The following is a 161,748-nucleotide window of genomic DNA, read 5'->3' as shown; positions in this document are numbered from 1 at the left end:
TGTTAAGCACGCCGCCAGCGTTCGTCCTGAGCCAGGATCAAACTCTCCAAACAATGTCTGAAAAGTGTCACCCCTGGCCGGCACCCCCCGGCTAAGGAAAGGCACCGTCAAAGGAATCCGCCACCAACACGGTGACGGGGTCATGCATGATTCATGCACTGGCTTTTAGCACACTGTTGAGTTCTCAAGAAACGGACGCGACCACCATCACCCAGAACCCGTGAAGGGTCCCGAGATCCAGGGCGATTACTTCCGTCCGGCCGACTCTTCGGCGATCACCGTGTCACAGACCCGAAGCGGATCATGTGATCTCGGCCGATGCTCTTGTCAGAGTGACCTTCCCCTTTCGGGGCAACCACTCCATCTTAAACCCTCGCCCGCCTCACGTCAAACCTCTCGGTTCCGCCGTGCCGCAGACGACCCCGATCCGGCGCGAGCGCCTCATCTGGGTGGTTGTCGGAGTGGCTTGCCCGTCGGGGCCCGGCCGCCTCTCGGCGTCCCGCTCTCCCCGGGGGCGAGGAAAACATTAGGCAACGTCCGCCCGGCCGTCAAATCACGCCGAGATGGCCAAAACCCCAGGCCAGACAGCGACTTCTGGTCATCGCTGCCGCCAAGGCCACAAGATTGTTACCTGCGCCACAAGGAACCTTGACCGCGAAAGAGCCGCCCCGGACCGGTCGGCCGGGACGGCTCCAAGCGATCGACGTACCGACGATCAGGCGACCTCGATGCCGCCGACCGTCTTCTTGCCGCGGCGGAGCACGAGGAACCGGCCGTGCAGCAGATCCTCCGCGGAGGGCACGTACTCCTCATCGGTGATCTTCGTGTTGTTCAGGTACGCGCCGCCCTCCTTCACGGCCCGGCGCGCCGCGGACTTGGACTCGACGAGCCCGCTCTGCGCGAGCAGGTCGACGTACGACGCCCCCAGGGCGGGGACGACCGCCTTCGGCACCTCCGCGAGAGCCGACTCCAGGGTGCGGGCGTCCAGTTCCGCGAGCGAACCCTGCCCGAACAACGCACGCGATGCCGCGATCACCCGGGCGAGCTCGTCGGCGCCGTGCACCAGGGTGGTCAGGTCCTCGGCCAGCGCGCGCTGCGCCGCCCGGGCCGCCGGCCGTTCCGCCACCGCCTTCTCCAGCTCCTCGATCTCCTCCCTCGTACGGAAGGTGAAGACCTTGAGGAACCGCACGACGTCCCGGTCGTCGGCGTTGAGCCAGTACTGGTAGAAGGAGTAGGGCGAGGTCAGCGCGGGGTCGAGCCACACGGCGCCGCCGGCCGTCTTGCCGAACTTGGTGCCGTCGGCCTTGGTGATCAGCTTGCCGGTGAGCGCGTGGACATGGGCGCTCTCCACCCGCCGGATGAGATCGACACCGGCGGTGATGTTGCCCCACTGGTCGCTGCCGCCCAGCTGGAGCGTGCACCCATGCCGGCGGTACAGCTCCAGGTAGTCGTTGGCCTGCAGGATCTGGTAGCTGAACTCGGTGTAGCTGAGTCCTTCACCGGCCAGCCGCGCGGAGACCGACTCCCTGGCGAGCATCCGGTTGACCGGGAAGTGCTTGCCGATGTCGCGCAGGAAGTCGATCGCGCTCAGCTCGGCCGTCCAGTCGAGGTTGCTGACCAGCGTGGCCGCGGTCGGCCCTTCCTCGAAGGTGAGAAACTTCTCCACCTGCACCCTGATGCGGGACACCCATTCGGCGACGATGTCGCTGGAGTTGAGCGCCCGCTCCGTGCTGCGCCCGCTCGGATCGCCGATCAGGCCTGTCGCGCCGCCGACCAGCCCGATCGGGCGATGTCCCGCCCGCTGGAAGCGGGTCAGGATGAGCAGGGTCGCGAGGTTGCCCACGTGCAGCGAGGGCGCGGTCGGGTCGAAGCCCGCATACACGGTGATCGGACCGTCGGCCAGCGCCTTGCGCAGCGCGTCGATGTCGGTGGTCTGCGCGATCACATCGCGCCACTCGAGTTCGTCGAGGATGTCACCCATCTCCGACGTCGGCACGATATTGCCTGAAGTTACGGTCACGGTCGTGGCTTTCGCTTATCGATGGTGGGTGTACGGGCTTCCGTACAAGCCTGCCTGATCACGGAACCCTATCGCCACTTCTTGGCGACTCGTCAGCGCGCGGCTCGGCCACGGCGCCTGGGGACGTGCGCGCGGTACGGAGAGACGGTGGGGTCACCGTCGATCCAGAACCTCCAGGGGGTGTCGGCGCCGGCGGACACTCCGGTGCGCGGGCCCGTCCTCACCTGGCCGGACGGCACCGACCGGCCCTCGTGCACCTGGATGGGGCCACCCGAGCAGCAGTCCGTGCCGTTGTGCTCCTTCACCAGGCCGAGGGCCACCGCGAGCCGGGCCGGTCCCCTGGCGAGATCCCGGTCGGGAACCCGCCGGGCCACGCCCTCCATCCCGGGACCGTCGGCGTGCGGCATGCGGCGGATGCGGGCGGTGTGCACGCCCGCGACCACCTCCCCCGCCCGTAACAGGACGGCCGAGCCGGTGCCCGCGGGCATGCACACGAGGTTCGCGCAGTAGTGCATGCCGTACGTGAAGTAGACGTAGAGGTGTCCCGGCTCGCCGAACATGACGGCATTGCGTGGCGTGCGCCCCCGGTAGGTGTGGGAGGCCGGGTCCTGCCCCGGGCCGCCGTACGCCTCGACCTCGCTCAGCCGGACCGCCACCGACCCGTGCACGACCACCCGGCCGAGGAGATCGGGGGCGACCACCTCCGAAGGGCGGTCGAAGAAGTCGCGGCCGAGCGGCTCGCCCGCGACGTCGTCGATCAGTTCTCGTTCGCCCATGCCGCCTGGCCGTCGACGATCTCCCGGAGGTTCGCGACCTGGCCACGGACCCGGTCGGGCGCCGTGCCGCCGAAGGCGCTGCGGGCGGCCAGCGCCCCGTGCACGTTCAGCACGTCGCGGACGCTCGCGCCCGTCTCGTCCACCGCGAAGTGCGGCGAGACCTTCGCCAGTTCCTCGTCGGTCAGTTCGCCGAGGTCCTTGTCGTTCACCTGGCACCACACCACCAGATGGCCGACGGCCTCGTGCGCGTCCCGGAACGGGACGCCGCGGCGGACCAGCAACTCGGCGAGGTCGGTCGCCAGCGCGAACCCGTCGGGCGCGCTGGTCTCCAGCTTGGCCTTGTTGACCCGCATCGTGGCGATCATGCCGGACACGGCCGGGAGCACCAGGAGCAGGGTGTCGACCGCGTCGAAGACGGGCTCCTTGTCCTCCTGGAGGTCGCGGTTGTAGGTGAGCGGCAGGCCCTTCAGCGTCGTCAGCAGTGACATCAGCGCGCCGATCAGCCGGCCGCTCTTGCCCCTGGCCAGCTCGGCGACGTCGGGATTCTTCTTCTGCGGCATGATCGAGGATCCGGTCGAGTAGGCGTCGTCCACCTCGATCCACCGGAACTCCTGCGAAGCCCACAGCACGACCTCCTCGCCGAGCCGGGAGACGTGCACGCCGATCATCGCCGCGCAGAACAGGAACTCGGCGGCGAAGTCACGGTCGGCGACCGCGTCCATCGAGTTCGGCGCCGGGGCGTCGAACCCGAGTTCGGCGGCGACGGCGGCGGGGTCGAGCGGCAGGGAGGATCCGGCCAGCGCGCCGGAACCCAGCGGCGAGACCGCCGCGCGCCTGTCCCAGTCCCGCAGCCGGTCCACGTCCCGGGTCAGCGGGTGGACGTGGGCGAGAAGCTGGTGGCCGAACGACACCGGCTGGGCGTGCTGCAGGTGCGTCATGCCGGGCGCCGCGACGTCGGCGTTCTCCTCGGCCTGGCTGATCAGCGCGGTCTCCAGTTCGACCAGCCTGGAGACGATCGTGCGGACGTGGTCACGCAGGTAGAGGCGCAGGTCGGTGGCCACCTGGTCGTTGCGGCTGCGGCCGGCCCGCAGCTTGCCGCCCAGCGAGCCGAGCCGCTCCAGCAGGCCGCGCTCCAGCGCCGTGTGCACGTCCTCGTCGGCGACGGTGGGACGGAACTCCCCCTTCCGGCAGGCCCGGTCGAGATCGTCGAGCGCGCCCAGCATGCGGTCGAGTTCCTCCTGCGTCAGGAGGCCGGCGCGGTGCAGCACGCGTGCGTGCGCGCGCGAAGCCAGCAGATCGTACGGCGCGAGGCGCCAGTCGAACTGCACACTCACCGACAGGCGCGTGAGGGCGTCCGCGGGTCCCCCCTCGAACCTGCCACCCCAGAGCCGCATCGGCTTGTTGTCCGCCACCGTCTTCTCCCTCCGATTTCCATATCTCCGCCGGCAAAAGGCGACCGCGTGCGTTTCCGCGAGGAGCCCTCGTACGGAGATCTCACGCCTTTCCGGTCGTCCCCTGGACGAGCGCTCGGCGCGTTTCTCCGTATGAATCCTCGTGGTGGATCCTCCTACCGGATCCTCGTGCGGGACTAATCCGCGACCTTAGCCGACGGGTGGACCGGTCCCCGCACACGGACCGGCCCCGCACAGTCACGCTTCCTCGTCTCCATGAGAGTGATCGTGGACGTCGGCGGTGAGCTTGTGCCTGGTCACGTCCGGCGTCCTGCGGGTGGCCAGGCTGAGCAGGGATTCCGCCAGCGCCTGCCCTCCCGTGGGGCTCCTGCTGATCACGAGGATCGTGTCGTCACCGGCCACCGTGCCGAGGATCGAGTCCCAGCCCGCGTGGTCGACGGCCGAGGCGAGGAACTGGGCCGCCCCCGGAGGCGTGCGGAGGATCACCAGGTTGGCGGACGCCTCCGCCGACACCAGGAGTTCCTCGGCGATCCTGCGCAGGCGCGCGTCGGGGTTCTCGGTGAATCCGTTGGCGGCGCCGGCCCGGTAGATCGGGATCCGGCCGCCGCCCTCACCGGGCAGCGCGTAGACCAGAGTACCGTCGTCGGCCCGCAGCTTGAGCGCGCCGAGCTCGTCGAGATCCCGGGAGAGGGTGGCCTGGGTCACCTCCACTCCCTGCTCCGCCAGCAGCCTGGCCAGCTCGGGCTGCGAGCGGACCTTGTGCCGGGTCAGCAACTCGACGATCCGGGCGTGCCGCGCCGCCTTGGTGAGCGGGATGCTCACAACCCCTCCGCGCTCCGCGTCACGAGCCAGTGCAGCAACGCCTTCTGCGCGTGCAGCCGGTTCTCCGCCTGGTCCCACACGACGCTGCGCGGTCCGTCGATGACGTCGGCGGCCATCTCCAGCCCCCGGTACGCCGGCAGGCAGTGCAGCACGATCGCGTCAGGGTCGGCCAGGGAGAGCAGAGCCGTGTTCACCTGGTAGGGCGTGAAGGCCGCCACCCGCTCGTCCTTGCCGTCCTGACCCATCGAGACCCAGGTGTCGGTGGCGATCACGTGCGCCCCGGCCGCGGCCGCCTCGGGATCGCTGAGCGCCACGACCGATCCCCCGGTGGACGCCGCGATCTCGGCGGCCCGGTCCAGCACCGAGGCATCGGGCAGGTAACCCGCGGGCGCCCCGATCCGGACGTGCATCCCGGCCATGGCGCAGCCCAGGAGGTAGGAGTGCGCCATGTTGTTGGCGCCGTCGCCGAGGTAGGCGAGTGTCAGCCCGCCGGCCGTGCCCTTGTGCTCCCGGATCGTCTGCAGGTCGGCGAGGATCTGGCAGGGGTGGAACTCGTCGGTCAGCGAGTTCACCACCGGCACCGACGAGTAGGCCGCCATCGTCTCGATGCGCTCCTGGCCTCCCGTCCGCCAGACGATCGCCGCGACCTGCCGGGACAGCACCCGCGCGGTGTCCTCGACGGGCTCGCCTCGTCCCATCTGCGAGGTGCCGCCATCCATGATCAGCGGCAGCCCGCCCAGCTCCGCCACGCCCACGGAGAACGAGACGCGAGTCCGGGTCGACGGCTTGTCGAAGAGGAGGGCGACCGCCTGAGGGCCTTCGAACGGCCGGTAACCGAACCGGTCCTTCTTCATCGCCTCGGCGAGGTCGAGCACCTGCGCCTGCTCCTGGGGAGACAGGTCGTCGTCGCGCAGGAAGTGCCGGACCCGCGCGGCGGTGTTCACGAGGTTGTCGTCAGGCATCGGCGGCCTCCAGGATGCCGGGCAGCGCGTCGAGGAAGACCCGCGCGTCGGGTTCGGTGATCACAAGCGGCGGCGCGAGCCGGACCGCCTCGGGCTGCAGCGCGTTGACGAGGAAACCGGCCTCCTGGGCCGCGGCCTGCACCTGTGCCGACTTGGGGGCGGTCAGCACGGCGGCGAGCCACAGTCCGCGTCCCCTGACGCCCTTGAGCAGCGGGTGCCGCACGGCGGCGATGCCCTCGGAGAGGAGCGCTCCCACACGCGCGGCGTTGCCGAGCAGGCCGTCGCGCTCGATGGTGCCGAGCACCGCCAGCGCCGCGGCGCACGAGACCGGGTTGCCGCCGAAGGTCGAGCCGTGGTCTCCCTTGGTGAAGACCTCGCCGGCCTCTCCCAGGCCGACGCAGGCTCCGATCGGCATGCCCCCGCCGAGCCCTTTGGCCAGGGTCACGATGTCCGGGACGACTCCCTCCGCCTGGTGGGCGAACCAGTGCCCGGTGCGGCCGATGGCCGACTGGATCTCGTCGGCGACCAGGAGGGCGCCCGTGGCGGAGCAGATCTCCCGGGCCGCGCGGAAATAGCCCTCGGGCGGCGGGACGACCCCGGCCTCGCCCTGCGTGGGCTCCAGGAAGACCGCGGCGCAGTCCTCGGTCACGGCGTTCTTGAGCGCGTCCGCGTCGCCGTACGGAACGAACCGCACGTCGAGCGGGAACGGGCCGAACTGGTCGCGGATCGACTGCTTGCCGGTGAGTGACAGCGCGCCGAGCGTGCGGCCGTGGAAGCCGTTCTCCGCCGCCACCATGTAGCCGCGGCCGTGGGTCCGGCCGTACTTGATGGCGATCTTCAGCGCGGCCTCGTTGGCCTCGGTGCCGGAGTTGGCGAGGAAGACCCGGGCCGGCTCCCCGAGCAGGGTGCGCAGCCTCTCGGCGAGCAGCACCTCCTGCTCGTGCAGGAACAGGTTGGAGGTGTGGGCGAGCGTGGCGACCTGTCGCGACACCGCTTCGACCAGGGCCGGGTGGCCGTGCCCGAGCGAACTCACCGCGATGCCGCCGATGAGGTCGAGGTAGCGGCGCCCGTCCACGTCCCAGACGGCGCAGCCCTCGCCGCGTGCCAGGGCGACGGGTGGCACCCCGTAGTTGTGCATGAACGCCGACGCGAATCGTTCGCGCAGTTCGTCGTTGCCGGTCACCTGGCATCCCCTCCGCTCACGACGCCGTTTGCGACTTTCACCGGGCTCCGGCCGTCCGTCCCCGGGCCCGCGTCCGGCTCGACCATCGTGCCGATTCCCTCGTCGGTGAAGACCTCCAGCAGCAGGGCGTGCGGCACCCGCCCGTCGAGCACGTGCGCCTGCGGGACGCCGCCGCGCACGGCCGTCAGGCATGCTTCCATCTTCGGCACCATCCCGCTGGACAGCGAGGGCAGCAGCGCGGCGAGTTCCGAGGCGGTGATCCGGCTGACCACTTCCAAGCCCGAGCCCGGTTCCTCGCCTTCGCCCGGAGGCTGCCAATCCGCGTACAGCCCCTCGACGTCGGTCAGGACGATCAGCTTCGACGCCTTGAGCGCGACGGCGAGCGCCGCGGCCGCGGTGTCGGCGTTGACGTTGTAGATCCCGCCGTCGTCGCCGCGGGCCACCGACGACACCACCGGGATGCGCCCGTCGTCCAGCAGGGCCTGCACGGCTCCCGCCTCGACGCGGACGATCTCCCCCACCTGCCCGATGTCGACTTTGACGCCGTCGACCGTCACGTGCTTGCGCTCTGCCGTGAACAGGTGGGCGTCCTCGCCGGACATGCCGACCGCGAACGGCCCGTGCCCGTTGATCAGCCCGACGACGTCGCGGTTGACCTGCCCCACGAGCACCATCCGGACGACCTGCATGGCCTCCGGGGTGGTCACCCGCAGGCCGGACACGAAGTGGCTGTCGATCCCGAGCAGGTCGAGGTGCGACTGGATCTGCGGCCCGCCGCCGTGCACGATGACCGGGCGCAGTCCCGCGTAGCGCAGGAAGACCACGTCGGCGGCGAACTTGGCCCGCAGGTGCTCCTCGGTCATCGCGTTCCCGCCGTACTTGATGACGACGGTCGCGCCGTGGAAGCGGGCGAGCCAGGGCAGGGCCTCGATCAGTGTGTGCGCCTTGTCCAGGGCGCCGTTGCGTCGGACGCTCATGACGAGTACGCCGAGTTCTCGTGCACGTAGGCCGCCGTGAGGTCGGTGGTGTGCACGGTCGCGCTGTGCGGGCCGGCGGACAGGTCGATCGTGATGGTCACGTCGCGCGGGCGCAGGTCGACCTTCGAGCGGTCGTCGCCGGCGGCGCCTCCCCGGCAGATCCAGATGCCGTTGACGGCCACGTTCACCCGCTCGGCCTCGAAGACCGCGTCGGTGGTGCCGACCGCGCTGACCACCCGGCCCCAGTTGGGGTCCTCGCCGTGGATCGCGCATTTCAGCAGGTTCGAGCGGGCCACTGCCCGGCCCACCGCCACCGCGTCGTCCTCCGACGCCGCGCCCACGACCTCGATCGCGATCGCCTTGGTGGCGCCCTCGGCGTCGACCAGAAGCTGCCGGGACAGGTCGGCGCAGACGGCGGTGACGACCTTCTCGAACTCGGCGAGGTCGGGGCGGACGCCGGACGCGCCGCTGGCGAGCAGCAGCACCGTGTCGTTCGTCGACATGCAGCCGTCGGTGTCGAGCCGGTCGAACGTCACCGCCGTCGCCTTGCGCAGCACCGTGTCGAGCTCCTCGGAACCGAGCTCGGCGTCGGTGGTCAGCACGCACAGCATGGTGGCCAGGCCGGGCGCGAGCATCCCCGCGCCCTTGGCCATGCCGCCCACCATGTAACCCCCCTCGCCACGGCGGAAGGAGATCTTGCTGACGGTGTCGGTGGTCCGGATCGCGTCCGCGGCGGCCAGCCCGCCGTCCCGGCTGAGCTGGGCCGCGGCCGTTCCCACGCCGCCGAGCAGCGCGTCGAGCGGGAGCCTCTCGCCGATCAGCCCGGTCGAGCACACCGCGATCTCGGCGGCGGAGTCGCCGAGGACCTCGGCCGCCTTCTCGGCGGTGGCGTGGGTGTCCTGGAAGCCCAGGGGGCCGGTGCAGGCGTTGGCACCGCCGGAGTTGAGCACGACCGCCCTGACCCGGCCGCCGTCGAGAACCTGGGCGGACCACAGGACCGGCGCGGCCTTGAACCGGTTGCGGGTGAAGACCCCCGCCGCGGCCCGCGAGGGGCCGTCGTTCACGACCAGGGCGAGATCGCGGGCGCCGCCGCTCTTGATCCCGGCGACGACTCCGGCGGCGCGGAAGCCCAGGGGTGCGGTGACGCTCATGCACGCTCCTCGGAAGGGAAGGTCTTGCTCACGGGGCGACTCCATTGGTGGGAAGGCCGAGTTCTTCCGGAAGACCGAGCGCGAGGTTGGCGCTCTGGATCGCGCCGCCCGCGGTGCCCTTGGTGAGGTTGTCGACGGCGACGACGGCCACGATCCGCCCGGCCCGCTGGTCCAGGGCGACCTGCAGGACCGCGGTGTTCGCCCCGACCGTCATCGCCGTGGCCGGCCACACGCCCTCGGGCAGCAGGTGGAGGAACGGCTCGTCCTTGACCGCCGCCTCGTACGCCTCCCGCACGGCGGCGGGGGTCGTCCCGGAGGCGGCGGGAGCCGTACAGGTGGCGAGGATGCCGCGGCTCATGGGCGCGAGGGTCGGCGTGAACGACACGCGGACGGGCCGCCCGGCGACCGCCGACAGGTTCTGCTCCATCTCCGGCGTGTGCCGGTGGACCCCGCCGACTCCGTACGCACCGACCGAGCCCATGACCTCGCTGCCGAGCAGGTGGGCCTTGGGGGCGCGGCCGGCCCCGGAGGTGCCGCTGGCCGCGACCACCACCACGTCGGGCTCGGCGAGCCCGGCCGCGAAGGCGGGGAACAGCGCCAGGGTCGCGGCGGTCGGGTAGCAGCCGGGCACGGCGATCCGCCGGGCGCCCCGCAGGACCTCCCGCTGGCCGGGCAGTTCGGGAAGGCCGTAGGGCCAGGTGCCCGCGTGGACGCCTCCGTAGAAGGCCGTCCACTCCTCCGCGCTGGCCAGCCGGAAGTCGGCGCCGCAGTCGACGACCAGCGTGCCGTCGCCGAGTTCGGCCGCGACGGCGGCCGACTGACCGTGCGGCAGCGCGAGGAAGACCACATCGTGCCCGGCCAGCGCCTGCGGGGTAGTCTGCTCGATGACCCGGTCGGCCAGGGACGGCAGGTGGGGCTGGTGCGCGCCCAGTCTCGTGCCGGCGCTGGACGCCGCGGTGAGCGCGCCGATCTCGATGTCGGGGTGGCCCAGCAGCAGGCGGAGGAGCTCTCCCCCCGCGTATCCGCTCGCTCCGGCGATCGCCGCCCTCATCGGCCCCCCAGACTCCCCTGCATGGCTATGCAGGCAACCTCATGTTCTTGCTTGTGTAGAGAGTATGCACCGCCGGGCATGGGCATGCAAGCGGCGTTTCGCGAGGTGGACACCTGGCGGCCATACCTACCGGTCGGTATCGTGAAACCTCCGGTTAACGTATTCATCCGGGAGCACGTTCATCATGACGATCACGCACGAACAGGTCCAAGCCCAGCTCACCGCGCCCGGTCAGCTCTTCGAGATGGAAGAGGTCGAGGTCGGCGGCAGCAGGATCCGGGCGTGGAAACACGCCCCCGCGACCTTCCGCGCGCTCCTGGAGATCACCCGCTTCCACGGGGACAAGGTGTTCGTCGTCTACGAGGACGAGCGGATCACCTACGAGGAGCACTTCCGGCTGGTCGCGACCCTCGCCAACCGGCTCGTGGACGACTACGGCGTACGCGCGGGCGACCGCGTCGCCCTCGCCATGCGCAACTATCCGGAATGGATCGTCTCCTTCTCCGCCGTGCTCGCCGCCGGCGCGGTCGCCGTCCCGCTGAACGCCTGGTGGACCGAGCAGGAACTGGAGTACGGCCTCGGCGACTCGGGTGCGAAGCTGGTGATCGCAGACGGCGAGCGCGCCGCGCGGATGTCCGGCAGCGGCCTGCCCATGATCGTCGCCCGCGGGGAGGGCGCCAACTGGGCCGGCGTCCTCGGCGAGGTGCGCGCCGACGTGACGCTGCCCCCGGTCGACCTCCACCCCGACGACCCGGCGACCATCTTCTACACCTCCGGCACGACCGGCAGGTCCAAGGGCGCGCTCGGCAGCCACCGCAACCTCGGCCAGGCGCCGATGACCGTGGCGTACGCCATGATGCGCACCGTGGCCCTGGCGGGCAGAGACGTGTCCTCGGCGGCCGGGAAGCGCAGGATCACCCTGCTGACCGTGCCGCTCTTCCACGTCACCGGGTGCTTCGCCGTACTGATGACCACGATGTTCAGCGGCGGCGGGCTCGTGCTGATGTACAGGTGGGACCCCAAGCGGGCCCTGGAGCTCATCGAACGTGAGCGCGTCACCATACTGAGCGGCGTCCCGACCAACGCCTGGCAGCTGCTGTCCCATCCCGACCTGGGCGGCCACGACATCTCGTCGCTCGGCTCGATCTCGTACGGCGGCGCGCCCGCGCCGCCCAGGCTGCTGGAACGGATCACCGAGACGCTTCCCGAGCGGACGCCCGCGAACGGGTACGGCATGACCGAGACGACCGCGCTGGCCATCTACAACAGCGGCCGGGACTACCTGGCCAAGCCCGGCAGCATCGGCCGCCCGCTCGCGGTGGTGGATGTGAAGATCTGCGACCCGTACGGCGCCGAACTGCCGCCCGGCGAGGTCGGCGAGCTGTGCGTGCGCGGGCCGATCGTGATCAGCGGCTACTGGAACCGTCCGGACGCGACCGCCGAGACGTTCGTGGACGGCTGGCTGCACACCGGCGACCTGGCCCGCGTCGACGAGGAGGGCTTCGTCTACATCGTCGACCGGGCCAAGGACATGGTCATCCGGGGTGGCGAGAACGTCTACTGCGCGGAGGTCGAGGCCGCCCTGTTCGAACACCCGGCGGTGGACGACGTGGCCGTGATCGGCGTACCCGACGACGAGATGGGCGAGCAGGTCGGCGCGGTGGTCCGGTTGAAGCCGGGCGCCGAGGCCACCGGTGAGGAACTGAGCGGCTTCCTGCGCGGCCGGATCGCGGCGTTCAAGGTGCCGTCGCGGTTCTGGTTCAGGGAGGCCGAACTGCCGCGCAACCCGGGCGGCAAGGTGCTCAAGACCCGTCTGCGCAAGGAGACGCTCGGTCTCTGACCGGGCCCCAGGACGGTTCGAACCGGGAGAGGCGGTCCTTGCTGTAGGCCTGGATGCAGGGCGCGCGGACGTCCGGTGACGTGCCCGGGACCCCGCTCGTGTAGTTGAGCAGCATCCGTACGGCGGCGGGAGAGTCCTCGCGGCCGCCCGGTCGAGGGGTCAGTACGACTACCGCCACTTCGCAACGGCGTGGGCATACTCGCTCGGATCCCAGCGCCGCCAGATACCGGCATGCTTTCCTGAGAAGTCGCCGTTGCCGGCGACGTACAGAACCCTGTACTTCTCGACGTCGACGTCCGCATCGCCGTCCTTATCCTTCTTCGTGTACAGAGCGGTCACCCGGAACGGTTGACCGTGGTTGGACACGGTGACCGTTTGCTGACGACCGTCGGCGAGGACGTCCAGGGCCAAAGAGAACGAGCAAGAGTGCCTCAGGGTGGAGGCGTAGATCAGAAATGCCATGTCCTCGTCTCGCTTCAGGGAGATGGTTCTGAGCGAGAAATAGTCTCCCCTGGGATCGAAGCCATGTGATGAGCCCGGCCACCACGGGCGCCGCGATCGTGGTGCCGGCCCATTTGATGACAGCCGGGCGTTTCAACCAGTTGACGATTCTCGTCCGACGACCGGCCGATGAGGGGCGTGACTCCATCCGCATGCTCCCGATCCGACACCATGACCGCCGCACGGTATGAAGATGTCGCCCTATATGCGGCGCTCCTCACCAACGCTCTCCGGCGCTATCCGGCGAATTGCCTGCCTTCAGCGCCCTGATCACGTCTTTTCACGCCTCGGCGCCGGGAAGGTTGTTGTACGTCACCCTGCGTGCGACCGGCCTAACGGCGGGGGCGCCGTCGCCGACGATCCGGCAGTGCGACGGAAGGGCCGCCGAGCACGCGCTCACCCCTGCGCGGAGCGGAGGGCCTCCACGGCGACGTGAAAAGTTCATCGGACTTCCCGCAGCTCAGGCCTGGACTGATCAGCATCCGACTGAAACATTTCTATCCAATCTTTGACATGTTTCGGTGGTGGTTTCCAGAATGAGGCCTCGGCGAACCCCCGGGGCCGGGCGGCGCTCCCCACCAGGGCACCGCGCCGCCCGGCCAGCCACCGTGCCCGATCACAGGGTTCCGACTTGAGGAGCGAAGATGGCCGACAGCGCCGTGCCCGTCGTCAGACGTCCCGGTTTACGCAAGACCCTCGCCACGGCGCTCGCGAGCGTCGCCGCCGCGGCACTGGCGACCGTGGCACTGTCCCCGACGGCGGCCAACGCCGCCGACTGCAGCGCCGGATACGTCGGCCTCACCTACGACGACGGACCCAACCCCAGCAACACCACCAACCTGCTCAACACCCTCAAGGCCAACGGCCTGCGCGCCACCATGTTCAACATCGGCCAGAACGCCCAGAACAACCCCTCACTCGTGCGGGCGCAGGTCGACGCCGGAATGTGGGTCGGCAACCACAGCTACACCCACCCCCACCTCACCCAGCAGAGCAGCTCCCAGATCCAGTCCGAACTCCAGCGAACCCAGCAGGCCATCCAGCAGGCCACCGGAACCGCACCCAAGCTGTTCCGCCCCCCGTACGGCGAGACCAACTCCACCCTCAAGTCCGTCGAACAGCAGCTCGGCCTCCGAGAGATCATCTGGGACGTCGACTCCCAGGACTGGAACGGCGCCAGCACCTCCCAGATCGTCCAGGCCGCCGGCCGTCTCCAGAACGGCCAGATCATCCTCATGCACGACCAGTACTCCACCACCGTCGCCGCCATCTCCCAGATCGCCGCCAACCTCCGCAGCCGCAACCTCTGCGCCGGCATGATCTCCCCCACCACCGGACGCGCCGTCGCCCCCGACGGAAGCAACCCCGTCACCCCGTCCCCGTCCATCCCACAGTCCCCCAGCGCCACCCCCACCTCCGGTGGTGGCAGTGGGCCGATCAAGGGCGTGGCCTCGGGCCGCTGCATCGACGTGCCCAACGCCAGCCAGAACGACGGCACCCAGGTGCAGCTGTACGACTGCAACGGCCAGAGCAACCAGACCTGGTCGTCCACGTCCTCCGGTGAGATCCGGGTCTACGGCAGCAAGTGCCTCGACGCCGGCGGCACCGGCAACGGCGCCGTCGTGCAGATCTACTCCTGCCACGGCGGCGACAACCAGAAGTGGCGGGTCAACGGCGACGGCAGCATCCAGGGCGTCCAGTCCAACCTGTGTCTCGACGCCGCCGGAGCCGGCACCGCCAACGGCACCAAGCTCCAGCTGTACTCCTGCCACGGCGGCAACAACCAGAAGTGGACCTGGACCAGATAGCCCCCGCCCGTGGCCCGCGATGTCGGACACCCCGCCGCACCGCGGGCCACGGCCCTCGGGCCGGCAGTCAGTCTCCTGTCGCGTGGGCTGGCCGCCGGAACGGTGCGGCGCTCTCCGGGAGCGCCGCACCTTCTCACCGTCCGGGCATGCTCCGCGACGTGGCGCCGGCACGGAAAACCCGCGTTCCGGCAGGGGACAGCCGGGGAATCACTTCGCGTGACGCTCACGCGTTGCTACCGTGAGCGCATGACGGCTGAGGTGCGGAGCGAAGTGCCCATGAGCGATATATGCGGCGTTCCCCGTTGGGTTTTCCCTCCACCGGAAGGATTTCGGGCCACCGACCTCGATCACATACCGCAACTTCCTGCGCACACAGAGTTGATTGATGGAAGCTTGGTCTTCGTGAGCCCCCGAGCTTCCTTCCACACACTGATGCTGTTTCTCCTCGAGCGGGAACTACGCCGTTATGTCCCCTCTCAACTGCGCGTACGTCGCGAAATGAGCATCATTCTCGGCACTCGCCAGAGGCCCGAGCCCGACATGGTGATCATTCGCGCGGAGGCGGTGCAGGGGACGGGCGAGACCGCCTATCAGGCCGGCGATGTGATCCTGGTTGTGGAGGTCGTCTCGCCCGAGTCCGAGGAGCGGGACCGCAAGCGCAAGCCGCAGCTCTACGCCGAGGCGGGGATCGCGCACTTCTGGCGGATCGAGAACCAGTCCGGGCGGCCCACGGTCTACGTGTACGAACTCGACCCCGCCACCGCCGCGTACGCGCTGACCGGCATCTACCACGACCGCCTCAAGGTGTCGGTGCCCTTCGACGCCGACATCGACCTCGCCGAAATCGACGAGCTGTAGGCTCCGGAACCTCTGATCCCCACCAGCGACGGCCCGTAGCCGAGCGCTCCGGCTCCGCGAGCGGCGGCGGGCCTTACGTTGACTGCGATCGGCAGGTTCTGCCACGATCGCGGCAAAGTTGGCATTGCTCCTCTGGTTACCCCCGCGTATCGTCCAGAGTTGAGCCCCACTCACATTCACGCGCGTGACAGCACCATCCTGCCGTCCCTTCACCCCCTGACACCGCGAAGGGAAGTTCCCCCATGCACGCGCGCCTCCGACGGGCGATCACCGCTGCCGCCGCGCTGGTCCTCGTCTCCGTCGGCCTGCCGGCGGAGACGGCCACCGCCGCCCCCTATTACCCGCCCGACGACTACTGTCTGGGCCAGTGCGCGGACGTCCTGCCTCCCGGGCAGAACGGCAACGCCACGCTCGTGGACATCCTGGGCAACCAGACCCTGGGCACCTACCCGGCCCACAGCAGGGACCAGCTCGGCAGGTACGCCGACCTGATCTCCGGCTACACCGGGCTGACCGACGAGCAGATCTCCGCGTTCTTCGGCGACAGCGGCTTCGGCGTGCCGGCGAACCAGGTCGAGAGCACGGTCAGCCCGCGGTCCGACGTCACGATCGTCCGGGACAAGGCGACCGGCGTGCCGCACGTCACCGGCACCACCCGCGAGGGCACGATGTTCGGCGCCGGGTACGCCGGAGCCCAGGACCGCCTGTGGCTCATGGACCTCATGCGGCACGTCGGCCGGGGCGAGCTGACGCCGTTCGCCGGCGGCGCGGCGGGAAACCGGGAGCTGGAGCAGAGCGTCTGGCGCAACTCCCCCTACACGGAGGCCGATCTCCAGGCCCAGATCGACCGGCTGCGGGCCTCCGGCGGCCGCGGCGCCCAGCTCTACACCGACGTGCAGAACTACATCGCCGGGATCAACGCCTACATCGACCGGTGCATGTCCGCCCGCAACTGCCCCGGCGAGTACGTCCTCACCGGCCACCTCGACGCCATCACGAACGCGGGAGGCCCGCAGTACTTCAAGATGACCGACCTGGTCGCCGTCTCCGGGGTCATCGGCGGCCTGTTCGGCGGTGGCGGCGGCGCGGAGATGCGGTCCGCCCTCGTACGGGTGGCCGCGCGGGCGAAGTACGGCGCCACCGAGGGCGACCGGGCCTGGGCGGCCTTCCGCTCGCAGAACGACCCGGAGACCGTGCTCACGCTGCACGACGGGCAGAGCTTCCCCTCCGGCACGGCGCCGTCCGGCGCGACCGGCGTGGTGCTGCCCGACGCGGGCACGGCGGCCCCGGTCGACGTCACGGCCAACGAGACCGGCAGCGCGACCTCCCCCACGACGGCGGTTACGAGCGCGCTGACGGGGCTGACGGTGGACAATTCCCGGCCCGGCATGTCGAACGCGCTCGTGGTCTCGGCCGCCAAGGCGACCGGCGGCCACCCGATCGCCGTGTTCGGCCCGCAGACCGGCTACTTCGCGCCGCAACTGCTCATGCTGGAGGAGCTGTCCGGGCCCGGCATCCGGGCGCGGGGGGCCGCCTTCGCCGGGCTCAACCTCTACGTGCTGCTCGGCCGCGGGACCGACTACGCCTGGAGCGCCACGTCGGCCGCCGAGGACATCACCGACACGTACGCGGTGACGCTGTGCGACCCGAACGGCGGCACGCCCGCCCTGTCGTCGGACCACTACCTCTACCACGGCACCTGCACCGCCATGGAGACGCTGAAGAAGACCAACTCCTGGAAGCCGAACACGGCCGATTCCACCGCCGCCGGCTCCTACGACCTAATCATCAAGCGGACCAAGTACGGCCTGGTCACCTGGCGGGGGATGGCCGGCGGCGTGCCGACGGCGTTCACGGCGCTGCGCTCGACCTACCAGCACGAGACGGACTCGGCGGTCGGCTTCCAGATGTTCAACGACCCGGCCGAGATGGGTTCGCCGGCGGCCTTCACGAACTCCGCTTCCAAGATCGGCTTCGCCTTCAACTGGTTCTACGTCAACTCCGCCGACACGGCGTACTTCATGTCCGGCAACGTCCCGGTGCGGTCGGCGGTGTCCGACCCGAACCTGCCGATGGCGGGCGACGCGGCGCACGAGTGGAGCGGCTTCGACCCGGCGGTCAACACGGCGGCCTACACGCCGCCCTCGGCCCACCCGCAGGCCGTCAACCAGGACTACTTCGTCAGCTGGAACAACAAGCAGGCGAAGGACTACGGCGCGGCCGACGGCAACTTCAGCTTCGGTCCGGTCCACCGCGCCGACCTGCTGGACGCGCCGCTCCGGGCCGCCCTGTCCACGGGCACGGTCGACCGGGCCGGGGTGGTGAAGATCATGGCCGCGGCCGCCGTGACCGACCTGCGCGGATGGAAGGTGCTGCCGAACCTGCTCCGGGTGATCGGCAGCGCGTCGTCCGTGCCCGATCCCGCCCTGGCCTCCGCCGTCGCCAAGCTGTCCGCCTGGGCCGAGGCGGGCGCCCGGCGGCAGGAGACCGCCAAGGGCAGCAAGACGTACGCGCACGCCGACGCCATCCGGATATTCGACGCGTGGTGGCCGCAGCTGGTGCGGGCGGAGTTCCGGCCCGGCCTCGGCGACGGGCTCTACCTGTCGCTGACCGGCGCGCTGCAGATCAACGAGTCGCCGTCCGGGCACCAGCAGGGCGACGTCTCCGCGCTGCCCGGGTCGGCCAACGAGTCACAGCCGCACAAGGGCTCGGCGTTCCAGTACGGCTGGTGGGGTTACGTCGACAAGGACATCCGGGCCGTGCTGGGCGACCCGGTGACCGCTCCCCTGCCCGCCAGGTACTGCGGCGCGACCGTGGCGGCCTGCCGAACGGTCCTGCTGGACAGCCTGTCGGCCGCGCTGGCCGAACCGGCGGCGACGACCTATCCCGGTGACGACTCCTGCTCCGCCGGGGACCAGTGGTGCGCCGACGCCGTGCGGCAGTCGCCGCTCGGCGGGATCAAGCACTCGCTGATCTCCTGGCAGAACCGGCCGACCTATCAGCAGGTGGTCTCGTTCCCGGCGCACCGGGGCGACGACGTGAGCGACCTCGCGCTGGGCCGTACGGCGAGCGCCTCCAGCACCGAGGGCTCCAACGCGCCGGGGCGGGCGGTGGACGGAGACCCGGCGACCCGGTGGGCCAGCGGATGGAGCAACAACCAGTACATCCAGGTCGATCTCGGCTCCGCGAGCACCGTGGGGCGGGTCATCCTGCGCTGGGAGCCGGCCTACGGCTCGTCGTACCGGATCCAGACGTCCCCCGACGGCGCCGCGTGGACCACCGCCGCGCAGACGACGACCGGCGACGGCGGCGTGGACACCGTGACCTTCGCCCCGGTCAGCGCGCGGTACGTGCGCATGCAGGGGGTCAAGCGCGCCACCCTCTTCGGCTACTCGCTGTACTCCTTCGAGGTGTACGGCAGGTGACGCGGCTCGCGGGCGGGCGCCGGCGACAGACCGGCGCCCGCCCGCGATCGTGCTCGTCAGGCGCCGCGGAGGTGGGCTCCGGTGCGCTCCGCGGCGAGGGCGACGGCGGCGTCCCGCGCCGCCGTGGTCTCCTCGGCCGTGAGCGTGCGGTCCGGCGCCCGGAACCGCAGCGTGTACGCCAGCGACTTGTTGCCCTCGCCGACCTGCGGCCCGGTGTAGACGTCGAACAGCCTGACCGACTCCAGCAGGCCGCCCGCGCCCTCCGCCAGGGCGGCCGCCACCTCCGCGACCGGGGTCGCGGCGGGGACGGTCAGCGCGACGTCCTGGGTCGCCACCGGGTACGCGGACACGGGGGGCGTCTGCACCGGCCCGGCGGGCCGCAGCAGCGACAGCTCCAGCTCCATCGCGCACGTGCGCGGGGGCAGGCCGTACGCCTCGATCACCCGGGGATGCAGCTCACCGGCGTGGCCGGCGAGGACCTGCTCCCCGGTCTCCGGGTCCGGCACGATCAGCGCGGCGCAGCGCCCGGGGTGCCAGGGCTCGTGCTGGTCGGCCCGGATGACGAGCTCGCCACCGGCCGCCCGGGCGGCCGTACGGGCCGCCTCGACGGCGTCCGCCCAGGTCGCCTGCCTGCCCTCGCCCCACCAGCCGGAGCGGTGGAACTCGCCGGCGAGCACCACGGCCACCCGGAACGGCTGCCGCGGCAGCGCGATCTCGATCGCCGCCAGCTCCTCCTCCGAGGGCCGGCGGTCGACCGCGAGAATCGGGGCCGACGCGGGCGCGTCCGGCTCGGGCCGGTAGACCAGCCCCGACTCGAACAGGGCCACGTCGGCGAACCCGCGGCCCACGTTGCGCACCAGCGTCTTCAGCAGCCCCGGCAGCAGTGTGGTCCGCATGTACGGCTCGTCCTCGCTGAGCGGGTTGACCAGCCGGGTCGTCCGCCTGCGCGGGTCCCCCTCGGGCAGCAGGAGGTTGTCGAGGTCGCGCGGGCCCATGAACGGGTAGGCGAGCACCTCGACGTATCCCGCGTGGGCCAGCGCCCGGCCGACGCGGCGGCGCAGCCGCTGCCCCTCGGTCAGCCCGCCGCCGGCGGGGGCGGGCGGCAGCACCGACGGGATGCGGTCGTAGCCTTCGAGCCGGATGACCTCCTCCGCGAGGTCGTTCGGGTCGGTGAGGTCGGGCCGCCAGCTCGGCGGGACGACCGTGATCGGGTCCTCGCCGTCGACGGACAGCTTCCCGGCGAGGTCGCCCGACGCGAGCACCCCGGTCGCGGCGACGCCCTGGCCGCCGTCCGGCCGGGAGGCGGCGGCGCCCTCGGTCACCACGCAGCCGACCTGCTCCAGCCGGCGGATCACCGTCTCCCGCCCGTAGGCCACGCCCGCGACGCGGTCCGGGTGGCCGGCCGGGATCGTGATGCGCACCGGGGCGACGTCCACCTGCGCGTGCGTCACGCCGGGGTCGGCGACGGCCCCGCCCAGCTCGGCGAGGAGCCGGACGGCACGCCACGACGCGGCCAGCGGCAGCTCCCGGTCGACGCCGCGCTCGAACCGCTTGGACGCCTCGCTCACCAGGTTGTGCCGCCGCGACTCCCGGGCGATGCCGGTGGCGGAGAAGTGGGCGGCCTCGATCACGATGTCGGTCGAGGTCCCGGAGATCTCCGTGTGCAGGCCGCCCATCGTGCCGGCCATCGAGATCGGGCCGGAGTCGTCGGTGATGAGGATGTCCTCCTCGTGGAGCGTCCGCACCACGTGGTCGAGCGTCTCCAGCGTCTCCCCCGGACGGGCCCGCCGTACGACGATCGGGCCGGACAGGCGCGACCGGTCGAAGGCGTGCAGGGGCTGGCCGAGCTCCAGCATCACGTAGTTGGTGACGTCGACGGCCAGCGAGACCGAGCGCACACCGGCGCGGGCCAGCCGCACCCGCATCCACAGCGGCGACTCCGCGGCGGGGTCGAACCCGGTCACCGAGCGCAGCACGAACCGGTCGCAGGCGGTCGGGTCGCCGATCGACGCCGGCCAGGACTCGCCGTCGCCGTCCGGCGTCTCGATAGCGGCGGGATCGCGGAACGGCACGCCGAAGGCGGTCGCCGCCTCGCGGGCGACGCCCCGGATGGACAGGGCGTATCCGCGGTCGGTGGCGACCTCCAGTTCGAGCACGTCGTCACGCAGGCCGAGCAGCTCGACGACGTCCGCGCCGATCGGGGTGTCCGGCGGCAGCAGCAGGATGCCCGGGGACGAATCGGCGACGCCGAGCTCGGCCTCCGAGCAGATCATGCCGTCCGACAGCCGCCCGTACGTCTTGCGGGACCCGATCTCGAAACCACCGGGCAGCACCGCGCCCGGCAGCGCGACCGGGACCACCGCGCCCTCGGAGAAGTTCGTCGCGCCGCAGACGATCTCGCGCGGCGTGGCCTCGCCGACCTCGACCCGGCAGTGCCGGATGGGCTTCTTGAACCCGGTCAGCTCCTCGATCTCGAGGACCCGGCCGACCACGATGTTCTTGATCTCGTGGCCGTGCGAGTGGAGGGCCTCCAGCTTGAGGCCGGCGGCGGTGAGCCGGTCGGCCACCTCCTGTGCGGTGACCGCGGGGAGATCGACGTACTCCCGCAGCCATGAAAGCGGGACCTTCATCAGACCTCCATCCCGAACGGCAGGGTGAACCGGATGTCGCCCTCGACCATGTCACGCATGTCCGCGGCGTTGTGGCGGAACATCAGCGTCCGCTCCACGCCCATGCCGAAGGCGAACCCGGAGTAGACGGCGGGGTCGGCGCCGCAGGCGATCAGCACGCGCGGGTTGACCATCCCGCAGCCGCCCCACTCGATCCAGCCCTCCGACTTGCAGGTGCGGCAGGGCGGGTTGCCGGGCACCGCGGAGGAGCCGCGGCAGACGAAGCAGCGCAGGTCGAGCTCGGCCGACGGCTCGGTGAACGGGAAGTAGTGCGGCCGGAACCGGGTCGTGATGCCGTCACCGAACATCACCTCGGCGAACCGGTCGAGCGTGCCCTTCAGGTGGGCCATCGTCAGCCCCTTGTCGACCGCCAGGCCCTCGACCTGGTGGAAGACCGGCGTGTGCGTGGCGTCGAGCTCGTCGGTGCGAAAGGTCTTGCCCGGCGACACCACGTAGACGGGCAGCGGGCGCGACAGCAGGGCCCTGATCTGGACCGGCGAGGTCTGGGTGCGCAGGACCTTCCCCGACTCGACGCTCTCCACGAAGAACGTGTCGTGGTCGGACCTCGCGGGGTGGTCGGGCGCGATGTTCAGCGCGTCGAAGTTGAACCACTCGCCTTCGAGCTCCGGCCCCTCGGCCACTTCGTAGCCCATCGCGACGAAGGCGTCGGCGATGCGCTCCTGCAGGGTGGTGAGCGGGTGGCGGGCGCCGCGCGGCGCGTGGTCCCACGGCAGCGTGACGTCGACGGTCTCCTCGACGAGGACCCGCGCGTCGCGCTCGGCCTCCAGCTCGGCCTGACGGGCGGCCAGCGCCTCGCCGATCGCCTTGCGCGCGGTGCCGATCCGCTTGCCCGCCTCTGCGCGGGCGGCGGGCGGGAGCGCGCCGATCTCACGGTTGGCCAGCGCGATCGGCGAGCGGTCGCCCGCGTGCGCCAGCCTGGCCTGCTTCAGATCGTCGAGGTCGCGCGCCGCCGCGATGGCGGCGAGGGCGTCGGCCTGTGCCCGCGCGACCTCGTCGGCGTGCAGCGGCGTCACCTCGACCGGGTCATAGGTGTTCGACAAGAGAGAGCTCCGTATCCAGGGGCCTGCGAGCGCCCTGCGCTCAGCGGCAACGAGTCTAGTCCGATCAGCCCACCGGGCCGTCCTCCGCGCGAGGGCCTGTGGAAAAGCTCAGGCGAAGTCGGGGGTGCCGGTGGGCAAGGTAAATCGGAATTCGGCGCCGCCGCCGGGCGCGCGCTGCACGATGATCGTGCCGCCGTGGGCCTCGACGAGGCCCTTGACGATGAACAGGCCGAGGCCGGTGCCCCCGCGGCGGCGGCCGTTGCCCCGCCAGAACTGACGGAAGACGCGGTCGACCAGCTCGGGCGCCACGCCCTCACCCTGGTCCCGCACCGACACCGCCACACCCCACTCGACCGGCTCCACCACTATGGTCACCGTACCGCGTCCGTGGCGCACCGCGTTTTCCACCAGGTTCCCGAGAACCTGGTCGATCTTGTCCTGGTCGAGCCACGTCTCGGGCAGCTCGCCGAGGATCTCCAGCCGGAAGCGGTCCTCCGGCTCCCCCGCGGCCACCCGGCCGGCGATGATCCGGCGCGCCCGCGCCGGCACGTCCACGACCTGCCGGCGGATCTCCACCCGGCCCGACTCGATCCGCGAGACGTCGAGGAGCTCGGTGATCAGCCGCGTCACCCGGTCGGCGTCCGCGTTGACCGTCTCCAGCATGACGAGCTTCTGGGCGTCGGTGAGCCGCTCCCACTTCGCCAGCAGCGTCGCGGTGAACCCCTTGACGCTGGTCAGCGGTGAGCGCAGCTCGTGCGCGACCGTGGACACCAGGTCGGCGCGGCTGCGTTCGACCCGCGCGCGCGCCGACGCGTCGCGCAGCGTGATGACGACCCGCTCCACCTCGCCGCCGCGCGCGGGCTCCCGGACGAAGCGCGCGGCGACCAGCAGTTCCTGCCGTCCGGGCAGGTGGAGCGGCCGTTCGGGCTGGCGGCTGCGGGTACGCAGCCCGCCGTGCGGGTCGAGCCACTTCCACCAGTCGCGGCCGTCCTGGTCGCGCAGCGGCAGCACGTCGCCGATGAGCCGGCCCACGGCCGCCCGCCGGGTCACCCCGGTCAGCCGCTCCGCCGCCCGGTTGACCATCAGGATCACACCGTCGGGGTCGGTCGCGACGAGGCCGTCGGGAAGGTCGTCGGCGTCGATGAGCGCCCGCCCTCCGGCGTCCCCTTCAGGGGTGCCGCCGGGGGTGTCGTCACCTCGCACGAGACCGCCTCCTGACGCTCCGGAACTGCGCGCGCCGCCCCTTCCTGCACGGCTCCTTCGCCGACAATAGCGGGTTTCCGCGGCCCGGCAGCAGCCTCAGCCGCCGGGGGTGGTGGGATCTTCCACGGTTTGTAAGGTCTGCCGCTGAACCCGCGCGGAAGAGTAGAGACACACCGCCGCGGCGGTGGCGAGGTTGAGGCTCTCGGCCCGTCCGTAGATCGGGACGCGGACGACCTCGTCGGCCAGGGCGAGGAGCTCGGGCGGCAGCCCCCACGCCTCGTTGCCGAACAGCCAGGCGGTGGGCTCGTCCAGCGCGACCTCGTCGAGCGTCCGGGTGCCCGCTCCGTCGGCCGCCAGCACGCGCAGCCCGGCCTCCCGTACGTGCCGTACGGCGTCGGCCACGGAGGTGCCCGTCACCACGGGCAGGTGGAAGAGGCTCCCCGCGCTCGCCCGTACGCACTTGCCGTTGTACGGGTCGACCGAGGCGTCGGTGAAGACCACGGAGTCGGCGCCGGCGGCGTCGGCCGTGCGCAGGACGGTGCCCGCGTTGCCGGGGTCGCGGACGTGGGCGAGGATCGCCACCAGCCGGGACGTGGGCGCGACGGCCTCCGCCAGCGGGACGTGCACGAACCGGCACACGGCCAGCAGCCCCTGCGGGGTGACGGTCTGGGTCAGCTCGGCCATGACCTCGCCGCTCGCGCGGTGCACGGGCACGCCGGCCGCGTGGGCGGCGGCCACGATGTCGGCGTGCCGGGCCTCGGCCTCGACCGTCGTGAACAGCTCCGCCGTGACGTCCTTGACCGCGAGCGCCTCGCGTACCGCCTGCGGCCCCTCGGCCAGGAACGCCCGGTCGCGGTCGCGGAAGGCGCGTTTGGTCAGCCTGCGGGCCGCCTTGACCCGCGGCGACCTGATGTTGGTGAGCTCCGCCATCCCTGCTCATTCCCCCTCAACGTCGATGAGGGCCCACCGCAGGCGGCGGGCCCTCGTCGGAGCAGGTCTCAGGCGACCGGCGCGTTCACGTCGGACGGGAGCGCCTTCTTGGCGGACTCGACCAGCGTGGCGAAGGTCGTGGCGTCGTTGACCGCGAGGTCCGCGAGGATCTTGCGGTCCACCTCGATGCCCGCCAGACGCAGGCCCTGGACGAACCGGTTGTAGGTCATGCCGTTGGCGCGGGCCGCCGCGTTGATCCGCTGGATCCACAGACGGCGGAACGTGCCCTTCTTGTCCTTGCGGTCCCGGTACGCATAGGTCATCGAGTGGAGCATCTGCTCCTTGGCCTTGCGGTAGAGGCGCGACCGCTGCCCCCGGTAACCGCTTGCCCGCTCGAGTACGACCCGGCGCTTCTTCTTGGCGTTGAGCGCCCGCTTCACGCGTGCCATGTTGTTCTATCTCCCCGGGTCGTTACTACTTGGCGAGCAGCTTCTTGATCTTCTTGGTGTCGGCGTCGGACATGACGACGACACCCTCGAGACGGCGCGTACGGGTGGACGGCTTGTGCTCGAACAGGTGCTGCCGGTTGGCGCGGCGGCGGACAACCTTGCCGGATCCGGTGAGCCGGAACCGCTTCTTCGCACCGCTGTGCGTCTTCATCTTCGGCATCTCAGCCGTCTCTCCCTCTTTGGTCCGTGCCGACGGCCCGGGCCGGTAACCCGAGCCGGCGGCTGCCTGACTCCGCGAGACCGTCCCGGTCTCGGATTCTCCGTGTCGTTTCGGGCGCCCTGCCCGGTGGTTCAGGCGGGCGTCACTGCGCCTGCGCGGGCTGCTGCTCCTGCGCGGACTCCTCCGCCGGGCGGTCCTCGCCACGCTGCGCCTTGGCGGCGGCCTTCTCGGCCTTCGCCTCGGCCTTCTTCTTGTGCGGCCCGATCACCATGATCATGTTTCGGCCGTCCTGCTTCGGCTGCGACTCGACGAACCCCAGATCGGTGACGTCTTCCGCGAGGCGCTGCAGGAGCCGGAAGCCCAGCTCTGGCCGGGACTGCTCACGGCCCCGGAACATGATCGTGACCTTGACCTTGTCTCCCGCCTTGAGGAAGCGCACGACGTGACCCTTCTTGGTCTCGTAGTCGTGCGGGTCGATCTTCGGCCGGAGCTTGATCTCTTTGATGATCGTGTGTGCCTGGTTGCGACGGGCCTCGCGCGCCTTCATGGCCGACTCGTACTTGAACTTGCCGTAGTCCATGAGCTTGCAGACGGGCGGGCGGGCGGTGGCCGCGACCTCCACCAGGTCGAGATCGCTCTCCTGCGCCAGCTTCAACGCGTCGCCGATGGAGACGATGCCGACCTGTTCGCCGTTCGGGCCGACGAGGCGGACCTCGGGCACACGAATACGGTCGTTGATGCGGGGCTCGGTGCTGATGGGACCTCCAAAAGACTTCCGCTTGTCTCGACCGTGCGGGAAAAACGAAAACCCCGCACGTCACGCATGCGGGGTCACTGAGCTCTCCTGCCGAAAACTCCGTTGTGATCCTGAACCCGTCCGCCTTTCGGCGAAGCAGGTGGGAGGAGGACCTCCGCTTGCGCGTCCAGCTCATGCCGGACCGATCGAGTTCCTACGTTACCACAAACCCGCACGGCCCCCGGCGTATTCCGGCCGGGCCGCCCCGCCCTGGAGACCGCTCAGGAGGCCGCGCGCCGGGCGATCTCGGCCTCGCCGGCCGCGCGCATCGCCGCGACCGGCACGTCCGCCCGTCCCGTCATGAGCTCGACCTGCCGCGCCGCCTGGTGCAGCAGCATGGGGAAGCCGCCCACGACGGTGCGCCCGCGCGCCCGGACGGCCCGGGCCAGCGCCGTCGGCCAGGGCGCGTAGACGACGTCGAACAGGGCCCCCTTGTCGGGCAGGCGGGCCGCGACCCGCTCGGCGAGCGCGTCGGCCGCGCCGGACGGCAGCGTGGAGACGACCAGGCCGGCCGCGGGGTCGAAGTCGTCGAAGGAGCGCACGGTCACCGTGACGCCGAGCCGTTCTGCGACGCGCAGGGTCTCCCCCGCGCGGGCCGGGTCGCGCACGACCAGGGTGGCCTCCGCCAGGCCCGTCTCCCGCAGGGCCGCGAGGGCCGAGGCCGCGGTGGCGCCGCCGCCGAGGACGACCGCCGAGGACGGCGCGGGCACGCCCGCCTCGGCGAGCGCCTCGACGATGCCGTACACGTCGGTGTTGTGCCCGTGCCGCCCGCCGTCGCGGAACACGACCGTGTTCGCACCGCCGACCGCCAGCGCGAGGTCCGAGACGGTGTCGAGCAGCGGGAGCACGGCACGCTTGAGCGGCATCGTGAGCGACAGGCCCGCCCACTCCGGGCCCAGCCCGGCGACGAGGCCGGCGAGCCCGTCCTCGGCGCACTCGATCGCGTCGTAGCGCCAGCCGTCCAGGCCCATCTCCGCGTACGCCGCCCGGTGCAGCACCGGGGAGAGCGAGTGGGCGACGGGCGAGCCCAGGACGGCGGCCCGGCGGACGGTCCCGCTCACTTGTAGTTCCTGTTGAACTCGTCGCGCAGCTTCCAGAACTCCGACTCCTTGTCGGTGAACTTGGTGATGCCCCGCTTCGGGTCGACCGTCACGAAGTACAGCCAGTTGCCGTCCGCCGGATGCAGCGCGGCCTCGATCGCATGGTCGCCCGGGTTGCTGATCGGGCCGGGTGGCAGGCCGGCGTACTTGTAGGTGTTGTACCGCGAGGTGCTGGTCAGGTCCGCGTGCGAAGCGGCGATGCCGTACTTGTTCAGGCCGTACATGACCGTGCTGTCCATGCCCAGCTTCATCGGGGGGTTCGACAGCAGCCGGTTGTAGATGACGCGGGCCACCTTGGGCATGTCCTCGGCGCTGCCCGACTCGGCCTGGACGATGCTCGCGATGATCATGACCTGGCGGGGCGAGAAGCCGACCTGCCTGGCCTGGCCCTCCAGGTCGATCTTGTCGGCGGTCTGGTTGAACCGGTCGACCATGTTGGTGAGGATCTGCTGCGGCGTGAGCTTGCTGTTGATCTCGTACGTCGCGGGGAACGCGTAGCCCTCCAGCCGGCCCTTCGCGTAGGCGGGGAGACCGATGTCGGCGCGGGCCGCCTTCTTGAAGTCCTCGACCGGCTTGCCCGAGGCGGTGGACAGCTCCTCGAAGATCTTGCTGAGCCGCAGCCCCTCACGGATGGTGAGACGGTTGAGCACACGGTTCTTCGGGTCGAGCAGGGTCAGCGCCGAGGCGGCGGACATGCCCTTGCGCATCGCGTACTGGCCCGGCTGGAGCGAGGAGCTCTTCCCGGCCGCGCCGATGGCGTTGACGAACGCCCGCGCGCTGGCCACGACGCCCTGCTCCTCCAGCATCTGGGCGACGGCGGTGGCGCTCTCGCCCTCCTGGATCTCGACGACGACCTCACCCGTCCCCTCGCCGGTGAAGTCCTTGGGAATCATGACGCCGCGCGCCCAGGTGAAGCCCAGGTAGCCGAGACCGGCGAGGACCCCGACGATGATCACAATGGCGAAGAGCGTGGCGACCCTGCCCTTGCGCCGCTGCCGCTTGCGGCGTCTGCGGCTGCGTCGCTGCTGGGCCCGGCCGCCGGAAGGGCGACGCCGGGGAGAGCCGTCGTCGTCCTCGGCGCCGAGCAGGAAGTCCATGTCCAGTTCGTTCATAGTGCGCTGGCCAATCTCTCGGTACGAGAGGCCTCCCGTCAAGCGAGTGTGCCAGACCGAGGGGGTCCGGTGGGGGTCCGGTACGGGTCCGGTATGAGTCCGGACAGGGGGACGTTCGCCTACCGCGGGCCGTCCGGGCGGCGCCCTGGACGCACCTGGGCCACCACTAGTTCGTCCCGAGATACCTGTTCAGCTCATCCCGATATTTCCTGAACTCCATCTCTTTGTCAGTGAATTTGGTGATTTTACGACGAGGATCGGTGGTCACGAACCAGTACCAGTCACCCTCGGCGGGGTGGAGCGTCGCCAGCAGCGCGCTCTCCCCCGGGTTGCCGATGGGTCCGGGCGGCAGCCCGGGGCGCGCGTAGGTGTTGTACGGGGAGCCGTTGCGCGTGTCCTCGGCGGTGACCTTCAGGGTGTGCCGGTTCAACGCGTAGTTGACCGTGCTGTCCATCTCCAGCTTCGCGCCCCGCGCCAAGCGGTTGTACACCACTCTGGCGATCTTGGGGTAATCGGCCGGGACACCGCCCTCGGCCTGCACGATGCTCGCGACCGTCACCGCCTGCCGGGGCGTGAGGTTCAGGCGCGGCGCCAGATCCTCCAGGCCCACCTTCTTCGCCGCGAGGCGGAACCGGGCCACCATCTTCCTGAGCATGTCGCCGGCGGTCGCCCCCGGCTCTATCTCGTACGTGGCCGGGAACAGGAACCCCTCGGCCTCGCCCTCGGCGTACGCGGGCAGGCGCAGGCGCCGGGTCTCGCCGGCCGCCTCGGTGAAGTCCTGCAGCGGGATGCCCGTCCCGTCCGCGAGGACCCGCAGCACCTCGCGCAGGCGCAGCCCCTCGGGCACGGTGACCTTGCGCACCACCCGGCTCGCGGGCGCCAGGAGCAGGTCGAGCGCCGCGGAGGCCGACATCCGGCGCCGCAGGACGTAGCGGCCCGGGTGCAGGCCGCTCTCCTTGGAACGGCTGATCACCTGCTCCACGAACGACTGGGCGCTGGCGACCACGCCGGCCTTGGCCAGCGTCTGGCCGACCTCGCCGGCGCTCGTCCCCGGTGTGATCTCGATCGTCACCGTCCCCGAACCGCCGCCGGAGTAGTCGGGCGGGCTGCCGGGCTGGCCGACGACCGCGTGCACGCCGTACGCCACCGCCGCCGCGACCAGGGCGAACCCTCCGCCGGCGACGAGCGCCGCCCGCCTCACCGTGCGGTCCCGCCGCTCGCTTCCTCACCCGGCCCCGCGGGGGGGCCCGGTGGTCCGAGAGGCCTGCCGGGGGGATTGCCGGTGGCCCGCTCTCCGTCGAGCGCGGCCTGCAGCAGCAGGACGGCGGCCGCCTGGTCGATCACGTCACGCTGGTCGCGGGCCTTCACGCCGCTGGAGCGCAGCCGCTGCTGGGCGCCCACGGTGGTGAGCCGCTCGTCCACGAGCCGGATCGGGACCGGCGCGACCGTCCTGGCCAGCCGCGCGGCGAACGCCCGCGCGGCCTCCGCGGCGTGGCTCTCCCGGCCCGACAGCGACGTGGGCAGGCCGACGACGATCTCGATCGCCTCGTGCTCGGCCGCGATCTCGGCGATCCTCGCCAGGTCGCCCCGGCCGCGCCGTACGGTCTCCACCGGCGTGGCCAGCAGGCCCGAGGGGTCGCTGCGGGCCACGCCGACGCGGACGGAGCCGACGTCGACCCCGATCCTGACGCCATGTCTCATCGGCGGATCAGGCCACCGCGGAGGAGATGGCCTCCTCGACCGCGCGAAGCGCGTCACCGATCGCCTCGGGCCGCGTGCCACCGCCCTGCGCCACGTCGTCCTTGCCGCCACCGCCACCCCCGAGAGCCTTGGCGGCGACGCCGACGAGACGGCCCGCCTTCAGGCCACGCTCGCGTCCCGCCTCGCTGACCGCGGCGACGACGACCGGCCGGTCGGAGGGGACGCCGGAGACGACGACGACCGCGGCGCGGTCGCCAGGGAACCTGCCGCGCACATCGAGGGCGAGTTTACGCAGGTCGTCGGCGGAGGTGCCATCAGGCGCGCGGTGCGTGACCACCGAGACGCCCTGGACGTCGCGGGCCTGCGCGGCGAGCTCTCCGGCCACCGCGAGCACCTGGGCCGAGCGGACCTTCTCCAGCTCCTTCTCGGCGGCGCGCAGCCGGGTGACGATGCCCTCGATGCGCTCGGGCAGCTCCTCGCGGCGGGTCTTGAGCTGCTCGCTCAGCTGCGCGACGAGCACGCTCTCCCGGGCGAGGAACCGGAACGCGTCGAGACCGACGAGCGCCTCGACCCGGCGCACGCCCGCGCCGATGGACGACTCGCCCAGCACCTTCACCAGGCCGAGCTGGCCGGAGCTGGCCACGTGGGTGCCGCCGCACAGCTCGCGGGAGTAGTCGCCGACCTCGACGACCCGGACCTCGTCGCCGTACTTCTCGCCGAACAGCGCGAGCGCGCCCATCGCGCGGGCCTGGGCCTGGCTGGTGTAGAACGCGTTGACCTTGAGGTCGCCGATCAGGACGGCGTTGACCTCGTCCTCGACGTCGCGCAGCATCGACGCCGGCACGGCGCCCGCGGCGGTGAAGTCGAAGCGGAAGCGTCCCGGGGAGTTCTCCGAGCCCGCCTGGGCCGCCGACTCGCCGAGCGCGTTGCGGAACCCGCGGTGGACCAGGTGGGTCGCGGTGTGGCTGCGGGAGATCGCCCGGCGCCGCTCCAGGTCGATGTCGGCCTGCGCCTGGTCGCCGACCCGCACCTCGCCCGTGCGCACCTTGCCGCGGTGCACGATCAGGCCCGGCACCGGCGACTGGACGTCCACGATCTCGATCTCGGCGCCGCCGGTGCGGATCAGGCCCTGGTCGGCGAGCTGGCCGCCGCCCTCCGCGTAGAACGGAGTGCGGTCGAGCACGATCTCCAGGGTGGTCCCCGCACCCGCCGCCGGGACCGACGCGCCGTCGACCAGCAGGCCGATGACATCGGCCTCGGAGGTGGTGTGGTCGTAGCCGAGGAAGTCGACCTTCCCGGCCTTCTCCAGGATGGTGGTGAAGACCGAGATGTCGGCGTTGCCGGTCTTCTTCGCCGCGGCGTCGGCCTTGGCGCGGTCCCGCTGCTCCTTCATGAGCCGGCGGAAGCCCTCCTCGTCCACCTGGAGGCCCTGCTCGGCCGCCATCTCCAGGGTGAGGTCGATCGGGAAGCCGTAGGTGTCGTGGAGCTGGAACGCCTGCTCGCCGCCGAGCGTGCCGCCGCCCTTGCGCCTGGTCTCCTCCACCGCGACGTCGAAGATCGCCGTACCGGTGCGGAGCGTGCCGATGAACGACGCCTCCTCGGCGTCGATGACCGTGTGGATGTTGGCGGCGTCCGCCTTGAGCTCGGGGTACTGCTGGCCCATGGCCTCGATGGTGACGGCGGTGAGCGCGTGCATGTGCCGCTCCTCGCCCGCGCCGAGCAGGCGGAGGTTGCGGATCGCGCGGCGCAGCATGCGGCGCAGCACGTAGCCGCGGCCCTCGTTGGACGGCAGCACGCCGTCGCCGACGAGCATGACCCCCGCCCGCATGTGGTCGGCGATCACCCGCAGCGAGACGTCCGCCCGCTTGTCGCGCCCGTAGCGCGACCGGGTGAGCTCGGCCGCCGTGTCGAGGATCTTGTACGTGGTGTCGATCTCGTAGATGTTGTCGACGCCCTGGAGGATCGCGGCCATGCGCTCCAGGCCCATGCCGGTGTCGATGTTCTTGGCCGGCAGCTCGCCCGCCACGTCGAAGTCGACCTTGGTGCGGACCTTGCTGAGCTGGAACTGCATGAAGACGAGGTTCCAGACCTCGAGGTAGCGGTTCTCGTCCGCGATCGGCCCGCCCTCGCGGCCGTACTCGGGGCCGCGGTCGTAGTAGATCTCCGAGCACGGGCCGCCGGGGCCGGGCACGCCCATGTGCCAGTAGTTGTCGGCGAGGTCGCGGCGCTGGATGCGGTCGAGCGGCAGTCCCACCTCGCGGTGCCAGATGTCCTGGGCCTCGTCGTCGTCCAGGTAGACGGTCGCCCACAGGCGGTCCTCGGGGAAACCGAAGCCGCCCTCGGACTCGGGGCGGGTCAGCAGCTCCCAGGCGAACGGGATCGCCTGCGCCTTGAAGTAGTCGCCGAAGGAGAAGTTGCCGAGCATCTGGAAGAAGCTGGCGTGCCGGGTGGTCTTGCCGACCTCGTCGATGTCGAGGGTGCGCATGACCTTCTGGGCGCTGGTCGCCCGCCGGAACGGCGGCGTCTGCTGCGCCAGGAAGTAGGGCTTGAACGGGACCATCCCCGCGTTCACCAGAAGCAGCGTCGGGTCCTCGGCGACCAGGCTGGCCGAGGGCACGACTGTGTGCCCGCGCTCCTCGAAGAAGCGCAGGAAGCGGCGCGCGATCTCTGCCGACTCCATCTCAGCGGCCATCCTTTACGTCGTAGATTCTGCTGTTGCCGGTAGTGGTGTCATCAACGGTGTCCAGCCCGAGCCCGGCGCGCAACTCGGTTTCCCTGCTCGCCGACAGGTGACGCACCTCGCCGGCGAAGTCCCTGAGCTGGTCCGCGAGGGCCGCCGCGCGGCCGGCGGTGCGCCTGGCCACGTGGTCGGGCCGCAACGACTGAAGCTTACGCATGGCCCAGACCGCGAGATACGCGCCGAGGGACATGTAGAAGAGACGGCGGATCATCCGCGCCCCCTTCCGATGGCGCGCGGCTCGGCCACGCGCTCGGCGGTGTGCCGCTCCCTGATCCTGTCCCTGGTGTGGGGACCGGTGCGGGGACCGCCGCGGGCCACCCTCCGGGCCGGGGCCCTGCGGGCGGCGCGGCGGGCCAGCGCGAGGCGGAAGCCGTCGCGGAAGGCGGCGATCTTGAGCACCGGGCCGGCGAACACCGCGGACGCCACCCCGGTGATCCTGACCATGTTGCCGCTGACGTCCCGCATGTTGTCCGAGATCGCCTCGGCCGCGACCAGCCGCCGGTTCGCCTCGGTGACGGTCTGGCTCATGTCGTCCAGGAGCGGCCCGAGGCGGTCGCTCAGCTCGGCCACCGACTTGCGGGTCTCGGTCAGCAGTCTGGCCAGCCTGACCAGCACGACGACCATGAAGCAGACCAGGATCGCCCAGAAAATGGCGACCACGAGGCCCGCCAGCTCTCCCGCGGTAAGCATGTGCCGATCTCCCTGGATCACCGGAGCTGGAATGGCAAGACCCTATCGCGAACGCCCTGCCCGCCGTTCCGCAGCACACACCCGGCACCCGAGCCGCATCGAAGAGAGCACGGAAGACGGCACCGAAGACGGGCGCACAGGCCGGCGGCGTGCCGGGGGCGCTCAGCCGCCGCGCAGGAAGGCCCGGATCTTCGCCCAGCGCTCGGCGAACCGCGCCTCCGCGCCGTGGGAGGTCGGTTCGTAGTAGCGGCGCTCGCGCAGTTCCTCCGGCGCGTAGTCCTGGCGGACGAGGCCGTGCTCGAAGTCGTGGGGGTACTGGTAGCCCCTGCCGTGGCCGAGCTTCTTCGCGCCGGGGTAGTGCGCGTCGCGCAGGTGGCCGGGGACGCGCCCGACCAGGCCGCGCCGCACGTCGTCGGAGGCGGCGCCGATGGCCTTGACGACCGCGTTGGACTTGGGCGCCAGCGCGCAGTGGATGACGGCCTGCGCGAGGTTGATCCTGCCCTCGGGCAGGCCGATGAAGTCCACCGCCTGGGCGGCGGCCACCGCGACCTGCAGGCACGTCGGGTCGGCCATCCCCACGTCCTCGCTCGCGAAGATCACGATCCGGCGGGCGATGAAGCGCGGGTCCTCTCCCGCCTCGACCATCCGGGCCAGGTAGTGCAGGGCGGCGTCGGCGTCCGAGCCGCGCATGCTTTTGATGAACGCGCTGGTCACGTCGTAGTGCTGGTCGCCCTGCCGGTCGTAGCGCACGGCGGCCTTGTCCACGGCCCGCTCGACGACCTCGACCGTGACCTCCGGCGTGACGTCCGGCCCGGCGCCCGGCGGGGCGTCGTCGACCAGCATCGCCGCCGCCTCCAGATAGGTCAGCGAGCGCCGCGCGTCGCCGCCGGCCAGCCGTACGAGCTGGTCGAGGGCCTCGGGCCGCAGGGTGGCGCGCCCGGCGAGGCCGCGCGGGTCGGTCACCGCGCGCTCCAGTACGGCGCGCACGTCGTCGTCGGTCAGCGGTTCGAGGGTGAGCAGCAGCGAGCGGGACAGCAGCGGCGAGATGACCGAGAAGAAGGGGTTCTCGGTGGTCGCGCCGATGAACGTCACCCAGCGGTTCTCCACCGCCGGCAGCAGCGCGTCCTGCTGCGCCTTGTTGAAGCGGTGGACCTCGTCCACGAACAGCACGGTCTGCCTGCCGGTCATGCCGAGGTCGCGCCGGGCCTGGTCGATGGCGGCGCGCACGTCCTTGACCCCGGCCGAGACGGCCGAGACCTCGACGAACCTCCGCTTGGTCGCGCCCGCGACGACGTAGGCCAGCGTGGTCTTGCCGGTGCCGGGCGGCCCCCACAGGAAGAGCGACATCGGGGCGTCGCTCTCCACCAGGCGGCGCAGCGGGGTGCCGGGACCGAGCAGGTGCCGCTGGCCGATCACCTCCTCCAGCGAGCGCGGCCGCATCCGCACGGCGAGCGGCTCCTGGCCGCGGTGGGCCTCCTCGGCCGCCGAATCGAACAGGCTCTCCACGCCGCCGACACTACCCTCAGGCGCCCCACACGGCGGTCGCGCCGGTGTGCCCGGTGCGTACGGCGTAGTAGCCGACGGCCACGGCGAGGATCACGGCGACGGCCGACGCGACCAGGACGGCCGCCCGGGGGCCCGTTCCCACCGGGGCCCGGCGCCCCCGGGTGAGCCACACCAGCGCCAGGGAGACGACGGTCAGCAGCGCGGTCAGCGGCAGGAGGGTCTCGGCGAACCCCGAGTGGACCTCGATCGCCTCGGAGACCCGGCCCCCGAACATCCGGTGCTCCAGCCGCTCCCCGCTCTCCTTGGCCGCGAACACGGAGGCGAGCGCCGCCAGAGCCGTCGCGACCAGTGCCCAGTCGAGCCGATGCCGCACGCGGGGCAGGACGGCGTACGCGATCGACAGCGCCGCGAGCAGCGGCGCGAAGATCACCGCGGCGTGGACGACGAGGGCGTGGACGGGAAGTCCGAAGATCTGGTCGAACATCGTGGTCGTCACTCCTGAGACGAGAGGGCCGGGCGCGTGGTCCGGGTTTGGTTCGTCAGGAGGTTCTCAGGCGGTTCTGAGAGCTAGATGAGCGCAAACACCGGTGATACCCATGCGACGCCTGTTTTACACGAACCCGACGGGATCGCGGATAGAGTGACCCAGCGTCATACAAAAGGGGAAATGGAAGGCATAGCGGTGACCGACACTGATCGGCAGAAGCAGCCGGCTTCGCGCGTGAGCACGACCGGGCGCACCACCAACCCCCGTCGGCGTCTGGGGGGCACCCTCGGCGCCGGACTGGGGGTTCTCGCGCTCGTGGGCGGCCTGGCGGCCTGCAGTGACGGCTCGGCCAAGGATGCGGCCGGGGCGACCCCCTCGGCCTCCGCCTCGGCGGGCCCTTCGACGGGCCCCTCCGCGGTCCCGTCCGAGTTGCCCACGGCGACGCCGTCCGCCAAGCCCACCGACTTGCGCAAGGTCAGCTGCGAGTATCGCAAGGACGACACGGGCAGCCCGGCGAAGTTCGTGGGCTTCCCGCCCAAGAAGCTGAACAGGGCGGTCATCAAGGCGTCCAAGATGACGGTCAGGACCAACCTGGGGAACATCGTCATCGACCTGGCCACCGGCGACGCGCCGTGCACGGTGAACTCGTTCGCGTTCCTGGCGAAGAAGAACTACTTCGACAACACGGTCTGCCACCGGCTCACGACGGTCGAGACGAACGGCCTCGGCCTCCTGCAGTGCGGGGACCCGCAGGCCAAGGGGGACGGCGAGAACCCGACGGACGGCACCGGCGGGCCGGGCTACCTGTTCAACGACGAGAACCTCGGGCCGCAGTACAGCCGGGGCGTCGTCTTCATGGCCCAGCCGGGCGACGCGTCGAACTCCAACGGCAGCCAGTTCGTCATCTCCTACACCGACGAGAACGCGCAGCTGCCCCAGTCGTACACACCGTTCGGCATCGTCAGCAAGGGGATGGAGATCGTCGACAAGATCGCCAAGGGTGGTGTCAACACGGCCAAGGACGGCGTCGACATCACCAGCGACGACGGCGGCTCCAACGCCCCCAAGATCAAGGTCCGGATCAAGGACGTCATCGTGTCCTGATCCGTCCTGATCGGAAACGGCCCGCGATCTCGTGATCGCGGGCCGTTCTCGTCCCGGCGGGGCGGAGCCGCCTGGCTCCGGTGCTACCCGATCACGCGCGGGGGGCGGCGTCGGCGCCGGACCTGTCGCCCTTCGGCGCGGCGTCCACGCCGGCCTCCTTGCGCTGCTCCACCGTGATCGGGCTGGGCGCGCCGGTCAGCGGGTCGTACCCGGAGGCCGTCTTCGGGAAGGCGATCACGTCGCGGATCGACTCGCCGCCCGCCAGCAGCATGCAGACCCGGTCCCAGCCGTAGGCGATGCCGCCGTGCGGCGGCGGGCCGTACTTGAACGCCTCCAGCAGCCAGCCGAACTTGCTCTCGGCCTCCTCCTTGGAGATGCCGAGCACGTCGAAGACGCGCTGCTGCATCTCGGCCCGGTGGATACGGATCGAGCCCCCGCCGATCTCCATGCCGTTGCAGACCATGTCGTAGGCGTAGGCGAGCGCCTCCCCGGGGTGGTCCTGGAAGTTGTCGGCCCACTCCGGCCTGGGCGCGGTGAACGGGTGGTGGACCGGGGTCCAGCCGCCTTCCCCGTCCTCCTCGAACATCGGCGCGTCCACGATCCACAGGAACGACCACTGCGACTCGTCGATCAGGCCGCAGCGGCGGCCGATCTCCAGGCGGGCCGCGCCGAGCAGGTCGCGGGAGGCCGCGGGCGCGCCCGCGGCGAAGAAGACCGCGTCGCCGGGCCGGGCCCCGGTCCGTTCGGCGAGACCGGCCAGCTCGGTCTCCGAGAGGTTCTTCGCCACCGGGCCGCCGAGGGTGCCGTCCTCCTGCACCAGCACGTACGCCAGGCCGCGCGCCCCGCGCGACTTGGCCCACTCCTGCCAGGCGTCCAGCTCCCTGCGGGTCTGCGAGGCGCCGCCGGGCATCACGACGGCTCCCACGTACGGCGCCTGGAAGACCCGGAACGCGGTGTCCGCGAAGTAGCCGGTGAGGTCGGTCAGCTCGACCCCGAAGCGCAGGTCGGGCTTGTCCGAGCCGTACCGCGCCATCGCCTCGGCGTACGTCATCCGGGGCAGCGGGACGGGCAGCTCGTAGCCGAGCGTCTCCTTCCAGATGCGCCCGATCAGGGCCTCGCCCAGGGCGATCACGTCGTCCTGGTCGACGAACGACATCTCGATGTCGATCTGGGTGAACTCCGGCTGCCGGTCGGCCCGCAGGTCCTCGTCCCGGAAGCACCGGGCGAGCTGGTAGTAGCGCTCCAGACCGGAGACCATGAGGAGCTGCTTGAACAGCTGCGGCGACTGCGGCAGGGCGTACCAGCTGCCCGGCTGGAGCCGCACGGGCACCAGGAAGTCGCGGGCGCCCTCGGGCGTGGAGCGGGTCAGGGCGGGGGTCTCGACGTAGACGAACCCGTGCTCGCGCATGACCTCGTTGGCGAGGTAGGTCGCCTGCGACCGGGTGCGCAGCGCGTGGGCGACCTGCTGGCGGCGGATGTCGAGGTAGCGGTACCTCAGCCGCGCCTCCTCCGACACGCCGGAGCCGCCCTCGATCGGGAACGGCAGCGGCGCGGACTCGCTCAGCACCTCCACCTCGGAGGCGACGACCTCGATCTCACCCGTGGGCAGGTCGGGGTTCTCGTTGCCCTCCGGCCGCGTGCGGACCTCCCCCGTGACCCTCACGCAGTACTCCGCGCGCAGGTCGTGGGCGTGGTCCTCCTCGCGGAAGACCACCTGGGCGGAGCCGGAGGCGTCGCGCAGGTCGATGAAGACCACGCCGCCGTGGTCGCGCCGGCGCGCCACCCATCCGGCCAGCGTCACCTTCTGGCCCGCCTGCCCCTTGCGGAGTGTGCCTGCCTCGTGGGTGCGGATCACGAGTCTTTCCCCTTCAAGAACTCGACGACCTCCGCGAGCGGGACCGCGGTCTGGTCGCCTGTTGCCAAATCCTTCACCTGTACGGCTCCCGCCTCGATGTCCCGGTCGCCGAGGATGAGCGCGTAGCGCGCGCCGCTGCGGTCGGCGGCCTTCATCGCGCCCTTCACGCCCCGGCCGCCGAAGGCCATGTCGACCGCGAGACCGGCCCGGCGCAGCTCGCTGACCAGCGGGAAGATCCGCCGCCTCGCCTCCTCGCCGAGCGGGACGGCGAACGCGGCGAGAGCGCGCGGCCGCTCGGTCAGCAGCCCCTCCGCCTCCATCGCGAGCACCGTGCGGTCCACCCCGAGGGCCCAGCCGACGCTGGGCAGGGCGGGGCCGCCGATCTGCTCGCTCAGGCCGTCGTAGCGCCCTCCCCCGCCGACCGCCGACTGCGCGCCCAGCCCGTCGTGCAGGAACTCGAACGTCGTACGGGTGTAGTAGTCGAGGCCGCGGACCAGCCGGGGGTCGTCTTCGTAGGCTACCCCGGCGGCCGTCAGCAGTCCCCTGACCTCCTCGTGGTAGGCCTTGCAGGCCCCGCACAGGTGGTCGGTGACCAGCGGCGCGCCCGTGAGCTGTGCCCGCACCTCCGGGCGCTTGTCGTCGAGCACGCGCAGCGGGTTGATCTCCACCCGCGCGCGGGTGGCCTCGTCGAGGTCGAGCCCGCGCAGGAAGTCCTGGAGCGCGGCGCGATAGGCCGGGCGGCACTCGCGGCAGCCCAGCGAGTTGAGCAGCAGCCGGACCCCGCGCAGGCCGAGGGAGGTGTAGCCGTCCATCGCCAGGACGATCAGCTCGGCGTCGAGCGCCGGGTCCTCGGATCCGAGTGCCTCGGCCCCCACCTGGGAGAAGTGGCGGTAGCGGCCGGCCTGGGCCCGCTCGTAGCGGAAGTAGCTGCCGGAGTACCAGAGCTTGATCGGCAGCGGGCCGCCGTACAGGCCGTGTTCGAGCACGGCCCGCACCACGCTCGCCGTGCCCTCCGGGCGCAGCGTCAGCGACTGGCCGCCCCGGCTGGTGAACGTGTACATCTCCTTCGTGACGATGTCGGTCGACTCGCCGACGCCGCGGGAGAACAGCGCGGTGTCCTCGAAGGCAGGCGTCTCGATGTAGCCGTAGCCGGCGCGGCGGGCGGGCGCGGACAGCGCGTCCCGCACGGTGAGCGCCCACTCCGAGCGCGGGGGCATCCAGTCGAAGGTGCCCTTCGGCGCCTGAAACGTCATCACAATCCCCTGGTCGGGCCGACGGGCGGCGCGGCGTCCCTGAGGAAGGGGTTGGTCGCGCGCTCGCGGCCGATTGTCGTCTGAGGTCCGTGGCCGGGCAGGACCAAGGTCTCGTCCGGCAGCGTCAGCGTCTTGGCGAGGCTGCGCAGTATGGCGGCGTGGTCGCCGCCGGGCAGGTCGGTGCGGCCGATGGAGCCGGCGAAGAGCAGGTCGCCCGCGAACAGGACCTGGATATCCTCGGCGGGCGCCCGGAACGTCACCGACCCCCTGGTATGGCCGGGCCGGTGCTCGACCGTGAACTCGAGCCCCGCCAGGCTCAGCACGGCGCCGTCGGCCAGCTCGCGCACGTCGTCGGGCTCGGAAAGTTTCAGACCGCCGAACACCCCACCGGCCTGCGGCGGAAATCCCTTCGCCGGGTCCGACAGCAGGTCGCGGTCCTCCGGATGGATCCACGCGGGCACGTCGCGGGCGCCGCACACCGGGGCCACCGACCACACGTGGTCGATGTGACCGTGGGTGAGCAGCACCGCGACCGGCTTCAGGCGGTGCTCGCCGAGCAGCGCGTCGAGGTCACCGACAGCGTCCTGACCTGGGTCGATGACCACGCACTCCGCGCCTGCTGCGGGAGCGACGACGTAACAGTTGGTCTGGAACGAACCTGCGGGAAACCCGGCGACGAGCACGGAAGCGGCCTCTGCGTCTGTACGGATCAATCAAGGATTGCGCGAGCGAATGTAACCGAAGGGTACCGGTGCGGGTCGGCAGGCTGCGAACCGATACCCGTCAGCCGATACGATTCGCCCACCTCAATAGTCATTCTTGGAGCAGTCGAGCCGGATGCTATAGAACGGGCCACCGCCCCGGAGGACCCCTCCGGCGCGGGTGGCCGTTCGGGCGCGACCGCGCCCGGGCGTACGACCATGGGAAACACGACGAGTCGGGAGGTCGAAGTGGTCACCGGCAAGGACCGGCAGAAGCAGCTGGCCCGGGAGCACTACCAGCGGCAGATGCAGGCGCGCGTGGAGCGCGAGCAGAAGGCGCGGCGCAACGCGATCATCGGCACCACCACGGCGGTGGTGGTCGTGATCGGCGGCGTCGTGGCGGCGACGACCCTCCTCGGCGGTGACGACAAAGCCGATCCCGCCGCCTCGGCCGCGCCGACCGCCAGCGCCCTCGCGAACGACCCCAAGCCGTACGATCCGGCCTCCGGCACCTGCGGGTACGTGGCCGACAAGAGCAGCGGCCAGGTCAAGGACGTCGGCGTGCCGCCGGAGAAGGTGAGCACGGCCCCGGCGACGATGACCATCAGGACCAACCTCGGTCCCATCGTCGCCACGCTGGACAGCGCCAAGGCGCCGTGCACGGTCAACTCGTTCAAGTACCTGGCGTCGAAGGACTACTTCGACGACACCAGGTGCCACCGGATGGGCACGGACTTCCCGATCCTGCAGTGCGGCGACCCGCTGGCCAAGGCCGACGGGAAGAACCCGACCGACGGCCAGGGCGGCCCCGGCTACCGCTTCGCCAACGAGAACCTGACGGGCGCCAAGTACACGCGCGGCGTGCTCGCGATGGCGAACAGCGGGCCGAACACCAACGGCAGCCAGTTCTTCATCGTGTTCGGGGACACCGGGCTGTCGCCCGACTACACGCCTTTCGGTACCGTGACCACAGGACTCGAAATCCTGGACAAGGTGGCCAAGAAGGGCGTGATCGCCGGTGCCACCGGCGATGGCACCGGAGCCCCGAAGCAGCCCGTAGTCATCAAAGACGTGACAATCACCAGCAAGAGCTGACGTAATACAACCAAGGGCACATCGGGCCCTGGAGGCTGATTCAAGTGCGGGAGGACACGGTGAGCACCGACCCGTGGGGCCGGGTAGACGAGGACGGCACCGTCTACGTGCGTACGGCTGAGGGAGAACGGGCCGTCGGGTCCTGGCAGGCCGGTGAGCCGGAGGAGGCGCTGGCCTATTACCGCCGCAAGTTCGACGAGCTGGCCGGCCAGGTCCAGTTGCTGGAGCAGCGGGTGCGCGGCACCGACCTCGCCCCCGCCCAGGCCGAGGCGAGCATCGCCAAGCTGCGGGAGTCGGTCGCCGAGGCGCACGCCGTCGGCGACCTGGGCTCGCTGCACGACCGGCTCGGGGCGCTGAGCGAGCTCGTCGGCAAGCGGCGCGAGGAGTTGCGGGCGGCCCGCGACCAGGCCCGCGTGCACGCCCGGGAGGTCAAGGAGCGCATCGTCGCCGAGGCCGAGCGCATCGCCGACGAGACGACCCACTGGAAGTCCGGCGGCGAGCGGCTGCGGCAGCTCGTCGAGGAGTGGAAGGCGGCCGAGCGGGTCGACCGGGCCACCGAGGCGACGCTGTGGAAGCGGCTGTCCACGGCCCGTACGGCCTTCGCCAAGCGGCGCAAGGCGTACTTCTCCTCCCTGGACGAGCAGCGGGACGCGGTGCGGGGCGCCAAGGAGCGCATCGTGAACGAGGCGGAGGCCCTCTCCGGCTCGACGGAGTGGAACGCCACCGCGGCGGCCTACCGGGAGCTGATGCGCCAGTGGAAGGCCGCGGGCCGGGCCTCCCGGGAGGCCGAGGACGAGCTGTGGACGCGCTTCAAGGCCGCCCAGGACGAGTTCTTCCACGCCCGGTCGGCGGTGTTCGCCGAGCGTGACGCCTCGTTCGCCGCCAACGCCGAGGTCAAGGAGGGGCTGCTGACCGAGGCCGAGCGGCTGCTCCCGGTCGGCGACGCGCGCGCGGCGCGATCGGCGCTGCGGGGCATCCTGGAGCGGTGGGAGGCGGCCGGCCCGGTGCCGCGCGACCAGCGCGACCGCCTGGAGGGCGGGCTGCGCAAGGTCGACGAGGCCGTCCGCAGGGCCGAGGAGAACGAGTGGAAGCGCTCGAACCCCGAGGCCAGGGCGCGTGCCCAGGACACCGTCAACCAGCTCCGCAGGTCCATCGAGCAGCTGGAGACCCGGCTGTCCAAGGCCCAGACGGCGGGCCGGGACAAGGACGTCAAGGAGACGGAGGAGGCCCTGGCCGCCCGCCGCTCCTGGCTGGAGGAGGCCGAGCGCACCCTCGCCGAGTTCTCCTGACCCTTTCGCTCCCCTCCCCGGCGCGGCCGCGGCGCCCGCCGGGGACGGCGGCGGGCGTCAGTTGGTCACGCGGTAGACGTCGTAGACGCCGGGGACGCCCCGCACCGCCTTGAGCACGTGCCCCAGGTGCTTCGGGTCGCCCATCTCGAAGGTGAACTTGCTGATGGCGACCCTGTCCCTGCTGGTCGCGACCGAGGCGGACAGGATGTTCACGTGCTGGTCCGACAGGGTCCGCGTGACGTCCGACAGCAGTCGGGGCCGGTCGAGCGCCTCCACCTGGATCGCGACGAGGAAGACCGAGTCGTCCCCGGGCGACCAGGCCACCTCCACCAGCCGGTCGGGGTGGGAGCTGAGCTGCTCGACGTTCGGGCAGTTCGCCCGGTGCACCGAAACGCCGTGCCCGCGGGTGACGAACCCGACGATGTCGTCCCCCGGCACCGGGGTGCAGCAGCGCGACAGGCGCACCCACACGTCGGGGTCGCCCGCCACCATCACCCCGGCGTTCGAGCCGGCCCTCGGCCTGCCCTTGAGCCGCGTCGGGACCTGGGCCTCGGCGATGTCCTCCTCGGCCCCCTCGACGCCTCCCAGGGCCTGCACGAGCTTGTCCACGACCGACTGGGCGGCGACGTGCCCCTCGCCCACCGCGGCGTACAGGGCGGACACGTCGGCGTAGCGCAGGTCGCGGGCGAGCGCCAGCAGCGCCTCGCCGGACATCAGCCGCTGCAGCGGCAGGCCCTGCTTGCGCATGGCCCGCCCGATCGCCTCCTTGCCCGCCTCGATGGCGGTCTCGCGGCGCTCCTTGGTGAACCACTGGCGGATCTTGTTGCGGGCCCGGCCGCTCTTGACGAACTTGAGCCAGTCGCGCGACGGGCCGGCGTCCGGCGACTTCGAGGTGAAGATCTCGACGGTGTCGCCGTTGCCGAGACGGGACTCCAGCGGGACCAGCCGGCCGTTCACCCGCGCGCCGATGCACCGGTGGCCGACCTCCGTGTGCACCGCGTACGCGAAGTCGACCGGGGTGGCGCCCTCGGGCAGGGCGATCACCTGGCCGCGCGGGGTGAAGACGAAGACCTCCGAGACCGACAGGTCGAAGCGCAGCGACTCCAGGAACTCGCCGGGGTCGGAGGTCTCCTTCTGCCAGTCGAGGAGCTGGCGCAGCCAGGCCATGTCGCCGACCTGCTTCACCTTCCCGGGGCCCGCCCCGATCATCTCCTCCTTGTACTTCCAGTGCGCCGCCACGCCGTACTCGGCGCGGTTGTGCATCGCCCGCGTGCGGATCTGCAGCTCGATGGCCTTGCCCTCGGGTCCCATGACCGTCGTGTGCAGCGACTGGTACATGTTGAACTTCGGCATGGCGATGTAGTCCTTGAACCGCCCCGGCACCGGCTTCCACTGGGCGTGGATCGTTCCGAGCGCGGCGTAGCAGTCGCGGACCGTGTCGACCAGCACGCGGATGCCCACCAGGTCGTAGATGTCGTCGAAGGCCACGGCCTTGGCGATCATCTTCTGGTAGATCGAGTAGTAGTGCTTGGGCCGGCCCCGGACGGTCGCCTTGATCTTCGCCTCGCGCAGGTCGGCGGAGACCTTCTCGATCACCTCGTGCAGGTACAGGTCGCGGCGCGGCGCCCGCTCCGACACCATCCGGGCGATCTCGTCGTACCGCTTGGGGTAGAGCATGGCGAACGCGAGGTCCTCCAGCTCCCACTTGATGGTGTTCATGCCGAGCCGGTGGGCCAGCGGGGCGAAGATCTCCAGCGTCTCGCGCGACTTCTGCTGGCGCTTGTGCTCGGGCATGTAGCGCATGGTCCGCATGTTGTGCAGCCGGTCGGCCAGCTTGATCACCAGCACGCGGATGTCGCGCGACATCGCGACGACCATCTTGCGCACGGTCTCCGCCTGCGCCGCGTCGCCGAACTTCACCTTGTCGAGCTTGGTCACCCCGTCGACGAGCAGCGCGATGTTGTCGCCGAAGTCGGCTCGTAACTCGTCGAGGCTGTAGGCGGTGTCCTCGACGGTGTCGTGCAGCAGGGCGGCGCACAGCGTCTCGTCGTCGGTGCCCAGCTCCGCGAGGATCGTCGCCACCGCGAGCGGGTGCGTGATGTACGGATCGCCGCTCTTCCGCTTCTGGTCGCGGTGGTGGTAGGCGGCGACGTCGTACGCGCGCTCTATCAGGCGCAGGTCGGCCTTGGGATGGGTGGCACGGACCGTCTTGAAGAGCGGTTCCAACACCGGATTCATAGCACCCCACTGCCCCCCGAAACGGGAGAGCCTACGTCGCGTGGCCGGCGACGCCGGCTTGTCCTCAGGGCCCGCCGCGGGGTCGCGCGCCTCCTCGGGGGGCACGTCGGTGACGGGCTCGGGGACGTCGCGGGGGGTCTCACCGCGATCGACCCGCGCGTCGTCGGGCACGACCACATCACGGGGCACACAGACTCCTCACGTCGAGTCCAGATTCCACAGTGTATCCGTGCTGCCACAGCGCTCTCGGCCGCGTACCCCCGATTCGCCCAGTCTGGTGCACCCAGTCCGGTTTGCCCAGCCCTGTTCCCTCGGTCTGGTTCGTTCAGACGGTGAGCAGGGTGCGCACCTCCAGCCCGGGCAGCCGGTCGCGGCCGGAGAGGAAGGACAGCTCCATCAGGAAGGAGACCGCCACCACCTGCGCGCCGGTCCGCCTGACCAGCTCCACGGCAGCCCGGGCGGTGCCGCCCGTGGCGAGGACGTCGTCCACGATCAGCACGCGGTCGCCGGGCTCGAAGGCGTCGGCGTGCACCTCGATCGTCGCGGAGCCGTACTCCAGATCATAGGACTCCTCGTACGTCTCTGAAGGCAGTTTGCCCTCTTTGCGCACCGGTACGAATCCCGCGCCGCTGCGGTAGGCCACCGGCGCGGCGAGGATGAACCCGCGCGCCTCGATGCCGACCACCTTGTCGAACGCCAGGCCGTCGCCGAGTTCGTCCACGACCTGCGTGAAGGCCGCGTGGTCCGCCAGCAGCGGGGTGATGTCCTTGAAGAGGATGCCCGGCTTGGGGTAGTCGGGGACATCCCTGATGAGTGCCGTCCAGTCAGTCACGACGTTCACCCTAGTGCCGCGACCGCCAGGATTCGCCCCGGCGGAGCGGTGTCCAGAGTGGTGCATAGGGGCCCGGGCGCACGTGAAGGCGCCCCCGGAACCCGAGCGGGTTCCGGGGGCGCCTCCGTGGTGTGCGCGACGCGCTCAGCGCTTCTTGCGCTTGTCGTCGGGCGGGGTCGTGCCCTGCGAGCCCGCCGAGACCGGCTCCTTGACCGTACGGGTGGCCTTGGCGGTGGAGACCTCCTTGGCGTGCACCCGCCGGGCGAGCGCCTGCCACTTGGGCTCCCGCTCCTTGAGCGTGACCAGGATCGGCGTCGCCACGCACAGGGAGGAGTAGGTGCCGACGATCATGCCGACGAACAGGGCCAGCGACAGGTCCTTCAGCGTGCCCGCGCCGAGCAGCGTGGTGCCGATGAACAGGATCGCCGCCACCGGCAGGATCGCGACCAGCGAGGTGTTCAGCGACCGGATCAGCGTGTGGCTGAGCGCGTTGTTGGCGGCCTGCGTGTAGGTCATCTTCGCGCTCGTGCCGAGCTTGCCCGTCACCTCCTTGATCATGTCGAAGACGACAACCGCGTCGTACAGCGAGTAACCGAGGATGGTGAGGAAGCCGAGCATGGTCGCCGGCGTGACCTCGAAGCCCGACCAGGCGTAGACGCCCGCCGTGATGACGAGGTCGTGGACGAGGGCGACGATCGCCGCCAGGGCCATCCGCCACTCGAACGCCACGGACAGGTACAGCATGATCGCGATCATGAAGACCGCGAGGCCGATCCAGGCCTTCTGGGAGACCTCGCCGCCCCAGGTCGCGCCGATTACCTGCGAGCTGACCTGGTTCTCCGGGACGCCGTACTTCTGGGAGACCGTCTGCTGGACCTTGGTCACCTCCTCGGCCTTGAGGCTCTCGGTGGTGACCCGCCAGTTCGGACCGGCCTGCTGGACGATGACCTGGTGGGGCCCGGCCTCCGCGACCGTCTCCCGGACCTGCTCGATGCTGGAGCCGGGCGTGCGGGCGAAGTCGAAGACCGAGCCGCCGCGGAACTCCACGCCCAGGTTCAGCCCCTGGTTGACGATGAGGCCCAGGATCGACAGGGCCAGCAGGAGTGCCGAAAGGCCGTACCAGGTCTTGCGCTTGCCGACGAAGTCGATGTCGATGTCGCCGCGGTAGAGGCGGCTGATCACTCCCGGCATCACGCCTCCTGCAGGGTCTGCTCGGCGCGGCCGGTGCGGCCCATGCGCTCCGCGTCGAGTCCGGACAGCTTGTGGCCCTTGGCGAAGAACCGCATCCGCGCCGCGAGGGACATCAGCGGCTTGGTGAAGAGGAACACGACCACGATGTCGATGAGCGTCGTCAGGCCCATCGCGAACGCGAAGCCGGCCACGTCGCCCACCGCGAGGAAGTAGAGCACCACCGCGGCGATGAACATGACGGCGTCGGCCACCAGGATGGTGCGCCGGGCACGCCGCCAGGCCACCTCCACCGCCGAGCGCAGCGTACGGCGGCCTTCCTTGATCTCGTCGCGGATCCGCTCGAAGTAGACGATGAACGAGTCGGCCGTGATGCCGATGGAGACCACGAGGCCGATGATGTGCGGCAGCGAGAGCCGGAAGCCCGCGTTGTGGCTCAGGACGTCGACGGTCAGGAACGTGACGACCGCCGCCACGCACAGGCTGGCCATGCCGATGAGCCCGAGGCCCCGGTAGTAGAGCAGCAGGTAGAGCATGACGATGATCAGCCCGATGGCGCCGGAGATCAGGCCGCCGTGGAGCTGGTCCTGGCCGAGGGTCGAGGAGACCGACACGACCGAGCTCTGCTTGAACTTCAGCGGCAGCGCGCCGTACTTGAGCTGGTCGGCCAGGTCGGTGGCGGTCACCTGGGTGAAGCTGCCGGAGATGCGGGCGCTGCCGCCGGGGATGGCCTCCTCGATCGTCGGGGCGACGATGACGACGCCGTCCAGCACGTTGGCGAGTTGGTTGCGCGGGGCCGGCAGGCTGGTGATGCGCCGGGTGATGTCGGCGAACTGCGTGGCGCCCTTCGACTTGAAGTTCACCTGGACGATCCACTCACCGGTGGTGGGGTCGGTGCCCGCCTGGGCGCCGCTGATCTCGGTGCCCTGAACGGCGGCCTTGTCCAGGATGTAGCGGGCCGAGCCGTCGTCGCTACAGGCGACGATCTGCTTGTTCGGGTCGTCGATGGCGCCCTGGCCGCGGTCCTTCGCGCTGCAGTCGATCTTGCGGAACTCGGCGAGCAGCCCCTGGTCGATGCCGCTCGTGTCCTGGCCCGCCAGCGGGTCGCTCGTGTCCTCGGGGGCGGCACTCGACGACGGCGCGGCGGAGGCCGAGGGAGAGGCCTTCGCGGCCCGGCCGCCTGACGTCGTGGCCCGCTTGCTCGTGCTCGGCTCCGGCGTCGGCGCGGTCAGCGCCTTCGACAGCGCCCGGCCCGCCGGCGTGGCGTTCCCGCTCGGGGCCGCGCTGGCCTTGGCCGTCGAGGCCACGCCGGGAGAGGCCGCCGGCGTCGCCGCGGCCGAGCCGCCCGGAGTCGGCGCGGCGGTGGACACCTGGACCGGAGGCGCCTTGGCGGCGGCCACCGCGAGTACCTGCCGCATGCGCAGTTCGGCCGTGGTGGACACCAGCTTGAGCGCCTCGTCCCGGCCCGCGCCCGGGATCTGGATCACGATGTTGTCGTTCGACTTCGCGACCTGGGCGTCGGAGATGCCGGTGCCGTTGACGCGCTGCCGGATGATCGTCACGGCGCGGTCGAGGCTTTCCTGGGAGGGAGCCTTCCCGTTCGCCGTCACCGGCGAGAGCGTCACGGTGGTGCCGCCCGCGAGGTCGAGGCCGAACTTGGGGACGAACGCCTTCTGGAGGGCGACCGTCGCGCCCATGACAAGGATGAGCGCAAGGAGCAGCAGGAGTGTGCGTCCCGGCTTGCTCTGGCTACTGGTCGGTGGGGCCACTGGAGGTCAGTTCTTTCGTCGAAAGGTTGCGATCAGCCTACTCAGGACTGCTTGGTGCTCGTATCGTCGCCGTTCCCCGTGTCGGGACCGCCGGTCACGGTCTCCTCGGTCTCCACGTCGGTCACGTCGTCCACCGGAGTGAGCACCCGGCCGATCGCCGCCTTGACCCAGCGGGTCTCGACGCCCGGCGCGAGCTCCAGCACGACGTCGTCGTCCTCAAGGGCGACGACCGTCGCGAACAGGCCTGTCGTGGTCATGACCCGGACGCCCGGGGTGAGGGAGTTCTGCATCTGGACCTGCTCCTGCTGCCGCTTGCGCTGCGGGCGGATCAACAGGAAGTAGAAAACCACTACCAGCAAGATCAGTGGCAGGAACGTCCCAAGCGGGTTGTTACCCACGGGGGCCACCCTTCCGTAACGTGATGAACCGGCCTGACGCCGGAGGTCTGGTGCGCTGCGACACGCGGGCCACCGCGGCGCTGCTCGCGCCGGCGTGAGCGGCCAGTCAAGCCACGCAGTGTATGCGAGCCCGCCGAAGCCCGGCAACGAACCCACGGCTCGGCGAGCAGGAAAGTTCCCGTTTCATGGGCTTCGCAATCGGTCTGTTACCTCTTTGCCCCGGTTTCCGCTTCCAGCTGGGGGTCTGGAGGGCGCTCCACGGCGAGGGAGATCAGCCCTCGAAGAGCGTGGGCGCCGCGGGCGACCCGAAGCTGTCAGGAGGCGGTGTCAGACCGAGGTGCGCCCACGCGGAGGCGGTGGCGACCCGGCCGCGCGGGGTGCGGGCCAGCAGGCCCTGCCGCACGAGGAAGGGCTCGGCCACGACCTCGACGGTCTCCGGCTCCTCCCCCACCGCGACCGCGAGCGTCGACAGGCCCACCGGGCCGCCGCCGAACTTGCGCAGCAGCGCGTCGAGCACCGCCCGGTCGAGCCGGTCGAGCCCCTCCGCGTCCACCTCGTAGAGGTTCAGCGCCGCCGCCGCGATCTCCCTGGTCACCACGCCCTCCGCGCGGACCTCGGCGAAGTCGCGCACCCGCCTGAGCAGGCGGTTGGCGATCCGGGGCGTGCCGCGCGAGCGGCGGGCGATCTCCAGGGCGCTGTCGTCGGGCAGCTCCACCGACAGCAGGCGGGCGGAGCGCCGCAGCACCCGCTCCAGCTCCCCCACCTCGTAGAAGTCCATGTGGGCGGTGAAGCCGAACCTGTCGCGCAGCGGCGCGGGCAGCAGGCCCGCCCGGGTGGTGGCCCCCACCAGCGTGAACGGGGCGATGTCGAGGGGGATCGAGGTGGCGCCGGGGCCCTTGCCGACGACGATGTCGACCCGGAAGTCCTCCATCGCGAGGTAGAGCATCTCCTCGGCGGGCCGGGCCATCCGGTGGATCTCGTCGATGAACAGGACCTCGCCCTCCGTCAGGGTGGACAGGATCGCGGCGAGGTCGCCCGCGCGCTCCAGCGCGGGGCCGGAGGTCATCCGCAGCGGAGCGCCCAGCTCCGCTGCGATGATCATGGCGAGCGTGGTCTTGCCCAGCCCCGGGCCGCCGCTCATCAGCACGTGGTCGGGTGGCCGGTTGCGGCGCAGCGCGCTCTCCAGGACCAGCGAGAGCTGCTCGCGCACGCGGCCCTGCCCGATGAACTCGTCGAGGCGCCTCGGACGCAGCGCGGCCTCGATCGCCCGCTCGTCGCCCTCGGGCTCGGGCGACACGAGATCCCGCTCCACACTCACTCGGCACCATCCGCTCGGCCTGCCGGGAACCATCCGCTTCCCGGTGAATCTTTCATCGAACCGCCCGGCCCTCGCGAACCACCCGGCCCGGCCGGCGCCCTCCGAGCCCGCCTCCCGAGTCCGGCGGGCAGACCCGTTGCCGGACCCGTTGCCGCATCGGGCCCGCCTCCCCCGTGACCGCCGACGCTCACCGGACGCTCAGGGCGCGCAGGGCCGACTTGAGCAACGCGGCCACCTGCGGGGCGCGACCGGCCGCGACCTCCGCGTCGGCCTCCGGGGCCACGGCCGCGACCGCCTCGTCGGCGTCCCTGGCCGAGTAGCCGAGCCCGACCAGGCCGGAATGCACCTGGTCGCGCCACGCGGGGCGGGCGCCGCCGTTCAGCGCCGCGTCGACGGCCTGCGCGGGCGCGCCGAGCCTGTCCTTCAGTTCGAGCACGATGCGCTGCGCGCCCTTCTGCCCGATCCCGGGCACCATCGTCAGGGCCTTGAGATCGGCGCTCGCCACGGCCATCCGCAGCGCGTTGGGCGCGTGCACGGCGAGCATGGCGAGGGCGAGGCGCGGGCCGACCCCGCTGGCCGTCTGCAGCAGCTCGAAGACGGCGCGCTCGTCGTCGGAGGCGAAGCCGTACAACGTGAGCGAGTCCTCACGCACCACGAGCGAGGTGGACAGCCGGGCGGGCTCGCCGGCGCGCAGCCCGGCCAGGGTCCCCGGCGCGCAGTGGACGAGCACTCCGACCCCGCCCACCTCGACCACGGCGCTGTCGGCACCGACCGCCGTCACCTGCCCCGCAACGGATGCGATCACCGCGTGCTCCCTCCCCGGACCGGACGCCCGGCCGCGACCGCACCGGGCCTCCCAGTCCTACCAGAGCCCCTGGGGGCCGCGTACGGGGTCACGCGTCCTCCCGGCGTACGGGGGCAGGTCGCGGGGCGGAGCGGGCGCGGGCCAGGGCGTCGGCCAGGCGGTGCTGCACACCGCCGCGCCAGACGTGGCAGATGGCCAGGGCGAGCGCGTCGGCCGCGTCCGCGGGCTTCGGCATGGCGTCGAGCCGCAGCAGCCGGGTGACCATGGTGCCGACCTGCTTCTTGTCGGCGTTGCCGTGGCCCGTGATCGCGGCCTTGACCTCGCTCGGCGTGTGCAGGGCGACCGGCAGCCCGCGCCGGGCCGCGCAGACGATCGCGACGGCCGACGCCTGCGCCGTCCCCATGACCGTGCGCACGTTGTGCTGGGCGAACACCCGCTCGACCGCGACCGCGTCCGGCTTCAGCTCGTCGAGCCACCGCTCGATCTCGGCCTCGATGGCGACCAGCCGGGCGCCGATGTCGTCGTCGGCCGGAGTCCGCACGACCCCGACCGACACCAGGCTCAGCGGCGCGCCGGGCCTGCCCTCCACGGCGCCGAGGCCGCATCGCGTCAGCCCCGGGTCCACCCCCATCACCCGCACGTGGGGCAATCGCACCGGCTCGCCTCTCCGCCGAACATCAGTTCGGTCGGTCACTCTACCGCGATCACCGGCGGCGCGGGGGCCGCGACGCGGCGTCAGAACGCGTCGATCATGTAGGCGGCGCAGGCGAAGGCGGCGTCCAGCGCGTCGTCGATCTCCGGGGAACCGCCGGTCAGCCTGCCCGAGCGCCGCAGCGTGGCCGTGGGCACCCCGGCGAAGAGCGCGGACGCGCCGCCGATCGTCAGCCGCGTCGCCTCGCCCGGCCCCGTGCCCGGCCCGGCGCCCGGCGGCGTACGCGACGGCGTAACGGAGCCGGAGCCGCCCGCCACGCTGAGCGTCCACGCTCCCGAGTTGCCGGGACGACGCAGGTCGGTCACCTCGACGACGGTCTCCATCGAGACCCCGGCGGGGAAGCCGCGTCCCGCGACCGCGGCGGGCAGGTCGATCAGCCGGAGCATCCACCGGCGCACCGTGACGTCGTCGTCCGACCGCTCGCGCAGCAACCAGAGCACGGGGTCGGCCGGGTCGACGCAGGCGTGCACCGACTTCGCGACGGACGAGGCGCTGCCGACCAGCGACCACAGCGCCCTGGCCGTCGCCTCCGATCCCGCCACCAGGTTGTCGACCTCGATGTCGCCGTCGCTCCAGCGGTAGACGACGAACCCGTCGCCGGCGAGGTAGCAGTAGTCGTCCTCGTCGGCGAGCCACAGCCGCCAGGTGCGCTCGTCGTAGCACAGCGGGCCGCTCGCGCGGGTGGCGGCGTGGACCCCGCCGATCAGGGCCACCAGTTCGGCCGCGTCGTCCGGGCCCGCGCGGCGCAGCCCCGCCGCGCCGCCCTGACCTCCGGTGCCGCCCTGACCGCCGGTGCGGCCGAGCGTGCGCAGCGCCTCCGCGTGCAACGTGATCCTCGTCATGCCGCCCGCGTGCTCGTAGCCCACGCTCCGGTACAGCGGGGTGGTCGCCGGGTAGAGCGCCGACACCACGTGGCCGAGCGCGGCACAGCGGTCGACGGCCGCCTCCACGAGCGCGCGGCCCACTCCCCTGCCACGGTCCTCGGGCGAGACGGTCACGCTGGACACGCCGCCCATCGACAAGGGCCGGCCGTGCCACCACTGGAGGTACGGGTTGATCCTGGCCGCGCCGACGAGCCTCGGCCCGTCGAACGCGCCAAGGTAACGGCCCTCCGGCAGCATCGGGCCGACCAGCTCGCGCCAGGTCCGCTCGCCTTCGGCGGACAGCGGGCCGAAGGCGCGCCTCCGGTCGTCGAGCACGGCGTCCAGGTCGGCGGCGGTCAGATCGCGGATTTCCACGACGCGCCAAACTATGCCGATCCCGGTGGGGCGGGCCAGCGGTTTTCCGCCGGCCCCGGCCCGGCGGCCCCGATCACGCGTACCCGGTGAGGCGGGCCGGGTCAGACGTCCAGCTTCTCCATGACGTCGTCGCTGACGTCGAAGTTCGCCCAGACGTTCTGCACGTCGTCGCTGTCCTCCAGCGCGTCGATGAGCTTGAAGACCTTGCGGGCGCCGTCCTCGTCCAGCGGGACGTTGAGGGTCGGCATGAAGCTCATCTCGGCCGACTCGTAGTCGATGCCGGCGTCCTGCAGCGCCTTGCGCACGGGGATCAGGTCGGAGGCCTCGGAGACCACCTCGAAGTTGTCACCGAGGTCGTTGACCTCCTCGGCGCCCGCGTCGAGGACGGCCATGAGCACGTCGTCCTCGCTCAGCGACCCCTTGGGGACGAGCACGACGCCCTTGCGGTTGAACATGTACGACACCGAGCCCGGGTCGGCGAGCGAACCGCCGTTGCGGGTCAGCGCCACCCGCACCTCGGACGCCGCGCGGTTGCGGTTGTCGGTGAGGCACTCGATGAGGACCGCGACACCGCCCGGGGCGTAGCCCTCGTACATGATGGTCTGCCAGTCGGCTCCACCGGCCTCCAGGCCGCCGCCGCGCTTGCGGGCCCGCTCGATGTTGTCGATCGGGACCGAGTTCTTCCTGGCCTTGGTGATGGCGTCGTACAGCGTGGGGTTGCCGTCCGGATCGGGCCCGCCGGTCCTGGCCGCGACCTCGACGTTCTTGATGAGCTTGGCGAACAGCTTGCCGCGCTTGGAGTCCAGCGCCGCCTTCTTGTGCTTCGTCGTCGCCCATTTGGAGTGGCCGGACATCGCCTAGAACTCCCTCACCATTTCGACAAAATACGAGTGCACGCGCGCGTCGCCGGTCAGCTCCGGGTGGAAGGACGTCGCGAGCAGCGGTCCCTGTCGGACCGCGACGATCCTATCCCCAGCCGCGGTCCGGCCCAGCACCTCGACGTCCGGCCCCACCGACTCGACCCAGGGCGCGCGGATGAACACGGCTCTGATCTCCCCGCGCCCGGCGAAGTCGAGATCGGCCTCGAAGGAGTCGACCTGGCGGCCGAAGGCGTTGCGGCGGACCACCATGTCGATGCCGCCGAGCGTCTCCTGGCCCTCGACGCCGCCCTCGATCCGGTCGGCCAGCATGATCATCCCGGCGCAGGACCCGTAGGCGGGCATGCCCTCCTTGATCCGCAGCCGGATCGGTTCGAGCATCTCGAAGGTGACGGCGAGCTTCCACATCGTGGTCGACTCCCCGCCCGGGACGACCAGCGCGTCCACCGCGGCGAGCTCCCCCGGGCGGCGCACCGGGACCGCGGCGGCCCCCGACTCCTCCAGTGCGCGGACGTGCTCGCGCACGTCGCCCTGCAGGGCGAGCACGCCGATCTTCGGTGCGGACGTCACGGTTTCCCCTCCTGTGGTGACCCGTTCAGGGTATGGCCCCGGCCTCCCCCGCCCAAAACGCGGTCATGTCCGTCCCAGGGAGTGTCCGACAGATGCCGCCCGACGCGCAGCAGGGCCGTGATCTGTCAGACACGACCCAGCTTGGCCAGGGCGGGCAGGGCGCTCTCGATGGCCGAGCGCTCCTCGGGGGTGAGCGCGCCGAGCCTGCGGGAAAGATACGCGATACGCGCCCGCCGTACGGCCCGCAGGCGGTCGCGGCCCTCGTCGGTGAGCTCGACGGTGCGCACCCGGGCGTCGGAGGCGTCGGTGCCCCGCGCCACCAGGCCGGCCTCCTCCAGGCGGTTGACCTGCACGCTCATCGTCGGGAGCTGCACTCCGTGCTCCTCGGCCAGCTCGGTCATCCGGCGGGGCGCCTCCTCCAGCGAGCCGAGCACGGAGTACTGCTGGGCCGTGACCGGCTGCCCGGCCGTCGTACGGCGCAGCAGCATCACGAGGTGACGCAGCTCACGCGACAGATGCTCGGCGAGCCGCCCGGTGTCGTCGGTCGTCATAGCAGGTGACGATAACGCCGCCGCCGGGGAACGACGCGGGCGGCGGCTCCGCGAGGACGCCCGCCGGAGGGCCCTTCGCGCGAGGACGTCTCCCCGAGGAGCCGAGGAGGACCCCCGGGAGCACGCCCGGAAGGACACCGCCGTGCGGCCTCGCCGCTCAGGGGCGCTCGGTCTCCTGCCGGATCGTGTCCTCGGCCGTGACGTCCGCCGTCCGGGCCGCGATCGGCGGCGAGTAGGGGCGCAGGTAGGCCTGCCGGACCCCGGGCACCCCGTCCTCGACGACGAAGGTGGCCCTGGTGCAGGCCTCCGCGCCGGGGACGCTGACCCGGGGCACCACCTTGAAGTCCGCGGTCATCGCCTCCCGCCCGACGCGGGTCAGGACGTAGCCCCGCTGGTTGTTGTAGAACCTCAGGTGCGGGTTGATCCGCAGGAAGGGGTGGTCGGCCGGGTCGGAGTCGGCCCCGTCGCCGGTGGTGCTGACGGAGGTCGTGACGAGCTCGGAGCCGACCGTGGGCCCGGCCGGGTCGTCGTAGTCCAGCTTCAGGTCGCTCGCCCAGTGCGCGTGCACGTCGCCGGTGAGCACGACGGGGTTGCGCACGCCGGCGTCCACCCAGCCCTGCGTGACGCGCCGGCGCGAGGCCGCGTACCCGTCCCAGGCGTCCTGGCTGGTGCGCGTGCCCGGCCCGGCGTCGCTGTCGCGCCGGGCGAAGAACACCTGCTGGCCGATGACGTCCCACCGCGCCCGCGAGCGCCGGAAGCCGTCGAGCAGCCAGGCCTCCTGCTCGGCGCCGAGGATCGACCGCGCCGGGTCGGCCGCCTCGGGGCAGTCCTTGTAGCCGTCGCCGCAGGCCTGGTCATCGCGGTACTGCCTGGTGTCGAGCAGGTGGAAGCTCGCCATCCTGCCCCATTCGACCCTCCGGTAGAGCCGCAGGCCGGCACCGCACGGGATCGAGGTGCGGCGCAGCGGCATGTTCTCGTAGTAGGCGCGGAACGCGGCCTCCCGGCGCCGCCGGAAGGCGGGCCCCTCGTCCGGGTGCGCCGGCGTCTCCCCGGCCCAGTTGTTGTCCACCTCGTGGTCGTCGAAGACGACCAGCCACGGCGCGGCGGCATGGGCCGCTCGCAGGTCGGCGTCGGTCTTGTACTGCGCGTGCCGCCGGCGGTAGTCCGCCAGCGTCACCGTCTCCGGCCCCTCGTGGTCGCGCACGTTGCCGCTGGGGGCGACGTAGGTGTCCCGGGCGTACTCGTACTGGTAGTCGCCCAGGTGGAGGACCAGGTCGGGGTGGTCCTCGGCGAGGCGGCGGTAGGCGGTGAAGTAGCCGTGCTCGTACTGGGCGCATGAGACGAACGCCATCGTCAGCGGCCCGCCGAACGACGCCGGGTGCGGGGCGGTCAGCGCCCGGCCGGCCGGCGAGAGGTACGGCCCCGCGCGGAAGCGGTACCAGTACTCCCTGCCGGGCGCCAGGTGGCCGACCTCGACGTGGACGCTGTGCCCCCACTCGGGGCTCGCATCGGCCACGCCCGCCCGTACGATCCGGCGGCAGCACTCGTCGTCGTAGACCTGCCACTCCACGGGGACGACGACCGGCGGCATGCCGCCGAGTCCGTCCTCGGCGAGCGGTCGCGGGGCGAGCCGGGTCCAGATCACGAAACCCGCGTGGTCGGGGTCGCCCGAGGCCACGCCGAGCGTGAACGGGTCGGAGCACAGGCCGCGCGCGGCACCCGCCCCGGGCATCGGGGACGGAGAGGGCTCAGGGGATGAAGCTGCCGAGGCGGGCCCGGGGATCGCGGCGGCGGCGCACGCGGCGAGTCCGGTGACGAGGAAGGCACGACGATCGAGGCCGGGCAACTGGGCTCCCTGGGACGATCGGCGGGGAGACGATCAGCGGGTGGGACGCCCGTGGCCTCGGCGATCGCCGGCACACAGCGAAAACGCCCGGCCGGGACGTCCCAGCCGAGCGAATCGCCTCACCGCCGGTCACCCGCGGCCGACACGCCGCCGCCGGGACCCTCTTTTGCCTTTTCGGGAAACGCCGTGCCTGCCGGCGACGCCTACCAGCCGCGCTCGGCGAGGCGGTGCGGCACCGGGATGTCGTCGACGTTGATGCCGACCATCGCCTCGCCGAGGCCACGGGAGACCTTGGCGATCACGTCGGGGTCGTCGTAGAAGGTGGTGGCCTTGACGATGGCGGCGGCCCGCTTGGCGGGGTCGCCGGACTTGAAGATGCCCGACCCGACGAACACGCCCTCGGCGCCGAGCTGCATCATCATCGCGGCGTCGGCGGGGGTGGCGATGCCGCCCGCGGTGAACAGCACCACCGGCAGCTTGCCGGTCTTCGCGACCTCGGCCACCAGCTCGTACGGCGCCTGGAGCTCCTTGGCGGCGACGAACAGCTCGTCTTCGGGCAGCGAGGTGAGGCGCTTGATCTCGCCCCGGATCTTGCGCATGTGGGTGGTGGCGTTGGACACGTCGCCGGTCCCGGCCTCGCCCTTGGAGCGGATCATCGCGGCGCCCTCGGTGATTCGGCGCAGCGCCTCGCCCAGGTTGGTGGCCCCGCAGACGAAGGGCACGGTGAACTGCCACTTGTCGATGTGGTTGGCGAAGTCCGCGGGGGTCAGCACCTCGGACTCGTCGACGTAGTCGACGCCCAGCGCCTGGAGCACCTGGGCCTCGACGAAGTGGCCGATCCTGGCCTTGGCCATCACGGGGATGGACACGGTGTTGACGATGCCCTCGATCATGTCGGGATCGCTCATCCTGGACACCCCGCCCTGGGCGCGGATGTCGGCGGGGACGCGCTCCAGCGCCATGACGGCGACGGCGCCGGCGTCCTCGGCGATCTTGGCCTGCTCGGGGGTGACGACGTCCATGATGACCCCGCCCTTGAGCATCTCGGCCATGCCCCGCTTCACGCGGGCGGTGCCGACGGCGGCGGTCTCGTTGACTTCGGGGGCGCTGCTGGACACGGTGCTACCTCACGACGGCGGGCCTACGGATTCCTCTCCATGGTAGGTGCTGGCCGCTCCCGCGACCGCAGTGCCCACGTGTCGAAACCGATCACGCCGTTTGTCCGTCAGGTCGAACCCCGGGCGCGGCCATGCGGGCACGGCCGCGAGCTCACGGGGCGACGGGCTTGCGCGACGCGAGCACCACCCAGACCTGGCCCCGGGCGAACGGCATCGGCTTCCCGTCGGCCATGGTGTAGACGGTGCCCTCCTTCTCCGAGGCGCGCGACCACTTGACCCGGTACGCCTGGCCGTCCCGCAGCACCACGCCGGTGCCCTTGCCAACGGTGTGCACGAGCGGGGTGTAGCTCCCGGTGAAGTCGTGGAACTCCGAGCGGTCGGTCTTCACCCACTGCACGACGATCGTGGGCGCGCCCTGCTGGCCGCCCTCGGCGGCCATGTCCTTCTCGCCGTCCTGCGTGACCAGCCAGCGCTTCTGGGCCTCCGACCAGGTGAAGGCGAAGCGGGCGGCCGGGTAGCGCACGTTGACCGTCTTCTGCGGCGTGCCCCCGGCGGGCGGCTCGTCGGAGAAGACGAACCCGATGTCCTTCGCCTTGCTCGCCTGCGGCGCCTTGGCCAGCAGCTTCCTGGGGCTGCCGACCAGGTTGTACGGCGCGACGCGGCCCGGCGCGCGGACGTACGCGCCGGGGGCGCGGCTGTCGGACACGTCGAACAGCGAGGCCTTCTGGACGAAAGGGATCATCTTCGTCTGCACGCCGGAGTAGGCGAGGGCGGGCTTGCCGAACATCGGCAGGATGTGCAGGTCGGAGATCCGGGCGCTGCGGACCGGCCCCACCTGCGAGGGAAGCTTGGAGGAGAAGATCGCCATGAGCCGGGTGAGCCCGCCCTCGACCTGCTCGACGTAGACGACGTCGGCGCTGCGCAGGCCGATCTGCGGCTTGCCCGCGTGGGTGTTCTCGATCTTCACGGCGAGGACCGGCCTGCGGGAGCCGACCGGGCGCCCGGTGAACGGGTGTTCCGGAGGAGCCGTCGGCGACGGCGAGGCCACCGGGCTCGCGGCCCCTTCCGACTGGGCGGCGGGCCTGTCGTCACCCGAGCACGCGGCTCCGGTGAGGACGACCGCCATGGCCAGTGTGAAGCCGATCCCTGCCCGCACCGTCCCGCTCCTCCCGGTGGAGAGCCCCCGTCACCGGGCATGACGCGACCGGCACGCGGACCGTCGCCCAGCATGGCAATGAAACGGCATGAGCTTACCGGGAATACCCCTAATGCCCGTCAAATAGCGACTATGCGGCCATCAGGGCTTCCGGAGGCTCATCGTCGATGTCGAAGAACCGGGGCGGGTCGGTGTGCCCGGCGAGGTGCAGCGCGCGGGCCAGCCAGCGCCGCTGCGCCGTACGGGTGACCGCGGCGGCGTTGTTGTAGAACCGGCGCGAGTAGACGACCTTGGCAACCGCCGAGTCCAGTTCCTCCAGCAGCGCCTCCCCGGTGGGGTGCTCCGCCAGCCTCTCGCGGAACCGCTCCTGGTCGGCGACCACGCGCAGGGCCCGCGACAGGTCGCTCTCGGCGTGCTCGCGCTCGTCCGGCCCGGCCGTACGGGCCTCGTGGGCGGCCGCGGCGAGCACCAGCGAGGTGGCGGGGTCGAGGATGCGCGAGCCGGCCAGTTCCAGGCAGACCGCCGCACGGCGCAGCAGCGCGGCGTCGAGGGCGGCCTGCGCGGTCTCCAGCCGGATGTGCAGCCGGTCGAGCCGTCCGGCCCGCCAGGAGACGTAGACGGCGAACAGCACGACGGCCACGAGGGCCACGGCCACCACGATGATCAGGGTCGACGTCACGGCAGCGCGTCCTCCACGACTCCCGCCTCCGCGTGGGCGACGGTCTCGTACACGCGGACGACCTCCCGCGCGACCGTCGACCAGTCGTACTTCCACACCGCCTGGCGGGCCTCGTCGGAGAGCTTGGCCCGCCGCCCGGGGTCGTCCAGCAGCCGGGCGGCCTCCCGGGCGAGGGCGGCGGGGTCGCCGGTGGCGAACAACGCCCCGGCCTGCCCCTCGCCCAGCACGCGCCGGAAGGCGGGGATGTCGCTGGCGAGGATCGGCGCGCCGGCCGACATGGCCTCGGTGAGCACGATGCCGAAGCTCTCCCCGCCCAGGTTGGGCGCGCAGAAGACGTCGACGGAGTGGTAGGCGCGCACCTTGTCGGCCTCGCTGACCATGCCGAGCAGCCCGACCCGGTCGCGGTACGGCTTGGGCACCCGGCCGAGCACGTCGTCGGCGTCCCCCGGACCGGCGACCAGCAGCCGCAGCGCGGGCCGCTCGGCGGCGAGCGTGGCGAACGCCTCCAGCAGCACGGGCAGGCCCTTGCGCGGCTCGTCCATCCGCCCGAGGAACCCGATCACGTTGCCGTCGGGGCCCCAGCCCGGCAGCGGCTCGCCCTCGGCGTACCGGCGCACGGTCACGCCGTTCGGGATCAGCACCGCGTCGCCGCCGAGGTGCTCGACCAGCGTCTTGCGGGCCGCGTCGGAGACCGCGATCCTGCCCGTGATCTTCTCCAGCGCGCTCTGCAGCATCGGCGCGGCCACGGACATCGCCCGCGAGCGCTCGTAGGAGGCGTGGAACGTCGCCACGATCGGCCCCTTGGCGACCCAGCAGGCGAGCACCCCGAGCGACGGCACGGCGGGCTCGTGAACGTGCAGCACGTCGAACCCGCCCTCCCTGATCCACTTGCGCACCCGGTTCGCCGACAGGAAGCCGAACGCGAGGCGGGCCACCGAGCCGTTGTACGGCACGGGCACGGCGCGGCCGGCCGAGGTCACGTACGCCGGCAGTTCGGCGTCGTCGGCGGCGGGCGCGATGACGGACACCTCGTGCCCGTCCTCGATCAGCGCCTCGGCGAGGTCCCTGATGTGCGCCTGCACGCCCCCGGGAACCTCCCAGGTGTACGGGCAGACGATCCCGACCTTCACGACCCGGCCCCGGCGGGGGGTTCGACGTCGTCGAGCCAGACGCGCTGGAGCATGTGCCAGTCCTCCGGGTGCTCGGCGATCCCCTTCTCGAAGACCGCCGCCAGTGCCTGGGTCATGACCACGACCTTCTCCTGCCGGGTCCCCTCGGCCGGCACCGGGACCTCGTCGTGCACCCGGATGGCCCAGCCGTCCTCCTCGAACCACAGCACGGCCGGCAGCAGCGCGGCGCCGGTCTGGACGGCCAGCAGCGCGGGCCCGGCGACCATCCGTGTGCGCGCGCCGAAGAACTCGACCTCGATCCCGCGTTCGGTCAGGTCGCGCTCGGCGGGCAGGCAGACGGGGCGGCCCTCGCGCAGGCGCTTGGCGAGCGTGCCGAACGCCATGGCGCTGCCGCCGCCCTTCGCGGTGAGCGGCAGCACCTCCATGCCGAGGCTCTCGCGGTAGGCCACGAACCGCTCGAACAGCGACTCGGGCTTCAGCCGCTCGGCCACCGTGGTGAAGGGGTGGCCCATGTGCACCAGCCAGGCCCCGGCGAGGTCGTAGTTGCCCATGTGGGGCAGCGCGACCACCACTCCCCTGCCCCGGGCGAGGTTGTCGAAGATGCCCTCGGCACCGGTGAACCGGGTGCCGCCGAGGATCCGCTCCCGGGTGTAGGCGGTGAAGCGGAACGACTCCATCCAGTACCTGAAGTAGGAGCGCATGCCCGCCCGGCTCAGGTCCCGTACGGCGGGGTCCGCTAAGTCCGCGCCGACGACCCGGGCCAGGTTGGCCTCCAGGCGGCGTACGGACCGGCCGCGCCTGCGCCACAGCCGGTCGGCGAGCGTCCGGAAGAACCAGGCGGCCGCCCGCTCCGGCACGTGGCGCACCACCGCCCAGCCGGCGGCGTACGCGGCCGCGACCGCCCGGTCGGCGAGCGGCGTCCCGTGGGGCCGCGGGGGCCGCCGGGACGGGCCGGGCGGGCCGCCCGTGTCGCTCATCTGTCCACCGCCTGTCTGTAGACGTGCACCATCCGCTGGACGACCGTGACGGCGCTGGCCGCGGCGAGCAGCCAGAGCCCGGCCGCCAGGATGTACGGCACGCCGAGGCCGGAGAGCCCGGCCGCGACGAGCACGACCACCAGGCGCTCCCCCCGCTCGGCGATGCCCACGTTCGCGGTCATGCCGAGCCCCTCGGCCCTGGCCTTCGCGTAGGAGACCAATGCTCCCGCGACCAGGCAGAAGAGCGCGACGGCCGCGAGGACGATCTCGGGCTCGTCCTCGAGGACGAAGTAGAGGATCAGCCCGGAGAAGATCGAGGCGTCACCGAGGCGGTCGAGCGTGGAGTCGAGGAAGGCGCCCCACGTGCTCCCCTTGCCCGTCATCCGGGCGAGCACCCCGTCAAGGGCGTCGGCGAGCACGAAGAACGTGATGACGGCTGATCCCGCGAACAGATGTCCGGACGGGTAGAAGACGAGGGCCGAGGCCACCACTCCGAGCGTGCCGACCGTGGTGATCACATCGGGCGAGATCCCGCGGCGGGCGAGGGCCCGTCCCAGGGGGGTCATGACTCGGGTGACGGCGGGGCGCAGGATGTTCAACATCGCCGTCCGATCGTAGGCCATCCAGGGCCGCCGCACCTCGCAAGCACATTCGCCGAAAAGTCTTGTGATATGCGCCACATGGGTAAAGGGTGAAGAGCACGCGCCCGCAGGACCGCACGGAGATGACGCGGAGGTGAACCCCGTCGTGTGGTCGTGAGAGGGCGGGCCCCGGGCGCGGGAAGCGACGGCACGAGCGGCCGGCGCGGGGCGCGTCCGTGCGCCCCCTCTCCGCCGCTCCGAGATTCGGGAGGCGATGTGGCCGAAAGATCAACCGGCGCGACAACAGGGGCCGCGGGCAGGGCACCCGTGGCCGATCGGCCGGACATGGTGCGCAATGTCGTGCTGGTCGGCCATTCCGGAGCCGGGAAGACGACCCTGATCGAGGCGCTGCTCGCGGAGACGGGCACCGTGCAGCGTCCCGGCCGGGTCGAGGACGGCACCACGGTCAGCGACTTCGACGAGGTGGAGGTGCGCCAGCAGCGCTCGGTGAACCTGTCGGTCGCCCCGGTCGTCTACAACGGCATCAAGATCAACTTTCTAGACACCCCGGGGTACGCGGACTTCGTCGGCGACCTGCGGGCCGGGCTGCGTGCCGCGGACGCCGCGCTGTTCGTGGTCTCGGCCGTCGAGGGCGTCGACGGGCTCACCCGGATGATCTGGGACGAGTGCGCGCTCGTCGGCATGCCGCGCGCGGTGGTGATCAGCAAGATCGACCACCAGCGGGCCGCCTTCGACGACGTCCTCGCCACCTGCCAGGACGCGTTCGGCGACGGCGTGGCGCCGCTCTACCTGCCGGTGGACGGCACCGGCCTGCTCGGCCTGCTGTCGCAGCGGCTGTTCGACTACGGCGGCGGCCGCAGGTCGGAGCGGGAGCCGGACCCGGACCAGCTCGCGCTCATCGAGCAGTACCGCGGCGACCTCATCGAGGGGATCATCCAGGAGAGCGAGGACGAGTCCCTCATGGACCGCTACCTCTCCGGGGAGACGATCGACACCAAGGTGCTCATCGACGACCTGGAGAAGGCGGTGGCCCGGGGCAGCTTCTACCCGGTGCTCGCCACCGCGCCCGGCGTCGGCACGCTGGAGCTCCTGGAGATCGTCACACAGGGCTTCCCCTCGCCCCTGGAACACCCGCTGCCGCACATCACGGCGATCGACGGCAAGCCGTGCAAGGAGATCACCGCCGACCCGGACGGCCCGCTGGTGGCGGAGGTCGTCAAGACGACCAGCGACCCGTACGTCGGGCGGATCAGCCTGGTCCGGGTCTTCTCCGGCACACTGCGGCCCGACATGACGGTCCACGTCTCCGGCCACGGCCTGGCCGACCGGGGTCACGAGGACCACGACGTCGACGAGCGGGTGGGCGCGCTGTCCTCGCCCCTCGGCAAGCTGCAGCGGACCGTGGGCAAGTGCGTCGCCGGGGACGTCTGCGCGGTCGCCAAGCTGTCGCGCACCGAGACCGGCGACACGCTCTCCGCCAAGGACGAGCCGCTGCTGGTCGAGGCGTGGACCATGCCCGACCCGCTGCTGCCGGTCGCGATCAGGGCGCGGTCGAAGGCCGACGAGGACAAGCTGAGCCAGGCCCTCGGCCGCCTCGTCGCCGAGGACCCGACACTGCGGCTGGAGAACAACGCCGAGACCCGCCAGCTCGTGCTGTGGTGCATGGGCGAGGCGCACTCCGACGTCCTGCTCGACCGCCTGGCCAAACGGCACGGCGTGGAGGTCGAGAAGGTCGGCCTGCGCGTGCCGCTGCGGGAGACGTTCGGCGGCCGGGCGCAGGCCATGGGGCGCAACGTCAAGCAGACCGGCGGCCACGGGCAGTACGCCATCTGCCACATCGAGGTCGAGCCGCTGCCGTCGGGCGGCGGGTTCGAGTTCGTCGACAAGATCGTGGGCGGGGTGGTCCCGCGGCAGTTCATCCCGTCGGTCGAGAAGGGCGTGCGCGCGCAGATGGAACGGGGGGTCGTCGCCGGCTACCCGATGGTCGACATCCGCGTCACGCTCTACGACGGCAAGGCCCACTCGGTGGACTCCTCCGACATGGCCTTCCAGATCGCCGGTCAGCTCGCGCTCAAGGAGGCCGCGGCGAAGGTGGCCACGCACCTGCTCGAACCCGTGGACGAGGTCGCGGTGCTGGTGCCCGACGACTACGTCGGCGCCGTGATGTCCGACCTGTCCTCACGCCGGGGCAGGGTGCTCGGCACCGAGCCGGTCGGCACGGGCCGCACGCTGGTGCGCGCCGAGGTCCCGCAGCTGGAGATCACCCGGTACGCCGTCGACCTGCGCTCACTGTCCCACGGGACGGGCACGTTCACCCGCTCCTTCCTGCGGTACGAGCCGCTGCCCGCGCACCTGGTGGACAAGGTGGCCGCGGCGGGCGAGCAGTAGGCCCGCATCGCGCGACGGCTCGGACGACGATCGGACACGGACGCCCGGCGGCACGCCTCCCGCCGCCGGGCGTACGGATGTCACCAATCCGCCTCACAACCATTCCCCCGCGCCCCGGCGGCCCCTCGTCCGGCCGGATCGGGCCGCGCCGCCGCCGGACGGGCCGTTCGCGCAGGTCATCCGTACCGCCGGGTTTGACCGGACAGCCGCCAGGGGAGCCTCACGACATGCCCCGCGTCACATCCGCATCACAAGTGCGTTTCGTTTTTTCTGGCTAAACCGCTCTTATGCCGATGTAAGACTGGTCGCCGGACTTACCGGCAAATCGGAGGGGCAGCCACGTGACCGAGCGGAGACAGGTCGTCCGCCCGTTGATCGCCACCACCGTCATCGCCGCCGCCGCCATCGGCGCCGCCTACACGTTCGGCCCCGGGGCCCAGGCCGAGAAGGTCGGCAGCACGGCGAAAGCGAAGGACGGGCGGACCCAGGTGGTGAAGGCGGAGACGCTGACGGCGACGGGCGCCTGCGCGACCAGCGCGAAATATCCCAAGCGCCAGCTCCGCGGTGTCTGGATCGCGACCGTGCACAACGTCGACTGGCCGTCGAAGCCCGGGCTGTCGCCCGACCGGCAGAAGGCCGAGTACCTGAGGATCCTCGACAACGCGGTCAAGCGCCGGCTGAACGCCGTGTTCTTCCAGGTGCGTCCCGCCTCGGACGCGATCTACCGCTCGTCGCTGGAGCCGTGGTCGCAGTGGCTCACCGGCACGGCCGGCCGGGACCCGGGCTGGGATCCGCTGCCGTTCCTCGTGGAGGAGACCCACAGGCGGGGGCTGCAGTTCCACGCGTGGTTCAACCCCTACCGGGCGGCCGACTCGGCCACCGCGAAGCTGCCCGCAGGGCACCCGGCGCGGCTGCACCCCGACTGGGTCGTCAAGCACGAGGGCAAGCTTTACTACAACCCCGGGCTGCCCCAGGTGCGCGACTGGGTGACCAAGGTCGTGACGGACGTCGTGCAGCGCTACGACGTCGACGGCGTCCACTTCGACGACTACTTCTACCCCTACCCGGGCCGGGGCACGAGGTTCGCCGACCAGGCGGCGTACAAGAAGTACGGCAAGGGCCTGAGCCTTGCCGACTGGCGGCGGCGCAACGTCAACGACCTCGTCGCCCAGGTCTCGGGCGCGGTCCACGCGGCGAGGCCGTACGCCGTCTTCGGGATCAGCCCCTTCGGCATCTGGCGCAACAAGGCCGAGGACCCGGCGGGGTCGGCCACCAAGGGCATGTCGGCCTACGACTCCATCTACGCGGACGCGAAGGCGTGGATCAAGAAGGGCTCGGTCGACTACGTGATGCCCCAGCTCTACTGGCCCCGGGGCTTCGCCGCCGCCGACTACACCGTCCTCGCCAAGTGGTGGGCCGACGCGGTGAAGGGCACCGACGTGGATCTCTACATCGGGCAGGCGCTCTACCGGGTCGGCGCGACCGACACCCCGGCCTGGACCAAGGCCGGCGAGCTGCCCGCGCACCTCACGCTGAACCGCAAGCACCCGGAGATCTCCGGCGACGTCTACTTCAGCGCCGCCCAGCTCGTGCGGAACCCCCTAGGCGTGCTCGACCGGATCGTGAAGGAGCACTACACGCGGCCCGCGCTGCCGCCGGTGCTCAGGACGGGGTCCACCGCCGCGCCGGCCGCCCCGCGCGGGGTGAAGGCCGCCTCGGGGGCGCTGACCTGGCAGGCCCAGCCCGGCGCGCAGGCGTACGCCGTGTACCGGGTGACCGGCAAGGACGCCTCCTGCGCCACGGCCGACGCGCGCAACCTGCTCGCCGTCGTGCCGGCCTCCGCCGCACCGCAGTACGCCGCAGCGGGCTCGGGCGCCTACTACGTCACGACGCTCGACCACCTCGGCAACGAGAGCGCCGCCACCCTGGCGACATGACCCGTACGCCCGGCTCCGGCGGCCCGATCCCGTCCGCCTGATCCGGGCCGCCCCGGACGGACCGAGTCGCTGCGCGGACGTCCACGGGTCCGGTAGCGTGGTCGCGGGTTTTTCCAAGATCATGTACGGGCCTGGGGGTCGCCGGTGAGTGGCACGTGGGTGAGGCGCGCGCTCGTCGCCGTCGTGTTCGGTGTGTCGGTCGTGACTCTCGCGCCCACCACGGCCGCGTACGCCGGACTCGCGGCCGGACCGGAGCAGAGGCCCGGCCAGGGCGAGAAGGCGGCCGGCGAGCGGATGGTCCTGGTCGGGATCCCGGGGCTGATGTGGAGCGACGTCACCCCGGCGGACACCCCCGCCCTGTGGCGGCTCGCCGGTGAGTCCGCCATCGGCTCCCTGTCCGCCCGGACCGTCCGCAAGGACGGCACCTGCCCCTACGACGGATGGCTCACGGTCTCGGCCGGGGTGCGGTCGGCGGTGGGCGGACGCTGCGGCATGGCGCCCACGCCCGAGGCGAGCGGCGCGGGCGCGGTGGTCCCCGAGTTCTCCTGGCTGTGGGAGGTGCGCGAGCAGCGCGACGCCGGAAGCCTCGGACAGGCCCTGCACACCGCCGGGCGGACCACGATGGCCGTGGGACCGGGCGCGGCGCTCGCGCTGGCCGACCGCGCCGGGCGCGTGGACGTCTACGCCGCCGACGCCGGGCAGGTCTCCGACTGGACCCGGGCGGACGTCGTCGCGGTGGAGATCCCCGATCTCATCGCGCCCTACATCTCGGCCGACCGGCTGAGCGAGGTTCCGGAGGCGGTGTCCTCGCAGGCGCGCCGGGCGGCGGCGCGGGCGGCCGACGCGAAGCTCGGCTCGCTCCTGCCCCGCCTGGGACAGGCGACGGTTCTGGTGGCGGGCGTCGGCGACCACGGGCCGGTGCCGCACCTGCGGGTGGCGATGCTGCGCGGCCCGGGCGCCGGCCCGGACGGCGCGGGCGCGGGCGGGCCGGGACGCACGCTCGGCGCCAGGTCCACCCACCGCGACGACATGATCATCCTGCCGGACCTCACCGCCACGATCCTCGCCCGGGCCGGAGTGGCCGCTCCCCCGAACGTCGTCGGCGTCCCGGTCGAGACGCACGGGACCGGCGGCGGCAGTCTCGCGGAGGACGTCGCGGCCCTGCGGACCGCCGACGTGGCCGGGCAGACGATCAGGAACACCACCGGCGTCTTCTTCACCACCCTCGCCGTGCTCCAGGTGCTGTTCTACCTGACCGCGTTCCTGTTGCTGCGCCGCCGCGACCGGCTGCCGGCCGTACGGTCCGCGGCCGTGGCGCTGGCGGCGATCCCCGCCTCGACCTATCTGGTCAACCTCCTCCCGTGGGCCCGTACGGCGCAGCCGGTGCTCACGCTCTTCGCCTCGATCGCGGCCATCGCGGCGGCGCTGACCCTGGTGGCCCTCACCGGGCCGTGGCGGCGCGCCGTGCTCGGGCCGCTGACCGTGATCGCGGCGGTGACCGCGGCCGTACTGCTCGGCGACCTGCTGACCGGCACGCCCCTGCAGCTCAACAGCCTGATGGGCTACACGGGCGTGGTCGGCGCCCGCTACTACGGCCTGGGGAACATCCCCTTCGCGTTGCTGGCCACGGCCGTGCTGCTCGTGACCACGGCCGTCGCGGACCGGCTCGTGCGGTCGGGCCGCAAGTCCGTCGCGGTGGCCCTGATCGCCGTGCTCGGGGCCTTCGCGATGCTGCTCGACGGCTGGCCCGGCGTGGGCAGCGACTTCGGCGGCGTGATCGCCTTCGTCCCCGGCATCGCGGTCACCGCGATGATCGTCGCGGGCAGGCGGGTGTCGGTGGTCAAGCTGGGCGCGTTCTGCGCGGCGGGCGGCGTGCTGGTGATGACGATCGCCTACCTCGACTACCTGCGTCCCCCGGCCAGCCAGACGCATCTCGGGCGGTTCGCCGGGCAGGTCGCCGACGGCACGTTCCTGCCGGTGATCTCCCGCAAGCTCGGGGCGATGCTCGCCACGCTGCTCAGCCCCAACCTGATGCCGGTGGTGATCGCCGCCTTCGCGTTCCTCGTCTTCGCGCTGCTGCGCCCCGGCACGGCCAGCGCCGGGGTGCTGCCGGTCGCGTTCGAGCGGGCGCCCACGCTCAAGGCGGGCCTGCTCGGCGCGCTCGTGAGCGGGGTGGTCGGCATGCTCGTCAACGACTCCGGTGCCGCCGTGCTGTCCATGGCCCTGGCCCTCGCCGTGCCGCTGGTGCTCAGCGCGGGGATCCGCGCCCTGCAGTACGGCGAGCCTGCCCCGGCGGCCACCACGCCGATCCCCCCGGCGGGCCTGGCGGGCTGAGCCCCGGTGGCCGGGGCGCGGTCAGGAGTCGGCGGGCCAGGCGCCGGCGAGCAGGTCGCGGGTGTCGCGCAGCAGCTGCGGCAGGACCCTGGTGTGCCCGACCACCGGCATGAAGTTGGTGTCGCCGCCCCACCGGGGCACGACGTGCTGGTGGAGGTGGGCGGCGATGCCCGCGCCCGCCACGCCGCCGAGGTTCATGCCGACGTTGAAGCCCTGCGCCCCGCTCGCCTTGCGCAGCGCCTGCGTGGCGCGCTTGGTGAACTCGGCGAGCTCGGCGGTCTCGGGCCCGTCGAGGTCGGCGTAGTCGGACACGTGCCGGTACGGGCAGACCATCAGGTGCCCGGAGTTGTACGGGTAGAGGTTGAGCACGGCGAACACGGCCGATCCCCGGGCCACGATCAGCCCGTCCTCGTCGGAGAGCTTGGGGATCTCGCAGAACGGGCACCCGTCGTCCGCGCCGGAGCCCGTGGGCTTGTTCTCGCCCTTGATGTAGGCCATCCGGTGCGGAGTCCACAGGCGCTGGAAGTTGTCCGGAACCCCGGCGCCGGCCTGCTCGATCGGCTCTGAATCCACGGTCGTCGCTTCCCTCCGGTCCGTCCCCTGCGCCCCAGGCCACCGCCGCTGCCGCCCGTACGACGACCGGCGGCGCCGTGCACCGTCAGCAGTGTGCACCGGCAGCTCTGTGCATCCTCAGCGCTGTGCAGCAGCATATGACCCAGCGGATCTCCCCCGGCCCGCCGGGTTCACCGTACCGGAGCGCCGTCGGGCGCAGCGGGCGTCCCCACGGAGGGGACGCCCGGGTTCGCCGTACGACGTTCCGTCCAGGCCTCGACGGAGCCGGGGCGGGACGGGCCGGACCCGCAGGCGTCAGACCTGGACGCGGCGGCGGACCGCCTCGACGATCTCCTCGATCGCCTGGTCGACCGGCACGCCGTTCTTCTGCTCGCCGCTCCGGTAGCGGAAGGAGACCGCGCCGGCCGCGATGTCGTCGTCGCCCGCGAGGAGCATGTACGGCACCTTGGCCTTCTGCGCGTTGCGGATCTTCTTCTGCATGCGGTCGTCGCTCTCGTCGACCTCGATCCGGATGCCCTGCTCGCGCAGCCTCTTGGCGACGTCCTGGAGGTACGGCGCGTGGGCGTCGGCGATCGGGATGCCGACGACCTGCACCGGCGCGAGCCACGCGGGGAAGGCGCCCGCGTAGTGCTCGACCAGCACGCCGAAGAACCGCTCGATCGACCCGAACAGCGCCCGGTGGATCATGACCGGCCGCTTCCGGGTGCCGTCGGCGGCCTGGTACTCCAGGCCGAAGAGCTCGGGCAGGTTGAAGTCGAGCTGGATGGTCGACATCTGCCACGACCGGCCGATGGCGTCCCGGGCCTGCACGGAGATCTTCGGGCCGTAGAAGGCGGCGCCGGCCGGGTCGAGGACCAGCTCCAGCTTCTCGGACTCGGCCACCTCCCGCAGTGTCTCGGTGGCCTGCTCCCACGTCTCGTCGTCGCCGACGGACTTCTCCGGGTTCTTGGTGGACAGCTCCAGGTAGAAGTCCTCCAGGCCGTAGTCGCGCAGCAGGTCGAGCACGAACCGCAGCAGCGACTTCAGCTCGTCGCGCATCTGCTCCTGGGTGCAGTAGATGTGCGCGTCGTCCTGGGTCAGGCCGCGTACGCGGGTCAGGCCGTGCACCACGCCCGACTTCTCGTACCGGTAGACCGTGCCGAACTCGAACAGCCGCAGCGGCAGCTCACGGTAGGACCGCCCGCGCGCCCGGAAGATCAGGTTGTGCATCGGGCAGTTCATCGGCTTGAGGTAGTAACGCGCCCCCTCCAGCTCCATGGGAGGGAACATGCCGTCGGCGTACCAGTCGAGGTGCCCGGAGATCTTGTACAGGTTGTCCTTGGTGATGTGCGGGGTGTTGACGAAGGAGTATCCCGCCTCCTCGTGCCGGCGGCGCGAGTAATCCTCCATCACCCGGCGGATCACCCCGCCCTTGGGGTGGAAGACCGGCAGCCCCGAGCCCAGCTCGTCGGGGAACGAGAACAGGTCGAGCTCGGCGCCGAGCTTGCGGTGGTCGCGCTTCTCGGCCTCCTCCAGCAGGCGCAGGTACTCGTCCTGCTTCTCGCGGGTCTCCCAGGCGGTGCCGTAGATGCGCTGGAGCTGCGGGTTCTTCTCGCTGCCCCGCCAGTAGGCGCCGCCGGACCGCATGAGCTTGAACGCCGGGATGACCCGGGTGCTGGGCAGGTGCGGCCCGCGGCACAGGTCCTTCCAGCACAGCTCGCCCGACTTGGGGTCGAGGTTGTCGTAGATGGTCAGCTGCCCGCCGCCCACCTCGACGTCCGCGCCGTCGGCCGACTCGGCGGCGCCGCCCTTGAGCCCGATCAGCTCCAGCTTGTACGGCTCGCCGGCCAGCTCCTCGCGGGCCTCGTCGTCGCCGACCGGACGCCGGCGGAAGGTCTGCCCCTGCTTGACGATCTCGCGCATGCGCTTCTCGACGCGCTTGAGGTCGTCGGGGGTGAACGGCTCGCGGACGTCGAAGTCGTAGTAGAAACCGTTCTCCACCGGCGGGCCGATGCCCAGCTTCGCCTCGGGGAAGATCTCCTGCACGGCCTGGGCCATGACGTGCGCGGCCGAGTGACGCAGGATCGCCCGCCCGTCGGGGCTGTCGATCGCGACCGGCTCGACGAGGTCGCCCTCGGCCACCTCGGCGGCGAGGTCGCGGAGCTCTCCGTTGATCCGGGCGGCGATCACCGACCGCCCGTCGGCACCGAGCGCCTCGCCGGCCGTCGTGCCCGCCGCCACCACGCGCTCGGCTCCGGCGAGGGTGATGCGTATCTCAAGGGCGGCGGACACGGTAGCTCCTTAGGACAGTGTCGATGTAGCGCGCACGCGGAGAGGCGGCGGCTCCGATGCCTCCGATGCTACCGGTGCCGTCATCCCGATTTCTCGTGTCGGCTCCGGGCGCCGGGGCGGGCGGGCCGCTCCCGGTACCGAGGGTGCGGCGGGTCGCTCCCGGCGCAGGGGCGGCCGGTGGGCGGCGGCGGGTTCCGTACGCGGCAACGGGCCGGGACCTGCTCGCCATGCGCCTGTCACCGTGCCGCCAGTTCCCGGCCGGACCCGGCGGTGATTACGTGGAGTCGCCGGACTACAGCGATAAGCGACTTCGGTGCGGCTGGAGGATCATGCGCTCCCCACTTCGACGCGCCCCGGGAGTCGGCCTCGACCACGACGGCCGCGGCACCCCATGACACTCCCCGAGGGCAGGAAGGCGCCGGAACGTGTCGGCCGGCCGCCCAGGGCACCGGGTGGCCGGCCACTGCTCGGACACATGAAACCCCTGCTCACCGACCCGCTGGGCCTGCTGGCAGCGCTGCCACGCCACGGCGAGGTCGTGGAGCTGCGATTCGGCCGGACGCCGACCTATGTGGCGTGCTCGCCGGAGGCGGCCCAGCGCGTGCTGAGGAACTCCGACCACGCCTTCGACAAAGGCGGGGTGTTCTACGAGAACATGCGGTCGATCGTCGGTGACGGCATGGCCACCTGCCCCCTGGCCCGGCACAAACGACTCCGCCGGCTCGCACAGCCCGCCTTCCACACCGGCCGGATGACCGGCTACGCCCATACCATCCACGCCCAGGTTCACGCCGTCACCGCGACCTGGCGCCACGGACAGATCCTGGACGTACTGCCGGAGATGCGGTCGCTGGCCACCCGCTCCAACCTCGCGACCATGTTCTGCCGCCGCGATCTCGGCCCCGAAGTCGCCGGGCTGCGGCAGGCCGTCACCGACTTCGTCGACCACCAGACCATCCTGCGGATGATCGCCCCCGGCCTCAACCGCCTGCCCACCGGCCGCAATCGCCGCTATCGCGAGAGCGAGGCCAGGCTGCTGCGCTTCCTGGACGAGGAGATCGCCGCCTACCGCCGGGACGGCGCGGACCACGGCGACCTGATGTCCATGTTCACCACCGCCCTCGACAGCGACCGGCTCAGCGACAAGGAGGTGCGCGACACGGCCATGACCGTGCTCCTCGGCGGGATCACCGCGACCGCCGTCGGCCACGCCTGGGCCCTGCACCAGCTCTCCCAGGACTCCGCGCTGGACGCCGAAGTGGCCCACGAAGCGCAGGCCGTCGCCCGGCTCGACCAGGGGCACACCGCCGCCGACGTGATGGCCCGGCTACCCCTCACCCGAGGCGTCGTCGCCGAGGTCCTGCGAATGCGCTCTCCCAGCTGGATCTTCCCGCGGGTTGCCGTCACCGACACCACCATCGGCTCCCGGCGCATCCCGGCCGGCGCGCAGGTGCTGCTGAGCCCGTACGTGCTGCACCACCGGCCCGACCTGTTCCCCTCCCCGGAGGCCTTCGATCCGTACAGGTGGGACGGACGTGACCCGCATCAGGTCAAGGGCTGGCTGCCCTTCGGGGCAGGAGAGTCGAAATGCATCGGCTACGAACTCGCCTTCATGGACCTGACGTTGTCCCTCGCCGGCATCATCCGGTCCTGGCACCTGCGACCCTGCCCCGGCTCCGTACGCCCACGGCCACGACTGCACCTGGAGCCGCACGGCCTCACCCTGCGACTGACCGAACGGACACCGCGCTGACCTGCCGGCCGGCCAGTATGTCCAGCAGGGAGGGCGTGCGCTCGTCGACGCCGTACGCCACGAGCGTGTGCAGCCGGGGCGCCCCGTCCCCGAGCAGCCGCGCCACCTGCCACGCGGGGCACCCGCAACTCCACCCGCGTGCCGCGCGGGGCGGCCAGCCACATGGTCACATCGGGAGGCGTCACGATGGGGATTGTCGCCGATCGCAGAGACGGCCTTTTAACGAGTTGCCGTGCTTTGGTGCTGACGGGCAGGGTGTCGACGACCGCCTCGTCCCCGACGCCGCACGAGCGCCCTGACCCTGGAGCAGAAGTTGCGACACTCCGATCGTTCGTCGGTTCGGGAACTCTCGGTCGCGGATGCGAAGGCCGGTCCCTACGGCATCACGACCGGGCCCGACGCCGCGTTGTGGCTCACCCTGGTCCACAGCGGTGAGATCGCCCGCCTGGCCGTCGACGGTGAGCTCAGCCGGTATCCCGCGGGTTCCGCCGAGTGCAGGCCGAGCGTCATCACCGCGGGCCCGGACGGGGCACTGTGGTTCACCCGGTCCGCGGACGACCACATCGGCCGGGTCACCGTCGACGGAACCCTCACGGCGTTCGCATTGCCCGATCCCGGCGCCGGCCCCTTCGGCATCTGCGCGGGCCCGGACGGCGCCCTGTGGTTCACCGAGATGAACACCGACCGGATCGGCCGCATCACCACGGACGGACAGATCACCCACTTCTCCCTCCCCGCACAGGGAGCGTTCCCCTCCATGATCACCTCCGGCCCCGGCGACGCGCTGTGGTTCACCCTCAACCAGGCCAACGCCATCGGCCGGCTCGACCTGGACGGCACCGTGACGCTCCACAGGCTGCCCACCGACGGCGCCGCACCGGTGGGCATCACGCGCGGGGCCGACGACGCGGTGTGGTTCGTGGAGATCGCCGCGGGACAGATCGGCAGGCTCGGTGCGGACGGCGCGATCCAGGAGTTCCCGCTGCCCGATCGGAGCGCCAGGCCCCACGCCATCACCACGGCGCCCTCCGGAGAGTGCTGGTTCACCGAATGGGGCGCCAACCGCGTCGGATGCGTCACCCCCGCCGGGGTGATCACCGAGTACGACCTGCCCACCCCCTCGTCGGAACCCCACGGCATCACCCTGGGCCCGGACGGTGCTGTGTGGACCGCCCTGGAAACAGGAGCGGTCGCCCGGCTGGCGCCGTGATCCCGCACCCCCTCCGTACTGCCTGGACGTGCCCGTCCTGAAGCCCGACGGGCTCGGCCTCGTGCGGCCGGTTGAGGCCTGACGCCTGCTCCCTTCGGTGTAGTGCGTACGGCGAACGGTGCAGGGTCAAGTGACGATCGACGGACGACGCGTTCCCGCTGCGGCCCGGCCTAGCGTTTTTCGTCGAGACGGCCGGCGGATCCTCGTCTATCACCGCACCGGCCATTGGTCTCCCGCCGGTTGGATCTGGCCGGCTGCGGTCGCCTACTTCACCGCCGCCACCACGCCACACGTGCGCTGGGTGCCCGCCATCGGCCTGGCCCAGCTGGTCTACTCCGCCGTCGACTTCCGCCTGGTCCTGGCCCGCGACCCGGCCCGCTACCTGATCCACGTCGCGGGGGAAGGACTGCTCCTGGCGGTTCTCGTCGCCGCGGGTCTTACGTACGCCGCCGCGACCCGCCGAACTCCGCGGGGCGGTCGACCCACATCACCCGGGCCATCGCCAAGCTGAACGTGCGCGACAGGGTCCAGCTGGTCATCCTGGCCTACGAGAGCGGCCTGATCCGGCCCGGCACGTGACATCGGGATCAGTCCGATCCGGGATCACGGAGGCTGTGGAGGTCGCTCTCGTCAGCCTTCGGTGGCGGAGGGTGGTTCCTTCATCCAGGTCGGGACGTCCTGGCCGGTGACCACGCGGAACTCGTCGGCCACAGCGGCGGCGTCTCCCGCATAGGCGCGACGCAGCAGGTCGGCGACCGCGTCGACGATGTCTCGGGCGATGTACTCGGGCAGTTCCCGCGACGCCAGCCACGCCCTGGTCAGCGGGGCGACGGCGGCACCGAACCGGGAGTTTTCAATCAGCACACTCCCGTGGGCCGCAAGGCCTTTCGCGTAGCTGGGCATATAGGCGTCCCGGTTGGCCTCGGCCAGCTCCCCGAAGAGGCCGACGGCCTCCTCACTGACCGACACCGCCTCGGCCCGCCGCCCGACCCCCGTCAGCAGGATGGCGTGGTTGATCAACGAGCCGGCCAGGTCGGGCAGGTAGGCGTCCCGGTTCAGCTCGGCCAGCTCCCCGAAGAGGCGGACGGCCTCCTCGCTGAGGGGCACCGCCTCGGCCCGCCGCCCGACCTGGGCCAGTCGGATCGCATAGTTGGTCGACGAGCCGGCCAGGTCGGGCAGGTAGGCGTCCCGGTTCAGCTCGGCCAGCTCCCGCCGTAGGCGGACGGCCTCCTCACTGAACGCCACCGCCTCGGCCCGCCGCCCGGCCTCCGCCAACCGGTTCGCATGGTTGTGCACTGAGCCGGCCAGGTCGGGCAGGTAGGCGTCCCGGTTCAGCTCGGCCAGCTCCCGCCGTAGGCGGACGGCCTCCTCACTGACCACCGCCGCCTCAGCCCGCCGCCCGACCTCAGCCAACCGGTTCGCGTGGTTGGCCAACGACATCGCCAGGTCGGGCAGGTGAGCGTCCCGGTTCAGCTCGGCCAGCTCCCGCCGTAGGCGGATGGCCTCCTCACTGACCGGCACGGCCTCGGCCCGCCGCCCGACCTGGGCCAGCCGGATCGCATGGTTGTGCAATGAGCCGGCCAGGTCGGGCAGGTAGGCGTCCCGGTTCAGCTCGGCCAGCTTGCCGTGGAGGCGGACGGCCTCCTCACTGAGGGGCACCGCCTCGGCCCGCCGCCCGACGTCCGCCAACCGGTTCGCGTGGTTGGTCAACGACATCGCCAGGTCGGGCAGGTGAGCGTCCCGGTTGACCTCGGCCAGCGCCCGCCGTAGGCGAACGGCGTCCTCACTCACCGCCACCGCCTCGGCCCGCCGCCCGACCTCCGCCAACCGGTTCGCGTGGTTGGTCAACGACATCGCCAGGTGGGGCAGGTGAGCGTCCCGGTTGACCTCCGCCAGCTCGCAGTTGAGGCGGACGGCCTCCTCACTGACCGGCACCGCCTCGGCCCGCCGCCCGACCTCCGCCAGCAAGACGGCGTAGTTGTTCAACGAGTCGGCCAGGTCGCGCAGGTAGGCGGCCGGGTTCAGCTCGGCGAGCCTGCGCCAGAGCCCGACGGCCTGGTGGCCTTCGGCCAGCGCGCGTGTGTGCAGCCCCGCATAGGACAGGCGGACAGCCAGGGCTTCGTGGAGGCGGGCACGGGCGGCCGGGTCGGTGACGTCGGCCAGACCATCTTCGGCCAGACGGGAAACCACCGCGGCAGCCCCGATGTCGAGATCGATATGCCGCTGGACGGGCAGCCTCGCCGCGATGGCCGCCAGCAGCCGGGCATCGATGTCGTCCAGGTCGGCCAGCCTGGTCAAAGCGGCGCCACCGGCGTGCACAGCCAGGTCAGGGGCGGCGGCCAGCAGCGGATACAACTGCTGCCGCGCCAGGTGGGGCCATCGGTGAGCGGCCTCGATCAGCGTGGTCACCGCATGCCGCGCCCACGTCGGCATGCTCCCGCCCTCAGCCGGCCCGTCACCGGCGCCGTCGGGCGGGGCCAGCAGCCGGGCGGGCGCCGCCTCCGCCCACGGATCGGCGGGAAAGTCGCAGGAATGGCCGGGGGTGGACAAGGCGATGAAGTCCTCGCCCAGCCGGTCGGGGTACAACGGCTCCAGCACCGTGATGCTCGGGTGAGGAGCCGATACCGCTTCCGGTGAGGCCGGCCCCGGGCCGGGAGCTGTTGCGGGTGGGTAGCACACCGCGTGGTCCTTGAGGAGTTGTCCGGTCGCCTGTGTGGACTCGATGCCGGCGCGTGCCAGGGCGGCTTTGCCGTCGTCGTAGCCGAGCGGGCCGGTCAGCGTCGCGGTGTAGACGATCTGCCCCATCGCCTCTGGCAAGGTGGCCAGGGGTCTCTCCCGGCGGGGGGAGGCCATCGCCTCCCAGTGATCCCGCTCACGCGCCAGCAGGAACTGCGACACCAGCACCGGATCGGCAGGCGGTTGCTGGCCACGCTCGGCCGCCAGCACCGCGGCCAACGCGGCCATGTGCACGGTCAGCACCAGCCGATAGGCCTCATGCCGCTCCAGCGCGGACGGCACCGCCACCGAGGCGGCTCCGGGCACCTGCAGCAGTTCGGCGAACCGGTCACGGGCCGCGGCGAACAACCCCGCACGGGTGACCCCGGTCTCCTGCTCCAGCGGCTCCAGCTCCCGCCGAGTCGGCGTCAGGCCGAGATCGCGGTGCATCCGCCCCCTCAGGCTGTCCCACCAGGTGCCGGCCGGGCGGGCCAGCAGCAGCACCCGCACCGGCAGCCGCCCGGGCAGATGCGCGTCACGCAACAGGGTGAGCAGGTCGGCGGTGTCCCATCGCTCGGCGTAATCCACCACCACCAGCACCCCGGCCGCCTCCTCGAAGGTGGGAACCTCGAACTCCGCCGCGGTGGAGCGGTCACGCCGGTGATGAGCCGCCAGCACCACCCACCCCCGCTGCCGCCACAGGCCCGCCACGTGTCCGGCCAGCCGGGTCTTGCCCTGCCCGCCCGGCCCATGGATCAGATGCACCGCCACGTTCCGCCCGGTGGCCGTATCCCGCCAGCTCGTCAGCTCTTCCAGCAGATCGTGGCGGCCGGTGAAGGCGACGAGCGCGTGCGAGGCCCGCAGCAGCTCACTGGGCTGCGCCCGCGCCTCTCCCGTCGTCGGAGGCGACGCCGGTGCGGGCCACAGCGCCCATCGGTACGGCTCCTCGCCCCCGTACACGATCAGGTCCCCGGCCGCCTGGTGGATCCGGGCCAGTCCCGCGGCCTGCGCCTGCTGGATCACCTTGCGTGATCCGCGCGACGGCCTCACCGCTCGTCGATGTCGCGGCCGGCCTGATCCACCCGGCCGTCCTCGACGGCCTCGGCCCGCTGCCACACCGATCGTGCTTCACCATCGGCAACGCCACCCGCAGCGGCGTCATCGTCGCCTTCCCCGAGCCGCCGCGCCGGACCGGCGGTGATGTCACGGCCGGCCTGCGAGACGCGACCACGGCCGGTGGCCCTGGCCCGCTGCCGCACACCACCGCCACCGCCGCTTCCCCGCTCGGCGACCAGCCCGTACACCGCCACCCCCAGCCCGGCCAGGCCGACGAACAACCCGGCCACGCTGGCCAGCTTGTCCGCCTTGTCCAGCCCCACCTGGGACAGGTAGACGCCCAGCCCGACCAGGGCCGCCACCGCGACCCCAGCCCCGCCCCATACCGGCACCGCTCCGCGCATACCGGCATCATCGACCACCCATGAGAATCACGTCAGGTGATTGCCCGACATACAGACCGGCGTCCCGGTTCAGGAGGCGGGCCAGGTCCAGTCGCGGATCTCGGCGGGGTCCTCGCCGTACTCGCGGGTGTGGGCGCGGGCGCGCAGCCGGGCGTCGGCCATGCGCTGGCGCAGGTGGGCGGCCGTGCTGCCCAGGCCGGGCACCCGGTCGATCACGTCCATCACCAGGTGGTAGCGGTCGATGTCGTTGAGCATCGCCATGTCGAACGGCGTGGTGGTGGTGCCCTCCTCCTTGTATCCGCGCACGTGCAGGTTCTCGTGTCCCGTACGCCGGTAGGTCAGCCGGTGGATCAGCCACGGGTAGCCGTGGAAGTTGAAGATGATCGGCCGGTCGGTGGTGAACAGCGCGTCGAACTCCACGTCGCGCAGCCCGTGCGGGTGCTCGGAGGCCGGCTGCAGCCGCATGAGGTCGACCACGTTGACCACCCGCACCTTCAGTTCGGGCAGGTGCTCGCGCAGCATCGCCGCGGCGGCGAGGGTCTCCAGGGTCGGCACGTCACCGGCGCAGGCCAGCACCACGTCGGGATGGGCGCCCTCGTCGGTGGAGGCCCACTCCAGGATGCCCAGCCCGCGGGCACAGTGGACGGCCGCCTCGTCCATGCTCATCAGGTCGAGCACGGGCTGCTTGCCGGCGACGACGACGTTGACGTAGTCGCGGGAGCGCAGGCAGTGGTCGGCGGTCGACAGCAGCGTGTTGGCGTCCGGCGGCAGGTACACCCGCACCACCTCGGCCTTCTTGTTGACCACCACGTCGAGGAACCCGGGGTCCTGGTGACTGAAGCCGTTGTGGTCCTGCCGCCACACGTGCGAGGACAGCAGGTAGTTCAGCGAGGCCACCGGCCTGCGCCAGGGGATCTTGCGGGACGACTCCAGCCACTTGGCGTGCTGGTTGAACATCGCGTCGACGATGTGGATGAACGCCTCGTAGCAGTTGAACAGACCGTGGCGGCCGGTCAGCAGGTAACCCTCCAGCCAGCCCTGGCACTGATGCTCGCTGAGCACCTCCATCACGCGGCCGGCCGGGCCGAGGTTCTCGTCCGTCGGCAGCAGGGCCGCCTCCCACTCCTTGCCGGTCGTCTCGAACACCGCCGACAGCCGGTTGGACGCGGTCTCGTCCGGGCCGAGGAGCCGGAAGTTCTCCGGGTTGGCGGCGATCACGTCCCGCAGGAACCCGCCCAGCACGCGGGTCGGCTCGCTGGAGGCGGTGGCCGGGCTCTTGACCTCCACGGCGTAGTCGCGGAAGTCGGGCAGCACGAGGGGGCGCAGCAGCTCACCGCCGTTGGCGTGCGGGTTCGCGCTCATCCGCAGCGGCCCGTCCGGCACCGTGGCCGTGACGGCCTCGACCGGCCGGCCGTCGGCGTCGAACAGCTCCCCGGGCCGGTAGGAGAGCATCCACTCCCGCAGCGCCTCCAGGCGGTCGGGGCGGTCGCGCACATCGGTCAGCGGCACCTGGTGGGCGCGCCAGGTGCCCTCCACCGGCAGCCCGTCCACCTCCCGGGGGCCGGTCCAGCCCTTGGGCGTACGCAGCACGATCATCGGCAGCGGGCCGCCGTCGGCCATCTCGTCGAACACCGTGTCCAGGGTCCGCGCCATCAGCTCGTGCATCTCGGCCGGCTCGTCACCGGAGACGACGTGGGGGCGGTAACCGTACCCCTCGAACAGCTTGAGCAGCTCGGGCTCGGGGATGCGGGCCAGCACGGTGGGGTTGGCGATCTTGTAGCCGTTGAGGTGCAGGATCGGCAGCACCACCCCGTCACCGGCCCGGTTGAGGAACTTGTTGGAGTGCCAGGCGGTGGCCAGCGGGCCGGTCTCAGCCTCGCCGTCCCCGACGACGCACGCCACCACCAGGCGGGGGTTGTCGAAGGCCGCGCCGTACGCGTGGGACAGGGCGTAGCCGAGTTCGCCGCCCTCGTGGATGGAGCCGGGAGTCTCGGGAGCCACGTGGCTGGGGATGCCGCCGGGGAAGGAGAACTGGCGGAACAGCCGGCGCATGCCGGTCGCGTCGCGGGTGACGTGGGGATAGCGCTCGGTGTAGGTGCCCTCCAGCCAGGCGTGGGCCACCGCGGCCGGGCCGCCGTGCCCGGGACCGGCGATGTAGATCATCTCCTGGTCGCGTTCCCGGATGACCCGGTTCAGGTGGGCGAAGCAGAAGTTGAGCCCGGGGGTGGTGCCCCAGTGACCCAGCAGCCGCGGCTTGACGTGCTCGGCGATCAGCGGCTCGGTCAGCAGCGGGTTGTCCATCAGGTAGATCTGCCCGACGGACAGGTAGTTCGCGGCCCGCCAATAGGCGTCGATGCGCTCCATTTCGTCCATGCCCTGAGACTTTCCTGACGGGAACGATCGAACCAGGGTCTTTGGCCCACAAAGATTGTGCCGACCGACCGGTAGTCTTGGCGCATGTCCGGCACGCGATGGCTCGACGATGAGGAGCAGCGCACCTGGCGCGCCTACATCAGGACGAGCCAGCTCCTCCAGGACGCCCTAGAACGGCAGTTGCAGCGTGACTCGGGCATCCCGCACACCTATTACATGATCCTCGTGGTGCTCTCCGAGTCGCCGGGCCGGACCATGACGATGAGCGAGTTGTCCTCCATTCTCCGATACTCCGTCAGCCGCCTCTCCCACGCCGTCTCGCGGCTGGAGGAGAAGGGCTGGGTGCGGCGGGTCAAGCGGCCCGAGGACCGGCGCACGACCGTCGCCGAGCTCACCGACGAGGGCTTCGCGGCGCTCGTGCAGGCCGCGCCGGGCCACGTGGAGGAGGTCCGCCGCGTGCTGTTCGACCCCCTCACCCCGGCCCAGGTGCGGAGGTTCCGGGAGGTCCTCACCACGATCCTCACGGCTTTTGAATCCCAGGAACCGCCGGGCGAGGACGAGCGGCCCCGCCAGCTCGACCCCGCGGCTCCCTGACGGCCTCCTGAAATCCAGTCCGCCGGCGTCTTGCGGCCGCGCGGGTCTGACCGCTTTCGCGGTGGGTCACGGCGGAAGGCGGATCGGGACCGGTCAGGCCCGGGGGTTGCGGCGGGCGATGGAGGCGTTGAGCGCCGTGGCGAAGAGCGTCCACCCCGTGTACGGCAGCAGCAGGAGCCCCGCCGCCCGGTCCTGGCGGAGGAAGCGGCGGGTGAGCAGGACGTTCGACGCGTTGAGCGCGACCAGTTCGGCGAGCGCGAGACGCGGGTTGCGGGCCTTGAAGAACAGCGGCGGCCAGGCCGCGTTCAGCGCCAGGTTCGCAGCGAGCGCCCGGCGCAGGGCCGGCCGGGAGCGCTCGTCCCCCACGGAGAGCGCGCGGGCGGACGCGTAGGCGATCGTCGCGTACAGCGGCGTCCACACCAGTCCGTACGCCTGCCGCGGCGGCTGCCAGGAGGGCTTGCGCAGCCGGTGGTACCAGGAGGAACGGGGGTCGGTGCCGAGTCCGCCGGCCACGGCGGCGGCGGTCACGGCGAGGGCGGTGCCGGTCAGCGTCTTCTTCGAGGTGCGTCCCATAAGGAGCCTTTCTTCCCTTTCAGCCGGCCGTATGCACCGGTCCCCGCATGCCCTCGTCAGGCGGGGACGTGGTTGCGCAGGCGCAACGCGTCCGGGTACGGCGACAGGTAGGTCTGCTCCTGGACCTGGCCGGCTCCGGCGCCCTTCGCGTGGTGGCGCAGCAGGGCCAGCGGCACGGCGAGGGCGACCCGGTGCGCCCGGTACGCCTCGATGACCTCGGTGAGGTCGGCCCGGCGGACCGGGTCGAGGTCCCCGCTGATCCTGCCGAGGAAGTGGTGCAGCACGTTGACGTGGCGCCCGATCGTGGCCCTGACCAGGAGGGCGGTGCGGAAGGCCCAGCCGTACTCGCGGGCCAGCGTCTCCCGGGGCAGGTCGCCCGCGGCGGCCACGAGCCGCCCGATCACGCGGTACGCCGCGGGCGAGTGGGCGAGGATCTGCATCTTGTGCCGGGCGTGGAAGCCGACCAGGTCACGGGGCCGCCAGTCGCTGGACAGCAGCGCCCGCAGCCGGGCCGCGGCGAAGATCCGTTCGACGAACGCCTCCCGCAGCACGGCGTCGTGCAGCCGGCCCTCGTCCTCGACGACCAGAGACGGGTGGGCGCCGGTGATCGCGGAGGCGAAGAGGCCGGGACCGCGGCGCCCGGGGGCGCCCGGGGCGGACCCGCCGTACACGGGGACGCCGTGGAGCCCGCAGCTCGGGCTCTTCGACTTGAAAATGTAGCCGTCGACGGCGCCGATCTCCGCCGCCCGTTCGGCGGCGAGGCCGGCCATCTCGGCGGTCAGGTCCCGGCGCGTCCGCCGGGTCATCAGCCGGGGCCCGTCCGTGCCGCGCTCCAGCCGGAGCGTCTCGCGGGGCGTGCCGAGGCCGATCTCCATCTCGGGGCAGATCGGCACCCAGTCCACGTACTCGTCCAGCTCGCCGGCGAGGAACCGGTCGCGGCTGTGGCCGCCGTTGAACCGCACGGGAGCGCCCAGCAAGCAGCTCGACACCGCCACCCTCGGCCTGACCTGCGCCGCCGTGCTCGCCAGTGTGTTCTCCACCGCGGCCTCCGTCGTGCTCTCCGTCGTGTTCACGCCGCCTCCAGCAGTGCGGACAGCCGGTGCAGACCCCGGGCCGTGCGAGCCTTGACGGTGCCGAGCGGGACCCGCAGGTGCTCGGCGATCTCGCGCTGGGTCAGATCGCCGTAGTACGCCAGCTCGATCGCCTGGCGCTGCACCTGCGGCAGCGCGGCCAGCGCCCGGAGCACCCGGTCGCGGTCGGCGAGTTCGTCGCCGTCCTGCCGCCCGTCGTGTCCCGCCGGGTCGGGGACCGCCTCCAGCGGCACCGTCGTCGGCGTGCGCGCCCGCAGGTGGTCGACGGCGCGGTTGTGGGCGATCCCGAACAGCCAGGCCGGCAGGCTCCGGCCCGGGTCGAAGCGGTGCCGGAACCGCCAGACCTCCGTGAAGACGACCTGGAGGACGTCTTCCACATCCTGCGGCGGCACAAGTTTGCGCAGGTAGGAGCGCACGGCCGGGGAGTGCTCTCGGTAGCACTCCCCCAGGGCGCCCGTGTCACCCGCGGCGAGGCGGAACTCCAGCGTCGTCTCCATGGTCCCCCCATGCCCCAAGAACTTATTCAAAACCTATTCATAGCCCTCCGCGCGTCATCATGGCAACAAAATCAGCCGAACCCCAGGTCAAGAGTGCGCCAAAGAGGGCGAATCACCGCAGAGTGGTCATTACCGCCGAGATGGCGTCACGAAACGTAGTCACCCGAACGACTTCCGTAGGCATGTCCTCGCCCCACCCCGGGCCACCGGCGATGACCCGGCACGCGGGGCGGAGCCCCGGCAGGCCGCCGAGCGGGGCCGGCTCGCCGGTCGCGGGGGTCTGCGACCAGACGAACACCGCCGCCGGGCCGACCCGGCGCATGGCGTCCGCCAGCGCGGAGTACGGCGTGCGGGCCCCCAGCACCCGGGTTTCCACCGCGAGCCCGGCGAGCGCGGCGGCGAGCGCCTGGATCGCCAGGGTGTGCTGCTCCTCCTCGGCGGCGGCCAGCAGGACCGGCCGGGGGTGGACGGGCGCGGGCGCGTGCGCGGAGAACCGCACCAGGGCGGCCTGGAGCCGGTTGGAGAACAGGTGCTCGATGTCGATCCCGGCTCCGGTCTCCCACTGCCTGCGGCTGATCGCCGCGAACACCGGCAGCACGAGCCGCTCCCACGTCCACAGCACGCCGTGCGCGGCCAGCGCCGCGTCCAGTGCCACGCTCACGGCCGGGGCGTCCATCGCCGCCACGGCGCGGGCCAGCATGGCCGCGGACAGCAGGCCGGGTTCCGCGGCCGGCGATTCGGGCGCGGCCTCACGCGCGGCCTCGGGAGGCGCGGCGGGGCCCGCGAGGCGGCCCGCGTCGCGGCGCGCCGGGCGCCCCGATGCCATGCCCGCTGGGGGCGCCGCCTGCTCACCGGCTCCCGCGTCCCCGGTGCTCCGCTCCCCGCCTGCGGGCGGGCGCTGCCGCAGCGCCAGCCTGGCGGCGTCGGCCGGCGGCATCCCCGACCGGACCAGCCGGTTCATCTCCTGGAGGCGGCGCAGGTCCGCCTCGTCGTAGCGACGGTGGCCACCGGGGCTGCGCCTGCTCGGGCCGATGCCGTATCTGAGGTTCCAGGTGCGCAGCGTGGACGCGGGCACGCCGAGCCGCCGGGCCACGGCTCCGATGCCGTACCCCGGCTCCTCCTCGGAGACTGCGTCGCCGCCCGTCTCCGGCTGCCCCTCACGCCGCACCCGCTCACCCCGTGTCCGTCCGCTGCTTCCGAGTGCTTCCAGCCGCTGCTTCCGGCCCGCGCTTCCGCTCACGGCCGCCGTTTCCCGCGGCCCGTCGTGGCTCGGGCCCCTGCCGTCCCGCCGCTCCCGTCCTCCGGCCACCACGTCGTTCCGGCCGCCCCTCGCCTTGTTTCGGCCGGGAGGCCCCGTACGGATGCAACCGCGCGGATGCAACCGCCGGAGCGGGAGGGCGCGAAAACTCTACTGACGGCACCGCCGATCACGGAACCGGCCGCCGATCACCGAAGCGTCCGCCGACCACCGACCGAAGGAGCACCGCGCATGACGACGACCCGCAGGACCGTCTGGTGACCGCGGGCGGGCCGGTCGTGGTCGTCGGCGCGGGCCTCGGCGGCCTGGCCGCCGCCATGCGCCTCGCCGGAGCCGGCCGTGAGGTGACGGTGGTCGAGGCCTCCGACGCACCGGGCGGCTGCTGCGGCACGGCCGCCCTGGGCGAGCACCGCGTCGACACCGGCCCCTCCGTGCTGACCATGCCGGGGGTGCTGGCCGACGCCTTCGCCGCGGCCGGGCAGGACATGGAGCGCTGGCTGCCGCTGCGCCGGCTCGACCCGTACTACCGGCTGACCTTCCACGACGGGTCGAGACTTGACGTGGTCGCGGGCGCGGACGCCATGGAGGACCAGGTGCGGGAGCTGTGCGGGCCCGCGGAGGCCGCCCGTTACCGCCGGTTCCGCCGGCTGCTCGGAGAGATGTTCGAGGCCGAGTGGGGCGCGTTCATCGACCGGGACATGACCCGGCTGCGCGCGCTGGCCCGGCCGTACGCGCTGGCCCGGCTGACCGCGCTCGGCGGCTTCCGCCGGCTGGACCGCCTCGTGCGGAGCCACCTCACCGACGAGCGGCTGATCAGGGCGCACACGTTCCAGTCGCTGTACGTCGGCAGGTCGCCGCAGCGCGCGCTCGGCGTGTACGCGGTGATCGCCCACATGGACACCGTCGGCGGGGTTTACTTTCCCCGCGAGGGCGGCATGCACGCCGTCCCCCGGGCCATGGCCGCCGCCGCGGAGAAGGCCGGGGCGGTCCTCCGGTACGGCGTGCGGGCCACCCGGATCGAGACCGACGGCGCCGGGGTGACGGCCGTACGGCTCGACACGGGCGAGCGGCTCGCGGCCCGGCACGCGGTGGTGGCCTGCGACCTCGTCCGGGCCCACGGCGCCCGCGGCGACGGCCTGCTGCCGGAGGAGGCGGCCGACTGGCGGCTGCGCCGTCCCCGGTTCTCCCCTTCGTGCCTGGTGGCGCACTTCGCCCTCGACCGGCGGCCGGACGGCCAGGCCCACCACACCCTGCACTTCGGGCGGGAATGGCGGGCGACCTTCGGGGCGCTGGAGGCCGGCCGCCCGCAGCCCGACCCGAGCCTGCTGGTGACCTGTGCACAGAACCACGGGCCACACGACCACCACGGGCCACACGACCACGGGCCTGACGACCACGGGCCCGGCGGCGCGGGCCGCGCCGTGCTGAGCGTGCTGGAGCCCACCGCGAACCTGGAGGGCGGCGCGGACTGGGCCGCCCTCACCCCCCGTCTGGTGGACCGCATGCTCGACCGGCTCTCCGGCCTCGGGTACGGCGACCTGTCCGGGGCGCCCCGGCTCGTGTTCGATCCCCCCGCCTGGCGGCGGCGCGGCCACTCCGCTGGCACGCCGTTCGCCCTCGACGCCCGTTTCACCCAGACGGCCTGGTTCCGGCCGTCCGGCGCGGCCCGGCGGGTCCCCGGCCTCCACTTCGCGGGCATGTACACGGCCCCCGGCGTCGGGGTGCCGCCCGTGCTGATCTCCGGCCGCCTGGCCGCCGAACGCATCCTGGAGAGCACTCCATGAGAACGTCGTCCCCTCCGTCGTCCGCCACGCTGACGGCGGCCTATGAGCGGTGCCGCAGGCTGCACGCCCGCTACGGCCGCTCCTACTACCTGGCCACCCGGCTGCTGCCCTCCTGGAAACGGCCGCACGTCCACGCGTTGTACGGCTTCGCCCGTTACGCCGACGAGATCGTCGACTCCTTCGGGATGAGCGGCGACCGGTCCCAGGCGCTGGAGCGGCTGGCCTCCCGGCTGACCGCCGCGCTGGGCGGGGAGCCGGTCCGCGACCCGGTGCTGCCCGCCTTCGCGCACACGGTCAGGGCTTTCGGGATCGACCACGCCGACGTGGGGGCGTTCCTGGCGTCCATGCGGGCCGACCTGTCCGTGGGCAGGTACGCGACGTACGACGACCTGCTGGGTTACATGGAGGGCTCGGCGGCGGCCATCGGGACGATGATGCTGCCCGTGCTGGAGCCCCTGCCCGGGGAGGACGAGCGGGCCCGCGAGCCCGCGCGGCAGCTCGGACTGGGGTTCCAGCTCACCAACTTCATCCGCGACGTGCGCGAGGACCTCGCGCGTGGCCGGATCTACCTGCCGCTGGCCGACCTCGACAAGTTCGGCGTGACCCCGGCCGACCTCGCCGCGCCGCACGCCACCCCGGCCGTACGCGACCTCGTGGCCCTGAACTGCGAACGCGCCCGCGACCACTACCGCCGGGCGTGGGAGGGGATCGCGCTGCTCGCGCCGTCGTCGCGGCCCTGCATCCGCGCGGCGTACGAGCTGTACGGCGGGATCCTGGACGAGATCGCGGCGGCCGGTCACGACGTGCTGGCGAGGCGGGCCACGGTGCCGCGCGGGCGGAGGCTCGCGATCTTCACCCGGAACCTGCTCGCGGCCCGCGCCGCCGCGCAGGCCGAGCGCCGGGTGGGGGTGGCCTGACATGCGGGACGTGCCGAACGCCTCGCCGGTCGTGGTGGACGCCATGGGCGGAGACCACGGACCCGCCGAGATCGTCCGGGGGGCGGTCCAGGCCCGGCGGGAGCACGGCGTGCCGGTCGTCCTCGCCGGCCGGGCGGGCGTCGTGCGCGCGGAACTGGCCCGGCTCGGGGCGGTCGGCGAGATCGACGTGGCGCACGCCGACAACGTCGTCCCGATGACCGAGCGCGGCGCGGGGGCGGTCCGCATGGCCCACTCCAGCCTGGCCGTCGGGCTCGGCCTCGTCCGGGACGGAGCCGGCGCGGCCTTCGTGTCGGCCGGGTCCACGGGAGCCGTCGCCGCCTGCGCGACCGACCGGCTGGGCCCCGCGCCCGCCGTACTGCGCCCCGCGCTGGCCGTGGCGCTGCCGACGACGGCGGGCGGGGCCACCGTGCTGATCGACGCCGGCGCCACCGTGGACCCCACTCCCGAGATGCTCGCCCAGTTCGCCCTGCTCGGAGCGTCGTACGCGCAGCTCGTGCTGGGCGTGGCGGAGCCCCGCGTGGGGCTGCTGTCGATCGGCGCCGAGCCCGGCAAGGGGAACCGGCTGACCCGCCGGGCCGAGACCCTGCTGCGCGACCTGCCGCTGCGCTTCCACGGCCCGGTCGAGGGCGGCGACGTGCTCACCGGGCTGGCCGACGTGATCGTGACCGACGGCTTCACCGGCAACGTCGTGCTGAAGAACGTCGAGGGCACCGTCCGGGCCACACTCGCCCTGCTGGCCACAGAGGTCGGCGCGGGGACCGGCGCTGTGGCCAGCGCGGGAGTCGGCGCGGGAGTCGGCGCTGTGGACGGCGCGGGAGCCGGCGCAGGGCTCGGCGCCCAGGACGTGGCCGGTCCCGAGGCGCTGCGGCGGGTGGCCGGTCGCTACGACCCGGAGACACACGGCGGCGCGGCGCTGCTGGGCCTGACCGGCACCGTCGTGGTGGCCCACGGCTCCTCACGGGCCTCGACCATCGCGCGAGCCTGCGTCGTGGCCCACGATCTGGCCCGGGGCGAGGTCGTAGCCCGCCTCGGCGATCGTCTCGCCGTCCGCCCCGCCCGTTGAGACAGCGGTGAGACGGCGTGAGGCGGCCGTGACCCATGGTGACACGGGGGTGAGACCGTCACGACCCTGGCGCCGCGCCCGGCGGGCGACCGGCGCCCGGGTCGGCCTGGGGGCCGGCGAGAAGGGTGGCGAGGGGGTCGGCCCCGTCCCAGGTGCCCGTGCTCGCGTACGGCATGAACCGGGCGAACAGCTCCTCGGAGTACCAGTCGTGCGCGCGGACACGCTCGATCACCTCGCGGTGCGCGCGGCCCGCGTAGGCGAACACGCGTACGGCGGCGGCGTCACGCCACAGGGAGAAGGTCGCCTGCCGCGCCAGCGGCCACTCCCCCAGCCCGACCGAGGCGAGGCAGCCCTCCTGCGCCCGCAGGAGCCGGTCGACGGAGGGGACGGACCGATAGAACGCCAGGAGCCGCGACGGCCTGATCGACGCCCGGGTCAGCACCGCCACCGGTCCGCCACCCGCCCGCTCGCCCGGAGACCCCGCAGGCGAGGACGCCCTTTCCCGAGCGGCAAGGCGCTCCAGGCCCGAGGGCTCCCGCCCCTGTGCGAGACGTTCCGCGCCCGAAAGCCCTGTCCCCTGAGCGAGATGCTCCAGGCCCGGCGGCGTCATGCCCTGGATCGGGTGCTGCCCGGTCCGAGGAGTGAAGGGCGCAGGAGTAAGGGGCGCTGGAGCGAAGGATGCGGGGATGAACGGCTCGACGCCGTTCCAGCGGCCGCGCGAGGAGATCGGCGCGAGCCGTACGTGCCAGGTCTCGACAGCCTCGCGCCGCCAGCGCGCCGGGATGGGCGAGCACTCCAGGAACTCCTCCAGCGCCCGCTCGTCCCGCCACACGGCCAGCAGCGCCCAGCGGCGCAGGTCGGCGCCGAGCGTCGTGGACGGTCCCCGGCCCGTGCCGAGCAGCCGCCAGAACAGCAGTCCGGGGGTCCGGCGCAGCACCGGACGGTCGAAGGCCATGTGGCGCATCGCCCCCCGATCCGCGTACCTGTGGAGGTGAAATGTGACGACGCTCCCGCTGCTCGTCCCCTCGTTCGTTTCCGCGCCGGCTCCCTCGCCGGCTCCCTCGCTCGTTCCGCTGCTCGTCGCGGTCATCGGCGGCTACCTTCTCGGCTCGATCCCGGTTGCGGTGCTGGTCGCCGGGCGGCGCGGCGTCGATCCCCGTGAGGAGGGCGACCGCAACCCCGGCTTCTGGAACGTGCGCGAACGGCTCGGCGCGCGGGCGGCGGCGCCCGTCTTCGCCGGCGACATGGCGAAGGGCGTGGCCGCCGGGCTGCTCGGCCTGGTGGCGGGGGGCGCCCACACGACGGCGCTGGGAGTGGTCACCGGCCCGAGCGTCTCCGCCGCGTATCTCGCGGTGGGAGCGGCGATGCTCGGCCACGCGTGGCCGGTGTTCGCCGGGTTCCGCGGCGGGCGGTCGGTGCTGACCTTCGCCGGGGGGATGGCCGTGATCTGCCCGCCCGCGTTCGTGCTCGCGCTCGCCGTCCTGGCGGTGACGCGGCTGGCCACCGGGTCGTTCGCGCTGGGCGCCAGGGCCGGGGTGTTCGCGATCCCGGTGCTGCAACTGGCCTTCTCGCCGATCGGGCACGTCGCCGCCACGGGCGCGCTGATGTGCCTCATCGGTCTCCGCTTCGGGCAGGCGGCGCTGGCCGCCCGCCGCCCTTGACCGGCATGACCTGAGTGACCTCTCCAGCCGGCGAAGCGTGCGCGCCCTTCGCGACGCGCGCGTCCTGGGGAGCTTGCCCGGGCACCGGAGGCTTCGTGACCTCGGCAGACGCCGGGGCGGTCCGCGTGGCGTGACCTGTTGTCCGCGTCGCCGGGGCGATCTGCGTCGCGGGGGCGATCTGCGTCGCGGGGGCGATCTGCGTCGCGGGGGCGATCCGCGTGGCGGGGACGGTCCGCGTGGGGAAGGCTGACGTCGGCGCTGTGGGGTAGGCGCGGTCACGCCAGGTGCGCACGGGCCGCAGGGTCGCCTGCGTCAGCCGTACGGCGGCCGCCGGGTCGAGCAGCAACGACAGCGCCACCCCCATCCCCGGCCGGGCATAGGCCGGGCGCAGGGCGGTGGTGAGCAGCAGCCGCACGGCGAGCAGCCCGAGATCCAGCCGGGTCGGCCGTCCGGCGGCCAGGCGGAGCACCGGCAGCGCGGCGGCGAGCCAGACGACGGCGAGGTCGGCGGCCTGCCAGGCGGGATGGGTGACGTCGCCCAGCGGCAGCGACCGTCCCCATTCCCGCCACACCTCGGCGGCCGACTCGTGCATGTCGACCTCCAGCAGATCCCGGGCGTCGAGGAAGCCGACCTTCCAGCCGTCCGCGGCGAGGGCCCTGGCCAGGGCGACGTCGTCGGTCATGTGCCGCCGGACCCGGGCGAAGCCGTCGGCCCGGAGCATCGCCTCACGGCGGAAGGCCAGGCACTGGCCGTTGGCCATCACCCGGTGCGGAGGCGGCGGGACCGGAGGACCGATCGGGCCGAACCGGTACACCAGCGTCGCCAGGAACGAGGCGTGCAGAGCCTGCTCGGCGAGTCCGTCGCAGACGAAGCGCGGACCGGCGCTGACCAGATCGTGGTCGTCCAGTGCGGCGGCCAGGGCCGCGAACAGGCCGGGCCGGGGCCGCGTGTCGGCGTCGAGCGTCACCACGATCTCGCCGCGCGCCTCCCGCAGCCCCTGGTGCAGCGCCCACTGCTTTCCCACCCAGCCGTCCGGCAGCGGCCGGCCCGGCACCACGCGGGCGCCGAGCGCGGCGGCGAGGCGGGCCGTGCCGTCCGAGGACTCGTCGTCCACAACGATCACCTCGGTGACGGCCGGATCGGCCGGCAGCGCGCGCAGGCAGGGCCCGAGGCGGTGCTCCTCGTTCCTCGCCGGGATCACCACGGATATCGCCGGACCCCCGCCGCCCGGCGTCCCGCCACTCCGGGTCCCGCCGCCAGCCGGTTCCGTGGGCAGGGCGGGCGGGTGGAGCGGGGGCAGGCGCCGGCGTCCGCGGGCGAGCCGCGCGAGCACCACCAGGGCGGCGGCCGCCTGGGCGGCCCCAACTATCCTCCGGCCTGTCGTCACGGTTACGCCCTTCCCCGTCGCCGGTCGGAGCGGGTGAAGTCGCGGGCCACGAGTTCGGCCACGATGCGCCCGCCCATCGCCACCAGCGGCAGGCCACCCCCAGGGTGCGCGGACCCGCCCACGAGGTAGAGGCCGCGCCGGGGCCCCCGGTTGCCGGGACGGCGGAAGGGGGCGAGCGGGCCTCCGTACGCGCCGCCGTAGATGGCACCGCCCCAGGCGCCGTACCGGTCCCGGAGGTCGGCCGGGGTCAGCAGGTCGAGGAAGCGCAGCCGCCCGGACAGGTCGTGCCCCCGGCTCGCCAGGCGCTCCAGGACGAGTTCCGCGTACGCCTCGGGCGGCATCGGCCACCGGGCCGGGTCGCCGGCTGGGACGTTCACCAGCATGCTCCAGCTTTCCGCACCGGCGGGGGCCATCGTGGCGTCGTGCACGGACGGGCAGCCGATGTAGACCGTGGGGTCCTCCGGTGGCCGCCGCCGGTCGAAGATGTCGCCGAACTCCCGCCGGTAGTCGCCGGAGAACACGATCGAGTGGTGGGGCATGTCCTCCGTGCGGCCCTCGACGGCGGCGAGCATCAGGAAGGCGGATGAGGACAGGCCCAGCCCGGCGATCCGGCGCAGCCGGGCGCGGTCCGGCAGGAGCCGCCCGTAGAGGGAGGCCGCGTCGGCGTTCACGACCACGACGTCGGCGCGTACCACCTCGCCTCCTGCCGTGCGCACGCCGCGGACCCGGTCCGCGTCCGCGATCACCTCGGTGATCTCGGTCTCCGTCCGGACCTCCACGCCCGCCTTGTCGAGCGCCGCCGCCAGCGCGTCGGCGAGGCGGGGCAGCCCGCCCCGGACGTACCACCCGCCGTCGCCGTGCTCGATCGCGGGGACGCAGCCGAGGGCGGCGGGCGCGCGGTAGGGATTCGATCCCGCGTAGGTCGCGTAGCGGTCCACGTACTGGCGCAGGCGGGCGTCCCGGAAGAATCCGCCCGCCAGCGCGTCCAGGGTGCGGCCGGGCGCGACCGCGAACAGGTCCCCCAGGCGGGCCCGCGGGAGCGGCCCGCCCCTCCCGCCGCCTCCCACGCCACCGGCCCGCGAGCCGTCTCCGCCCACGCCACCGGCCGCCGCGCCGATCCCGGACGAGACGCCACCCGGCCGTCCGGGCGCGGAGCCGTCCCGCCAGGGGGCCGGCGGCTCGACGACGGGCCCGGTCAGCGGTCCCGCGAAGAAGGTGCGCATCGCGGCGTCCAGGCACCGCTCGGCCCAGCGGTGGTACGCCCGCCAGTTGCGGCCCTCGCCCGGCGCGAGCCGGTCCACCTCGCCGGCCGTGCGGCCCGGGTCGCGGTACGTGGACAGCACCGAGCCGTCCGCGAAGCGGTACCGGCACAACTCGTCGAGTTCGAGCAGGTCGAGCGGGACGCCGAGGTCCAGGAAGAGGCCGGGCAGCGTGAGCAGCGAGGGCCCGATCGAGAACGTGAAGCCGTCGCGCCTGTGCTCGGCCAGCTTGCCGCCGAGCCGGGGCAGCCGCTCGTGGATCCGCACGTCGTGCCCGTCCCGCGCGAGCAGCAGGGCGGCCACCATGCCGCCGACGCCGCCCCCGACCACGATCACCTCCGCCATGTGCCCCTCCAGGCGAGCAGCGCGCACGTGCCCATCGCGACCCCTCCGGCGGCGGCCACCAGCGGGTCGGGCGGCCGGAAGACCACGGCGAAGCCGATGGTCTCCATCACCGCCATCACCGTGTAGAGGGCGACCAGCCCGGTCGCCCCCGCCTGCCCGCCCACGGCACCCCGTCGCGGGGCCGCCGCCGGGGCGGGGTGGTGCGCGATGCGTTCGATCAACGTCATGACCAGGAGCGAGACCAGCAGCCATCCGGCGAAGTTGCCGAGCGGCACACCGCGGTACGGCCCGGGCTCGGCCCAGACCCACAGCCCGAGCCGGAGCATCTGGGGATCGAGGAAGAGGTCCCACGCGGTGAGCGCGACGGCCCCGGCGCAGACCCGGGCCACCGCGCCGTACGGCACGGTACCGCCAAAGACGGTGCCGCCAAGGGCGGTACCGCCAGGGACGGCACGGGCGGCGACGGCGTGGGCGGCCAGGCCCATGCCGCCCCATGCGAGGGCGACGATCAGCGGGACTCCGCCGGGCCGCGGCCACAGCACATCGGTGTAGTGGTAGTCGCCGAAGGGCAGACCCGTCCGCGTGCCGATCCACTCGGCGGCGTAGCCCGCCGCCACCGCCGCCCCGAACGCGCCCGCCGCCCTGCGCGGCGTGGTGGCCGCGGAGGCGAAGGCGAGCGCGCTCGCCGCGACCAGCACCACGACCACGGTGGTCAGGCGCAGGTCATCGGGCCGCAGGCCGGTCGCGATCTGCGCGGCCACCATGACGCCGAGCAGCACGGCGCCGCCGGCGTTCAGCCACCACCGCGGCGGACGGGGCCCGCCCCGCCGTCGCAGGGTCGGGCGGGAGGCATCCGGCGGCTCCGGCGCTCCCGGCACCGGCGACGGCCCGCCGGCCGCTCCGTGGTCCGGCCCGCCCGGCCGTCGCGAGGGCGGCCGGCCGCCACGCCGTGCGGGGGGCCTGCCGTCCGCCTCGGCCTCCCGCTTCTCAGCGGTCTCCCATCTCTCCACGTACGGTCATTCGAACGGACCCCGGCGACCGGATGCCCCGGGCGGCCACAACCTCACCTCACCGCCTCGATCGCCGATGACCCGAGGACTCCGCCGCCTCGGCGGCCGCCTCCGGCCCGCCGCCGGTCAGGCCGGTGGGGCGGTGCTCCCGCGTACGACGAGGTGGGTGGCGAGCTCGATGCGGTGGTGTTCGGACGTGTCGCCCGCGCTGACGGCCATGACGAGTTCCGCGGCGGCGGCGCCCATCTTGGCCAGCGGCTGATGGACGGTGGTCATCGGCGGGTCCGTCCAGTGGGCGAGCGGCAGGTCGTCGAAGCCGACGACGCTGAGGTCGTCGGGCACGCGCAGCCCGGCCCGCAGGGCCGCCTGGTAGACCCCGAGTGCCTGCAGATCGTTGCCGGCGAAGACGGCGGTGGGCCGGTCGGGGAGGGCGAACAGCGCTCGCGCCTCGGTACGGCCGGTCTCCACGTAGAGCGGACCGGTCCGCAGGTAGCGGGGGTCGACGGGCACGCCCGCGGTCTCCATCGCCGCGCGGTAGCCGTCGAGCCGGGCGCGGCAGCACATCAGCGCCGCCGGGCCGTTGATCATCGCGATCCTGCGGTGCCCGAGCTCCAGCAGGTGGCGGGTGGCCGACAGGCCGCCGTTCCAGTTCGTCGCGCCGACCGAGGGGACGCGATGGCTCGGCTCGCCGTGCGGGTCGAGCGCGACGAGCGGGATGGACCTGCTGGCGAGCTGGGCGTACTCGTGGTCGCTCAGCTCGGCGGAGACGGCAATCACACCGGTGGGGCGCCGGGCCAGGACCTCCTCGATCCACTCGCGGTGCGGGGAGTTGTGCCCGTGCATGTCGGTGACGGCCACGGTCAGGCCGTAGGACTGGGCGACCTCGTTGACGCCGCGGATGAGCTCCAGCGCCCACAGGCTGTCGAGGGCCTGGAAGAGGACCTCGATGATGGCCGCGGGCTCGGTCCTCTCCGGCCGGCGCTGCCAGCCGTGCTCGCGGATCAGTTCCTCGATCCGGCGCCGGGTGGCGACCGACACGCCGGGGCGTCCGTTGATCACCTTGGACACGGTCGGCGGGGACACCCCGGCCAGCCTGGCGATCTGCGCGACCGTGATCTCCTGGCGGCGCCGCGGTCCTAGCTCGGTGGGAAGGCTTGTGCCGGTCACACGCGAGAGTTTAGAGAGTCCGCGAAAGCGTTCGTGAAATATTCAGAATCGTTCGCCGGCCCGATCCGATGACCTGCGGGTGTGAAACGCGTGCGGTTGAGGAATGTCCCCCGGCCACGCCTCCCCCTCATGATGCGGTCACGAAACATAAAGGCCGGAGGTGTTAATCATGAAGAAGCCAGGATGGACGCGTCGCCCCCGAGCGGCGCTGTCCCTGGCACTTGCCGTCGGCGCGGCGTCGGTCGCCGTCGTGACCGCGACGAGCCCGGTGCACGCCGTCACGCGGCCGCCGCTCGGGCAGAACATCAAGGTCAACCAGGTCGCCTACGCGCCGGGCGCGGCCAAGCAGGCGACCGTCGTCAACTCCTCCACATCGCCGCTGACGTGGAGCCTGCTCAACGGCTCCGACCAGGTGGTGGCGACCGGGACCACGACCGTCTTCGGGCAGGACTCGCCGTCGGGCGACAGCGTTCACAAGATCGACTTCTCTTCGTACACCGGGACGGGCACGAACTTCGTGCTCACCGTGGGCAACGAGTCCAGCCGGCCCTTCGACATCGGCGCGGACGCCTGGAAGAAGCTGCCGTACGACGCGCTCGCGTTCTTCTACCACCAGCGCAGCGGCATCGCGATCAACGGTCAGTACGTGGGCGCCCAGTACGCCCGGCCCGCCGGGCACCTGAACGTCTCCCCCAACCAGGGCGACAACAACGTGCCCTGCCGCACGAGCTGCGGGTACAGCCTGGACGTCCGCGGCGGCTGGTACGACGCCGGCGACCACGGCAAGTACGTGGTGAACGGCGGCATGTCGGCATGGCAGCTCGTCAACGTCTACGAGCGGGCCAAGTATGTCTCCGGCGCCGACCCCGCGGCCTTCGGCGACGGCACCATGGCCATTCCCGAGCGGGGCAACGGCGTGCCCGACATCCTCGACGAGGCCCGCTGGGAGATCGACTTCATGCTGAAGATGCAGGTCCCGGACGGGAGGTCGCTGGCGGGCATGGCACACGCCAAGATCCACGACCAGGCGTGGACCGGCCTGCCGCTGCGGCCCGACCAGGACCCCCAGCCCCGGCTGTTGTCGGCGCCCACCACCGCCGCCACGCTGAACCTCGCCGCGTCGGCCGCGCAGTGCGCCCGCGTGTGGGCCTCCATCGACTCGGCCTTCTCCAGCCGCTGCCTCACCGCCGCGGAGAAGGCGTACGCGGCGGCCAAGGCCAACCCGTCCATCATCGCCCCGAGCAACGACGACCAGGGCGGCGGCTCGTACGTCGACACCAAGGTGACCGACGAGTTCTACTGGGCGGCCGCCGAGCTGTACGTCACCACGGGCAAGCAGACCTACCGCGACGCCCTCACCGGCTCGTCCCTCTACTACGGCAGGAGCTTCACCAACGAGGGCGCCCAGTGGTCGGAGGTCGGCTCGCTCGGCGACATCACGCTCGCGCTCGTCCCGAACGGCCTGACCTCCACGATCGGGACGCAACTGCGCAACCGTTTCGTGAGCAACGGTGACACCCTGCTCACCGCGATGCGCAACCAGGGCTATCCCGTGCCGTTCGCCCCGTCCGGCGGCGGCTACATCTGGGGCTCGAACAACCTCATCCTCAACAACGCCGCGCTGCTCGCGCTCGCCTACGACTTCAGCGGGCAGGAACGCTTCCGCAACGGGGTGTTCGAGACGATGGCCTACGAGTTCGGCCGCAACCCGCTGGGCCAGTCGTACGTGACCGGGTACGGCGACCAGCCCTCGCGCAACGTCCACCACCGGTTCTGGGCCCACCAGCTCGACTCGTCGCTGCCGATCGCGCCGCCCGGCGCGCTGGCCGGCGGCCCCAACAGCGGGCTGCAGGACCCGGTCGCCCAGGAGAGGCTCGGCGGGTGCAAGCCGCAGAAGTGCTACCTGGACGACATCAACGCCTGGTCGGTCAACGAGGTCGCGATCAACTGGAACGCGGTGCTGGCCTGGGTGAGCGCCTGGACCGCGGAGAAGGCCGGCGCCTCCGCGAGCCCGTCGCCGTCGGCTTCCCCCTCGGAATCGCCCAGCCCCAGCCCGTCTCCCTCTCCCTCGCCGAGCCCCTCGCCGAGCCCCTCGCCGTCGCCCTCACCTTCGGCGAGCCCTTCCCCGTCGCCCTCACCCTCGGCGAGCACGGGTAAGGCGTGCACCGCGACGTACGCCGTCACCAGCCAGTGGCCCGGCGGCTTCGGGGCGACCGTCACCGTGAAGAACACCGGCACCATCGCCACCAGCGGATGGACGGTCGCCTGGACCTTCCCCAACGGCCAGACGATCACCCAGCTCTGGAACGCCTCGCACACGGTGAACGGTTCGGACGTGAAGGCCGTGAACCTGTCCTGGAACGGCGCGCTCGGCGCCGGCGCCTCCGCCTCGTTCGGCTTCAACGGCTCCTGGAACGGCACCAACTCGAATCCGTCCCAGGTGACCTGCACGGCCGTCTGACAAGCACGGGCGTCTGACGAGCACCGGCGTCTGACGAGCACGGGCCCCGCGCGGCAACCCCGCGCGGGGCCATCCGGGTGGTCGCCAGGGCCATGGTCACCAGCGGCGGCCCGGAGGACACGGCCGGCGTCCTCGGCCGGCCGGTCCGTGACAGCGCTGGTTCTTCAGGCGGCGTGCTGGTAGGCGGAGTAGGTGAGGTAACCGGTGTCGCCGCCCTGGTACCAGGTGGACTCGTCGTGCGGTGCGATCGGCAGCCCCTGGCGCAGCCGCTCCACGAGGTCGGGGTTGGCGATGAAGGCGCGGCCGAAGCTGATCAGGTCGGCGCCGCGCTCCAGCCAGTGGTCGGCCGCCGCCCTGTCCGTCTGCCGGGGGCCCATCGGGAAGACGGGGTTGACGATGAGCGTGCCGGGCCAGGCCTTGCGCAGCCCGAGGAGCACCTCCTCGTCGGCCGTGGCCTCGAGGTGGACATACGCCAGGCCCAAGGGGGCCAGCTCGGCGAGCAGCGCGCCGTACAGGCTGGGAACCTCCGTGTCCTCCGCGCCCCAGAAGCCGGCGCCGGGTGAGAGGCGGATCCCGGTCCGGTGGCCGCCCACCGCCTCGACGGTCGCGGACACCGCCTCGACGGCGAACCGGATGCGGTTGGCGATCGAGCCGCCGTAGGCGTCGGTGCGCAGGTTGGCGGTGCTGGAGAGAAACTGCGCGATGAGATAACCGTTCGCGCCGTGCAGCTCCACGCCGTCGAAGCCGGCGTCGACAGCCCGGCGGGCGGCTTCGGCGTAGGACCGGGCGTGCTCGGGCACCTCGGCGGTGGGCAGCGCCCGCGGCACGGGCGCCGGCTTGGGCCCTGCCGGGGTGAACACCTCCCCCGGCGCGGGGACGGCCGACGGGGCCACCGGCCGCATGCCCGTGGTGTCGGGGTGGGAGACGCGGCCCCCGTGCATGATCTGGGCGAAGACACGACCGCCGTTGGCGTGGACCGCACCGGTGACCTGCCGCCAGGACTCGGTCTGCTCGTCGGTGTACAGGCCCGGGGTGCCCGGATTGGACTGCCCGACGAGGCTCGGCTGCACCCCTTCGGTCACGATGAGCCCGGCGGTGGCACGCTGGGCGTAGTAGGTCGCCATGGACGGCGTCGCCAGGCCGCCCGCGGCCGCGCGTACGCGGGTCATCGGGGCCATCACCACACGGTTGGGCAGGGTCAGCGCGCCGAGACGGTAGTGATCGAACAGGGACGTCATTACTGCGTGCCTTTCAGGTTCTCCGTGGATGGTCACGTCCGCCGGCTGGACAAGACCAGGCTAGAACCTGACACTGACGTCAGATGCAAGTGTTTCGAGTGGAGATTTCCCAGGGGAGGCTCGATGCGGATCGGGGAACTGGCGTCACGGGCCGGGGTGAGCGTCCGGTCCCTGCGCTACTACGAGGAGCAGGGCCTCATCACCAGCACCCGCAGCGCCGGCGGCCAGCGTCACTACACCGACGGCGAGATCGAACGGGTGGAGTTCATCCAACGCCTGTACGCCGCCGGGCTCTCCAGCCGTACGATCGCCGAGCTGTTGCCGTGCGTGGAATCGCCGAGCGAGCAGAACTCCACCGAGGCGTTCGAGCGGCTGGTGCGGGAGCGGGACCGGATCAGCCGGCACGTCGAGGAACTCGTGACAGCCCGCGACGCCCTCGACCGGCTCATCGACGCCAACCGCGCGCACCACGGGCGGCTCGCCGCCCGCTGACCCTCGGGGACGCGCCGCCGTCGTGCGGGCGGGTGAGCCCGTGCGACGGCGGCGGACCCTCGTGGTCACCAGCGGTGGTGGACCTGGGGGCGGATGAGGTCGTCGTAGACGTTGCGGACCTCGTCCTGCGCCTCGGCGCTGAGGGGCGGGAACTGCGCCGCCGCGGCGTTGGCCTGGGCCTGCTGCGGGTTGCGGGCGCCGGGGATCACGACGCTCACCCCCGGCTGGTCGATGATCCAGCGCAGGGCGAACTGCGCCAGCGTCATGCCCTCGGGCACGAGTCCGCGCAGCCGGTCGACCGCCTGGAGGCCGACGCCGTACTCCACGCCGGAGAAGGTCTCGCCGACGTCGAACGCCGCGCCCTGGCGGTTGAAGTTGCGGTGGTCGTTCTCGGCGAAGACCGTCTGCGGGCCGTACTTGCCCGACAGGAGGCCGCTGGCCAGCGGGACCCGGGCGATGATGCCGACCCCGGCCTTCTCCGCGGCGGGCAGGACCTCTTCGAGCGGCTTGAGCCGGAAGGCGTTGAGGATGATCTGCACGGTGGCCACCCCCGGCCGCGCGATCGCGGTCAGCGCCTCGGCGACCGTCTCCACGCTGACGCCGTACGCGGCGATCCGGCCCTCGGCCACCAGCGTGTCGAGCCCGTCGAAGACCTCGTCGGTGTCGAAGACCGTGCTCGGCGGGCAGTGCAACTGCACCAGGTCGAGCGTGTCGACGCCCAGGTTCTCCCGGGAACGGTCGGTCCAGGCGCGGAAGTTGTCCAGGGTGTAGGCGTCGGGCGTCTGCTGCACCCTGCGGCCCATCTTGGTGGCGACCGTCAGGCCGGGCCGCTCCTTGATCAGCTTGCCGATGATCTTCTCACTGCGGCCGTCGCCGTACACGTCGGCCGTGTCGATGAAGGTGGTCCCGGCCTCGACCGCGGCCCCGAGCGTGGCCAGCGCATCGGCCTCGCTCACCTCGCCCCAGTCGGCTCCGAGCTGCCAGGCGCCCAGCCCGACCACGCCCACCCGCCTGCCTGTCCTGCCCAAAACGCGCTGCTCCATGATGTCAGATCGTAGCGGGGCAGCTCAGGGAGCAGGCGGCGTGGACTGGAGGTGGCGTACGAACCAGTCGCGGGCGAGCCGCGCGACCGTCTCCAGGGCGCCGGGCTCCTCGAACAGGTGCGTGGCGTGGGGCACGACCTCCATGCGGACGTGCGCGGTGAGCGACTCCATCGCCTCCCGGTTGAGGCCGATCACGATGGGGTCGCGCTCCCCCACGATCAGCAGCGTCGGCTGGCGCACCGCACGCAGCGCGTTCCCCGCGAGGTCCGGCCGGCCGCCGCGGGAGACCACCGCCTGTACGACGCCCGGCCGGGTGGCGGCGGCGACGAGCGCGGCCGCGGCGCCCGTGCTGGCCCCGAACAGCCCGACGGGCAGGCCCCGGGTGAGGTCGTCGCCGGGCAGCCGGTCGGCCAGCGCCCCCACCCGGGCGGCGAGCAGGCCGATGTCGAACCGCAGGTGCCCGGTGAGGGCGTCGGCCCGCTCCTCCTCGGCGGTGAGCAGGTCGGCGAGGACCGTGGCCAGGCCGGCCCGCTGCAGTTCCCCCGCCACGTAGCGGTTGCGCGGGCTGTGCCGGCCGCTGCCGCTGCCGTGGGCGAACAGCACCGCTCCGCGCGCGTCCCGGGGCACGGCCACGTCCGCGTCGAGGACGACCTCGCCCACCGGGATCCGCACGCTGAGCTCGACCTCGCTCATCGCAGCCTCCTCCGGCACGCCGCGCCTCCGCGACCAGTGGGCATACCCTCGGCGAATTACGACAAACCGGACGTCAGGCGCGGCGCGAGCGGAGCGCCTTCAGCACCCGCACACCGCCGTCGCCGCCCGCCGCGCCGTTTCCCGCGCCGGCCCCCTCGCCCCCGACGATGCGCCGGTACTCCTCCGACTCCATCGGGCACAGCGCGATCCGGCCGCCGGCGTCGAACAGCAGCCCCCAGCCGTACTTCTTGGGCAGCGGCGATCCCCGCAGGCACGCCTGCGGGCGGGAGAAGAAGTCCTTCCGCAGCGCCGCGCGCCGCTCCTCCGTCAGGTCCGGAAGGTCCTGACGGCGCAGCCAGCTCTCGAACAGCACGTCCTCCTGGGTCAGGCCGTACGGCGCGGCGGAGATCATCTCGTACTGCAGGACGGCGACGGTCGGCCTGCCGCCTCGGGGTTCGGGCGCCTTCGCGGTGGTCACCGGGCAGTCGTCGGCGACCGCGATGAGCGTCGAGTAGTAGTTCAGGTCGTCGGCCACGCTTTCACTATGCCCGAGACGGCGCGCGCGGCCGCCCGGCCACACGGCTGCCCGGCCGTCACGCGCCGGTACGGGAGGAGGACGGCGGGCGGGGCTCCGAGATGAGGAGCACGTCGCCGGGCAGGCCGGTCACGTGCGGCACGCCGCTGCCCTCCCGGACGTCCAGGTCGACCCGGGTCCCCGCGAGGTGCATGCCGGAGATGCGCAGGTCGCCGAACCCCGCCGGCAGTGCGGGCGCGATCCACACCTTGCCGTGCGGCACCCAGGGGTCGATGCGCAGCAGGAGGCGCACGAGCTGGATCGGCGCGGCCGACGACCACGCCTGCGGGGAGCACGAGGTCGGGTAGGGCACCGGGAGGTTGAACTCGCCGCGGTCGAAGCCGCAGAACAGCTCGGGCAGCCGGTCGCCGAAGGCCCGGGCGGCGTCGAGCAGGCCGCAGGCCACCCGCTGGGCCTCCTCCACGAAGCCGTACCGCATGAGTCCGGCCGCGGCCAGCGCGCTGTCGTGCGGCCACACCGAGCCGTTGTGGTAGCTCATCGGGTTGTAGGCGCCCATGTCGGAGGCGAGCGTGCGGATGCCGAAGCCGGTGAACATCCGGGGCGAGAGCAGGTGCCCGGCCACCGACGCGGCCTTGTCCCGGTCGACGATGCCCGACCACAGGCAGTGGCCCATGTTGGAGGCGAGGGCGTCGATCGGCCGGCCCTCGTGGTCGAGCCCCACGGCGAAGTAGCCGCGGTCGGGCAGCCAGAAGCGCTCGTTGAACCTGGCCCGCAGCTCCGCGGCCCGCCTGCGGTAGTGCCGCTCGGCCTCGGCGTCCCCCGCCTCGCGGGCGAAGTAGTGGCGGGCGAGGTAGGCGGCGTAGACGTATCCCTGCACCTCGGCCAGCGCGATGGGCGGCCGGGCGAGGGCGCCGTCGGCGAAGTTGATCCCGTCGAAGGAGTCCTTCCACCCCTGGTTGACCAGGCCCTGGTCGGTCTTGCGCCGATACCACAGGAACCCGTCGCGCATGCCGTACCGCTCGATCCACTCCAGCGCGGCGTCGGCGTGCGGGAGCAGCCGCCAGGCCGCCTCGGTGTCGAGACCCCAGCGGCGCAGCTCGCCGAGGAGGACGACGAACAGGGGGCTGGAGTCCACCGAGCCGTAGTAGGCGTGCCCGCCCACGCCCGCGCCCGCGTCGTCCGGCCGGGCGCCGTACCGCAGCTCGTGCAGGATCTTGCCCGGCTCCTCCTCGGTCATCGGGTCGGCTTTCGTGCCCTGCAGGTCGGCCAGCCGGCACAGCGTGCCGTACGCCAAGCCGGGGTCGAGCGGCAGGACCAGCAGGGAGGTGAGCAGCGAGTCGCGGCCGAACAGCGTCATGAACCAGGGCGCCCCGGCCGCCACGCTGGGCGGCAGGTCCGGGCGCTCGGGATCGAACAGCCGCAGCGCGCCGATGTCCCGGTGGGACTGCCGCAGGATCGCGCCGAGGGCGGTGTTGGAGGTGGTGACCTCCGGCAGGCTCCGGTCCCACTCGAACAGCCACCCCGCCTGCTCGGCGAGCGCGGGCGTCAGCCGCTTGTGGCAGTACCACGCCTCGGTCTCGACCCCGTTGATGATCGGGTTGACCTTCAGCGCGGCCCTCCACTCGCCCCGTGGCGGCACCACCGCCCGGAACAGGAGCATGCGGGGAGCCGGCACCGCCAGGACCGGGGTGTCACCGGCCTCGGCCGTCACCCGCGCCCCCCGGGCCTTGCTGACGGAGAACATGCGCAGCGAGCGTTCCTCCGTCGCGGTCGTCACGTCGGCCACCCAGTGCACCCTGTGGGTCTTCACCTCGAACAGGTCGCACACGTCGGAGCCGACGAGCAGGGTCACGACGAGGCCGGCCGGCTCGTGGGACATGTTCCGGATGACGAGGTCCTCCGACAGTCCCCCGCCGACGTACCGGTCGCGCGTCACCAGCAGGGTGCTCTCCACCTGGCCCGGCCGCGGCGCGGCGCGGCCGAGGAACGTCGCGTGGTACGGCTCGCCGGTGACGACCTGCAGTTCCTCGATCGGGCCGTCGTCGACGCGCAGCTCCCACTGCGACAGCAGCCGGGTGTCGGCGTAGTAGATCCCCTGGGCCGCTCCCGGCAGGATGTCGCCGTTGCGGGACGACACGCAGAACGAGCCCCCGGCCACCAGCGTCACGGCGCCCGCGCCGATGGGGCTGGGCTGCCCCTCGAACGTCCACCCGCCCGTCATGCCGATCCCCCCGGCCCGCACGCCCGTCAACGCTGCCGTCATACCCTTCCGCTGCGCCGGTTTTCACCACTTATCGCCAGTTATGTCGGGATGGCCTGTCCGGCCGCCGCCGGTGGAGCGCCGCACGGTCCCGGCACGGCGGGTCCTGCCGGGGTTTACTCCTTCATGACCTGGGGTTCCCTACCCTGCCGTCATGCGCAGGTGGGTGAGTGCGGAGGGGCACGAGGTGGACTCCGTCGTCATCGAGGGCCGGCGGCTCCTGCGAGTGCGCCATCTGGGGTATCACGTCGGCTTCTGCGCCACCGTCGAGGAGGTGGCCGCCCACGTGGACCTGGCCGACCTGGTGGAGGTCGTGGAGCTGCGACGGGCCGGACGCCCGCGCGCACGGCGATGAGGGGTGAGCCGGTCCCGGCCGGCTCACCCCTCGGTCGTCCCACTGCCGCCCATGCGGCGGCGGGGGTCAGTCCCAGCCCGGCATCGAGAAGGGGTCGGCGCTCCTCGGCCTGGCCTGCCCCTTGGCCTTGATCATCTTCTTGGCCCCGGTGGCCGGCTTCGCCGGCCGGAGCCATGCGTCCGCCGCCTCGTCGTCCTCCTTCTTCTGCCGGCCGGTGGGCGCGCCGGTCAGGTCGTCGCCCGACAGCTTCGCGTAGGTGGGCTTCTGCGTGGAGGGGTTGAGGAAGATGTCCCGCGGCGCGTTCTGGGCGTTGGCGCCGCTGTTGGCGCCACTGTTGGCGTCGCCGCTGTTGTTCCTCGCCGGCATGGTGAACATGCCGCCGTTGCCCAGCGGCATGAAGCCGCTCGTGCCGCCGGGCTCCTGGCCGGCGGCCCCCTGCTTGCCGCCCGCCTGGCCCGCGCCCTGCGGAGCCCCGGCCGCCTGGCCGGTGTTCGCCTGGCCCGCGTTCCGCGGGCCTCCGGCCGCCGGGCCGCGCATGCCCTGAGCGCCGGCCTCGTCGTCCGGCTTGGTGAACGGGGTGACCTTCGCGCCCTTGTCCAGGATCTCCAGCGCCTTGGACGCGACGAAGTCGGGCTCCTCCGGGTGGTTCATCGCCATCGCGGCGATCTTCTTGCCGGGCGACAGCTGCTCCTTGGCGGCCATCGGGCTCTGGTCGGCGGGCGCCGGCCCCGACAGGAGAGCCGCGGCGAGTACGGCAGTAGCTATAGGCATGAGTATTTCCCCCGAATATTGGTGGACGGTACAAGAACGAAGGTAAGCGGCTGATGCCGGGCGTTCACGGACCTGACACTCAGTGTCCGGTCAAATAAGAGAATCGGCCGCTTCAGGACATAGGCCGCACCCCGCGCGGAGAATCGGGAGCGAAAAGGGATGGAAACGAATCCGGGGGCGCGCCGCATGCGGCACACCCCCGGAGAACACCGTCCTGGACGGCGGCCGGTCACCTCGGCATGAGGACCTTGTCGACCAGGTAGACGGTCGCATTGGAGGTGGCGAGGTTCCCGCAGGTCACGGCGGCGTCGTTGACCTTGAGGCTGGGCGCCGCGCCCGAGACGGTGAGCTTGCGGCCCTCCAGGCTGGTCAGCTCGCCCTTCAGGTCCGCGGGCGCCTTCCGTCCCTTGACCACGTGGTAGGCCAGCAGCCCCCGCAGCGACTTGCGGTTGGTCAGCAACTGGTCGAGCTGGTTCTTCGGGATCTTGCCGAACGCCTCGTTGGTGGGCGCGAACACGGTGATGTCCTGGGCGGAGTTGAGCGTCTCCGCGAGCCCGGCCTTCTTCACCACACGGGCCAGCGTGGAGAGCGACGGAATGTCGGAGAGCGCGGCGCCCACCGGCACCTTGGCCAGTTCGGCGGGACTGCCCTTGCCCGAGGCCGGGAGCGAGGCGCAGGCGGGCCCGACCGGCGACGCGGCCGCCGAGGCCGAGGGCGTCGCGGAGGCTCCCTCGCTCGGCTCGGCGCTGGTGGTGGGGGTCTCGGTGGTCATGTCAGTGGCGGTCTCGTTGACCGCGACCGGGGCCGCGGAGTCGCCGCCCTGGCTACCGCACGCCGCGGACATCGACAGCGCCGCGGTCAGCGCGGCAAAGGCGAGCAGACGGGTTTTCATGATGGTGCTTCCTTAGTCGTGGAAAGGTCGTTGCTGGGTGGCGGGCCGGGCGCGCGGGCCTGTCCGTCAGGCCGTCTCGGGCGCGTTGTTCACCAGCCGCGCGGCCGCTGCTGCTGCCGGGGGCGCTGGATGACCTTCTTCCGCCCGTGGACCGGCGGGAACGACCTGGTCTTCTGCACTCCCTGCGCGGAGTGGAAGGTGAACGGCTTCGGCGCCTCGCCCGGCTTGCCGGGCGCCGACGCCGGCTGGAACACGACGTCGCGCGTCTTGGGATCGATCAGCGGGATGATCGAGGTGTTCGATCCCGACGGGCTGACGTTCTCCGCGCCGCCGGCCTTCTCCCCCGGCCTGACGACGTCGCCGTCCGCGTCCGGCCCGGCGTCCGCACCGGGATCACGCGGCACGTCCGGGGCGCTCCCCGGAGCGGAGTCCGCGCCGGCGTCGCCCCGCTCGCCCGCCGTCCCGCCGGGCGCCATCCACGGCGGCGCCTGCGGAAGCATGAACGGAGACTCCCCGTCCTGCGGCGCCCCGCCGGGCGTGAGAGCGAATGGTCCCGCCGGCCGCCACGACGGCGTGGCGTCGTTCGTGTCCGCGGTGGCCGTCGTCCCGGTCGGAGCCGGGTCCGGCGGCACGACGGCCGGCCCGGAGAGGAGGGCGGCGGCCAGTACGGCAGTGCAGAGAGGCATGAGACTCCCCCGAGGTCATGGATGGTACGAGCACGACGGTAAGCGCCGCACCAGGGAGTGATCACGCATCCCACGACCAATGTCCGGTCAAGCATGGTGATCGGGCGCTTCACCCGCAAAGGTCCCATCACGCCTGCAAGCGGCCCGCCTGACGGGCGCCGCAGCGGCGTGGAACATACGGGTTCGGCGCCCCGCGGAAACGCCGGGGAAACGGCACGGAGATCAGGCGCCCAAGGGATCGCCCTTTTCCTGGATTCCCATCCCGAGTGCCGGCGGGACGAAGGGGTATGCGCGGGCCCATGAGTGACAAGCGCGAATCCGAGGAACCGAAGGTCGGCGACGAGGTGACCTGGAAGAGCCACGGCGGGACCGCCGAAGGCAAGGTCGAGAAGAAGATCACCGAACGGACCGAGGAGGCCGGCCGCACCGTGGCCGCGTCTCCGGAGGAACCGCAGTACAAGGTGCGCAGTGAGAAGAGCGGCGGCTCGGCGGTGCACAAGCCCTCGGCGCTGCACCCGAAGAAGTGACGCCCGAAGAAGTGAGCCCGGAAGAAGTGAGCCCGGAGAAGTGACGCCGCCGGGGTCCTGCGCCGGGCGGGCCGGAGGCCGCGCCCGGCGCGTCACGCACCCGCTCTAGCTGAGCGTCTTCTTCCAGTGGAAGCCGCCGGGCAGGTTCACCGTGAGGGTGCGACGCCCGTCCGCCGTCTTGGTCACGCGGAAGGCGCGACCGCCGTAGCTGTGGCCCACACCGCCGCGCGACAGGTTGAGTCTGAAAGGCCCCATCTTGATTGACTTACGGTAGCTCCAGCCCATCGTTTCCCTCCGTGTTTTCCGTGCCCCCGCGACTACCCACAGAAGCGATCAGCACACGCGCTCGCACAGAGGTGCATGTCGGGACGCACCGCCGCCGTCCTCGCCGTACAACTCCTGGTCACAGGGTGGGAACCTTTGTCCGGTGCAATGACGAGACGGCGGCTGGGACCGTGTAAAAACGATGCCTATGGCTAAGGATGGGGACGAGGAGCCGATCGCGGACGACCTGGAGGCCGTCACGTCCGCCGTGCTCACCGCGTCGCGGGTGCTCGTCGCGATCTCCGCACGCTCCCTCGCCTCCGCGGAGGACAGAGTCACACTGCCGCAGTTCCGGATGCTGCTGGTGGTCGGGCAGGGAGAGACAAAACTGGTCACGCTGGCCGAGAGACTCGGCGTGAATCCCTCGACCGCGATGCGGATGGCGGACCGCCTCGCCGCCGCCGGGCTGCTGAAGCGCGAGGTGAACCCGCAGAACCGGCGGGAGACGCTGCTGCGGCTGACCGACGTCGGCTCGCGCATCGTGGACGAGGTCACTGCCCGGCGCAAGGCGGAGATCGCGGCGATACTCGCCCGGATGCCCGCTCCCCGGCGTCAGGCTCTGATCACCGCCATGCGCGAGTTCACCGACGCGGCCGGCGAACCGCCCACGACCGTCTCGTTCCCGCTCGGCTGGCCCGATCCGTCCTCCTGACCCGATGCCTGAACGGACCTGGTGATCCGGTACGCCCGCCGGAAGCCGGCCGGGTTCGCGGCGGCGGCGCACTCGCCGGGTACGCGGTCGTCACGCGGACTCAGCATCCGGAGGCGGCGCACTCCCCCGGGATGAGGCCGCCGGAGCCACCGGCCGTCGAGGGCGTGTCGTCGCCTCCGCCGGAGCCGGTGCCCGCGCCGCCCTTCGTGTCACCGCCCGCCTTTCCGGCCGGCCCGGTCTTCACCTGGCCCGTGCCGCCGGGCGCCTGACCGGTGGACCCACCGGCGCCGGAGCCGGTGCCCGTGCCGTCTCCGGCGGGCGCCTGCGCGGAGCCTCCGGAGCCGCCGTCCGCGCCACCACCCTCGGCGTCGCCCGCCGAGCCGTCATCCGCGCCGTCCTCGGCGCCGGTCCCGGAGTCCGGTCCCGCCTCGGCGGGATCACCGGCGCCGTTCTCCTGCGCCGGTGCCGTCTGCTGCCCGGCACCGCCCGCGGAGGGGCCCGGGTCCGTGGCGCCGCGCAACGCGAAACCCGCACCCGCCGCCGCGAGCACGGCGACCAGGATCACGGCGACGATGACGAAGGGCTTCCTGCTCTTCGCGCCGGACGGCTCGTCGCTGGAGAGGATCTCCTGACGAAACTGATCATCCTGGCTCGTCTGTGAGGGGACGCGCCCGTACATGTGAGACAACTCCCAGCGGTCGTATCGGGGGAAAGCTCCACGGCTTCCGCGGGTGGCTGCCCACCCTAGCCGCGCGAGTCACCGAATTTCACAGACACCCGCAAACGATCTCAAACTCCCAGAGTGTTCCCAGGCGCCTCTCCGGCCGGTCAGCCGAAATAGGGGAGGTGGAACGGCTCCTGCGCCGCGGCGGGGCCGGACACCCCGGCTCCCACGACCTCCTGGCCGCGTCGCTCGCCGCCGTGCCCCTCCCGCCGCGGGCCACCCATGCGGTGCCGTCCGCCGGACGTCGCCGCCGCGGCGGCCCTGAAGCGCAGACCCGTCACCGCGGTCGACACGAGCGCGAACAGCAGCCCGGCCGGCAGGACGGCGTCGCTCGGCGAGAAGACCGTGCCCGGCGGCTGCCCGTGACCCGCGGCCATGCTCCGCGTGGCCGACGCCGCCGCCCCCTGCCCCACTGCCCCCTGCACCACCGCCCCCTGGACCGCTGCGTCCGCCGCCACGGGCTGGACGGTGACGGTCACCTTCGGGATCACCTTGACCTTGCGCGGCAGGCCGTACCCGACGATCTTGCTGGAGTCGCGCACCTTGCGCTTGAGCCAGACGCCGTCGACATTGCCCTCGATCGTGTGGACCTTGCCGCCGACGACCTTCTCGACGATGCCGACGTGGTCGATGTCCTTGATGCGCTTCGACCCCGACCAGTCGAAGAAGACCACGGCCCCCGGTTCCGGCTTGCGGCTCCAGGCGCCCTGCTGCTCGAACCACTTGGCGTGCCGGGTGGTCAGCGCGAACTCGCCGACGTGGTCCCGCACGCCCGCCCGGTTGGCCGCCCACGAGACGAACATGTCGCACCAGGGAGCCGCCTTGAAGTCGGAGTCCATGGCGATGTTGTCGGCGTACCACTCGCCGAACTTGGTCGGCTTCCCGGGCCGTTCCCGGTAGCCGAGTTCCGGGCGTACGGCGTCGAGCAACTGCTGTGCTATCGGATCGGTAGAAATCGAAGGCTCCTATGGCGCGCGTCAGAACATGACGAACCCGCCGCCGGGCACGACGGCATGCGGGCATGACCGTCACGCCGACCGTCACGCCGGCGGACGCACCGGCGGACACGGCCGCGGCGGTCCCCGGGCGGGCGGGGTCGGACGGGATTCAGAAACGGGAGATGTGGCAGCCCGTCACGGGCGCGCCGTCACCCCGGAAGCCTGGAGACGTTCCAGGGCGGGCATGTGGTCCGGCGACGGAGGCCGGACCGGGTGGGCAGGTGGAGCGGACACTCCACGCGCTCTCCTCTCCTTGGCCGCCTACCGGGTTAGCTGACGGGTTCGGGCCAGGAGTAGCCCTACCGGATGGTCCGGATTCACCCCAGAAGAGACGTGGGTCCCCGGTTCCCGGGTTCGATGACATCCGGGATTCGGCGGTCGCCGGTCGTCCTCGGGTTGAGGACCACGCACCGGCGTACTGACCGGAAGCATAGTAGATCACGAGAAGGACACGACCGAAAAACCGGCAAACAGGTCCATTTCTGCACCTTCTGCACCATGCTTCCGCAGGTCCTCGCACTGACGGCACCTAATCGTGATATGCGCCACATCGTCCGGTACGGGCCCGTCTGGCACTCGGGCTCCCATAAAGCACGATGGCGGGGCGTGAGCGGGCTCGGGCCCTCTCACGCCCCGTCGATCCGGCCGGCCCCGCCGCGTCGGACCGCTGGCGTCGGACCGCAGGCGGCGGGCTGCCGCGCCGGCTACCACTCACCGCCCGGTGCGCCGACTCCTCTCCGCCGGCCGTGCTCGTGCTGCCGGTAGTTGGCCGCGAACGCGAGCGCGCCGAGGCCGAACAGGAAGATCACCGCTCCGGTGACCACGTTGTTCCAGATGGTCGCGGTGGTCGCCGGCTGGCCTCTGATCACCCACGGCGCGATGATCGCCCAGACGCCGAGCACCGGTGTCACCCAGCTCACGCCGTACGTCCGGCCGAACGCGGAGGCGCAGCTCAGCGCGAGCGCCGTGACGACCAGCCCGACGATCAGGTTGTTGACCGTCAGGCCGCCGAACCCGGTGAATCCCACGATCCACGGCGAGATGGCGAGGTAGAGGCCGGCGAGGAGCGTCACCGCGTCCATGACCTGCGCCGGGGCGGTCGATCCCGCCCGGTCGTACGTCTGGCGCAGCTCCGTGACGTCCGGGCGTCGAGCCAGACCTGGTTGCACCATGATGTGTCACCTCTTCTCCCAGGTGGCCGGGGGCCCGAGACCCCTCTCTTGCATCATGCAACCGGGGACGGCGCGGAGGGGAGACCGCGAGACGCGCGGATTGCAGATGAAGTACATCTGTCAGGCAGATGGCGCCGCCGCCGTCAGGGCTTCCGCCGTGTTGACGATCGAGACGTGGCTGTAGGCCTGGGGGAAGTTGCCCACCTGGCGGCGGCGGGTGGGGTCGTACTCCTCCGCCAGCAGGCCGACGTCGTTGCGCAGGGACAGCAGCCGCTCGAACAGCGCCCGCGCCCGCCTGCGCCGGCCCAGCAGGGCGAGCGCGTGCGCGAGCCAGAAGGAGCAGGGGACGAAGACCCCCTCCCCGCCCGGCAGCCGGTCCACCCCGTCGGCCTCCGGCCGGTAGCGCAGCACGAATCCGTCCTCCGTGAGCTCGCGGCACACGGCGTCCACGGTCCCCGTCAGGCGGGGGTCGTCCAGCGGCAGGAAGCCGAGCCGGGGGATCAGCAGCAGCGCGGCGTCCAGCCCCCTGGAGCCGTAGAACTGGGTGAAGGTGTTGCGGCCGGGGTCGTACCCGTGGGCGCACACGTCCCGGTGGATCTCCTCCCGCAGGGCGCGCCAGCGGCCCACCGGGCCGTCGAGCCCCTGCCGCTCCACCGAGGCGACCATCCGGTCCGCGGCCACCCACGCGAGGACCTTCGCGTGCACGAACGGGCGGCGCGGCCCGCGCACCTCCCAGAGCCCGTTGCCCGGCTCGCGCCACGCGCCCTCGAGATAGTCCATGAACGCGCGCTGCAGGTCCCAGGCGTCCTCCTCCGGCCCCAGCCCCGCCTGTCTGGCCTGGTAGAGGCAGTCGATCACCTCGCCGTACACGTCGAGCTGGAACTGCCGGGCGGCGGCGTTGCCGACCCGCACCGGCCGGGACCCCTCGTATCCCGGCAGCCGGTCGAGGGTCCGCTCGGGCATCCGGCGGCCGCCGTCGATCGTGTACATGATCTGCAGGTCGGCCGGGTCTCCGGCGACGGCCCGCAGCAGCCAGTCACGCCAGGCGGTCGCCTCCTCGGAGTACCCCGCCCCGATGAGCGCCTGGAGGGTGAACGCGGCGTCCCGCAGCCAGCTGTAGCGGTAGTCCCAGTTGCGGGAGCCTCCGATCAGCTCCGGGAGGGACGTGGTGGGCGCCGCGACGATGCCGCCGGTCGGGGCGTAGGTGAGGGCCTTGAGCGTGACGAGGCTGCCGGACACCGCCTCGGCGTACTCACCCCGGTGACGGCACCGGCCGAGCCACTCCCGCCACATGCGCTCGGTGTTCGCCAGCTCCTCGGCGGCCTCCAGCCGGTGCGGGCGGCTCCGCCACGACTCCTGCCAGGTGAGCACGAACGGCACCCGCTCCCCCGCCGCGACGGTGAACGAGGCGGTCGCGGCGCGCGGGCGCGACTCCTGCGTCAGCGGCACGGGAGACTGCAGCCACGCGGCGTTCGGGCCGGCGATCACGGCCAGTTCGCCGCCGCGCTCGCGCGTCCAGGGCACCACCTCGCCGTAGTCAAAGCGCAGCAGCAGTTCCGTACGCATCTCCACCCGGCCGCGCACGCCCTCCACGATCCGGACGACGTCGGGTGCCTCCTGGCGCGGCGGCATGAAGTCGAGGACCCGGGCGCACCCGCCGGGCGCGTCCCAGGTCGTCTCCAGCACCAGCGTGCCGTCGCGGTAGCGGCGCCCGGCGCAGGTGCCTCCCGCGGCGGGCGCCAGCAGCCAGTGCCCGGCCCGGTGCCCGCCCAGCAGGGCCGCGAAGCAGGCGCCGGAGTCGAAGCGGGGCAGGCACAGCCAGTCGACCGAGCCGTTCCGGCCCACCAGGGCGGCCGTGTGCATGTCGCCGACGAGCGCGTAGTCCTCGATCCGCATGGCGCCTCCCCTCACCCGTACGGCCGGGGCCGTACGCCGGGGATGCGGCGGCGGCCGCGGCACACACGTACCCCGGCCTATCTCCGCGAATCGGGCTTATCGCCGCCCGAAGACGTACCGCTCGACGTACTCGTTGGCGAAGACGCCCTGGGGGTCGTAATGCCGTGCCAGGGCGGCGAAGTCGTCCATGCGCTCGTAGCGGGAGCGCAGGACGTCCGGCGGGAGGGTGAAGAGCTTCCCCCAGTGGGGTCGCGCCCCGAACGGCGCCAGGCGCTCCTCGATCGCGGTCAGCACCGGCGTCACGGCGGCCGGGTCCTTGACCCAGGTGAAGTGGAAGGCCACGGTGTCGCGCCCCTGGCTCGGGCTCAGCCAGAGGTCGTCCGCGGCGATGCTGCGGATCTCGGAGATCTGCAGGACCGGGGCGATGCGGTCGCCGATCGCGCCGAGCGCCCGGAACGCCTCGGCCGCGTGCTGCCGGGGCACCATGTACTCCGCCTGGAGCTCCTCGCCGCTGCTCGGGGTGAAGTCGGGCCGGAAGTGCGGCAGGCGCTCGAACCAGGGGCCGGGCGTCCCCATCTGGGTCGTGCAGTGCACCGGGGACACGCCGGGCACGGGGTGGCGCGGGCCGTCGGCCGGGGCCGCCCCGAAGAAGCCGTCCGGCTCCGCGTCGCCGAGGCCGCCGGAGGCGGGGGCGAGGCGTTCCTTGACCCAGACCTGGTTGACGCGCGAGGTCCGCCAGTCGGTGAACAGGCTCACGCTGTAGGCGGCGGACATGACGGCGTCGAACCGGTCGTCGAGCACCTCCGCCGGAAGCCCTTCGTACACGCGCTGCCGGACCTCGAACGCCGGCAGGAGATCGAGCGTCAGGGCGACGACGGCGCCGAGCGCGCCGAGCGACACGACGGCGCCCCCGAACCGGTCGCCGTCCGCGTCCCGGCTCAGCGTGACGAGGTCGCCCTCGGCCGTCACCATCTCGACCGCGCGCACCGACGTCGCGAGCCCGCCGTTGCCGTCGCCCGAGCCGTGGGTGCCGGTCGCGCAGGAGCCCGCGACCGAGATGTGCGGCAGGGACGCGAGGTTGGGCAGGGCGTAGCCCTTCTCGTGCAGGCGCCGCCCGAGTTCGCCGTACCGCACGCTTGCGGCGACCCGGACGGCCGCCGACGCGGAGTCGATGTCGATCTCGGGGGGCAGGCCGTCCAGCGAGACGAGCGCGCCCGGTGAGTCGGCGATGTGGTTGAAGGAGTGGCCGCTGCCGAGGATGCGGACCTTCCCGCTCCGGGCGACCAGCCCGCGCAGTTCCTCCAGCGAGGAGGGCCGGTCGGTCCGCCCGGCCGTGAAGGTGATGTTGCCCGCCCAGTTCGTCACGTCTTGAGTCACTCAACGAGTTTTACCGGAACATCACCCGCGCGCCGGGCCCGGCGTGGCTCCGTACGGCTCAGACGGACGGTTCGGACGGACGGTTCGGACGGACGGTTCGGACGGACGGTTCAGACGGGACGGCCGGGGAGGCCGGCGAGGTACCAGTCGACGAGCTTGATCCTCTCGTCGGCCTGCCTGGCCTCCACCTCGGCCTGGGTCCGCGGCGCGCCCAGCAGCACGTCGTCGCCCGGCCGCCAGTTGGCCGGGCAGGAGACGCCGTCGCGGTCGGCCGTCTGCAGCGCCTCGACGAGCCGGAGGATCTCGGGGACCATGCGCCCCGCGTTCATCGGGTAGTAGAGGATCGCGCGGACGACCGACTCGGGGTCGATGACGAAGACCGCCCGGACCGCCGCCGTGGCCGACGCGTTCGGGTGGAGCATGCCGTACGCGCGGGAGACGTGGGTGCCGACGTCGGCGATGACCGGGAACGGCACCCGCACGCCGAGCCTCTCCTCGATCGCCCGGGTCCAGGCGAGGTGGCTGTGCACGGAGTCGACCGAGATGCCGAGCAGGGCGACGCCGCGGGCCGCGAACTCCTCGGCGAGTTCGCTGAAGGCGACGAACTCGGTGGTGCACACCGGGGTGAAGTCGGCGGGATGGCTGAACAGCACCAGCCACCGCCCCGCGTAGTCGGCGAGCCGGACCGGCCCGTGCGTGCTCTCGGCCTCGAAGCCGGGGGCCCTGTCGCCGATGAGCGGCAGCCGGGTGGCCGGCTCCGCGGCAGCGGTCATGACGTGCTCCTCTCCGTCCGCTCACTGCGCCCGTACCCGCGATGACCGGTCACGACGACGGGCCGTTCGCCCCGGTTCGGTAATCGCCCGCGGCGGCGTCGCGACAGCCGCCGCGCCCGGGGAATGAACCTCGCGAGGGGGCGCCATGCGGACGACCACGCCGGGGACCGAGATCAGCCATCCACTGTTCGCGCGCTTCTACACCTGGTTCAGCCAGGTGCTCGACCGGCGGGGCCTCGCCGGGCAGCGGGAGGCGCTGCTGGCCGGGCTGTCGGGCCGGGTGATCGAGGTCGGCGCCGGCAACGGGCTGAACTTCTGCCACTATCCGCCGTCCGTGACCGGTGTGCTGGCCGTCGAGCCGGAGCCGGTGCTGCGGGCGGCCGCCCGCCGCGCCGCCCGGGCGGCCCCCGCGCGGATCGAGGTCGCGGGCGGCCTGGCCGAACGGCTCCCGGCCGCCGACGGGGAGTTCGACGCGGCGGTGGTCACGTTCGTGCTGTGCTCGCTGCCCGACCCCGGCGCCGGGCTGCGGGAGATACGCCGGGTGCTCGCGCCGGGCGGACGGCTGCGCTTCCTCGAACACGTCCGTGCCGGGAGTCCCGGCTGGGCCCGCGCCCAGGACCTGATGGACGCGACGGTGTGGCCGCGCCTGACCGGCGGCTGCCACACGGGCCGGGACAGCGTGGCGGCGATCGAGGCGGCGGGTTTCACCGTCGAGTCCCTGGACCGGTTCGTCTTCGCCTGCGGCGTGCGCAACCCGATCTCCTTCTGCGTACGCGGTGTAGCCCGCCGCTGAGCAGCGCCCGTTGAACCGTGCTCGCTGAACCGTGCCCGTTGAACCGTGCCCGCTGAACCGCGCCCGCTGAACGGCGCCCGTCCCGGCGGACCGGCGCGGTCCGGCGGAGGTGTGGTCAGTCCGCGCTCGGCTGTGGTTGCCGGGCCGCCGTCTCGGGCAGGGCGGTCCCGGCCTCGTACCGGCGGAAGGCCGGGACGGCGAACCCCGCGACCAGCACGAGGAGGGCGCACACGAAACCGCCGCCCGCCCAGGAGGGCACCAGCCCGAAGGCGTCCGCGGTGGCGCCCGCCCGCAGGTCGCCGAGGCGCGGGCCGCCCGCCACCACGACCATGAACACGCCCTGCAGCCGCCCGCGCATCTCGTCCGGCGCGTACGTCTGCAGGATCGTCTGCCGCCACACGGCGGAGGCGAGGTCGATCGCGCCGCCCACGGCCAGCAGCGCGACGACCAGCCACAGCGGCTGCGCCAGCGCCGCCGCGGAGACCGTGACCCCCCACAGGGCGATCACGAGCGTGAGCGCCACCCCCTGCCGGCGTACGCGGCCGATCCAGCCCGACAGCAGCCCGGCGACGACCGCCCCGATGGCGATGCTCGCCGACAGCCAGCCGAACGCCACAGCCGACCCGCCGAAGCGCTCCGCCGTCATCTCGGGGAACAGCGCCCGCGGCATCGCGAAGGCCATCGCGATGATGTCCACCACGAACGACATCAGCACGACCGGCCGGCTCACGACGTAGGCGAGCCCGTCGGCGACCGACCGCAGGCCCGGCCGGGAGATCTCGCCGAGGGGCGCGAGCGACGGCAGCCGTACGGCGGCGTAGAAGCCCGCGCCGAACAGGACGGCGTCGATGAGGTACGCCAGCGCGTAGCCGCCCCGGGCGAGCACCACCCCGGCCAGCAGCGGCCCCACCACCGTGCCGATGCTGCTGACCAGGAAGTTGAGGGTGTTGGCCGCGGCGACCCGCTCGGTGGGGACGATCCGGGGGATGATCGCGCCGCGCGTCGCCGAGGTGACGGCGAAGCCGATCGACTGCAGGGCGATCACCGCGAGGATGAGGTGCACGCTGCCCAGCCCCGACCAGGCGTGCAGCAGCAGGGCGAGGGTCGACGTCCAGGCCACGACCGACCCGGCGAGCAGCAGCCGCCGGCGGTCCATCGCGTCGGCCACCGCGCCGCCCCACAGGCCGAAGACGACCAGCGGGACGAGGCTCACCGGGCCGAGCATGCCCACCCAGAGCGACGACCGGGTGATGCTGTAGACCTGGCCGCTCACGGCCACGGCGGTGAGCTGGAAGCCGACGAACGACACGCCCTGGCCCACCAGCAGCCGCCGGTACGCCGGGATGGCCAGGGGCCGGGTGTCGAGTGCGACGCGCTTCAGAACTGCCTGAACCCCCGACACCCTTTACCTCACCGATCTGGGCAAATCAGCCAATTCGCGTACTTTACCCTGATCGTGTTACCGCGCCCCTCCGGGGTGGGCCCGGCGGTGGCGAGGTCGGTCGTACCCGAAACCTCAGTCGTAGCCGAAAGCACGGGGCAGCGGCTCGTCGCGGAACAACCGGGCGGGGACGGCGTCCGCGAGCGCCTGGTAACCGGCCGGGTTCAGGTGCAGGCCGTCGCCCACGTCGTACGCAGGGAGCAGCCGCCGGGGAGCGGCCGGGTCGCGGGCGGCGCGGTCGAAGTCGATCACAGCGTCGAAACGGCCGCTCGCCCGGATCCACTCGTTGACCGCCTGCCGGGACCGCTCCCGCAATCCGCCCGGGTCGTCGTAGGCGTCGTTGCCGCCGAACGGCGTCAGCGTCGCGCCGTACACCCGGACGCCCCGGGCGTGCGCGCGGCGGACGACCTGGTCGTAAGCGGCGACGAGGTCCTCGGCCACCTGCTTCTGGGCCGCCTCCGTCGCCTCGGCCGTGCCGACGTCGTTGACCCCCTCGAAGAGCACCAGCCAGCGCACCCCGCTCTGCGCGAGCACGTCGCGGTCGAGCCGGGCCAGGACGTTCGGGCCCAGGCCGTCGTCGAGCACCCGGTTGCCGCCGGCCCCCTGGTTGACAATCGCCACCCCCGAGGTCGCGCGCCGGGCGTGCAGGCGGTCGGCCAGCCGGTCCGGCCAGCGGTCGTTCATGTTGGTGGTCGAGCCCCTGCCGTCGGTCAGCGAGTCGCCCACCACGACGGCCGCGGCGACCGAGGGCCCGGCCCACACCTCCACGCCACTGAGGAGGTACCAGTGATCGACGGCCGCCGCACCGGGCAGATCGACGGCCTCGGTGTGGTCCCCGGCCAGCAGGTACGACGTGGTCCTGGAGCCCGGGTGCGAGGTGACGGCGGCGGAGCGCTGCCCGTCGGCCAGATGGACCGTCACCGAGAGGACGGACCGGGGCGCCAGGTCGAAGCTCAGCGGGTCGGAGACCGCCTGCGCCCCGGCCGGGACCACGACGGACGGACGGCCGTGGAAGGTCACCTGCCGCGAGGTCTCCGGCCGGATCTCCGCCGCCCCCGCCCGCCCGCCACCGGGAAGTGCGACCGCGACCCTGGTGAGAGGCAGCGCGGCGCCGCCGAAGGCGTTGGAGAACCGCAGCCGCAGCCGCCGCCCGCCCACGGAGACGCGCAGGGTCTGGCGCAGCGTGCTGCCGGCGAAGACCAGGCCTTCCCCGGCGAACGGCGCGGGCGGCATGTTCTCCGGCTCCGTGAGCTGCGGCATCGAGGCCCAGGTGACGACCCAGTGACCGTCCGGCCCGCGCGCCGCCAGAGCTGCGCGCCGCCGGGTGGATCTTGACGCGTTGCGGATCATCTGCCTATGGTCCCGTCCAGCCAGGCCTTCGATCCACCCCGGGCGCACTCCCGGCACACTCCCGGCACAACGGAGCACGGAAGGGCGAACCCTACATATGCGGACGTACCGGAATCCTGTGATCGGCGGGTTCCATCCCGACCCGAGCGTCTGCCGGGTGGGTGAGGACTACTACCTGGTCTGCTCCAGCTTCGAGTACTTCCCGGGTGTGCCGATCTTCCACAGCCGTGACCTGGTCCACTGGCGGCAGATCGGCAACGTGCTCGACCGGCCGTCCCAGCTTCACCTGCCGCCCGGGACCCTCGCCTCCGGCGGGATCTTCGCCCCGACCATCCGGCACCACGACGGCCTGTTCTACATGATCACAACGAACGTGAGCGACGACCGCGGCCACTTCCTGGTGACCGCGGAGCGCCCCGAGGGCCCGTGGTCGGACCCGGTCTGGATCGACCTGCCCCGGGTCGATCCCAGCCTTGCCTGGGACGAGGAGGGCCACTGCTGGCTCACGACCTCCGGTCCCCGGCTGGCGCGGATCGACCCGGCGTCCGGCGAGGTCCTGGAGGGCCCGGTCGACATCTGGCCGGGCACCGGCGGCAAGTACCCCGAGGCGCCCCACCTGTTCCAGATTGGCGGGTGGTGGTACCTGCTGCTGTCGGAGGGCGGCACCGAACGCGGCCACGCCGTCTCCATCGCCCGCGCCCGCTCCCCTCGCGGGCCGTTCGAGCCCGGCCCGGTCAACCCGATCCTGACCCACCGCGGCACGTCCCGCCCGATCCAGAGCACCGGCCACGCGGACCTGGTGTGCGCCCCGGACGGCACCTGGTGGATGATCCTGCTCGGGGCCCGCCCCCGCGGCTACTCCCCCGAGTTCCAGGTGCTCGGCCGGGAGACCTTCCTCGTCCCGGTGGAGTGGGTGGACGGCTGGCCGGTCGTGGGACCGGTCGAGGAGCGTCACCCCGCCCCCGCCGCCTGGCATCCGCTCCCCCCGCCCCCGGTCCGCGACGACTTCGACGCCCCCGTTCCGGCGCCCTGCTGGATCTCGGTGCGCTCCCGCCCCGACGACTCCTGGTCGCTGACCGAGCGCCCCGGCCGGCTGACGCTGCACGCCACCGGTCCCACCCTGGACCGTCCCGGCCACACGTTCTTCGGGCGGCGCCAGCAGCACCACGACTGCCGCGTCAGCGCCCGTCTCGACGCCGATCCCGGCCGGGCCGGGCTGTCCGTACGGCTCGACGAGGCCCACCACTACGACCTCGAGGTGTCCGGCGGAGAGGCGTCCGTGATCGCCAGGATCGGCCCGCTGCGCCAGGTCGTGGCGCGTCGCCCGGTGGCTCCTGGACCGCTCACCCTCACGGTCCACTGCCGTACGGCCGATCCGCTGCCGCCGTCCGTGACCAGTGCCGCCGAGGCCGGCGCCGGGCCGGTCGGCGTGGGCGCCCGCGGGCCGGACACGATCGCCTTTTCGGCGGACGGCGTCCTGCTCGCCGAACTGGACGGCCGCTACCTGTCCACGGAGGTGGCGACCGGCTTCACCGGACGGGTCATCGGCATGTACGTGACCGAGGGCAGCGCGGCCTTCGACTGGTTCGACTACGAGGGCACCGACGACGAACCGGTCGTCCCGGTTGCCTGACGAACCGGTCGAACGCGCCGCGGAGAACGCCGGCTCTCCGCCTCGCCTGCCTTCGCCGGTGGAGGAACTGATCGATACCCACCTCGGAGCGCGAGGCGTTCGCCTGCTGCTGAAGCGCGACGATCTCATCGATCCCGAGATTCCCGGCAACAAATGGCGGAAGCTGAAGTACAACATCCAGGCCGCCCGGCGGTCCGGGCACGGAAGGATCCTGACGTTCGGGGGCGCCTATTCCAACCACATCAGGGCGACGGCCGCGGCCGGCGCCCTTTTCGGTCTGCGGACCGTGGGCGTCATCCGCGGCGAAGAGCATCTCCCCCTCAATCCCACGCTCTCCTACGCGGTGGAACAGGGAATGACCCTGGCCTACATGGACCGCCGGACATATCGCAGAAAAATGGAAAGCGATGTGATAGAGGCCCTCCACCGCCGATTTGGCGACTTCTACCTCGTTCCCGAGGGCGGAAGCAACGGACTCGCGGTGCGGGGATGCGCCGAGATCCCGGACGAGATCACGCAGGACTTCGATCTCATCTGCTGCCCCTGCGGGACGGGTGGCACGCTCGCGGGCATCGCCGCCGGCCTGCACGGCGACCAGGAGGCGATCGGCTTCTCTGTGCTCAAGGGAGCCGGCTGGCTGAACGACGAGATCCGGCGCCTTCAGGAAGACGCTCACGGCGCCCCACGCGGCAGATGGCACGTGAACCTGGACTATCACTTCGGCGGATACGCGAAGACGAAGCCGGAACTGCTGTCCTTCGCCGAGGACTTCGAGAAGCGGCACGGCCTGCGCCTGGACCGGCTCTACACCGGCAAGATGATGTACGGCATCTTCGATCTGGCCGAGAAACGCACGTTCCGTCCCGGAACCACGATCGTCGCGGTCATCACCGGCCCGATCACGACGACGTGTACGATCTGCTGACCGGCCGGGCACCAGGTGCCGCACGGCGAGCCGGCGACAGCCGATCGAACCGCGAGGGCGCCGCCTTCGACGTGGTACAGGAACGCGGGAACAGTACGCGGCGCGACGTCGGACCCTGGGCGCGCTGGTGGCCTGGATGTCGGAAGGCAGGTCTCATGCATCTGATCGACCTGGATACGGTGCCGGGCGGACGGGTCCACTCGCATGGCTGAGCATGACGTGTTCCTCGCCGATTGTCCCGCCCGCACGACGCTGGCTCTGGTTGCCGACACATGGTCGGTCGTCGTGGTGTTCGCGCTGCGACACGGCCCACGGCGCTACGGCGACCTCCGTGATCGGATCGGCGGGATCAGCAACAAGATGCTGACCCAGACACTGCGCAAGCTGGAGCGCGGCAACCTGGTGGAGCGCCGCGCTCTGCGCACCACGCCCGCGGGTGCCGAGTATCGGCTGACCGAACTTGGGGAGAGCCTGATCGGGCCGGTGTCCGTGCTGGCCCGGTGGGCCGAGGAGCACGCCGACGAACTCGGCGACGGTGGACCTTTGTAAGGAACCGATCGGTTCCCTACGTGCTTCTACCGTTGCCGTCATGCGAATCGGAATCTCTGGCACCTGGGTAGCGGCCGGCGGCCGGTGCCTGGAGAGCCGCTCACCGTACGCCGGTCCGCCGTCGTGTGGGGTGGGGCGGTGGTGAAGATCGGCACGAGTGATCTCGATGTGTCGCCGCTCTGCCTCGGGGGTAATCCCTTCGGCTGGACCGCCGACGAAACGGCCTCCTTCGCCGTGCTGGACGCGTACGCCGAGGCCGGCGGTAACTTCATCGACACCGCCGACCTGTACACCTTCCATGCGCCCGGCAACAGCGGCGGCGAATCCGAGACGATCATCGGGCGTTGGCTGAGGAGCCGCGGTTGCCGGGACCGGATGGTGATCGCGACCAAGGTGGGCGCGCTACCCGGCCTGGACAACCTGTCCCCGCGGACGATCCGGCGCGCCGTCGCGGATTCGCTACGGCGACTGGGGACAGACCACATCGACCTGTACTTCGCGCACGTCGACGATCCCGGCACCCCGCTCGCCGAGACGCTCGGCGCGTTCGACGCGCTGGTGCGCTCTGGCATGGTGCGGTACATCGCGGCGTCGAACTTCACCGCGGACCGGCTGTCGGAATCGCTGCAGACGTCGGCACGGGAAGGGCTCGCGGCCTACGTCGCGCTGCAGGCGGAATACAACCTGGTGCAGCGGGACGGCTACGAACGGGAACTGGCACCCACAGTAGCCGGCGCCGGGCTGGCCTGCCTGCCCTACGTCGCACTGGCCCGTGGCTTCCTCACCGGGAAGTACCGGGCCGGCGGTCCCGTGGTGGACAGCCCCCGCGCGGGCCGGGCCCGCGCGCACCTGAACGGCAACGGCCCCGGCGTGCTGGCGGCCCTTGACGAGGTCGCCGCCGCGCACCGCACCACCCTGGCCGCGGTCGCACTGGCCTGGCTGGCCGCCCAGCCCACTGTCGCCACTCCGATCGCGGGGGCCCGCAACGCGACCCAGATCGCCGACCTGCTGCCGTTCCTGACACTGCGGCTCACGGCCGACGAACTCGCCCTGCTGGACCGGGCCGGCGCCACACCACCAGCGCACAACCCTACGTAGCTGGAAACGGCGGGCCCGGAACGTCACGCGGAAGGCCCCGCCACTGCGGCGCGGGCACAAGCACGGACTGCCCGGCCCGCGACGCACAACCGCTCAGACACGGTTCACCTGCCGACCGTCACCTGGAGGTCCTCATGATCCGCTTTCGTCCCCGCCGCCGTGCCGTCCTCGCGGTCACGGTCCTCGCCACGGCTCTGCCGTTCGTCTCCGCTGTGCGGCCCACCCAGCCGGCTGCCGCGGAGCCCGCGCGGGCCCCCTCGCACGTACGGATCACCACGGCGTACGAGCTACCCGGCACCAAGGTCTACCCCGAAGGCATCACTGTGGACCCGTACACCGGCGATCTCTACGCCGGGTCGTACGAGGACGGCACGATTTTCAGGATGACGCCGGGCCGTCGCGTCGCGGAGCGGTTCCTGCCCGCAGGCGCCGACGGACGTACCAAGGCGCTCGGACTGAAAGTCGATCGGGCCAGGCGGCTGTGGGCTATCAGCGCCGACACAGGAGTCGCGGTGTACGACCTCCGCAGCCGCCGCCTGCTGGCCCGCTTCGACATAGCCGGGCAGGACGCGCACCTGGTCAACGACCTGGCGATCGCTCCGGATGGCAGCGCCTACCTCACCGACAGCCTGCGCGCCGTGGTCTACCGGGTCACGCCCCGGCGACTGGCATGGGTCCGCCGGCACGGCGGTCACGCACCGCTGACTCCTGCCTTCGACCTGTCCGGCGTCGTGGAGCCGCACGAGCCCGGCACGGTCACCCTCAATGGCATCGTGGCCGACCGGTCAGGACGCTTTCTACTGGTCGTCGACATGACGGGCGGCGATCTCTTCCGCGTCGACCTGTTCACCCGAGGGGTCCACAAGCTCTCCCTGGACGGAGGCGACCTGCGGTACGCCGACGGGATGGAACTGCGGCACGGCACGTTGTGGGTCGCCCATGCCAACCCCACCGCGAACTCGATAAGCCGGTGGCGGATCACCCGAGACGGCCGCTCAGCCCGGGCTGAGCGGCGGGTGACCGATCAGGCCCTGCAACTCCCGACCACCCTGGTACGCGCGGACGGGACGTTGTACGTCGTACGCTCACAGCTCGACAAGGGCGGCCCCGTCGGGCAGGGCACCCCGCAGACCCCGTTCACGATCGCCTCCGTGCACGGCTTGTAGTACTCCAGTCAGCACTTTTCACCCCGCTTCTCGGGCTCGAAGGACGCGCCGGGTCCGCGCAGCCGGGCGCGAGCGGATTTCCGATTACCTGACGGACTGGTCAAAGTCCCGGTGAGCGTCCCTATGATGGTCGAAGATCGAGACGCTTGGGGGCAGAGCGTGCACGACGAGCAGGCACCGGACTGGGTGATCGACCCCTCCACGCCGAGCGTGGCCCGGATGTACGACTACTACCTCGGTGGCAAGGACAACTTCGCCTCCGACCGCGAGGCGGCCGAGAAGATCATCGAGATCCTGCCGAACGCCCGCGACGTGGCCCGGGCCAACCGCGCCTTCCTCGTACGGGCCGTACGGCACCTCGCGGGGGCGGGCATCCGGCAGTTCCTCGACGTCGGCACCGGTCTCCCGACGCAGGAGAACGTCCACCAGGTGGCGCAGGCCGTCGCACCGGACTCCCGGGTCGTCTACGTCGACAACGATCCGATCGTGCTCGTCCACGCCCGTGCCCTGCTAGCCGACAACCCCCGGTCCATCGTGGTCGCCGGGGACATGCGCGAGCCCAAGGCGGTGCTCACCCATCCGGCGGTCCTCCGCCACCTCGACTTCAGCCGGCCGGTCGCGTTGATCATGCTCGCCGTCCTCCACTTCGTCGTCGACGACGCGGAGGCGGCGCGCATCGTCGGCACGTTCCGCGACACGCTCGCCCCGGGGAGCCACATGGTGATCTCCCACGGGACGCCCGGCGACCTCGACGATGACGCGGTCAGGCGAAGCCGGGACGTCTACTCCGCCACCACCAGCGGAGGCGCCGTGCCGCGCACCACGGCCGAGGTGCGGGACCTGTTCGACGGCCTGCGCCTGCTGGAGCCCGGCGTCGTGCCGCTGGAGGAGTGGCGCCCCGAGCCGCCGGAGACGATTCTGGAGCGCAGGCACGGAGCCGGCATCGTGGGCGGCGTCGCCGTGATCCCCTGACCGGGGACCCGCGGTCCGCCCCGGCCGTACGGTCGCTTCGTGGTCACCCCGTGGTGAGGACGAGGATCAGGCCGTGGACGGAGGCGTCGTTCTCGTGGAGCGGCGTCACCGTGATCGACAGCCTCGCGGTGCGGCCCCGGCGGTTGACCGCGTCGACGCTCAGCGCGGCGCCCTGACCTGCGACGGAGTCTCCCACCGGATGAAGGCGGCGGGCGTCCGCCGGCAGGCCGAGGTCTTCTCCCGGAGGTGACCGCTCCTCAGAGCTGTCTGGTCATGAACACGCTGAGCGGATCGGGGCGGTAGTCGCCGAAAGGCTCGCAGTAGGTGAACCCGAACTTCTCGTACAGCTTCCTGGCGGGCAGGAAGTGCTCCTCCGCGCCGGTCTCCAGGCTCAGCCGGGTGAAGCCCATCCGCCCGGCCTCGGCGAGGATGTGCCGCAGCAGCAGGGACGCGATCCCCGCGCGCTTGCGCGCCGCCGCCGTCCGCATCGACTTCAGCTCGGCGTGGGAGTCGTCCAGCCTCTTGATCGCCCCGCAGCCCACCACGGCGCCGCCGTCCATCACCGACCAGAACGTGACCTCCGGACGGCGCAGGCCGTCGAGGTCCAGGGCGTGCTTGCTCTCCGGGGGCGTGATGGACCGCATCTCCCGCAGGTGCTCCTCGAGGAACTCGGCGATCTCCGGCCCGGACAGGTCGTCCTCGACGATTCTCATCGCACTCGCTCACCTAGATCGTGTCTGACGGGTCGTGTCTGACGGATCATGCCCGACGGGACACCAGGATGCCATCCCGCCCGCCCGGCTCAGCCCAGCGGCGCGACGGCGAACTCCCGCATGCCCTCGGCGAATCCGACGCGGGCGCGGAATCCCAGCTCCGCCCTCGCCCGGCCGGGCGAGGCGACGATGTGCCGCACGTCGCCGAGGCGGTACTCCCCCGTCACGACCGGGCGCGGCCCGCCCCGCCACGCGGCCAGTTCCGCGGCCATCTCCCCCACCGTGTGCGGCTGTCCGCTCGCCACGTTGTACGCGGACAGGGCGCCCTCCCGCCCCGCGGCGAGCGCCGCCAGGTTGGCCCGCGCGACGTCCCGGACGTGGACGAAGTCGCGCCGTTGCCCGCCGTCCTCGAAGACGCGCGGAGCCCGCCCCGCCTCCAGCGCCGACCGGAAGATCGCCGCGACCCCCGAGTACGGCGTGTCCCTGGGCATCCGGGGGCCGTACACGTTGTGGTACCGCAGGGCGACGGCGACGCCGCCGGTCTCCCTGGCCCAGTTGGCGGCGAGATGCTCCTGCGCCAGCTTCGTGGTGGCGTAGGCGTTGCGGGGATCGGCGGGCGCGTCCTCGCCGATGACCGCCGGCGTGAGCGGCGAGGCGCAGCCGGGGCAGCGCGGCTCGAAGATCCCCCGGTCGAGGTCCTCGGCGGCCCGGGGGCGGGGCCGGACCGGCCCGTGCTCGCCGCACTCGTAGGCGCCCTCCCCGTAGACCACCATGGACGACGCCAGCACCAGGCGGCCGACGCCGTGCCGTGCCATCGCCGCCAGCAGCACGGCCGTGCCGTGCACGTTCACCGAGGCGTAGTCCGGCAGGTCCGCCACGTCGACGCCGAGGCCGACCTTGGCCGCCTGGTGGACCACCGCGTCCACGCCCGGCAGCAGGCGGTCGGCGGTCGTCCCGTCGCGCACGTCTCCGCGCTCGACGCCGCCCGCCCGCAGGTCGAGGCCGGCCACCTCGTGCCCGGCCGCCGTCAGCGCCTCGGCGACGTGACTTCCGATGAACCCGGCCGAGCCGGTCAGCAGCACCTTCACGGGCCGAGGGTAGACCGCCGGGGCCGCGCGGGCCCCGCTCCGGGCACGACCGTTCGCGACCCGTAAGATCTCCCGCCCGGTCCTGCCGTCAGGAGAAGTAGTGGCCCTTGCCGAGGTCGTCGAGGAGCCCGGGCTGCACCGGCCGCCAGCCGAGCAGGTCGCGGGTCACCGCGCTCGACGCCGGGCTGTCGGCCCCGACGACACCGCCCAGCCAGCCGAAGTGCGCGCTCGCCTCCTCCGGGGCGACCGAGACCACCGGCAGGTCCAGGTGGTGGCCGATCACCTCGGCGACGGCCCGGATCGGCACGCCCTCCTCGGCGACGGCGTGCAGCACCGACCCCGCCGGGGCCTTCTCCAGCGCCAGGCGGAACAGGTGCGCGGCGTCGAGCCGGTGCGTGGCGGGCCAGCGGTTGGACCCGTCGCCGACGTGGCCGGAGACGCCCTTCTGACGGGCGATGCCGACCAGGACCGCCATGAAGCCGGGGTCCCCCTCACCGTGCACCGTCGGAGGAAGGCGCACGACCGACGACCGTACGCCGTGGGAGGCCAGGGAGAGCGTCAGCAGCGCCGTCCCCATCCGCCCCCGGAGGCCGCCGCCCGGAAGCGCGGCGGCGCCCGGCTCGTTCCCCCGCCCTCCGGCTCCGTCCCGTTCGGTCGCGACGCCTCCCGGCGCGACGCCGAGCGTCCCCGACGCGATCACCAGTGGCCGTCCGGAGCCCTTGAGCGCGTCTCCGAGCGCCTCCACGGCGCGCCGGTCCGCGTCGGCGGCCTCCTCGAAGCCGCCCGAGAAGGCGATGTCGTGCTTGAACGCGAGGTGGATCACACCGTCCGACTCGGCGGCCCCGGCCCGCAGGATGTCGAGATCGTCGAGCGTGCCGCGACGCACCTGCGCCCCGGCCCGGGCGAGGGCGCCGGCCGAGGCGTCCGACCGGGCCAGCCCGGTGACCTGGTGACCCGCGCCGACGAGCTCGGGCACGACGGCGGAGCCGATCCAGCCCGACGCCCCGGTGACGAAAACGCGCATGAGAGAACCTCCCGACGGAGTGACCGTCCTCGGCGCACGGACGCGCACGAGAATCGATGTCAGTCACTGTCGTCAGCATACGTCACGATGTCAGTGACTGTCATCGCGCTACGATCAGGACATGGGTCGATGGGAGCCGGACGCGCGTGGCCGGCTGGCGCGGTCGGCGCTGGAGCTCTACGCGGAGCGCGGGTTCGACCAGACCACGGTCGCGGAGATCGCCAGGCGGGCGGGGCTCACGGAGCGGACGTTCTTCCGGCACTTCGCCGACAAGCGCGAGGTGCTGTTCCACGGCTCGCGCGCGCTGGAGGAGCTCCTCGTGAACGCCGTCGCCGGCGCGCCCGAGGCGACGGCGCCGATGGACGCGATCGCCGCGGCCCTCGACGTCGCGGGCGGCATGTTCGAGGAGCGCCGGGAGTACGCGCGGCGGCGTCAGGCCGTCGTCGCAGCGCACGCGGAGCTGCGGGAACGCGAACTGATCAAACTCGCGTCGCTCGCCGCGTCCCTCGCCGGGGCGTTGCGCGGGCGTGGCGTGGCCGAGCCGGCCGCGAGCCTGGCGGCGGAGGCGGGCATCGCCGTCTTCAAGATCGCGTTCGAGCGGTGGGCCGGCGACGCCGGCGGCCCGGACCTGCCGCGGCTCATGCGGGAGTCGCTCGACGAGCTGAGGGCCGTCACCGCGGGCGCGTGAGCGCCGGCGGAAGCGGGAGACGGCGCAGGACACCGGAAGGACGGCTCACCGGAAGACGCCGGTGTGGCCGAGCGAGTAGCGGCCGGGCTGCGGATACACGCACAGCCCGTGCGGCCCGGCGCCGACGGGGATGGTGCGGACGACCCTGCCGGTCCGGGTGTCGAAGACGTAGACGACCCCGTGGTAGCGGCCGCTCAGCCACAGCTTGGTGCCGTCGGCCGAGACGCCGCCCATGTCCGGCGAGCCGCCGCCGGGGATCCGCCAGACGTCGACCACCTTCCGCTTCGCGAACGACACGACGGACACCGATCCCTCGCCGCGGTTCGACACGTACAGGTGGCGCGAGTCGCGGCTGGCGTAGAGGCCGTGCGCGCCCCGCCCGGTCGGCATGAACCGGACGACCTCGTACGTCGACGCGTCCACCAGCCACACGCCGTGCCGTTCCATGTCGGCGACGTAGAAGACGCGGCCGTCGGGCGACAGCTTCACGTCCTGCGGCATGCTCATGTGGCCGAGGTGGACCCGGCGGATCAACCTGGGCGTGCGCCAGTCGACGACGACGAGGTCGCCGCTGAACTCGCAGCTGGCCAGGAACACCGAGCCGTCGGCGGTGAAGTCGCCGTGGTTGACGCCACGGCAGGGCAGCGGCAGCGAGCGCAGCCGTTTCATGCTGTGCGGGTCGCGCAGGTCGAGCTGGTTGTTCCGCTCCGCCATGACCAGCGCGTACGCGCCGTCCGGCGAGAAGTACAGGTTGTACGGGTCCTCCACCGGCACCGGGCGGCCCGGTCTGCCGGTGCGGGGGTCGATGGGGGTGAGAGTGTTGCCCCGGTTGTTGTTCACCCACAGGGTCTTCAGGTCCCAGGACGGCACCACGTGCTGCGGAAGCGCCCCGACGGTGAAGTGCCGCACGATCCGGTACGTCTCCGGGTCGATGACGTCGACCGTGCCGCTCTCGCTGTTGGGCACGTACACCAGGGAGCGGAAGCCCCTGACGACCGGGCTCAGCATCCCGGGCCGGTCGGCCGCGTAGACGTCGGCCCGCCCCGCTCCCTCGGGCTCCTGTCTCTCCCGCTCCGGCGGCGCCGCCCCCTGCGACCGCGACGGGGACGGCGGCGGGGACAGCGACGGAGAGGACGGCACGGCTCGGGGCGCGGGCGGCACGGCCGCGCAACCGGCGAGGACGAGCCCCCAGAGGATCGCGTACACCCCGGTCACCGCGACGGTCCTGCGCGGTCCTGTCACCCCTGCTCCCGGGACGCCCGCACGCGTCACCCCCGCACCGGTCACCCCTGCACCAGTCACGCATGCCCCCCGAGATGGCGGGGCGGCGCCCGGCCCCCCGTACGGTCACGGCGACCGGCCGCACGCGGCGGCCGCACGGCGACTGAAGAGACGGCGGCGAGGCGGCTGCGTGGCTGGTCGGCGCGACGCTAACGCCCGCGCGGAGTGGCCCGGAGGGGCTTTGCCCGGTCTTGACCGGCGCCTTCCCGGCTCGCGACGCGCCGTTCACCTGCGCGCGGCCGCCCCTACGACGAGATGGGGACCTCGTGCTCGGCGGTGTGCACGGGAGCGAGACCGGCGAGCCCGGAGATGTCCAGGACGGGGGTGAGCAGCGGGTTGGCGATGAGGGTGATGTGGTCGGCGTGGGCGAACAGGACGCTCAGGCCGGCGCTGTCGAGGTATTCGACGGCGGTCAGGTCCAGCACGAGAGGGCCCGGGATCTTGCCGAGGGCCTCGGCGAGGGCGTCGGTGTTGCTCATGTCGATCTCGCCGGTGGCCGTCAGCAGCGCGGCGCCGTCGGCACGGCGGCCGGAGGTGAGGGTGAGGGGCGTGGTCATCAGGCGATCCTCGTGTGCATGTCGACGATGGTGCCCGACGGGCCGGGCGTGATGGTGACCTGCTGCATCATGGCGCGCATGAGGGCGACACCACGCCCGCGGTGGGTGTTCTCCTCGGCCTTGGGGGACTTCCAGCGGCCGGTGTCGGCGACGACGAGGCGCAGGTTGTCCACGAAGGCCTCGGCCCGCAGGCGGACGACGTCGCCGGGGGCGTCGCGGTGACCGTGCTCGATGGCGTTGGCGCACGCCTCACCGGCGGCGACCAGGACGTTCTGGACGGTCTGGGCCGGCAGGTCGCACTGGGCGAGCCAGCTCCGCAACGCCCTGCGGACGGGCGCCAGCTGGGACGACTCGGCGGGGAAGGCCATCTCCAGCGGCGCGGGGTGGCGGTAGAGCAGCAGGGCGACGTCGTCGTCGTAGCCGTCGGCGGGCGCCAGCCGCACCATCACCTGCGTGGCGAGGTCGTCGACGGCGGCGTCCCGGCCGTCCTGCACGGCCCGGCTGGCCTGGTCGATGCCCGCGTTCAGCGGGCTGCGGCGGCGCTCGACCAGGCCGTCGGTGTAGAGCATGAGCGTGGCACGCGCGGGGATGACCGCCTGTCCCTCCGGGCGTGCCGCGCCGGGACGTACGGCCAGGGGGATCGACCGACCGTCTTCGAGCAGGCGGGTGGTGCCGTCGGGGTGGGCGAGGATGCCCGGCGGGTGCCCGGCGCTGGAGTAGGTCAGCACCCCGGTCTCCGGGTCGAGCACGCCGCAGAACACGGTGGTGCACTTCGCGCCGGGGACGCCGGCGGCGAAGTGGTCCAGGGCCATGAGCGTGCGCGCCGGGCTGGCGTCCTGCAGGAGCAGCGCGCGGCACGCGCTGCGCAGTTGTCCCATGACGGCGGCGGCCTCCACGCCGCGCCCGACGCAGTCGCCCACGACGATGCCGATGTTCCCGCCGGGCAGGGCGATGGTGTCGTACCAGTCGCCGCCGACCTCCAGGGGACGGGTGGCGGGCTCGTAGCGGACGGCGAACCCTTCGGGCAGGTCGGCGGGGCCGAGGATGGCGCGCTGCAGCGCGATCGCGGTCTCGCGTTGCTGGTCGATCTGGTGCGCGCGGACGAGCCCCTGGGCGAGGTGCCCGGCGAGCAGCGACAGGAGCAGCTCGTCCTCACGGGAGAAGGGCCGCTGGCCGCCCAGCTCGACCCACAACGCCATCGGGCCGTCCGGGTGCTCCAGCAGCACGCCGACTCCGCCGCCGTCGGCGACCGGCGTCAGCAGGGGCCGGCGGCGCAGGCCGGTGAGGGCCTCGCGGCGTCCGGCGGGCAGCGCGCGCCAGTGCAGCGAGGTGTCGGTGGCGGTCAGGGTGGGGTCGCCCTCGTGCTCGAAGACGGCGGCCAGCACGTGTCGGGCGCGCCAGAGGGTCCGCAGCTCCCCCAGGGCCCCGGACAGCGCCTCGGACAGGCTCCCGGCCTGGGACAGGGACGTGCTGAGGGAGGCGAGGGCGCTCTCCCGCTGGATGGCGTAGTGCTCGGCGGTGACGTCGCGGAAGGTGCCGACGACGACCTGACGGCCGGTGTCGGGGTCCTGCGCCTTGTTGAAGGTGACGCTGATCCACAGCCGGTGCCCGTCCCGGTGGGTGACGGGGATGGCGTAGCTGCCCTGGCCGGGGCCGACGAGGCCCGCGAAGGCGTCGGCGACCTGCCGGTGGGCGGCGGGGTCGAGCTCGCGGTCCGGCCACCAGGGATGGATCGGCCGGTACGGCAGCCCCTCGGGGCCGTACCCGAGCATCTCGGCGAAGGCGTTGTTGACCTCGACGACCGCGCCGTCCTCGTCGCAGACGAAGAACGCCTCCTGCAGCGAGTCGACCAGCGCCGTGCGCCAGCGGGCCTGGTGGTGACGCAGCCGCGCCATCTCCATGTTGGCCCGCACCCGCGCGAGCAGCTCCGCGGCGGCGAACGGCTTGACGAGGTAGTCGTCGGCGCCGGCCTGCAGTCCCTCGATGGACGCCTCCTGGCCCGCCCGCGCCGACAGCAGCAGCACCGGGACGGCGGCGGTGCGCGGATCGGCCCGCAACGCCGCGACCAGCGCCAGGCCGTCCAGGCGGGGCATCATCACGTCGCTCACCACGAGGTCGGGGGCGTCGGCGCGGATGGCGTCCAGCGCGTCCTGCCCGTCGCCGACGGTGTCGACGTGGTAACCCGCGCCCGTGAGGAGCCGGACGAGATATCCGCGCATGTCGGCGTTGTCGTCGGCCACCAGCACCCGCGCCGGGGCGCCCGCGGGGCGGGCGGCGGAGGGGTCCTGGGCGGTCAGCTCCATGGTGTCCCCGCCGGACGCCGCGGCGGCGTCGTCCGCGGGCAGCCAGCGCAGGGCCTCCTGGACGTAGGGGTCCGCGGTGGCGGACGCCATGCTGCCGCCGGCGGTCGTCGTGATCGCCTCGGCGGGCAGGTGCGCGACGCCGAACGGCAGGCGGATGGTGAAGCGGGTGCCCTCGCCCTCGGCGCTCTCGGCCGCGATGGTGCCGCCGTGCAGGCCGACGAGCTCCTGCACGAGCGCCAGGCCGATGCCGCTGCCCTCGTTCGAGCGCGAGCGGGCGTTCTCGATGCGGTGGAACCGCTCGAACAGCCGCGGCACCTCGTCGGCCGGGACCCCGATGCCCGTGTCGGTGACGGTCACCACCGCGTGACCGTCACCCCCGCGCACCGACACGCCGACCGAGCCCTCGAAGGTGAACTTCAGCGCGTTGCTGAGCAGGTTGAGGACCACCTTCTCCCACATGCCGCGGTCGATGTAGACCGGCTCGTCCAGGGGACGGCAGTCGACCTCGAAGTCCAGGCCCGCCTTGTCGATGGCGGAGCGGAAGAGGCTGGCCAGCTCGGCGGTGACCGCGGCCAGGTCGACGGGCTCGTAGCCGGCCTGCATCCGGCCGGCCTCGATGCGGGAGAAGTCGAGCAGGGTGTTGACGAGCTTGCCCAGCCGCAACCCGTTGCGGCGGATGGCCTCGAGCTCCTCGCGCACCTGCGGGTCGGCTCCCTGCAGGCGGTTACGCAGCTCCTCCACCGGGCCCATGATCAGGGTCAGCGGGGTGCGGAACTCGTGGCTGATGTTGGAGAAGAAGACGGTCTTCGCCCGGTCGAGCTCGGCCAGCTCCTCGGCCCGCCGCTGTTGCGCCTGGTAGCTGCGGGCGCTCGCGATGCCCGCGGCGACGTGCCCGGCGGCCAGTTCCAGGAACCCCCGGTAGCCCTCGTCGAGGAGCCGGTACCGGTTGAGCGCGGCCACCAGGAACCCGTACGGCGCGCTGCCCTGCTGGAGCAACGGCACCAGCAGCGCCTGGGCGGGCGGCTCCGGCCAGTCACCGGACGGCAGCTCGGCGAACCCGGCGGCGTCGAGCTCCACGAGCACCGACTCCCCCCGGGCCGGCGCCGCCATGGGCCACACCGCCTCGCCGGAGTCGCGGGCCGGCAGGGTCAGGGGGGCGGCCGGGTGCCCGGCGGAGATGCCGGTCACGCCCGCCAGCCGCGCGCCGCCGTCGTCCTGGAAGAGATAGGTCAGCGTGAACGGGAGGTCGCGCCGGTTGTTGCCGAGCTGGCGGCAGGTGAAGGCCAGCATCTCCTGCTCGGTGCGGACCACGCTGGGGTCGGAGCCGAGATCGCGCAGTGTCGCCATGCGGCGCTCGCCGACCACCCGCTCGGTGTCCTCCATGACGACGCACAACATGCCGACCACGGCGCCGGAGTCGTCGCGCAGCGGGCTGTAGGAGAACGTGTGATAGCTCTCCTCCGGGTAGCCGGACCGCTCGAGGAACAGCAGCAGCGCCTCGTCCCAGGTGGCCTGTCCCGTGGCGAGCACGGTGCCGATCCGGGGACCGATGTCGTCCCAGATCTCCGCCCACACCTCGCTGGCCGGCCGGCCCAGCGCCCACGGGTACTTGCGCCCCAGGGTGTCGCGGCGGTAGGCGGCGTTGCAGAAGAAGGTGAGCTCCGGGCCCCACGCCATCCACATGGAGAACCGGGACGACAGCAGGATGCTCACCGCGGTCCGCAGGCTCTGCGGCCACTCGTCCGGCGGTCCGAGGGGGGTCGCCCGCCAGTCCACCTTCGCGAGGTCCCGGCCGATCTCCTCGTCGGCGGTGAACACGTCGGCGCCGGTCGCCGTCACCGGCCCCGGCTCGGCGTCGTCACTGAGCGCCACTACGCCACCCCTTCGTAAGCGCCGGCCCGGCCACTGCTCGCCCGGTCGCGGTCGCCGCGTCCGTCACCGCGTCTCACGGCCCGCCCAACCCTGGAGCAGTTCGATGACGTGACGGAGAGGATAGGTCAACCCCCCGTCAAGAGGCCAACCGGGGTCTCTTTCCGGACCGCCGGGACGCGTTCGCGGCCGCCGAGGGCCCGCTCCCCCATCAGTTCGGCGGTGACGATTGACGCAAAAACCCTTAATCCCTACTGTGTTACTAGGTTTCCGTCACCTGGAGCGCCCGATGACCAAGCAGATCCATCTCGCCGCGCACTTCCCGGGCGTGAACAACACGACCGTCTGGTCCGATCCCGCGTCGGGCAGCCAGATCGACTTCGAGTCGTTCCGCCACCTGGCCCGGACCGCCGAACGGGGCAAGTTCGATTTCTTCTTCCTGGCGGAGGGACTGCGGCTGCGCGAGGCGAAGGGCCGCATCCACGACCTCGACGTCGTGGGCCGTCCGGAGTCCCTGACCGTCCTCGCCGCGCTGGCCGCCGTCACCACCCACCTGGGACTGGCCGCGACGGTGAACTCCACCTTCAACGAACCGTACGAGGTGGCCAGGAGGCTGGCGTCGCTCGACCATCTGAGCGGCGGCCGGGCCGCGTGGAACGTGGTGACCAGCTTCGACGCCTTCACCGGCGAGAACTTCCGCCGCGGCGGCTTCCTGGACGAGTCCGACCGGTACAGCCGGGCGAAGGAGTTCCTGGAGACCGCCAGGGAGCTGTGGGACTCCTGGGCCCCCGACGCGGTGGCCGCGGACCCGGAGGCGGGGCGGTTCCTGCGGCCCGGCGGCGTCACCGCCTTCCGGCACCAGGGCCGGCACTTCGACATCTCGGGGCTGTTCAACGTGCCCAGGGGCCCGCAGGGCCACCCGGTGATCATCCAGGCCGGCGACTCCGACGAGGGCCGCGAGTTCGCCGCGTCCTCGGCCGACGTGATCTTCAGCAGGCACAGCAGGCTGGAGGAGGGCCGCGCCTTCTACCGGGACGTCAAGCGCCGGCTCGCCGCGTACGGCCGGCGGCCGGAGGACCTGAAGATCCTCCCCGCGGTGACGTACGTGCTCGGCGACACCGACGCGGAGGCGGCGGAACGGGCCGCCGAGATCCGCCGCGCGCAGGTCGGCCCGCAGACCGCGATCTACTTCCTGGAGGCCGTCTGGGGGCGCGACCTGTCGGCGTACGACCCGGACGGCCCGCTGCCCGACATCGAGCCCGACCTGGAGGAGGGCGTGACCAGGGGGCACGCGGCCTTCCGCCGCGACCGCGGCGAGGTGGTGGCCAAGTGGCGCGCCCTCGCCGAGGAGAAGAACCTGTCGATCCGGGAGCTCGCCATCGAGGTCTCCTCGCCGCAGACCTTCATCGGCACGCCGCGCGCGGTCGCCGACGAGATCGACCACTTCGTGCAGACCGACGCCGCCGACGGCTTCATCTTCGTGCCCCACCTGACCCCGGGCGGGCTGGACGACCTGGTCGACAAGGTCGTCCCGCTGCTGCAGGAGAAGGGCGTCTTCCGGACCGAGTACACCGGGCCCACCCTCCGCGACCACCTCGGCCTCGCCCCGCGCGACCCGGCCTCCGGTGACTCCGCCCCGCGCGACCCGGCCTCCGGTGACTCCGCCCCCCGTGACCTGGGCACCCGTGACTCCGCCCTCCGCGACCTGCCCCTCCGCGACCCGGCCGCCCCCGTGCCGGCCCCCCGTACGAAGGAGAACCGATGACCCTGCACCTCGCCGTCGCACTGGACGGGGCCGGCTGGCACCCGGCCGCCTGGCGGGCCGAGGGCGCGCGACCGGACCGGCTGTTCACCCTCGCCTACTGGGCGGACCTCGCCGCGGAGGCCGAGCGCGGTCTGCTCGACTTCGTCACCTTCGAAGACGCGCTCGGCCTGCAGTCGACCCGCCTGAACGAACCCGACGAGCGGCTCGACCAGGTGCGCGGACGGCTCGACGCCGTGCTGATCGCCTCCGCCGTCGCACCGCTGACCTCGCGGATCGGCCTCGTGCCCACCACCGGCACGACCCACACCGAGCCGTTCCACGTCGCGATCGGCATCGCCTCCCTCGATCACATCAGCGGCGGCCGGGCCGGGTGGCGGCCCCAGGTCTCGGGCCGCCCCGACCACGCCGCGCACTTCGGCCGCCGGGTCCTGCCTCCGCTGGACTTCTCCGACCGCGCCGATCCCGCCTTCACCCGGCACGTGGCGGACCTGCTCGGCGAGGCCGCCGACGCGGTGGAGGTGGTCCGCCGCCTGTGGGACAGCTGGGAGGACGACGCCGAGATCAGGGACGTCGCGACCGGCCGGTTCGTCGACCGCGACAAGCTGCACTACATCGACTTCCGCGGCTCCTGGTTCAGCGTGAAGGGTCCCTCGATCACGCCGCGCCCGCCGCAGGGGCAGCCGCTGGTCACCTCCCTCGCCCACGACAGGCAGCCGTACGAGTTCGCCGCCCGGGCCTCCGACGTCGTGTACGTCACGCCGCGGGACCGGGAGGACGCCTCCGCGATCGTCGAGCAGGTGCGCGCCGCCGAGGCCGCGACCGGCCGGGCCGGGCCGCCGTTGAAGATCTTCGCGGACCTGGTGGTCTTCCTGGAGACCGGCGGCGCGGCCGACCGGAAGGCGCGGCTCGACGACCTCGACGGGGGCGAGTTCGTCTCGGACGCCCACATCTTCACCGGCACCCCGGAGGCGCTCGCCCGCCTGCTGCTGAGCTGGCGGGAGGCGGGGCTGGACGGATTCCGCCTCCGGCCGGGCGAGCTGCCCCGCGACCTGGTGGCGATCACCAGGGGCCTGGTGCCCGAACTGCGGGCGGCGGGCGCGTTCCGCACCGCGTACGACACCGGGGACCTGCGCGGGCGGCTCGGCCTGCCGCGCCCCGCCAACCGCTACGCGACGGCGTCGTGAGCGGCGTCACCGCTCCGGGCGGCCCTGCGCGGCTCGCGGGCGGGGAGGTGGTCCGGGCGTGAAGTTCCTGGCCATGACGCTCGGGTTCCACCTGCCGCATCCGCTGACCGGCGAGCTCAGGTCTCCGACGGAGCGCTTCCGCGAGATCGTGGCGAGCGCGGTACTCGCCGAGGAACTCGGCTTCGACGGCTTCGCCTTCGGGGAACGGCACGAGCGGCCGTTCCTGTCCTCGTCCCCGCCCGTGGTGCTGAGCCACGTCGCGGCGCTGACCCGCCGGATCAGGTTGTTCACCGCGGTGACCACGCTCAGCCTGCTCGACCCCGTGCGGGCGTTCGAGGACTACTCGACCCTCGACCATCTGTCCGGCGGGCGCCTGGAGCTGATGATCGGCAAGGGCAACGGCACCGCCCAGGCGGAGCTGTTCCACGTCACCGGCGAGGACCAGTGGGACCGCAACCGCGAGGGCTACGAGCTCTTCCGGCGGCTCTGGCGGGAGGACCGGGTGACCTGGTCGGGCCGCTTCCGGCCGCCCCTGGCCGAGGCCGAGGTGCTCCCCCGGCCGCTCCAGCGGCCGGTGCGGGTCTGGCACGGCAGCGCCACCAGCAGGGAGTCGGTGGACCTCGCCGCCCGATACGGCGACCCCCTCTTCTCCGCCAACGTCACCAATCCCGTCGAGCCGTACGCCGAACTGGTGCGGTACTACCGGGAGCGGTGGGAGCACTACGGCCACGACCCGGCCGGCGCGCTGGTGGGAGCGGGCAGCGCGGGCTACTACGCCACACCGAGATCGCAGGACGCCGTCGAGACCTACCGGCCCATCTTCGACGCCCGGGTGGCGTTCCTGGAGAAGCGGGGGCTCGACCCGGTGTTCCACACGCTGGAGGACGCCGTCGAACGCAGCTCCATCCTCGTCGGCAGCCCCCAGCAGATCATCGACAAGGTGCACCGCTACCACGAGCGGCTCGGCCACGAGGTGTTGCACGTGCAGGCGGAGGCCGACGGGCTGACCGGCGCGCAGCACCGGGCGTCGCTCGAACTGTTCCAGAGCGACATCGCTCCCGTCCTGCGCGCGGAGATCCCCAGCAGGCCGTTCCCCACCGGAGGACCCGCATGACCCGCCTGTCTGTTCTCGACCTCGCTCCGATCTCCTCCGGAGCCACCGCGCGGGACGCCCTGCGCAACACCGTCGACCTCGCCCGCCGGGCGGAGGACGCCGGATACCACCGCTACTGGCTGGCCGAGCACCACCTCACCCCCGGCGTGGCGAGCTCCGCGCCCGCGGTCCTCATCGGCGCGGTGGCCGCGGCCACCCGCCGCATCCGGGTCGGCTCCGGCGCGGTCCAGCTCGGCCACCAGACCCCGCTCACCGTGGTGGAGCAGTTCGGCACCCTGGACGCGCTGCATCCCGGCCGCATCGACCTGGGCCTCGGCCGCTCAGGCCAGCGCGCCCGGGAACTGCTCACCACCCCGCCGGCCGCGCCCCAGCCCGCCGACCCGCCTGCCCCGGGGGCGCGGACGGTCCGGGGCCTGCTGATCCCGCCGCCGTTCTCGTTCGCCGCACTCGCCAAGCACCCGCTGTTCGCCCTGGCCGGCGCGCTGCTGCAGCAGCCCGGCGCACAGACGCCCGACTTCGCCGTCCAGGTCGACGAGATCATCGCGCTGCTCGCCGGCCGCTACCGCTCCGACGAGGGGCACGAGGCGCACGCCCAGCCCGGGGAGGGCGCCGAGGTGGAGCTGTGGGTCCTGGGCAGCAGCGGCGGCCAGAGCGCGCAGGTCGCGGCCGAGCGCGGGCTGCCCTTCGCGGCGAACTACCACGTGAGCCCGGCCACCGTGCTGGAGGCGGTCGAGGCCTACCGGGACGCCTTCAAGCCGTCCCGGGACTATCCCGAGCCGCACGTCATGGTGTCCGCCGACGTCCTGGTCGCGCCCACCGAGGAGGAGGCCCGCCGCGCGGGCGAGCCGTACGGGCTGTGGGTGCGCAGCATCCGGTCCGGCGGGGGCGCCGTCCGGTATCCCTCTCCCGAGGAGGCGTATGCCCACGAGTGGAGCGAGGAGGACCGGGCACTCGTCGCGGACCGGGTGGACACCCGGTTCGCGGGCACCCCCGAGAAGGTGGTGGAGGGGCTGCGCGTGCTGAAGGAGGCGACGGGCGCGGACGAGCTCCTGGTGACCACGATCACGCACGACCACGCCGACCGCGTCCGCTCCCAGGACCTGCTCGCCGAGGCGTGGGCGGACGCCGGCGTCTGAGCGCCGGGCTCGCCGGCCGCGGCCTCGCTGACGTCGAGCCCGGCCGGCGCCTCCTACGCCACGTCGGGCCGCGTCATCAGCGGCGACCGCAGATGCGACACCAGATCGGGGCTGGTCAGGGGCACGATGTTCCACGTCGCCACCGCCGTCCCCGCGCCGGCGTCGACCACCAGCCGGACCCGGTGCGGGGTGGTGATGACGTAGAGGTCGGCGACGAACGTGTCGCCCTGCCAGGCGCCGGTCGCGACGACGGGGCGGCCGAGCGGCGAGCTCTCCCGCCATCCGCCGTGGCCGGCCTCTACGGCGAGGAACGACCCGAATCGCAGGAGCCATCCACCGTCCACCGGATCGACGGTCACCGTGGTTCCGCCGGGCAGGGCCGAACCCTCGGCGGAGGCGTCGAGTCTCGCCTCGGCGGAGCGCTCCGGGGCGGCCGCACCCGGCACCGGCGCGAGTGACAGCCGCCGCAGCCGGTCGGCGAGGATCTCGTCGTCCCCGGCGCTTCCCGCGTGGCCGGTGCCGGGGAGCAGGCACTCCCATATCGCGTCGAGCACCGCCTGCGCCTGCGTATGGGCCCCGGTCACGGCGACCACGAGATCGTGCGACGGCACGACCACGCACTGCTGGCCGAAGGAGCCGTCACCGTGGTATCCGTGACGCGACATCCAGAACTGGTAACCGTAACCGCAGAGGTAGTCGGCGTCCCCTGATCCGTCCTCGAACGGCAGGGTGTCGACGTGCCGTCCGGTCGCGAGCTCCACCCATTCGCGCGGGACGAGCCGCCGGTCGCCCCAGAGGCCTCCGCGCAGCAGCAGTTCACCGAAGGCGGCGACGGCCTCGGTCGTGAGGTGCAGTCCGTGGAATCCGAAGGCGGCACCGCTCGCCACCCGGTCCCATTCGGCGTGGTCCACGCCCATCGGCCCGAAGAGGCGCTCGTCGAGCAGTTCCGGGAGGCCGCGGCCCGTGACCCGTTCCACCATCCGGGCCAGGACGAAGGTGGTCGTGTTGTCGTAGGTGTGCCGTGTTCCCTCGGCTTCGGTGAACGGCACGCGCAGGAAGCCCTTCACCAGGTCGCCCGGTTCCAGTTCCCAGGCCTGGGCGAGGCTGTCCGTGCGGTGCCCGGCCGTCATGGACAGCAGGTGGTGAACGGTGAGGCGGCGTGCCTGCTCCGGGATGCCGGCCGGAACGTGGCCGGGCAGCACGTCCACCACCCGGTCGTCCCGCGAGAGCAGCCCGTCGGCGATCGCGAGCCCCACGGCGACCGAGGTGAACGACTTGGTCAGCGAGTAGAGGAGGTGCGGGCGTCCGGCCGAGTACGGCGCCCACCAGCCTTCGGCGACGACGTGACCGTGGTGCACGACCATGACGGAGTGGCACTCGGCGGATCGCGCTTCCAGCCGGTCCAGCAGCGCGGCGACCGCCCGGGACGACATCCCCGAGGCGGCCGGGGTCGAACGCGGCAGGAGGGTGCGCTGGGAGGGCATCCGCGCACCCTAACAAATCCGCGGGTCAGCTCCGTCCCGGGGACGCGGCGTGGTCGTCCGGGACCCGCAGGGCGGCCAGCACCTCCGGCAGCGCGCCGGGGGCCGCGTCCAGCTCCGGGGACGGGGTGACGTGGAGCTCGACCGCGGTGACGCCGGGGTGCAGGTACCGCGCGATGTGGGCGCGGCACTCCTCCGGCGAGCCGTGCACCCACAGCTCGTCCACGACCGAGTCCGGGAGCGCCTCGGCCGCGCCCCGCCGGTCCCCCGCGTCCCAGGCGGCCCGCGACGCGGCCAGCGCGTCGCCCCGGCCGAGCCAGTCGTGGAACGCGCGGTAGGGCGGCTGGTTGAGGATCCAGCCGAGGAAGGCGCGTCCGGCCGCCCTGGCGTACGCCGCGTCGTCCGTCGGCGTCACGAAGATCTTGACGACCAGTTCCTGCCCCTCGGCGGGCGGCCCGGCGGCCTCGACGATCCTCGGCACCTCGTGGGCGGCCAGCACGTTGGTGATCGCGCCGTCCCCCTCGGTGAAGGCCAGCTTCAGCATGCCGGGCCGCAGCGCGCCCACGATGACCTTCGGCCGCACCGGGGGACGTCGCCGGAGCTCGAAGTCGATCGAGAAGGTCTCGTACGTCTCCACGACATGCTCCCCGTCGAAGGCCCGGCGCAGGAACCGCAGCAGGTCCCGCACGTGCGCGTACGGGCGTCCGTGCGGGCGGCCGTTCAGCGCGGTGACGTGGGCGGGGACGGACGAGCCGATGCCGAGCAGCACCTCGGCCTGGCCCAGTTCGGCCATGGAGGCGGCCGTCTGGGCGAGCACGCCGGGGCCCCGGGTCTGGGCCGGCAGGACCCCCGTGCCCGCCCGCAGGCCCGGCGACCAGGCCAGGGCCGCGGTCAGCGCGGTGAGGCCGTCGTAACCGCCGCCCTCCCCGGTCCACACGTCGCCGTAGCCCAGGGAGGGCAGCGCCTCGACGATCTCCCGGTGCCGGTGCAGCCCGAGCCCCGCCAGCGGCAGCGTGACCCCCCAGCGCACCGCCCCCGCAGGGGGCCCGGCCCCCGCGCCTCCGGAAACCCCGGCGTCTCCGGAAGCCGCGCGCGGGGTGCTCACACGTGCTCCCCGGCGAGCGCCTCGCGGCCGTGCGGCTCGGCCCAGTCCGCCTCGTGCGGCGCGACCTCGATCCGCACCGGCCCGCCGCCGGAGCCGGCGGGCCGGCCGGGCAGCCGGAACGCGGCGAAGTCGGTGGTCTCGCGGAACGCCGGGATGCCGTACAGGTCCCTGGCGTACGCCCAGAGGTTGGGGTAGCCGGTCAGCGGCCGCTCGCCGATCCCGGCCAGCGGGTTGTGCAGCAGGTCGAACCGGACCAGCACCACCCACAGCTGCACGTCGGACTCGGTGAGGCGGTCGCCGAACAGGTACCGCCGGTCGGCCAGGCGGGCGTCGAGCCGGTCCAGCGCTGCGGTGACCTGCTCGCGCCGCCACTCGTACTCCTCCTGCGTGGAGGCCCTGGCGACCAGGTTCACGCCCTGGCCGAGGTCACGGGCGATCTCCTCGTCCAGCGCCTCGATCTCGTCCCGCAGGTCCGCCGGGTAGAGGTCCACGCCCGAGCCGACCCACTCGGCGAACGCGGTGCCGAGGTCGGCGGGGATCACGGCGTAGTCGTTGCTGACGATCCGGTTCGTCCGCCGGTCCCACACCACCGGCACCGAGATGTGGCCCGGATATCCGGGCTCCGTGGCGTCGTAGGCCTCGGACAGGAGCGTGAAGCCGTTGACCGGGTCGGGGCCGCGCCGCTCGCGGAACGCCCAGCCGCGCGCGTCCCGGTCGTCGTCCACGTACGACAGCGACACGACGTCCCGCAGCCCGGCGAGGTCGCGCACGATGGCGACGCGCTGCGCCCACGGGCAGGTGTAGGAGACGTACAGGTGGTAGCGGCCGGGCTCGGCGGGGTACTCGCCGGACCCGCCGGCGGTGATCCGGCCCTGGAACGGATAGAGGGGTCCCGGCCGGTCGGTCCGGCCCGGTCCGTACGGCCCGTGGGCGGCGACGTCGGCGGGGCTCGCGTACGCGGGCGCGTGGGTGGTCATGGGGGTTGGCTCCTTGTCGTGGATGTCAGCCGAGGATCCTGGCCGTCCCGAACCCGGCGGCCAGCTTCGCGCCGGTGGCGAAGCGGCCGGGGCCGAAGGCGGCGAGGCGGGGATCGGGGTCGCCGAGCAGCAGCCGGGCGACGTGGTCGCCCCAGGCGGGCGCGAGCTTGAAACCGTGACCGCTGGTGCCGGCGTCGACGTAGACGTGCTCGCCGACCTGGCCCGTGACCGGCTGCCAGTCGGGGCTCACGTCGTACAGCGAGGCCCAGCCGCCGGTCACCCGGGCGCGGCGGCGGGCCGCGGAGCGCACGGCGGAGGCCGCGGCGAGCGCCTCCAGCTCGTCGGGGCGCGGGCCCGGGACGTCGTCCGGATCGGCCGCGGAGGCCGGGACGACCCCGCCGGTGAGGTACTGCGTGCGGGGCTGCGGGGTCGTGTAGTAGCCGCCGGGCAGGTCGATCAGGACGTGCGGCACGAGCCCGCCGGCGTCGGCGGGGTCGTGCTCGGAGACCGCCACGACGTGCCGCTCCACGGTCAGCGGCAGGTCCACGCCTAGCGGCCGCAGCAGGGCGGCGGTCCACGGCCCGGCGGCCACGAGCAGCCGCCCGGCCCGGTGGACCACGCCGTCGGAGGTGGTCACCGCCGCTCCGCGGCTCTCCTCGGCGAGCGCGACGACCGGGCGGTGCGGGTGGAACACCGCGCCGTGCCGCCGCGCCGCGGCGGCCAGCCCGACCGTCGCAGCGTACGGGTCGGCGTACCCGGCGTCCGCCTCCCAGACGGCGACGGCGACGCCGTCGAGGTCCAGGCCGGGCAGCCGGGCGGGCAGCGCCCCGGCGCCGACCAGCTCGCTGCGGACGCCGAGCTCGCCGAGCCGCGCGGCGGTCTCGGCGGCCGCCCCGGCGTCGCCGGGACCGTGCAGGTAGAACGCGCCGGTCCGGCGGAACCCCGACTGGTGCCCGCCGGTGCGCTCCTCGAAGCCGGCGAGGAACGCGATGCCGTCGCGCGCCGTCTCCGCCAGGAACGGGTCGGTGTAGTAGGCCCGGCAGATGCCGCCCGACCGCCCGGTGGGGCCGCCCGAGACCGGGCCCCGGTCGAACACGGCGACGGAGACGCCGCGCCGGGCGAGGTGGAACGCGGCGGCCGCGCCGTGCACGCCCGCCCCGACGATCGCGATGTCGTACGTCATGCCACGGCCTCCCGGTCGTGCGCCCGATGATCGAGCCGGGCCGTCCGGTCCGGTTGCGGGGCCTCGTCCGGCCGGGGTGTCCGGTCCAGCCGGGGAATCGCGGCCAGGAGCTCCCGCGTGTACGGCGCGGCCGGTTGGGTGAAGATCTTTCGGACGTCGCCGGACTCCACCACCCGGCCGTCCTTCATCACCAGTACCCGGTCGCTGACGTGGTGGATCACGCCGAGGTCGTGGGAGATGAACAGGTAGGCCACGCCGAGCTCGGCCTGCAGGTCGGCGAGCAGGTCGAGCACCTGCGCCTGGATCGACACGTCCAGCGCGGAGACCGGCTCGTCGCAGACGATCACCTGGGGCCGGGGGGCCAGCGCCCGGGCGATCGCCACCCGCTGCCGCTGCCCGCCCGACAGGCGCAGCGGCCTGCGGTCCAGGATCGACTCGTCCAGGCCTACCCGCGCGAGCAGCTCGACGGCCCGGTCGCGCCGGGTCCGGCGCGGCTCGCCGCCCACGGCGAGCGCCTCGCCGAGGATCCGCCGTACGGTGAAGCGGGGGTCGAAGGAGCTCAGCGGGTCCTGGTAGATCACCTGGATGTGCCGCCGCAGGGCCCGGCGCCCGGCGGGCCCCAGCCCCCGCCAGGACCTCCCGTCGACCTCCACCTCGCCCGCGTCGGGTTCCACCAGCCCCAGCACCAGGCGGGCCGTTGTGGTCTTGCCCGAGCCCGACTCGCCGACGAGCCCGAGCGTCTCCCCGGCCCGCAGCTCGAACGACACCCCGTCGACGGCCGCCCGGGCCAGGGCGTCCGGCCCGGTGAACGATTTGGCCAGCCCGGATGCCCTGACCACCACCCCGCCGGGCAGCACGGCCGGCGCCGGACGCGGCGCCGAGCCGTCCTCGGGCACGGTGAGCCGGGTGCCCCTGCCGTGTGCGGAGGGCACCGCGGCCAGCAGCCGGCGGGTGTAGGCGTGCCGGGGGGCGCCCAGCACGTCACGGGTGACACCCTCCTCGACGACCACGCCGTCCTTCATCACCAGCACCCGGTCGGCGAGCTCGGCCACCACGGCGAGGTCGTGGCTGATCAGCAGCAGCCCCGCCCCGGCCCGCCGGCGCTCGGCCAGCAGCCGCAGGATCTGCGCCTGCACGGTGACGTCCAGGGCGGTGGTCGGCTCGTCGGCGATCAGCAGCCGGGGCGCGCAGGCGACCGCCGAGGCGATCAGGGCCCGCTGCCGCAGCCCGCCGGAGAGCTGGTGCGGATACTGCGCGGCCCGCAGTTCCGGCTCCGGCACCCCCACCTCGCCCAGCAGTTCGACCACCCGCCGCCGCACGTCCCCGCGCGGCACGGTCCGGTGCAGCCGCAGGGTCTCGGCGATCTCCTTGCCGACCGGGCGCAGCGGGTCGAGCGAGACCAGCGCGTCCTGCAGGACGTAGCCGACCTCGCCGCCCCGCACCGCCCGCCACTGCCGTTCGCCGTACGCCGTGACGTCGCGGCCGGCCACCACGAGCGACCGGGCGGTGACCTCGGCGCCGGGGCCGGTCAGCCCGATCAGCGTGCGGGCGGTGACGCTCTTGCCCGAGCCCGACTCCCCCACGATGGCGACGCACTCCCCCGGGCTCACCGTGAACGAGATCGAGCGGACGGCCTCGACCTGGCCGAACGAGACCCGCAGATCGGACACCTCGACGATCGGGGTGACCCGCTGTTCGGTCACGACAGTCTCCCTTCGACGCGCCGCTGCAAATGGCGGCCGACGACCGTGACGGAAAGGACGGTGAGCGTGATGGCCAGCCCCGGGAAGACCGCGACCCACCAGGCGACGGAGAAGTAGTCGCGCCCGGCCGACAGCATCGCCCCCCACTCCGGGGCGGGCGGCTTCGGGCCGAGGCCGAGGAAGCTGAGCGACGACGCCGCGACCAGCGCGGTGCCCACCTCGATCGTGGCCACCACCAGCAGCGGCGCGAACGCGTTGGGCAGCACGTGCCGCGTGACGATCCCGGCCCTGGTCAGCCCGAGCGAGACGGCCGCCTCGACGTACCCGGACCTGCGGATGACCATGGTCTGGGCGCGGACCAGGCGCGCGTAGCCGGGCAGCGTGTAGGCGGCGATGGCGAAGACCGCGTTGAGCGTCCCCGGCCCGACGACGGCGATGACCAGCAGGGCCAGCAGCAGTCCCGGCAGCGAGAGCAGGATGTCGACAAGGCGCATGGCGGCCTCGTCGAGCGCCCGGCCGCCGAGCGCGGCCAGCAGCCCGACGAGGGTGCCGCCGGTCACCGCGATCGCGGTGGCGGCCAGCCCGGCCAGCACCGACGGCCTCGTTCCGTACACGATCCGGGTGAAGATGTCGCGACCGTTGGCGTCGGTGCCCAGCGGGTGCCCGCCGCCCGGCGGCCGGAGCGCCGCGACGGCGTCGGTGAGGTCGGGCGAGCCGTGCGCGACCAGGCCGGGCGCCACCGCGACCACGGTCACGGCCAGCAGGAACGCGGAGGCGGCCCAGACGCCGGCCCGCGGCACCCGCCGCCGCCGTCCGCGCCCCACGACCACGGCGGGTGCGACAAGGGTGGACGTGGTCACTCAGGCACCTCGCAGTCGCGGGTCGATGGCCAGGTAGAGCAGGTCGAGCAGGATGTTGATGACGACGTAGAGCAGCGAGGCGATCAGCACCACGCCCATCACGACCGGCAGGTCCTTGTTGCCGACGGCCGCGAGGGTCAGCCGCCCGATGCCCTGCCGGGAGAAGACCGACTCGATGATCACGGCCCCGCCGAACAGGAAGCTGACCATCCACCCGGCCAGGGTGACTGTGGGCAGCAGGGCGTGCCGCAGCGCGTGCCGCAGGCGCACGCCCAGGTCGGACATGCCGCGCGAGCGGGCGGTGAGCACGAACGGCTCCTCCAGCGTGAGCTCCAGTCCCTCGCGCAGCACCTGGCTCAGCGTCGCGACGACCGGGATCGCCATCGCGACGGACGGCAGGACCAGGCTCTCCAGGCCGTCCCCGCCGGTGGCGGGGAAGATCCCCAGCCCGAACGAGAAGACGGTGAGCAGCAGGATCCCGGCCCAGAACGACGGGATGGAGATGCCGACCAGCTCGATGCCGGAGAACACCGCCCGCGCCCACCGGCGGCCCGCGGTCAGCACCGCGACCGTGACCGAGACCACGACCGCCAGGACGAACGACGAGAGCATGAGCTGGACGGACGAGCCGACCTGCTCGCCGATCGCCGAGGCGACCGACTGGTGCAGCTGGTACGACTGGCCCAGGTCGCCGTGCAGCACCCGGCCCAGGTAGGCGGCGTACTGGGCGGGCAGCGGCCGGCCCAGCCCGTAGTCGGCGATGATCCGGGCGCGGACCTCGGGTGTGACGGTGCTGCTGCCGATGAGCAGGTCGACGACGTTGCCCGGGGTGAGGTGGAGGCCGGCGAACGCGACCGTCACCGCGCCCCACAGCACCAGGACGGACGTGCCCAGCCGCACCAGCACCGGGCGGACCACCCGGGCGCGGGCCCGGGTGGCCGGTACGGCGACGGCGGTCATGCCTGCTCGACCCAGGCGCCGTAGAAGGTCGGGTACGCCTGCGGCTCCCAGCCGATGTCGTGGGCCTTCTTGCCGGTCCCGAGCAGGTAGTTGAACACGTACACCGGGAAGACCGCGGCCTCGTCGGTGACCCGCTGCTGCACCTTGGCGTACAGCTCGGCCCGCTTGGCCTGGTCGGTCGTGTCCAGCGCGTCGCTCAGCCAGCCGTCGACGTCCTTGTCGGACAGGCGGGCGGCGTTCTGGCCGAACTTGGCGGCCGTGGGGATGGCGGAGGTGTCGAACAGGTTGCGCAGGGTGTCGCCGTCGGCGCGCTGCCAGCTGAAGTCGATGAGGTCGTAGTCGCCCTTGGGATACTTCTCCAGCCATTCGTTGACCGTGCCGGAGACGAACTGGATCTCGAAGCCGATCTTCTTGGCCTCGGCCTGGATCTGCTCGGCCAGCGTGTCGCGCTGCTCACGCGCGAACGCCTTGAGGAACCCCCAGCGGATCGTCAGCCGCCTGCCGTCCTTGGTCCGGTAGCCCTCGGCGTCCTTCCCCGACCAGCCGGCCTCGTCCAGCAGCCGGGCGGCCGCCGCGGGGTCGTACTTCGTCTTTCCTTCGAGCGTCTTGTCGTACCCGTCGGTCGACGGGGAGATGGGGCCCGCCGCGGGCTGGAACGCCCCGAAGTAGAGGTTCTTGACGATCGTCGCGAAGTCGATGCCGTCGCGGAACGCCTGCCGGACCCGCTTGTCGGCGAACGGCCCGGAGGTCGTGTTCGGGTAGTAGTTGTAGTTGCCGCCCGGCGCCTGCCGCGTGGTGACGGTCAGCCGGGGGTCGCCCTGCACCTGCTTGACGTTCACCGGCGGCACGCTGGCGATCCCGTCGACCTGCCCGCTGGTCAGCGCGCCGAGCCGGACGGAGTCCTCGGTGATGACCTTGATCTCCAGCTTGTCCAGGTACGCCTCCCCGGTGTGCGCGGCGCCCTCCGGCGCCCAGGCGTAGCCGGGGTTGCGGTGGTAGGTGATGCCCTTCTGCACCACGTACTCGTCGATCACGAACGGCCCGGACCCGACGACCTTCTTGCACAGCGCGTCCTGCGGCTGCTTCAGCGACCGCGGCGACTCGATGCCGAAGTACGCGGTGGCGAGAGCGGACAGGAAGGGCGAGTACGGCCTGCTGAAGTGGACCTTCACCGTGTGCGGGTCGACGACCTCGCTGCCCTTGTACGGCTCGATGTATCCCGCGGCGAGCTGCGACTTCGTGGCGGGGTTCACGATGTGGTCGAGGTTGGCCTTGACCGCCGCCGCGTCGAAGGGCGTGCCGTCGGAGAACTTCACGCCGTCGCGCAGGGTGAAGGTGTAGGTCTTCTGGTCCGGCGAGACGGTCCACTTGGTGGCGAGCCAGGGGTGGATCTTGCCCTCGGTGTCGAGCGACACGAGCGAGTCCAGGGCGGGCCGGGTGAACAGGCCGGCCACGTCGGCGGGGCTCTGATGGGGATCGAGGCAGGTGGAGGGCTCGGTGTTGACGGCGAACGTCAGCGTGCCGCCCTTGACCGGCCCGGCGGGGGCCTTGCCCGCCGCGGTGTCCTTGCCCGTCGTGCCGCAGGCGGCGAGGGCGAGGACCCCCAGAAGCGAGACGCCGATGGATAAGCGCGTGTTCGTGGACATCGGGGAGAGCCTTTCGGTGTTCAAGACGGGACGGCGGAGTGGGGAGGCGGCGTGTCCCGGCCTGTGCCCGCCCGAAACTCCCCGTGAGTGGCCATGCCGCCTCCCGGAGAGCGTGCCGCGCACGCCCCCATGACCAGGAGCCCCGATGGGGCCCGCGCTTGCGGCGCGACTGCCACGCCGCCAGGTTTTCCCCGGGGCACCCCGCGCGGTGCGAGGGTTGCCGGCCGACGAGCCGGGGCTTGGCGTCGGCGCTCAATACCTATAAATAAAGTAGGAAAACTAGGGTAACCTGTCAACACGCTTTCGCCGGGGATTCCGGCCTTTCCGCGAGGAGCGGCGGTCCGGTGACGACGAGTGGCACGGCCCCGCGGCAGCGGCCGGGGGCGAACCGGGCGGCCGTGCCTACGGCGCGCCGGGAAGCCGTACGGTGACGAGGAGCCCGCCGTGGGGGCCGGGGGCGAGATCGAGGCTCCCGTTGTGGGCGCGGACGACGCTGTGCACGATGGCCAGGCCGAGACCGGCGCCGGCGTGCTCGTCGGTGCGCACGCGTTCCGTGCCGCGCTGGAAGGGTTCGATGAGGGTCGGTATCAGTTCCGGCGGGAGCGGGCGGCCCGTGTTCTCGACCCGCAGCAGGCTGGTGCCGCCGTACGCCTCGGTGTGGACCGTCACGGTGCCGCCGGCGGGGAGGTTGTGGACGATCGCGTTCTGGACGAGGTTCGTCACCATCCGCGCCAGGAGCTCGGCGGAGCCCTCGGTCCGGGCCGCCCCGCCGGTGACGTTCAGCGTGATCCGGCGTTGTTCGGCGAGCGGGAGCAGCGTTTCGGCGGCCTCCTCGGCGGCGAGGGAGAGGTCGACGCTCTCCCGGGTGAAGTCGCCGCGGTCGCCGCGGCTGAGCAGCAGGAGGGCCGCGGTGAGGTCGATCGCCCGCTGGTTGACGGTGTGCAGGCGATCGAGGAGTTCGTCCCGGTCCCGCGTGGGGTCCCGGCGGGCCACGTCGAGGAGCGTCCGCGAGATCGCCAGCGGCGTGCGCAGTTCGTGGGAGGCGTTCGCGGCGAACCTCCGCTGCTCGGCGACGTGGGACTCGAGCCGGTCGAGCATCGAGTCGAACGCGTCGGAGAGCTCCCGGAACTCGTCCCGGCGGCCCTTCATGCGGATCCGGTGGGACAGCGACCCGTTCGCGGTCGTCCGCCGGGCCGCGTCCGTGATCTGGGTGAGCGGCGCGAGCATCCGGCCGGCGAGGAGCCATCCGCCCAGCAGGCCGAACGCCAGCAGAAAGGCCAGTGCCTGGCCCGCGCGGGGGACGAAGGCGCGCTGGAGGTCGGTGCGGTTGGGGATGAACCGCAGGGGCGCCGCCCCGGGCGGGGCGGCCCCCGGCCCGGTGCCGAGCGCGCCGTCGGGCACGTAACGCAGCAGGAACACCCACACCACCGCCAGCAGGAGGGCGCCGGCGAGCAGGAGGAATCCGGCGTAGCTGAGGGTGAGTTTCAGCCTGGTGCTGAGCCCTGGGCGCCTATCCATGCGTGCTGCCGGGGCCCGTTCCCGTGGCGATGCCGGTGTCGATCCGATAGCCGACACCGGGCACCGTGGCGATGACCCATGGTTCGCCGAGCCGTTTGCGCAGTGCGGAGACGGTGATGCGCACGGCGTTGGTGAGGGGGTCGGCGTTCTCGTCCCAGGCCCGTTCCAGCAGCTCCTCGGCGCTGACGATCCCGCCCTCGGCGGCGACGAGGACTTCCAGCACGGCGAACTGTTTGCGGGTGAGCGCGACGTAGCGTCCGCCACGGAAGACCTCCCGGCGGAAGGGGTCGAGCCGCAGGCCCGCGATCTCGCGAACCGGGGGCCGGGCGTACGCGCGTCTGCGGTCGAGCGCCCTCAGCCGCAGGACGAGCTCCCGGAGCTCGAACGGTTTGGTGAGGTAGTCGTCGGCGCCGAGCCCGAACCCGGAGGCCTTGTCGTCGATCCGGTCGGCGGCGGTGAGCATGAGGATCGGGATGCCGCTTCCGGAGGCGACGATGTGCCGGGCGACCTCGTCGCCGGAGGGACCGGGAATGTCGCGGTCGAGGACCGCGATGTCGTAGGAGTTGACGCTGAGCAGTTCCAGGGCCGAGTCGCCGTCGCCGGCGATGTCTGCGGCGATCGCCTCCAGCCGCAGACCGTCCCGGACGGCTTCGGCCAGGTAGGGCTCGTCCTCCACTATCAGCACGCGCATACGGCTCAGTCTGCCGGTGCGGGCGCCGGCGCGGGGCGGGGCCGGTCCGGTGACGCCTCCGGGCGCCACCAGCGGCGCGACACGAGCCCGAAGAGCACGGCGCCTGCGGCGTTGACCAGCACGTCGTCCACAGACGACACCCGGTCGAGCCGCAGGACGTACTGCAGGGTCTCGACCACGGCCGAGCAGCCCGCCCCGAGCGCCAGGATCCGCGGCACGGACGCCAGCGCCGCGAAGCGCAGCGGCGCGAAGAACCCCAGCGCCGCGAAGATCAGCAGGTTGCCGCCGATCCCGATCGGCCCCATCGTGACCAGGTCCCGCAGCGGGATCAGGCTCACCCGGCCGGGGACGATGCCGGCCCCCGGGCCCGGCATCAGGGTGAGCCACACGAACGGCACCGTCCCGTAGACCATCCCCACCTCGGCCAGCGACCTCCGCCACGCCGAGGTGACGCCGGCGGCCTGCTGGAGGAGCGCCAGACCCCACGTCACCAGAGCGGCCGCCGGCAGCCCGGCCAGCATCATGAACAGCACGCCGTTCTCCGTGTCGAGGCACCCGTGCCACCGTCCGGCCAGGCATGCCGGAGCGGTCATCACGAGCGGCCGCCGCACGGCGAACACGGCGCTCGCCAGGCCGAGGATCGCCAGGCCGGCGAGCACGATCCGGCTCGTGCGGCGGGGCGACGCTGACGGGGATGCGTGGTGGTTCATGCCTCCATTGGAGACGGAGAGCCGTTGCGACGGCGTATGCGATTCCGCATACGTCCGCGATACACGGAACGCCGGCGTCGTCCGGCGCCTCAGCCGCCCGCCCCGCCGCCCGTCCCACCGCCGGGCGAGGCCCCGGTGACGGCCCGCAGCTCCTGCCCGATGATGTCGACCAGCGGCGCGCCGTCGTGGTTGGTGAGGATGACGCCCACCCAGCCGGTGTCGGGGTAGATGCTCCAGTTGGCCCCGACACCGGGGTTGCCGCCGGAACGCTGGTACGCCCACTGGCCTTCGACGATGTCGATCGCGATCCCGTACGCGGCGAACGACGCCGGCCCGAGGGGGGTCTTGGCCGCGGTGAGCACGTCGGCCCAGGGCCGGTCCAGCACCGTGCCGTCGCTCAGCGCCCGCGCGAACCGGACCAGATCCGGCGCCGTGGCGAAGCCGCCGTCCCCGGGGGCGTCGATGAAGGCGCGGCCCGGGTTCTTGCCCAGGATGTACGGGTACGGGCTGCCCTTGTCCAGGTTGCCGAGGGCGTCCACGACGCCGCCGGCGGCCACCTCCATGTATGGGTGGGCGATGTGCTCGCCGGTGAGCCACTGCGGCCTGGTGTGGAACGCCGAGCCGGTCATGCCGCAGCGCCTGAAGATGTGCTCCTGGACGTAGTCCCAGTACGTCGTGCCGGACACGGCCTCCACGATCAGCGCGGGGATGGTGGTCTCCGCCTCCTGGTGGCCGGTGCCGGGAAGGCCCGGGACGCCTGTCAGTCTCGCCTGCCGGACCCGCCGCTCGTGATACTCGTGCACCTCGTCCCGGCTCCGGAAGACGCGTTGCACGTCCTCTGCTGGCATGTCCAGCCCGGAGGTGCCGGACAGCAGGTGGTGGATGGTCACCCGATCGGCGATGTCCTCGGCGAAGCCCGTCAGATGGGTTCCCACCGTGTCCGTCAGCTTCAGCCTGCCCTGCTGGGCCAGCTGCAGGATGGCCACCGCGTGGAACGGCTTGCCCGCCGAACTGAGGGCGAACGCCGTGTCCTCGCGGTTGCGGATCCTCCTCTTCTCGTCGGCCATGCCGTAGCCGCGAGACAGCACCGTCCGGCCCCGGTGTGACAGCAGCACCACGCCGGAGAACCTGCCCTCGGCGGCGAGCCGGGCCACGTACCGGTCGTAGGCTCCGCCGGGCAGGGTGTCCGGCGGGATCCGGTCGCGCCCGTCCTGGGCCGCCGTGGGACGACCCGGCCGGTGCCGAGGCGGCGTGGCCGTTCCCGGCGCTCCGCCGGCCGCGACCACACCGGCGGCCGCCAGACCGCTCCACTTGACCAGCTGCCGCCGGCCGACATCACGTACCGAATCCGAGTTCATGCACACGGTCCTTTCCGGTGGGGAACCGGCGCTCTCAGCGACGCGCCGCGCATCGCTCCCACTGAAGAGGCCGGGCCGTTGCGGCGGCGTATGCGCTTCCCGATACGTTCGCGACACACGTTCGGGGAAGATCGGAGGAAGGTCACCGTCACCAGGCGGATCCGGTAGCATTCCCGACTAAATCGGTCTGTTTGGCGTGGTTTTGATCGATACCGTACGCCGGTCCTCATCCGCTGACGAGGTGACCTGATGCGCTTCCACTGGTTCCTGCCGACGACCGGCGACGGCCACGACGTCCGTTCCGCCATCATGACCACCGACGGCTTCCGCCCCGCCGCGCGTCCCGCCACCGTCGCGTACCTGACGCAGGTGGCCAGAGCCGCCGAGCACGCCGGGTTCGAGGCCGCGCTCACCCCCGTCGGAGCGGGCTGCCCGGACCCCTGGATCGTGTGCGCCGCGCTGACCCAGCACACCGAGCGCCTCAAGACGCTGGTCGCCTTCCGCACCGGGTACGCCCTGCCCACCCTGCTGGCCCAGCAGGCGCAGTCGTTCCAGGACGTCTCCGGCGGGCGGCTGCTGCTGAACGTCGTCACGGGCGGAGATCCGGTCGAGCAGCGCGCGTACGGCGACTTCCTCGGCCACGACGCCCGCTACGCGAGGACCGGCGAGTTCCTCGACGTGCTGCGCCGCGCCTGGGCGGGCACCCCCTTCGACCACCACGGCGAGCACTACCGCGTCGAGGGAGGCGGGCTCGCCGAGCCGCTCGACCCGGCGCCGGACGTCTACTTCGGCGGCGCCTCCCCCGCCGCCGAACGGGTCGCCGCCCGCCACGCCGACGTGGCCCTCATGTGGGGGGAACCGCCATCGGCGATCGCAGAGAGGATCGCCCGGCTGCGCGACCTCGCGGCGTCGGCGGGCCGCGAGTTGCGGTACGGCCTGCGCGTGCACGTCATCGCCCGCGACACCGGCGCCGAGGCCTGGGCCGAGGCGGAGCGGCTGCTGGCCGGGATGGACCCGGCGCGCGTCGCCGAGGCGCAGCGGCGTTTCGCCCGCTACGACTCGGTGGGACAGCGCCGCATGGTCGACCTGCACCGCGGGGACACGCGCGACCTGGAGATCCACCCGGGTCTGTGGGCCGGCGTCGGCCTGGTGCGCGAGGGCGCCGGAACCGCCCTCGTCGGCTCCTACGACGAGGTCGCCGCGCTGCTCCGCGAGTACGCGGCGCTGGGCGTCGGCGAGTTCGTCCTGTCCGGCTGGCCCCACCTCGAGGAGGCGTACCGGGTCGGCGAGTACGTCCTCCCCCGCCTCCGGGCCGCCGAACCGGCCGCCGCGGCGGTCGCCAACGCCGCGGGACCCTCCTGACGGACACCGGCGGGACGGGACGGGTTGCCTACTGCTCGCGGGGCAGGCCGGGCGGGTTGACCTGGGATTCGTCGACGGCCTCGGTGGACAGGCCCCAGCGGGCGAGGACCTTGCCGTAGGAGCCGTCCTTGATCAGGGCGTTGAGAGCGTCGCTGATCGGCTTGGCCAGGCCGTTGCCCTTCTGGGTCATGGCGGCGATGAGCCCCTGGAGCGTGGGGCCCGCACCGGAGTAGGTGCCGACGATCTTGGTTTCGCCGCTCACCGCGGCGTGGTACGCGGAGGTGGGGTTGGGCGCGAAGTACGCCTGGATCCGGCCTGACCTGAGGGCCAGGTAGGTGTCGGCCGCCTGCTTGTAGTACTGGATCTGGACGGGCTTCAGCCCGGCGGCACGGTTCTGCCTGTCCCAGCTCAGCAGGATCTTCTCCTGGTTGGTGCCGGATCCCACGGCCACGGTGAGCCCGGCGACGTCGGCCGGCTTGGTGATCGAGGTGACGGGGCTGTCCTTCGGCACCTCCCAGGCGAGCTGGTCCAGCCGGTACGTGGCGAAGTCGTAGACGTCCTTGCGCTCCTCGGTCACGGTGACGTTGGAGAACCCGGCCGCGTACTTGCCGGACCTGACCGCGAGGAACAGGTTCTCCCACGAGGTGGGCTCGATGCGCGGCTTGAGGCCGAGCACGTCGGCGACGAGGGAGGCGATGTCCTCCTCCACCCCGATCGGCGTGACGTTGTCGTCGGCGACGAAGGACAGCGGCGGCTCGAACGTCGAGGTGCCGACCAGGAACTCTCCCCTGGCCCGGACGGCGGAGGGAACCTCCGCGGCGATCGCGTCCACTTTCGCGGCCCGGATCCGGTCCTGCCGCGGGCTTGTGTCGATCTTCAAGCCGACCGGCGCCGCCTCGGCGGCCGCGGCGGCGGCGCCGGTCGCGGGTCTGTCGGAGCCCGTGCCGCAGGCCGCGAGCAGCAGCAGTGCGGACACGGCGAGTACGGCTGACCGGGGTGCGGATGACATGCGCTTTCCTTCGGGGCTTCTCGGGGCTTCTTGAGGTCTTTACGCGTCGCCTCTTCGCGGGGCTCGCCAGTCAGAGCACCCTGCCGAGGAAGGCACGGGTGCGGTCGTGCTCCGGCCGGTCGAGCACCCGCGGGGGCGGGCCCTGCTCGACGATCCGGCCGGCGTCCATGAAGGCCACGGTGTCGGCGACCTCGCGGGCGAAGCCGATCTCGTGCGTGACGACGATCATGGTGGTGCCGCCGCGGGCGAGCGTCTTCATGACTTCCAGCACCTCGCCCACCAGCTCCGGGTCGAGCGCCGAGGTGGGCTCGTCGAACAGCACCACCTTGGGCCGCAGGGCGAGCGCCCGGGCGATCGCGACGCGCTGCTGCTGTCCCCCGGACAGCTGCCGCGGGTAGGCGTCGGCCTTGCCGGACAGCCCCACCTGCTCCAGCAGCTCGGCCGCCAGCGCCTCGACCTCGTCACGGGGGCGGCGCTGGGCGGAGAGCGGGGCCTCGGTCACGTTCTGCCGGACCGTGAGATGGGGGAACAGGTTGAAGTTCTGGAAGACGAAGCCGATGTGGGTGCGCCGGCGGAGGATCTCGCGCTCCTTCAGCTCGTGCAGGCGGTTCCCCGAGCGCCGGTAGCCGACGAACTCGCCGTCGATGGCGATGTACCCGCGGTCGATCTTCTCCAGGTGGTTGATGCCGCGCAGCAGCGTCGACTTGCCCGACCCCGAAGGGCCGATGATCACCGTCACCTCGCCGGGCCGGACCCGCAGGTCCACGCCGCGCAGGACCTCCAGCGAGCCGTAGCTCTTGTGGACGCCGCGCACGTCGACCATGAACTCGCCGCTCATCGCGGTCCCCCTTCGCCGCCGCCGGCTCGCCGGGGGGCGGCCCGCCGTACGGCGAGGGCCTGGCGCAGGCGCCGCATCCGCGCCGAGGGCCCCGGCCGCGCGAGGCCTCTGCCGAACCTGCGTTCCACGTAGTACTGCCCGACCGAGAGCACCGTGGTGAGGACGAGGTACCAGATCGCGGCCACCAGCAGCATCGCGATCACCCGGCCGGTCCGGTTGTAGATGACCTGCACCTGGTAGAAGAGCTCGGGCAGCGCCATGATGTAGACGACCGAGGTGCCCTTGACCAGGCCGATGATCTCGTTGCCGGCCGCCGGCACGATCGACCGCATGGCCTGCGGAAGCTGGATCCGGAGGATCTGCCGGGCCCTCGGGATGCCGAGCGCCGCGGCCGCCTCCAGCTGGCCCGGGTCCACCGACAGGAAGCCTCCGCGCACGATCTCGGCGGCGTACGCCGCCTGGTGCAGCGCGAGGCCGAGCGCGGCGGCCGTCACCGGCCCGATCAGGTCCATCGTGCCGACGGAGAGGAAGGCCGGCCCGAACGGCACCCCGAAGGAGATCTGCTTGTACAGGGCGGCGAGGTTGTACCAGAACAGCAGCTGCAGGATCAGCGGCACCGAGCGGAACAGCCACACGTAGCCCCACGCCACCGACGCGAGCAGCGGGACGCGCGACAGCCGCATCAGCGCGAGCACGGTCCCCAGCAGGAAGCCGAGCGCGATGCCGAGCGCGGTCAGCTCCACGGTGAACAGCACCGCGTGCAGCACCGAGGGATGGAACAGGTATTCGCCGACGACCGGCCAGTCCCAGGCCGGGTTGGTCACCAGCGCGTTGCCCGCCATCGCGAGCAGCACCGCCACCGCGGCGCCGGCGATCCAGCGTCCGGGGTGACGCGCCCTGACCACGGTCAGGGCGGCGGACTCCGCCGTCGTCTCCTCCAGCACGACAGGAGCGGTCATCGTGCCTCCGGGGTGGCGAGTGGATGGATGTCTGCCGGCGGCGCGGGGCCCGGGGCCGGGATCGGCCCTCGCGGCGGCCGCGCCTGATCTCGTCCTCATCTTGGGGGCAAGCCCGATATACCGTCAAGACCTACTTGTTTAGTAGGTTTATGCACGCATCGTCAGACGCACGAACGGCGGGAGGTCCGATGGCGAAGGCATACCTGTCCCCCCATCAGCACGGCACGGCAGGAACCGGCATGACACGGGGAGAGGCGCGATGAGCGACCGGCACCCCCTCGACAACCCCGTCTGGGCGTCGCTCACCGGACCCCACGCCCACCTCGCCGAACGGCACGGCAACGCGCTGCGCTACCCCGGCGACGTCTCCCCCTTCCACACCCTGCCCGACGATCCCGGCCCCGGCGACTGGAACGACCTCGCCGTGCTCGCCGGGCCCGGCGCGACGATCCCGGTCACCGGCGTGACCCCTCCTCCGGGGTGGGAGGTGGTGATGCAGGGCGCCGGCGTGCAACTGGTCGGCGACGGCGTGGTCCCCGTCCGGGACGACGAAGCCGTCCGCCTAGGGGCGGCCGACGTGCCCGACGTGCTGGACCTCGTGGAGCGCACCCAGCCCGGCCCGTTCCGGCCGCGCACCATCGAACTCGGCACCTACCTGGGCATCCGCCGCCGCGGCGCGCTGGTCGCGATGGCCGGGGAACGGCTGCACCCGCCCGGCTGGACGGAGATCAGCGCCGTCTGCACCGACCCGGCCTTCCGCCGGCAGGGCCTGGCGGCCCGGCTGGTGCTGGCCGTCGCCGCCGGCATCCGGGCCCGCGGCGAGATCCCGTTCCTGCACGCCGCCGAGAGCAACACCGACGCCATCCGCCTGTACGAGGCGCTCGGCTTCCGCCTCCGCCGCCGGACGACCTTCACCGCCGTCCGCGTGCCCGCCGACGTGCCGGTCGCCTGAGAAGGCCCGCGCCGGGCGGCGGCGCCTCGCCGACGCGCGGGCGGAGGACGGCCCCCTGAGCACGACCGTGTGACCATGTCGGTCGGGGGCCGTCTGGAGGACACGTGGATGCGATCATCAACTGGCTTTCGGGCCTGTCGGGCATCGCGGTCTACGGGGTCGTGGCCGCTCTGGTCTTCGCCGAGGACGCGCTGTTCGTGGGGTTCGTGATCCCGGGTGAGACGGCCGTCGTGCTGGGGGGCGTGCTGGCCGGCCAGGGCAGGCTCTCGGTGTACTGGCTGGCGCTCGTGGCGGTGCTGGCCGCCGTCGCGGGCGACAGCGTGGGGTACGCCGTCGGCCGTCGCATCGGCCCCGGCGTCCTCGGCGCGCGTCCGCTGCGCCGCCGCCGGGAGCGGGTGGAGCGGGCCCGGGAGCTGGTCCGCCGGTGGGGGCCCCAGGCGGTGCTCCTCGGCCGGTTCGTCGCGTTCCTGCGGGCCCTGATTCCCACGCTGGCCGGGGTCTCGCGGATGGAGTACCGGCGATTCCTGCTGTTCAACGTGGTGGGCGGGGTGCTGTGGGGGGTCGGTTACACCCTCCTGGGCTACTTCGCCGGCGCGGCGTACCGGCGGGTGGAGTCGGCCGTCGGCGGCGTGGCCGCGGCCGTGGTCGCCGGGGCCGTCGTGATCGCCCTGGTCGTGTGGCGCGTCCGGGCGCACAGGAAGGGCACGGGGAGATCGCCTCTCCGGTGAAGGGAAGGCACGTGCTCCGCGGGCGGGCCCACCGCGTCACCGGCCGCGCGTACCCGCGTCGCGGCTCGACCCGCGCGACCGGCCCGTGTGACCGGCCCGCGTGACCGTCGGCCGCGGTCGGCACGCGCGGTCAGCCGCGGACGGTCCGTCTCTGACGGAGGTCGGCCTGTTTCCCGGGGGGTTCGAGCGGCAGCCGGGCCGCGAGGACGAAGCCGCCGTCGGGGGTAGGTCCCGCGGTGAGGCTGCCGCCCAGCAGGCTGACGCGCTCCCTGATGCCGGGGAGGCCGTAGCCTCCGCCGAGCAGCGGCGTCCTGGTCGCCGCGCGTCCGCCGGGCCCCGTACCGCCCGCCGGGCCGCCCTTGCCGCCCGCTGCGCCACCCCCTGTGCCACTCACTGTGCCACCCACTGGGCGGCCCGCGGTGTTGACCACGGAGATGTCCACATGGCCCTGCTCGATCGCGCCGGCGATGCGGACCTCGGAGCCGGGGGCGTGCCTGCGCACGTTGTTCAGCCCTTCCTGGACGAGCCGGTAGCACACGTGCGTCACCTCCGGCGGCAGCGCCCCCGGGGGGACGTCGAGCCGGACGTCGACCCGCAGCCCGGCGGCCCTCGCGTCCTCGGCCAGGCGGGCGATCGCCTCGGCCCCCTCCACCACCGGCACGTCCTCCCGGCGGAGCATGGTGAGCAGCTGCCGCAGCTCGCCGAGCGCCTCGACGCCCTTGTCCTCGATCCCCTCGGCGAGATCGGGGATGTCGGCGGGATCCACCGGATCCCGGATGAGACCGGCGTTGAGGACC

140 protein-coding genes, 2 pseudogenes and 2 riboswitches (1 of these 144 only partly in view) are annotated in these 161,748 nt (G+C 72.5%); of the genes and pseudogenes, 39 read left to right on the top strand and 103 right to left on the bottom strand.

Annotated features, from left to right (window positions below; genetic code table 11):
- Positions 1-715: 715 nt before the first annotated feature.
- From tyrS to argC, 9 genes are all read right to left on the bottom strand, one after another.
- Positions 716-1,981, bottom strand: coding sequence for a tyrosine--tRNA ligase (tyrS, locus tag HHX40_RS10585; RefSeq protein ID WP_182880356.1), 1,266 nt, complete (start codon positions 1,979-1,981; stop codon positions 716-718).
- 131 nt (positions 1,982-2,112) lie between these two features.
- Positions 2,113-2,796, bottom strand: coding sequence for a DNA-3-methyladenine glycosylase (locus tag HHX40_RS10580; RefSeq protein ID WP_182880355.1), 684 nt, complete (start codon positions 2,794-2,796; stop codon positions 2,113-2,115).
- Complete coding sequence (argH, locus tag HHX40_RS10575; RefSeq protein WP_182880416.1) at positions 2,778-4,190, bottom strand: argininosuccinate lyase; 1,413 nt, start codon at positions 4,188-4,190, stop codon at positions 2,778-2,780. The genes HHX40_RS10580 and argH overlap by 19 nt, the downstream gene beginning before the upstream one ends.
- A gap of 255 nt (positions 4,191-4,445) precedes the next feature.
- A complete protein-coding gene (locus tag HHX40_RS10570; protein ID WP_117408341.1) occupies positions 4,446-5,030 on the bottom strand; it encodes an arginine repressor in 585 nt (194 codons plus the stop codon).
- Positions 5,027-5,992, bottom strand: a complete 966-nt coding sequence (argF, locus tag HHX40_RS10565; RefSeq protein ID WP_182880354.1) for an ornithine carbamoyltransferase — start codon at positions 5,990-5,992, stop codon at positions 5,027-5,029. The genes HHX40_RS10570 and argF overlap by 4 nt, the downstream gene beginning before the upstream one ends.
- Positions 5,985-7,175, bottom strand: a complete 1,191-nt coding sequence (locus tag HHX40_RS10560; protein ID WP_182880353.1) for an acetylornithine transaminase — start codon at positions 7,173-7,175, stop codon at positions 5,985-5,987. The genes argF and HHX40_RS10560 overlap by 8 nt, the downstream gene beginning before the upstream one ends.
- Positions 7,172-8,152, bottom strand: a complete 981-nt coding sequence (gene argB / locus HHX40_RS10555) for an acetylglutamate kinase (RefSeq protein WP_117408338.1) — start codon at positions 8,150-8,152, stop codon at positions 7,172-7,174. Before argB ends, HHX40_RS10560 begins: the two co-directional genes overlap by 4 nt.
- Positions 8,149-9,303 carry a bifunctional glutamate N-acetyltransferase/amino-acid acetyltransferase ArgJ gene (gene argJ / locus HHX40_RS10550; protein WP_117408337.1) on the bottom strand — a complete coding sequence of 385 codons (1,155 nt, stop codon included), beginning with the start codon at positions 9,301-9,303 and terminating at the stop codon, positions 8,149-8,151. Before argJ ends, argB begins: the two co-directional genes overlap by 4 nt.
- A gap of 28 nt (positions 9,304-9,331) precedes the next feature.
- A complete protein-coding gene (argC, locus tag HHX40_RS10545; protein ID WP_182880352.1) occupies positions 9,332-10,354 on the bottom strand; it encodes an N-acetyl-gamma-glutamyl-phosphate reductase in 1,023 nt (340 codons plus the stop codon).
- A gap of 184 nt (positions 10,355-10,538) precedes the next feature.
- On the opposite strand from argC, the gene HHX40_RS10540 reads away from it, so the two are divergent.
- The gene (locus HHX40_RS10540) at positions 10,539-12,194 is read left to right on the top strand and encodes a class I adenylate-forming enzyme family protein (protein ID WP_182880351.1); all 1,656 of its coding nucleotides are present in this window, start codon (positions 10,539-10,541) and stop codon (positions 12,192-12,194) included.
- A gap of 168 nt (positions 12,195-12,362) precedes the next feature.
- Here the strand turns inward: HHX40_RS10540 and HHX40_RS10535 are convergent, their stop codons facing one another.
- Positions 12,363-12,656 (bottom strand): hypothetical protein, encoded by a 294-nt coding sequence (locus HHX40_RS10535; protein ID WP_182880350.1) that lies wholly within the window; start codon positions 12,654-12,656, stop codon positions 12,363-12,365.
- 683 nt (positions 12,657-13,339) lie between these two features.
- On the opposite strand from HHX40_RS10535, the gene HHX40_RS10530 reads away from it, so the two are divergent.
- The 3 genes from HHX40_RS10530 (at position 13,340) to HHX40_RS10520 (ending at position 18,786) form a co-directional block, all read left to right on the top strand.
- The gene (locus tag HHX40_RS10530; RefSeq protein WP_182880349.1) at positions 13,340-14,503 is read left to right on the top strand and encodes a polysaccharide deacetylase family protein; all 1,164 of its coding nucleotides are present in this window, start codon (positions 13,340-13,342) and stop codon (positions 14,501-14,503) included.
- A 246-nt stretch (positions 14,504-14,749) separates the two neighbouring features.
- Complete coding sequence (locus HHX40_RS10525) at positions 14,750-15,361, top strand: Uma2 family endonuclease (RefSeq protein ID WP_396787735.1); 612 nt, start codon at positions 14,750-14,752, stop codon at positions 15,359-15,361.
- Between the two features lie 242 nt (positions 15,362-15,603).
- The gene (locus HHX40_RS10520; RefSeq protein WP_182880348.1) at positions 15,604-18,786 is read left to right on the top strand and encodes a penicillin acylase family protein; all 3,183 of its coding nucleotides are present in this window, start codon (positions 15,604-15,606) and stop codon (positions 18,784-18,786) included.
- Between the two features lie 56 nt (positions 18,787-18,842).
- Here HHX40_RS10520 and HHX40_RS10515 read toward each other — a convergent pair whose 3' ends face one another.
- The 16 genes from HHX40_RS10515 to HHX40_RS10440 all read right to left on the bottom strand — a co-directional run bounded on the left by HHX40_RS10515 (position 18,843) and on the right by HHX40_RS10440 (position 35,459).
- The gene (locus HHX40_RS10515) at positions 18,843-21,416 is read right to left on the bottom strand and encodes a phenylalanine--tRNA ligase subunit beta (protein ID WP_182880347.1); all 2,574 of its coding nucleotides are present in this window, start codon (positions 21,414-21,416) and stop codon (positions 18,843-18,845) included.
- Complete coding sequence (pheS, locus tag HHX40_RS10510) at positions 21,416-22,516, bottom strand: phenylalanine--tRNA ligase subunit alpha (protein ID WP_117408917.1); 1,101 nt, start codon at positions 22,514-22,516, stop codon at positions 21,416-21,418. Before pheS ends, HHX40_RS10515 begins: the two co-directional genes overlap by 1 nt.
- Before the next feature lie 108 nt (positions 22,517-22,624).
- Positions 22,625-23,719 carry a sensor histidine kinase gene (locus HHX40_RS10505; protein WP_182880346.1) on the bottom strand — a complete coding sequence of 365 codons (1,095 nt, stop codon included), beginning with the start codon at positions 23,717-23,719 and terminating at the stop codon, positions 22,625-22,627.
- Positions 23,720-23,815: 96 nt separating this feature from the next.
- A complete protein-coding gene (locus HHX40_RS10500; protein WP_117408919.1) occupies positions 23,816-24,649 on the bottom strand; it encodes a TrmH family RNA methyltransferase in 834 nt (277 codons plus the stop codon).
- Between the two features lie 68 nt (positions 24,650-24,717).
- A complete protein-coding gene (rplT, locus tag HHX40_RS10495; protein ID WP_150938656.1) occupies positions 24,718-25,098 on the bottom strand; it encodes a 50S ribosomal protein L20 in 381 nt (126 codons plus the stop codon).
- Between the two features lie 25 nt (positions 25,099-25,123).
- Positions 25,124-25,318 (bottom strand): 50S ribosomal protein L35, encoded by a 195-nt coding sequence (gene rpmI / locus HHX40_RS10490; protein ID WP_030504936.1) that lies wholly within the window; start codon positions 25,316-25,318, stop codon positions 25,124-25,126.
- Positions 25,319-25,460: 142 nt separating this feature from the next.
- Positions 25,461-26,075 carry a translation initiation factor IF-3 gene (gene infC / locus HHX40_RS10485; RefSeq protein ID WP_117408921.1) on the bottom strand — a complete coding sequence of 205 codons (615 nt, stop codon included), beginning with the start codon at positions 26,073-26,075 and terminating at the stop codon, positions 25,461-25,463.
- 260 nt (positions 26,076-26,335) lie between these two features.
- Complete coding sequence (locus HHX40_RS10480; RefSeq protein WP_182880345.1) at positions 26,336-27,175, bottom strand: shikimate dehydrogenase; 840 nt, start codon at positions 27,173-27,175, stop codon at positions 26,336-26,338.
- On the bottom strand, positions 27,172-28,326 hold the full coding sequence (gene mltG, locus HHX40_RS10475; RefSeq protein WP_182880344.1) for an endolytic transglycosylase MltG: 1,155 nt from the start codon (positions 28,324-28,326) through the stop codon (positions 27,172-27,174). Before mltG (HHX40_RS10475) ends, HHX40_RS10480 begins: the two co-directional genes overlap by 4 nt.
- Positions 28,327-28,492: 166 nt before the next feature.
- A complete protein-coding gene (mltG, locus tag HHX40_RS10470) occupies positions 28,493-29,527 on the bottom strand; it encodes an endolytic transglycosylase MltG (RefSeq protein ID WP_182880343.1) in 1,035 nt (344 codons plus the stop codon).
- On the bottom strand, positions 29,524-30,027 hold the full coding sequence (gene ruvX, locus HHX40_RS10465; protein ID WP_117408925.1) for a Holliday junction resolvase RuvX: 504 nt from the start codon (positions 30,025-30,027) through the stop codon (positions 29,524-29,526). Before ruvX ends, mltG (HHX40_RS10470) begins: the two co-directional genes overlap by 4 nt.
- 7 nt (positions 30,028-30,034) lie before the next feature.
- Positions 30,035-32,707, bottom strand: coding sequence for an alanine--tRNA ligase (gene alaS / locus HHX40_RS10460; RefSeq protein ID WP_117408926.1), 2,673 nt, complete (start codon positions 32,705-32,707; stop codon positions 30,035-30,037).
- Position 32,708: 1 nt separating this feature from the next.
- Positions 32,709-32,978, bottom strand: a complete 270-nt coding sequence (locus HHX40_RS10455; RefSeq protein ID WP_117408927.1) for a hypothetical protein — start codon at positions 32,976-32,978, stop codon at positions 32,709-32,711.
- On the bottom strand, positions 32,975-33,457 hold the full coding sequence (locus HHX40_RS10450; RefSeq protein WP_182880342.1) for a DUF948 domain-containing protein: 483 nt from the start codon (positions 33,455-33,457) through the stop codon (positions 32,975-32,977). Before HHX40_RS10450 ends, HHX40_RS10455 begins: the two co-directional genes overlap by 4 nt.
- Before the next feature lie 162 nt (positions 33,458-33,619).
- Positions 33,620-34,963 carry a replication-associated recombination protein A gene (locus tag HHX40_RS10445; RefSeq protein ID WP_182880341.1) on the bottom strand — a complete coding sequence of 448 codons (1,344 nt, stop codon included), beginning with the start codon at positions 34,961-34,963 and terminating at the stop codon, positions 33,620-33,622.
- Positions 34,964-34,979: 16 nt separating this feature from the next.
- Entirely contained in the window at positions 34,980-35,459 is a 480-nt protein-coding gene (locus HHX40_RS10440; protein WP_220498898.1) for a hypothetical protein, read from the bottom strand.
- Positions 35,460-35,645: 186 nt separating this feature from the next.
- Here HHX40_RS10440 and HHX40_RS37615 point away from each other — a divergent pair, with 186 nt between their 5' ends.
- Positions 35,646-36,554, top strand: a complete 909-nt coding sequence (locus HHX40_RS37615) for a peptidylprolyl isomerase (RefSeq protein ID WP_310738024.1) — start codon at positions 35,646-35,648, stop codon at positions 36,552-36,554.
- A gap of 91 nt (positions 36,555-36,645) precedes the next feature.
- Here the strand turns inward: HHX40_RS37615 and aspS are convergent, their stop codons facing one another.
- Genes aspS through HHX40_RS10420 form a run of 3 tightly spaced genes read right to left on the bottom strand, consistent with a single transcriptional unit; the run spans position 36,646 to position 40,345 of the window.
- Entirely contained in the window at positions 36,646-38,409 is a 1,764-nt protein-coding gene (aspS, locus tag HHX40_RS10430; protein ID WP_182880339.1) for an aspartate--tRNA ligase, read from the bottom strand.
- Positions 38,406-39,662 (bottom strand): histidine--tRNA ligase, encoded by a 1,257-nt coding sequence (hisS, locus tag HHX40_RS10425; RefSeq protein ID WP_182880338.1) that lies wholly within the window; start codon positions 39,660-39,662, stop codon positions 38,406-38,408. The genes aspS and hisS overlap by 4 nt, the downstream gene beginning before the upstream one ends.
- Entirely contained in the window at positions 39,662-40,345 is a 684-nt protein-coding gene (locus HHX40_RS10420; RefSeq protein ID WP_182876915.1) for an MBL fold metallo-hydrolase, read from the bottom strand. Before HHX40_RS10420 ends, hisS begins: the two co-directional genes overlap by 1 nt.
- A 237-nt stretch (positions 40,346-40,582) precedes the next feature.
- Between HHX40_RS10420 and HHX40_RS10415 the strand changes: the two genes are divergently transcribed.
- Positions 40,583-41,458, top strand: coding sequence for a peptidylprolyl isomerase (locus HHX40_RS10415; RefSeq protein WP_182876848.1), 876 nt, complete (start codon positions 40,583-40,585; stop codon positions 41,456-41,458).
- A gap of 59 nt (positions 41,459-41,517) precedes the next feature.
- Positions 41,518-42,747: a DUF349 domain-containing protein gene (locus tag HHX40_RS10410; RefSeq protein ID WP_117408950.1), complete on the top strand. Its 1,230-nt coding sequence runs from the start codon at positions 41,518-41,520 to the stop codon at positions 42,745-42,747.
- A gap of 57 nt (positions 42,748-42,804) precedes the next feature.
- On the opposite strand, the gene HHX40_RS10405 is transcribed toward HHX40_RS10410, so the two are convergent.
- The 19 genes from HHX40_RS10405 to pgsA form a co-directional block, all read right to left on the bottom strand.
- Positions 42,805-44,985, bottom strand: coding sequence for a RelA/SpoT family protein (locus HHX40_RS10405; RefSeq protein ID WP_182876916.1), 2,181 nt, complete (start codon positions 44,983-44,985; stop codon positions 42,805-42,807).
- Between the two features lie 325 nt (positions 44,986-45,310).
- The gene (locus HHX40_RS10400) at positions 45,311-45,817 is read right to left on the bottom strand and encodes an adenine phosphoribosyltransferase (protein ID WP_182884707.1); all 507 of its coding nucleotides are present in this window, start codon (positions 45,815-45,817) and stop codon (positions 45,311-45,313) included.
- Positions 45,818-45,961: 144 nt separating this feature from the next.
- On the bottom strand, positions 45,962-47,008 hold the full coding sequence (gene secF / locus HHX40_RS10395; RefSeq protein WP_182880336.1) for a protein translocase subunit SecF: 1,047 nt from the start codon (positions 47,006-47,008) through the stop codon (positions 45,962-45,964).
- Complete coding sequence (secD, locus tag HHX40_RS10390) at positions 47,008-48,702, bottom strand: protein translocase subunit SecD (protein WP_182880335.1); 1,695 nt, start codon at positions 48,700-48,702, stop codon at positions 47,008-47,010. The genes secF and secD overlap by 1 nt, the downstream gene beginning before the upstream one ends.
- A 113-nt stretch (positions 48,703-48,815) precedes the next feature.
- A complete protein-coding gene (gene yajC, locus HHX40_RS10385; RefSeq protein ID WP_117408937.1) occupies positions 48,816-49,172 on the bottom strand; it encodes a preprotein translocase subunit YajC in 357 nt (118 codons plus the stop codon).
- Between the two features lie 271 nt (positions 49,173-49,443).
- Positions 49,444-50,523: a Holliday junction branch migration DNA helicase RuvB gene (ruvB, locus tag HHX40_RS10380; protein WP_182876850.1), complete on the bottom strand. Its 1,080-nt coding sequence runs from the start codon at positions 50,521-50,523 to the stop codon at positions 49,444-49,446.
- A gap of 154 nt (positions 50,524-50,677) precedes the next feature.
- Complete coding sequence (ruvA, locus tag HHX40_RS10375; protein WP_117408939.1) at positions 50,678-51,295, bottom strand: Holliday junction branch migration protein RuvA; 618 nt, start codon at positions 51,293-51,295, stop codon at positions 50,678-50,680.
- Positions 51,296-51,383: 88 nt separating this feature from the next.
- A complete protein-coding gene (ruvC, locus tag HHX40_RS10370; protein WP_138460278.1) occupies positions 51,384-51,935 on the bottom strand; it encodes a crossover junction endodeoxyribonuclease RuvC in 552 nt (183 codons plus the stop codon).
- A gap of 95 nt (positions 51,936-52,030) precedes the next feature.
- Positions 52,031-53,245 (bottom strand): GNAT family N-acetyltransferase, encoded by a 1,215-nt coding sequence (gene eis / locus HHX40_RS10365; protein WP_182880334.1) that lies wholly within the window; start codon positions 53,243-53,245, stop codon positions 52,031-52,033.
- A gap of 101 nt (positions 53,246-53,346) precedes the next feature.
- On the bottom strand, positions 53,347-54,099 hold the full coding sequence (locus HHX40_RS10360; RefSeq protein ID WP_117408942.1) for a YebC/PmpR family DNA-binding transcriptional regulator: 753 nt from the start codon (positions 54,097-54,099) through the stop codon (positions 53,347-53,349).
- A gap of 3 nt (positions 54,100-54,102) precedes the next feature.
- Positions 54,103-54,693, bottom strand: coding sequence for a pyridoxal 5'-phosphate synthase glutaminase subunit PdxT (gene pdxT / locus HHX40_RS10355; protein ID WP_182880333.1), 591 nt, complete (start codon positions 54,691-54,693; stop codon positions 54,103-54,105).
- 125 nt (positions 54,694-54,818) lie between these two features.
- Positions 54,819-55,244: a MarR family winged helix-turn-helix transcriptional regulator gene (locus HHX40_RS10350; RefSeq protein ID WP_182876853.1), complete on the bottom strand. Its 426-nt coding sequence runs from the start codon at positions 55,242-55,244 to the stop codon at positions 54,819-54,821.
- Positions 55,245-55,401: 157 nt separating this feature from the next.
- Positions 55,402-56,976 carry an alkaline phosphatase D family protein gene (locus HHX40_RS10345; RefSeq protein ID WP_259403403.1) on the bottom strand — a complete coding sequence of 525 codons (1,575 nt, stop codon included), beginning with the start codon at positions 56,974-56,976 and terminating at the stop codon, positions 55,402-55,404.
- Positions 56,977-57,293: 317 nt separating this feature from the next.
- Positions 57,294-58,208: a pyridoxal 5'-phosphate synthase lyase subunit PdxS gene (gene pdxS, locus HHX40_RS10340; RefSeq protein ID WP_117408946.1), complete on the bottom strand. Its 915-nt coding sequence runs from the start codon at positions 58,206-58,208 to the stop codon at positions 57,294-57,296.
- 151 nt (positions 58,209-58,359) lie between these two features.
- A complete protein-coding gene (locus HHX40_RS10335) occupies positions 58,360-59,364 on the bottom strand; it encodes a DUF3048 domain-containing protein (protein WP_310738021.1) in 1,005 nt (334 codons plus the stop codon).
- A 130-nt stretch (positions 59,365-59,494) separates the two neighbouring features.
- Positions 59,495-60,043 (bottom strand): hypothetical protein, encoded by a 549-nt coding sequence (locus HHX40_RS10330; protein WP_182876855.1) that lies wholly within the window; start codon positions 60,041-60,043, stop codon positions 59,495-59,497.
- Positions 60,040-61,173, bottom strand: coding sequence for a glycosyltransferase family 4 protein (locus tag HHX40_RS10325; protein ID WP_182876856.1), 1,134 nt, complete (start codon positions 61,171-61,173; stop codon positions 60,040-60,042). The genes HHX40_RS10330 and HHX40_RS10325 overlap by 4 nt, the downstream gene beginning before the upstream one ends.
- Positions 61,170-62,150 carry a phosphatidylinositol mannoside acyltransferase gene (locus HHX40_RS10320; protein WP_182880331.1) on the bottom strand — a complete coding sequence of 327 codons (981 nt, stop codon included), beginning with the start codon at positions 62,148-62,150 and terminating at the stop codon, positions 61,170-61,172. The genes HHX40_RS10325 and HHX40_RS10320 overlap by 4 nt, the downstream gene beginning before the upstream one ends.
- Positions 62,147-62,752 (bottom strand): phosphatidylinositol phosphate synthase, encoded by a 606-nt coding sequence (gene pgsA, locus HHX40_RS10315; protein ID WP_182880330.1) that lies wholly within the window; start codon positions 62,750-62,752, stop codon positions 62,147-62,149. The genes HHX40_RS10320 and pgsA overlap by 4 nt, the downstream gene beginning before the upstream one ends.
- 255 nt (positions 62,753-63,007) lie before the next feature.
- Between pgsA and HHX40_RS10310 the strand changes: the two genes are divergently transcribed.
- The 3 genes from HHX40_RS10310 (at position 63,008) to HHX40_RS10300 (ending at position 69,411) form a co-directional block, all read left to right on the top strand.
- Positions 63,008-65,140 (top strand): elongation factor G-like protein EF-G2, encoded by a 2,133-nt coding sequence (locus HHX40_RS10310; RefSeq protein ID WP_182880329.1) that lies wholly within the window; start codon positions 63,008-63,010, stop codon positions 65,138-65,140.
- 341 nt (positions 65,141-65,481) lie between these two features.
- Positions 65,482-67,077 carry a glycoside hydrolase family 10 protein gene (locus HHX40_RS10305; protein WP_182880328.1) on the top strand — a complete coding sequence of 532 codons (1,596 nt, stop codon included), beginning with the start codon at positions 65,482-65,484 and terminating at the stop codon, positions 67,075-67,077.
- Between the two features lie 144 nt (positions 67,078-67,221).
- The gene (locus HHX40_RS10300) at positions 67,222-69,411 is read left to right on the top strand and encodes a hypothetical protein (RefSeq protein WP_182880327.1); all 2,190 of its coding nucleotides are present in this window, start codon (positions 67,222-67,224) and stop codon (positions 69,409-69,411) included.
- Between the two features lie 21 nt (positions 69,412-69,432).
- Here HHX40_RS10300 and HHX40_RS10295 read toward each other — a convergent pair whose 3' ends face one another.
- Both HHX40_RS10295 and thrS read right to left on the bottom strand, forming a co-directional pair.
- Positions 69,433-69,984 (bottom strand): HIT family protein, encoded by a 552-nt coding sequence (locus HHX40_RS10295; protein WP_111700325.1) that lies wholly within the window; start codon positions 69,982-69,984, stop codon positions 69,433-69,435.
- A gap of 294 nt (positions 69,985-70,278) precedes the next feature.
- Positions 70,279-72,255 carry a threonine--tRNA ligase gene (thrS, locus tag HHX40_RS10290; RefSeq protein WP_182880326.1) on the bottom strand — a complete coding sequence of 659 codons (1,977 nt, stop codon included), beginning with the start codon at positions 72,253-72,255 and terminating at the stop codon, positions 70,279-70,281.
- A 391-nt stretch (positions 72,256-72,646) separates the two neighbouring features.
- Between thrS and HHX40_RS10285 the strand changes: the two genes are divergently transcribed.
- From HHX40_RS10285 to HHX40_RS10275, 3 genes are all read left to right on the top strand, one after another.
- Positions 72,647-74,008, top strand: coding sequence for a cytochrome P450 (locus HHX40_RS10285; RefSeq protein WP_396787729.1), 1,362 nt, complete (start codon positions 72,647-72,649; stop codon positions 74,006-74,008).
- Positions 74,009-74,321: 313 nt separating this feature from the next.
- Complete coding sequence (locus HHX40_RS10280; RefSeq protein ID WP_182880324.1) at positions 74,322-75,218, top strand: virginiamycin B lyase; 897 nt, start codon at positions 74,322-74,324, stop codon at positions 75,216-75,218.
- 292 nt (positions 75,219-75,510) lie between these two features.
- Positions 75,511-75,729 carry a hypothetical protein gene (locus HHX40_RS10275; protein WP_182880323.1) on the top strand — a complete coding sequence of 73 codons (219 nt, stop codon included), beginning with the start codon at positions 75,511-75,513 and terminating at the stop codon, positions 75,727-75,729.
- Positions 75,730-75,848: 119 nt separating this feature from the next.
- Here HHX40_RS10275 and HHX40_RS37610 read toward each other — a convergent pair whose 3' ends face one another.
- From HHX40_RS37610 to HHX40_RS10260, 3 genes are all read right to left on the bottom strand, one after another.
- A complete protein-coding gene (locus HHX40_RS37610; protein WP_182880322.1) occupies positions 75,849-78,956 on the bottom strand; it encodes a tetratricopeptide repeat protein in 3,108 nt (1,035 codons plus the stop codon).
- 23 nt (positions 78,957-78,979) lie between these two features.
- Positions 78,980-79,393 carry a hypothetical protein gene (locus tag HHX40_RS10265; RefSeq protein ID WP_182880321.1) on the bottom strand — a complete coding sequence of 138 codons (414 nt, stop codon included), beginning with the start codon at positions 79,391-79,393 and terminating at the stop codon, positions 78,980-78,982.
- A gap of 69 nt (positions 79,394-79,462) precedes the next feature.
- Positions 79,463-81,766 carry a phosphoketolase gene (locus tag HHX40_RS10260; protein ID WP_182880320.1) on the bottom strand — a complete coding sequence of 768 codons (2,304 nt, stop codon included), beginning with the start codon at positions 81,764-81,766 and terminating at the stop codon, positions 79,463-79,465.
- Between the two features lie 84 nt (positions 81,767-81,850).
- Here HHX40_RS10260 and HHX40_RS10255 point away from each other — a divergent pair, with 84 nt between their 5' ends.
- Complete coding sequence (locus tag HHX40_RS10255) at positions 81,851-82,360, top strand: MarR family winged helix-turn-helix transcriptional regulator (protein ID WP_111700313.1); 510 nt, start codon at positions 81,851-81,853, stop codon at positions 82,358-82,360.
- 93 nt (positions 82,361-82,453) lie between these two features.
- On the opposite strand, the gene HHX40_RS10250 is transcribed toward HHX40_RS10255, so the two are convergent.
- From HHX40_RS10250 to HHX40_RS10235, 4 genes are all read right to left on the bottom strand, one after another.
- Positions 82,454-82,933, bottom strand: coding sequence for a TspO/MBR family protein (locus HHX40_RS10250; protein ID WP_138460203.1), 480 nt, complete (start codon positions 82,931-82,933; stop codon positions 82,454-82,456).
- Between the two features lie 56 nt (positions 82,934-82,989).
- Positions 82,990-84,006, bottom strand: a complete 1,017-nt coding sequence (locus HHX40_RS10245) for a DUF523 and DUF1722 domain-containing protein (protein ID WP_310738020.1) — start codon at positions 84,004-84,006, stop codon at positions 82,990-82,992.
- Positions 84,003-84,521: an RNA polymerase sigma factor gene (locus HHX40_RS10240; protein WP_182876873.1), complete on the bottom strand. Its 519-nt coding sequence runs from the start codon at positions 84,519-84,521 to the stop codon at positions 84,003-84,005. The genes HHX40_RS10245 and HHX40_RS10240 overlap by 4 nt, the downstream gene beginning before the upstream one ends.
- 112 nt (positions 84,522-84,633) lie before the next feature.
- On the bottom strand, positions 84,634-85,689 hold the full coding sequence (locus HHX40_RS10235) for a MerR family transcriptional regulator (protein WP_182880319.1): 1,056 nt from the start codon (positions 85,687-85,689) through the stop codon (positions 84,634-84,636).
- 347 nt (positions 85,690-86,036) lie between these two features.
- Here HHX40_RS10235 and HHX40_RS10230 point away from each other — a divergent pair, with 347 nt between their 5' ends.
- Genes HHX40_RS10230 through HHX40_RS10220 form a run of 3 tightly spaced genes read left to right on the top strand, consistent with a single transcriptional unit; the run spans position 86,037 to position 89,564 of the window.
- Positions 86,037-87,563: a phytoene desaturase family protein gene (locus tag HHX40_RS10230; protein WP_182880318.1), complete on the top strand. Its 1,527-nt coding sequence runs from the start codon at positions 86,037-86,039 to the stop codon at positions 87,561-87,563.
- Positions 87,560-88,480 (top strand): phytoene/squalene synthase family protein, encoded by a 921-nt coding sequence (locus HHX40_RS10225; protein WP_182880317.1) that lies wholly within the window; start codon positions 87,560-87,562, stop codon positions 88,478-88,480. Before HHX40_RS10230 ends, HHX40_RS10225 begins: the two co-directional genes overlap by 4 nt.
- Position 88,481: 1 nt before the next feature.
- Positions 88,482-89,564 carry a phosphate acyltransferase gene (locus HHX40_RS10220; protein ID WP_182880316.1) on the top strand — a complete coding sequence of 361 codons (1,083 nt, stop codon included), beginning with the start codon at positions 88,482-88,484 and terminating at the stop codon, positions 89,562-89,564.
- A 58-nt stretch (positions 89,565-89,622) separates the two neighbouring features.
- Here the strand turns inward: HHX40_RS10220 and HHX40_RS36460 are convergent, their stop codons facing one another.
- Positions 89,623-90,519 carry a spheroidene monooxygenase gene (locus HHX40_RS36460; RefSeq protein ID WP_259403400.1) on the bottom strand — a complete coding sequence of 299 codons (897 nt, stop codon included), beginning with the start codon at positions 90,517-90,519 and terminating at the stop codon, positions 89,623-89,625.
- A 43-nt stretch (positions 90,520-90,562) separates the two neighbouring features.
- Here HHX40_RS36460 and HHX40_RS10210 point away from each other — a divergent pair, with 43 nt between their 5' ends.
- On the top strand, positions 90,563-91,225 hold the full coding sequence (locus tag HHX40_RS10210; protein ID WP_310738019.1) for a glycerol-3-phosphate acyltransferase: 663 nt from the start codon (positions 90,563-90,565) through the stop codon (positions 91,223-91,225).
- On the opposite strand, the gene HHX40_RS10205 is transcribed toward HHX40_RS10210, so the two are convergent.
- The 4 genes from HHX40_RS10205 to HHX40_RS10190 all read right to left on the bottom strand — a co-directional run bounded on the left by HHX40_RS10205 (position 91,176) and on the right by HHX40_RS10190 (position 96,393).
- Positions 91,176-92,429 carry a glycosyltransferase gene (locus tag HHX40_RS10205; RefSeq protein ID WP_310738018.1) on the bottom strand — a complete coding sequence of 418 codons (1,254 nt, stop codon included), beginning with the start codon at positions 92,427-92,429 and terminating at the stop codon, positions 91,176-91,178. The genes HHX40_RS10210 and HHX40_RS10205 overlap by 50 nt on opposite strands.
- Before the next feature lie 185 nt (positions 92,430-92,614).
- Complete coding sequence (locus HHX40_RS10200; RefSeq protein WP_182880314.1) at positions 92,615-94,216, bottom strand: phytoene desaturase family protein; 1,602 nt, start codon at positions 94,214-94,216, stop codon at positions 92,615-92,617.
- Entirely contained in the window at positions 94,204-95,226 is a 1,023-nt protein-coding gene (locus tag HHX40_RS10195) for a carotenoid biosynthesis protein (RefSeq protein ID WP_182880313.1), read from the bottom strand. The genes HHX40_RS10200 and HHX40_RS10195 overlap by 13 nt, the downstream gene beginning before the upstream one ends.
- A 126-nt stretch (positions 95,227-95,352) precedes the next feature.
- Complete coding sequence (locus HHX40_RS10190) at positions 95,353-96,393, bottom strand: LacI family DNA-binding transcriptional regulator (RefSeq protein WP_208758875.1); 1,041 nt, start codon at positions 96,391-96,393, stop codon at positions 95,353-95,355.
- Positions 96,394-96,562: 169 nt separating this feature from the next.
- Here HHX40_RS10190 and HHX40_RS10185 point away from each other — a divergent pair.
- A pseudogene (locus HHX40_RS10185) lies at positions 96,563-98,353 on the top strand (glycoside hydrolase family 9 protein); the annotation flags it as partial.
- Here HHX40_RS10185 and HHX40_RS38155 read toward each other — a convergent pair.
- A complete protein-coding gene (locus HHX40_RS38155) occupies positions 98,293-98,634 on the bottom strand; it encodes a hypothetical protein (RefSeq protein ID WP_396787745.1) in 342 nt (113 codons plus the stop codon). The pseudogene HHX40_RS10185 and the gene HHX40_RS38155 overlap by 61 nt on opposite strands.
- Between HHX40_RS38155 and HHX40_RS38150 the strand changes: the two are divergent.
- Positions 98,567-98,854: pseudogene (locus tag HHX40_RS38150) on the top strand (cellulose binding domain-containing protein); the annotation flags it as partial. The gene HHX40_RS38155 and the pseudogene HHX40_RS38150 overlap by 68 nt on opposite strands.
- 164 nt (positions 98,855-99,018) lie before the next feature.
- Here the strand turns inward: HHX40_RS38150 and HHX40_RS10180 are convergent.
- Entirely contained in the window at positions 99,019-100,092 is a 1,074-nt protein-coding gene (locus HHX40_RS10180; RefSeq protein WP_182880311.1) for an alkene reductase, read from the bottom strand.
- A gap of 123 nt (positions 100,093-100,215) precedes the next feature.
- Here HHX40_RS10180 and HHX40_RS10175 point away from each other — a divergent pair, with 123 nt between their 5' ends.
- Positions 100,216-100,584 carry a MerR family transcriptional regulator gene (locus HHX40_RS10175; protein WP_182880310.1) on the top strand — a complete coding sequence of 123 codons (369 nt, stop codon included), beginning with the start codon at positions 100,216-100,218 and terminating at the stop codon, positions 100,582-100,584.
- Positions 100,585-100,649: 65 nt separating this feature from the next.
- Here HHX40_RS10175 and HHX40_RS10170 read toward each other — a convergent pair whose 3' ends face one another.
- The 4 genes from HHX40_RS10170 to HHX40_RS10155 form a co-directional block, all read right to left on the bottom strand.
- Positions 100,650-101,627, bottom strand: a complete 978-nt coding sequence (locus HHX40_RS10170; protein WP_182880309.1) for an aldo/keto reductase — start codon at positions 101,625-101,627, stop codon at positions 100,650-100,652.
- 24 nt (positions 101,628-101,651) lie between these two features.
- The gene (locus HHX40_RS10165; protein WP_111699801.1) at positions 101,652-102,320 is read right to left on the bottom strand and encodes a dienelactone hydrolase family protein; all 669 of its coding nucleotides are present in this window, start codon (positions 102,318-102,320) and stop codon (positions 101,652-101,654) included.
- 73 nt (positions 102,321-102,393) lie between these two features.
- The gene (locus tag HHX40_RS10160; protein WP_220498895.1) at positions 102,394-102,855 is read right to left on the bottom strand and encodes a DUF6157 family protein; all 462 of its coding nucleotides are present in this window, start codon (positions 102,853-102,855) and stop codon (positions 102,394-102,396) included.
- A gap of 58 nt (positions 102,856-102,913) precedes the next feature.
- Positions 102,914-105,118 carry a glycogen debranching N-terminal domain-containing protein gene (locus HHX40_RS10155; RefSeq protein WP_259403399.1) on the bottom strand — a complete coding sequence of 735 codons (2,205 nt, stop codon included), beginning with the start codon at positions 105,116-105,118 and terminating at the stop codon, positions 102,914-102,916.
- 151 nt (positions 105,119-105,269) lie between these two features.
- Between HHX40_RS10155 and HHX40_RS10150 the strand changes: the two genes are divergently transcribed.
- A complete protein-coding gene (locus HHX40_RS10150; protein ID WP_182876885.1) occupies positions 105,270-105,470 on the top strand; it encodes a transposase in 201 nt (66 codons plus the stop codon).
- Between the two features lie 66 nt (positions 105,471-105,536).
- Here HHX40_RS10150 and HHX40_RS10145 read toward each other — a convergent pair whose 3' ends face one another.
- The 3 genes from HHX40_RS10145 to HHX40_RS10135 all read right to left on the bottom strand — a co-directional run bounded on the left by HHX40_RS10145 (position 105,537) and on the right by HHX40_RS10135 (position 107,819).
- Positions 105,537-106,241 (bottom strand): hypothetical protein, encoded by a 705-nt coding sequence (locus HHX40_RS10145; protein ID WP_182880308.1) that lies wholly within the window; start codon positions 106,239-106,241, stop codon positions 105,537-105,539.
- A 229-nt stretch (positions 106,242-106,470) separates the two neighbouring features.
- Positions 106,471-107,133 carry a fasciclin domain-containing protein gene (locus HHX40_RS10140; protein ID WP_182880307.1) on the bottom strand — a complete coding sequence of 221 codons (663 nt, stop codon included), beginning with the start codon at positions 107,131-107,133 and terminating at the stop codon, positions 106,471-106,473.
- 89 nt (positions 107,134-107,222) lie between these two features.
- Positions 107,223-107,819, bottom strand: coding sequence for a hypothetical protein (locus tag HHX40_RS10135; protein WP_182880306.1), 597 nt, complete (start codon positions 107,817-107,819; stop codon positions 107,223-107,225).
- Between the two features lie 299 nt (positions 107,820-108,118).
- Between HHX40_RS10135 and HHX40_RS10130 the strand changes: the two genes are divergently transcribed.
- Entirely contained in the window at positions 108,119-108,346 is a 228-nt protein-coding gene (locus HHX40_RS10130; RefSeq protein ID WP_150938517.1) for a DUF2945 domain-containing protein, read from the top strand.
- A gap of 105 nt (positions 108,347-108,451) precedes the next feature.
- Here the strand turns inward: HHX40_RS10130 and HHX40_RS10125 are convergent, their stop codons facing one another.
- The gene (locus HHX40_RS10125; RefSeq protein WP_030505005.1) at positions 108,452-108,631 is read right to left on the bottom strand and encodes a DUF4236 domain-containing protein; all 180 of its coding nucleotides are present in this window, start codon (positions 108,629-108,631) and stop codon (positions 108,452-108,454) included.
- Positions 108,632-108,818: 187 nt separating this feature from the next.
- Between HHX40_RS10125 and HHX40_RS10120 the strand changes: the two genes are divergently transcribed.
- Positions 108,819-109,322 carry a MarR family winged helix-turn-helix transcriptional regulator gene (locus tag HHX40_RS10120; RefSeq protein WP_111699797.1) on the top strand — a complete coding sequence of 168 codons (504 nt, stop codon included), beginning with the start codon at positions 108,819-108,821 and terminating at the stop codon, positions 109,320-109,322.
- Positions 109,323-109,422: 100 nt separating this feature from the next.
- Here HHX40_RS10120 and HHX40_RS10115 read toward each other — a convergent pair whose 3' ends face one another.
- The 6 genes from HHX40_RS10115 to HHX40_RS10090 form a co-directional block, all read right to left on the bottom strand.
- Positions 109,423-110,001, bottom strand: a complete 579-nt coding sequence (locus tag HHX40_RS10115; RefSeq protein WP_182880305.1) for a hypothetical protein — start codon at positions 109,999-110,001, stop codon at positions 109,423-109,425.
- A 149-nt stretch (positions 110,002-110,150) separates the two neighbouring features.
- The gene (locus tag HHX40_RS10110) at positions 110,151-110,975 is read right to left on the bottom strand and encodes a CHAP domain-containing protein (protein ID WP_220498894.1); all 825 of its coding nucleotides are present in this window, start codon (positions 110,973-110,975) and stop codon (positions 110,151-110,153) included.
- Between the two features lie 311 nt (positions 110,976-111,286).
- A riboswitch (cyclic di-AMP (ydaO/yuaA leader) is annotated at positions 111,287-111,431 on the bottom strand.
- A 317-nt stretch (positions 111,432-111,748) separates the two neighbouring features.
- Positions 111,749-112,216 (bottom strand): SPW repeat protein, encoded by a 468-nt coding sequence (locus tag HHX40_RS10105; protein ID WP_182880304.1) that lies wholly within the window; start codon positions 112,214-112,216, stop codon positions 111,749-111,751.
- A 120-nt stretch (positions 112,217-112,336) separates the two neighbouring features.
- Positions 112,337-114,112 carry a glycoside hydrolase family 15 protein gene (locus HHX40_RS10100; RefSeq protein WP_182880303.1) on the bottom strand — a complete coding sequence of 592 codons (1,776 nt, stop codon included), beginning with the start codon at positions 114,110-114,112 and terminating at the stop codon, positions 112,337-112,339.
- Between the two features lie 96 nt (positions 114,113-114,208).
- On the bottom strand, positions 114,209-115,489 hold the full coding sequence (locus HHX40_RS10095; RefSeq protein ID WP_182880302.1) for a D-arabinono-1,4-lactone oxidase: 1,281 nt from the start codon (positions 115,487-115,489) through the stop codon (positions 114,209-114,211).
- 110 nt (positions 115,490-115,599) lie between these two features.
- The gene (locus tag HHX40_RS10090; RefSeq protein ID WP_182880301.1) at positions 115,600-116,262 is read right to left on the bottom strand and encodes a peroxiredoxin; all 663 of its coding nucleotides are present in this window, start codon (positions 116,260-116,262) and stop codon (positions 115,600-115,602) included.
- Positions 116,263-116,407: 145 nt separating this feature from the next.
- On the opposite strand from HHX40_RS10090, the gene HHX40_RS10085 reads away from it, so the two are divergent.
- The gene (locus HHX40_RS10085; protein WP_182880300.1) at positions 116,408-117,055 is read left to right on the top strand and encodes a class I SAM-dependent methyltransferase; all 648 of its coding nucleotides are present in this window, start codon (positions 116,408-116,410) and stop codon (positions 117,053-117,055) included.
- Between the two features lie 115 nt (positions 117,056-117,170).
- On the opposite strand, the gene HHX40_RS10080 is transcribed toward HHX40_RS10085, so the two are convergent.
- Both HHX40_RS10080 and HHX40_RS10075 read right to left on the bottom strand, forming a co-directional pair.
- Positions 117,171-118,457 carry an MFS transporter gene (locus HHX40_RS10080; RefSeq protein WP_182880299.1) on the bottom strand — a complete coding sequence of 429 codons (1,287 nt, stop codon included), beginning with the start codon at positions 118,455-118,457 and terminating at the stop codon, positions 117,171-117,173.
- Between the two features lie 114 nt (positions 118,458-118,571).
- Complete coding sequence (locus tag HHX40_RS10075) at positions 118,572-119,846, bottom strand: SGNH/GDSL hydrolase family protein (RefSeq protein ID WP_182880298.1); 1,275 nt, start codon at positions 119,844-119,846, stop codon at positions 118,572-118,574.
- Positions 119,847-119,964: 118 nt separating this feature from the next.
- Between HHX40_RS10075 and HHX40_RS10070 the strand changes: the two genes are divergently transcribed.
- The 6 genes from HHX40_RS10070 (at position 119,965) to HHX40_RS10045 (ending at position 126,189) form a co-directional block, all read left to right on the top strand.
- Entirely contained in the window at positions 119,965-121,479 is a 1,515-nt protein-coding gene (locus tag HHX40_RS10070; protein ID WP_310738017.1) for a glycoside hydrolase family 43 protein, read from the top strand.
- Positions 121,480-121,537: 58 nt separating this feature from the next.
- Positions 121,538-122,404 (top strand): 1-aminocyclopropane-1-carboxylate deaminase/D-cysteine desulfhydrase, encoded by an 867-nt coding sequence (locus HHX40_RS10065; protein WP_182880296.1) that lies wholly within the window; start codon positions 121,538-121,540, stop codon positions 122,402-122,404.
- Between the two features lie 204 nt (positions 122,405-122,608).
- Positions 122,609-122,953: a winged helix-turn-helix transcriptional regulator gene (locus HHX40_RS10060; protein ID WP_182880295.1), complete on the top strand. Its 345-nt coding sequence runs from the start codon at positions 122,609-122,611 to the stop codon at positions 122,951-122,953.
- A gap of 138 nt (positions 122,954-123,091) precedes the next feature.
- Complete coding sequence (locus HHX40_RS10055; protein ID WP_182880294.1) at positions 123,092-124,051, top strand: aldo/keto reductase; 960 nt, start codon at positions 123,092-123,094, stop codon at positions 124,049-124,051.
- A 134-nt stretch (positions 124,052-124,185) separates the two neighbouring features.
- On the top strand, positions 124,186-125,217 hold the full coding sequence (locus HHX40_RS10050; protein ID WP_182880293.1) for an SMP-30/gluconolactonase/LRE family protein: 1,032 nt from the start codon (positions 124,186-124,188) through the stop codon (positions 125,215-125,217).
- A 159-nt stretch (positions 125,218-125,376) separates the two neighbouring features.
- Positions 125,377-126,189: an SAM-dependent methyltransferase gene (locus HHX40_RS10045; RefSeq protein ID WP_310738016.1), complete on the top strand. Its 813-nt coding sequence runs from the start codon at positions 125,377-125,379 to the stop codon at positions 126,187-126,189.
- Positions 126,190-126,232: 43 nt separating this feature from the next.
- Here the strand turns inward: HHX40_RS10045 and HHX40_RS10040 are convergent, their stop codons facing one another.
- From HHX40_RS10040 to HHX40_RS10025, 4 genes are all read right to left on the bottom strand, one after another.
- The gene (locus tag HHX40_RS10040; protein WP_182880291.1) at positions 126,233-126,385 is read right to left on the bottom strand and encodes a hypothetical protein; all 153 of its coding nucleotides are present in this window, start codon (positions 126,383-126,385) and stop codon (positions 126,233-126,235) included.
- Positions 126,386-126,446: 61 nt separating this feature from the next.
- Positions 126,447-126,902: a GNAT family N-acetyltransferase gene (locus tag HHX40_RS10035; RefSeq protein ID WP_182880290.1), complete on the bottom strand. Its 456-nt coding sequence runs from the start codon at positions 126,900-126,902 to the stop codon at positions 126,447-126,449.
- An 89-nt stretch (positions 126,903-126,991) separates the two neighbouring features.
- Positions 126,992-127,990, bottom strand: coding sequence for an NAD-dependent epimerase/dehydratase family protein (locus HHX40_RS10030; protein WP_182880289.1), 999 nt, complete (start codon positions 127,988-127,990; stop codon positions 126,992-126,994).
- An 88-nt stretch (positions 127,991-128,078) separates the two neighbouring features.
- The gene (locus HHX40_RS10025) at positions 128,079-129,014 is read right to left on the bottom strand and encodes an SDR family oxidoreductase (protein WP_182880288.1); all 936 of its coding nucleotides are present in this window, start codon (positions 129,012-129,014) and stop codon (positions 128,079-128,081) included.
- A gap of 121 nt (positions 129,015-129,135) precedes the next feature.
- Between HHX40_RS10025 and HHX40_RS10020 the strand changes: the two genes are divergently transcribed.
- Positions 129,136-129,702 carry a TetR family transcriptional regulator gene (locus HHX40_RS10020; RefSeq protein ID WP_182880287.1) on the top strand — a complete coding sequence of 189 codons (567 nt, stop codon included), beginning with the start codon at positions 129,136-129,138 and terminating at the stop codon, positions 129,700-129,702.
- A gap of 45 nt (positions 129,703-129,747) precedes the next feature.
- Here HHX40_RS10020 and HHX40_RS10015 read toward each other — a convergent pair whose 3' ends face one another.
- The 3 genes from HHX40_RS10015 to HHX40_RS10005 form a co-directional block, all read right to left on the bottom strand.
- Entirely contained in the window at positions 129,748-130,944 is a 1,197-nt protein-coding gene (locus HHX40_RS10015; RefSeq protein WP_220498892.1) for a hypothetical protein, read from the bottom strand.
- A gap of 284 nt (positions 130,945-131,228) precedes the next feature.
- On the bottom strand, positions 131,229-131,540 hold the full coding sequence (locus HHX40_RS10010; RefSeq protein ID WP_138460182.1) for an STAS domain-containing protein: 312 nt from the start codon (positions 131,538-131,540) through the stop codon (positions 131,229-131,231).
- On the bottom strand, positions 131,540-135,715 hold the full coding sequence (locus HHX40_RS10005; protein WP_310738015.1) for a SpoIIE family protein phosphatase: 4,176 nt from the start codon (positions 135,713-135,715) through the stop codon (positions 131,540-131,542). Before HHX40_RS10005 ends, HHX40_RS10010 begins: the two co-directional genes overlap by 1 nt.
- Before the next feature lie 286 nt (positions 135,716-136,001).
- Here HHX40_RS10005 and HHX40_RS10000 point away from each other — a divergent pair, with 286 nt between their 5' ends.
- The 4 genes from HHX40_RS10000 to HHX40_RS09985 are packed head-to-tail and all read left to right on the top strand — an operon-like array spanning position 136,002 to position 140,911.
- Positions 136,002-137,477 (top strand): NtaA/DmoA family FMN-dependent monooxygenase, encoded by a 1,476-nt coding sequence (locus HHX40_RS10000; protein ID WP_182880285.1) that lies wholly within the window; start codon positions 136,002-136,004, stop codon positions 137,475-137,477.
- Positions 137,474-138,661, top strand: a complete 1,188-nt coding sequence (locus tag HHX40_RS09995) for an LLM class flavin-dependent oxidoreductase (protein ID WP_182880284.1) — start codon at positions 137,474-137,476, stop codon at positions 138,659-138,661. Before HHX40_RS10000 ends, HHX40_RS09995 begins: the two co-directional genes overlap by 4 nt.
- A 58-nt stretch (positions 138,662-138,719) precedes the next feature.
- On the top strand, positions 138,720-139,775 hold the full coding sequence (locus tag HHX40_RS09990) for an LLM class flavin-dependent oxidoreductase (RefSeq protein WP_182880283.1): 1,056 nt from the start codon (positions 138,720-138,722) through the stop codon (positions 139,773-139,775).
- On the top strand, positions 139,772-140,911 hold the full coding sequence (locus HHX40_RS09985) for an LLM class flavin-dependent oxidoreductase (RefSeq protein WP_182880282.1): 1,140 nt from the start codon (positions 139,772-139,774) through the stop codon (positions 140,909-140,911). Before HHX40_RS09990 ends, HHX40_RS09985 begins: the two co-directional genes overlap by 4 nt.
- Before the next feature lie 53 nt (positions 140,912-140,964).
- On the opposite strand, the gene HHX40_RS09980 is transcribed toward HHX40_RS09985, so the two are convergent.
- From HHX40_RS09980 to HHX40_RS09925, 12 genes are all read right to left on the bottom strand, one after another.
- A complete protein-coding gene (locus HHX40_RS09980; protein WP_182880281.1) occupies positions 140,965-142,395 on the bottom strand; it encodes a serine hydrolase domain-containing protein in 1,431 nt (476 codons plus the stop codon).
- A gap of 25 nt (positions 142,396-142,420) precedes the next feature.
- Positions 142,421-143,497 carry an LLM class F420-dependent oxidoreductase gene (locus tag HHX40_RS09975; protein ID WP_220498891.1) on the bottom strand — a complete coding sequence of 359 codons (1,077 nt, stop codon included), beginning with the start codon at positions 143,495-143,497 and terminating at the stop codon, positions 142,421-142,423.
- Entirely contained in the window at positions 143,494-144,474 is a 981-nt protein-coding gene (locus HHX40_RS09970) for a glutathione S-transferase C-terminal domain-containing protein (RefSeq protein WP_182880280.1), read from the bottom strand. The genes HHX40_RS09975 and HHX40_RS09970 overlap by 4 nt, the downstream gene beginning before the upstream one ends.
- 25 nt (positions 144,475-144,499) lie before the next feature.
- Positions 144,500-145,657, bottom strand: a complete 1,158-nt coding sequence (locus HHX40_RS09965; protein WP_182880279.1) for an NAD(P)/FAD-dependent oxidoreductase — start codon at positions 145,655-145,657, stop codon at positions 144,500-144,502.
- Entirely contained in the window at positions 145,654-147,360 is a 1,707-nt protein-coding gene (locus HHX40_RS09960; RefSeq protein ID WP_182880278.1) for a dipeptide ABC transporter ATP-binding protein, read from the bottom strand. The genes HHX40_RS09965 and HHX40_RS09960 overlap by 4 nt, the downstream gene beginning before the upstream one ends.
- A complete protein-coding gene (locus HHX40_RS09955; RefSeq protein WP_182880277.1) occupies positions 147,357-148,220 on the bottom strand; it encodes an ABC transporter permease in 864 nt (287 codons plus the stop codon). Before HHX40_RS09955 ends, HHX40_RS09960 begins: the two co-directional genes overlap by 4 nt.
- The gene (locus tag HHX40_RS09950; protein WP_182880276.1) at positions 148,221-149,180 is read right to left on the bottom strand and encodes an ABC transporter permease; all 960 of its coding nucleotides are present in this window, start codon (positions 149,178-149,180) and stop codon (positions 148,221-148,223) included.
- Positions 149,177-150,826, bottom strand: a complete 1,650-nt coding sequence (locus tag HHX40_RS09945; RefSeq protein WP_182880275.1) for an ABC transporter substrate-binding protein — start codon at positions 150,824-150,826, stop codon at positions 149,177-149,179. The genes HHX40_RS09950 and HHX40_RS09945 overlap by 4 nt, the downstream gene beginning before the upstream one ends.
- 149 nt (positions 150,827-150,975) lie before the next feature.
- Positions 150,976-151,086, bottom strand: a riboswitch (SAM riboswitch).
- A 142-nt stretch (positions 151,087-151,228) separates the two neighbouring features.
- A complete protein-coding gene (locus HHX40_RS09940; protein ID WP_182880274.1) occupies positions 151,229-152,344 on the bottom strand; it encodes a sensor histidine kinase in 1,116 nt (371 codons plus the stop codon).
- Positions 152,337-153,035 (bottom strand): response regulator transcription factor, encoded by a 699-nt coding sequence (locus tag HHX40_RS09935; protein WP_182880273.1) that lies wholly within the window; start codon positions 153,033-153,035, stop codon positions 152,337-152,339. The genes HHX40_RS09940 and HHX40_RS09935 overlap by 8 nt, the downstream gene beginning before the upstream one ends.
- Positions 153,036-153,040: 5 nt before the next feature.
- Positions 153,041-153,745 (bottom strand): VanZ family protein, encoded by a 705-nt coding sequence (locus HHX40_RS09930; RefSeq protein WP_182880272.1) that lies wholly within the window; start codon positions 153,743-153,745, stop codon positions 153,041-153,043.
- Between the two features lie 89 nt (positions 153,746-153,834).
- Positions 153,835-155,103: a serine hydrolase domain-containing protein gene (locus tag HHX40_RS09925; protein ID WP_182880271.1), complete on the bottom strand. Its 1,269-nt coding sequence runs from the start codon at positions 155,101-155,103 to the stop codon at positions 153,835-153,837.
- Positions 155,104-155,352: 249 nt separating this feature from the next.
- Here HHX40_RS09925 and HHX40_RS09920 point away from each other — a divergent pair, with 249 nt between their 5' ends.
- Positions 155,353-156,465, top strand: a complete 1,113-nt coding sequence (locus HHX40_RS09920; RefSeq protein ID WP_182880270.1) for an LLM class flavin-dependent oxidoreductase — start codon at positions 155,353-155,355, stop codon at positions 156,463-156,465.
- A gap of 28 nt (positions 156,466-156,493) precedes the next feature.
- Here the strand turns inward: HHX40_RS09920 and HHX40_RS09915 are convergent, their stop codons facing one another.
- The 3 genes from HHX40_RS09915 to HHX40_RS09905 form a co-directional block, all read right to left on the bottom strand.
- The gene (locus HHX40_RS09915) at positions 156,494-157,474 is read right to left on the bottom strand and encodes an ABC transporter substrate-binding protein (RefSeq protein WP_182880269.1); all 981 of its coding nucleotides are present in this window, start codon (positions 157,472-157,474) and stop codon (positions 156,494-156,496) included.
- Positions 157,475-157,544: 70 nt separating this feature from the next.
- Entirely contained in the window at positions 157,545-158,312 is a 768-nt protein-coding gene (locus HHX40_RS09910) for an amino acid ABC transporter ATP-binding protein (RefSeq protein WP_310738014.1), read from the bottom strand.
- Complete coding sequence (locus HHX40_RS09905; protein ID WP_182880268.1) at positions 158,309-159,271, bottom strand: amino acid ABC transporter permease; 963 nt, start codon at positions 159,269-159,271, stop codon at positions 158,309-158,311. Before HHX40_RS09905 ends, HHX40_RS09910 begins: the two co-directional genes overlap by 4 nt.
- Before the next feature lie 259 nt (positions 159,272-159,530).
- Between HHX40_RS09905 and HHX40_RS09900 the strand changes: the two genes are divergently transcribed.
- Together HHX40_RS09900 and HHX40_RS09895 are read left to right on the top strand one after the other, a co-directional pair.
- Positions 159,531-160,223: a GNAT family N-acetyltransferase gene (locus HHX40_RS09900; RefSeq protein ID WP_182876329.1), complete on the top strand. Its 693-nt coding sequence runs from the start codon at positions 159,531-159,533 to the stop codon at positions 160,221-160,223.
- A gap of 104 nt (positions 160,224-160,327) precedes the next feature.
- Positions 160,328-160,951 (top strand): DedA family protein, encoded by a 624-nt coding sequence (locus HHX40_RS09895; RefSeq protein ID WP_182880267.1) that lies wholly within the window; start codon positions 160,328-160,330, stop codon positions 160,949-160,951.
- Between the two features lie 130 nt (positions 160,952-161,081).
- On the opposite strand, the gene HHX40_RS09890 is transcribed toward HHX40_RS09895, so the two are convergent.
- Positions 161,082-161,748, bottom strand: partial view of a sensor histidine kinase gene (locus HHX40_RS09890; protein ID WP_182880266.1) — the 3' portion only. It continues 539 nt past the right edge of the window; the window shows 667 of its 1,206 coding nt (coding positions 540-1,206); its start codon lies beyond the right edge, outside the window — the gene reads right to left on this strand; its stop codon occupies positions 161,082-161,084.

It is taken from the genome of Microbispora sp. H10949 (assembly GCF_014161435.1).
Lineage (GTDB): Bacteria > Actinomycetota > Actinomycetes > Streptosporangiales > Streptosporangiaceae > Microbispora > Microbispora triticiradicis.
This window is presented reverse-complemented; position numbering and strand designations above follow the sequence as displayed.

What these genes read in the sequence shown, in the direction of transcription:
- tyrS (WP_182880356.1), bottom strand. Translation starts at nt 1,981, where the DNA reads ATGGGTGACATCCTCGACGAACTCGAGTGGCGCGATGTGATCGCGCAG.
- HHX40_RS10580 (WP_182880355.1), bottom strand. Translation starts at nt 2,796, where the DNA reads ATGGGCGAACGAGAACTGATCGACGACGTCGCGGGCGAGCCGCTCGGC.
- argH (WP_182880416.1), bottom strand. Translation starts at nt 4,190, where the DNA reads ATGCGGCTCTGGGGTGGCAGGTTCGAGGGGGGACCCGCGGACGCCCTC.
- argF (WP_182880354.1), bottom strand. Translation starts at nt 5,992, where the DNA reads ATGCCTGACGACAACCTCGTGAACACCGCCGCGCGGGTCCGGCACTTC.
- argB (WP_117408338.1), bottom strand. Translation starts at nt 8,152, where the DNA reads ATGAGCGTCCGACGCAACGGCGCCCTGGACAAGGCGCACACACTGATC.
- argJ (WP_117408337.1), bottom strand. Translation starts at nt 9,303, where the DNA reads ATGAGCGTCACCGCACCCCTGGGCTTCCGCGCCGCCGGAGTCGTCGCC.
- argC (WP_182880352.1), bottom strand. Translation starts at nt 10,354, where the DNA reads ATGAGGGCGGCGATCGCCGGAGCGAGCGGATACGCGGGGGGAGAGCTC.
- HHX40_RS10540 (WP_182880351.1), top strand. Translation starts at nt 10,539, where the DNA reads ATGACGATCACGCACGAACAGGTCCAAGCCCAGCTCACCGCGCCCGGT.
- HHX40_RS10535 (WP_182880350.1), bottom strand. Translation starts at nt 12,656, where the DNA reads ATGGCATTTCTGATCTACGCCTCCACCCTGAGGCACTCTTGCTCGTTC.
- HHX40_RS10530 (WP_182880349.1), top strand. Translation starts at nt 13,340, where the DNA reads ATGGCCGACAGCGCCGTGCCCGTCGTCAGACGTCCCGGTTTACGCAAG.
- HHX40_RS10525 (WP_396787735.1), top strand. Translation starts at nt 14,750, where the DNA reads ATGACGGCTGAGGTGCGGAGCGAAGTGCCCATGAGCGATATATGCGGC.
- HHX40_RS10520 (WP_182880348.1), top strand. Translation starts at nt 15,604, where the DNA reads ATGCACGCGCGCCTCCGACGGGCGATCACCGCTGCCGCCGCGCTGGTC.
- HHX40_RS10515 (WP_182880347.1), bottom strand. Translation starts at nt 21,416, where the DNA reads ATGAAGGTCCCGCTTTCATGGCTGCGGGAGTACGTCGATCTCCCCGCG.
- HHX40_RS10500 (WP_117408919.1), bottom strand. Translation starts at nt 24,649, where the DNA reads ATGGCGGAGCTCACCAACATCAGGTCGCCGCGGGTCAAGGCGGCCCGC.
- rplT (WP_150938656.1), bottom strand. Translation starts at nt 25,098, where the DNA reads ATGGCACGCGTGAAGCGGGCGCTCAACGCCAAGAAGAAGCGCCGGGTC.
- rpmI (WP_030504936.1), bottom strand. Translation starts at nt 25,318, where the DNA reads ATGCCGAAGATGAAGACGCACAGCGGTGCGAAGAAGCGGTTCCGGCTC.
- mltG (WP_182880344.1), bottom strand. Translation starts at nt 28,326, where the DNA reads ATGAACGAACTGGACATGGACTTCCTGCTCGGCGCCGAGGACGACGAC.
- ruvX (WP_117408925.1), bottom strand. Translation starts at nt 30,027, where the DNA reads ATGAGACATGGCGTCAGGATCGGGGTCGACGTCGGCTCCGTCCGCGTC.
- alaS (WP_117408926.1), bottom strand. Translation starts at nt 32,707, where the DNA reads ATGGAGTCGGCAGAGATCGCGCGCCGCTTCCTGCGCTTCTTCGAGGAG.
- HHX40_RS10455 (WP_117408927.1), bottom strand. Translation starts at nt 32,978, where the DNA reads ATGATCCGCCGTCTCTTCTACATGTCCCTCGGCGCGTATCTCGCGGTC.
- HHX40_RS10450 (WP_182880342.1), bottom strand. Translation starts at nt 33,457, where the DNA reads ATGCTTACCGCGGGAGAGCTGGCGGGCCTCGTGGTCGCCATTTTCTGG.
- hisS (WP_182880338.1), bottom strand. Translation starts at nt 39,662, where the DNA reads ATGACGTTTCAGGCGCCGAAGGGCACCTTCGACTGGATGCCCCCGCGC.
- HHX40_RS10415 (WP_182876848.1), top strand. Translation starts at nt 40,583, where the DNA reads ATGGGAAACACGACGAGTCGGGAGGTCGAAGTGGTCACCGGCAAGGAC.
- HHX40_RS10405 (WP_182876916.1), bottom strand. Translation starts at nt 44,985, where the DNA reads ATGAATCCGGTGTTGGAACCGCTCTTCAAGACGGTCCGTGCCACCCAT.
- secF (WP_182880336.1), bottom strand. Translation starts at nt 47,008, where the DNA reads ATGCCGGGAGTGATCAGCCGCCTCTACCGCGGCGACATCGACATCGAC.
- secD (WP_182880335.1), bottom strand. Translation starts at nt 48,702, where the DNA reads ATGGGCGCGACGGTCGCCCTCCAGAAGGCGTTCGTCCCCAAGTTCGGC.
- ruvB (WP_182876850.1), bottom strand. Translation starts at nt 50,523, where the DNA reads ATGGTTCCCGGCAGGCCGAGCGGATGGTGCCGAGTGAGTGTGGAGCGG.
- HHX40_RS10360 (WP_117408942.1), bottom strand. Translation starts at nt 54,099, where the DNA reads ATGTCCGGCCACTCCAAATGGGCGACGACGAAGCACAAGAAGGCGGCG.
- HHX40_RS10350 (WP_182876853.1), bottom strand. Translation starts at nt 55,244, where the DNA reads ATGACGACCGACGACACCGGGCGGCTCGCCGAGCATCTGTCGCGTGAG.
- HHX40_RS10345 (WP_259403403.1), bottom strand. Translation starts at nt 56,976, where the DNA reads ATGCCCGGGGCGGGTGCCGCGCGCGGCCTGTGCTCCGACCCGTTCACG.
- HHX40_RS10320 (WP_182880331.1), bottom strand. Translation starts at nt 62,150, where the DNA reads ATGAGCGACACGGGCGGCCCGCCCGGCCCGTCCCGGCGGCCCCCGCGG.
- pgsA (WP_182880330.1), bottom strand. Translation starts at nt 62,752, where the DNA reads ATGTTGAACATCCTGCGCCCCGCCGTCACCCGAGTCATGACCCCCCTG.
- HHX40_RS10285 (WP_396787729.1), top strand. Translation starts at nt 72,647, where the DNA reads ATGACACTCCCCGAGGGCAGGAAGGCGCCGGAACGTGTCGGCCGGCCG.
- HHX40_RS10265 (WP_182880321.1), bottom strand. Translation starts at nt 79,393, where the DNA reads ATGCGCGGAGCGGTGCCGGTATGGGGCGGGGCTGGGGTCGCGGTGGCG.
- HHX40_RS10260 (WP_182880320.1), bottom strand. Translation starts at nt 81,766, where the DNA reads ATGGACGAAATGGAGCGCATCGACGCCTATTGGCGGGCCGCGAACTAC.
- HHX40_RS10255 (WP_111700313.1), top strand. Translation starts at nt 81,851, where the DNA reads ATGTCCGGCACGCGATGGCTCGACGATGAGGAGCAGCGCACCTGGCGC.
- HHX40_RS10250 (WP_138460203.1), bottom strand. Translation starts at nt 82,933, where the DNA reads ATGGGACGCACCTCGAAGAAGACGCTGACCGGCACCGCCCTCGCCGTG.
- HHX40_RS10240 (WP_182876873.1), bottom strand. Translation starts at nt 84,521, where the DNA reads ATGGAGACGACGCTGGAGTTCCGCCTCGCCGCGGGTGACACGGGCGCC.
- HHX40_RS10225 (WP_182880317.1), top strand. Translation starts at nt 87,560, where the DNA reads ATGAGAACGTCGTCCCCTCCGTCGTCCGCCACGCTGACGGCGGCCTAT.
- HHX40_RS10220 (WP_182880316.1), top strand. Translation starts at nt 88,482, where the DNA reads ATGCGGGACGTGCCGAACGCCTCGCCGGTCGTGGTGGACGCCATGGGC.
- HHX40_RS36460 (WP_259403400.1), bottom strand. Translation starts at nt 90,519, where the DNA reads ATGGCCTTCGACCGTCCGGTGCTGCGCCGGACCCCCGGACTGCTGTTC.
- HHX40_RS10200 (WP_182880314.1), bottom strand. Translation starts at nt 94,216, where the DNA reads ATGGCGGAGGTGATCGTGGTCGGGGGCGGCGTCGGCGGCATGGTGGCC.
- HHX40_RS38155 (WP_396787745.1), bottom strand. Translation starts at nt 98,634, where the DNA reads ATGGTGCCGGTGTTCTTCACGGTGACGGTCGCCCCGAAGCCGCCGGGC.
- HHX40_RS10180 (WP_182880311.1), bottom strand. Translation starts at nt 100,092, where the DNA reads ATGACGTCCCTGTTCGATCACTACCGTCTCGGCGCGCTGACCCTGCCC.
- HHX40_RS10175 (WP_182880310.1), top strand. Translation starts at nt 100,216, where the DNA reads ATGCGGATCGGGGAACTGGCGTCACGGGCCGGGGTGAGCGTCCGGTCC.
- HHX40_RS10170 (WP_182880309.1), bottom strand. Translation starts at nt 101,627, where the DNA reads ATGGAGCAGCGCGTTTTGGGCAGGACAGGCAGGCGGGTGGGCGTGGTC.
- HHX40_RS10165 (WP_111699801.1), bottom strand. Translation starts at nt 102,320, where the DNA reads ATGAGCGAGGTCGAGCTCAGCGTGCGGATCCCGGTGGGCGAGGTCGTC.
- HHX40_RS10155 (WP_259403399.1), bottom strand. Translation starts at nt 105,118, where the DNA reads ATGACGGCAGCGTTGACGGGCGTGCGGGCCGGGGGGATCGGCATGACG.
- HHX40_RS10150 (WP_182876885.1), top strand. Translation starts at nt 105,270, where the DNA reads ATGCGCAGGTGGGTGAGTGCGGAGGGGCACGAGGTGGACTCCGTCGTC.
- HHX40_RS10145 (WP_182880308.1), bottom strand. Translation starts at nt 106,241, where the DNA reads ATGCCTATAGCTACTGCCGTACTCGCCGCGGCTCTCCTGTCGGGGCCG.
- HHX40_RS10140 (WP_182880307.1), bottom strand. Translation starts at nt 107,133, where the DNA reads ATGAAAACCCGTCTGCTCGCCTTTGCCGCGCTGACCGCGGCGCTGTCG.
- HHX40_RS10135 (WP_182880306.1), bottom strand. Translation starts at nt 107,819, where the DNA reads ATGCCTCTCTGCACTGCCGTACTGGCCGCCGCCCTCCTCTCCGGGCCG.
- HHX40_RS10130 (WP_150938517.1), top strand. Translation starts at nt 108,119, where the DNA reads ATGAGTGACAAGCGCGAATCCGAGGAACCGAAGGTCGGCGACGAGGTG.
- HHX40_RS10125 (WP_030505005.1), bottom strand. Translation starts at nt 108,631, where the DNA reads ATGGGCTGGAGCTACCGTAAGTCAATCAAGATGGGGCCTTTCAGACTC.
- HHX40_RS10120 (WP_111699797.1), top strand. Translation starts at nt 108,819, where the DNA reads ATGGCTAAGGATGGGGACGAGGAGCCGATCGCGGACGACCTGGAGGCC.
- HHX40_RS10115 (WP_182880305.1), bottom strand. Translation starts at nt 110,001, where the DNA reads ATGTACGGGCGCGTCCCCTCACAGACGAGCCAGGATGATCAGTTTCGT.
- HHX40_RS10105 (WP_182880304.1), bottom strand. Translation starts at nt 112,216, where the DNA reads ATGGTGCAACCAGGTCTGGCTCGACGCCCGGACGTCACGGAGCTGCGC.
- HHX40_RS10100 (WP_182880303.1), bottom strand. Translation starts at nt 114,112, where the DNA reads ATGCGGATCGAGGACTACGCGCTCGTCGGCGACATGCACACGGCCGCC.
- HHX40_RS10090 (WP_182880301.1), bottom strand. Translation starts at nt 116,262, where the DNA reads ATGACCGCTGCCGCGGAGCCGGCCACCCGGCTGCCGCTCATCGGCGAC.
- HHX40_RS10085 (WP_182880300.1), top strand. Translation starts at nt 116,408, where the DNA reads ATGCGGACGACCACGCCGGGGACCGAGATCAGCCATCCACTGTTCGCG.
- HHX40_RS10075 (WP_182880298.1), bottom strand. Translation starts at nt 119,846, where the DNA reads ATGATCCGCAACGCGTCAAGATCCACCCGGCGGCGCGCAGCTCTGGCG.
- HHX40_RS10060 (WP_182880295.1), top strand. Translation starts at nt 122,609, where the DNA reads ATGGCTGAGCATGACGTGTTCCTCGCCGATTGTCCCGCCCGCACGACG.
- HHX40_RS10050 (WP_182880293.1), top strand. Translation starts at nt 124,186, where the DNA reads ATGATCCGCTTTCGTCCCCGCCGCCGTGCCGTCCTCGCGGTCACGGTC.
- HHX40_RS10035 (WP_182880290.1), bottom strand. Translation starts at nt 126,902, where the DNA reads ATGAGAATCGTCGAGGACGACCTGTCCGGGCCGGAGATCGCCGAGTTC.
- HHX40_RS10025 (WP_182880288.1), bottom strand. Translation starts at nt 129,014, where the DNA reads ATGCGCGTTTTCGTCACCGGGGCGTCGGGCTGGATCGGCTCCGCCGTC.
- HHX40_RS10020 (WP_182880287.1), top strand. Translation starts at nt 129,136, where the DNA reads ATGGGTCGATGGGAGCCGGACGCGCGTGGCCGGCTGGCGCGGTCGGCG.
- HHX40_RS10010 (WP_138460182.1), bottom strand. Translation starts at nt 131,540, where the DNA reads ATGACCACGCCCCTCACCCTCACCTCCGGCCGCCGTGCCGACGGCGCC.
- HHX40_RS10000 (WP_182880285.1), top strand. Translation starts at nt 136,002, where the DNA reads ATGACCAAGCAGATCCATCTCGCCGCGCACTTCCCGGGCGTGAACAAC.
- HHX40_RS09995 (WP_182880284.1), top strand. Translation starts at nt 137,474, where the DNA reads ATGACCCTGCACCTCGCCGTCGCACTGGACGGGGCCGGCTGGCACCCG.
- HHX40_RS09985 (WP_182880282.1), top strand. Translation starts at nt 139,772, where the DNA reads ATGACCCGCCTGTCTGTTCTCGACCTCGCTCCGATCTCCTCCGGAGCC.
- HHX40_RS09980 (WP_182880281.1), bottom strand. Translation starts at nt 142,395, where the DNA reads ATGCCCTCCCAGCGCACCCTCCTGCCGCGTTCGACCCCGGCCGCCTCG.
- HHX40_RS09970 (WP_182880280.1), bottom strand. Translation starts at nt 144,474, where the DNA reads ATGACCACCCACGCGCCCGCGTACGCGAGCCCCGCCGACGTCGCCGCC.
- HHX40_RS09965 (WP_182880279.1), bottom strand. Translation starts at nt 145,657, where the DNA reads ATGACGTACGACATCGCGATCGTCGGGGCGGGCGTGCACGGCGCGGCC.
- HHX40_RS09950 (WP_182880276.1), bottom strand. Translation starts at nt 149,180, where the DNA reads ATGACCGCCGTCGCCGTACCGGCCACCCGGGCCCGCGCCCGGGTGGTC.
- HHX40_RS09945 (WP_182880275.1), bottom strand. Translation starts at nt 150,826, where the DNA reads ATGTCCACGAACACGCGCTTATCCATCGGCGTCTCGCTTCTGGGGGTC.
- HHX40_RS09940 (WP_182880274.1), bottom strand. Translation starts at nt 152,344, where the DNA reads ATGGATAGGCGCCCAGGGCTCAGCACCAGGCTGAAACTCACCCTCAGC.
- HHX40_RS09935 (WP_182880273.1), bottom strand. Translation starts at nt 153,035, where the DNA reads ATGCGCGTGCTGATAGTGGAGGACGAGCCCTACCTGGCCGAAGCCGTC.
- HHX40_RS09930 (WP_182880272.1), bottom strand. Translation starts at nt 153,745, where the DNA reads ATGAACCACCACGCATCCCCGTCAGCGTCGCCCCGCCGCACGAGCCGG.
- HHX40_RS09925 (WP_182880271.1), bottom strand. Translation starts at nt 155,103, where the DNA reads ATGAACTCGGATTCGGTACGTGATGTCGGCCGGCGGCAGCTGGTCAAG.
- HHX40_RS09920 (WP_182880270.1), top strand. Translation starts at nt 155,353, where the DNA reads ATGCGCTTCCACTGGTTCCTGCCGACGACCGGCGACGGCCACGACGTC.
- HHX40_RS09915 (WP_182880269.1), bottom strand. Translation starts at nt 157,474, where the DNA reads ATGTCATCCGCACCCCGGTCAGCCGTACTCGCCGTGTCCGCACTGCTG.
- HHX40_RS09910 (WP_310738014.1), bottom strand. Translation starts at nt 158,312, where the DNA reads ATGAGCGGCGAGTTCATGGTCGACGTGCGCGGCGTCCACAAGAGCTAC.
- HHX40_RS09905 (WP_182880268.1), bottom strand. Translation starts at nt 159,271, where the DNA reads ATGACCGCTCCTGTCGTGCTGGAGGAGACGACGGCGGAGTCCGCCGCC.
- HHX40_RS09900 (WP_182876329.1), top strand. Translation starts at nt 159,531, where the DNA reads ATGAGCGACCGGCACCCCCTCGACAACCCCGTCTGGGCGTCGCTCACC.